Origin of the sequence: Enterococcus sp. DIV1758, from assembly GCF_051711985.1 — a bacterium.
GTDB lineage: Bacteria > Bacillota > Bacilli > Lactobacillales > Enterococcaceae > Enterococcus > Enterococcus faecalis.
The window spans coordinates 2108602-2339287 of record NZ_JBIOOA010000001.1 but is presented as its reverse complement, the minus strand read 5'-3'; the positions used below and the strand labels follow the sequence as shown (position 1 = coordinate 2339287).

The window sequence follows — 230686 nt, the reverse complement described above, 5'->3', positions numbered from 1 at the left end:
GCTGAGCAAGCATTAGAGTACTCTTCTAATGCCTACATGATGAAAGTTGTGTTTAAACTAATGGGTGTAAATTACTATCCTAATATGGTCTTTCCGTATGAAATTGGCGATGATAAAGTTTTCAAAGAGCTAAGAAATGCTTATGCTGAATATGGAATGGGGATTAAGACAGGCATCGACTTACCTGGTGAAAGTCCTGGATATGTAAATAAAGATTTCAAAGATCCTGCTGAAGCGCCTAAAGGCGGAAATCTATTAGATTTATCATTTGGACAATATGATAACTACACACCGTTACAATTAGCACAGTACGTTTCCACTGTCGCAAATAATGGCATCCGCGTGCAACCCCATGTAGTAGAAGGAATCTATGGCAATGATGAAAATGGAGCTTTAGGAAAAATTTTGAAAGAAATCGAACCCAAAGTTTTGAATAAGGTAAATATTTCTCAAGACCAAATAGGAATTCTTCAACAAGGTTTTTATAATGTGGTACATGGAACTAGTCAATTTACTACGGCACCGGGTTTAAAATCAGACAAATTTTCAATTGCTGCTAAAACAGGGACCGCCGAAACGCAAGCAACAGATGCTAACGGAGTTGTTCACACAACGGTTAATAGTAACTTGGTAGCTTACGCACCTTACGAAAACCCTGAAATTGCAATTAGCGTTGTTTTACCACACTTAAATGATGAATCTTCTAAACCAAATCAAACGATTGCCAAAGAAGTTTTAGAAGCGTATATGGAAATGTACAAAAAATAAAATTTGTAAAGTAGAACTACTTTACAAATTTGCCCAAAAGGGTAGTCAAATGACAAAAAAAATGGTATGATATTCAAGTCTAAGAAATCTCTTGGAAAGATCAATTATTAGTAGGAGGGGAAAACATGCGCGTAAACATCACTTTAGAGTGTACTTCTTGTAAAGAACGTAACTACTTAACAAATAAAAATAAACGTAACAATCCTGATCGTTTAGAAAAACAAAAATATTGCCCACGTGAAAGAAAAGTTACTTTACACCGTGAAACTAAATAATTTAGTTAGATAGAGCCTAGAATCCTTGTTGTGTAAGGGTCTAGGCTTTTTATCTATTGATTCATTACATGTTCATTTGTAGATGGAATGTAGAGGGAGGATTACCCAAGTTTGGCTGAAGGGGACGGTCTCGAAAACCGTTAGGCGAGTAACATCGTGCAAGGGTTCGAATCCCTTATCCTCCGTACCGAGAAGCAGTTGAGTTATTCGTTGCAAATAAAACGACAGAGACGTACACTTAAAGTAGAAAAATACTTAAGAAGAGGTGTCTATTATGTCAAACTATGAAGAAAAAGAAGCGCAAGCATTAGCAAAAATTGCCGACGTTTTGAACAAATTGGATGCAAGTTTAGAAGAGTTGGGCTCGCTAGATGAGGATACAAAAAAACATAGTATGAAGAAATGGATTGTTGAAAAAAAAGCCATTCATGAGATTAAAAAAATTGCACACGAAGCTGGTAAGTATGACAAGTATGATGAAAAAGAATTAGAAAAAGAAATGGGTCTGTTGGAAAAGTTTATGTAAAAAAGCGCTAGCTTTTGTTCAACAGTTATTTAATTTTGAGTCTAGAATTAATCGTTTTGATTTTTTCTAGGCTTATTTTTTATGAAGTAAGCAAATCGTATCGGGAGAGGTATTGAATTAAGAAATAAAGCATGTATTGATTCAGAAAAAAAGTTGTAGTAAAATGTTCGTCACAACTACTTTTCTTATGATTTCATAGAAGGAAAAGTTGGAATAATGAATTGAGAAGAGTCGATTTTTAGGAGATGATTTTAGGTGACTTTTTATCAATTATTGCAGTTAGATCCATTTATTTTAAAACAAAAAATTCATCAAGCGGACACTAAAAAACAGCGGAGATATTTTTGGCGCGCCTTGTTAATAAGGGATATCTTATTAGTTTCGTTTGCGATTTTATGGGTGTCGACGATTACTTTTTTCTTTGGAAAAGCTGTAGCGCCTTTTTCAATTGTATTATTTTGTTTGCTGTTGAGTATCCGTTTCGTCTCATATGGCTACAGGGAAAAACAGGCCTTGCTTAGTTTAGGAATCGTGTTAACAATTCTAGGTGTTAGTCCATTAATTTCACTGATTTCTGTATCATTTTTACAATTGGGCCTTCATTTTATCTGCTTGCTGGCATTGTTTTTCTTAACTGGTAAAAACCCTAAAATGGGTAATCCTGGCTTGTATACGTTCTCCTACTTATATTTAGTTGGCACGGTTCACTATCAATCGTTTCAGCAATTAGAACAAACTTTCTTTGTATTAGTGTTTGCTTATCTACTTTTAGCTTTTGTTTATCATGTGAAACATAAAAAATTGGATCAAGAGATTACTTTTATACAGATGGTTACAGAAAATGGTTTTTTTAATCAAAGAAATATTTGGTTTGGTTATTACGCTTTAGGCATTAGCTTATTACTTTTTATAGGAACGCACCTTCAGATTGACCGCTTTATGTGGGCAACATTTGCTAGTTCGTCATTATTTTCTGGGTATAATACGTTTAAATTGTCTGAACGAGCAAAAGAACGAATAATAGGGATCGTTATTGGTTCTCTAGTATCGGCTATCTTGTTATTTTATATACCAACGAACCTACTTGGTATTTTAGGAGGACTTTGTTTAGGCTTATGCACATCTTATAAAAGTAAAACGATTTTTAATTGTGTTGGTGCTATCATGGCAGCTTCTATGATATTTGGGCTAGAAACAAGTCTTTACTTAAGAATTTTGTTAAATATGTTGGGGCTAGCTTACGGTTTGCTTTATCATTTTGTCTTTGTAAAAACTATGTCCTATTGCAATCGCAAGCAGTGGCTGAAATTTTCTGAATGAGTAGATTGTATATGCAGAGAGAAAGGACTATTGTCCCACTCTCAAAAAGATGAAATACCAAATTATTTTGACAAATTAACAACAATACAATCATCTACCACTCGGATAGAATCTTTGCTAGGCCAGACATTCATTTCCGCTTGTAAAGCTTTGTGTTTTTCAAAATCTTCTGGTGTAGGATCATTAAAATTTAATCCAAATGTTTTCATATAGAGTAAAGTATTTAAACTAGTATGCACCGAGTTAGGCATGAATTCAAATAATGAGACACCGTTTGTTTCACCTTTTATATTTGAAACATTCCGAGGAGAACGATTTCCATACATTAAAAGTTTATAGGATTCAGGATTCTCAATTTCCATTGAATAAATATTATTTGTAATCATTTCCGCAGTACGTAAATCTTCTTCCGCTGTTAGATACTCAGAATATTCTAGGTTGGTTGTTTCCCGAACTTGAATAAAAGTAAAGAAAATCACTATACCAATTAATAAATGTTTAAGCACAAAGTTGTATCCCCAGTAAATCATAATAAAGATGAGTAATAACGCTAAAACAGCAGGGAAGTTAGGTACTTCACCTCTAATTGCTGGACGTTTTCCACCTAAAATTGTAAACATAAGTGGAGTGATTAGAATACCTAACAAGGTAATAAAGATGAAAAAAACATTTTTGCGTTTTAGATAGGACATATTAATTAATACAATGACCAGTAAAAGAACACATATCAAAAACAGCGGTGTAAAAAAAGTGTCTCCGACTTGAGGGAAGAATAGTTCTTTGGCGTAATCTTTAATATCATTGATAGAATCTATCAAGGGACGTTTACCCCAAAGAATCATATTATCTAGATAGGAGCTTTCAACGTTTAAAACTTTTTTCGCTAACATCGCCATTAGTTGAGATAGAACGAGAGATGAAATAGCTAGTAGAATAAAATGGCCGATTTTGAAGGCATAGTCTTTAAAAGAAATTTTAAGATCATTTAACTGAGCAAAATACAATGCCATTAAAATTTTGAATAAAATTAAGGTACACGCAAATACAAAGAATGATTGGTACATAGTAAGTGTAAATGCCAGCAACAAAAAGCCGAATAATTTAAAAATTTTATTGGGAATATGGTAAATAGCAATGAGAGAAAGTATAACCAAACAGATACCTAATGAAAATTCAAAATTTTGTAGGACGAAGTAAAATTGTTCGCTAAATAATTGACTGGTTGGAAAAATACTTGGGATAATATATAAATACTTTTTGTTATAAATCTGCTTAGTTGAAAGATCAACATAATAGCACAACAAGATAGTGGCGATAGCAAAGAAAATAATAGCTAATAAATTTAAAAAATAAACATTTACATAGTTGTATGTTAAAAGCTTTAAAGCTACTAATCCTGGTCTACCAATGGAAACCCAATGTTTTAAGTAGCCTCTGTAGTTAGTCATTAAGTGCATAGTATCAATAGCGTAAGTATTGTTAAATAGTTTAATACCATAAGTAGCAAAGACCATCAAAAAGCTGTAGATGGCTAAGCCTTTGTTTTCTTTAATAAAATGTTTCATTTTTCTCTCCTGTCTTTTTTTCTTGTTTACCAACTTGTTTTGTAAAAAATATTGAGGAATCGCATGCGTACGAATTATTTAATTTATCTTCATTAGTAAAAGTAACCGTTTCCGTTTATTGTTAAAAAAACATAACGATATAGTTTTTTATCTGCTCTTGTGCATAACTTTATAATCAGTTATATGGTGATGTGAAATGTGTCTATAACAAATTAATTATAGAACAAGTGTATCTTAAATGCTATATAATCTAGGAATAGTCAGATAAAAATTTAAGGTGCCAAATTTGTGAAGTTGATAGTAGTTAAATGTAAATCATTTGTGGTACTCAATCTAACAGAGGAAAAATTTTTTATAAAACAATAAAAAGAGAGCTGATCAATAATGCTCAGTTCAGAGATATTGATCAGGCTCAAATGAGGACTATCTAAATATGATTGAAACTTACTATAATACTAGACACTCTTGGTAATCAATATTTTCAGTAACTTTAAAAGTAGTTCTGCGAAGTTCCTCAATTCATTCCGCTTATTGATTACTTCACTTCTTTGTAACGGAAGAAGAAGCGTAAGACGCTATTTTGGCTAGTTGTTGTTAGTTTATCTGTCGGTAAGACTGTTAGTAAGAAGAAAAACAGACTAATCACAAGAGTGAAAAATAAGAAGACGGGACTGCCACCTGTTATCACAGTATCTGTTTGAACGTCATATTTAAAAGTTGACATAACAGAGAAAACTTGTGTATAGCTACAGGCAATAGAAAGTAGATATAAAACAAGCACGCCCCAACCTGTCATCCCAGCATCACGATAACGACGTACACACATTGCCCACGTTGGTAATAATAAAGCTAACCATAAAACAAGTGCAAAAAGCATCAACGGTAATAAGTTCCCAAAATCATAGGTTTCAAAATATTCAGCTGCTAAAATTGCTGACACGGCTTTGCCGACAATGGCAATATAAAAAATAAGTGCTAAAATGCTTAATACCAGTGTCATCCACCAATAACCAGCACGTGTGGTCCGACCTTTAAAATCAACATATCCACGAAAATAATCTTTAAAAGCTTGTCCAAATGTTACTTTGCCTTTTTCCTCAATTTTAACCATAAAAACACCCCTTTGTATTTAATAAAATGATTATAACGGAAAGTAATAAAATAGGAAAATGCGAATTCGCATATTTTGTGATTTTTTTGATAAATCATATAAAGAGCAGGTTTTATCAAAAAACGGTAAAATAAGAGAAGATATTTTATAATGGAGGAATCATGAATGAAAATCAGTATTAGACATCGCTACATAGCAAAAATTCCAGCATTAGAAGTGACAACAGAAGAGCAAAAAAACGAAGCATTACCTCTAATTGTTTACTATCATGGTTGGCAATCGGCAAAAGAATTATCTTTAACACAAGCAAGAAAATTAGCACACGAGGGGTTTCGGGTCATTTTACCAGATGCCATGAACCACGGAGAAAGAAAAACAGGACCTATTTCCACGATTCCTTCGATTACATTTTGGAGTAGCATTCAATATAATTTGATTGAATTTCCAGTAATTATCCATCATTTTCATAAATTAGGGTTGATTAAAGAAAATTGGATTGGCGTGGGTGGTGTATCCATGGGCGGTATTACTACCAGCGCTCTTATGACCCAACATCCTGAGATTCAAGCTGCTACTTGCTTAATGGGAACACCCTATCCGGCGCGCTATATTCAGCGAGTGATTCAACGGGCGAAAGAATTTGCTATTTTTGTGCCTAAAGACTTGCCACTATTGCTAAGTTGGGTGCATCAATACGATTTATCACAAACGCCAGAAAGACTGCAAGAACGACCGATGCTGTTTTGGCATGGAACGGAAGATGAAAAAATTCCCTATGAAGATATGGCTGATTTTGAACAATTAGTGTCTGGGAAAACGTATGCGAGAAATACGCAATTTATAACGGAAATCGGTGAGCGGCATTTAGTGAAAGGGGAAACAATGGATTTGGTTGTTGACTTTTTTAAAGAAGCGTCAAAAACGTTAGAAAAATAACGGGATTTTTCAAAGAGAAAAGGGGAATCAGCTTGTTTTTTAAGAACACTTTCTATAAACTTAACAGAAAAGGGGTTGAAGGTGTACATGGAGAAAAACAAGTTGAGAAAAGTGGGCTTAACTGCCCTGGAATGGCTAAAACAACATCCGGAAATTAAACAACATAAAGAATCAAGTCTCTATGAACAGTTGTTTGCTAGTCAGCAATGGCAACAAGCACAAACAATCGGAATGATTCGGTCGTTACCGCTAGAATTATCAACACAGCCAATTTTCGAACGGGCCATGCAAGAAGGCAAGCAAGTGGCGGTGCCGCGAACATTTAAAGGAGGCAAAATGTACTTTTATCAAGTTTTTCCAGAGACGGTTTATGACACCAGTGCATTTGGCGTGGAAGAACCTCCGTTAACAGCGGCAGAAATAACAGCTACAGCGATTGATTTATTGATTGTGCCAGGGATTGTTTTCAATCGGGCTGGCTATCGAATAGGCTTCGGCGGTGGTTTTTATGATCGTTATTTGGAACATTTTTCGGGCCATTCATGTAGTTTAGTTTTTAGTGAACAACTCCATGAACAATGGCAACCAGAAGCGTTTGATCAGCCAATCGAACAATTATTTATACAATAGGAGGAATGGAATGAATTATCAAACAGAAATGAAATTGAAACGGCTAAAAAATCAGCCGTTCATTACGTATGCCCTTTTAGGTATTTCAATCATTGTTTTCCTTGGATTGGAATTAACTGGAGGATCAGAAAATATTTTAAACTTAGTTAATTGGGGAGCAATGGTTCGTCCACTGGTAGCTCAAAATCATGAATACTGGCGGTTTATCACGCCAATGTTTCTTCACATTGGGTTTATGCATATTATTTTGAATATGGTTACTCTTTATTATATCGGCGCACAGGTTGAGGCAATTTATGGGCATTGGCGCTATTTGGGAATTTATTTATTGAGTGGGATTGCTGGAAATATCGCCAGTTTTGCCTTTGGGACACCCAACAGTGTCTCAGCCGGTGCTAGTACAGCGCTTTTTGGTTTGTTTGGCGCATTTGTTATTTTAGGACGCCATTTTAGAGACAATCCAGCGATTATGTATATGGTGCAACGCTATTCAATGTTTATTGTGATTAATTTGTTATTTAACTTGTTTAGTAGCTCTGTAGATATGATGGGTCATGTTGGCGGTCTAATCGGTGGACTATTAGTCGCGACGGCTTTTGCTGTTCCAAATCGTGAAGAAGCATTTAATAAGCACGAGCGAATTATGGCCACATTAATTTTTATTTTTCTTGTCGTAATTTGTCTGTTATTGGGTTTTAAAAAATACGGTTTACCTGTATAATAAGGAAGTGTTTTCGTATGGAAACGTTATATGATGTACAACAACTTTTTAAACAGTTTGGGATGTATATTTATGTCGGTGCACGGATTTATGATATTGAGTTAATGATGATTGAATTAAAAAAATTGTATGAAGGTCAATTGGTAGACCGAGATACGTATTTACAGGCCCGGCATATTTTGCAAAGAGAGCATCGAATAGAAGAATCTAGAGGGAAGCAGAAAGGAATCGACTAAATGGATAAGAAGATTATTGGGATTGATTTAGGTGGAACGACCATCAAATTTGCTATTTTAACAACCGATGGCGTTGTTCAACAAAAATGGAGTATTGAAACGAATATTTTAGAAGATGGCAAGCATATTGTGCCATCAATTATTGAAAGTATTCGTCACCGTATAGATCTTTATAATATGAAAAAAGAAGATTTTGTGGGAATTGGTATGGGAACACCAGGAAGTGTCGACATTGAAAAAGGAACTGTTGTAGGTGCCTATAATTTAAACTGGACGACTGTACAGCCTGTCAAAGAACAAATCGAATCTGCTTTAGGAATTCCGTTTGCCTTAGATAATGATGCCAATGTTGCCGCTTTAGGTGAGCGTTGGAAAGGCGCGGGGGAAAACAATCCCGACGTGATTTTTATTACTTTAGGAACAGGTGTCGGCGGAGGCATTGTTGCAGCAGGAGAATTACTCCACGGTGTTGCTGGCTGTGCTGGTGAAGTTGGGCATGTGACGGTTGATCCTAACGGCTTTGACTGTACCTGTGGGAAACGTGGCTGTTTAGAAACTGTTTCTAGTGCCACTGGTGTCGTTCGTGTTGCACGTCATTTATCAGAAGAGTTTGCAGGTGACTCTGAACTGAAACAAGCGATTGATGATGGACAAGATGTTTCAAGTAAAGACGTTTTTGAATTTGCCGAAAAAGGCGATCATTTTGCTTTAATGGTTGTGGATCGTGTTTGCTTCTATTTAGGTTTAGCCACAGGAAACTTAGGTAACACGTTAAATCCAGATAGCGTGGTTATCGGTGGAGGTGTTTCTGCAGCAGGAGAATTTTTACGTAGTCGTGTCGAAAAATATTTCCAAGAATTTACCTTCCCGCAAGTTCGAAATAGTACAAAAATCAAATTAGCAGAGCTAGGTAATGAGGCCGGCGTGATTGGTGCCGCTTCACTAGCATTACAATTTTCAAAAGAGAAATAGAGAGGGCTTTTTAGAATGAGTATTTTATGGGTAATCAATGGCATTTTGCTAGTTATTGTACTAGCGATGGTATTCAATGAATTATATTTGAAAATTATGGTGAAACGTTCAGCAAAAATGCTGACGGAAGAAGAATTTAAAGAAACAATGCGTAAAGCACAAGTGATTGATGTTCGTGAGAAAGATACATTTGATGCTGGGCATATTTTAGGGGCGCGCAGCATGCCATACAGCATGTTAAAAACAACAATTGGTTCTCTTCGTAAGGATCAACCTGTTTATCTTTATGATCAGAAGAAAGCTTTAAGTATCCGAGCAGCTAATTTATTACGCAAAAATGGCTATACTGATATTTATATTTTAAAAGGCGGCTATGATGGCTGGACTGGGAAAGTGAAAAAGAGAAATAGTTAATAAAAGAGACAGAACGTATTTATCATTAATGATAAATACGTTCTGTCTCTTTTATTCGTTTAAATTGTAATGTTCTCGAATGGCTTGACGAATTTCACCTAAAGTTGTGGCGTTAGGATCGGTGTCGCTATCATAGACGATTTCATCTGGTGTGCCTTCGCCTTGAATAACTTGTCCATGAATGAAGCCTTCTAAAGCATATAAAATCGTTGTATCATCTGCTGAACTTAACTGCACCATTTCACTCCATTTTTCGAGAGGGTTTTCTTGTTTTTCTGCATCTTTCAATGCTGCTTGAATAGTGGGGTTAATTTCAGTTTTTACTGCTTGCTGTGCTGACAAAGCATCTGCTTTAACTGGCAGCAAATTTTGTTTGAAAGTAAATAAGCACACGATGCTACTGACTAGGAAAAAAAGTATCAGCGCTGGGTATAGGTTCTTTTTTTTCATGTCAATACTCCTTTCTATAGTTACCAGTTCGCAACAAGATAGCTTGCACCAGGAATTGGGTTATAGGTATAATAGGTAGTCAAATTGCCTGGACCTGTATGGTAACGAGGAGAACCTGGGTAGACGCTAATTCCGTGAGCGATACCTGTTCTATACGTATTTCGTGCCTCTGAAATACTACCAATCATAGCAGAGTCTTTAAATGTATACCAAAGAAGATAAGCTCCAGTGCCGCTTTGCGGAAAATAGTTATAACCAGCAAAGCGCCAACCGCGAGAACTGAAGGAATTTGAAGTAAGATAAGTATCTTTACGAACCATTATATTATAATTTTTGTTATTTGGTGCAGGTGAACCTCGTCTGATTAATGAAATAGTTAAGTCTTCGTTAAGTGAATATTTTTGTTTGTTTCGATACTCTTCGACTGTAATAGATAAAGGGGATGTTTCAGGTTCTACAACAGCAACTACATTTTGTGTATCAGGATCTATAATTTCAATGCCATTTCCAGAAACGATAGAACCATCAGGTAGAACAGCAATTTTTTCATCTGCCTGCATTTTATCAAGAAAAGTCTCCACACTATCAATATCTGGTGGTGATTGTTTTAATTCAGCGGCAGAAGTGACAATAGGAGGAAAAAACAAAGACAACAAACCAACACTTGTAAATCTGATAAAAATTTTTTCATAATACTCATCCATCCTTTTTTTATTTAATTAAATTGTAATAATTGTTGCTGTAGAAATCAATGGTTGTTTAATTATAAGAATTTATGATAGAACCAGTTATATTAACAAAATGATACAAGGTTTTTCAAAAAGCCATATTTAGTATCTCTTCGACTCATTTTTAGAATAGTATCAATTTTTTTATGGTTAAAAAATAATTTTTCTTTTTACTGCTAATATAAAGATATTCTTGATTTATTAGTATTTTAATTACAAGAACTTACTTTCTTTTTTGTCAGTCCTCACTTTTTGAGCTACAATAAAGAGAAGAGGTGAAGGCAGATGATTCAAATCAAGCGAGCATATGAAGCACCGACAGAGCAAGATGGCTACCGTGTTTTAGTTGACCGTGTTTGGCCACGAGGAAAATCCAAGGAATCTGAAAAGTTAGATGAATGGCTCAAAGAAGTGGCCCCAAGTACAGAGCTACGGAAATGGTTTAATCATGAAGCAAATAAATATCCTGAGTTTAAACAAAAATACCAAGAAGAATTGAAACATGAGCCAACTGCCACAGCGTTTAAGCAGTTACAGACAATTGTAAAAAATCAGCCAGTAGTCACGCTGGTCTATGGGGCGAAAGATACAGTGCATAATCAAGCGGTTGTCTTAAAAGAATTATTAGAAAAATAGAGTAGGTGATTGGATGAAAATTGCAATTGTAGGTGCTGGACCCAGAGGCTTATCAGCTGCAGAACGAGTCATTGAATGGGCTCGTAAAACGGAAATAAATATTCAGCTCACGTTGTTTGATCCATACGGTCCAGGTGGGAAAATTTGGCGAGCAGAGCAACCTAATTATTTATTAATGAACACCGTGATTAGTCAAGTCACTTTATTTACAGATGAATCTTTTAGTGGCGAAGGACCAATTGTCAAGGGACCCACTCTCTATGAATGGACCCAAACAGAAGCTGCGCAGTACATTCAACAGCAACAACCCTATAATTATCTTGAGTTGTTGAAAGAATGTCATCGCCTTGGACCGAATGATCACTGCTCGAGGGCTTTTTATGGCATGTACCAAAAATGGTTTTATACGTATTTAGCCACGCGATGTAACGAACAAACATCGCTGACGTTTTTTAAAGAGCCAGTAACTGCTGTACGGGCAGGAGAGGATAACTATTATGTGTACACCCAATCCATTGAGTTTACGGCAGACAAAGTAATTTTAGCCATGGGTCACCAAGAAAATGAATTAACGACTGTTGAACAAGAGCTTGCGGACTACGCCAAGGAGCGTCGTTTGTTTTATTCTTCCCCTAAAAATGCGGCGGATGCTTTATTGGCACTTGCCAATATACCCGCAAAACAACCTGTTGTGTTAAAAGGCTTAGGTTTGGCATTTTTTGACTATTTATCTGCCTTGACGATTGGCCGCGGGGGTGTTTTTTCTCGTCAAAATGGCCGCTTACGTTATGAACCTTCTGGAAGAGAGCCTATTATTATTGCTGGTTCTGGTCGCGGTTTTCCTTCTCATCCTCGAGGGAATAATCAAAAAGGCTACGGGGAAACCTATCAGCCTGTTTTTTTAACCGAAACGTATTTAGCTGAATGTCGTAAAAAAGGACAGGTTACAGGCGCAGAGTTTTTTGGGTATTTAAAAAAAGAAGTGGAATATGTGTATTACACTTGCTTAATCGAAGAAAAATATCCGCATCTTTCTAAAGAGGCCTTTCAACAGCTGTTTATTCAAACCAAGGGAGCGCCGAAAAGCTTAGCCCACTTTGAAAAACAAGATTGGTTTGATTGGCAAGTGTTAGAACATCCTGAAACAAAGAAAACCACTCATGAACGTTTTCGTTCGTTTTTACTAGAGTATTTAAAATGGGATATTCAAGAAGCAGAGAAAGGCAATCTTAGCGGTCCTTTGACCACTGCTTTAGACAGTTTAAAAGATTTAAGAGATCAGATTCGCTTTGTTTTGGATGAAGGGTTATTAACGAATGACGAGAGTCAAAAGTGGTTGTGGCATTGGTTTACCCCGTTGAATACCTTTTTGTCAGTGGGACCTTCTGTTGAAAGAACAGAAGAGCTACAGGCGTTAGTTGAACTGGGATTAGTCACGATTCTGGGGCCAGAAATGCGTGTCGAAATGAAAGCGGGTCAATTTATTACTTATGCTAATTTGTTTCCGGAAAATCGGTATAATAGTCACTTTTTAATTGAAGCACGCATTCCCAAAGTTAATAATGAAAAAAGTTTGAATCCTTTAACGAGGCAGTTGTTAGCCGATAAGCTAGCTACGCTCCATCAACTGGCATTAGCTGATGGTCAAATAGTCAAAACAGGTGCACTCTTGATTGTGCCTGCCACGAATCAAGTCATCACAAAAGATGGACAGGTGGCGACAGGCCTTTTTAGTTGTGGTATTCCAACAGAAGGGATTCATTGGTTAACAGCCGCTGCAGCTCGTCCTGGTGTGGATCCTTGGAATATGCGCGATATGGATCGGATTGCTGCCACTATTTTTAATAGTTAAGAAAAATAGTCAGCTCCTTTGGTAAAAAAGAAAGCATAACAAGTGGTCATCCATCAAAGCGATGGATGACCACTTGTTATGCTTAAGAGAATCAACCGAGCCAGAAGCGCTCCTGTTGATTTCTTGGCGTTAGATTTTTTATCTCAACGTCACAGCTATTTTTTAACGTGCAATACGTTTACGCATCGCTTTTTTACGGTTTTCTTCAATCATATCTTCTTTTTCTTCAATTGGATCAATGACTGTTTTTTTAATAGTTGTAGCCACACCGGCTAAAGCAGCAACTGTGATAGCAGTACCGACTAACATACCTGATACAAATTTTTTCATCGTTCATTCCTTCTTTCAAATTGTATTTGTTTCTATTATGACGGAAAAAAGCAAAAAAATCCAATAGTTACAATGATTTTTCATAAACTCTACGACTAATTTAGAGATTTGTTAAAATTTACCAAGTCTTTTCTGTATTTTGATAGGAAAAATGAATAAGGAGAAATGGCCAAATTAAATCCTGTTTACAAAATGAAATAATTCAGAAGTAGACCTTATTTAATGGTACAATAGAAAAAGAAATTAGAGAGTAAAAGGAGCGTATTTATGTCTATTTTAGTATTAGGTGGCGCAGGCTACATTGGCTCACATGCCGTCGATCAATTAATTTCAAAAGGGTATGCCGTTGTGGTTGTTGATAATTTATTAACGGGACATCGTTCAGCAGTTCATGAACAAGCGACTTTCTATGAAGGCGATATTCGTGATAAAGCTTTTTTACGTAGTGTCTTTGAAAAGGAATCAATTGAAGGGGTGTTGCACTTTGCGGCCAATTCTTTAGTAGGAGAATCCGTGGAGAAACCGTTAATGTATTTCAATAACAATGTTCACGGCACGCAAATTGCCTTGGAAGTCATGCAAGAATTTGGAGTGAAACATATTGTTTTTTCTTCCACAGCGGCCACTTATGGCGAACCAAAAGCAATGCCTATTACAGAAGAAACCCCAACGAATCCTAAAAATCCGTATGGGGAAAGTAAATTAATGATGGAAAAAATCATGAAATGGTGCGACAACGCTTATGGAATGAAATATGTTGCTTTGCGTTATTTTAATGTTGCAGGAGCAAAAAAAGATGACTCAATTGGTGAGGATCACACGCCAGAAACGCATATTGTACCAATTATTTTACAAGTGGCATTAGGCCAACGAGCAGAGCTAAGTATTTTTGGGGATGATTATGATACCCCAGATGGCACGTGCATTCGAGATTATGTTTATATTGAAGACTTGATTGCAGCACATATTTTGGCTTTAGAATATTTGAAAAATGGCGGCGAAAGTGACGTCTTTAACTTGGGAAGCAACAACGGCTATTCTGTTAAAGAAATGTTAGATGCTGCTCGCGAAGTGACAGGTCAAGAAATTCCTGCGACAATCGCCCCACGCCGAGCAGGGGATCCTAGTACATTAATTGCTTCTAGTGAAAAAGCCAAACGAGTTTTAGGCTGGCAACCAGAAGTAACTGAGGTCAAGGACATTATCGCCACCGCTTGGCAATGGCACCAAGTTCATCCACATGGATATCAAGAAAAGTAATAGGAGGAATGAATCGATGACCACGAGTCAAATGATTGCCGATTTTACCACACTTGCTATTCAAGCAGGTGGTTGGATGGAATTGGATCGCTTATATCTTCAGAACCGTTTATTATCAATGATTGGTGAACAAGAATTAGGCGAAGTAGACATACGGCCTGTGGCAACACCCGCCGCTGATTTGGCGGAACAATTGTGTCAAATTGCGAGTGCCAATCAACTTGTAAAAACAGAGCAACAAAAAGAACAGTTCGTGGTGCAATTGATGGATTTGTTGACACCGCCACCTTCTGTGGTTAATGCTTTTTTTGCACAACATTATGCCAAAGAGCCACAAGAGGCTACCGAGTATTTTTACCAACTTTGTCAAAAAAACGGTACGGTCATTGAACAGGAAGAACCTGTTGTTTTTTCAACAGTCTATGGTGATTTTTTAGCAAATAAGGTCCACAGTGAGGCGCCAAAAGCAACGCTCTCTGCACAAAGATATCCCCGCTGTGAATGGTGCATGGCAACAGAAGGCTACCAGGGAAGTCAGCAATTTCCTGCGACTACGAACCATCGAGTGATTCGAATGAACTTAGATGGCGAAAGCTGGGGGTTTTCCTTTGTAAAACAGGCACAATATCAGCAACAAGGTGTGATTGCGTTTGAAAAACATCAGGCAGCGAAACGTTCAGTTAAGACTTTTCAGCAATTGTTGAAAATTGTTGAGGTCTTTCCTCATTATTTTGCTGGGATTGATGCTGTCTTTGAACAAAATGAGCATGTCTATTATCAAACGGGTTTGCAACAATTTCCATTAGCCGAAGCGAGCATTTCAGAATATGTTGAGTTAGCTAACTATCCTTTAATCAACGCAGGAATGGTGAATTGGCCAGTTGCGACATTTCGCTTAGAGGGACCGAATGCGTCAGAAGTTGCCCAAGCCGCAAATGATATTTTTGAGCAATGGCAAACGCTGAAACTGCCAACGGATGAGATACAAATCGTTGCACGACGAAAAGAACTTTTATATGTCATGGACTTAATTTTTAGTCGACCTCAAGCAAAGCCTTCGTTAACGTTAGCAGAAGTCCAAGGTTTAATGACTTGGAGCAACCAGAAAACGCAGGCGCTTGAAACGGTCGCTTCAGCGTATCAACAGCGACTAAAAGAAGCCAGTGCGTTTGCAGAAACAAGTGAAGGAAAAGCGGCTTTTTTAGCAATGGTTGCGCCAGTGACTCATTAAAAGAAAAAAGATGCCGAATGACTAAAAATCACGTATAATAGATAAGAATGAAAAATAAGGGAGGGTAAAAAATGGCTTATCAAGCACTTTATCGGGTCTGGCGTTCACAACGTTTCGATGACGTAGTAGGACAAAAAGCAATTACTCAGACACTGAAAAATGCGATAGTGCAAAAGAAAACATCTCATGCCTATTTATTTACTGGCCCTCGTGGTACAGGTAAAACCAGTGCCGCAAAAATTTTCGCTAAAGCGATTAACTGTAAACATAGTCAAGATGGTGAACCTTGTAATGTTTGTGAAACCTGTGTAGCCATTACGGAAGGTCGTTTAAATGATGTCATTGAAATTGATGCGGCGAGTAATAATGGCGTGGAAGAAATCCGTGATATTCGTGATAAAGCAAAGTATGCACCGACACAAGCCGAGTACAAAGTTTATATTATTGATGAAGTTCATATGCTATCAACAGGCGCGTTCAATGCACTTTTAAAAACCTTGGAAGAACCACCACAAAATGTTATTTTTATCTTAGCAACGACTGAACCACACAAGATTCCGTTAACGATTATCTCACGGACGCAACGCTTTGATTTTAAGCGAATTAGTACGCAAGATATCGTCGATCATATGGCCCATATCATGCAGGAAATGGCTCTCGATTATGAGGAACAAGCCCTTTATGTGATTGGGCGTGCTGCGGAAGGTGGGATGCGAGATGCCTTGAGTATCTTGGATCAAACGATTTCATTTAGTGATGAAAAAGTAACACTGGAAGATGCAATGCAAGTGACAGGCAGCCTAACCTATGAAATGATGGATCATTATATTCAGTGTTGTGTCGCCGGTGATGTTGAACGAGCATTAGAAGGCTTGGAAAGTATTTTAGGCGAAGGCAAAGAAGCGCGCCGTTTCTTAGAAGATTTGTTATTATATTGTCGAGATTTGCTGATGTATCAGCAAGCACCGAAGTTATTAGCAGAAAAAGCAGGAACTTTGACAGAAGCATTTAAGGAACTAGCTACACAAACACCTGCTGAAAAAATATATCAACTAATCCAAATTTTAAGTGACACACAAAATGAGATCCGCTTTACCAACAATGCGAATATCTATCTGGAAGTAGCCACTGTCAAATTAGCTAAAACGGTGCAATCTAATAAACACAACACGCCAGAAACAACTAATCAAGGTGGTAGTGCAGAGGGAAATCCAGAATTAGCAGATTTACAAAATCAAATCGGGCAACTGAAGAAAGAACTGGCTGAATTAAAGAAACACGGTGTAGCTGCTAAAGAAGCAGATGCGCCACGTCAACAAGCACGACCACAAGCGCCAAAAAGTTCGTTCCGTGTACCCACAGAACGGGTATATCAAGTCTTAAACGAAGCGACTAGAACACATTTAATGAATGTGAAAAATGTTTGGGAAGACTTACTGCAAACATTATCTGTGACTCAACGAGCGATGCTAAAGGCTAGTGAACCTGTCGCAGCGAGTCCTAAGGGGATTGTGGTGGCATTTGACTATGAGATTGTTTGTGCTCGTGCAACAGACGATGAAGAGATGCAGTTAGCTTTCAATAATAATTTAAGCCGTTTGATGGACTATACACCAGAGATGGTCTGCATTACTAGAGAAAGCTGGCCAAAACTAAGACAAAGTTTTATTAACCAAAATCAGGGCAGTTTGAATCATTCTGAACCTGAAAATGAAATGGCTCGTCTAGCGGACGAACCGCCTGTAACAAATGAACATTCACAAGAAAATCCAGTAGTAGATGAAGCAATCGCTATGTTTGGTGAAGAGCTTGTCGAAGTACTAGATGATTAATACGAAGGAGTAGAGGAATTATGATGCGAGGAATGGGCAACATGCAAGGCATGATGAAACAAGTACAAAAAATGCAAAAAGAAATGGCCAAAGCGCAAGAAGCGCTAAATGAAAAAGAATTTATCGGTGAAGCAACCAATCAACTTGTGACAGCGACCTTTACTGGTGATCGCACAATGAAAGATTTGACCATTAAAGAAGACGTGGTTGATCCTGAAGACGTTGATATGTTACAAGATTTAGTCATTATGGCTGTCAACGACGCGTTAGTAAAAATTGAAAAAGAAACCGAAGCAACTTTAGGTAAATACACTAAAGGAATGCCAGGATTCTAAAAAATAAGACAAACGAAAGTATGAAAAACGTCATGCCCAAAAAATCGAACTTTTTGGGCATGATGTTTTTTCTGTTTTTGTGGGAAAACTCTTTGGCAATTTTAGTAGTCCCTTCCAAAAAACTATGCTATACTAAAGCCAATTGAAGAGAAACATTTGGGGTGCTATTAGCTGAGATTATACCCATGGAACCTGAAACAGTTAGGACTGGCGCAGGGAAATGTCTTGAAATTTTGACCGATTATTGCACCCAACTACGTTTATTTGTGGTTGGGTTTTTCTGTCTTTTTCAGTCGCGCCTCCTTTTGCTTCTCGCAGAAAGGAGTTTTTTTACGTGGAAAAAAATCGAATCCACAGAGTTACGTTACTGGCTTTAATGATTGCGATGGACGTTGTATTATCGCCGTTAATGCGAATTGAGGGAATGGCCCCTATGTCCAGTGTCATGAACATTATTGCCGGAGTTTTATTAGGTCCTCTTTACGGAACGCTCATGGCACTTGTCTGCGGCTTAATCCGTATGACATTCTTAGGTATTCCGCCATTAGCGTTAACAGGTGCCGTTTTTGGCGCGTTTTTTGCTGGTTTATTTTATCAATGGGGACAAAAATTAGGCTGGTCGATGCTAGGGGAAATTTTTGGGACAGGCATCATTGGCTCGTTATTGTCCTATCCTGTAATGGTTTGGTTTACTGGCAGTAAGCAGAATTTTTATTGGTTCATTTATACACCACGATTTATTGGTGCCACACTGATTGGTTCAGTGATTGCTTGGCTTGTCTTAGTAAAACTGAAAGAAACTCGGGTATTTAAACAAACACAGGAATTATTTTTGGGAGGGTACTTTTATGAAAACAAGCGTTAAGTTTGAAACGATTTTTCCACTGACAACGGCACCATTAATTCAGTGCATTACGAATGAAATTACGTGTGAGTCTATGGCGAATGCATTACTTTATATTGATGCTAAACCCATTATGGCAGATGATCCCCGGGAATTTCCGCAGTTGTTTCAGCAAACCAGTGCCTTGGTTTTGAATTTAGGCCATTTATCACAAGAACGAGAGCAGAGCTTGTTAGCAGCTAGTGATTATGCTCGGCAAGTGAATAAACCGACCGTAGTCGATTTAGTCGGTTATGGCGCCAGTGATATTCGCAATGAAGTTGGGGAAAAGCTGGTGCACAATCAGCCAACCGTTGTGAAAGGGAATCTTTCAGAAATGCGGACTTTTTGCCAGTTGGTGAGTCATGGCCGAGGAGTGGATGGCAGCCCTTTGGATCAAAGTGAAGAAGCAATTGAGGAACTGATTCAGGCTTTACGTCAACAAACGCAAAAGTTTCCCCAGACGGTATTTTTAGCAACAGGGATTCAAGATGTCTTGGTTAGCCAAGAGCAAGTGATTGTCTTACAAAATGGTGTTCCTGAGTTGGATTGTTTCACTGGCACGGGCGATTTAGTCGGCGCATTAGTTGCCGCTTTATTAGGTGAAGGCAACGCGCCAATGACTGCGGCAGTAGCCGCAGTGAGCTATTTTAATCTTTGCGGAGAAAAAGCCAAGACTAAGAGCCAAGGGCTGGCCGATTTTCGCCAAAATACGTTAAATCAGTTATCTCTTTTAATGAAGGAGAAGGATTGGTTTGAGGCGGTGAAAGGACGAGTGCTATGAGAGAGCAATTGAAAGTTTATTTGGTGACAGGACGGTATGATTTTAGTGATACTGAATTTTTAAACCGAATTGAAACTGCTTGTCGCAGTGGAGTGACATTGGTCCAACTGCGCGAAAAGGAAGTGTCAACACGGCGCTTTTACGAATTAGCAGTGAAAGTTAAAGCGGTAACAGATGCGTATCAGATTCCGTTGATTATTAATGATCGTGTCGATATTTGCTTGGCAGTGGATGCGGCAGGTGTGCATATAGGGGATGATGAATTACCGGTTGCTCTTGTGCGAAAACTGGTTGGGGCCACAAAAATCGTAGGTGTTTCAGCCAAAACGGTGGCACGAGGAGTTAAAGCGGAAAACGAGGGCGCCGATTATTTAGGCGTGGGCGCAATTTTCCCCACAACGACTAAGGACAGTCCGTTAACTTCTTTGCAGACACTTTCTGAAATTGCTGCAGCAGTCACGATTCCTGTTGTGGCGATTGGTGGGATCAAAGAAGAAAATATAGAACAACTTATGGGAACGGGAGTGGCTGGTGTTTCACTGGTCAGTGAAATTATGCTGGCTGAACAGATAGCCGAGAAAGTTCAAGGGTTGATGCGTGTAACGGAGCGAATGTTGGAGGCGAGAAAATGACCGAATATAATTTGACCCCACAAGTAGTCACGATTGCTGGTTCTGATTCTGGTGGGGGAGCTGGCATGCAAGCAGATTTAAAAACATTTCAAGCGCGGCAGGCATTTGGCTTAAATATTGTCATTGCATTGACGGCACAAAATACGTATGGCGTACAAGAAAGTTTGCCGATTCCTAGTTCATTTATTGATGCACAATTTCAATCACTGGCGGCTGATTTTAAAATTGGGGCAGCGAAAACGGGGATGTTAGCAGATATTGAGCGTGTCGAAGCTGTTGTTCGCAATTTGCAGAAAGTTGATTTTGGTCCGTTGATTGTCGATCCTGTAATGGTGGCTAAAGGTGGACATCATTTGTTAGAAGCTGAGGCAGTTCAAACGATTAAAGAGCAACTGTTGCCATTAGCAACGGTCGTGACACCTAATTTACCAGAAGCGGAAGTTTTACTAGAGACGACCATCAAGACAGAACAAGAAATGCAGACCGCAGCAAAAAAATTACAGCAATTGGGCACAAAAAATATTATTATGAAAGGCGGACATAGCACAAATCAACAAGCGGCTGATTATGTGTTAATGGAAGACGGTTCGAGCTTTTGGCTAAGTGCACCACGAATTGTAACGAAAAATACTCATGGAACAGGAGATACTTTTTCAGCGTGTATCGCAGCCGAATTAGCAAAAGGTAAGCCGTTAGAAGCGGCGATTGTGATTGGCAAACAGTTTATACAAGGGGCCATTAGCCAAGCAATTTCTGTTGGACATGGCCACGGACCCACTAATCATTGGGCCCAATTAACGCAAGATATTCAAGTTATTAAAGCATAAGAAGAGCCTGGGGAAAAATCATTTTAGATTTTTCTCCAGGCTCTTAAATAGCTTAAAGCTCCTTTTTTATATAGTTTATAAACGTTTTGTTCACTAATCTTCACATTTTAAATAAATTTCTTGGCCTTGTTCTTGCAAATGAGCCACGTGGGATTCTCCCCAATTACATAAGTTATCTAAGACAGCAGAGAGGCTTTGACCATAATCGCTTAAATAATATTCGACTTTTGGTGGAACTTGGTTGTAAACTTTCCGCTCGATAATGTTGTCTTCTTCGAGTTCCCGTAATTGTTGTGTCAGCATTTTTTGACTAATGCCAGTAATGCCGCGTTTTAAATCGCTGGGGCGCATGGCGCCGTGCCGTAAATTACACAGAATAATTGGTTTCCATTTGCCGCCAATAACATCCATCGTTGCTTCGACACCAATCGCATATGTACGAGTTTCCAAAAAACATTCCTCCTTAATAGGTTGATAATAAACAAAAGTTACTAAAAGGTACCTATGATACAAAAAAGTAGGTACTTATCAAAATTTCAATCTTAGTATATAGTAATTTTTGTTGAAATTCAAATGTTTTTTAGGAGGAAGAGAATGGAAAAGAAAATTTCACCAAATTTAACGCTCTTTGCATTAGCTATCAATGCTTTCGCAATCGGTTCAACAGAATTTATTAGTGTGGGTTTATTACCAATGATTGTTAAAAGTTTTCATATTAGTCTTTCCCAAGCAGGTTTGACTGTTTCTTTATACGCTTTAGGTGTGACGATTGGGGCGCCGTTATTAACAATTTTGACAGGAAAATGGAATCGTCGCTCATTAATGCTGGGGATTATGCTTCTTTTCATTAGTGGGAATTTAATTGCTGCGTTTGCGCCAACGTTTATTATTTTATTGGTAGGGCGGATACTTTCTGCATTGGCGCATGGTATTTTCATGTCTGTTTCGACTGTCATCGCCGCAGATGTTGTGCCGCCGTCACGTCGAGCTAGCGCTATTGCTATTATGTTTACGGGCTTAACGGTTGCAACAGTGACTGGCGTACCTTTAGGGACGTTTATTGGGCAACAAACAGCTTGGCATATGTCCTTTCTTTTTATAGCCAGTATTGGCTTGGTGGGACTGATTGCTAGTTATTTTTTAGTTCCCAAAAATTTACCGATACCAGGAAAGGTTGACTTAAAAGGAATCACGCGGATTTTTACGAACAAACCCCTCGTTTTCTCTTTTCTAATTACTGCTTTTGGTTATGGTGGAACGTTTGCTGCATATACGTACTTGTCACCGTTATTGGAAAATTTAGGCTTTTCAGCCAATGCGGTAGTGATTATTTTAGTTGTTTATGGCGTAATGGTTGCAATTGGCAATACAGTAGGTGGTCACTGGGCAAATAAAAAACCTTTAGATTCGTTAGTAAAAATGTTTAGCTTATTAATTCTGTCCTTAGTCTTTTTATTTATTACTGTTTTAATGGATAACAGTCTTCTAGGCTTATTAGCAAGTTTGATGTTGGGTCTATTTGCCTTTATGAATGTACCTGGTTTACAACTATATGTTGTAGAATTAGCGGAAAAGTATGTTCCAGAAGATATCACTTTGGCCTCAGCTTTTAATATTGCAGCCTTTAATATTGGGATTACCGTTGGCTCAATGACAGGTGGGGTAGTCACAGATCATTTATCAGTAACATATACACCGATTTTTGGTGGCTTTATCGTGTTGATTGCCGTCTTGTTCGTACTATATATTCGGAAGCAAGAAGCATAAAAAAACAACTATCTTTAGAAAACTAGAAAAAAACAGCTGGTCACTACGGAACGGACCAGCTGCTTTTTTTTAAGCTTTTTTGCGGAAATAATTCCAGCAAGCAATTAAAACAATTACTAATAAGGTTAACAAGAAAATCAGAGAAATGAGGGAGCCCATCGTTGTCCCCTGAGCAAAATTATCTGCGTGGTCTTGAGCGATATTAATAATCGTCGCTACGATGGCCGTCGCAATAGCGCCAGAAAATTGTTGAAGTGTATTAAATAACGTATTACCGTCGCCAAAATCTTTCTCCTCTAACAAGCTCATACCAGTCGTCATCATATTACTGTATGCAAAACCTAGACCAATCATATAGGTAACATGTCCAGCGACGAATCCTAATAAAACAGGCATCTCTAGTAAAATTGTTAAAGCTAGCCAACCGATTGTCGCCAAACTTAAGCCAAATAATATAGGTTTTTTAGCGCCGTATTGATCCAACACTCGTCCAGAAAGTGGTGCCAAAATGGCCCCGACTGTAGCACCTGGCAACATGACTAGCCCAGCTACAAACGCATTTTTTCCAAGGACGATTTGAACAAAGTTTGGTAAGACAAAGGAAATACCTAACAATAAGAATTGACAAACTAAAAAGCCACATAAAAATAAAACGAAGGCGGGATTTTTTAAAATTGTCAAACGAACTAGTGGCTGTTCAGCGGTCGTTGCTCGTTTATAAAAAATAACAAAGCCAATAACGGCTGCCAGAAGTGAAAGCCAGCCAAACAATGTGCCAATTTTACTTAAAAACATCAACAAACCACTAAATAACAGGGCAATACCAATTAAACTAACCAAATCAAGAGTGGTGGTTTTTTTAACAGGTATTTCTGGAATAGCCGATAATCCCATAAACAAAGAAAGTAGTAAAATAGGAATTAAGAATAAAAAGATGGCGTGCCAAGACAGGGAAGATGTTAAGATTCCACCATACGTTGGACCAATGGCTGGAGCAATTGAAGTGGTCAATGTGCCTACCCCCATCATCGTTCCCCGTTTTTCCAGCGGGGTAAAGTTCAAAATAATATGAAACATCAGTGGCAAAGCAATCCCAGTGCTAGCCCCTTGGAAGAGTCGGCCTAATAACAAGATACTGAAAGATGGCGAATAGACATCAATCGCTAAACCAATCAAAAAGAAAAGATTCGAAACGATAAATAAGCGTCTTAGCGAATAGGTTTTTAATAAATAATTGGATAAGGGCACCATGATAGAAATAACTAATAAATAAATCGTTGTCACCCACTGCACGGTACCGGTGGAAACACCAAATTCCTTTGTTAATGTCGGAAAGGTTACATTCATTGCTGTTTCAATTAATACGCCAGCAAAAGACATAATTCCTGTCGCTAAAACGGCAGGGAATAATCGTACGTTTTTTTGTTCCATTTAATCACCTCTATAGTTTTCATTTTTTCGTAAAAAAATAGAAGCAGTTTCTATAAGAATAGAAACCGCCTCTCTCTCGACACGCAACTTGCGTGTTATCTGTACGATTTGTTTACATGTTGCATTGTAAACAGTTTTTAGGCAATCGTCAAGCAGAAAATAATTAACGTTGCATGAAGAAACTAATAATTGCAAAAATAGCAATGTGAGCTGGATAGAAAATATAAAAGAAATTCCGCATGCCACGGCCTTTTTCACCATTATAAAGAACAATTGGAATCGCTGCTAAAATCATCATCCATTGGTGGTTCACCCCGAATAGTTCTTGGAAATTATAGCTGGCTGCTGAAATCAACGCAACAACGCCAATTGCTGAAATTTGTAACCACTTTTTGCCATGGAATAAATAAAAAGCCACGGCCAAGAGAACAAATAAAAACCCACCTTCTGTCATCATTAGTGATGGCACAATCAGATTGAAAATTTGGAAACCAATTAAGATAGCAGGGTTGCTTAATATGTCTGGAGAACTAAAAACGACGAAAGGTAGAGCACTGATTAATAAAGGCACAATAAACCAAAGAAGCCCTTTACCAATTTGTTTTTGTTTAAAATAGTCCATAGACTGCATGTAGACCGTACCTAAAAATAACGTCCCAAAAATATTATTGATAATTAAGCCACCTGTTGAAAAATACGCATTTAAAATGCCGTTCAGAATCCCCATAATCCAGAAGCCTAACAACAACCGGAACATGTATTTTCGCCGATTGCTTGTGTGAATGAAGCCTTCAGAACTTTCAAATAAGAAAATAGGTGCAGCAATTCGTCCAATCCATCCGAACCAACCAGGCACGCCTAAAAAACTAAAAAATTGCAATAGATGGTCAAAGACCATTGAAATAACCCCAATGACTTTCAAATGAAAGCCAGTTAATGTTTTACCCATAGTATAAACGCCTCTCTTTCATAAAGAACAATATAACAAAGTTCAGAAAAACCAACCATTTATTTGCCTAACAGTTATCTTACAAAATTGTTTGATTTCTTCAGCTTTTGATGAAAGAAAAAAGTGCCAAGACTAGTTTTTATAATTATTCTATGCTATAGTAAAAGTACATTTTAATAAAAAACATTTGGGGTGCTGTTATGGCTGAGATGATACCCATTGAACCTGATGCAGTTAGTACTGTCGCAGGGAAATGCCGATTTACTTTGATTTTTCACGCACTCATTCTGTCCTAGGATGAGTGTGTTTTCTTTTATCAGGGTTTATTTAAGTCACTCCTTTTGCTTTTTGTTAAGAGAAAGGAGTTTTTTTATTGAAAAAATGGTCATTGCAACAAGTCGTCTTACTCGCTTTTTTAGCCTTTTTGTTTGGCGGTGTTTTTATGGGGGCAGGGTTCCTCTATGCGTTATTGAATGCTGCGCTGTTACCATTAGGACTGAGTCCATTTGCCAATGAGCTTTTATTTGGAATGTGGACCATGGTGGCACCAATTGCAGCGATGCTGATTCCACGAGCGGGAAGTGCTGTTTTGGCGGAAGTTTTAGCCGCTTTGGCAGAAATGCTTTATGGTTCGTATTTCGGACCTAGTGTATTAATTTCTGGTGTGATTCAAGGCCTAGGTAGTGAAAGTGGCTTTTTTGTGACACGCTACAAACGGTACGATACACTCACGTTATTTTATAGTGCGATTGGGACGACTATTTTTAGTTATGTGTATGAATACTTTAAGTTTGGTTATGGCAATTACGGTCTGGGGATGAACATTGCTTTAATTAGCGTTCGGTTCGTTTCCATTTGTTTCTTTGGTATTTTCTTAACGAAAGTTATTTTACGAATGTATCAGTCTGCGCAAGGGTTAGCTGTGAAGGCAAAATGAATAGTATCCAATTAAAAGCTGTGTCCTTTTCACGAGAACAACCCTTGTTTGAAAAGACAAATTTAGCAATTCCTCAAGGAACGTTTTCCTTATTAATTGGCGATAGTGGTAGTGGAAAATCAACGCTCTTACGATTGATTGCCGGATTTGCTCCGCTTGATTACCAAGGAGAAATTTTGATTGAAGGAATGGAGCGCCGACAATTATCAACTCGTGAAAAGGCGCAAAAAATTGGCATGCTGTTTCAAAACCCCAGTCAACAATTTACAATGAAAACCTTGGAACGAGAACTGATTTTTGCTTTAGAAAATTTAGGAATCTCGCCTGAAGAAATGAACCGAAAAATCCAAACAGCGCTTCAACTTGTTCAGACTCAAACCTTATTCACACGAGAATTAGCGACGTTATCTGGTGGTGAAAAACAAAAAGCGGCGTTGACAGTTCTGCTAGCAATGAACCCAGATATTCTTTTATTAGATGAACCTTTTGCAAGCATTGATCCAACCTCTCGAAAACAATTTATTCAAATCTTAGCAAGACTCCATCAAGCAGGCAAAACGATTTTGGTGTGCGACCACGATTTCAGCGATTACGCTGATGTTGTGGACCAAGTCGTCACGTTGAAAAATGGCCAGTTTGAAAAGCAACCGTTGACGTTTATCAAAACAAAACCGCAGACATTTCAGCTTACAACTTCTGTGGTAAAACAACCAATGCTCCAATTGAAAAATTTTCGTTTGTCTCAGGGGAAACGAGTGCTACTTGAAGAAAAAGAAGCGCTTTTTTTTAAAGGAATTACCACGTTGACGGGGCCAAATGGGGCGGGGAAATCCACCTTATTAAAAGCCATCGTTCAGAGACAAAAATATCAAGGAAAAATGTTCTTGGCAGGCCGCCGCTTGCGGGCTTCAAAAAAATTGTATCAACACATGACATTAGCGGTGCAACAAGCCAATCGTCAGTTTGTCACGTTGACTTTACGAGAAGAGCTTTTGTTTGGTCAGAACATGACAGCAGAAAAAAGAAGAAAACAAGAGGAAGCCTTAACTTTTTTAGGTTTAAAAGAAAAACTAGAGCACAGTGTTTTTCAACTAAGTGAAGGGCAAAAAAAGATGGTGCAATTAATTAGTTTGCTGAGCTTAGATTTGGACTGTTTACTTTTAGATGAACCTTTTGCTGGATTAGATGAGCGAGCATGCAATTATTTTGTTGAATGGATCAAAGAAAAAAGTGCGCAACAAGATTTTCTAATCGTCACGCATCGGCTAGAACCTCTCTCTGGCGTGAGCAATTACCGAATAGAATTGCTGCATCAACAACTGATTATCTGGCAGGAGGGAACCACATGCAAATAAAGCAAACAAATGCAGCAATTTATGCTTCTTTGATTCTTATTTTGACCTTTGAATTATCTTTTTCTCAGTCAATTTTGGCAAATTTGGCGGTTTTTATGGGTTGTATCATTTTTTTAATAGGCCAGCGAAAATCCCGCTTACTGCTTTGGTTATTTTTCTTGCCACTTTTACCAGCAATCGGGACGTTTTGGTCTATTTATTTGCATGGTACGAGTAGTCAACAAGCCTGGCTTTTGTTTAGCCGAACGTATGCCTTTGCCGGTTTAGGACTAGCTTTTGCTGTAGGCGTTGATTTTGAAGAATTATTGTTGTTATTGGAACAAAAGGGGCTAGCACCAAACTTTGTTTATGGAATTTTAGTGGTGGTTCACGCCTTACCGGAAGTGAAAAGAGAAATTAATGATTTAAAAGAAGCAAGCCTACTCCGTGGCAAAACGTTTCATTTTTGGTCGCCGATGCTTTATGTTAAAACACTGCTCGTTGCTGTTTCTTGGCGAGATAAATATACGGAAGCAATGTCCGCCCATGGCTATGAAGAAGGAGCCACCAGAAGTCGAAAAGAGCATTTTGTGTCAGCAAAAGTCAGTCTTGGGCTTGCTATTTTGATCATCATTTTTACAAATTTGTTTATTTTTCTAACGTAAAGGAGAAACCTATGACATTTACAGAACAAGCCAAAGAACAAGCGCAAGCTTCTTGGCAAGGAAGTTTTCAGCATCCTTTTATCACAGAGTTACATGAAGGAACCTTGAGTCCAACGATTTTTCGCTACTATTTAATTCAAGATCATTACTATTTAAAACACTTTAGTCAACTTTATCGCTTGATTGCGGCACAGACGCAACAACCTCGATTGAAAAAATTACTCTTAACAAATGCGGAAAATCTCGCGTTGGGCGAATTAGCTATTCGTGAAACTTTTTTTGAAGAACTAGCGATTACGGAAGAAGAGGTTGCAGCGACACCGATTGCACCAACCGCGTATCACTATGTTTCTCATATGTATCGCCAACTTATTGAAGGAACGCCTAAGACGGCCGCAGCAAGTATGTTGCCTTGTTCTTGGCTCTATCAAGAAATTGGTGCACAGTTAGTCAAACAACACTCACCAGAGCCACTGTACCAACGTTGGATTGAAACCTATGCTGGGGAGGAAGCGTACCAACACGTCCAAGAGGAACGCCAACTGTTAGACCAATTATATGAAGAAAGTTCACCACAAGAACAAGCAGCTATGATCACCGCTTTTGTTATCAGCAGTGAGATGGAATACGCTTTTTGGGAAATGGCCTATACACACGAAACCTGGATTGGTTAATACAAAAACAAGTCGTTTAGTGCTCGTAACTAACGACTTGTTTTTGTATTAGAAAGCAGTAATTGTCAGTTGCTTTTTTGACAGGGCGTGATAAGATATTCAGTGACGCAAAATCTGTTATAACTCGCTCAGTAATAACAGAAACGCCTTGCTAAGAAAGGACTGTAGAAGCCTCATGAATTATCCAGAACCGATTGCAAAATTGATTGAAAGTTATATGAAATTACCAGGAATTGGTCAAAAAACAGCGACACGGCTTGCTTTTTATACAATTGATATGAAAGAAGAAGATGCTAATGCTTTTGCAAAAGCGCTAATTAGTGTCAAGAGAGATCTCCATTTCTGTAGTATTTGCGGAAATATTACTGAAGAAGATCCTTGTGAAATTTGCCAAGATAAAAATCGTGACCGTAGTATTATTTTAGTAGTGGAAGAACCAAAAGACGTTATGGCAATGGAAAAAATGCGTGAATATCAAGGCTTGTATCACGTACTCCACGGGGTGCTTTCACCGATGGAAGGAACAGGACCAGAAGATATTAATATTGCCTCTTTGATCAAACGATTGCACGATGATGAAGTGAAAGAGGTCATTATAGCAACCAACGCTACCACTGAAGGAGAAGCGACGGCGATGTATTTATCACGGCTCATTAAACCAGCTGGAATCACCGTTACTCGTTTGGCACACGGCTTGTCTGTCGGCAGCGATATTGAATATGCAGACGAAATAACCTTGCTGAAAGCAGTCGAAGGACGTCGAGAAATTTAAAAGAAACATCGTTGGAAAAAGAGGTTGAAATCGAAGTAGGTCGTTTCTGTGAGAAAATGTCGCAGTTCAAGCTTTTCCGTACTTCTTTTTCAGTTTCTTTTTTTCAGCGGATGCATCACTTTAAATAGGATATAAGGATTTCAATTAGACTGATAGAGCAAGATGAAGTATAATAGATACAAGTAAAAATTGATTGGAGTTTTCGCACGTGCAGGGTATTTTTATCACATTTGAAGGTCCAGATGGCGCTGGCAAAACCAGTGTTTTGAAGGAAGTTTCTGAAAGATTAGCTAAAGAGTCAAAACGAAAAATTGTCACCACAAGAGAACCAGGCGGCATACCGATTGCCGAAAAGATTCGAACAGTTATTTTAGATCCAAGAAATGACAGAATGGATGAGCGAACAGAAGCTTTACTTTACGCAGCTGCTCGTCGTCAACATTTAGTGGAAAAAATCTTGCCAGCTTTGGAAGCGGGTCATTTAGTCCTATGTGATCGTTTTGTTGACAGCTCATTAGCCTACCAAGGCGCTGGGCGTAGAATTGGGATTGCCCCCATTGCTTCAATTAATGCGTTTGCGACAGAAGGTGTCTCACCAGATTTTACAATTTATTTAGACGTTGACTCAGATACTGGCTTACGGCGGATTCAAGAAAATCGAACACAGCAAATTGATCGCTTAGATTCAGAAGGATTAGAATTTCATCAACGTGTTCGTCATGAATATTTGAAATTAGCAGAAGAAAATCCACAACGTATCAAAAAGATTGATGCACGGATGAGTTTAGAACTTGTCGTAGAAGCAACGTATCAGGCGATTATTGAACGTTATCCAGAAAACTTTTAATTATAGGAAGGTGTAGACCATGAAGATTATTTTAGCCATTGTACAAGACAAAGATAGTAACCGATTAGCCAACGAATTTATTGATGCCAATATTCGTGCTACAAAATTATCCTCAACAGGTGGATTCTTAAAAGCGGGAAACAGCACATTTATTATTGGGATTGATGATGAACGTGTCGACGAAACATTAGCTTTAATTAAAGAAACATGTCAATCAAGAAAACAATATGTTTCAACACCTGTAACTTTAGATATCACAATGGATGGCCAAATTCCTTATCCTGTGGAAGTTGAAGTAGGCGGCGCTACTTGCTTCGTCTTACCAGTTGAAGGATTCCATCAATATTAAGATGAATGAAGCACAACAGCTACAGCAAATGCAACCTTTGCTGTACAAGCAACTCCAAAAAAGTTTTGAGCATGGTCGTCTTGCCCATGCTTATCTTTTTGAAGGAGATACAGGAACTGGAAAACAAGAATTTGGCTTATGGATGGCGAAACATGTCTTTTGTACGAATTTAGTAAATCAACAGCCTTGTAACGAATGCCATAATTGTGTGCGGATTAATGAAAATGAACATCCAGATGTTTTAAGAATTGCGCCAGATGGGCAAACCATCAAAGTGAACCAAATCCGTGAATTAAAAGCGGAGTTTTCTAAAAGTGGGGTCGAGACTGCTAAAAAAGTTTTCTTAATTCAAGAAGCAGATAAAATGAGTACCGGCGCAGCCAATAGTCTCTTAAAATTTTTAGAAGAACCAGAAGGACAAATTTTAGCTATTTTAGAAACCACTTCGCTTTCTCGAATTTTACCAACGATTCAATCACGATGCCAAACCTTACATTTTCAACCATTAGTCAAAAAAACATTAATTGATCGCTTAATCAAACAGGGGGTTGGTGAAAAGACTGCAACCCTTTTAGCTGAGCTGACAAATAGTTTTGAGAAAGCAGTTGAAATCTCTCAAGATGAATGGTTTAATGAAGCTAGGGAAATCATTTTGCAATGGTTTAATTATCTAAAAAGTAATGATTTACAGGCATTTATCTACGTTCAGAAGAAAATGGTCAAAGTATTTAAGGAAAAAGAACAACAAGCGCTTAGCTTTGACTTGCTCATGGTTTATTACCGTCAATTATTGGAAGAAAGTGTTGCGACACAGCAAGCCAAAAAAGTAACGGAAGAGCAGGCGGAACGGTTGGCGCTAATTTTGAAAGCACGCCAAAAATGGACTGCCAATGTTAGTTGGCAAAATGTTTGTGAACAATTAGTTATCCAAATGATTCACCCTAAATCATAAAGGAAAAAAGTGCCAAGTGGCATTCAGTTTCATAATATAGTAGGAACTTAGCTGTTTCAGCAAGTTCCTTAACCGATTGAAGCGACGTTCACTTGAACTAGATTAGGAGGAATAAAATGGTAGAAGTAGTAGGAGTTCGCTTCCGTGAAGCCGGTCATATCTATTATTTTGCTCCTGGAAAATCTGAGTATATTTATAATGAGAAAGTACTCGTTGAATCTCAACAGTCAAAACAATTAGCTACTGTTGCTATTCCTAAAAAAACAGTCGATTCAGACGATTTACCAGAGGACCTAAAACCCATTTTAAATAAAGCAACAGCCAATGATTTAGAAAAAGAACAAAAAAATTTGGCTGATGCAGAAGCTGCCAAAAGCATTGCCAATGAAAAAATTCGAGCTCATGACTTAAAAATGAAATTAGTGCGAGTAGAATATACCTTCGATCGTAGCAAAATGATTTTTTACTTTACGGCAGATGGGCGAATTGATTTTCGTGAATTAGTCAAAGACTTAGCGGCTATTTTCCGGACGCGAATTGAGTTACGTCAAATTGGTGTCCGAGATGAAGCGAAAATATTAGGTGGCATTGGCCCTTGTGGCAGACAACTATGTTGCTCAACATTTCTAGGAGATTTTATGCCAGTTTCAATCAAAATGGCTAAAGATCAAGGGTTATCTTTAAATCCTGTCAAAATTTCGGGATTATGTGGCCGCTTAATGTGTTGTTTGAAATACGAAAACGACGAATATGAAGCCGCTAAAAAAGAATTACCAGATTATGGAAAAGAAGTAATAACACCAGATGGCAAAGGTAAAGTCGTCGGGTTGAATCTATTAAGTCGGATTGTCAAAGTTCGTCTGCATGGTCGTGAAATCGCAGCGGATTATGATTACGAAGAAATCAAAGAAGCTACTGCGAAAGTTGCTGCTGAAAAAGGTGATCAAAATGGATAAACGTTCGCTCTATGATGGATTAAATTCGTTGGAAACTGATTTAGACAGTTCCGTGACACAATTAAGAGAAATTAAAGCAGCACTCCATGAGTTGGTAGAAAAAAATACCACGTTGGAAATCGAAAACCAACGCTTACGGGAGCATCTCCAAGAACTGAATAAGTTAGCAGGAAATACAACTGAAACTGAAAAACAAGAGCTATCAAAATCACGTATGAATTTGGAAAAACTTTATGAAGAGGGCTTCCATGTCTGCAATATTTTATATGGTTCAAGACGTGAAAATGATGAAGAATGTGCCTTTTGTCTTGATGTTATTTATGGGGAACGTACGCGTTAAGTCTAGTGGACACTGCAAATAAAAAGGAAAGGTTTGGTTTGACAGTCAATCGATTGTCAAATCAAACCTTTATCTATTTATAGAACGAAAAAGGAAAATGAGGGATGCGCTATGCAAAAACAGAAAAGTTTTGATAAGCAAACAACAAAAGGAAAATTGTATCTTGTCCCAACACCGATCGGCAATTTAGAAGATATGAGTATTCGTTGTTTAAACATATTGAAAGAAGCAACGGTGATTGCTAGTGAGGACACAAGAAACACACAAAAATTGCTAAATCATTTTGAGATTACAACACCACAAATTAGTTTACACGAACATAATTACAAAGAGCGAATTCCTCAACTGATTACACGATTGCTGAATGGTGAAACGATTGCCCAAGTTAGCGATGCAGGTATGCCTTCAATTAGTGATCCTGGTCATGAATTGGTTACAGCATGTCTTGAAGAAGAACTGGCAGTGATTGCCTTGCCAGGACCTACGGCAGGAATGACCGCCTTGATTGCCTCGGGTCTTTTACCACAGCCATTTACGTTTTATGGTTTTTTACCAAGAAAGAAAAAGGAACAGAAAGACGTGTTATCAGCATTAAAAGAAGAACGGCCGACACAGATTTTTTATGAGTCCCCCTATCGGATTGCTAAAACGGTAGCAACGTTTGCTGAAGTCTATGGTCAAGAACGCCCTGCTGTGATTTGTCGAGAATTAACGAAACTTCACGAAGAGTATTTACGAGGTACCTTAGGAGAACTAACAGAATATTTAGCAGAAAATACGCTAAAAGGCGAGTGTTGTTTATTAGTTAGCGGATTTACTGGTGAGAAAGAGACAATAGCAGCAATGCCAGCTATTTCCCTCAAAGAACATGTACAAGTTTTAATGGAGGAAGAGGGACGGAGTTCAAAAGAGGCGATCAAAGAAGTGGCCAAATTGAGAAATGTAAAAAAACAAGAAGTATATAAAGAATATCATTCCATTTAAAAAAGGAGAGAAACATGAGTAATTTATTGCGTGCAGAAGGCGTGTCTTATCAAGTAAATGGTCGTAGCATTCTTTCTGATATTGATTTGTCATTTGAAACAGGTAGCAATACAACAATTGTTGGTCCTTCAGGTAGCGGGAAAAGTACATTTTTAAAAATTTTATCTTCATTATTAAGTCCCACAGAAGGCGAAATTTTTTATCAAGAAGCGCCAATTACTACAATGCCAATCGAAACATACCGCCAAAAGGTTTCTTATTGTTTTCAGCAGCCAACTTTATTTGGTGAAACCGTGTATGATAATTTATTATTTCCATTTACCGTCAGACAAGAAGCGTTTAATCAGGAAAAAGTCGTGGCATTGCTCCAACAAGTGAAATTGCCCGCTGCTTATCTTGAAAAGAAAATAGCTGAACTCTCTGGTGGTGAGCGACAACGGGTTGCTTTGCTACGAAACATTATTTTTGTACCAGATGTTTTATTATTAGACGAAGTTACAACGGGATTAGATGAAGAAAGCAAACAAATTGTCAATCAATTGTTAAACCAATTAAACAAAGAGCAAGGAGTCACGCTGGTTCGTGTCACGCATGATACCGAAGAAATTCAGCAAGCACAGCAAGTGATTCGTATTGTAGCAGGAAAGGTGGCGCCGACAGATGGATTTAGCAGTTAATAATTTATCCTTATTTTTTTCAGTCATGCTAGTGGTGGTCGCATTAATTATTAGTACTAAAGAAAAATTAGGTTTTACAAAAGATATTATTATTAGTGTGATTCGAGCAGTCATTCAATTAGTCGCAGTCGGCTATTTATTAAAATATGTTTTTCAAGTCAATAACCTGATTTTAACGCTCATCATGGTTTTGGTGATTGTTTCCAACGCAGCCTTTAATGCAAAAAAACGCAGCCAGCAATTACAAAAGGGCTTTTTGATTTCTTTTATTGCGATTGGTTGTAGTACAGGAATTACCATTGGTATTTTGATTTTTTCTGGTTCTATTAAATTTATTCCTTCTCAAATCATTCCTATCAGTGGGATGATTGCCAGCAATTCGATGGTGGCAATTGGTTTATGCTATCGCAATTTAGATACTCTTTTTCAAAACCAACGGCAAGCGGTAATGGAGAAACTAGCATTAGGTGCAACTATCAAACTCGCCTCTTTACCAATCATCCAACAAAGTGTGAAAACCGGGATGGCGCCGACGATTGATTCTGCCAAAACTGTCGGAATTGTTAGTTTGCCTGGGATGATGTCAGGCTTAATTTTTGCGGGCGTTGATCCGGTCCATGCGATAAAATATCAGATTATGGTGACTTTTATGTTGCTATCAGCAACAAGTATTGGTTCAGTAATTGCAACTTATCTTGCCTATAAAGGCTACTATAATCAACAAAAACAATTGGTCGTTTAATTAAAAAGCTGGAAATCTGTGTTTATAACTTTACGGATTTTCAGTTTTTTCTGGTTGAAATAAAGAAGTTTCAATTTGAAAAAGAACGGACGTTCGTATATAATGGAGGGAGGAGGCGAATCAAAATGATGAGCGAATTACGTTTTCCCTTAAAAAAAGATACGTCGAGAAAAATTATACATATAGATATGGACGCGTTTTTTGCTTCAGTTGAAGAACGAGATCATCCAGAGTTAGTAGGACATCCGTTAGTTATTGCGCGCCATCCAAGTGATACTGGGGGCAAAGGAGTGGTGACCACAGCGAATTATATTGCTCGACAGTACGGTATTCACTCGGCTATGAGTGCTCAAAAGGCGTATGAACTATGTCCAAGTGCCATTTTTAAGCCAGGTAATTATCAGAAATATAGTGAAATTTCTCAAGAAATCCGTGAAATTTTTCGCCGCTATACAGATGTGATTGAACCAGTATCTATTGACGAAGCGTATTTAGATGTAACTGAAAATAAGGTCAACAGTAAGTCGGCTATTAAAATTGCGAAAATGATTCAATATGATATTTGGCATGAATTGCAGTTAACTTGCTCGGCAGGTGTTAGTTACAATAAGTTTTTAGCCAAGTTAGCATCAGATTTCCAGAAACCAAAGGGCCTGACGGTTGTCTTACCAGAAGAGGCCGAAGATTTTTTGAAAGCATTACCGATTGAAGATTTCCACGGAATCGGCAAAAAAACAGTGCCTAAAATGCATGAACTAGGGATTTTTACTGGAGCAGATTTATACAAGCAAGATGAGATGACGTTGATTCGGTTATTCGGTAAAATGGGTTATTCATTGTATCGTAAAGTCCGTGGTATCCATGATGCGCCAGTTCAAGTGACTAGAGATCGTAAGTCGGTAGGCAAGGAACATACTTACGGCACCCCTTTAACGACGGAAGAGCAGGTTACGGCTCAATTGAGACAATTAGCAGCAGGGGTTGAGCGTGCATTGCAACGAGTGCAAAAGCATGGCAAAACAGTAGTCCTGAAAGTTCGTTATACTGACTATACGACGATTACGAAACGTGTGACATTACCTGAATATATTTCAAAAAAAGAAGAACTTTTCTATCAAGCGAATTTAATTTGGGAAGATATTTTAGGTTTAGAACAAGGAATCCGTTTATTAGGCATTACTTTAACGAATTTAGATCCACTAGCGTATGAAAACATTGTTTTACCTTTATGGGAAAAAAGTTAGCCCTTTAGCCACATCCTCAAGAGATGGCTAAAGGGCTAACTTTTTTAAATTGATTTTTTGATTTGTTCATAAGACGTTTCGGCGTCATGACATTTTTCCCAAATAACAGCTTTGCCAGCAGCAAGTGATTTGGGTACATCAATAATCCGTTGATTACTACTGCCACGAAATTGTAAATTTAAATTACGTTTTGCCAGTTCAAAGCGCCCATCAACTAAAATGTCAATTGAATGGAGTAGTTCAAGCTTATCAGGCGTTTCTAAAAGTAGTTCTTCAAAGGTATACCCTGACCAAGACCAGATATCTTTGGCTGAGCCAAATGTTTCCCGCACACGTTTGACTACACTAAGACAAACATCTGTATTCAGAAAAGGTTCACCACCCAAAAGAGTCAAACCTTGGACATAGTCATGGGACAAATCTTCAATAATTTGATTCATTAAAGATTCTGTAAACGGCGTACCGTAATTGAAATTTTGGACAGCTTTGTTAAAACAACCTTCACAAGCAAAGAGACAGCCGCTCACATATAAACTATTGCGTACACCTTCGCCATCAACAAAGTTGAACGCTTTGTAATCGGCAATCTTTTTTTGGCTGTAGTCTTCGGTTTTCCATTCTTGTGGTTTCGGATTACGCATCAGCAAAACTTCTTTCTATAGAATAATCGAGTTTAATTTTTTAAATGTTTCACACGAGAGGAAATTTCTTTGTGACGACCGTGTACCATTGGGCGAGCTTGCGGGTTACCTAAATAACCACAAGTCCGTTTAACGACATCACAAGTCTTAGGATCATGATTGCCACATTCTGGACATTCAAAGCCACGTTCAGTTGGATGGAAGTCCCCTTCAAAACCACAGGCATAACAATGATCAATTGGCGTATTGGTTCCTAAATAGCCAACTTTGTCATAAGCGTAATCCCAGACAGCTTCAAGTGCTTTGGGATTTTGCTGTAACATGGGGTATTCACAGTAGTGGATAAAACCACCAGAACAGTATTTTGGATAATCCTTTTCAAAATCAAGTTTTTCAAAAGGCGTTGGATTTTTGCGTACATCATAATGGAAACTATTTGTGTAATATTCTTTATCTGTAATATTTTCGACGATGCCAAATTTTTCAGTATCTAAACGGCAAAAACGGTCAGTCAAGCTTTCGCTCGGTGTAGAGTAGACACTAAAATGATAGCCGTATTCGTTGCCCCAGTTGTCGGCATTTTTTTTCAGTTCTTTTAAAATATCCAGTGTAAAGTTTTTGGCCTCTTGATTGTCCTCCCAAGCACCGCCGTAAAAGGCAGAAGCCACTTCATACAAGCCAATATAGCCAAGTGAAACCGTGGCACGTTTGTTTTTAAACAGTTCATCTACGGCATCCTGTGTAGCTAAACGTTTTCCAAATGCACCATACATGTATAAAATCGGTGCATTCGCTGGTTTAGCTTCTTTAACACGTTCAACACGATAAACCAAAGCATCTTTAACGATCGCTAAACGTTCATTTAAAATTTGCCAGAACTTTTCTTGACTTCCTTGCGCTTCTAAAGCGATTCTTGGTAAGTTCAAGGTCACAACGCCTAAATTCATTCGGCCAACATTTACTTCTTCACCTTGTTCGTCTTTCCAGCCTTGTAAAAAGGAACGACAGCCCATTGGTACCTTAAAACTACCTGTTAGTTCAACGATTTTATCATAGTTTAAAACATCAGGATACATGCGTTTCGTTGCGCATTCCAGTGCCAGTTGTTTAATATCGTAGTTTGGATCAGTAGGTTGCGCATTGACGCCTCGTTTAATTGTGAAAATCAGTTTTGGGAAAATAGCTGTTCGTTTTTCAATCCCTAAACCATTAATTCGGATTTGTAAAATCGCCCGTTGAATTTCTCGCTCAAACCAGTTGGTACCTAAACCAAATCCCAGAGAAGTAAAAGGGGTTTGTCCATTGGAAGTAAATAAGGTATTAATTTCATACTCAAGACTTTGCATGGCATCAAAAATATCTTTTTTCGTTTTCTTCTGAGCGAATGCTTTTTGGCGTTCTTCTCCTTCAATCCATTCTTGCGCATCTGCTAAATGTTTTTCATAATTACGTTCCGCAAAAGGCGCTAATAATTCATCAATCCGATCGGCAGAGCAACCACCATACTGACTGGAAGCTACATTGGCAATAATTTGAGAAATTTGTGCAGTGGCCGTTTGAATTGATTTTGGTGATTCGACATCAGCGTTCCCAATTTTAAAGCCATTGTTTAGCATGCCTTTAAAATCAATTAAACAGCAGTTTGTCATGGGCGTATATGGATGATAATCTAAATCGTGATAATGAATGTCGCCTTTTTGATGGGCATTAGCCACGTGTGAAGGCAACATCTTTAAACCAATTGATTTTCCAACAATCCCAGCGGTTAGATCACGTTGCGTATTAAAAACGTCACTGTCTTTGTTGGCATTTTCGTTCACGACAGTCTGATCTTTATTAATTAATTTGCCGATAGATACATTAATATCAGTTGCTTTACTACGCTCAAAATCACGTTGGGTTCTGTAATGAATGTATTCTTCGGCTAAGGCATACTCATTGTTGGATAGCAGAGTATGTTCCACAATATTTTGAATTTCATAAATTTTTACGTTATTGGTAAAACGTTCGGCAATTTCTCGATTGACATCGGCAACAATCGATTGGACTTTTTGATGTGTCAAAGGAGTGACTTGGTCATGTATTTTTTGTTCAGCTTTGATCAAAGCGTCGTATATTTTTTGATCATCGAAAGTCACTAAACGACCATCTCGTTTGACGACTTTAATTGTTGAGAGATTAACATCCTCGGCTTTTTCATCAGTAATCTTCATCATTTTATCCAGCTCCTTATATCTCGTTAGTAACTATCCTAATACAAAGGTCGGCTAAATTCAATCGATATATTGCGTATTTTTAGTAAAATATCACTAGACAAACACTATATATTGTGCTTGTGCTGTTTTGAAAAAATATGAAAACAAATGAAGAAAAGGATTGAGCAAATTTTTTTGTGTGAAAAAAATTCTTTGTCAAAATTAAAAAACAGCAAAGAGTTTTTTGCCAAATTGCTAAAAGCAACACTAAAAAATAACAATTATTAAATAATAATTGTTTGCAGATTTATTCACGAAATGCCAATTATTCTTTGACTACCGAACGATATTGTAAGATAAAACGATGTTCATTCAGATTTTTTCTTGGTAAAATAAGAGTAATAACAAAACGTTGGAGCGAGAAAAATGAAAAAAATTGTAGAAGTAAACCATGTCAGCAAGACATATGGTCGTTTAAATAATAAAACAGAAGTATTAGATAATATTTCGTTTACCGTTGATGAAGGTGAATTTGTGGGGATTATGGGTCCCAGTGGTGCCGGGAAATCGACACTGTTGAATGTCTTATCCTCGATTATTTTGCCAACCGCAGGAATCGTGCGCATCGCCGGACAAGATATTTTGAAAATGCGAGATAATCAATTAAGTGATTTTCGGAGAAACGAAATGGGGTTTATTTTTCAATCGTTTAACTTAATTGATACGTTAAATGTGAAGGACAATATTCTGTTGCCTTTAGCTGTAGAAAAAGTTTCATTAGAAGAAATGGATAAACGTTTGTTACATGTGACTTCGATTTTGGGGATTCAGGAGCTTTTATCTGCTTATCCACCAGAGATATCTGTGGGACAAAAACAACGGGTAGCAGCTGCTCGTGCTTTGATTACGAACCCTAAAATTATTTTTGCAGATGAACCAACTGGCTCGCTGGATTCAAAATCAGCAACAGAATTGTTGAAATATTTAGCTGAAATTAATCTACATGATGATGCCACAATTTTGATGGTGACACATGACCCGTACACGGCCAGTTTTTGCAATCGCATCTTGTTCATTAAAGACGGTGCGATTTTCTCAGAAGTTGTTCGTCAAGGATCACGTAAGGAATTTTTTAATCGTGTGATAGATATGCAAGCAACGATTGGTGGAGGCGGGCGCGCAAATGATTTTTAAACTATCATTAAAAAATTTAAAAGCTCATGTACCTAATTATCTAGTTTATTACATTAGTATGACTTTTGCAGCGGTCGTTTATTATTGTTTCCGTGCGATTGCTTACAACCAGCCTCTTGTCGCAGGTGCAGGCCGTGATATCGAAATTAAGCGATCTTTAGGACTCGGTAGTACCTTAGTCACCATTATTATTTTAGGCTTTATGTTGGCAGCAAATCGCTTTTTTATAGGCAAACGTAGCCAAGAAATTGGATTGTATCGATTAATTGGCTTGAGAAAGAGCCAAGTTTCACTAATTTTTTTAGTGGAAAATTTAGTTTTAGGCTTTGTTTCACTAATTAATGGGATTATTTTAGGAGTGATTTTCACCAAGTTGTTTTCAATGATTTTAGCCAAAGTTATGTTTTTAGAAGTGCCCAGTTTCTTCTATATTTCTTGGCGTTCCGTTATTGAAACCGGTGTAGCTTTTGCATTTATGATTTTGATTGTCTGCTTAAGAAGTATTTGGATGATTTATCGTTATCCATTGTCGCAGCTTATGCACCAAGAAAAAATTGGTCAAATTAATTATAGTCGTTTAACGAAACGGCGGCAGTTTCTAGGTATTTTAGGTCCTATTTGTTTACTGGCCGGTTATTTTATTGCGTTTGATTTTCGTAATTTAGCGACAGGTATTGTGTATAAACAATTAAATGATTCATTGGATATCTCGATTCCAATGATTATTACGTTGACCCCTTTTATCATTTTGGGTCTATGTGTGGTGGGAACTTATTTATTTTTCCGTTATACCATGTATTTTATCATTCGCTTATTTAATCATAGAAAAAAATGGTATTACCAAGATTTACGCATGATTACTTTAGGCAATGCCAAACGCTACTTATTTAAAAGTAGCAAAACACTCACTGGTTTGACCTTGTTAATTGCGACAGCCTTGAGTGGAATCGGCGTGATGGTTTTTGTGTATACGATTAGTATGCACACGGTCAACAGTGATGGCCCCGTGGACTTTTTAGTTTCACAGGAAAGCTATCCTAAATTGAAGAAAGTTCTCGATGAAGCGAAGGACACCAAAATAAAAAATGAAGTGACACTTTCTTATAAAATTACTGGAATTGAACGCACCTTGCGAATTGGTCAAGCGCCAGAGGAACAAGAAACGATTGAAGCAGTTAATGTTTTATCCTTCTCCAATTATCGTAACTATCAAAAAATTAATCCTTATTTGAAAGATCTGCATTTAAAAAATGACCAAAGTGTAATCTATATGGATAGCTTTACCAATATCTTAAGTGGTATGTCTCGTTATGGCGCGAAACTGCAATTTGTTGAAGGAGAGACGGCACAACTACAACAAGTGCTGCCAAACTATTTAGGCAATTTTTTACTGCAATATTCCTTACCAACGATTGTCGTTTCCGATGCCCTTTATCAGAAAGTGACAAAAAATTCCATTCAATATCAGATTAACGCCGTAAATGTTGACACGAAAAGCCGTGAAAAACTTTATGAAGCCGTAAATAAACAGATTGCCACAGAATGGCAAACGCCAATTTTGTATAAGTATGAAAAAAACAACCAGCAGTTGAGTGGTTTTGCCAAACAAATGCCTAACGAAGAGGCAAAGAATACGCAAGATGATGTCACAGAAACTTGGCGGCTAAATATGAATGATCGCTACGCCTCTTTACGCTATGAACGAAAAATTAACGGTTTGACTTTATATGTCTCCATGTTTGTGGCGATTTTAGCGTTGTTTATTACGGGCAGTATTTTGATGTTACGACAACTGTTTTCCGCTGTAAGTGAGCGTCAAGATTACGTGACTTTAAAACGGATGGGTGTTTCTAGTAAAGCGATAACTAAGCAAATTTATCGACAGAATAGTTTGATTTTCTTTCCGCCGATGGTCATTGGGATTTTGCATACCACCTTCGCTATTTATTTGTTAAGCCAATTTATTAAGAGTCCAGGATATTTGTTAGTATATCTTTCTTGTGGAATCTTAATAATTGTTTATCTAATTTTTTATATTTTAACGTCTGCCATTTATGCGCGGATGATTCGACACATCCATTTTTAAAAAACTGTAAAAGCCGTTGTGAAGCGGTTTTTACAGTTTCTTTATGCGAAAAAATTATGAGAGTTCCCTTTATGAAAATCATGAAAATTTAAGAAGTGACGAAATTGTTAGTTTTTTTATTAAATTGTAAGAAATTTCAATGGACTTTGCTGAAATATAGCATAAAATAATGGATAGCGATTAACCTTAGGAGGTGAATGATAATGAAAACAACTTTTCAGAAAATTCTCAATAACGAAAGTCTTAAATTCATCGGTAAAACGTTATTTTATTCTTTCATTGTCATTGCATTAATTTATCTTTATCATTACAAGAATATCAATGGAGGAACCTTCATTTATAACGAGTTTTAAGGAGGCGGCTATACATGGAAAAAGTAATTAATATGATTCAAACGATTGATGAATGGGCACGTAAAGAACCCCAACGTCCTGTTTATTTAACCGAAGAAAAAGTCTCTACGTATGGAGAGTTAAAAGAAAAGTCAGACAATCTAGCCGCTTATTTAGCTGAGCTGAAAACGGACAAGTCAGCGATTGTCGTATACGGAGAATTAGATTTTGAAATGATTGTGAGTTTTCTAGGCGCATCGAAAGCTGGTTTTAGCTATATCCCCATTGATGCACATACACCAAAAGAACGCATTGAACTAATTCTAAACGTAGCCAAACCAACCGCAGTGATTGCTGTGCATGAATGGCCTGAGTTAGCCACCGAAGTGCCAGTAATTACGGCGGAAGAATTAACAGAAATGATGATGCATGCACCTCGACATGCGCCTGCGTTGACGCCTGTCACAGGAGCAAGTAATTACTATATCATTTTCACTTCAGGGACAACTGGCGTACCAAAGGGTGTGCAAATCAGCCATGATAATTTAGTTAGCTTTACGAATTGGTTGTTGCGAGATTTTGGTTTAGAAGAAGGGGCCCGCTTTTTAGCACAGGCACCTTATTCGTTTGATTTATCGGTGATGTCTATTTATCCCGCATTGGCGTTAGGCGGCTCATTAACTCCGTTACCCAATGAAATCATTAACGATTTTAAACAATTATTTACGCGTTTGCCACAATTAACAATCGACGTCTGGGTTTCAACACCGTCCTTTATTGAATTGTGTCTAATGGAACCAAGCTTCGATGGTGAACATCTACCAGCACTGCGCACGTTTTTATTCTGTGGAGAAGAATTACCAAAACCAACGGCTGAGAAATTAGCCGCTCGTTTCCCAACTGCGCATATTTATAATACGTATGGGCCGACAGAAGCGACTGTAGCGATTAGTGCCATTGAAATCACTCAAGAAGTTTTAAAAAGTGTTCAACGTTTACCAATCGGGTATGTGAAAGAGGATACGCAAATTTATATTATGGAAGGCATGTCAAAATTACCTGCAGGTGAAATTGGTGAAATCGTCATTGCTGGACCAAGTGTTTCCAAAGGCTATCTAAATAATCCTGTGAAAACAGCTGAAGCTTTTTTCCAATTAGATGGCATACCAGCTTATCGCACAGGCGATGCTGGAAAGTTAGTCGATAACCTATTGCAGTATGAGGGACGCTTAGATTTTCAAATTAAGTTGCATGGCTACCGCATTGAGTTAGAAGAAGTGGATCATCACTTAACGAATGTTTCCTACGTGAAACAAGCAGTTGTTGTGCCGAAATATCAAGGAAATAAAGTCCAACAATTAATTGCCTATGTCGTTCCGCAAGCACATGAATTTTCAAGTGATTTTCAATTAACTAAGGCAATTAAACAAGAATTAGCCACGTTGACAATGGACTACATGATTCCACAAAAATTTGTATATGTTGAACAATTACCTTTGACAAGTAATGGCAAAATTGATCGGAAAGGGTTGATGAATGAGGTGAATGCCACATGATGAATTTTCCTCATATGATTCCCTATAATGCACCGTATTACTTTGTTCTGCTAATTACGGCCTTGTTGCCAATGATTTTAACCTTAGCCATTAAAGGGACACGTTGGCCTTGGTACCAAACGCTCGTGACACTGGTCTTTCTATATATCAGTTTTGGTGGCGAATTTTGGCAACAAGGAGTCGCTCTGATTGTATATGTTATTTATCAAACGTTACTAACGTGGGGCTATGCGGCTTATCGAAAAAATAAAAATGCAGGTTGGGTCTTTTATCTGGCTGTCTTTTTAGCTATATTACCACTTGTTTGGGTGAAAGTTTCTCCCTTCATGACAGGCAAAACAACCTTACTTGGCTTTTTAGGGATTTCTTATTTAACCTTTAAAGCGGTCCAAGTGGTCATGGATTTACGGGATGGCGTAATGAAAGAATATCATCCGTTTCGTTACATTCAGTTTCTCTTGTTTTTCCCGACTATTTCTTCAGGACCCATCGATCGTTATCGGCGCTTTGAAAAAGATTTGAAAAACCCGCCGAGTGCGGAGAAATATTTAGACTTTTTAGAAAAAGGAATTTTTTATTTATTTCTAGGATTTTTATATAAGTTTATTATCAGTCATTATCTTGGTGGTGTCTTTTTACCACATGTGGAAAAAATGGCCTTGGCACAAGGTGGTTTATCTTGGTGGACAGTCGGCTATATGTATAATTACAGTTTGTATCTATTCTTTGATTTCGCAGGCTATAGTTTACTGGCCGTTGGCACAAGTTATTTAATGGGCTATGATACACCAATGAACTTTAACAAACCGTTCCTAAGTTGGAATATTAAAGAATTCTGGAATCGTTGGCACATGACCTTATCTTTTTGGTTCCGTGATTACATTTACATGCGCTTAATGTTTTTCTTAATGAAAAAGAAAGTCTTTAAGAGTCGGATTGTGACTTCTAATATTGGTTACTTTGCGTTGTTCTTAATCATGGGCATTTGGCATGGATTAACGTGGTTCTACATCGCTTATGGGCTCTACCATGCAACACTAATTTGTGTGACAGATGCTTGGCTACGTTTTAAGAAAAAACATAAAGACAAGATACCATCAAACAAATTTACACATGCATTTGCAGTCTTTTTAACTTTCCAAGCGGTTTGTGTCAGCTTCCTGATTTTCTCAGGATTTTTAGACAAACTATGGTTTAAATAAACAAAAATAAAAATATAAAGGGGCAATTTACAATGAACATTCAAGAAACAGTATTAAACATTTTAGAAGATATTACAGGAACAGACGAAGTTGTGAACAATCAAGACATTCAATTATTTGAAGAAGGATTATTGGACTCTTTAGCAACGGTTCAATTATTAGTAGAAATTGAAGGACAATTAGGAATCCAAGTTCCTGTATCAGACTTTGACCGTGAAGTATGGGGAACACCAAAACAAATCATTCAACAAGTGGAAGCTTTACAATAATGTCTAGAAAAAAACGACTAATCAGAATCTTAGGTCCAGTGCTTTGTTCAGCGGTCTTGGTTGCAGTGTTCTTTTTTGCACCGTTCAGAATCAATTTAACTTCCGAAAAAACGTTGAAGGAAGCATCAACGTCAATGGCACCGAACGTTTTAAAAGGCAATGTGATTAAAAACAAAGCAGTGGCTTCTGGTAAATATGTTCCTTTTTTTGGCTCTTCTGAATTAAGTCGATTTAGTGCTTTCCACCCTAGTGTGCTCTCTGAAAAGTATCAACGGAACTACCGACCGTTTTTACTAGGAGAAGCGGGCACACAGTCATTAACCCAAGCGATGGTCATTCATTCGATGGGCGATGCGATCGCCAATAAAAAAGCGGTCTTTATTTTATCTCCGCAATGGTTTGTCAAAAAGGGTGTACCTAATGATAGTTTTGGTGCACACTATTCACAATTACAAACCTACCAATGGTTAGCTAATTTAACCGAATTAACCAGCGGTGACCAATATCTAGCACAACGTTTGACCAAATTTCCAGTTGTTCAAAAAGACAAAGTCTTAATGGAAACTTTGGCAAATCTGCAGGCAGGGCAACTTCCCCAACGCTCTCAACGAGATTATTTTATAATGAATCTCCGTTTCTTGAATCGTGAGGATGAATTGTTTAGCCAAATTGGCATGGTTAGCAGAGAACCAATTGTTGAAAAAGATATGAAACAATTACCCGCTACGTATAATTTTAATGAATTAGATCAGCTAGCTGGAAAAATTGCGGCAAAAGCCATAAATAATAATAAATTTGAAATTAGTAATGGTTTTTATCGCCAACGGATTAAACCAGTTTTACCGAAATTAGCTCATTCACAAAAGAAATGGGATTATCGTTTTTCTCCAGAATATGGTGATTTCCAAGCTGCGTTAGAACAGTTAGCAGAAAAAAATGTCGATGTTTTATTTGTAATCCCACCTGTTAACAAACGTTGGTCGGACTATACGGGCTTGTCACAAGATATGTTGCAACAAGTAGCACGCAAGCTGAAATATCAACTTCAAGAGCAAGGCTTTACTAACATTGCTGACTTCTCAACATGTAGTAATGAACGTTACTTTATGGCGGACACGATTCATTTAGGTTGGCGTGGTTGGCTCGCTGTTGATCGTCAAGTAGATGAATTTATGAAACAACCTGCGTCTAAAAAGTTAGCGTATCAAATTGATGATCGTTTTTATCAGACAGATTGGCAACAACAAAATCCATTGGTCTTACCTCAATTTTAAGAAGGCAAGATGGATTAAGTACCAAGTATTTGAAGCGGACTAGAAGTGCTTCGTAACAATGAAAATAGCCTGTACCTGCCGTTGAATAACGAGCGTGCAGGCTGTTTTTTCGTTTACTTTTAGTGGAGAACGGTGCTCAATTTATTTTTTGTAAGTATTTTTTTAGTTCGTGGTATAATGGATAAAATTGGTTTTTGAGGGGAGTTATTTTTATGGATGCAAAAGAAGAAAAAATGTTAATTGATTTAACAAGTGCTAAAGGGATTGCTGGGAATGAAGACGAAGTACGTTCGTTATTTAAAAAGTATGCAGCACCGTATGCGGATAAATTTTTATATGATGGCCTTGGCAGTATTATTGCAAAAAATGTTGGTGATAAAGAAGGACCAAAAGTCTACATTTCTGGGCATATGGATGAAGTCGGTTTCATGGTTACCCAAATCACAGAAAAAGGCTTTTTAAAATTTCAAACCGTTGGCGGTTGGTGGGGGCAAGTGATGTTGGCCCAACAAGTTCAGATTAAAACTACGACTGGTAAGGTTTACCATGGTGTCATTGGGTCTAAACCACCGCATGTGTTAACAGCGGAAGTTCGTAACAAACCCTATGAGATTGCAGATATGTTTATTGATATTGGTGCAAGTAGCGATCAACAAGTTGCAGAATGGGGGATTCATCCAGGGGATATGGTGACACCATATATTGACTATCGTCGCATGAATGATACAAAATTTTTATTGGCAAAAGCGTGGGATAACCGAATTGGTACGGCCGTTTCATTAAAAGTTTTAGAAAATTTAGCGACAGAAGGGCACCCCAATATTTTATTTGCAGGCAGTGATGTGCAAGAAGAAGTCGGGCTACGCGGTGCGCAAACAAGTACGCATCTTGTGAATCCAGACATAGCGTTTGCTTTAGACACAGGAACAGCTGGTGACACACCAGGAATGACACCTAAAGAAGCCGACTCTGTTTTAGGTGAAGGACCACAAATTTTGATTTATGATGCATCAATGATTCCGCATAAAAAATTACGTGATTTTGTTATTCAAGTGGCGGAAGAAAATAACATTCCCTTCCAATATACAGTGATTACAGGGGGAGGTACGGATGCTGGCCGCATGCATTTAACACGCAATGGGATTCCATCATTAGCCATCACGGTGCCTGTTAGATATCTGCATTCACATACCTCAGTTATTCATGAAGATGATTATTTCAACACAGTCAAATTAGTCACAGAAGTGGTGAAACGTCTAGATAAAGAAACAGTCGCTAAATTGACTAGTTATTAGTTTCAGAAAGGATGGAATGAATGAAAAGTTTAGTAACAAATTCGCAACATCGTGCCAATGCTCGCAGAGCCCTTGATGGGCAATGGGGGATCATGGCTTGGTTAACTTTCTTAGGAGTGGTTTTACAGAGCTTCTTAACATCGATTGTGCAAAATTTATTTTCTGGTGAAAATCAAGTTTTTCAAAGTAGTTTTGCCGCAGTATTACTGCAAATTTTTGTTTTATTCGCGTTAAGTTATGCGCTATATTACGCAGCCTTGAAGGTGTTGCGTGGTGAAAAGGTGCGGGTCAATATTTTAATGAGTGTTTTTCAAGGAAAATATTATGGTCCGCTATTCGTGATCAACCTACTTCAAAAAGTACTTGAACGTGTAATTGGTTTGTTATTTTTGTTACCAATTTTATTTGGTGCAGGGACAACCTTGTATTTCAAATTGATGTTTAGTACAGTTACACCAGAGGAAATCCAAACCTTTTTCTTAAATGATTTTTCCTTTTTCCTAGCGTTTGGCGTTGCCACTATCTTGATCTTTTTAATTGGTTTGTTTGTGAGTGGCGTTTTTCAATTTGCTGTGTGGCTACGTTTTGATAATCCAGAACTGCCAATTATGATGGCGTTGAAACAGGCGTTATATTTAATGAAAAATCGTTTTTGGCAATATTTATGTTTACAATTTTCTTTTATTGGTTGGTATATTGTGGGCTTTTTAGCTATTGGTATCGGTCTATTATGGGTGATTCCTTATAACCATGTAGCGTTAGCTAGTTTTTATCAAACTGCCTTAGAAGAAAAAGGTTTAGCCGAAGAATAAAAAAGAAGCTTGAATCCTTTGTTATCTCGACAAAGGGTTCAGGTTTTTTCTTTGTCTTTTTGTGAAAATTTAAGCGTTTTAACCTCGTTTTTCCGTTATTTTATGGTAACATGGAAGTATCGTATTGAAGGAGGTTGTCCACACATGAAATTGACTGTCTTAGGCTGTTTAGGTGCTTATCCATACAAAGGAGAAGGAACGAGTTCCTATTTGTTAGAATCTGAAGGCTTTCATTTGCTTATTGATGCAGGCAGTACGACATTAGTGCGTTTAGAAAACTATCTAGATCTATTGAAATTAGATGCTGTCATTCTGTCGCATTACCATCATGACCATATCGCAGATTTAGGTGTTTTACAATATTATCGTCAGCTTTATCCAACGCTGGAACCGACTCCTATTTTGCCAATATATGGCCATACACAAGATCAAATGCATTTCAAAGAACTAACGCTTCCTAACGTTTCCGAAGGGAAAGAGTATTTTGAAGCAGAAGAGTTGGCAGTAGGACCATTTTTAATTACTTTCATGGAAACGATTCATCCTGTCACTTGTTACGCGATGCGGATTGTTGAAAAAGCGACCGGCAAAGTCTTTGTCTTTACAGGAGACTCTGGTTACTTAGCAAGTTTTGAAGACTTTGCAAAAGACGCGGATTTATTCTTAGCGGATACGTACTTATTTGAAGGTAATGAACGACATCATGCACATTTTACGTCAAGAGAAGCAGGTGAAATTGCCAAAGCCGCACAAGTCAAACAATTGATGTTGACCCATTTACCACAACATGGGTCATTGGAACAACTACGTGAAGAAGCGCAAAACTATGCTGGAACGGAAATTCCAGTGACATTAGCCCAACCAGATTTAACAGTTGAGATTTAAAAAAGTAACTATACCAAGGGAGAGAACCGATTGTGATTTTTGTACCGAATGAAAATAATGACCCACGAGTGAATTTAGCAATTGAAACATATTTGTTAACAGAAATGCCTTTAGATGAGCCCATCCTTTTATTTTACATTAACGAGCCGTCAATCATTATTGGCCGTAACCAAAATACAATTGAAGAAATTAACAAAGAATATGTAGATGAGCACGGCATTCATGTTGTTCGTCGCTTAAGTGGCGGCGGCGCCGTTTATCATGATCATGGTAATTTGAATTTTAGTTTTATTATGCCAGATGACGGCAACTCTTTCCGTGATTTTGCGAAAGTTACCCAACCAATTATTCAAGCATTGCACGACTTAGGCGTTGAAGGTGCCGAATTAAAAGGGCGCAATGACCTAGTGATTAATGATATGAAGTTTTCAGGAAATGCGATGTACGCTACCAACGGCCGCATGTTTGCACATGGAACCTTAATGTTTGATAGTGATATTGATGAAGTTGTAAATACATTGAAAGTACGGAAAGATAAAATCGAATCTAAAGGTATCAAGTCTGTTCGTTCACGGGTAACAAACATTAAACCATTTTTATCTGAAGATAAACAAGAGATGACAACGGAAGAATTCCGCCAAGAAATTCTTTTGAAAATTTTCGGCGTAGATTCGATCGACCAAGTTAAAACGTATGAATTAACTGATCAAGACTGGGCGGCTATTAACAAAATTTCAGAGCAATACTATCGCAATTGGGATTGGAATTATGGTAAATCACCTGCATTTAACTTAGAACGTCGCCATCGTTTCCCAATTGGTTCAATTGAAATGAAAATGAATGTGGCAGATGGTGCCATTCAAGAAATTAAAATCTTTGGGGACTTCTTTGGGCTTGGTGAAATTAAAGATGTTGAAGATATTTTAACCGGCGTGAAATATGATAAAGCTTCTTTAGAAGAAGCCATTGATCAAATTGACGTTAAAAAATACTTTGGCAATATCGAAAAAGAAGATTTGCTTGGGTTAATTTATTAAAAAAAAGACAGCCGTTTCAAACGGTTGTCTTTTTTCTAGCTAAAAAATAATTTTTAGCTTTTAGAAAGGTAGTACTATGTGCAAAATCGTCGAAACGATTTTTATCAGGGAACTATCAAATAGCTCGCCTGCATATGTACTTGAACCAAGTCAAGTCCGGGAATTTGGTTATGTGCTTCACTATAAATCACTATCTGTAAAGAGTATACAAGATTTCCTTTCTTTTGTGATACCAAATTTTTACAGACAAAGTAGTAAAATTTGACGTTTCTTATTTTAGCAAGGTTATAGGCTTGTTTTGGGGCTTGAAATAGCAAGAATTGAGAGTGATTTAAGGGAAAATATTAACATATGTAGAAGTATTTTTATAAGAAATAACGAGAAAAAATCAATAAGTATGTTCTTGAGGGCTACTTTTTGACGTTTTATAATTAAAACTTAATAAAAAATAGCGGAAACAAAGAAAAAATGTGCTTACAAAAAGTAATCCGCACTTAGCTAGGAAGTTAAGAATGTGTAGGTTATTTTCAAACAAATACTAAGAATCCTATTTCAATCCTTTACAGAGGAACAAGGACTTCGTATAATAAAGGGACGAAAAGGAGCGAAAGTGATGAGAAACGAAATGATGCATCGACCAGTCGTTAAACCAGAATTGGTTGAGTATATGCGTACAAAACAAAAGAAACTTCCCGGAGAATTAGGTGCAGTGGAGGCGGAAGCCAATGAAGCAGGGGTGCCGATTATTCCGCACGAAACAGTAGTTTTTCTACAATTTTTGCTAGGACAACTAAAGCCTAAAAATATTTTAGAAATCGGGGCAGCAATTGGTTTTTCTTCAAGCTTGATGGCCCAATTTGTTGGTGAAGATGGTCACGTGACCACGATTGATCGTTTTGACGTAATGATAAAAAAAGCGAAGAAAACCTACCAACGCCTAGACTTAGAAGAAAAGGTCACTCTTTTAGAAGGACAAGCAGCTGAGATTCTACCAACGTTGGAAGGACCTTATGACTTTATTTTTATGGATAGTGCCAAATCAAAATACATTGAATTTTTACCTGAATGTTTACGGTTGCTGCCAGTTGGCGGCGTTTTAATGGTGGATGATGTATTTCAAGCTGGGACAATTTTAGACCCTGCTGAGGAAGTACCGAAAAAAAATCGAGCGATTCATCGTAAATTAAACCAATTTTTAGATGTAGTCATGGCGCATCCTGATTTAACTTCTACTTTAGTTCCTCTTGGTGATGGAGTTATTTTAATTACCAAAGAGAAAGAAACGATTATTTTAGATAGTTAAAGAATGTCTTCACAAAAAGAAAGCGAATCATTAAAAAGCAAGTTCTTTTAATGATTTGTTTTCTTTTTTATGTTATTTAAAAAGTTATCTCACTATTTCTAATTGAGAATGATAATTATAAAATTCTCAATAGGACAGTATTATGTGTTAATAAAACCTTGTTTGTTTATAATTATTCTATTGACGGAATAATTATAAACTGTTATCCTTAAAGAGTAAAAAAACAGAGGAGGAACGACAATGAATTTAATTAATCAAAAACTTTTTGACTTTGAATGTGATGCCTATCACGATGGTGAATTTACACGAGTATCAACAGAAGATATTTTAGGAAAATGGAGTATTTTCTTCTTTTATCCAGCTGATTTTTCTTTCGTGTGTCCTACGGAATTAGGGGATATGCAAGAGCATTATGCGCATTTACAGGAATTAAATTGTGAGGTTTACTCTGTTTCAGAAGATAGTCATTATGTGCATAAAGCATGGGCTGACGCTACAGAAACGATTGGAAAAATTAAATATCCAATGTTAGCCGATCCCAACGGTCAACTTGCTCGTTTCTTTGGCGTTTTAGATGAAGCTTCTGGAATGGCTTACCGTGCTTCATTTATTGTGAGTCCAGAAGGTGAGATCAAATCTTATGAAATCAACGATATGGGTATTGGTCGTAATGCTGAAGAACTTGTTCGAAAATTAGAAGCTTCTCAATTTGTAGCAGAACATGGTGATAAAGTTTGTCCAGCCAATTGGCAACCAGGAGAAGAAACAATTGCGCCAAGCTTAGATTTAGTTGGTAAAATTTAAATTCGCTTTGTAAATAGAGGTCAAAGAGTTGGATAAAACAGAGAAAATGTTTTGTTCAGCTCTTTTTCTGAAACACAGAAGAAAGAGGAGAAGCAAGTGACAGAAGAAATCTACGATTTGATTATTATTGGTGGCGGCTCAGCTGCTTTATCTGCAGGTATCTATGCAGGTCGCGCAATGATGGATACCTTAATTATTGAAAAAGACAAAATTGGCGGACAGGTAACGACGACTTCTGAAATTGTGAACTATCCAGCGATTCGTCACACAACAGGTCCAGAACTAATGGAAGAAATGCGCATTCAAGCACAAGACTTCGGTGTAGCTTTTACAAAAGACGAGATTATTGATGTTGATTTTAGTCAAACGATAAAAACTGTTCAATCGGCGAGTCAAACCTACCAAGCATATGCAGTATTGATTGCGACAGGGGCCTCTGCTCGTAAAATTGGTTTCCCTGGTGAAAGTGAATTTACAGGACGCGGCGTGGCCTATTGTTCTACTTGTGATGGGGAGTTTTTCCAAGGTCTGGATATTTTTGTGATTGGTGGCGGTTATGCAGCAGCGGAAGAGGCCGTTTATTTGACACGTTACGGTAAATCAGTAACGATGATTATCCGAGAACCTGATTTTACATGTGCAAAATTAACTGCGGAGGCGGCTAAAAATCACCCGAAAATTAAGATTGTTTATAACACAGAAGTGAAAGAAATTACGGGAGATGATTTTGTCCGAAAAGCTGTGTTTGTCAATAACCAGACGGGAGAAGAAACGGTTTATGAAGCACCAAAAGACAGTACATTTGGTCTGTTTGTTTTTGCTGGAAATAAACCAAGTACAGAAATTTTTGAAGGGAAAATTGCCTTAGACCGTGGGTATGTGCCAACAACTGAGAATATGGAAACCAATATTCCTGGCGTTTATGCAGCAGGAGATTTACGAATAAAAGAATTACGTCAAATTGTGACGGCGGTTGCAGACGGTGCAATTGCCGCCACTCATGCGCAACGTTACGTGACAGAACAAAAAACACAGGCGGGCCAACCGATTGTAACGAAGCGAATGACTGAACGATTAGCTAATCAATCTGCCCCTGAAACAAACAGTCAGCAATCAAAAGAAAAACAGCCAGCGAAAGTTACTGGTAAGCATCAGTGGTTCCCAGAAAGTATGCGCCAACAATTAAGCGGTATTTTCGCTAAACTAACCAAAAAAGTGACGTTGCTTCAGTTTTTGGATGCAAGTGATGAAAAATCATTGGAACTTCAGTCATTCTTAACAGAATTTGCAAGTCTGGATCAGAAGATTACTTTAGAAACGATTTTGAAAGATACTGAGCCAGCCAAAGAATTGCTGTATGGGATTGAAAAAATGCCTAGCGTTGTGCTCTTAGATGCGGCAGGAAACTATACAGGAATTAAATTTAGTGGTATTCCTAGTGGTCATGAAGTAAACTCGTTGGTTTTGGCAGTTTATAATGTCGGCAGCGAGGGACAGCCGTTAGAAGCAAGTCTGCAAAAGAACATACTTGCATTGCCAAAAAGAAAAATAGAAATCTTTGTTTCACTAACATGTCATTTCTGTCCCGATGTCGTGGCCGCTTGCCAACGGATTGCATCAATTAATCCTCATGTTGAAGCAGAAATGGTGGACATTAGTCTATTTCCAGAGTTGAAAAAAGAAAAGAAAATTATGAGCGTTCCAGCAATGCTGATTGATGGCGAACAAATGATTTTTGGTTCAAAAACAATGACCGAAATTATTGAAGCCTTGGCTTAAAAGAGGCGGAAAAAAGTAAATAGCCTAAAGACCTAAGTCATTCAAAAAAGTGAGAAATACGTCGAGATGATGTATTTCTCACTTTTTTCGCATAGTTAGTCAAGTACCTTTTTTGATTAAGCGATTGAGTTTCCTAAAAAGAATTAAAAAGACACAACAGCAAATGAACAATAGGCTTCCTGTTAGTGGTAAAAAGATACCTTGCATGTAGCTATCGATATGCATTAAACCAGGCACCTCGCTGAAAAAATCATGGATAAACTGTTGAATGAGCTTATTAGCTAGAAAAGCAGCTAAAGGCAAAACAAAAATCAAATAATAGATGGGTTGTAAGGCATAGCTAATTAAAATTTGTAATTTTGTCGTACCTAAAAGAGCTAAGATCAGTAAGTCGTTTTTTTGCTCTAAAAAAGTTAGGAAGAAAGCTCGGCAAATATAACTAATCAGGAAGAAAAAGAGTGTTCCAGTGCTGATTCCAGCCAAACCTCTGAAAATTTTCAATGGAGGAATCACTGCATAATTATCAAGAAGAATCATTTGTGAAAGCCATCGAGAAAACAACAAAGTCAATAATAGAGCAGAAAAAGTCAGAAAACTAATAATAAAGATAAGAATCAACGTACTAAATTGGTTTTTTGAGCGCCACGCATTTTTGAGAGAGTCTGTGAATAAGTAAAGAATCGAATACATCATCGCGTCCTTTCTGAAAAATTTTTGTTTTAGCGGAAAAGTTATGTAAAAGAAAAGACGTTATCTCCTGCCAACTAGCCAATGAAAGAGATAACGCCTTCGCTGGAAACAAGAACTGGATTATTTCACCAATACTAATTTTTTTAAAGGTTCAACCCCAAATCGTTGTTCTTGCTGTAAAAGAATTTCGGCACAAGCACGGCTATCTTCTAAAGCATCATGATGATTATTTAAAGTGATATTGAGGTTTTCACAAACGGTATTTAATTTATGATTAGGAAATTCAGGAAACAGTTTGCGACTCGTTTTGACAGTACATAAAGAAAGGTAATTAGGTTGTTCTAAGCCATAGTAATCTAAACAGCCAGCCAAAACGCTACAATCAAAACTTGCATTGTGAGCGACCACTAACCGATTTGGCTGAAAACAATGCTGAATTTGTTGCCATACTTCAGGGAATTTGGGCGCATTGGCAACATCTGATTCATGAATGCCGTGAATTTGCGTATTTCGCCAGAAAAAAGGTGTTTCTGGTTTGATTAACGTGTAAAATTCATCCACAATCCGACTATTTTCTACTTTAACAATTGCAATGGAACAGGCACTATGTTTATCATAACTAGCTGTTTCAAAGTCAAAAGCGTAAAAGTTCATTAAAAAAACTCCTTTCAACGCGTTGAGTAACACTTAAAAATCAAGTACAACTTCCACTGGACAATGATCACTACCAAGAATATCTGTATGGATTTTAGCACTGACTAAACGCTCATTCAAGGATTCTGACACAACGAAATAGTCAATCCGCCAACCTGCGTTATTTTTTCGTGCATTAAAGCGATAACTCCACCATGAGTAGATGCCCTCAGCTTCTGGATAAAAATAACGGAATGTATCAGTGAAACCACTGTCTAATAAATCAGTAAATTTTTGCCGTTCTTCAGGCGTGAACCCCGCATTTTTTTGATTGGTTTTCCAATTTTTTAAATCAATATTTTGATGAGCTACGTTTAAATCACCGCAAAGAATTACGGGTTTTTCTTGATTTAATTCGTTTAAATAGGCACTAAAAGCATCTTCCCATGTCATTCGATAAGCTAAACGCTTTAGTTCAGCTTGTGAGTTTGGTGTGTAGCAAGTGACTATGAAAAATTCTGGATATTCTAAAGTGATCACGCGGCCTTCTTGATCGTGAGCCTCGATACCTAAGCCATAGCGAACACTTAACGCTTCTTCTTTAGCGAAAATTGCTGTGCCAGAATAGCCTTTTTTTTCGGCGTAATTCCAATACTGATGATAGCCAGGAAGTTCTAAATCAATTTGCCCAGCTTGTAATTTTGTTTCTTGTAAACAGAAAAAATCTGCATCTAATTCATTAAAAACATCCATAAAATTCTTTTTAACAACCGCTCGTAAGCCGTTGACATTCCAAGAAATACATTTCATTGTTGAAACTCCTTTCAAATAAGAAACGCTTTTGCTCGTTTCAGTGCAAACCAGAACCAAAGAAAAGGTCGCTTGGTGCTTTCTTCTATTCTAATACTTTTTAAAGAAGTTTTAAATACTTGAAAAGAAAAAGAGAAAATGACTGATTTTTGGAAAGAAGTAGTCTATGATAAAATAGTAAAAAGAGCAGAAATGAGGACAAACGAATGAAAATTGGAGTCATTGGTTTAGGAAATATTGCACAAAAAGCGTATTTGCCAACTTATAGTGAATGCCGCCATTTGGCAGAGTTTGTGTTAGCAACTAGAAACCCAGAAACACGACAAAAAATCGCTGATCAGTATGGCTTTACAGAAACCGTTGGGACCATAGAAGAATTGATTGAAGCAAAGATTGATGCTTGTTTTGTCCATGTAGCCACAAAAGTGCATGGTGCAGTCGTTCGCCAATTATTACAGGCTGGTATTCACGTCTTTGTGGACAAACCTTTAAGTGAAGAGCTTGCTGAAGTCAAAGAATTACAAGCATTGGCAGCAGCAAAAAATCTGTGTCTGATGGTTGGTTTCAATCGTCGTTTTGCCCCTTATACGGAAGTATTGAAAAATATTCCTGAAAAACAAACTATTTTTATTAAAAAGAACCGCATCAATACAACGAGAGAAACAAGTTTTATGATGTATGATTTATTTTTACATGTCGTTGATACCGCAGTTTATTTAGCGGAAGGACCGCTCCACGTGGTGCAGTCAAAATTAGTGGAAGAAAACGGTTATTTAAAACGAGCAATTTTACAATTAGAAACCGAACAGACAACGATTGTTTGTTCCATGGATTTACACTCTGGGGCCAATACTGAAACTTTTGAAGTCACCAGCCCCACAGGTACTTATCGCTTGGAAAATTTAACGCATTTGACCATCCAAACAGAAGAAGAATACCAAGTAAAAGAGATGGGAGATTGGACGCCAACATTGGAAAAAAGAGGTTTTTACCAAATGGTTACTGCTTTCATCCAGGCCATTCAAAAACCGCAAGAGCAAGAGTTAAAACAAGAAAAAGTCTATGAAAGTCATGCGTTATGTGAAGAAATGCTACGCCAACAACAACGGCATGTTCTTTAAAGAGGACTAGCAACTTTCTTTCTATCATGCTAGAATAAGACAGATATTTTGAAAAGAAAGGACTAACTTTCGTGAACACTAAAGCTATGTTAGAAACATTAAACGAAATTACTTTATTAGTAGATGAACCATTAAAAAACGTAACCTTTACCAAAACAGGCGGCCCAGCTGATGTGTTGGCCTTACCCAAAACAAAAAAAGAAGTCGAAGAGATTGTGGCGTATTGCCGAGAACAAGGACTTTCATGGTTAGTATTAGGCAATGCTAGCAACTTGATTGTTCGTGATGGCGGTATTCGCGATGTCGTGATTATGCTAACAGAAATGAAAGAAATCAAAGTAGCCGGTACCACCATGATTGTGGATGCTGGTGCCAAGCTGATTGATACAACCTACGAAGCCTTAGCAGCTGATTTAACTGGTTTTGAATTTGCTTGTGGCATTCCGGGAAGTGTCGGTGGTGCTGTTTATATGAATGCTGGAGCATATGGCGGGGAAATTAAAGATGTTTTCCAGTCTGCAGAAGTGCTGTTGGCAGATGGAACTATCCAAACAATGACGAAAGAAGACCTGAATTTCCGTTATCGTCATAGTGAAATTCAAGAATTACATTGTATTGTCTTGCAAGCAACGTTTGCTTTAGAAAAAGGAAACCATGCAGAAATTAAAGCCCAAATGGATGAATTAACGGAACTTCGTGAACTGAAGCAACCGCTAGAGTATCCCTCTTGTGGCAGTGTCTTTAAACGCCCTGTTGGTCATTTTACAGGAAAATTAATCCAAGACGCTGGCTTACAAGGCTTAAAATGGGGCGGTGCTCAAATTTCTGAAAAGCATGCGGGATTTATTGTTAACATCGATCATGCAACCGCAACAGATTATGTGGAATTAATTGCACATATCCAAGAAGTGATTAAAGAAAAATTTGATGTTGAATTGCAAACGGAAGTTCGAATTATTGGTGAAGAAGTCTAAAAAATAAGCTAGGGAGGTAAGTCATTTTGACTTGCCTCCCTAGCTTTAAATCCTAAGATAAAGATCGTAAATTTTACTCGTCTTCTAAATTTTCCAATTCTACAACTTTAAAGTTTTTCCGCTCTAAATGTTCTACAATGGCTGTACACGTTTCGGCAGTTGTGCCGGCTGGTAAAGTAATAAGTGTGCGACGAACAAATTCTTCACTATCAACATCCAATGTAATACAGCTGGCGATGCTGCTATATTTGGCAATGATTTTTGAAATGGCTGCTAAGTCGCCTTGTTGACCAACTGAAGCAATTGTTAAAACGTAGCTCCCTTGTTTTACATTCCAAGATTGCGCTAAAATATTTAATAAGGTGCTGTGTGTTAAAATGCCGTAAAAATAATTATTTTCATCTAAAACAGCAATGTAAGGTAGTTCTTTAATAGTAAAAAATACCTTGAAAAATGAAGTGTTGACATAAATAAATTTTGTGGCATTTTTTAACAAATAGGTAACAGGTAAACTCATATCGCCACCGTTTGCTTTATGGCGGTAAATATGCATTTTATAAATATTTCCTCGGAAAATTTTTCCAGATTCGTCTAAAATTGGGACACAACGGTAACCTGAGTCTTCTAAAATAGAAAGAGCTTCTTCTAGAGTACAAGATTCATTGACGGTTGTTAAATTATCTTTTTTAATAACTACAGATTTTAATAACATAAACAGGCCTCCTAAGGGTTCATTTTTAATAAATTTATCATATCATAACTTAGCAGAAAACAATAGCTGAGACCTCAGAATAAAAGCAATTTTGTTAAAATAAATAGAAAATAAAGAAAAATCAGATATTTTGTAAAAGAAATCAAGCACGTATTCGCGATAATGGTGAAAAATTACGTAAGAATCGGCACGGCGCTTCTTTAAAAAGTAAATTAAACTTTGACAACTTTTTCGAATAATGGTACTGTTAAGAAGTAAATTTGTGAATAGAGGAGGTCGAAGAACATGGCAACAAAGAAAGCAGCTCTTGCTTGTTCCGTTTGTGGCTCTCGCAACTATTCTAAATCCGTTAGTGAAGGTAAACGTGGCGAACGCTTAGAAATCAATAAATTCTGTAAATATTGTAATCAATACACGTTACATAAAGAAACGAAATAGATTTAGAGGAGGGTATCAACATGAAATTTTTCCGCAGCGTTGCTGATGAGATGAAGCAAGTAACTTGGCCAACAAAAAAACAATTGCGTAAAGATACATTAGTTGTAATTGAAACATCTATTTTATTTGCAGCATTGTTCTTTATCATGGATACTGTTATCCAAACGGCATTTGGCTGGATTTTAAAATAATTAATTCTAGTATTTCCCGACGAGGGGTGCTATAATAGTATTCGAGAAAAAGCTTCGGGAAACTGAGCTTTTTTTATTTGCTCGAAAAAAATAAACTAAAACATTTAAAGGAGCCGAATCAGTAATGGAAACTTTTGAAAGAAATTGGTACGTATTGCACACCTATTCAGGCTATGAAAATAAAGTAAAAGCAAACATTGAATCACGTGCACAAAGCATGGGGATGGGCGATTATATTTTTCGTGTCGTTGTACCAGAAGAAACAGAAAAAGAAGTCAAAAATGGTAAAGAAAAAGAAATCGTTCATAAAACTTTCCCTGGTTATGTGTTAGTGGAAATGATTATGACTGATGATTCTTGGTATATTGTTCGTAATACGCCAGGCGTAACTGGTTTTGTAGGCTCACATGGTGCCGGTAGTAAACCCGCTCCTTTATTACAAGAAGAAATTAACCACATTTTACGTTCAATTGGCATGAGCACCCGTCAATCAGACTTAGAAGTAGCGCTAGGCGATACAGTGAAAATTATCGAAGGTGCCTTTTCTGGTCTTGAAGGTGTTGTGACAGAAATCGATGAAGAAAAACAAAAATTAAAAGTAAACATCGATATGTTTGGTCGTGAAACAAGTACAGAATTAGACTTTGAACAAGTCGATAACATTGATTAATAAACAAGCTGACAAACTATTGTTCAGCTGATTGATACAGATTGTAGGGTCTGGAAAAGCAGTCAACTGACTTCTTTTCCAAGCCCTTTTTTATTTCATCGCAGAAAGGAATGAAAAAATGAAACAGGCCAAAAAATATCGTTATTTTTCTTTGCTAATGGGTCTTGTTCTATTATTAAGTGCTTGCCAAATTGGAGCAACCACGAAGAATGACAACCAAGCCCCCACAAAAGATGCAACCGTTGAGTTAAACCGCACAACAACACCAACGCTCTTTTTTCATGGTTACGCGGGAACTAAAAATTCGTTTGGCTCGTTACTGCATCGCTTGGAGAAACAAGGTGCCACAACTCAAGAATTAGTGCTACTCGTTAAACCTGATGGGACCGTGGTTAAAGAGCGAGGAGCTTTAAGTGGCAAAGCGACGAATCCCAGTGTTCAAGTTCTATTTGAAGATAATAAAAACAATGAATGGAATCAAACAGAATGGATAAAAAACACATTACTCTATTTACAAAAAAATTATCAAGTGAACAAAGCCAATATTGTCGGGCACTCTATGGGTGGTGTTAGTGGTTTACGTTATTTAGGAACCTATGGGCAAGACACATCGTTACCTAAAATTGAAAAATTTGTCAGCATTGGAGCACCTTTCAATGATTTTATTGATACGAGTCAACAGCAAACCATCGAAACGGAACTAGAAAATGGCCCCACAGAAAAAAGTAGCCGCTATTTGGATTATCAAGAGATGATTAATGTTGTTCCAGAAAAACTGCCCATTTTATTAATTGGTGGTCAATTAAGTGCAACAGATTTAAGTGATGGAACGGTACCGTTATCTAGTGCCTTAGCAGTCAACGCCTTGCTAAGACAGCGAGGAACTCAAGTCACTAGCCAGATTATTAAAGGAGAAAATGCACAACATAGCCAATTACATGAAAATCCTGAAGTAGATCAATTGCTAATTGAATTTCTATGGCCAAGTAAAAAATAGCAAAAAGGCACATGTTCCATAAAAAATGGAACATGTGCCTTTTTCTATACTTGGGCTAGCGAAATAGCTTTTTTCAGCTATAATAAATAAAATTATTTATTTTTAGGAGATATTGGAATGTAATCCTCATGATTTAAATAAGCACAAATCAAGGCTTCAAAGGTGATTAATGTTTGGCCAAAAAACATTTGTGGCTGAGCGACACTTGTTGAAAACGGGCTGTAAGAGTCAGTTGAAAAAACGAGATCTGCCAGTCGACCAAGAGTTGAATTTTTGGCACCAACAAAAGAAATGATAGGATGTTTTTTCTCTTTCGCAAGCAGAGCTGTTTCTTTTAGGTATTTTTCTTCACCAGAATGTGAAAGAATGATAAAAAGAAAATTCTGATTATTTTGACTATTTATCGAATGAGTATGGGCTGTTGTGATACTGGGGATGCCATGAAAATTGAAAACTTCACTAATGTAAGCCGCCAAATGTCGTGAAAAGTCATGACCTAAAATAACAAATAAATGACTCTTGTGTTTGGCAAGCAGTCGACAAAACTCGTTGGTTGTTTCAAATGAAGGCGCTGTTTCATAAGGGATTGGCTGAGAAAAATGGGCTTCTTTTAATTTGTAAATAAGTTCATTATAACCTGATAAATTTAATTTTTTGGCTAAACGAATGATGGAACTAGGCGAAGAAAAGCAGTGTTTGGCAACTTCTCGAATACTCAAATCGGCCGCGTTCGTACTTTGTTGATCCAAATAATACAAAATCTGACTTTCTGTTTTCGTTAAATGATACGTTTCTTTTAAGTAATCTAAGTTCATGAGCAAACCTCCTTTATCAGATTATAAATAATTTTGTGGGAAAAAGGTATCAAAAAATAAAAAAATGAGGTGTTTTTATGAAAAGGGCAACAAAGCAAAGGCTGTCTTTGGCAGCAATCATAGTTCTACTTCTCTCGGGCTGTGGAAATGTTGGGAAAGAAACCAAAAAGCAAGAACAACAGGTATTACGGGTCGGGATTGATTCGGAATTATCAACGGCAGACGTGTCGTTGGCAATGGATAATACAGCAGCAGATGTAATGAGTCAAGTAGGAGAGGGACTTTTCTCCTTTGACGAAAAAGGAGAAGCTAAACCAGCATTGGCAACTGAAAAAGTACAGCCCTCTAATGATGGTTTAATCTATACTTTTACGATTCGAAAAGATGCAAAATGGAGTAACGGCGAGCCAATCACAGCCAATGATTTTGAATATTCTTGGAAGCGCACAGTAGACCCAAAAACAGCTTCCCCGCAAGCGTATTATTTTGAAGGGCTAAAAAATTATCGTGCTATTGTTGACGGTGGCAAATCTAAAGAAGAGCTAGGGGTAACAGCCATTGATGACCATACCTTGGAAGTAGAGCTGAGCTATCCTATGAGTTATTTTCAACAATTATTGGCGGTGCCAGCTTTTTATCCTTTAAATGAAGTATTTGTCGAAAAAACGGGCAAAAACTATGGTACATCAGCTGAGTCAACACTTTACAATGGCGCTTTCACATTGGAAGGTTGGGATGGCACGAATAATACTTGGTCCTATGTGAAGAATAAAAATTATTGGGATCAAGCGAATGTTTCGCTAGATAAGGTGGATGTCCAAGTCGTTAAAGAAGTCAATACTGGGAAAAATCTTTTCGAAGGGAAAGAATTAGATGTTGTAAAAATTTCTGGAGAAATTGTTGCACAAGAACACGGCAATGCAGCTTTGAAAATTCGTGAAATTCCTGGAACGTATTATATCCAATTAAATACGCAAAAAAATCTTTTGGCAAATAAGAATGCACGTCGAGCGATAGCATTATCATTGAATTCTGAACGTTTAGCTAAAAATGTTTTAAATGATGGCTCAAAAAAAGCACTTGGCTTCGTGCCAACAGGTTTCACTAATCAAGAAACGCAAAAAGATTTTGCAGAGGAATTAGGAGATTTAAATCCTAGTGAACCAGAAAAAGCGAAAGAGTTATGGCAAACGGCTAAAAAAGAATTAGGAATTGAAAAAGCGGAGCTAACGATTTTAAGTTCGGATACAGAAAATGCTAAAAAAATCAGTGAGTATGTTCAAGGAGCTTTAGCAGATAATTTAGAAAATTTAACAGTCAATGTTTCGCCAGTTCCTTTTAATAATCGTTTAGAAAAAAGTCGCAGCGGAGATTTCGACATTGTGGTTGGTGGCTGGACGCCAGTATATGCTGATCCAATCGATTTCTTAAACCTATTGCAATCAAAAAATTCCAATAATTTTGGTAAATGGTCTAATAAGACCTTCGATCAGTTGCTTCAAGAAGCAAACGTAACTTATGCAAATAAATATGAAGAACGTTGGAAAACATTACAAAAAGCGGATCAATTGGTTGCGGAAGAAGCACCCCTAGTTCCTCTTTATCAATTAACAGAAGCACGCTTAGTGGACGATTCTGTCCAAAATTTAGTCTATGGCCCATTAGGTTCAGGCTATTACAAATCAGTCTCTATCAGTGACAAGTAAAGGTTGGGAAAAAATGAAAAAAAGTCAAGCTGTTCAATTAATTCAGGAACTTTCAAATGCTAATGGTGTTTCAGGTTTTGAAACAGAAGTCGTTAGAATCCTTCAACACGCAACTGCGGATTTTACTATTCAACGGCTAGATGCCATTAAAAATTTATATCTTGAGAAGAAAAATAATCTAAGTGAAGGTCCAGTAGTGCTTTTTGATGCTCATAGTGACGAAGTGGGTTTTATGATTCAAGCAATTAAAGAAAACGGTTTGTTGCGTTTTCTTCCGTTAGGTGGCTGGGTCCCTAATACGATTTCTGCACAAAAAGTTCGGATTCGTAACCGGGAAGGCACCTATCTGCCAGGCGTAGTTACTAGTCGGCCCCCTCATTTTATGACACCAGAGGAACGTCAGCGGCCATTAACCATTGCTGATTTGACAATCGATATTGGCGCTACCTCAAAAGAAGAAGTAATTGAAACGTACAAAATCGATCTTGGTGCACCGGTCATTCCAGATGTGACGTGTTGTTACAACGAACAGACAGATCTTTTTTTAGGAAAAGCTTTTGATTGTCGCATTGGCTGTGCTTGCTTAGTGGACGTCATGGAGGAGTTGAAAGAAGAGACACTTCCATTCAAGTTAGTTGCGACAGTAACTGCACAAGAAGAAGTTGGCGAAAGAGGAGCACTTATTGCCGCAAAACAAGTCAATCCTGATTTAGCTATTGTTTTCGAAGGCTGCCCTGCTGATGATACGGCAGAAACGCCAGAGATGATTCAATCAGCAATGGGAAAAGGACCGATGTTACGCTATTTTGATGTTTCTATGATTACGAATCCGGAATTTCAAGAGTATGCACTAGAGATTGCTAAAATACACAAAATTCCTGTTCAAGTTTCTGTTCGAAGTGGTGGTGGAACCAATGGCATGGCGATTACACAAGTTCAAGGAGCCCCGACGATTGTTGTAGGAATTCCTGTCCGTTACGCACACACACACCATTGCTATGTGGACTTTCAAGATTACCAAGCGGCGAAAGAATTAGTCATTCAATTAATCAAAAATTTAGATGCTGACAAAATTCAAGCACTGGTTCAGCCATTGTCAAAGGAGTGGAACAAATGAAGATTTATGTATCATGCGATATTGAAGGATTAGCAGGTATTGCGACATTTGATATGGAAAAAGAGGATACCGTTTTATTCCGAGAATTATATCACCAACATGTGGCTTGGTTGATTGAAGGGATTCAAAAGAGTGCTAAAAATGAACAAATTACAGAAATTACTATTGCCGATTCGCATAGCCGTGGATTGAATTTAGCTTATGCGCGCTTAGCAGAAATGGATGAACGAATTTCCTTAGTGAGCGGCTTTCCTCGCATGGATTATATGATGAGTGGCTTGGATAGTAGCTATGATGTAGTCTTTTTCTTAGGTTATCATGCTGGTATTGGTAAACAAAAAGGGAATATGGATCATGGGTATAGTGCTAGTGTTGCTTATGATTTAAAAATAAACGAATTAGCGATGAATGAAACGACAATTAATGCAGCTTACGCTAGCGAATTAGGTGTCCCTGTTGGTTTAATTATCGGTGAATCAGGCTTAGAGGAACAACTTTTTCAAGAAAAAATGATGCCCGAAGTCCCCTTTGTTTCCACCAAAGAATCTCTGGGACGTTATGCAATCAAAAATAGACCCATGCAACAAGTTCGGGAAGCTATCGTAGCAACTACAAGTCAGGTGTTAACTTCCTTTGCGTTGTCTGAATTACCCCGATATGCCTTGCAAACACCTGCAACTGTAAAATTGCAATGTGTGACGACAGCACAAGCAGATCGCATTGAAATGTTACCAATGATTAAACGCATTGATGGTAGAACCGTTTCATTTGTGGGTGAAACGATGAAAGATGTCATGAATGGAATTGTCGCTGTGGTTGGTTTAGGCGGAACAAGTGATTAAAGAAGAAGCTTACGGAAAAAACGAATGGACGTTTTTTCCTGTAAGCTTCTTGCTATAGTTATTTCTATTTTTGTTTCTCTAGAATTTCTTTGCTTAAACGTTGTGCAGTTGGTGTCACCGCAAGACCGCCTTCAGCGGTTTCCTTGAAAATTTGTGGCATTTGGCGACCCACTTGGTACATTGCGTGGATGACTTCATCTGGTGGAATGACACTTCGGATCCCCGCTAAAGCCATGTCAGCTGAGATGAAGGCTTGAGAAGAACCTAATGCATTTCGCTTCACGCAAGGGACTTCAACAAGTCCTGCAACAGGATCACAAATGAGGCCCATCATATTTTTTATCGTAATAGCCACAGCTTGAGCAGATTGATCAGGCGTACCGCCAGAAGCCGCAACTAAAGCGGCACTGGCCATTGCACTAGCAGAGCCGACTTCAGCTTGACAACCACCTTCGGCACCACTGATTGAGGCATTGTTGGCAATCACTAAGCCAAAAGCCCCAGCTGTAAATAGAAAATCCAATTGTTGCTGATGGGTTAACTTTAAGCGATCAATAACTGCCAACAAGACGCCAGAAACTACTCCGGCACTGCCTGCAGTTGGTGTAGCACAAATCAAGCCCATTTTTGCATTAACTTCATTAACAGCAATCGCATTTCGCACGGCTTGTAAAATGGTCTCACCGCTTAAAAAGTTGCCTGAATGTATGTAATCATTTAAGCGGGTTGCATCGCCACCAGTTAGCCCTGTTACTGAGGTAACACCAGCGATTCCTTCAGCGACAGATTGTTTCATAACGGCTAGATTTTTTTCCATTGTTTCAATAATTCGTTCACGAGAATACCCGCCATGAGCCATTTCTGTTGCAATCATTAATTCGCTCACAGAAGGGTACTCTTTCGCTTGAGCTACCAAATCTTCAATTGAATAAAACATCGTATTACTCCTTTACGTTCATTTAGTCAAAATAGTTAACGCTATATATATGAGGGATTTCAGCTAATTGCATGACAATGTCACCGACTTCGGCTTGATCAACTTCAATAATCATAATCGCTTTTTCCCCTTTAGATTCTCGGGTAACGGTCATTGTACTAATATTGATATCGCTAGCTGAAAGGATGTTGGTCACCTTAGCAATCATGCCAGGAACATCTTGATGGACAACAATAAATGTTGGCGTGCCCATACTTAAAGACAATTTGAAGCCATTTAATTCAGAAATTTGAATGTTTCCACCACCAATTGAAATTCCTGTCACAGATAGTTTTCGGTCGCCAGAAGAAACCACAATTTTAACGGAATTAGGATGGTCTGCTTTTTCACTTTTAGGAATAAAACAAACTTCCATTCCTTGTTCATAGGCAATTTCCAAAGAATTGGCTAGTTGCTCATCATCTGGTTCCATGCCTAAAAGGCCGCCAACTAAGGCGATATCTGTTCCGTGACCACGATAAGTTTTGGCAAAAGACTCATATAAATAAATGTCAACGCTATCAGGTTGCTGTCCAAAAATACTGCGAACCACTTTTCCAATTCTTGCCGCTCCAGCTGTATGAGAACTGCTTGGACCAATCATAACGGGTCCGATAATATCAAAAACACTATTAAAGCGTAACTCTTCCATTTCAGCACCTTCTTCATTAGAATATGTTTTCATTGGAAGTCTAACACAAAAAATGGCGGGGAACTAGGCAATCGCTTGTGTTTTAGCGAATAATTTAAATTTTTATCAGAATGAAAGCAAGGGGCCTTCGTTGACAAATCAGTGAAGAGATGCTAAATTCTAGATAATAAAAGACGAAAAGAGGGATTCGTGCGTTGAAAATTTAAGTTAATTTTTTAGAGAAACTGTATAACTTTGCCTGAATATAACGGGTGGAGTGTGCGGATTTTCGGAAATTAGCTTAAAGAATTCAGCCACGGGTCTTTTTGTATACCTTGGATTGATGCCGCTGATTTCCGTAAAGCTGCATCAATTTTGCTTTATGGAGGTATATTTATGTCGAAAATTGAACTAAAACAACTATCTTTTGCCTATGATAATCAAGAAGTATTGCTTTTTGATCAGGCAAATATCACGATGGATACCAATTGGAAATTAGGATTGATTGGCCGCAATGGCCGTGGGAAAACAACCTTATTAAGATTGTTACAAAAGCAGTTGGATTACCAAGGAGAGATTCTTCATCAAGTCGATTTCGTCTATTTTCCACAAACAGTTGCAGAAGAACAACAGCTCACTTATTATGTCTTACAAGAGGTGACTTCTTTTGAACAGTGGAAATTAGAACGAGAATTAACGCTTTTAAACGTTGATCCTGAAGTTTTATGGCGGCCCTTTTCTTCTTTATCAGGCGGCGAAAAGACGAAAGTTTTATTAGGTCTTCTTTTTATTGAAGAAAATGCCTTTCCTTTAATTGACGAGCCAACAAATCATTTAGATCTAGCTGGCAGACAACAAGTGGCTGAATATTTGAAGAAAAAGAAACACGGATTTATTTTAGTCAGCCACGATCGGGCATTTGTTGATGAAGTAGTTGATCATATTTTGGCGATTGAAAAAAGTCAATTGACACTGTATCAAGGGAATTTTTCTATTTATGAAGAGCAAAAAAAATTAAGAGATGCTTTTGAACTGGCAGAAAATGAAAAAATCAAAAAAGAAGTCAATCGCTTGAAAGAAACCGCTCGTAAAAAAGCGGAATGGTCGATGAACCGTGAAGGTGATAAGTACGGCAACGCTAAGGAAAAAGGAAGCGGGGCGATTTTTGATACAGGAGCCATTGGTGCCCGGGCTGCGCGCGTAATGAAGCGTTCGAAACACATTCAACAACGCGCCGAAACACAATTAGCAGAAAAAGAAAAACTATTAAAAGATCTTGAGTATATTGATCCTTTGTCAATGGATTATCAGCCAACGCATCACAAAACATTATTGACGGTGGAAGAGCTTCGTCTGGGCTACGAGAAAAATTGGCTATTTACGCCAATTTCTTTTTCAATAAACGCGGGAGAAATTGTCGGAATAACAGGAAAAAATGGCTCAGGAAAATCGAGCTTAATTCAGTATTTATTGGATAATTTTTCTGGGGATTCAGAAGGCGAAGCCACTTTGGCTCACCAATTAACCATTTCTTATGTGCGCCAAGATTATGAAGACAATCAAGGAACTTTATCCGAATTTGCAGAGAAAAATCAGTTAGATTACACCCAATTTTTAAATAACTTACGAAAACTTGGGATGGAGCGCGCTGTTTTCACTAATCGAATTGAACAAATGAGTATGGGGCAACGGAAAAAAGTCGAAGTAGCCAAATCATTGTCTCAATCAGCTGAACTTTATATTTGGGATGAACCCCTTAATTACTTGGATGTGTTTAATCATCAACAATTAGAAACGCTAATCTTATCTGTGAAGCCTGCAATGCTAGTGATTGAGCATGATGCGCATTTCATGAAGAAAATAACGGATAAAAAAATTGCCTTGAAATCATAAAAACATCTTGAAAAAGTAAAGGGAATCCTGTATAGTAATAGGGTATGTTTTAAATGTACGTTGAGTGGGAGGGGAAATCTCAACCCCATTAACCACGCACGAGAACTTAAGGAGGTATTTTCGTGGCTAAAAAAGTAGAAAAAATCGTTAAATTACAAATTCCTGCGGGGAAAGCAACACCAGCTCCACCAGTAGGTCCAGCGTTAGGTCAAGCAGGTATCAACATCATGGGATTCACTAAAGAATTCAATGCTCGTACAGCTGACCAAGCAGGCTTGATTATTCCAGTAGTAATCTCTGTATATGAAGATCGTTCATTTACATTCATTACTAAAACACCACCTGCTGCAGTCTTATTGAAAAAAGCTGCAAAAATCGAAAAAGGTTCAGGTGAACCAAACAAAACTAAAGTTGCAACAGTTTCAAGCGATCAAGTGAAAGAAATCGCTGAACTTAAAATGGCAGACCTAAACGCCGCTGACGTTGAAGCAGCAATGCGCATGGTTGCAGGAACTGCACGAAGCATGGGTATCATCGTAGAATAATTTTTATTCCACACTTACTCAAAGAAGTAGCTTCTCAGTTCGTTTCATATTTAAAGATATGAAAGACGTGGGAGGTACAACCGTTATAACCACAATCAAGGAGGAAACAAAATGGCTAAAAAGAGCAAAAAAATGCAAGAAGCATTGAAAAAAGTTGATGCTACAAAAGCTTACTCAGTTGAAGAAGCAGTAGCTTTAGCAAAAGATACAAACATCGCGAAATTTGACGCAACAGTTGAAGTTGCTTACAAATTGAACGTTGACCCTAAAAAAGCAGACCAACAAATCCGTGGAGCAGTTGTGCTTCCAAACGGAACTGGTAAAACACAAACTGTTTTAGTATTCGCTAAAGGCGAAAAAGCTAAAGAAGCTGAAGCTGCTGGTGCAGATTTCGTAGGCGACGACGACATGGTTGCAAAAATCCAAGGTGGATGGTTCGACTTTGACGTAGTTGTTGCGACTCCTGACATGATGGCTACAGTTGGTAAATTAGGCCGTGTCTTAGGACCAAAAGGTTTAATGCCAAACCCTAAAACTGGTACTGTAACAATGGACGTTACAAAAGCTGTTGAAGAAGTTAAAGCTGGTAAAGTAACTTACCGCGTTGACAAAGCTGGTAACATCCACGTACCAATCGGTAAAGTTTCATTTGATAACGAAAAATTGGTTGAAAACTTCAACACAATTAACGACGTATTATTGAAAGCTAAACCATCAACTGCTAAAGGTCAATACATCAAAAACATTTCAGTAACAACAACATTTGGACCTGGAATCCACGTTGACCAAGCTTCTTTCTAATTTGAAAGAAAATAATTAAAAAATTCTTGACTCACTCACTTACCCTATGGTAAAGTGAGTGAGGTTAATAATTAACTGTACCGAAGACAGTAGGTGACGCAAGTCTTAATTTCCTACCGAGGACAATTGTTGAGTTATATACAATTCGGTCCCTCTATGTCTACGGTGGCATGGAGTTTTGTTGTTTTACACGACTTTTTGATAAAAAGCCGATGTAAAACAATACTTGGCGAACGAAGTGAGCGAAGTTTCATTTGATTCTTCTACTTTACATATCGTAAACCAGTACAACTCCACCATCAAAATCAGGAGGTGAAATAAATGAGTGAAGCAGCAATCGCTAAAAAAGAAAGCCTAGTTCAAGAAGCCGCTGAGAAATTTGAATCAGCAGCATCAGTTGTAATCGTGGACTACCGTGGATTAACAGTAGAAGAAGTCACTAACTTACGTAAACAATTACGTGAAGCAGGCGTAGAAATGAAAGTCATCAAAAACTCAATCCTTTCTCGTGCAGCTAAAAAAGTTGGTTTAGACGGCTTAGACGAAGTCTTTACAGGCCCAACTGCTGTCGCATTCAGCAACGACGATGTAGTAGCACCAGCTAAAATCATCGACGAATTTGCTAAAGATGCAAAAGCATTAGAAATCAAAGGTGGCGTCATCGAAGGAAAAGTTTCTTCAGTGGAACAAATTACTGCGTTGGCAAAACTACCAAACCGCGAAGGTTTACTATCTATGCTGTTATCTGTATTACAAGCGCCAGTCCGCAACGTGGCTTACGCTGTCAAAGCAGTGGCAGAGAAAAACGAAGAAGTTGCTTAATTGCAGTCTAATTCAAACAAATAAAAAACAAACAATTTTAATTTAAATGGAGGAAATTCAAAATGGCATTAAACATTGAAAACATCGTTGCTGAGTTAGAAACAGCAACTATCTTAGAACTAAGCGAATTAGTTAAAGCTATCGAAGAAAAATTTGACGTATCAGCAGCAGCTCCTGTAGCAGTAGCTGGACCAGCAGCAGGTGGAGCAGCAGAAGAACAAACTGAATTCACTGTTGAATTAACAGCAGCTGGCGATCAAAAAGTTAAAGTTATCAAAGCAGTTCGTGAAGCAACTGGCTTAGGCTTGAAAGAAGCTAAAGCTGTAGTTGATGGCGCTCCTGCACCAGTTAAAGAAGGCGTTTCTAAAGAAGAAGCAGAAGCTTTAAAAGCTGCTTTAGAAGAAGTTGGCGCTTCAGTAACAGTAAAATAATTATATCGATTTTTAATAGGCTGAAAACCTTGGTGCTAAAGGTTTTTAGTCTTTTTTTATTTTATTGACCATACTTTTGACCATACTTTTCAAAAATTTAAATAGGCTGCAAATTTATCGGCAGACCTTTCTTTTTGTTTTTTAGTTACATGTGTGTAAATATTCATTGTTGTGTGAATATCTGAATGTCCTAGTCTTTCCTGTACTTCTTTAACAGATAAGCCAGCTTCAAATAATAAACTACAATGTGTATGCCGAAATCCGTGTATTGTAATGTCGTTAAAATCATATTCTTTACAGATCCGAGACAAAACGGCATTTGGTCGGGTTATATCGATGTAGTTATTATTTTTAGAAGAAAAAATTATTTGTTCCTTTGTTTTAACATGTTGACCATGTATAAGTAAATATCTTTTTTGTTGAGTTTGCCAAGCCCTCAAAGTATTAAGCGTTTCATCATCCAGTGAAATTTTTCGGTTAGATGTATCTGTCTTAGGGGGCGTGGTGACTAATTTATTATCTGAATTTCTTACGACTGTTTTATTAATCTCAATCGTTTTATTAAAAAAATCCACATCATCCCAAGTTAAAGCTAAAGCTTCTCCTTTTCGCATTCCAGTAAAAGCTAGAATCCTGAATAAAGGATAAGTTAAAGGAAATTTGTCTTTTTGGCAGCATTTAAGAAAATTTTGTAATTCTTCTTTTTCGAAGTACTTTATTTTATCTTTTTTACGTTTTCGATCACCTTTTGAAAAAGTCACTTCTTTCATGGGATTATCTTTAATAAGCTTCATCTTTTTCGCATAATCAAAAACTGCAGATGTATAACTCTTTAAAGCTTTGTAGGTAGAATATTGCTCTTTCCATTTATTAATAGTTTCTTGGCAGTAAGCTATGTTATAGCTTTGGATTTTTTTATTTCCGAAATAAACTGAAATGTTTTTATCAAATAAAAACTTAACACGTAAATAGGTGCTTTCTCTTACCGTAGGTTTGTATTGTTCCATCCACATATCTTTTACCTGCGCAAAAGTATAACTAGTCTCTTTCAATAACTCTTTATCTGTAGCTAGAACTTCTAGCCTCGCAAGGGCAATTTTTGCCTCTTTCTGCGTTCGAAACCCTCTCTTGGTTGTATACCTCTTTTTTCCAGTTAATGGATCAATTCCAAGGTACGTCTTGAAATACCACGCTTTCTCACCATTTTTCTTTTGATACTGTTTTATCATTGCCATGCGTAAAACCCCTTTCAAAAACATATGTTCTTATTTTTAGAAAAATTAATAGTTCATGTAGCGGTCAAGATACCAAGGAAGGCCGTAGAAATTTAAAATTTCATACTTGGTAGGTTGATACAATTCTTTATGAGAACCATCTACAGTTAAATTGGTTGCAAAGTAGTCCGCTTCTTTTTCTATCTTCATTTCAGAAACAATTGAATTAGCCGAAAGTTGGGGCGTGCATTCATTTGGGTGAAGTACACAATGTCCCAACTCATGACGGCAAACATAATACAATTCTTTTTCTTCTAAAGAATCGTTTAAATGGATAATTTGCACTCTTCTTACTTTATTGTAGTAGCCAAGAATCTCTCCTAATGGTTCATGAAGTATGATAATATTTTTTCTTTTTGCAATTTTAAAAGGGTCTCGAGTCCCATATTCTTCAACTAAGTCATGAATTTTTTGGTCGATAAAATATTCATACATAGAATAGCCTCCTAATTTCTGTATTTCTTCGGAGTGAAGCGTTTTTTAGCCTCAATTTTTGCAATTCTAAGAGAATTCTCCAAGGAAGCTATCAGCAACTCGTGCGTCTCTTTGTCAATTTCTGCGGTTTCTTTGGAAAATGCAAGAGCCCCAGCATTTTTTAAGTCCTCAATCATTTCTTCCAATTCTTTGGCTATATCTTTTTCGTCTTTATCTGTTAAATCATAGTAACGACGTTTTTCTGTTCGTCCTAAAAGATAGTCTGTTGAGACATCAAAGTAGTCGGCTACTTTTTTTAGTTTGTCAACGCCTGGCGTACGAGTATCCCACCTACTTATGGTACCGTTACCCAAATCTGTTTTTCTTTCTAATTCAGACATTGTAATTCTTTTTTCGTTACAAAGCATTTTTATTTTTTCTACTAAACTCATATATACCAGCCTTTCTAAGGCCTACAAAAAATGTTTAGCATAAACGCAAATAAAACTGTTGACATTTTGCTTATATGCTATTATACTATGTTTTGTAAGCAAGTTATTTACGGCATACAAAAAAGATAAGCAATAATACAATTGTCTCCCCAGACATCAGTAAAGCTCACTTTTTGTGTGCTGTATTTCTTATGCTTACATAATAGCATATACGCAAATTGATTGCAAACTATTTTGCGTATAAATTTAGCACAAAAACTAAAATAGGAGGGAACCACAAATGTCATTAAAGAAACAAGTCGCACACGCTCTGATTGATAAAGATTGGAGCCAACGAGAACTGGCACGTCAAATGGATATTTCGATGGCATATCTTCAAGATATTTTATTAGAAAATCGTAAGCCAGTTGAACGTTTAAAACAAATTGAAGAGCTTCTTGATATTAAATTAGAAACAAAACAGGAGGTGTAGTTTATGCATCTAAACATACCTGATGAGGTAATTCAAAATGAACTAGCTAATAATATCACCTTTGTAGTTTTAAAAGAGGTTGAAAAACGTTTGAATTTGTTGACTATGGTTATTGAATTACCGCCTTATCCAAACAAATCTCAGGTAAAGAAGATTTTAGAAATCGGTGATGAAAAATTAAGCAATTGGATTTCAAAAGGCTTAAAAGTGCAGCAATGGAGTAATCAGGATATTCGGATTGAACGATCTGAATTACAAAGATTTCTAAAAGAAACTTTTGAAATTTAAAGGAGGAAAGAAAATGGAAAATCTAGTAATTACGAAAAACCAACAAGCAGTAACAACTAGTTTACAAGTCGCAGAAACGTTTAATAAAAATCATCGTGATGTTTTAGCAGCGATTGATGATTAAAAGAGGGGGTTGCGGAAAATTACGCAGACCTATTTTACGAAGATAGCTATATTCATCCACAAAACAAACAAAAATATAGACAAATCATTATGAACCGTGACGGATTCACACTGCTAGCAATGGGATTCACTGGTCAAAAAGCTCTTAAGTTCAAACTGAAATACATTGAAGCTTTTAACCAAATGGAAAAAGAAATTCAACAGCCTAAATTACCAAACTCAAAGCGAGAATTAGCTTTACTAGCTTTATCAGCAAACGAAGAAACAAACGAACGTGTAGATGTAATCGAAAAAGAAGTAGCTGACTTAAAAAATAATCAAAAAATAGATGCAGGTGATTATAGCTATTTATCACGACGAGTTCATCAGAGAGTTGCAGAAGTGGCAAGAGGATTTGGAAAAATCACAAAAGAACAGCGTAGCAAGCTATACAAAGATATTAATTCAGGCATTAAGCAAATTACTGGTGTAGGGTCTCGCTCCCAATTAAGAGAAAAACATTATGAAACCGTAATTGAATATATCAACGATTGGGAACCGTCCACAGCAACAAAAACAGTTGTAAGACAAATGAGTTTAGACTTAAACGACATAGCATAGGGAGGTTAGCATGTCCTACAACGAAGAACAGCAAAAATGGATATATGAACAAATTCAAGCTGAACGCCGCATGATTCAAATAGACAGAGAAGCATTAAAGAAATCTGGCAGACTGACGGATAAGGAATTAGCAAGGATGCAGAACGAGTTGGAATTTTTACGTGAAATGGAGCTTGAAAATAGAGTTCAACGATTATGAGGAGGAATTTTTAAATGAAGAAGAGAAAAGCAATTAACTTAAGACATATTGCCATGTTACTAATTATGTTTGGATTTGGATTGATCGTAGGAATGGATATCCCGCCAAAGTTTCAAGTGTTGTTTATTATCGTTTCTATGGTTTGGTTCTTAGTTTACGACCATGTGATTGAGAGCGGATGGAGAAAGGTGAAGTCGAATGGATAAAGTAATGGATGAACTATTGAGAGAACAGAAAAAAACAAACGAATTGCTCCAAACTACTGAGAATAGCTTAGAGCAAAAGTGTGGCCTTTGTGATGAATATGCAGACTTAGAGTTAGATAATGGGAATTTTATATGTGATACATGTGCTCAAATTGTCGGCGAAAAAGCCGAAATGTAAAAAATTATATACGACTCCAGATGTCAACAAAACTTTTAGCATCTATTTCTAATTCCATTATTGATTCACTCAGTAACGGTTGCGCTTCAATTAATTTTCCGTTTTGTAAATTTAATACAGCAAAATTAGAATTTTGTTCTAATGGAAAATTTTTGTCAGAAAGTTGCATTAATGTGAGTGTTGATTTTATATTTCGTTGAGTAATCTTAGAGTCCGAGTCTTTCTTTTTATAATAGTTTTTCACATAATATTTTTTCCCATTTACAATTAAACCTAACTCCGGTGAACTACCAACAAATAGTTCATCAGATAATTTCCAAAAAGCTTTTCCACAGGGAAAATATTCTACGTTATTTTTATTTATGAAACGAATATATGAATTTATAAGACTCGTGTAGTTTTTAACCTTTTTTTCATCTACGGTAGAAAGTAAATTTTTCAAGTTTTCAATAGGAATATTATTTTCATGAATTCGTTTAATCTCATCTCTTAAAGGTTTCCAATAGTCTATTGAAGGGTGATAATCCGGTGAATTTTTAATTTGTCTAACATAGTTAATACGAGCGCTTGTGCTTACTTTTGATGAATAAGTTAAAAACTGAGTTAATGAAATATTTATTGTAATAAAAACCATCTCCTTTAATTAAATCAGCAGGCCACTTGCTGATAAATAAAATTATACCAGAGAAAGGAATAAAAAGAATGACGCGTAAACAAAAACTAAAGCAAACGAAAAAGCTTGCTGATTTATGGTACAAGCAACAAAAAAATAAAATATACATTGCGCAACAAAAAGAGCGCAGAGGTGTCGCATGACGACAAAAAAGCGACTTAAGCCGGCAAGCAATAAGTCGCATACAAAAATAATACTAGGAAAATTATATCACAGAAATGAGGTCTTGTGAATGAATCGCAGTGAAGCAGATGCATTAGATCGATTTTTAACGGAACCGAAAGAAAAGCCACATAAGGAAACTTACGAAAACGATCCAGTGGATACCACTGACTACTTCGGCAATGAAATTGCTGATGAAGACGGTGTGTTTGAGATAACTTTTGCAATGAAATGTCTTTATACAGGACAACCAGTACTCACTTGTAAAAAAATTGCTACACAAGATACAATCGTTGATTTGATAGAAGAATTAGGCGAAGAAAACGTGTATTTAATTGAATATGTGAGTTCAGGAAAAAGATATAAGGAGGGCTTATTGAATGACTGAAGCAACCAAAACAGATTTTTCTAAGTTGAATGTTTATCAAAAATTAGCGTATGTGAGACAAAAAGCACCATATATTCAAAAAAGTAAACGTGGCCAGCAGTACAGCTATGTGGGGTCAAGCGATGTACTATCCGCATTAAATACAGTCATAAATCAAGTTGGATTAATTTTGAAGCCAGAAATTGTTGCTCATCAAGTTCGGGAATCACAAGATGAGGTATGGAAAGCGGATAAAGTAAAGAAAGAGCCTGTAGCCAAAAAACGTACAACGTATTTTACAGAGCTAGAGTTAATGATGACATGGATTAATATTCATAATCCTTCTGAGATTGTTGCTTGTTCATGGTATAGCCAAGGAGTAGATATTGAAGGAGAAAAGGGTGTAGGAAAAGCACTAACGTATGCGGAAAAATATTTTTTATTGAAATTTTTTAATATCGCAACAGATGATGACGATCCTGATAAATACCAAAAAGAACAGCTAAAAAATACTGCAATTACTGAACGGCAAATTGATATGTTGAACGCATCAATTAGTAGAGTAGCCGAGCTGGCAGGGCAAGAATTTGAAGCTGTGAAATCGTTAGCTATAAATGATTCTGATTTGAATCCTAAAAAAGCATTTGAAGAATATAGTGCTTATGATTATGGTGTTATTTCTAAATTGCTTGCGAAGTGGATAAATTTTTATGAATCTAGGCAGAAGGTTCAAGAAGATAAGAAGTGATTGAATGATTGGAAAAATCATAAAACACAAAGGAAATAAATTGGCGATTGAGTTTGAGGATGAAATCAACTCGAATTTCCTCAAACTCCTAGCTAACAACGATGACAATTTAGTAAAAGTTGAACTATTAGATAATCGACAAATGTCTCAAAAACAGAATGCACTTTCTCACGTTTTAATAGCTGATATAGCTCGTTGGAGTTATGACGAACCCAAATGGATAGAGGAAGTTTTAAAGTATTACTACGAAGCTAAAAGCGGTGTGTATTTTGAACACAGTAAAGCTACACGACATGAGGCAACAGAATGGATTAGTTTTTTAATCGAATTTATTTTGAAAAACGATGTACCACTAGAAAAGAGATACCAATACTTGCTTGAAAATAACAAATGGTTTTATTACTGCCTGAAATATCGTAAGTGCTGTATTTGTGGGAAACATGCTGATATTTGCCATATAGAAGTTGTCGGCATGGGGCGAAATCGTCAAAAGATTAATCACGAAACATTTACTTTTTACGCTGGTTGTCGTCAACATCATCAAGAAGAACATCAGATAGGAACTAAGAACTTTTTAAACAAGTATCAAATTAAACCAGTAAAACTAAACGTTGAAGAACGTAAGAAGCTAAATATAGGAGGATAGAACGGTGGCTGAAAGAAGAATGTTTGCAAAGACCATCATTGATAGTGATGCATTTTTAGACATGCCACTGTCAACTCAATCTCTTTACTTTCATTTGTCAATGCGAGCAGATGATGATGGATTTATTAATAATCCTAAAAAAATCCAACGAATGGTTGGGTGTGGAGATGATGATTTAAAACTATTAATAGCCAAAAGATTTATTTTAGTTTTTGATAGTGGAGTTATTGTTATCAAGCATTGGAAGATTCATAACTATATTCGAAATGATCGATATAAACCAACTCTTTATCAAGAAGAAAAGGCTGAATTAGTAGAAAAAAATAGTAAGGCATATACCTTTAAAACCGAGGTTTTAGAGAGTGAAAGCCATCTTGGTATACCAGATGACAACCATGTTGGATACCAAATGGATACACAGGTTAGGTTAGGTAAGGATAGGTTAGTTAAGGATAAAAAAAAGAATAGTGTTGAGCCAAGTTCAACCATGTCTGAATTATTTGAAAAAGTTTGGAAAACATATCCGAAGAAAACCAATAAGAAAAAAGCCAAAGAGCAATTTTTAAAGAAATTTAAGTCAGAAGAAGATTTGGACCAGTTCAAAAAAGGATATAAAGATTATCTTAAGTATATCAAATTAAACGACTGGTATCATCCACAAGAATTGTTCCGCTGGATACGTGATGAACGTTTTAACGATGAATACGACTTGTCTGAAACGACAACGCAAGCAAGATATACGAATCCTCCAGTTAGACAAGAGCAATTACCAGATTGGGTAAATGAACCAAAACAAGAAGAGGAAAAATTATCACCAGAAGAGCAAGCAGCTCTAAAAAGACAAATACAAGAATTGTCGGGAGGAGAGTAAATCGTGATTGAAATGAAGGTACTTGATTATCGAATTACTAGTGATGATAAGCAAGTAATCGTAAATAAAGCGAGACGAAACGAACACGGAGAGTTAACCATTTTGACTGACAAAGACGGTACACAAAAAGAATCACTCGCTTTGATTGGTTATTATGGCAATTTAAGCAAGGCTCTCGTCGCAATAGAACGCGATTATGTGCTTTCTAGTGGTAAAACAATACAAACAGTCAAAGAATACAAAAAAGAGCTAGAATCGATTCACAGCAAGCTAAAACGTGAATTAGATTTCGGGGAGGAATTTTAGATGAATGAATTAGTTAAATTAGTGGAAGAATGGGCGAAAGAAAAGCGTTTAGATAAAGCAGAATCTGAAAAGCAAATGCTAAAAGTGATTGAGGAAGTCGGAGAAGTTGGCGCTGCATTGGCAAGAAACAACGAAAACGACCTAAGAGATGGTATTGGGGATGTAGTTGTTACGTTAATTATTCTCGCTATGCAAAATAACATGGACTTATACGAATGCTTAAATCAAGCATATAGCGAAATCAAAAATCGCCAAGGGGAAATGGTAAACGGAGTATTCGTCAAAGAAGCCGATTTGTAAGGTTCGAGGTGGAAGAGATGCGAATTATTCTACCGATTGAACCTAAGCCACAAAGTCGCCCAAGATTCGCAAGGCGTGGAAATTATGTTCAAACATACGAAGATAGCGCTATGAAAGAATACAAAAATCAAGTGAAGAATTATCTTCGTAAATCAAGAGCAAAGTTGATTGAAAAAGGGCCAATTTCCGCTCATGTGACGTTTTACATCCATACGCCTAAATCTGCCTTAAGTAATAAACAGAAACGCTTAGAAGTGGAATTAGAGCGGAAATATTGCGATAAAAAGCCTGATTTGGACAACTATTTTAAAGCAGTCACAGATGCTGCTGAAGGCATTTTGTACAAAAATGACGGTCAAATAGCTGTGATGGTTTGCCAAAAGCTCTATAGCTTAAACCCACGAACAGAAATTGAAATCATGAGATTGGAGGGGGAATAATGGCAAACAATATACTCAAAGCAAAAAAACAAGCCATTCGACATAAAATTCTTTCTCTGACAGGCGACGACGATACTTGGATGAACAATCCAGAAATCGTGAGAGAGGTCCAGCGGTTGTCTACGTTATTAAATTCTGATCGCATAGGTGATAAGCGACCGTTGCCAAGGCTAGATCCTGATAAGCTGACGAAAGAAGAATACCAACGCTTATTGGATTTGGGCTATCAAGTAAAAGACATTAAGAAAGCCCTAGGGCTAGGCACAACAACCTTTCAAAATTGGCGAATGGCGAATGAAATAGAAAATAAAATTAATAGAAAACAAAATAACAAAGTAGAGGAGACAAAACACATGAAATTTAACATCAATACAGCAAGTTTATTATTACCAGGAACATTTGGAGCAGAAGGAAAAGAGTGTATTACGATTTCAAAAAGTGGACTAGCTTTAAGCGGTCCAGTTGTGAGACGACTAAATAAACCTGAATGGGTCCAATTATATTTAGATGAATCTAGATTAGCATTGTTCGTCATTCCGTGTGAAGCGACAGACGAAGGCGCTAGAAGTTGTGTAAATCCTAAATCAAACAGGAAAGCAGGTTACCGTAAAAGCTGGTCAGGTAGCATTTTAGAGAAGGTAGCTAAAGCCAGTGGAATGGATATTGAAAATTATCGTTACCATGTTGAACCAGAAGGAGTAGAAGGGTATCCGACAGCATTAGGCTTTGATTTAACAAAGGCGGTAAAAAATTAATGGGTAAAAAACGTTCGAAGATAAAAAAGAAAAACCGCAGGCTAAAAGAAAAAGCTATTGCAAACGGCACATACAGTAAGCGAGGTAAAAACGATGACGTGCATAAAATGCAAGGGAGAACGGGTTGTCTGGACGAAGGACAAATACGGACATGCGAAAGCTAAACCATGCCCAGTATGTAATCGTGAAGGAAATAACGTCAGGAACGAATTAAAAACACTAAGAAAATAACAGAGGAGGTATGGAGGTTTGGTCGACCACAAAGAATTCTTTACTCCTTTGAAATTATGCAGAGAGAAACGAAAATACAATTATTTAACGATCATTTTCAAAATTATAAGCGATATGGAATACCAAAAGCACAGTTGGTCATAGCAGACATTCCTTATAACCTAGGCAAAAATGCATATGCATCAAGCTCGGCATGGTATGAGGGTGGGAAAATTGAAAATGGAGAATCGGATAAAGCGAATAAAAGTTTTTTTGATACCGATGAAAATTTCAGAATATCAGAATTTATGCACTTTTGTTCAAAAATGTTAAAAAAAGAACCGAAAGAAGTAGGGAAAGCGCCAGCTATGATTGTGTTCTGTGCCTTTCAACAGCTTCAAATGGTGATTGATTATGGTAAAAAGTACGGCTTTAACAATCATATTCCACTAGTTTTTATTAAGAAATCCAGTCCTCAGGTACTAAAAGCAAATATGAAAGTTGTAGGAGCTACAGAATATGCGCTCGTTCTTTATAGAGAAAAACTTCCGAAATTTAATAACGACGGCCGTATGGTTCTAAATTGGTTTGAATGGGAAACGGATAACAGCTATCCAAAAATACATCCGACACAAAAACCGATACCCGTTATTAAACGGTTGATTGAAATTTTCACAGATTATGGGGATGTTGTAATAGATCCATGCGCTGGTAGTGGCTCTACGCTTAGAGCTGCGGCAGAACTCAATAGAAATGCTTATGGCTTTGAAATAAAGAAAGAGATGTACGAAGTTGCACAGGAAAAAATGTTGTCAAATATCCCAATGGGGCTATTTATATGAACTGGAGAACAGCTGTCATTATTTTAGAAAGTGAGTGAAGAAGATGATTCCAAAGTTTAGAGCGTGGGATAAGCGTAGTAAAGAGATGTGGAAGGTGTCTACTTTACACATTGAAGATGAATATGCAGATCTATTCAAAAAAAATATATATGAAAATCCTCTTAATGATCAGTGGGCAAAGTTTGAAGATATAATCCTTATGCAATCAACAGGATTGAAAGACAAGAACGGCGTTGAAATTTTTGAGGGTGATATTGTTCAGTATCGTGATGGAGAATATAGCTACCTGGGTATCGTGAAAAGAGACTGTTATCAATTTTTTATCGATGGAATAGAACCAGATGACAGCTATGATTTTATTGATGTTTCTAATACCTTTGACGGAACTAGTTCATTAGAAGTTATCGGAAATATCCACGAGAACCCAGAACTATTGGAGGTCGCAGAATGAGTAAAAAAGCCGTTTGGTTATCAGATATTGAATTCATTGAGATGAATAGTAGCGATTGGGAAAGATTGGAAAGTGAAGCATTTGAACCAGATGAAAGTGTGCAGGCGCAGCTCAACGAAAGTCAGCAGATTGTGCTGGATTGGTTGAAAAATGACATGCTAGATAACTCAGATTTTTACAACACTTTATACTCTTCTAGGAAATTGTACGTTGTTGGAGAGCCATATAGAAAAGAAAATATAGCATTCATGAAATTAGGAGACAAAGAATTAGCACAAGTTATCCAAGCATTTAGCCAGTGGGCCTTGGAACAGGAGGAATTATGATGTTCAAATGTGTGGCTGTAGTAAATGATTCGACAGGTGAACTCGCATATATACTAAGCGACTATATTTCGAGATTCCCGTCAAAGGTACCTGTATATGCAACAAATATTGAACAGTTAAAACAATATGGAGAATTTGGCGAGAACGAATTATATAAAGTGGAAACGTGCGATGGTTTTTATCATATCGTAAGCTCAGAAAAATATTCGTTTATTTTCGATGAACAGGAGGAAGGATAATGGGAGAAATTGCAGAAATGATGTTGGAAGGTGTCTTATGTGCAAGTTGTGGTGTATTCCTTGATGTATATGGGAATGGCTATCCTGAATATTGCGAGGATTGCCAAGAGCAAATAATCGAGGGGGAACGATGATGAAAAAAAGTGGTCTCAAAATCGGAGAAATTGAGTTCTCTGAAGTTCACTCAGGTGGTGAATCAAGCATTTTTTTCAGTGTTTTAGATGGAGAGTTAGCGATATGTACAACGAATTCAGCAGATGAAAGTCAACATGATTTTACCATTCCTAAAAATGAGTGGGAAATTATTAAGAGAGTTATTGATATAAATTTGGCGTAGGAGGAAGCGGAATGAAACAAGTAAAAATAAGCTATAAAGATTTAGCTGTAATAATTGAAAGCATCTATTACGGAGAAGATGAAGATGTATCTGATACTGAGGACTTATTGAAATATTTGCGTAATAACGGACATCTGTCTACTGTTTTAACAGTTTCAAGAGGGATTAGCGATGAATAAACGTCAAAAAAATAAACAATTAAAAAAATGGCTAATTAAAAACGGGTATCCAGACAAAAAAGTAAAACTTTATTGTGTAGAATGCGACAACAGATTAAGTCTTAAAAATGAATACCATAAAAGATATACGGTATGTAACGAATTGTGCTATATGCACAGTGTGGGATTTAGTTTGAGTGATTTTCTATGAAAGAATGGAGAAACATCGATGAATAAAGACCAGATTTCACAGATTAAAAGTATTGCAGAAGAACAACTTGAAAACTTGACTGCAGATGATTGCGGGGCTGATTGGTATTTAAAACAAATAATCGAATCTGCCAATGTGATTTTAGCCGATGGATATTAGGAGGTATTGAAATGAAATATAGATGCATAGAAAGTTTTTCAGTGTCAAGATCAAACGAGACAGAAAAAGAGTTCAATATCGAAAAAGACAGCGTGTGGTCGACAGAAGAACCAATCGAAAATAACACTGTAGATGTCTACTTGTTTAATAGCAGTGGTGAATGGTTAGATATAAATCGAGAACTTTTTGATTTGATGTTTGAGGAGGTAGCGGAATGAAATTTTACGAAATTAAAGAACCTTATTATGCATTAATTGCTGCTGAAGATGAAAAACAATGTTTAAAACTTTACAAGGATATTGTTTGCGAAGTAGAAGACGAAAAAGAATTTTTTGATGATATGAAAACAATTGATAAATATGAAGCGTTCAAAATGCTTGCTAAAAGTCATACTGAAGAGGGTGACAAGACTGGCGCAGAAGAAGCTTTCAATCAATTAGAAAATCTTGAAGAAAACGGCGAAGTATTGTTAATCGATGGTAGTTTGCTTTAGGAGGGAAACAGCGATGAATAAACAAATAGAAACAGCAATGAATAATATTTACAAATTCACTATTGTTGAAGAGGACGGAAAAAATAAGGTTCATGCGCCAAAAATGGACTTGCCCGAATGCGTAAAAGAGCGTATTAAGTTCTTTGGAAAATATGCTGAAGATGGACTGAGTTTTCTAGGATGCGTTGAGTTGATTATGGCAGAAGACGAAGAAAAATTAAAGCAAGAATTTGAAATTGGTTCCTATGAAGACTACTTGCCTGCAAGCGAAGAATTCAAACAATGGCGTGATGAAATAGCTTTACGTAATTTACATCAGATGGAAATTGCCGTGGCCTTAATTTATGGATTAGGAGATGGCAATGATGAATAAACAAGAATGTCAAATATGTGACAAAAATCATTTTTTAGAAGACAGCTGTGGCGGGAAATGGAGTCTAAAAGACGACACGCTAATAATCAAACAAAGTTTTCAAGAATACGCAGGTGGTCCCTTTGTCGAAGAAATTGTAACGCAAAAAATAAACTATTGTCCGTTTTGCGGGAAAGAAATTAGGAGTTGGTGGAGATGAATAAACAAGAATTGATTAGAGAGCTAAAAGAAGAAAAGAGAAAGATTGAATGGAAAGAGGATAAGTATGAGCTTCATAATGCTGCTTCAGGTGGAAAAGAAAGGGCATATAGTCTTGCAATTGACTTGGCAAAGGAACTAGACGAACAGATAAAAGTCGTTGTTCCGAAGTTTGTTGCGGAATGGCTTGATAAACATAAGTATTCCACTGATATAATTGATCTCTTTTTAAGCGTTGAGTACGCAACTGATTCAGATGGATTTATTGCTGAAAAATGGGATTACAGCGAAGAATTTTATGATTGGTTGAGTGATAATGCAGATACACTGTTTACGTTGTGTGATGCAGTACGGTACGGATACGAAGTCGAGAAAGAGCAATTGTATTATGTGAAGTTGCCTGGTGTTGGTTATTTGAATAATGCAGACGGTGGGATAAAGCATACAGAGAAAGAAATTAAAGCTATCGACAAGCGTTACTGGCCGTTTGCTGTGAAAGTTGATGGTGAATAGATGAAACGCAACTGGAAAAGAGCAATAAATAAATTTAGTGGCATTGCAATAATGATACTTGTAGCAAAAGCAACCGTGAGCCATTTCGTGTATGGAAATGACATAACAAGCAGTGACCTTGTTTATTTCCTTTCATGCTCGTTTGTTTTGGGATTAGGGCTATATTTAGGAGGTTCAAGTGTATGAGTTATCTAGAAGTTTATATCATAGGAAGGCAAGTCGATGGAGTATATGTTGAATACTTACATGGAGCAGAGCAAGCCGATTTATTTTTCGATTATACAATTGCTCGCGATGAAAGAAATCATATGAATAAAACCAATATGAAAGATGGCGAATGGAAAATTTTGAAATATGGTAGACCGATAACGATGGAGGTGTGACGTGGGGAAGAAAAAATCAAAAATTAAAAAGAAAAAGCGTCGCTTGCAAGAAAAGGCAATTGCAAACGGCACTCAAAATTCTAAAAAATAAAAAAGTCGGAATCGCTCCGACCAACCATATCGATATTATAACATAAAAGGAGCGATTTAACTTGATTCAATTGTTAAAAGAAGTTGATTTCAGTCAGACTAGAGCCAATGCGAGAGCCGTGTTGAAAAATTTTAGACGTTTGGACCGAATAGCTGGTCGTTCCTTAGTAGATGTTCGGTCGCCAATCATTACAGACATGCCCAAAGGTATAACGCATGGCAACAAAGCAGAAGATGCGTTGATCCAGATGATTGATGTCGAAGTAGAGCGTGATGCAATCCTAACGGCTTTGATGTCATTAAGCATAATAAGTCGTCAAATTCTTCACTACAGTTTCTGTGTGCAGGACCATTACTCTAATTACAAAATCGCCAGAGAAATTGGATATTCTGAAAGAAGTATTCAAAGAATGAAATCAGAAGCTTTGATTGAATTTGCTGAAGCTTATCGAAATGGAAAAATAATTGCCTATAAATAAAATTTTGGCGGTTTTTTGGCGGAAAATTGGCGGTTTTTATACGAATTTTAGTGCTAATATAGTAATATCGAAAGTCAAAGAAATGGACACATTACACAACGCTTTCTGGTTTAGTCACCGTTTGATTTGACTTTCGATGGTCACTTGCAGACTTACGTTCTCAATAAAATGAAGTGAGGTGAATAACCTCCTCTTTTTTCTACAGGTTTGCAAGTGACACAAATAGTTGCTAGGGATGCAGTAGTAACTACCTGATTCATACTAGTCGAGGTTAGGTATATTGCTCTATCCCAGCATATGACGATAAGAACATTAACCAGATCTCTGCGGCAGCTGCTTACGCACGAGAGCAATTCCTAAACTCATAGAGTAGCAGCTAGGTACGTTTAGGATAAACTTAATCAATTGTTTTTGCTGGTGTTTGATTGATTGGTCACTGTGGTGGAATATAGACCATACAAGGTGCAAATCCTTGCCAGTGACATAATCATTTTAGCCGTGAAAGTCTGCGAAAGCTACGTCCTGATGGGAAAACATTCTGACGAGAGTGTGTAAAGGTTAATTTGGTTTATTAGCAATTGCTAGGAGGTAGCTCCTTCTGGTATGGCGTGTAGCTCAATTGGTGAGAGCGGTTGATTTTTAATCAAGTACATGCAGGTTCGACTCCTGTCACGCCGATAAGTAGCAAATGCTACTTAAATAAAAAAATCGTCAATAAGTCAAATGTAACTACCTTTACGATCAGATGACGGTTAAGATTTTCCCTCCTATCTTAGGCTGCACTTTCACGGTGCAGTCTTTTTGTATACATAATTTTAAAGGAGTAAAACAATGCATATTAAAAAAATGAAATTATCAGATTTAAAAGTAGCAGAATATAATCCAAGAGTTAATTTGAAGCCAGGGATGCAAGAATACGAGAAGCTAAAACAATCTATCTTAGAATTTGGTTTTGTTGATCCGCCTATTTACAATATTCAAACAGGTAACCTAGTTGGTGGGCATCAGCGTGTCGCTGTCGCCAGAGAACTAGGCTTGTTTAATGAAATAGAGGTATCTGTTGTAAATTTACCTCTCAATAAAGAAAAAGCTCTCAACGTTGCTCTCAATAAGATTTCTGGTCAGTGGGATGAAGAAAAACTTTATGTTTTATTAAACGAATTAGATGATGAAACTGTTAGTTTGACTGGTTTTGACACTGAGGAAGTAGACAGTTTGCTTGATTCTTTCAATTATGAGGAAGATATTGAGAAGCCGATTATTGAAGATGATTTTCAAGTTAATGAGTTTATAGAAAATCATCCTGAAGCTAAAACTAAAATGGGCCAATTATGGAAACTAGGGAATCATTATCTATTGTGTGGTGACGCTACAAAAGCTGCGGATGTTGAAAAGTTGTTACAAGGGAAAAAAGCAAATCTAGTTGTGACTGATCCACCTTACAACGTAGCTGTGAAATCTGAAAATAAAGAATTAAACGAATCCGGCCGGGAAAAAATTATGAACGATGATATGAGTGATGAAGAATTCAATCAATTTTTAACGGCAGTATTCAATAATTATGCAAACGCTATGGAAAATGATTCGGCAATTTATGTATTTCATGGCTCGTCTTATCAACGTGAATTTGAAAATAGCATGAATGCTGCTGGTATAGTTGTCCGTTCACAATGTATATGGGTAAAAAATAATGCTACGTTTGGGTGGAGTCAATATAGATGGCAACATGAGCCAATTTTCTATGCTCATAAGAAAAAACAGGCACCTGCCTGGTACGGTGATAGGAAACAAACGACCGTTTGGCAAGATGATCTGATGGAAGATTTGCCAGCAACGATTTGGAAAGTACCTAGAGATGATGTATCAACTTATTATCACCCTACACAAAAACCGTTATCACTTATTGCAATACCAGTTCGAAACAGTTCAAAAAGACAAGATATTGTTTTAGATCTTTTTGGTGGATCAGGCAGCACATTAATGACCTGTAATCAGTTAGACCGTAGATGTTACACACTTGAATTAGATCCGTTATTCTGCGATGTAATTATTGAACGTTTTGAAAAATCTACAGGTATTGCTGCAGAACTTATTGATAAGTAAAAAAGAGACAAGTGCGCTAACACTTGCCTCAATTCAACGAGATACGAATACCCCGAAGACACAGAGAATTCCCACGCGTGGATTTTCGACACCCTCCGTGTCTTTTAGCATTATATAATAGTGCGAGGTATTCTACAATGGAAACATTTGATTATGAAGTTCAACAAGCTTTAGAAAAGCAAAAGATTGCAGAAGAAAACAACAAGATTATCAGGGCTGCAAAGGCTCAATGGATAAGTAACTTTAAAGCAGGTCATATCAAATTGAACACAGTTAAAGACTTGAAAGACTTGATTGAAATAGAAAGTCATTTGAAAGAACTATGATTTTAAATATAGAAAACAAAACTCAATTAATAAGTATCGTGAGGTGGTGTTTTATGTCGCATGAATAAAAAGGAACAAGCAAAGAAATATTATGAAGAAGGTTGGAAATACAAGGATATTTCTGAAAAGCTTTCTGTACCTCTCAACACATTGAAGTCATGGAGAAAACGTGATAAATGGGAAAGAGGGGGTGCAACCAAAGAGGTGCAACCTACAAATAGGGGTGCACCACAAGGCAATCAAAATGCCATAGGTAACAAAGGAAATAAAAGTGCCTCACCGCCAAAAAGAAATAAGAATGCGGTAAAAACAGGCGAATACGAAACAATATTTGCCGATATGTTATCTGATGAAGAAAAGGACATCTATTCTAATCTGAATGATGATCCTTTTTTTATTTTGGAGGAAGAAATAAGAATCCTAAAAATTCGTCAATATAGAATGCTTAAACGCATCAAAGATGCAGAGGCAGGCTTAAACGACGAAGAAGTTGAACGTTTGCAGCAGCTTCGGAAAGTTAAAGAGCCATCGGTAATTGATGGGAAAATGGTTACTGTTAAAAGAGAAGTTTTGAAAGATGTACAAATAACTCGTAAGACATTTAGAAAGTTAGATGACATCTTAGCAATTGAAGATGCGTTAACTCGTGTTAGCAATCAATTAATAAAGGCGATTAAACAACAAAAAGAACTTGCTATGAGTGATAGTCGTATTTCGCTACTAAATGCACAGGTCGCAAAAATAAGACAGAATACTGATGAGACAGAATCTACAGAGTCTAAGCTTGATGAATTGATGTCTATGATTAGTGGTGAATTAAATGAGTCTTAATGATGTTTATACTAATCGACAGATTGAAGTGTTAAAAGAAACTATCAATAAAGATTGGTTCATTACTCTTTTACACGGAGCTAAACGTTCTGGTAAAACAAAAATCAATAATGATTTATTTTTATTTGAACTGAGACGTGTGCGTAAAATTGCAGATGAAGAAAACATAAAAGAACCAATGTATATATTGGCTGGTGTGTCTAGTTCAACTATTCAAAAGAATATACTTCAAGAGTTATACAATACGTATGATATTGAACCTAAATTTGATAAACATGGTAATTTTAAATTATTTGGTGTTAAAGTCGTACAGGCCTATACAGGTAATATCGGCGGCGTTGGTTCTATACGTGGTATGACAGCATATGGAGCTTATATTAATGAAGCTTCACTTGCTAAACAAGAGGTTTTTGCAGAAATAGTTTCCCGTTGTTCAGCGACTGGTGCACGTATATTAGCTGATACAAATCCAGACAACCCCGAGCATTGGTTGAAAAAAGAATATATAGATAATTCAAGTAAAAGTATTCAATCATTTCATTTTGGTTTAGACGATAACACATTTTTAAGTGAAAGATATAGAACGAACATTAAAGCTAGCACACCTAGTGGAATGTTTTATGACCGAGATATAAAAGGTTTGTGGGTTTCTGCCGATGGGGTCGTATATAAAGATTTTGATGCTAACAAACACTATATTGATTCATCAGATTTGCCACCATTAGCAAAATATTATTGTGGAGTTGACTGGGGCTATGATCATTGGGGGTCAATTGTAGTTATAGGAGAAACAGAAGACGGAACTGCGTATTTAGTTGAAGAACACGCCTCTCAATATGAGGAAATTGATTATTGGGTTGGTATTGCAAAAGAAATTCAAGCACGATATGGCGGGAGAATTCCTTTCTATTGTGATTCGGCTCGTCCAGAACACGTATCTAGATTTGTAAGGGAAGGACTAAATGCCATCAATGCTTTTAAAGCTCGCTTATCTGGTGTCGAATCAGTAGCGAAGCGGTTCAAAACGAATAGATTATATATTTGTCGAGACAAAGTTAAAAAGTTTAGAGATGAGATTTATCAATATATATGGAATAAAAAAACTGGCGAGCCTATTAAAGAATTCGATGATGTTTTAGATTCATTAAGGTACGCTATATATTCCAACGAAGTATATTCAAATACATCATTAGAAGAACGAATGGATGCAGCAAAATTCTTCTTCGGATAAAGAAAGGGATGAAAAAGTGAATAAAAAAAATGAAGTAACGTTTTTAAGGAATCACAGGTATCATAAAGATGCGAATGCGGTTTTTAGAATGTCTCAAGAAGATTTTGATGATATTGATTTTGAAAAAAAATCATGGATAACGCGTTTAGAAAAGTTCGTAAATCGTCATATTGTTGAACAAGTACCACGTTTACGAGAACTCAAACGCTATTATTTAGCAGATAATAATATTAAATATCGACCTCCTAAAACTGATGAATATGCTGCCGACAATAGAATAGCAAGTGATTTTGCTAGATATATCACTATTTTTGAGCAAGGTTATATGTTGGGACAACCTGTGCAGTACAAAAACGAAAATGATGAACTGCAAAAAAAAATCGATGAATTCAATAAGCAAAACAACGAAGCCTATCACAATGTACTTATCAAAACAGATTTGTCAATCTATGGCAGGGCCTATGAGTTAGAAACAATTGCTTTACAAGAGGAACAAGCGTTTGTAAAACTAGTTAAATTAAACCCAGAGCAGACATTCATTGTTTATGATGATACGACTGATAGCAATTCTTTATTTGGTGTTTATTATTATTCAATAGATTATGGCGATGGGGTGCGTAAGGATTTTATAAACGTTTATACATCTGACATGTTATACATCTATGTTAATGATAACCAGAATGAAAAGGGATTGACATTATTAGACTTTGAAGATTATGCATTTGATGGAGTTCCTATTAATGAATTTGCAAATAATGAAGACCGTACAGGTGCATACGAACCTGTTTTAGATTCAATTGATGCTTATGATTTGTCTCAATCTGAGTTAGCTAATTATCAGCAGGACACAATGGACGCTATTTTGCTTATCAAAGGAAACCCATACACAGGTACTGCTCAAAATGACTTAGATGAAGATGGTAATATTGTTCCTAATTCACGGTTAGCTGTTTCTTTAGCTTTCAAAAAAGCAAGAATAATGATTTTAGATGATAATCCAAATCCCAACGGATCAGAACCTGATGCAAAATATCTCATAAAAGAATATGACTCAGAAGGTGCAGAAACTTATAAGAAAAGATTGGTTAATGATATTTTACGATTTACTTTTACACCAGATACATTGGATGCCAATTTCAGTGGTACACAATCAGGTGAGAGTATGAAATACAAGTTAATGGCTGCGGATAATCGGCGGGTTATGCAACAACGCTTATTTGAAAAAGGATTGATGAGACGATTACGACTAGCTATTAATATTTGGCGAATAAAAGGGAACGATTCAACAGCGTATAATGATATTAACAATACGAATATTATATTTACTGCGAATGTTCCTAAATCAGACAATGAGGTTGTTTCATTAGCTAGTCAATTAGTTGGGCAAGTTTCAGATGAAACATTATTTGAAATATTGTCTACAGTGACGGGTGTCGATCCCGATGTCGAACTAAAACGTATTAAAGAAGAAACAAATGATAAGCCAGAACCACGAAGACCTGAAGTGAATAAGAATGAAACGGGGAATGAAGACGATGAACGAGAAGCAGCTAAAAGAATTAATGAAGATGAATGAGAATAATCAAACACTTGAAGCTACATTTTTCGAAACGCAAAGAAGTTTAGAATTTATTGCTAAGCAGGGGAAATATCTTTTTGATAAATGTTTAGATGAGGGGTTTAATGAAAATCAGGCTTTAAGATTCACTATTGGCATTCTGACTGGCGTTTCAAATTAAGGGGCTGATTGAATGACTTCACAGCAATATTGGATAAAGCGTATGGATGAAATCATGGCTTACGTTGATAAAACGGATTTAGATTTCTTCGATGAATTACAATCTATATACACAGAAAATCGCCAGAGCATCCAGAAAGAGATATATAAATTTTATGCTCAGTATGCTAAAGAAAATAGAATCTCTATGCAAGAAGCAAAAAAACGGCTCATGAGGGAGGACTTAAGTGATTATAGAGAGAATGCTAAGAAATATTTCAAAGCAGCTAAAAAAGACCCGGAATTATTGAAACGCTTAAATGAACAATATAGAGCTGGAAAAGTCACTCGATTAGAGGCGTTACAGCTAGACTTGCTTTATCAATTAGGTGTGATGCGCGGTGATCTTGAACAATCATTTAATGGCTATTTGAAAGAAGTCGCGAAGTACGCATATAGAAAAATATCTGGTGGAAATTCTGCGAGTACTTTAAATCTACCTGCCTTAGAACAATTAGTGAATACACCATTCAATGGAAAAAACTATTCGCAAAGTATTTGGGGAAATGTAGATGATTTAGCTAATGACTTGAGGAATACTTTAGTTAAAGGCTTTGTAAGAGGATCGGGCCCTGCTGAAATGGCAAGGGAGTTAAGAAAAAAATACAATGTAGCGCGTTCAAGAGCTGAAGCAATCATTCGTACAGATGGAACGAATATTATCAATAATGCTACGGCAAAACGCTATATAGATGCTGGTTTCACTGAATATGAATACCTTGCTCATATTGACAATCGCACTACCGAGATATGCAAAGGTCTAAACGGTGACGTCTTTAAATTAGCAGATTTTCAACCTGGTCTAAATGCACCACCGATGCACGTGAATTGTCGAAGTACGATCGTTCCAAGTAAAAAAGAATTGAGGGATATTTAAAATGTTGTTAAGATTTATTGCTTTAATTATTGGTATGCCTTTCTTAGGGTTTTCACTAGCGATAACGATTATGCTGATTAAGACAGGAATTCATTACGAACAAAAAGAAGTACCACCAGATCCATATGACTATTTGGATGCTGATTATGAAGAGCATTTGAGAAAGGAAAATAGTAATGAAAGAAAAAGCAAAAGTTAATGTGTTAGGCGTAGAATACACAATTTATAAAGAGACAACAGAAGCAGACAAGCCTTTTATGCGCGGCGCAGACGGTGTCACTGATTTTACGACCAAAGAAATTTTTATTAATCAGTTAGATAACGGAGATCCAGATAATTTTCAAGAAATTGATGTATATGAAGCTAGAACCATACGCCATGAAATTATCCATGCTATTTTATATGAATCGGGATTAGACAATAACGCAGAATGGCCAAGAAATGAAGAAATCGTTGATTGGATTGCTATTCAGTTTCCTAAATTATTAAACATTTACAAAGAATTAGAAGTTGAGTCGTTTTAAACGGCTTTTTATTTTGTCCAGGCGTGGATGACAAAAAAAGCTACGGAAATGAGCAAGCATTGATTCTCAATAAAAGCTATGGAAGGAGAAAGTCAAATGAAAACATGTAATTTATTACCAATGCAATTACAATTTTTTGCTGCAGATAATGGAAATGGTTCAGGTGGAGGAGATAATCATCAGCAACAAAATGAAGACGAACAAAAATCATTGAATCTCGATGAACTAGATGAAGAACAGCTGACTTCAATTAAAGAAAAGTTCGGATTAAAAGACGATAAAGATGTTGATGAGATTATCAAGAGTAAAAAATCGCGTTGGCAAAAAGATTTAGAAGAACAAAAGAATGAAGCCGCTCGTTTAGCAAAACTTTCAGAAAAAGAGCGACAACAAGCTATTCTTGATAAAGAAAAAGAAGAGTTTGAAAAACAAAAGGCTGAGTTCCAAAAACAGCAACTGTTCGTTGAAAAAGGAAATCAGTTAAAAGCCGAAGGTATGCCTTCTGATTTTGCCCATAGAATTACCGGAGAAACAGCTGAAGAAATTCTGGAAGATGTAAAGGCATTTCGTGATGAATGGGATAAAGCTGTAGAAGCAAAGGTAAACGAGCGCCTTGCTAGCAAAAATAAGACACGAGTAGGCAATAATGGTGGTCAAATGACTAAAGCAGAAATTATGCAAATTAAAGACTCTAAAGAGCGTCAAAGAATGATTGCTCAAAATAGAGATTTATTCTAGGAGGAATAACTTATGAAAAATATGTCAAAAACTAATAAAGAACGTTTATTAAAAATGGATTTGCAACTATTTGCGGCAGAACCAGACCTTACAAAAATGGACGATTTAGGAGAAATTAAATCCATTGATTTTGTGAATCGTTTTGAGAAAGGCATCAAAGAATTATTAGAGTTGTTAGGTGTAACACGGTTAGAACCTTTATCCAAAGATATGAAAATTCAAATGTACAAATGGACAACGTCATTAAAAGATGGAAATGTTGCGGAAGGCGATGATATTCCTTTATCCAAAGTAACTCGAGCTAAAGGAAAATCATTTACAGTAACATTTAATAAATGGCGCCGTGCAGTAACTGCTGAAGCAATTGCTCGTCATGGAGCATCTATTGCGATTGATCAATCTGACGAAAAATTATTGCGCCAAATTCAAGGTGGAATTAAATCACAATTTGTTAACTTCTTAGGTACAGCCCCTACTAAAATTCAAGCTGAAGGGTTACAAAAAGCGTTAGCACAATCATGGGGGAAACTAAGCACATTCGAAGAGTTTGATGGCGCTCAATTTGTTTCCTTTGTAAATCCTATGGATGTAGCAACCTACTTAGGGGATACAAAAGTCTTAGCAGATGCATCTAATGTATTTGGTATGACCTTATTGAAAAACTTTCTAGGTGCAACAAACGTTATTGTATTAAACGCAATCCCAGAAGGAAAGGTTTATTCTACCGCCGTTGACAATATCGTATTAGCATACTTGGATATGAAGGCATCTGATTTAGGTGATATTTTTGTGGACTTTGTTGATGAAACTGGTTTTATTTCAGCGACTCGTGGACGTACCCTACGAAATGCAACATTTGAATCATTGTTTATGAATGCTTTAACATTATTCCCTGAAATTCCAGAAGGTGTAGTAGAAGCAACAATTAGTGGTGAAACGACGACCACAACGACACAGCCAACAACAACGACTACTACGACACAAGGGTAAAGTAGGTTTCTAATATGGAAAATATAGAAAATGAATATGGTAATAGTCTGAAGGAAATCAAAGTTTTGTTAGGCATTTCTGACGAGCTCCAAGACGAATTGCTAACGTTAGTGATTCAAGACAGTGAAGAACGCATTTTATCTGTCTTGAATCAATATGCTCAAAAAAATGGAACAGACAAATACGATGCTGTACCTGATGGCTTGAACTATATATTGAGAGATGTCTCAATTAAACGTTTCAACAAAAGAAATAGTGAAGGGGCAAGTTCTGACAGCGAAGAAGGTCGTTCTTTTACTTGGGAAAAGAGTTATTTGGATGAATATTTGAATATTTTAGACGAATATACTAAGCCTGAAATCAGAGCTGGTAAAGGAATTGCGAGGTTTTTACCATGATTTATAACCATCGTTGTAAAATAGTCAAGAATATTACTACTGATGAAGGTTATTTAGGAGAAGAAGTCATTTCAAAAGAAGTTAAAACAGTACCTTGCAGTATCCATAATATTTCTTTTGATGAACAAATAGCTTTCTTTGGAAAATACAATAAGAATGCACTTAAAGTTCATTTACAGGGATATTTCTTCTTTGATGAAATTTATATAGACGGTATTTCTAAAAATATTTTTGATGTTAAGTTCCATCGCAATTCAACAGTTGTGATATTAACATGAGCAAAGTTATTCAAATTGTTGGACTGAAGGCATTTGTTCGTGGTGTTAAGAAGCAAACAGAAAAAACAGAACAGTCCATTCATAAAGAGCTACAAAAATCAGGATTTAGAGTTGAGAAAAGGGCTAAACAATTAGCACCGGTAGATACTGGATGGTTAAGAAGCAATATATATTCATATATGATGAACAGAATGTGTGTAAGTATAGACTCGCCTGCTAACTATTCAATTTTCATCGAAGAAGGAACACGCTTCATGGCTGCTCAACCTTTCTTGTATCCTGCTGTTAAAGAAGAATATCCAACATTAATGAAGAATTTACAAAAGATAGTTGGAGGTAAATGAAGTGGAACATGCCCCAAATACTAAATTTTTAAAAGAGATTTCTGAAAAATTAAATAAAACGGGAATCCCTATTTACTATAAACTTCCAGGGTCAGAAATTATTGAGCCTTTTTATGTTATTGGCAATCACTTTGACGATGATACAAAAAGTGCAAAGTTTGGCGCTGCAATAGTGAACACTGATTTACAAATAGATTTATTTTATCCAGTAAATAGTAGAGCAAAAGTCGAAGATGTAATATATCAAACCAAATCTGCTCTACGTACAAAGAAAATTAGTACAAATATTAGACCTGATAACACTATTGGTCGAGAAGTTTATCATGTCGTATTTAAAATATCTGATTATATTTTTTAGGAGGAATTCATATGCCAGAAACAGTAAATAACGGAATTAAAAAATTTCAAGGAACACCTATTAGAGGAAATCGTGTTTGGTACTTTATTCAAAGCACACAAGTACCAATTGGATCTCCAGCTCTCTTGCCTGCATTTCAAACAGATGGTACTACAACTATTGGTGGTGACAACATCGATGAACAAACAAAAATGGGGCGTATCATTTTAAAGTCAACTGATGAACATAGTATTGAATTGACCCAATACTTTGCTCCCGACGATGAATCAATTGATGTTATTGAAGAAGCCAAAAAGAATGGACATTCTGTTAAAGTATGGCGAGTTGTTGTTGACGATACTCTTGCAACGGAAGAAGGCGCCGGAACTAAAGCTTATCCAGCTAAATTTGGTTATGGTATCCCTGACGAATTAGAATATGCTGAAGGAGAAGATCTAGTTGAAATTAGCTACACATTAAATATTGTAGGGAAATTGCAAGACGGAACATTTCCTTTGTCAGATGAAGACGTTGCAATGGTCGAAAGTTTGTATCAATTCCAACGCCCAGGAGAAACTACTGGTGATTATAGCAATATTGATAATGGAACAACAACAACTACTTCCACAACTACTACAACAACATCTTCCACCACGACGACAACAACAACGCAGGCGTCTTCTAAGTAATGAAATATATTCTTTGTCAACCTGCAATCACTCGTTTTAAATGGGAATTAGAGGTTTGTTTGACAAATTTGAAAAAACTAGGAATTAAAGATATTGTGCTTATTTTTAGCAAGCATGATGAAACGATTCCTAGTTTTTTTGAAGAGAAATATGGCGTTGAAGTTCATGTTTATGAAGATTCTAGGGATGACAAAGGATATATCCCTTCAATCAAACCTTATCTATGGTGGAAATATTTAGAAGAGAATCCCAAACGAGAAAACGAACGATATATGTATATTGATTCAGATGTTATTTTCAGAAAGAAAATTAATTTTAGAAAAATGCCATCAAAAAATGACGTATGGTATTGTTCTGATTGCAACGGTTATTTGAATTTAGATTATATTCGTCAATGTAAAAATGGAGAAAAAATCTTAGCTGATATGGCAGATATTGTAGGTGTGACTGTAGATTCGTTAGAAACAATTAATAATAACTCTGGAGGAGCTCAGTGGGTTATTACACGTCCTAAGAAAGAATATTGGGAAAAAGTTTATCATGATTCAAATCGTCTTTATCGTTACCTTGATGCTCAACAAAGTAATATTCAAAAATGGACAGCTGAGATGTGGGCACAACTTTGGAATATGATGTTTTATAACATAGGTCCTAAAATTCATGATGAATTAAATTTTTGCTGGCCAACAGATCCGATAGAAAAATGGTACGAAACAAAAATATTACACAATGCAGGTGTAACTGAAAAAGATAAAGATTTATTTTTTAAAGGAAAATATGTTAATACAAGTCCCTTTGAAGATGGGTTAGATAATATGGCTAAAGATAAAGCAACTATAAAATATATAGAAGCTATAAAAATGGCTAAAACAGGAGGAAATAATATATGTCATTTACAGTTGGATTAAAAGGGAAACAATTAGAAATTAAATTTAACTATGGAATGTTATTTAAAGCTAATAAAAAGCTAGGTACAAAAGATGCTCAAGGTAACTCACAAAATGATGGCGCGGGTGTTCTTTTTGTAAAAGTTCTAGAAGAAGATGATGATGCGCTTTTTGATATTATCAAGTTGGCTTCAAAAGACAAAGTAACAGATGAAGACATTGCGAAGTCTGTTCAGGATTTTGTGGAAACTTTTGAAGATGAAGAAGAAGGATACAGCATGGTATTTGAAACGCTTAAACAAGAAATGTTGGATTCTGGTTTTTTCGTGAAGAAATTGAAGAAATATATCAGCAATCTGGAGAAAGCAGCAGATTACTTGAAGAGCCAACAACCGACCGAAGAGATTCAAAATCCAGAGCAGCAAGCAAAAGCGGTCAAAGATTTAGCAGATCGAATCAAGAAAGAAATCTCATAGTGAATTGTGCTAGGCAAGGATTAGTGGATATTCCATTAATTATGTCTTGTTATAAGTGGGAGTTAGAAGCGATTTTAGAAGGATTAGCTTTGAAAAGCGTAGATGAACAAGAACAAAAAGCTCATTATGCGTTTACTTTAAGATATGTTTTGAATGCAAAAAAGCCAAAAATAAAAAAGGTATTTGATAAAGAAAAAATTGAACGCAAAATAAAATCTATTTTTGCTACGACAAACGAAAAGGAAGAAACATACAATCGTGTGGAAAAGGCAAAAGAAGTGATGAACTATTTCAAAAATAAAAAGTGGGGGTGAGTAAATGGCTTTTGAAGGTGCTATTAACGCTGTTATCGGTGCTGATTTGTCGCAATATAATGCTGCAATGAATAAAGTTTCATCTATAGCGAATAAAACTATGAATGATGTTGCTAACATATTACAAAGCGGATCTATGAGTACTACTCAAAAAGTCGGTCAAATTATGAGTAAGTTAGCTGATCCGATGCTAAATAGCGTTTCTAAAGTTTTACCGCAAACTGTTGCATTATTTGAAAAAGCTGGCGGCGGTATTCAACGTGTAATTGCTGGAATCGGCGAAAAAATACCACAACCAATTAAAAAAGGGATGTCTGCTGCCAAGAATGCGGTTGTAAGTTCAGCTAAAGAAATGGGAGCTGGACTATCACAACAAACATCAATAATTGGTAAAGCATTTTCGACAGTTGCTTCTAAAATACCACAGCCTTTTAAAAGTGCATTTAAAGCTGTTGGATCAAGTGCTAGTGAAATAAGTTCAAAAATTACTACTTTGGGAACTAATATAGGTTCGAAATTAACTGGAGCGTTTAATAGTGCTGGATCAAAAGCGTCTAACGCACTAAATAAGATGGTTTCAGGAACCAATAAAGCAGGATCAGCAACAGATGATTTAGTAAAAAAAATCATAGGTATTGGTGCAGCATACGCGGTAGCTCAAAAAGGCATATCAGCACTTTCTAGCGGATTTAAAGAAATTATAGGTGACTTGAACCAAGGCTCAGCTACATGGAAAACTTTCAATGCTAATATGGAAAATATTGGTAAAGGAAAAGATGAAATAGCATCTGTAAAAAAAGAGCTACAGGATTTTGCCACTAAAACAATTTATTCTGCTTCTGAAATGGCTACTACATATAGTCAATTAGCAGCTGTAGGAATAAAAAATACTGACAAATTGGTTATGGGTTTTGGTGGATTAGCTGCGGCAGCTGAAAATCCGACACAAGCGATGACAACGCTAAGTCAACAAGCTACACAAATGGCTGCTAAACCGATGGTTCAATGGCAAGATTTTAAATTGATGTTAGAACAAACTCCTGCGGGTATTGCAGCTGTTGCTAAAACTATGGGCATGTCAACCTCTGAAATGGTGACTGCGGTTCAAGATGGGAAAATTGCTACTCAAGATTTCTTTGATGCAATAACTAAAACTGGTACAAACGAAACGTTTTCAAAAATGGCTACCGAATATAAAACTGTCGGTCAAGCAATGGATGGCTTAAAGGAAACAATCACCAATAAATTACAACCGGCTTTTGATCAACTGTCTCAAGTAGGGATAGAAGCAGTAAGCAAATTAACAGATAAAATTGGTGACTTTAATATGGATAAAATATCTGCAGCGGTAGATATTGCTACAAATGTTTTAAACCATTTTATAAATGGTACTGATTTGTCTAAAAAAAGTATTGATGCTTTAAAAGGTGCTATTCAAGGACTATTACCTATAGCTGCTGTATTGGGAAGCGCGCTAGTAGTCAGTAAAGCAGTTCCTGCAATTGCATCTCTTTCAAGCGGATTTTCAGCATTTTCAGGAATATTAGGAGGTATGATAAGCGGACCGTTCAAAATGTTTAGTTCTGGATTAACAGGTTTAATAGGTTTAATTCCTAAAATAGGAAGTAGCTTATCCATGGCAAGTTCTGTTGGGATGGGAGCCTTAGGTGGCATGACTTCTGCAATGGGAACTATCATGCAAGTGGCTTTATCAGCTATAGGACCTGCAGCTATATTAGGGTTAGTTATAGCTGGATTGGGATTAATAAATAATCAATTTGGAGCACAAATTGACCAATTATTAAACACAGTAACTACAAAAGGACCAGAAATTATAACTAATCTTGTTAATGGTATTACCTCACAATTGCCACAACTTATGCAAAGTGGCACTGAATTAATTGCTAAACTAGCTAGTGCTATATCTACGATGATTCCAGTAATCATAGATGCAGGTATGAAGATTATTGGAAGTCTTGTACAAGGTGTAGGACAAAATGCACCTTCTCTTATAAATTCAGCTTTAGAAGTTATTACTTCATTTTTGAGCTCCATAGCAAGTGCATTGCCTGAATTATTAAAAATGGGAATGGAACTTTTGCTGAATATAGTTAAAGGAATCATTCAAAATATACCCAAAATAGTTGAATCAGTAAAAAAAATCTTGGATTCGTTTGTTAATTCTGTAATGGAAAATCTACCTCAGATTATAGATACGGGTATTCAGATTCTTCAGAATTTAATTGATGGTCTTACTCAATTACTGCCACAAATTTTACCTGTCGCATTAAACGCGATTCTAACATTAATCCAAGGTTTAATGGATAATATACCTAAGCTTTTAGATGGAGCAGTCCAAATAATAAATTCATTATGTAATTTTATTGTAGAAAACTTACCTATGATTCTAGATGCTGCAATGCAAATTATTATGGCCTTGGTTAATGGTATTGTAGAAAATTTACCTAACATTGTCTCTTCAGGGATACAAATCATTATGACGTTGATTGGCACGGTAATCCAGATGCTACCACAAATTATTGCTGCTGGATGGGATATTATTAAAGCTCTTGCTGGTGCTATTTTAGAGGCTATTCCTAATGTTTTAAAAGGAGCTTGGGATGGTATTAAAAATGGGTTTTCAAATTTATGGAACACAATAACGGGTAAGTCATCTGAAACAAGCTCAAAAGTATCAAATGATGCTACAACTACAGCTACAAATTTGAGTTCATCTTATGGACAAGCAAGTTCAAATGTTGCTAATTCAATGAACAACATGAATCTAAATGTAGGTAATTTGAGTACACAAGCCTCAAACAATGCAATTAATGCTTCTAATGCAGCTAAAGATGGTACGTCTTCAAACTATAATCTACTAGCTACAAATGTATCAGGAACGATGAATAACCTTAATAGTGTAGTAAGTTCAAATTCAACTAAAGCAGCAAATGCTGCAACAAAAGAGTCTAATAGTGCACTAAATGGTGTCTCTAGTGACTATAATAGTATTTTATCTAATGTTAATCAGGCTACCTCTGGCACTGCGAATGCTGTTGGCACTAATATGAATCAAGCTACCCAACAAGCTTCTAGTGCCTCTAACCAAATGTTTCAAAATGTATCAAATAATACACAAAATATTAATAATAAATCTTCGCAAGACATTTCACAGATGTCAAACAATGTAACGAAGTCCATGAACTCAATGAAGTCAAATGTGACAGGTACAATGAATAGTGTTGTTAGTACTATTAACGGGGGATTCAGTAGGATAAATTCTGCAAATACTCAAGCATTCAATTCAATGGCAAATAATGTTCAAAATGGTATGAATAGAATGAATAGTGCCGTTATGAATAGCATGAATTCAATGACAAGCATAATGATTTCTTCCACGAGTCGAATAAACTCCATTTTTAGTGGATTGACTTCAACGCTTTCTAATATCGGTTATAATGCAGGTATAGGTTTGAGAAATGGTTTAGCAAATTCTGCGGGTTCTATTTACGCAACTGCTAGTAATATAGCTAGTAACGTAGCCCGTACTATGAGGAAAGCACTGGACATTCATTCGCCATCACGTGTTACCGATAAAATTGGGGGATTTGTTGGGATGGGTTTAGCTAACGGCATGTCAAGAATGCAAAAGCAAGTTGATAGACAAGCGTTAGCATATGCAACATCAATAAAATCACAAGAATATGAAGCAAATTCTGTTTTAACGGCGGATACTAGAAATGTCTCTAATAAGCTTTCTTCATCTATGAATGAATTAAGCGAAGAAGTTAAAACTAGTCAATTACAAGAACCAGTATTTGAAGTTCATACCGAACTTGTTGGAGATAAAATATACACAATTGTTAAACAAAAAGAAGCAAGAAATCAAAATAAAGTTAATTTGGTTAACAAGAAATAGAGGAGGACACTATGGACTTAAAAATAGAAAAGGAAAACTTATCTACAAGGATGTCTTCCCTAGGTGTCCTTGTGATAGATATTAATTCCACTAATTCTATTGTTGAAATTAATACTAAAAAAATAGACGGAACTAACCGAAGTCTATTTTTGGGAGCCACTCATAGTGAGAAAAAAATCACTGTGAGTGGTTATTATTATGTAGAAAATGAACTTCAAGATGAGTACATGAAAGATAAATTGAATGGTACTTTTGCAGACACAGAACCATTTTATATAACTAAAATGTATACTAATCAAAGCTTATATGGTTATGAGCGACCTGGAGAAAAGCAAGGTTTCGATATGTTGAGAGTTGATAAGCAACGTCAATATCATTATAGATATAAAGTGTTATTAGACGGAGAAATCAATTATGATTTTCAAGGTTTTAGTGATGTAGGCCTTCTATACGAAGTATCACTAACATTTAAGACGGTAGATTTACCATTTGGAATTACCATCCCTGATGATATAGAAATAACAAATTCTAAAATGATTGAATATCGCGGTACTGTTCCTTGCAGTCAATTAGAATGGCCATGGAAAGTGCAAATTATTGCAAAAAAAAATTTAGGGGCTGAATTTAAATTATCTATTGATGAACGAGAGTTTAAGTATGTTGGTAAAAGAAATATTTTATCCGGCGATAAATTTTTGTTAGAAGGAACATCTTTCACTCTTAATGGTTTAAATATTAATGATCAGACAAATATTGAATATTTTATTTTAAAGCCAAATGAGGTTGGTTTTATACCGTTTTCTACATCTTTTAACATTGGTGAAGTAGAAATAAATATATTGAATAAAGTTGACTTATATAGATAAGGAGTAAGTAGTGATGGTTCAATTCATAGATACAGATGGAAATACTTTTATTGCATTGGCAGATATATCTTTCGTTAGAAGCCTAAATGGTGAAAAATCAATTAGCGGTACTATATATACTAATAATGATGTCCTTCACAGAATAGACAGAGGTTGGCAAGTAGAATTTGAAAATGAAAAATACTATTTAACTTATGCCATGCCAACTGATTATGGAAATAATATTACTGTTGAATTTGATGCCATACATGAATTTTTCTTTAGAATGGGTAAATCATGCGTGTATGATACTTTAAACGGTTCAAATACTGCAAAAGCTTATCTAGATTTTATTTTTAAAAACAGTGGTTTTACTTATTCACTAGCTGCTACTATACCAGCATTCGAAAAAGAAAATTTTGGAATGAAAAATAGATTAGCGTTATTTAATGACTTTATAAATAGTACTAACACTGAGTTTCAAATTATTGGTAATAACCTTTACATCGTTGACAAGATAGGCAGTGATTTATCAACGATTGTTCGTAAAGGTTTTAATATGCAAGAGTTAGGGTTAGAGCACAATATAAGTGATTTTGTTACGTATGCGAAAGGGTTTGGGGCGTACAAAGACCCAAATGATGTTACTAAAGGAAGATTAATAGTTGAATATACCAGCCCATTAGCGGAAATTTATGGAAAGCTTGAGGCGGACCCAATTGTTGACGAACGCTATACTAAAGAAGATAGTTTTCTTGAACATTTAAAGGAAATTGTTGAATCTTCTTATAGTATCTCTGTTAATTTAACCGTAGAAGATTTGAGAAAAGTCGGGTATCAATATGGGTTGCCTGAACCAGGAGATTACATTATGGCTGTTAATGAACAGTTAGGTTTTCAACAAAAAATAAGAATTGTTGGAGTAACTGAGAATTTTAATGTTACTGGGGATTTAATTGAAAATAATATAACATGTAATTCACTAAACTTAGTTGATAAGAAGAACCAAGCTGATGCTAGTAACGCTCAATCATGGTCAGATATATCTAACGGAATAAAGCCTATTCCAAATGAATGGTTAACAGCAGCAATCCAACAAGCAACTTCTGATTTAATCAATTCACAAACGGAAGTGAAATATGCCAAGACAGGTATTCTTGCCATTGATAAGAATGACTCAAATAAAATAGTTATATTAAACTCTGTGGGTATCGGAATTTCAACGGATGGGGGGAAAAGCTTTGAGAATGCAATAACTGCTAACGGAATAAACGCCTCTGCTATAAATACTGGAATTTTAAAAGCGATAGCTATTGAAGGTGTAACAATTTCAGGTTCAGTTATTACATCCATCGGAAAAGACTTTTCTTTAAAAGAGGACAATGGGGCAATAACTTGGACGCGAAATAGTGATGGAAAAGAAATATTTAAATTTTACACTACTTTAATTAATCAAAAAGAAGGAAATGTTAGATTAGATGTTTCAGACGAAGGTTCTTTTACGATATTTAATAAAAAGCTTAATAAGGCATTTCTAACATTTTTTGGCGCAACAAATAATATGTCAGGATCTGCAAACTTAGATAACTTTTATGTTGTTGGTAATGGTCATAGTTTGAATTTTGCACCTGGGAGCTTTGGTTATTCTTCTACAGCTAGTAATAGTCCTAGTTTAAATGTGAGTAGCAATGGTTTTAGTATAGGGAATAATGATACTAAAGTATTAGGATCATCTGGAGGAAGGATTAGTATATCCGCTACTTCTACAAGCGTCACAGGAAATCTTAGTGTTACTGGTTCCAAAAACTCTCTTGTGGATACACTGTCATACGGTCATCGACTGTTAAACGCCTACGAAACGCCAGAATATTATTTTGCTGACTATGGTAAAGCAATTACAGATTCTGATGGTGAAATAAAAATAGATATTGAACCTATTTTTTTAGAAACGGTGAATACTGAAAGTGAAAATTATCATGTTATGTTAACTCCTTATAGTAAAGGAAATATATGGGTAGAAGAAACTAAAGAAAAATATTTTGTAGTCAAAAGCGACCCAGCGCTAATAGAATTTAGTTGGAACCTTGTTGCGTATCGAAAAGGTTATGAAGAGGTTAGACTGACACAACAAAAAGAGGAGGGTTATGAAACATGAGCGATTTATTAAGATTTGATCTTTCAAAAAATTCTATCGGGCGACCAATTGTTTATGGTCGAGTCGGAGACGGAGAAAGTTTTTCAATGAGGGTTCAGATATTTAAAGATGGAGCTCCCTTCGATTTGACTGGCTGGGTAGCTACTTTTGAAGGAGTAACCCATGAAGAAAGAACAAAAGTTTTTGATTCAGATGGAATAGAGGTAACAAATGGAAAAAATGGTGAATTTACCTATACTTTTCCAAATATGGCATTTGCTGTGGCTGGTTCATATGAACTAGCATATTTTTCTTTCATGAAGGATGATAGGAGAGAATCTACTGATGATTTTGAGATTACGGTGTACGGGAATGCTGACATTGATGCAGAAGAAGCAAAAACTATAATTACTGAATACAACAAATTAGTTAAAGCTTTAAATGAAGCTTATCAATCTGCATTAGAAAAAATAGATACTGATTACGATGCAGTTGTTAAGCGAATCGAAACAATAAAAACAGAAATGAATACATTACAAGCGCAAATTGATAAAACAGTAAGTGATGCAGAAGGTCGTATTTCAAAGGTGGCTACAGATAGTGAAAACAAGATTAATCAGGTAGCAAAAACTGTAGAGACAAATATTACAGCAATTGGAAAAACAGTTACTGATGCTATGAATGCAGCATTAGAAGAATTGCGAGCAGCAGACTTTTATACACGAACAGAATCAGATTCTCGTTATGTAAGTAAAACAGAGATGGAGAACGGATCATTAGTTGCTAAGAAAACCGTTATTAAGGATCAAGATTGGAATGATATTCTTGATAAAGGTATTTACACAGTTTTCGGTGCATCGGGTGCAAACAGACCGTACTCTGGAGCGGGTTATGGAGCTTTGGTAGTTTATGCTGACAATACATTTGTAAGTCAAACGTATATGTATAAAGGTGAAACGTATATCCGTAGCAGACAAGGGAGCCCTGCAGCGTGGACCACATGGAATAAACTACTTTCAAATAACGAACAACCTTTTGAGGCTTATTTTGGTACAGGAGCAGATGGAAGAGATGTCTCGGCAGGATACACTTATCCTTTAGGACCGATACTAGCTACTGATTTTTGGCATAATTCTAAAACGGTACCTTTAACTGTCAATGCGAACAATACTTCTATCACATTTAATAAAGATACTATGGTAAATATTAGTGCTACTTTTAAAATACACGGAGCAGTTAGTACTGATTATGTTTATTGTCAATTGTTACAAAATAATACAGTGTATCAGTTGGTCCAGTTAGGTGTGCCAACTGGCACAGCTATTAATTTGTCGAATATGTTTGAAGGAAGTCTGGTGTTAAAAATAGCTGCTGGTGACACTATTAAATTTGAAGCAGCCATGCGTGAGGGAAAGCAAATTTTTAGAACAGCGATTATATCACTGTCTATTAGAGAAGTGAAAAGTATTTAGGTAAAGGAAGAAGGAAACTTATGTGAAAGATGAACTTGTTCAGGATATGGTCGAGCGCCTTGTACGTATTGAAACAAAACTTGATAACTACGAATTGCTAAGGGAAAAAACAGAAGATGCTAAAGAAAAGGCTGATCATGCTTTTTCTATTGCTAAAAATAATGTAGAAGACATCAAAGAAATAAAAGAAAATCAAAAATGGACTTGGCGGACAATTGCTGGCATAGGAGTGTCGGTAGTTGTCTATTTATTTACAAAATATTTAGGAGGTGTGTAAGGATGATACTACCGGACAAGTATTATAAAATCATCAAATGGGGAGTACTTACTGTACTTCCAGCTAGTTCTGTTTTAGTTTCTGCTCTTGGCGACCTATATGGGTGGGTCGGAGCAGATAAAGCAGTATTAACTATTAATGCTGTATCTGCGTTTTTGGGAGTAGTAACAGGTGTGTCAGCGTATAACCTAAAAGAGAAGGAGTAAACGAATGAAAAAGAAAATCTTAGTAGGAGCGCTTGTCGCTCTATTTTTTATGCCTTTGAATGTATTTGCTGCAAAAGGTGACCAAGGTGTGGATTGGGCGATTTATCAAGGTGACCAAGGTCGCTTTGGTTATGCACATGATAAATTCGCTATCGCTCAAATTGGCGGCTACAATGCTAGTGGTATTTATGAACAATACACATACAAAACGCAAGTAGCAAGTGCCATTGCTCAAGGAAAACGAGCGCATACCTATATTTGGTATGACACTTGGGGAAACATGGACATTGCGAAAACAACAATGGATTACTTTTTGCCACGTATTCAAACGCCTAAAAATTCCATCGTTGCATTAGATTTTGAACATGGAGCGTTGGCTAGTGTTCCAGATGGATATGGAGGATATGTAAGTTCAGATGCCGAAAAAGCAGCAAATACAGAGACAATTTTGTACGGTATGCGCAGAATAAAACAGGCTGGCTATACTCCAATGTATTACAGCTATAAGCCATTTACACTAAATCATGTAAACTATCAACAAATCATCAAAGAGTTTCCTAACTCTTTATGGATTGCTGCGTATCCTATCGATGGTGTGTCACCATATCCATTGTATGCTTATTTCCCAAGCATGGATGGTATCGCAATTTGGCAATTTACCTCCACTTATATTGCTGGTGGGTTAGATGGGAATGTTGATTTAACAGGTATTACTGATAATGGCTACACAGATACAGATAAGCCAGAGACGGACACACCAGCAACAGATGCAGGTAAAGAAACTGAAGATACGCCTAATACTGCAGTAAAAGTCGGTGACACAGTTAAAGTGAAATTTAATGTTGATGCTTGGGCAACTGGCGAAGCTATTCCAGATTGGGTAAAAGGAAACAGCTACAAAGTGCAAGAAGTAACTGGAAGTAGAGTATTGCTAGAAGGCATTTTGTCGTGGATTAGCAAAGGGGATATTGAACTATTGCCAGATGCAACAGTCGTCCCTGATAAGCAACCAGAAGCAACTCATGTGGTACAATACGGTGAAATGTTATCCAGCATTGCTTATCAATATGGAACAGACTATCAAGCGTTGGCGGCATTAAATGGATTGACAAATCCAAATCTAATCTATCCTGGTCAAGTTTTGAAAGTTAACGGATCAGCAGTAAGCAATGTTTACACGGTTCAATACGGCGACAATTTATCAAGTATTGCAACCAAACTAGGCACGACATACCAAGCTCTAGCGCAACGGAACGGATTAGCAAATCCTAACTTAATTTATCCAGGGCAAACATTGAACTATTGATAGTTTTGATATAAAATAAGAATACACTTATTAAATTTCTCTGGAGCCACCTCCCCAAGGTGGCTCTTTTCGGGACCATTAGCTCAGTTGGTTAGAGCCAACCGCTCATAACGGTTAGGTCATAGGTTCGAGTCCTGTATGGTCCATAAAAAAATCCAACCTTTTTAGGTTGGATTAAAAATACAACTATTTGAAAACGACGAAACGAAATACTATATCTAAGATTAATATTGAAAGTACTATCCACAGTGCAATTCGTTTTTGAATTGGTTTTCTATCGTGGAAAATGCATCTAATTTGCTCTTTTCTTTTTGTTATTCTATGTTTTATTTTAGTCATTGTAATACTCCTATTTTTTTGAAGTAAATGTGTTTCCGCAATTTTTACAGTGCCATTGATTTTTCCCTTTTTTTCCAGCGAATCCAGCCAATGTACCCACGCCACCTGTTAAAATCGCACCACCTGTAGCTTTACCTACAGAAAAACTTTTACGGTTATTTTGCATAAATTCTACATTCATACTACGACATTTAGGACAGTGAACCCCGTTATGAAACATAGGTGCTTTCTTATCCTGTTCTTTATTGGTTGTTTTTTTTCTTTCTTCAGCTTTTTTGATTCTTTCTTGATCATTTTTCCATTCTTGGAATGAATCAATACCTTTCTCAGTAGCTTGTTTACTAACATCTAATGCTTTTTTTCCAACTTCTTTCCAATCCATAATATACACTCCTGCTTATTAATTTAAGTCAATTTTATCACTTAATAAAGATTTTACAAAGAAAAATATTAAATATATAAAATGACCATACTTTGACCATACTTTTTATGAAAAAGTGGAACTTGTTAGAAAAAAATTAACTAAAGAAATACCGGTATTAAAGCGTCTAGAAAGAATTAGAGTTCGTCAAAAAGTACAAAAATCATAACAGTAAAATAATTCATTCATTGAATAATTTTAAAACCTCTTGCTTAGCAAGAGGTTTTTTACGTTAAAAACTGTTGACGATATTGTCGAGGTGTCATCTCTTTTTTCTGGAAGAAAAATTTTGAAAAATAAGAAGGTGAAGAAAAACCTGCTTCAAAACTGATTTCCGTGATGGTTAAGGAACTTTTTCTTAACAGAGAACAGGCTTTTTGCAATTTTAAGTTTTGTACATAAATACTAGGATTTGTTTGTTCATAACGCTGAAATAGCTTAAATAAATAGCTACGATCAATGTTATACTCAGAAGCTAATTGACTAATTGAAAGATTGTTTGAAAAATTTTCGTGAATAGCCATTTTAATTTGGTTAAATAATTGTTGGCTTTGATTTTCGTGCTGTGTAACGGAATGATGCTCTAGATAATTCAACAATTGAAAGCTTTCACTTAAACTGCCAAAATGATTATGTTTCTTCGCTTCTTGGTAAATATTTTTAAATAAACTTTCTAATTTCTTATCAACAGTTCCTTTTAAAATACAATTTTCGGTAGTCAGGCCTATTTTTTCTAAATACTGAGACGAAAGATCTCCAACAAAACCGACCCAATGATAGGTCCAAGGATTTTGCCGATTAGGATAATAAATATTGCGACAATTGGCTGGAATCATAAACAAATCACCAGCGGTAATGTGTTGTTTTTCCATAAAGGGTGTTGAAAAATAGCCTTCACCATCGCTACAATAATGCAAAACCCAATAATTAATAGGGGCAAACTCAGTTGGTTTTGTCGGGCGGCATTTTTCATAGCCAGCTTCATAAAGATGAAATTCTTGGCTAATAGGTTGATCATTAATCAGGATGCTGACATTATTTGTAAAAACATTTTGCATGCTATCACCTCTTTATAAGAGTATGTAAAGGCTTTCTAAAAGTCAACATCTTTACAAGAAATAGGCAACATTTTTTATTTTTAAAAAACTGTAAGCGTTTTACAATGTGTGAGTACTAATTAATTTGATAAAGAGAGGATGTAGTAAAATGGCAACACATTCACGGGAACGATTAGGTTCTGTCGCATTGATGCTCATGACTTTTTCAGCGGTTTTTGCCTTTCCCAGCATTGTTAACAACAGTATTCAGATTGGCCTAGCAACTATTCCAGGCTATTTATTCGGCTCTATTTTTTACTTTTTACCATTTATTCTAATGATTGCAGAATTTGCTTCTGCTAATTCTGAAAATGAATCAGGTGTTCACAGTTGGTTGGAATCTGTGTTAGGACCTAAATGGGCATTTTTAGGCGCTTGGTCATATTTCTTTGTCAACTTGTTTTTCTTCTGTTCATTACTACCGAATACATTGATTTATGGTTCATACGCTTTTTTAGGTCAAAACGTTTTTCAAGGAAACCATAGTACTAAAATAATTGCAGTGATTTCTATTCTGTTATTTTGGTTAATGACATGGGTTTGTATTAAAGGGGTTTCGTGGATTTCGAAAGTGACTAGCTTAGCGGGTGGTGCTCGTTTATTTATGGGCGTGGCTTTTGTGGTTTTAGCCTTTGTCGTCGTGTTTGGTTTTGGCAATGAGCCAGCACAAGAATTTACCACGACGTCAATTATGCCAACTTTTAATTGGACTTTTTTCATGACGATGGCGTGGATTTTACAAGCTGTTGGCGGTGGTGAAAGTATCGGCGTATACATTAAGGATGTTAAAGGCGGCAATAAAACGTTTGTCCGCACGATGATTGGTGCAACGATTGCGGTCGATATCATGTATATTCTTGGTGCCGTTGCTGTAGGTTTGGTAGTGCCAACGGACGTCTTAAAAGGAAATTTTTCAAATGGTATTTTTGATATCTTTAAAATTTTAGGTACGTATTTCCATATTCCCGCAGCAATGATGGTGCGCTTAGTAGGAATTATCTTATTTGTCGGAAGTCTTGGTTCTTTGGCTCTGTGGACAGCAGCACCAGTTAAAGTATTTTTCTCAGAAATTCCTGATGGGGTCTTCGGTAAGTGGCTAGTGAAAACGAACGAAGAGGGAAATCCAACCAATGCTTTGTTAGTTCAAGGAATTATTGTGACGATTTTAGTTGCCATTCCAGCATTAGGAATTGGAAATATGGATAGCTTTTTAGAAACGTTAATTAATATGACAGCTTCTACGTCATTAGTGCCTGTCTTGTTCTTGTTAATCGCCTATATTGGGCTTCGTTGGAAAAAAGAAACAATGCCGAGAAGTTTCCGCTTTGGTAATCGAACCTTTGGCTTAATTGCGGGGATTTTCTTATTAGCCATTTTTATCTTTGTATTCTTTATGTCAACTGTGCCGGATCCAAAATTAATCATGGAAGAAATCAATGGCACGTTGCCGAAAGGAACCGCTAGTCCACTGGGCATGTTGGCGTATAACATCATTGGTTTAATTGTTTTTATGGGCTTTGCTTGGATTTGCTGGAAACGGTATGAAACAAAAGAAAAAAATGAAGTTGGTAAAGGAGAAATGGATTATGAAGACTTGGGAAAATTATAAAGTAGATAGTATCAATCGGTTGCCTGGACGAGCACATTTTTCGAGCTTTCCTTCGAAAGAAACAGCCTTACTAAATGAAAATAAATATACACAAGCATACAAAAATTTAAACGGACGCTGGCATTTTCTTTTTTTAGAAGCGCCAGAATACAGCCCAGAAAACTTTTTTGCGACGGACTTTGATACAAGCCAAATGGATCAAATCACTGTTCCTGGAAATTGGCAAGTCCAAGGATATGGCAAAATGCATTACTCTGATTTATGGTACAATTTTCCCATTAATCCGCCGTATGTACCAACGGAAAACCCAACAGGTATTTACAAACGGACATTTGCTATAGATGAAACATTTCACGATAAAAAAATCATTTTACGCTTTTGTGGCGTAGATTCAGCTTATCATGTTTGGGTGAACGGCCATGAAGTTGGCTACAGCAAAGGTGCACGAAATGAAGCAGAATTTGACATTACGCCTTACGCTAAAATTGGTGAAACAAATGATTTAACGGTGCGAGTCTATCAATGGTCAGATGGTACGTATTTAGAGGATCAAGATATGTGGTGGTTAAGTGGTATTTTTCGTGATGTTGAATTACTCGGTGTACCAGAAAATGGGCTGGAAGATTTCTTTGTTATTTCCGATTTAGATGATTCGTATCAAAATGGCCACTTGGCAATTACCAGTAAATTTTGGCAAGACAAAGGACAACAAGTTCAATTGGAGTTGATGGATCAGCAGGGGAAAACGGTTCTTAAAGAGACTGTCGCAGGAAATCAAGGTACGGTTGAATTTTCAGCGAGTTTACCGTCTGTCACTGCTTGGTCAGCGGAAAAACCATACTTGTATCAGCTATTTATCACTGTTTTTTCTGAAGGGGAAGTCGTCGAAGTTATTCCGCAAAAAGTTGGTTTCAGAAATATTCATGTATCTGGTGAGACTTTCTTAGTCAATGGTGTGGCCATTAAACTAAAAGGAATGAATCGTCATGATTATAATCCGAAAAATGGTCGAGTGGTTAGTCGTGAAGAAATTGAAAAAGATATTCGTTTAATGAAACAATTTAATATTAATGCCATTCGAACCAGTCATTATCCAGCATCTGCTTATTTCTATGATTTATGCGATGAATATGGAATGTATGTGATTGATGAAACTGATTTGGAATGTCACGGCTTTGAATTAACTGGAGAATATGATTGGATTAGTAACGATCCTGAATGGGAAACGGCTTATGTTTCTCGGATGGTACGGATGATTCAACGGGATAAAAATCATCCATCAATTCTCTTTTGGTCGTTAGGAAATGAATCTGCGTTTGGTCATAACTTTATTGAAATGGCCCGTATTGCCAAAGAAATGGATCCGACACGCTTGGTCCATTATGAAGGTGATTTTGAAGCAGAGGTCACGGATGTCTATTCTACAATGTATACGTGGTTGGAACACCCAACTAGAGAATTACTGATGAATACGATTATTGAAAATTCAAAAAAACCGCATATTTTATGTGAATATTGTCATGCGATGGGGAATGGCCCTGGGAATTTAAAAGAATACCAAGAGCTATTTTATGCTCATGATAAATTACAAGGTGGCTTTATTTGGGAATGGTTTGACCATGGCATTGAATCGGTAACAGATAACGGTGAAGTTTATTATCGTTATGGCGGCGATTTCGGCGATGATCCAAGTAACAAAGATTTTTGTATTGATGGGATGTTGATGCCTGACCGTACGCCATCTCCTAGCTTGTATGAATACAAAAAAGTCATTGAACCCATTACAACTAGCGCTATTGACGTTCTGTCAGGTGAATTCTCATTATTGAGTCGGTTTGACTTTGAAAACTTGGCTATCTTTAAGCTGGTTTATACAATTACTGAAGATCAAACAGTGATTCAATCAGGGACAGTAGCAGTGCCAGCAATTGCTGCTAGAGCAGAAGGAAGACTGCACTTACCTTATCATTTAGATTTTCCTAAAAAGGCAGGAGCCGCCTACTATTTAACTCTTTCATATCAATTGAAAGAAACGACCGCCTATGCATCTGCTGGTCATGAATTAGCTACCGCACAGTTTGAATTGCCAATTGCAACACCAGGGATTGAGATCACACCAGTTGGCTCGCTGATGGCAAAGGAAATTGGCCCTCATTTATACATTGAAGGACCAAACTTTTCAATTAATTTTGATAAAGTGAAGGGCGCCTTAACGAATGTGACACGAGATGGTAAAAAATTATTGCATAAAGGGCCGAGATTTACATTTTGGCGGGCACCAATCAGTAATGATATGGAAATTATTGATGAAATGAAGAAGAAATATTTCTTACATTTAGAGCATGAAATTGTCCGTTCTTTTGAGTGGAAAAAAGTTGATGATTTTATCCAAGTCATCGTAAAAACAATTAACGGAACGACTAACAGTGCTTGGCATTATCAATGTACCTATCAGTATTTAATTGCACCAAATGGCGAAATTTTCTTCGACTTAAAAGGTAGTCCTGCTGGTAAAATTGAAAATGCGCCAGATATGTTACCACGTTTGGGTGTGACTCTCCATTTAGACAAGTCTCTATCAGAAGTAAAATATTTCGGTAAAGGGCCAAGAGAAAACTATGTAGATTCACAAGAAGCTGGTTTACTTGGCGTTTATGATGCTACAGTGGCGGAAATGTTCACTAATTATGTTGTTCCACAAGCTAATGGTAACCACATGGCGACTAAATGGTCCGCATTCACGGATGATCGCGGCCAAGGGGTAGTAGCAACAGCGGCTGAGTCATATAATTTTAGTGTTTCTTATTTTGATGAACAAGCGCTAGATGTTGCTAAGCATACCAATGAATTACAAGAAAGTGATTATGTTGTTTTAAATATCGATTACAAACAAAACGCCCTAGGTAGCTACTCTTGTGGCCAGTGGCAATTAGAAAAATACCGGACTACGTTTGAAGAATTCCAATTGGCATTCCGCTTAACACCTTTTAATAATAAAGAGATTCAAGCAGCGGATGTCGCACATGAACGAGTAAAACGACCAACGATTTCTTAAATAAAAGCTCAGAACAGTGCACTTCTGTCTCCTGTTCTGAGCTTTTTTAATGAAATTATCAGAAATTATTGCTTTTTTTTCATGGAAACGAGCAAACTATTTTGTTATCTAATAAAAGTAGTCCATAATAGTAACATAGCGAATTATTCGCTAGATAAAGCATTTAGGAGGAATTATTTTATGCATACTTTATGGGTTTTAATCGTTGGTGCTGTTATCGGTGCTATCGCTGGCGCGCTTACAAGCAAAGGTCAATCAATGGGTTGGATTGCGAATATCGTTGCCGGTTTAGTTGGTTCATTTATCGGAGAAAAAATCTTAGGTAGCTGGGGTCCTCACGTAGCAGGTATGGCAATTGTGCCATCAATTATTGGGGCAGTAATTTTAGTTGCTGTGGTTTCATTCTTCTTCGGACGAAAAAATAGCTAATTAAGTAAATAATTGTTTAATTAGTTAAAGGAGGTCGGGACAGAACCGTTTAGCTCCGAGAACCAAGTAGGTACTGTTTAACATCTATTTGCTTTGCAAATAGTGTTTCTCAGCAATAAGAAGAAATTTCCGAAAATTATCATAAAACACAACGAGGAACGAGTTGATGTTGCATGATACCTACCCGGTGCTTTTTAATTTTTGGAGACCAAGTAGGTATTGTTCATCATCGAATCACTACGTTCTTCGTGATTCTCAACAATTTCGGCTTATTTCCGAAGGACCTTCAACTCTTAGAGCTTTAGCTCTTAGAAGTTATTGAGATCGGAGCAACGCGTAGTGTTGGTTCTGTTCCCGCCGTTTATCAGTTTTTGAGCGTGGAGCAAAAATCCAAAGTGATTTTTGTCCCACGCTCCTTTTTTTATTTTCTCGTTAATTTTACGACAACTTCACAACGAGCGGTTTGTGGAAACATATCAACAGATTGTAAATAGTTTACTTGATATACTTTGGCTAATTGAACTAAATCACGTGCTAACGTGGATACATTACAAGAAATATACACCATTTTCTTAGGTGGTTGTTTCAAAAGGGCCGTTAATAATTTACGATCCAAACCAGTCCGTGGGGGATCAACTACAATGGCATCAGGTTTAAAGCCTTCTTTGAACCATTTAGGTAATAAGTCTTCAGCTGTTCCAACAGCATAATGTGTGTTCGTAACACCAAGTCGTTTTGCATTGAATCTAGCATCGTCAATTGCGGCGGGAATGGTATCCATACCACGAACTTGATGTGCTTGTTTCGCTAAACTTAAGCCAATGGTCCCGACGCCACAATAAGCATCAACAACAGTTTCATTTGGTTGTAAATCTAAGGCCTTGATTCCTTCATTATATAAAATTTCCGTTTGTTCTGGATTCAATTGGAAAAATGCTCGCGGCGATAAATCAAAGACAACGTCGTTAATGTGTTCTTCAATGCTTTCTTTGCCCCATAAGTGAAGGGTATCATCACCCATTACTAGAGAGGTTTTTTTATTTTGAACATTTTGCATAATAGAAACAACTTCTGGTAATTGTTCATTAATTGCGCGAACCATTTTTTCTTTTTGTGGAAATTTCTTCGATTGTGTAATGAACACTACTTGGACTTCGCCAGTTTGGATGCCCACTCGAACCATTAATGTTCGAAAGATACCACTATTTTTACGTTCATCATAAATTGGTAATTGAAAGTCATTCAATAAATCAACTAATGTATTCATCACCTTGGTTGTCGCAGGCTGTTGGACCAAACAGTTATCAATCGGTACTAATTGATGTGAATCAGCTTGATAGAGACCAGCTTCTACTTGGCCATCGATTTGGCGTAATTGGAATTGGGCTTTATTTCGATAATTCCAAGGATTCTCCATCCCAATTGTTTTTCGCAGTTCATAGTTTTGATAATTGACTGGTTTAAATTTGTTAAGCGCCTGCTTCAATAAATCTTTTTTAAAGTCTAATTGTGCTTTGTAGGCTAAATGTTGTAGTTGGCAGCCGCCACATGTTTCATAGACAGGACAAGGAGGGACCACGCGATCTTTAGCAGCTTTTTTGACAGATTGAAGGGTTCCTTCAGCAAATTTGGGTGTAACATTTGTGATTGTGGCAGTCACTTCTTCTTTGGGTAGCGCCCCAGGAACGAAAATAATTAATTTTTTATAATAGCCGATACCTTCGCCATTAATTCCTAATCGTTTAATTTTTAAAGAAATTTGTTGGCCTTTTTTTACTAGTTGTTGGGTCATATTCTTTCATCCTTTAGTCATCTCACATTTTTCACTTCCTCCCATTTTAGCACATTTTTATTTATTTGGCTTCCAAGGATTCTATGGTATAGTAGAATATATGTTCTGATTTAGAGGGGCAGGAGAATAAGATGACAACAATCACACGAATTAGTAAAGATAAAGGTGAATTTTACCTACTTTGGCTATCTTCAGGCGAAAAACTGCGTGTCTCGGAAGATATTTTAGTACGGCAGCGTCTGCTAAAAGGCCAAGAGTTATCAGATACTTTAATAGAAGAAATAAAAAAAGCCAGTTCTTATGATGTCGGGTTACAAATGGCGATGAATTACTTAAGCTATCAATTACGTTCAAAGAAAGAGATTTTTACTTATTTAAAAGAGAAAGAAATTGTACCTGAAGATCGAGTAAAAATCGTTCAACGTTTAGAAGAGCTACGGTTGTTGGATGATGCAATTTTTAGTGAAAGTTACGTACGGACAGCTATGCGAACCAGTGATAAAGGACCACGAAATGTGGCACAACAATTAAAGCAAAAAGGCATTAGTGAAGAAGATATTCAGCATGGCTTGACCTTTTATACGTTAGATGAACAGCTTAATGTTGCCACAGCAACTGCAGAAAAGGCCATGAAACGCTATCGAACTAAAAGTTTTAAAGATGCACTACAGAAAACGCGTCTGCATCTGATGCAAAAGGGCTTTACAAATGAAATCATTGATCTAGCTTTGGAATCTTTAGCTTTTGAAAAGGACGAAGAACAAGAACAACAAGCGTTAAACAAGGAAGGCGAACGTTTATGGCGTGCTAATCAGCGATTTGATTTTTCTAAAAAAGTCCAAAAAGTCAAACAAAGCTTATTCCAAAAAGGGTTTGACTATGATTTGGTTCAGCAATTTATTAGCGAAAAGGAAGTAGAACATGACGAATAAAGAGCCTTGGGAGGCGTGGAGTCCCGAAAAAGTTAGTTCATTCCAGGAAGATTTTTTAGCTTGGTATGAACGAGAAAAACGCAATTTACCTTGGCGAGCGAATACAGATGCGTATCGTATTTGGATTTCTGAAATTATGCTACAACAAACTCGCGTAGATACAGTCATTGATTATTTTTATCGATTTATGGAATGGTTTCCGACGATTCAAGATTTAGCGGAAGCGCCAGATGATAAGTTGTTGAAAGCTTGGGAAGGGTTAGGCTACTATTCACGAGCACGTAATTTAAAAGTGGCAGCGCAACAGATTGTTTCAGAATTTGGTGGGAAAATGCCTGACACAATCGAAGATATTCGGAGTTTAAAAGGAATCGGCCCCTATACGGCTGGTGCAATTGGCAGCATTGCTTTTAATCTCCCCGAACCAGCAATTGATGGTAACGTCATGCGGGTAGTGAGCCGTTTATTTGAAATTGATGCAGATATTGCAAAAGCGAGTAATCGTAAAGTATTTGAAGCGGCGATGCTTAAAATCATCGATCGTGAGCGTCCAGGGGATTTTAATCAAGCCTTAATGGATCTAGGCTCAGCCGTCTGCACCCCAACTTCACCTAAGTGTGAAAGCTGTCCGCTTCAGCAATATTGTGCGGCCTATCAGGCAGATAAAATGACCGCTTATCCAGTTAAATCAAAAAAAGTTAAGCCGAAAGATGTGTATTATGTCGGCACTATTATTGAAAATAAAAAGCAAGAATTTTTATTAGAACAACGCCCTGAAACCGGTTTGTTAGCCAATATGTGGCTGTTTCCGATTGAAGAAATTAGCAAAAAACAATTTCAACAATTGCAAAAAATGGCGCAACCAGCAGAAACGGAAAAACAATTAACTTTAGAGTTAGAGCCTGTAACAGAGCCTTTGGTCGCTGAAGAACCTGTCAATGTTTTTGCTGACTATGAAACAGTTGTCTGGCAAAAACGTGCCTTAGGCGAAGTCGTTCATATTTTCAGTCATTTAAAATGGCATATCTTAGTCTTTTATGGCCGAAATACAGGCGAATTAGCCACACTAGAGTCGCAGCGATGGGTGGCAGCACAACAATTTTCAGAGTATGTTTTTCCAAAACCACAGCAAAAAATGGTGGAATTGTTCAAAAAAGAACACAAAAATAAATAACAAAAAAGAGAGGCTTTTAAACAAACAAGCCCCTCTTTTTTGTTTCCTCTAGGTTATACCCCTATATAAATTCTGCTATGTTTAGTTTTGAAGGGGACTGGTAAGATAGACTTGTCTCTTGTCTGCTTAGAGGAGTAGTAATGATGGTGGAGACTTTTCAAGAGAGAGGAAGTACAGCCAATGAGTAGGAAGCGAAAAATCAGCTTAATTAGTTTAGTCATCATTTTGTTTTTTGTCACAGTCGGCTCAGCATACTTTGCTGTAGCGGGTAGCTATTTAAAGAAAACGATTGATAAAGGCTATGTCCCCATAAAAAATGATTATACTGAAGCGCAAAATAAAGATAGTCAATCGTTTTTGGTCATGGGTCTAGACAATACAATTGAACGGAAATTAGGCACAACTAGGACTGATGCTATGATGGTGATTACCGTGAATAACAAGACGAAGAAAATAACCTATTTAAGTTTGCCACGGGATAGTTTTGTTCAAATTGATGCGAAAAATTACCAAGGGATGCAGCGAATTGAAGCCGCCTATACCTACGATGGACCAACGGCTTCTGTTAACACAGTTGAGAAATTATTGAATATTCCAATCAATCATTACGTTGTGTTTAACTTTTTATCTTTTATTAAGTTAATTGATGCAGTTGGCGGCATAGATGTCAATGTCAAGCAGGCGTTTGATGGTGTCACCAAAGACGGGCCAGGATCCATTCATTTTGATGCAGGGAAACAGCATTTAGATGGTACGAAAGCTTTATCTTATGCCCGTGAAAGACATAGCGATAACGATATTATGCGTGGATTCCGACAACAAGAAATTATTCAAGCAGTTGAAGACAAGTTGAAATCTGGTCAATCAATCATGAAAATAATGGACATTATTGATTCGTTAAATGGAAACATTCAAACTGATGTGGATTCCAATGAATTGACTCACTTAGTCAAAGAAGGTTTGACTTGGACCAATTATGATAAACAACAGCTTTCTTTTGACTGGCGCACTTTTAGTAATGAAGGGCGCAGTATGGTTGAACTATATCCAGATAGTATTGAAAATGTCCGTCATCAATTACGTGTGTCTTTAAATTTAGAAAAGCCAGATGAACGAGATCAAGACGGCTATGTCTTCCATACGAACGGTGAATTTTTATATCAAAGTGATTATACCGTTCAAGATGAAGCAGCTGAGGAAAACGAAATGACTTCCATCAACGGCAATACGTATATTGGTGTTCCTGGCAATACACAGACTGGCCCGTTGCCATCAGTTAAAACGGAAAATGGCTTTATAAAATAATTTATTTTCCAAGTCTAGAAAATCCGAACATAACAGATTAAGTAATCCGCTTACTTATTATTCTTCTAAGGAAAAAACGAAGGATTTTAGCAAGAAAACAGCGTATCATTTGATATAAACCCAACATTCCCTTTATAATGAAAGTAACAAGCAAATTTTTGTTACTTAGAAGGGGAAGGGAGCAAGGAGTTATGTTTAGTTATACAGATACCATTTTGTCAATTATGCAAAGAATTGAAGTATACAACGAAATTTTCAAAGCCATCTCTAAAGAAGTTCAAGAATACGGTTGTAATCAGGCTGCACATCGGAGAGGCCGTGATACTTATATGTTTTGCCGAAATAATGTGAATCGTTTTTTTACAGAAGAAATGATGTTTCGTAAAAATTTAGAGCCGTATTATGATAAAGAAGCAACGAAAATCTTGCTAGAAGGATTAGATACGTATAAAGAAGGAGTATTTTTCTGGTTAGAGGCATTAAGTGAATCTTGCCAAGTGACAGATGAATTGAAATATCAATTAGGAATCCGCCAAAAAGAATCCTCTTATTTATTAATTAATCAAGCTTGTAAAGAAGCCTGTGAGGGCATTCAAAGCGCTCATAGTGTTCATAAGATGTAAAAAGTTAGGGATAGCTGTCAATCTGGCAGTTATCCCTAACTTTTTTATTTCAATATCATCTGATAAGCATAACGTTCGCCATCGTTAACATCTAAAATCACGTCACCTTGATAAACAAAGCCAGCTTTTTTAATCAGGTGCTGCATAGCGAGATTTTGTGGATGTGTATCGATTCGAATATCAGTAGCACCTTGCAAACGAGCGGCTGTAATCAGTAAGCGCAAAAGCACCAAGGCCAGTCCTTGACCTTGAAAGGAACTTTTTAGAGCAACACGGTGAATTGCTGTATACGTAGCTTGGGAATGAGGTTGCCAAGAACCATTAAAAATCGCTTCATAAGCAGGATCAATCTCCGAACATAAAACACCAACGCCTGCCAAGGCATTATCAACCATTAAAATATAGCAAGTTTGCTGGTCGATATCTTTTGCTAAAATTTCTTGATTCGGGCCATCGCCGTTTTGCCATTGGGGAATGCCACTTTTTTGTAAGGTGCGGCGTCCATCTTCAATGATAGCAAGGATGTCAGGCAAATCAGAAGGTTCTGCTTTTCTTAAGTAAACAGTCAAAAAATATTCCCTCCTCTTAGAACCCTGTTGTTGTTTTCAATTGGTAAATTTTTGAAGGGCGGCCAATGCCAACGGGACGTTCACCTAACTCTTCAAAATATTGTGTCATGGCTTTTTTAAAATTTGAATGGTCAATGCTGCGATAATCAACGCCGAGGAACTTTGCAAAAACTTTACGGGCTTCCGTAATGGTGAAATCTTTTCCTAAGACTTGAAGCACTTGCGGTTCATGTTCCATCTTATCAACAACACGATTAAACGCCTTAATTATAATTTCACTATGGTCGAAGGCTAATGTATCTTTACCAAGAGAGGCCGCTGTTTTCAAGTCTAAAGTAATTTCCACATCTTCATGAGATAACGTGATGTGTTGACCATGCCGTTCAAGATTGAACCAGTGGACTTCTTTGGCATCGTCGCCAGCAATTAAAGGTTCTTCACCAATAAAGGCTAAATAGCTAACTGTCACGACCCAGCCACGAGGATCTCGATCTGGGCGACTAAAGCTGTGTAATTGTTCAATATTTTCTTGAGAAATCACCACACCAGTTTCCTCTTTTGTTTCTCTTAAAACACTATCTTCAGTAGATTCGTTACGATTAACAAAACCGCCAGGAAGCGCCCATGAGTTTCTAAAGGGGTGACCTTTACGTTGAATCAGTAAGACTTTTAATTGATCGGCTTCCTTGTTGTAACAAAGAAGAACCATATCAACGGTTAAAGAGGGTTTTTCATATTCAGGTAATTCTTGTTGATGATACCAAGTTAAAAACTCTGCTAAGCTAGCTTGGCGTTCATAATAATTTTTTTCTTCGGCTTTAGAAGCAAATTGTGGCACAATTGCTCCTCCTTTCAAAAAGAAACATGGTTTTCTTTTATTGTATCATTAAGTGGCTGAAATACAATATTCAAGCGTAAAAAGAAAAGCAAGCCTGGGACAAAAATCACTTTGGATTTTTGTCCCAGGCTTCTACTATAAGAAGTTTGTTCTAAACGTTGTTTATTGTGTTAATTCTAATAATTTATTTTTCAAATCTTCTTCCATATGGCCAAGTTCGATTTCGGCAGCTTGGCGTTTTTCTTTTCCTTCTTGTTGAATACGTAATGTTTCTTGGATAGTTTCAATTAAATCATTTTGTGTTTTTTGTAATGTTTCAATATCGACTAGGCCACGTTCGTTTTCTTTTGCTGTTTCAATTGCAGAAATTTTTAGCATTTCTGAATTTTTCTTCAGTAAGTCATTGGTGGTTTCAGAGACTTGACGTTGAGCAGTCACAGCATCTTTTTGACGGAGTAAGGTCAAGGCGATGACTACTTGGTTTTTCCATAACGGAATCGCTGTATTCACCGATGATTGAATTTTCTCAGCCAAAGCTTGGTTAGTATTTTGGATTAAACGAATTTGTGGGGCTTGTTGAATCGTAATTTGACGAGCCAAGCGTAAATCATGGGTTCTTTTTTCTAAACGGTCTAGGAATTGGTTATAATCATTAACAATTTGGACATCCATTTGATCCCCAGATTCTTCCGCTTTTTTCATGGCTTCAGGGATAATTTGCGTCCGTAGTTCTTCTGCTTTTAATTCCCCAGCGGCAATATAGATGTTTAAGGCATCAAAATAATCTTTATTTTTTTGATACAATTGATCTAACATGGCATTATCTTTTAAAAGACCATCTTTTTCATGGGTTAATTTGACAGCGATTTTGTCAATTTGCGCACCAATTTTTTGATATTTGGCGGTAATTTCGTAAACGGATTGTTTGACTTTACCTAACATTTTTTGAATAAAGTTGCCTTCGCCAGCACGTAATTCATTGGGATTGGCTTCATTTAAACGAAACATTAAATCGGTCAGTGAATCACCAACAGGACCAATGTCTTGTGCTTGAACGTGGTTTAACATCGCTTGCGAAAATTCGCCAAGTTTGATTTGGGCATTTGAACCATAGGTAATTACTGCTTGTGAATCTTGAACGTCAATTTTTGAAGCTAACTCTTTTGCTTGGGCTTGACGTTCTTGTGGTAATTTATCAATTAAACGAGGAGCTGCTTGCTGTTCTTTTAACTCAGATAGTTCATTTTGTTGCGTTGGTGTTAGTTCATCCATTGATGAAAATGGATTACTTAATAAATCGTCCAATGTATTGGTTACAGATGTTGTTTCTTTGGGTTGTTGCTCAGTCATTTTTTTTCCTCCCTAATGATTATTGCTGGTCTTCGTTTACTTGAGGTGATTCCTCAGTTGCAGCTTTTTGCGACAAGCTGCTTTTAGCGATCGACATTTCGACATCTAAATCGTCTAAGTCATCGGAAACGATTTCCTCATAATCATTTTTAACTAATTTTGACAATTGGTCAATGATTTGTGCGCTTTCTTCTAATTTTTCATACGTTTGTTTGTTTTTTACTTCATGTTGTTCGATTTCTAAATGTTTACTTGTTAAGTCAACGATATTTGGTAAATGTGTGTAGAGAAAGTGATTGGCTAAGTGTAACTTTTTAGGTTCTTTCACTAACTCTTTAAACAGAGCTTTAGAAACCTTCGTTGTATCATTACGTAAGTCAATCGCCCGTAATTTAGTTGAACGATTCATGTTTTCTTGTAATTGTATGATTTGTTTTTTGGCTGTGCTCATTGTACTTCTGAAAAAATCAATTTCTTGTGGAGATAACCCCAACTCACGATAATGGGCTTCTTTATCTTTCGTTAAGTAAGGCATTTGATCGCTCTTGTCGGCGGCATTTTTCTTTTTTCGATAGAGAACGAATACTAAAAAGCCTACCAGAATCACAAAAGCGAAGAAGCCATATTCTCTAGCGACAGCAATGATTAAGGCTCCTAAAAGAATATAGCCAATCAGTAATTTTGTATTTAATTTGTTCATTTATATAGTTCCTCCTATCTATCTAATCCTCGAAAGAGTCAGCTCTCGTTACAATAGTTATTTTAGCATACTCTGTGAGAGAAAAGACATACAGCGGAAGATGTATTTTATGATTTAGTGAAATCCTAAGAAAAAAAGTATAAAACGCAAAAAAAGACCCGTCCTAATTGGGGGTAGGACGGGAAAGGAGTTAAAAATGAAAAAGTGTTTTGTTAGGGTTGTTTGTTGGTATGCTTAAATAATACAAGGAAGTTGTGAATTTTTTATGTCTATTTTTTTTCGAAAATGTAATTTTTTTCTAAAGCAATAAATTTTTTTCTTTGAAAAGGGTTTAACTAGAGAAGAAGGGGTGCGATTTTTATCATTTTAGGGTATGATAAACAAGAAAGGTTGGTGAAAGATATGTTAAATTATGAGGACTTCGAAGAAAAAACACTTCAACGTCGAGAAATTTTTAAAGGAAAGATTATTGATGTTTTTTTGGATGACGTGGCTTTACCGACAGGCGGCACAGCTAAACGCGAATTGGTTTTTCATTCAGGCGCAGTAGCTATGATTCCGTTAACCGCAGAAGGAAAAATCGTCTTAGTTAAACAATTTAGAAAACCCTTGGAACAAGTGATTTTAGAGATTCCGGCGGGAAAAATTGATCCTGGAGAAGAAAATCAATTGGAAATGACGGCTATGCGGGAATTAGAAGAAGAAACTGGGTATCGTGCAGGTCAGCTCACCTACATAAATTCAATGTATCTGTCACCAGGATTTGCTAATGAAAAATTGGCTCTCTATTTGGCAACGGATTTGCAGAAAGTCGAAAATCCGCGTCCTCAAGATGAAAATGAAATCTTGGAACTTTACGAGCTAACAATAGCTGAAGCCAAAGCAGAAGTGGCAAAGGGCACGATTTGTGATGCCAAAACACTTTTTGCTATACAATACTGGGAATTGTATTTACTGCAGAGACAGTTTAAGGAGGACACGCAATGAGCAAAGGTCCGTTAGTCACTCGGACAGAACTTCGCAAACGCAGAGAAGCAGAAGAAAAAGAAGCAGAACGTCGTCAGCAAGAAGAACAGAAGCTGGCGGAAAAAGCGTATAAGCGAAAAGAAAAAGAAATTTCGACGTTTTATCGTAAAGAAAAGAAAAAACAAAAACCAATCAACAAGTCACGAGTAGGAGAATACTCGAAGCGTCGAGAACGGAGTACTTGGTTAAACAAGGCAATTATTATTGTAGCGATTTTATTAGCCGTTGTGGCATATATCGTTTTGAATTTATAGAAAAGAGGAATCACTATGAAAATTGGAATTATTGGAGCAATGGATCAAGAGGTCAAAATTCTAAAAGAAAAATTGACAGACACGATGTCATGGGAACGAGCAGGCGCTTTATTTGTTTCTGGTTCGTTAGGAAGACATGAGGTGATTGTGGTTCGTTCAGGAATTGGTAAAGTGGCCTCAGCTGTGACGACGACTTTATTGATTCATCAATATGGCGTAAATATGGTGATTAATACAGGTTCTGCTGGTGGTATCGGTGAAGGACTAAAAGTCGGCGATTTAGTCATTGCAGACAAATTAGCTTACTTTGATGTTGATGTCACTGGTTTTGGTTATGCCTATGGACAATTGCCTGGTGGTGTGCCTTTGTATTTTGAAACAAGTGAATACTTGCGGATGGAAATTGCGAAAGCTGCTGAAAAAACTGGTTTAGCTATTCGTAAAGGATTGATTGTTACTGGAGATACTTTTGTGGACAGCGCTGAGAAAATCGCCAAAATTAAGAAAGAGTTTCCTGAAGCCTTAGCTTGTGAAATGGAAGGCGCAGCAATTGGCCAAGCCGCTTCACAGTTCAATATTCCATTCTTAGTTGTACGGGCAATGAGTGATACAGCAGATGGCGAAGCAACTCAAAGCTTTGACGAATTCATCGATGAAGCTGGGAAAAAATCAGCCGAAATGGTTATTCATTTTGTCGAAAACTTAGTTTAAAAAGAGAAAGAAACAGCCATCATTTCATCAATGAAATGATGGCTGTTTCTTTCTGATTTATTGTCATTTAATGGAATGTTTTTAAATACTGTTCTTTTTGTTTACGCGTTAATTTTTTAAAGGCGGCTTCGGCTTTGGTGGCCGCGCTACGTGTTTCAAATTTCTCTGTATGAATCATTTTGACTGGCCGTCGTTTGGCTAATCGAGTATATTTTGCACCAGTTCCGCTATTATGTTCGGTTAATCGACGTTCTGGCTCAGTTGTATAGCCACCGTAAAAGGAACCATCTTGGCAAAGTAAAACATAAAAATAATGGGATTTCTTATTCTCCATAAAGCATAGCCTTCATTTCTGCTTCGTATTCGTTCTTTTCATTGTATGTAAAAAGAGGTGGTAACACACGAAAACCGTCTTTTTTGCCTTGTTTAATGCCTTCAATTAGTAAAACATTAGCTTTTTTGCCTGGCTTCGGATAAACAAACCGAGCTTTTTTCGGCGCAATATTGGCGTTTTCCATGGCATGTAAAATATCCAGGAAACGATCAGGACGATGAACCATTGCGAGGCGACCATTTGTTTTTAATAAATCCGCCGACACAGTGACCACTTCTTGAAGAGACGTGTGAATTTCATGACGGGCAATCGCTAAGTGCGGGTTTGGATTTTTTTGGCTAGTTGGTCGTTCTTTAAAGTATGGGGGGTTACATAGTACTAAATCGACAGAATCTTTTTTGATGACCTCTGTCGCTTGTTTTAAATCACGTTCATACATCGTTACTTGTTTTTCCAATTTATTTAATAGAATACTTCGTTGACCCATATCTGCCAAACGAGGTTGTAATTCGATTTGGTCGATCTTTGCAGCTGTTTTCCGACTAACGAAGAGGCCGACCGCGCCATTGCCAGCACACAAATCGACAATCTTGCCTTTTTTTGGTAGTTGCGGAAAATTAGCCAATAAGACTGCATCAATGGAAAAAGAAAAGACTTCTTTGCTTTGAATAATTTGAATATCATCCGCATATAATTGATCAATCCGTTCGCCGGATAATAACATAGATTAAGAACCTCCAACTTTTCATCTGATTGTTCATGTATTATACTACTTTTAAACCCGTATGACAAAATCTGTTCCCTAGATTAGTGGGGGCATGTTATTTCTCTGATTGATAGAAGTAAAAAAAGCTTGTCAAAAGGTAGAGCTTTCGGCATACTAGAAAGCGGAGAGAAGAAAGGAAGAAAATTATGTTTTTTACATTTATGCGTGGCGTGGTTCGCGTCATTTTATTTGTGATTAATGGAAATGCACATTATGAAAATAAAGAAAAATTACCAAAAGACCAAAACTATGTCTTAGTTGCGCCGCATCGAACATGGTGGGAACCGCTGTATTTAGCTGTTGCAGGCAGTCCTAAGAAGTTTAGCTTTATGGCAAAAAAAGAGTTGTTTAAAAATCCTGTTTTACGTTTCATTTTAAAACATGCGAATGCGTTTCCGGTGGATCGTGAGAAGCCCGGTCCCAGCGCGATTAAAACACCTGTCAAAATTTTAAAAAATTCTGATTTAAGTTTGATTATGTTCCCTAGTGGCACGCGTCATTCCTCAGAATTAAAAGGTGGGGTAGCCTTGATTGCTAAAATGGGTCGAGTACCTATCGTGCCATCTGTTTATCAAGGTCCGTTAACTTTAAAAGAGTTGTTTAAACGTAAAAAAGTAACGGTTCGTTTTGGGGAGCCAATCGATATTAGCGATATTAAAAAAATGGATAAAGACGGTTTAGCTGAAGTGGAACGTCGAATGCAAGAAGCATTTGATCAGTTAGACAAAGAAATTGATCCAACTTTTAAATATGAATCAACAGAAAAAGAATAAAACAAACCGCTATAGAATAGGAATGTTACTGGCAGGTAGTCTCATCAAAAGATGATGCTCCCTGTCTTTTTTCTTGCGTTAAGAAAAAAGTTTGTTAAAAATCTAATTCTTCTGTCCGATTTTCTTAAAAAATACCAGAAATTTGTTATAATAATAAGAAGGACTTTTTTAGGCGGTGAAAAAATGAAATTTTTACATACAGCAGATTGGCATATTGGCAAAAAATTACATGGTTTTGATTTGTTGGCAGAACAAAGAGAAGCCTTTAAACAAATCTTAGCAATTGCGAAAGAAGAGCAAGTGGATGCTGTTGTGATCGCTGGAGATTTGTATGATCGCTCTGTTCCAGCGGTTGAAGCAGTCGAGGTTTTTAATGAAATGATGATTCAAATGAATCTCAAAGAGCATTTCCCCGTGTTAGCTATTTCGGGAAACCATGATAGCAGTACTCGTTTAGAAACAGGAGGCCCTTGGTTTAACCAAACGCAATTTCATTTGAATACGCGTTTAGAACAAGCCTTTCAACCAATTGAAATCGACAATACCCAATTTTATTTGTTGCCTTATTTTGAACCGATTGCGGCTCGCTTATATTTTGAAGATGAAACGATTCGAACGATTCAGGCGGCGATGGAAAAAGTTGTCGCGAAAATGCAGGAATCTTTTCTCCCCAACAAAAAACAAGTGTTAGTTAGTCATTTTTTTGTCGCTGGCAGTGAAAAAACTGATTCTGAAACAAAATTAACAGTGGGTGGTTTGGATGTTGTTCCAACGGCTTTGTTAGAGCCTTTTGATTATGTCGCGTTGGGCCACTTACATGGAAAAAATGCGTTGCAGGCACCTAATGCACGATACAGTGGTTCGCCTGTAAAATTTTCTTTATCAGAAATGACACAAGAAAAGGGTGTTTGGCTTGTTGAAACAGAAACTGAAGTTCATTTTCAATTCCGTGCTTTGAAACCATTACGAGACATTCAACAATTGACGGGCTCGTTTCAGCAGTTAACGGATCCCGCTTTTTATCAAGAAGTGAATCGGGAAAATTATTTACATGTCCAATTAACCGACCGAGCGATCATTCCCAACATGATGAATCAATTGCGAAAAATTTACCCCAAAATTATTGGGTTGGAACGTTTGAATGGTCGAGAAACAAGCAACGGAAATCAGAAAAAAGTGGTACAAATAGAACAACGTTCACCAGAAGAACATCTGCATGACTTTTTTAACGATGTGACAGGAGAGGCCTTGACAGAACAACAAGCACAATGGGTCCAAGAAGAACTGAGTACACTTAATCAATTAGAAAGAGGGAAGTAACAGGATGAAACCATTATCTTTAACATTGAAAAACTTCGGACCGTATATTAATGAAACCATTGATTTTACGAAGTTTGAAGATTCTTCACTTTTTCTAATTAGTGGAAAAACAGGGTCTGGGAAAACAACGATTTTTGATGGAATGAGCTATGCTTTGTTTGGTGAAAGTTCTGGAAAATTACGTTTAGGCAAAGAAATGCGTTCCACATTTGCTGACCCCTCAGAAGCCACTGAAGTTACTTTGCTTTTTAAACATAACGAGTATCTCTATGAACTGAACCGCCTTCCCGAACAAGAACTTTTTAAAAAACGTGGCACAGGAGTCCGTAAACAAAGTGCCAAAATTTCTTTAATTGTCAAAGATGCTCAAGGAAAAGAACTACGAGCCTATTCTAAAAGACGTGAAGTGGACGAACTCATTCAAGAATTATTGCATTTAAACGCCAATCAATTTGCTCAAATTGTATTGTTACCACAAGGAGAGTTTCGGACTTTTTTAATTGCTAAAAGTGATGAAAAAGAAAAGGTTTTGCGTAATTTATTCGGAACAGAATTGTATCAGTTGTTCAGCGAAAATTTAAAAGAACGCTTAAAAATTGCCAATCAAGAGATTCAAGAAACCCAGCAAAAAATTGAACTGAAAACAGAACAGTTGCATTGGTCAGAAGAACCTGAACCGACAATGACACTTTTTGAAAAACTTCAATTATTAGAAAGCCAACAACAAGAGGCTCAGCAACAACTATTAGTTGAAAGAGAACAAATTGCAACCTTAAAACAAGCCAAACAAGCAAAAGAGCAAGTTCGTTATGCTATTGAAGAACGGCAAAACTTGCAACAGCAAAAAGAAGAATTACTGGAAAAGAAAGCAAAACAAGCTGAACAGGAAACCGTCATTGAGCGGCTAAAGGAACAGATTCAGCAATTAAAATGGAGCCAAAAACAGCAATCTTTAGCTGAAAAAGTCTTTGAAAAACGAAGCGAAAAACAACAAAAAGAGCAAGAAACAAAGTCCAAACAACAAGCTCTCATGGAAACGCAACAAGCATTGACGGATTGGCAAGCAATCATGAGTGAGTTGGAAGAACAACAACCATTGATTGCTGAAAAACAAGAACGTCTTCAAACGATTCAACGTCAATTACCACAATACCAAGAATATGAACAGTTAGCCCAACGAAAAATAGCAGAGCAAGCCAATTATCAAGCCATTCAAGAAGAGTATGAATCTTGCCAACAGGAAAAAATAACATTAGAGGATAAAGTGGCGACAGCCAAACAATTTATTGAACAAGAAGGAACACTTGAAAAAGCAAATTTTGAATGTTCTAGTGTAGCAGATCATTGGCAAAATTTTGTAGAACGTTGGCAAAAAAATCAAAAAGCTTGGCAAAAAATTAGTCAAAACCAAGCGGAATTGCACGAGTTGACACAACGGTTTGCAGTTGAACAGCAACAAAAAAGCGCCGAAGAAGCGAAGTTGCAGACAAAGAAAAGTCAATGGGCCTCTTTACAAATCCAACGTTTAAGCTTGTTACTTGAAGAGGGGGCACCTTGCCCAGTTTGTGGCTCTTTAGAACATCCAAAGCAACAAACTCATCAAGAAGTTTCCCTAGAAGAGATTGATCAAGCGGAACGGGAATTAACGGAAGTTGAAAAAACGGTTCAACGATTTACTGAAACGCTCTCTGCATTAGGGGCGGAAAAGCAACAGAAAGAAAGCCAATTACAAGAACAGGAAGCTGCGTATACTGAGGAACAAGAACAATTAGCAGCCCAGTTTGCTGACTTGCAGTTGCCGTTAACAGGACTAACTTTTTCACAAGTAACACCTGCAGAAATTGCGGAAGTTGAGTCGCAATTAGCTAAAGAAAAACAACGAATAGCACAAAAACTAACGGAAATTTCAGTCGAAAAGGACCATCTAGCGGAACTAGAAGAACAAGTAGCTGAAAATTCCCAACGCTTTGAAGTGCTCCGACAACAAGTAGAAACAATGCAACAAAGTCTGGAAAGAATCACTATCCAGCAGCAAATGATTGCTAGCCAATTATTGGATGCAACCGTCACATATGAAGAAATGACCAAACAACAAGCTTTGCTTCAAGAAGAACTCTCTGCATTTGAACGTCAAAAAGAAAACGTGACGACACAAGGAGAAACCTTGAAGAAAGAAGAAATGATCCTTGAAAGTACCTTGACGCATTTGGAGAAAGAACAACAAACACTTCAACAAACAGTCGCGCAACTTGAGAGTCAGTTAAACGCAATTTTAACGGAACAAGGAGTGACAGAGGACCAATTGACGGAGTGGTTGAAAGAGGTACCGACACTAGAAAGTCAGCAAGAACAAATTTCTTTATTTGAACAAGAGCAAACCCAACTGACTATCCAACTCGCTGAAATTGAGAAAAAATTATCTAGTGATACGTTCCCAGAATTATCTTTAATCACCACAGAAATTGAACAAATAACACAACAAATTGAAGAACAAGAAAAAAAATACTATCAACTGCATGAAAAAATGCTGAACAACCAACAGTTGGTTCAAGAAATTAATGCGCAAAGAACAACAATTGAAGACAAGTTTGAGGAAGTTGCTGCACTACAACAGTTGGCAGATACGGTGAATGGCAATAATCCTAAAAAAATTAGTTTTGAACGGTATATGTTACAAACGTATTTAGAAAGAGTGCTGACAGTCGCTAATCAGCGTTTAGACCGCCTGACCAATAGTCGTTATCAATTTGAATTGAATCACGAAGCAGGCAGTTATCGGAATCAAACGGGGCTAGAAATCAATATTTATGATGACAATTCAGGGACGGTGCGCAGCGCTCACACGTTATCAGGCGGGGAAAGTTTTATAGCAGCGTTAGCTTTGGCACTTTCTTTAGCAGAAGTGATTCAAGAACAAGCAGGCGGAGTCTTAATTGATGCGTTGTTTATTGATGAAGGCTTTGGTTCCTTAGATGAAGAAGCATTGGAAATGGCAATGGAGGCGTTAGAAACGATTGAAAATGAAGGCCGCATGATTGGGATTATTAGTCATATTGGCGAATTAAAAGCACGAATTCCACAACAATTACAAATAAAAAGCAATGGGAATGGTCAAAGTACCGTTCACTATCAGCTAGCTTAGTAGAAGAGGAGGTGAGTCGATGAAATGGAGTATTCCAGAGCGAATCGTTGAACAAGGGCGCGAATATATGCAAGAAGGCCGGGTCTTATCTATCGTTCAAAATCCAGAAAAAAGGATCTGGTTGTCTGAGGTTTTAGGGGAAGAACTTTATCTTGTTGAATTGGATGGTACCGCCAAAGAACAAGATGTTTGTGAATGTCAATATTGGATGGAACATGGCTATTGCAAGCATACAGTGGCAGTTGAACTGGCACTGAAACAACGAGGCGTGTCAAGAATTATTCAAGCGAATCAAACAGTCAGTTTTGAGAAAACAAATCGATCAACAGCTGAAATGTTTACAAAAGGCTTTGCCAAATTAAGCAAAGCTTCTGCCGAAGTTCCCTTGCAGCCTTTACGTTTAGAATTTCATTTAGATGTGATTGAAACGAACAATTACTATCCAGAATTATCAACGATTGGTCTTTCTTTAAAAATTGGTTTGGAAGGCACCAAACCTAAAACATATATTGTGAAAAATATTGGTGATTTTTTACAAGCATATGAAAAAGAAATGACTTTTATGGTGAATAAACAACACCAATTTACTTTGCTACATGATTCTTTTTCAATGGAGATTCAAGAAATTTTAACAGAACTTGCGGCAATTTATCATACCAGCCAATTATTAGGTGCAAACGGTATTCAAGTTAAAGGGAAAATCGACAAACGTTATCTATTATTACCAATTGATCGCAGTCAATCGTTAGTTGAAAAAATGAATCGAACGGGTCAGTTTATATTGACCAATCAAACTCATAAGTATCGCTATCTAACGTTCAAAGAAACCAGTTTGCCACTTACGTTTACAGTGCAAAAAACCGAGGAACAAAGCTTCAAATTAACTATTCAGAATCCTATTACAACGTTTCTAGCCCACTATCACTGGGCGATTGCGGATCAAACGGTTTATTTACTAACAGAAGAACAGGAAGCCATCTACACCACGTTACTTCAATTAATGAAACGCTTGGAAGAGCCGTCAATTATTTATGAAAAAGAAACAGTTTCTGATTTATTTAGTGAAGTGTTACCATTATTGGAAAAAATTGGTCGAGTGTCTGTTGAAGAATCAGTTGAAGAATTAGTCGTCCATCATCCTTTAAAAGCAGTCTTTATTTTTAAGAAAATTAAAGGTCGGATTAACGCTCGGATTGACTATCACTATGGAGAAGTCATTTTCTCGACAAACCCGAAATATGCTCAATTACCTGAAGTTAATCAAGAAATCGTTCGAGATAAAGCAAAAGAAACAGCAATTAAACAGCAATTTCAACAGTTTGCCTATCAGCAAACAACCACAGGCTTTGAAAAAGTCTTACCTGCTGGAGAGTCCTTGTATTATTTCTTTAAAGCCGAGGTTCCAGCTTTCCGTCAATTAGGAGAAGTTCGGATGGGACGGAAATTACGGGAATTGTATTTAGATGCCCAGCATCATCAACCAACGATTGAAGTTGCGGAAGGGGATTCTTGGTTAGATATTCGGTTTGATGTCACTGGCATTGATGAAACCGAAATCGATGCAGTCTTGACTAGTCTGCTACGTAATGATGCTTTTTATACGTTAAAAAGTGGTGAAATTCTTGCTTTTGACTCAGAGGAATTTTTCCATACAAGTGCAATTTTAACGAAGCTGCGAAAAAATATGCATCAAGAAGACAATGTCATTCATGTGCCCAAAAATCAAGGTCTCATGATCGAAAGTTTATTAGAAGACAACGAGCGGGCACATTTTTCAGATTCCTTTAAAAAAATGGTCACGGATTTAACGCATCCAGAAAACTTTGAAGCGCAAGTCCCCAAAACCTTACAAGCAACGTTACGCCATTATCAAGAAACAGGGTATAAATGGCTGAAAATGCTTAGCCATTATCAATTTGGCGGTATTTTAGCTGATGAAATGGGTTTAGGGAAGACACTGCAAACCATTACCTATTTACTTTCGGAAAAAGAAGAAGAGCGCTTGAAAGGGACAGCTTTGATTGTCGCACCTGCAAGTTTAACCTATAACTGGTTAGCCGAAGTCAAACGTTTTGCGCCAACCTTAAATGTTCAAGTGGTTTCTGGCAACCGCCAAGAACGAGCAGCGCTTTTACAAAATAGCACTGAAGATATTCTGATTACTTCTTATGCAAGTATGCGACAAGATGTTCAGCTTTATCAGGAAATGCGTGTCGGCTATTTGATTCTAGATGAGGCTCAAATGGTTAAAAATAGTGGGACCAAAACGGCGCAAGCCTTAAAAAGTTTAAAAGTACCGCAACGTTTTGCATTAAGTGGCACACCAATTGAAAATAATTTAGATGAACTGTGGTCAATTTTCCAAATGATCTTACCGGGATTGTTCCCAGGCAAAAAAGCCTTTCGAGAAATTAAGCCGGAAGAAATTGCCAAAATGATTCAACCATTCATTTTACGACGAGACAAGAAAACGGTGCTCGCAGACTTACCAGAAAAAATTGAAAATAATATGTACAGTGTCTTAACAGAAGAACAAAAAACGGTTTATTTGGCCTATCTAAAACAAATGCAAGCAGATGTTAGTCAAATGGATCAGGCAACCTTCAAGAAAAATCGTATGAGTATTTTAGCAGGCTTGACCCGTTTACGACAAATCTGTTGCGATCCGCGTTTGTTTATTGAGGATTACACGGGAGGTTCTGGCAAAGTGGAACAAGTCAAAGACTTTTTAGTGGCTGCAAAAGAAAACAATCGTCGTGTTCTATTATTTTCTCAGTTCACAAGCATGCTTTCTATCTTAGAAAAAGAATTGAATGAATTAGGTTTAGAGACGTTCTATTTACGAGGAAGTACGAAGCCCCAAGATCGGTTAACGATGGCGAATGCCTTCAATGAAGGAGAAAAAGATGTCTTTTTAATTTCATTGAAAGCAGGGGGAACCGGACTAAATTTAACTGGTGCAGATACAGTTATTTTATACGATTTATGGTGGAATCCCGCAGTCGAAGAACAAGCGGCTGGTCGGGCACACCGCATGGGACAAAAAAAGGTTGTTGAAGTGTGGCGGATGATTGCAGAAGGAACGGTTGAAGAAAAAATGAATTCCTTACAGCAAGAGAAACGCGAGCTGTTCCAAAAAGTGATTCAAGGAAATGAAGAGCAATTAGCGAAAATGACGGAAGAAGATATTCGCACAATTTTAAGCATTGGAGAATAGAAAAAAACCTAACTACATTTCAAATTTGAAGCGTAGTTAGGCTTTTTTATTTTTAAAGATTAAATAATTTCTCCACAGTCGGACAAAGTTCAGTGAAACAAGTGACTTCTGCAAGGTGTGATGCAGGTTGGCAACTTGGTAGTTCACGAGAGCGGTGGTTAAACCAAAGAGAATGCCAGCCACCATTACGTGCGCCTACAATATCATTGTCATAACTATCACCAACATATAAAGTATGTTCAGGTTCCATACAAAATTGATTACAGGCTAAATCAAAAATTTCCTTTTCAGGTTTTTGAAAACCCGTACTTTGAGAAATAATGATATTTTGGCTTGGAACCCATTTTTCAAGATTCAATTGTTTAACTTTTTTAAATTGATGGTCTGTTGGACCATTTGTAATAATCCCCATCGGAATTTCCTTTTCTTGTAAAGTATCAAGAAGCTTAGTAACTTCTGGATGCATCGTAATATTATCCAATTCTTCTTCATAAACTTGTTGGAAAATTTTTCCTTCTTCTTGTGAAATTCCTGGATAGTTTAGATCCTTTAATGTTTCATTCATCCGGAAAAACCGCATGAAATCTAGGGACCATTCATTGGCTAAAACTTTCGGAAACGTTTCATCGCTGTGGTGTCTAAAACGAAGATACAATTCATGCATATCCTCTGTCGCAACGTTCGGGAAAATTTTAGTCATCGCATTTCGAAAGGGTTGTTGCTGATCGTACAGCGTGTCATCAACATCAAAAACAATGGTTCTCATTTAACAAGTGCACCTCTTAACTTTTTTACAAAACTTTTCATATGTTATATTGTAGCTGATATTTTCACAAATAAATAGAGTATTTTTCACTGTATTTCAAGGTTTTTCGCAGAAATCAAAGCCTTGCGGGAAAAGACAATTATAGTTATTTTTACCGAAAAAATGGAAACGATAAATGAAAAAATATTCTGATAATGAAAAGTTTGTGAAAATGATTTTGAGTCAAAGTTACTTAAATAACATGTGTTCTGATAGAAGTTAGAATTTTGCAAGAGACCGTCTTTTTCCGTATAATGAGTGAGAATGAAGGGGGAGAGTTAAGGAGTTATGTTAAAGCGTTTTTTTGGGTATTATCGACCTTATCGTCGATTATTTATTTTGGATTTTGGGTGTGCCGTTTTTGCGGGGCTGTTAGAGTTGGCTTTTCCAGTAGCAGTCAACCAAGTAATTGATAAGATTATGCCAAAAGGAGATTTTCGCCTCATTGCATTAGCTAGTGCGGGCTTATTTGCATTTTATATAATCAATACGTTTTTACAATTTATTGTGGTTTATTTTGGTCATATGTTAGGCGTGAATATTGAAACAGATATGCGTGAAGAATTATATCAGCATCTTCAAACACAACCGTTTGAGTATTATGATAATCAAAAAACAGGGAAATTAATGAGCCGTTTGACCACTGATCTTTTTGAAATTTCAGAAGTGGCGCATCATGGTCCAGAAGACGTCTTTATTACGATTATGACGTTAGCAGGTTCTTTTTTATTAATGTTAACCATTCACGTGAAATTAGCCATCGCTACGTTTATTTTATTGCCATTTATCACGATTGCGCTAGGCTATTTTAATAAAAAAATGACAAAAGCGAATACGGATATTTACGATAATTTAGGTGAATTTAATGCTGGGATTGAAGCGTCAGTAAGTGGGATACGTGTCACGCAATCTTTTGCAAATGAACCATTTGAACGAAAACAGTTTAATTATTTAAATCAAATGTATCGAAAATCGAAATTATATTTTTATAAGGTGATGGGTGTCAGTTCCGCCTATAATTACTTATTAATTCGTCTGATAAATTTATTTTCATTAATTTTTGGTGCGTATTATACAATTAAAGGAGAAATTACAGAAGGTCAGTTTGTAGGATTTATTTTATTAGCCAATATTTTTATTCGACCGATTGAAAAAGTCAATAATATGATTGAAAGTTATCCCAAAGGATTTGCTGGTTTTAAACGTTTTACGGAAGAAATGGACAAACAACCGGCCATCAAAGATTTGCCAGGAGCTGTTGCTGTTTCGCATTTAGAAGGAACGATTGCCTATAAAGATGTTTCATTTGCTTATGAAGATGGCACAAAAGTTTTAGACCATATCAATTTAAAAATTCAACCTGGTGAAACCGTTGCTTTCGTTGGACAAAGTGGTTCAGGAAAAACGACCTTGTGTAATCTGTTGCCTCGTTTTTATGAAGTCAGTAGTGGTGAAATTACGATTGACGATAGAAATATCCAGCAAATGACCTTGGCTTCATTACGTAAGCAAATTGGAATTGTTCAACAAGATGTGTTTTTATTCCCTGGAACATTACGAGAAAATATTGCTTATGGGAATTTAAATGCTACAGAAATAGACATTCAACAAGCGGTGAAATTAGCACATTTAGAACATGTAATTCAGCTAATGCCAGATGGCTTGGACACAATTATTGGCGAACGTGGCGTGAAATTATCGGGCGGTCAAAAGCAACGAGTGGCAATTGCGCGAATGTTCTTGAAGAACCCGCCGATTTTAATTCTAGATGAAGCGACTTCTGCATTAGATACAGAAACAGAGCAAGTGATTCAAGAGTCATTAAACTCGTTAGCTGACGGGCGAACAACATTAATTATTGCCCACAGACTGGCAACGATTAAACATGCTGATCGAATAATCGTGGTTAGTGACCAAGGAATTTTAGAAGATGGAACACATGAAACTTTGTACGCGCAAAGAGGCCATTATCGTCGGCTGTACGATGCTCAATTTAGAACATAAAAAAAACCGCGAATAAAAATTCGCGGGTTTTTATTATGTTTAGTTAGCGCCGAACTTTTCTTCCCAAACCAACAGCATTTTTCATTCGTTGAAGTGTTTTGTTGGCTACCTGGCGAGCGTTTTCTGCGCCCTCATCTAAAATCATATCTAATTCTTCTGAAGCTAGAAGCTCTTGGTAGCGCACTTGAATAGGTTCTAATAAGGCAACCACTGCTTCTGCTAAATCTGCTTTGAAGTCTCCATAGCCTTTGCCTTCGTAAGCTTGAACAAGCTCCTCAACAGTTTGACCTGTCGCAGCAGAATAAATATTTAGTAAGTTAGTAATGCCAGGTTTTTCTTCTTTATTATATTCAATTACACCAGTTGAATCAGTTACAGCAGAGCGGATTTTTTTGCGAATCACTGCTGGCTCATCAAGCATTGAAATAAAGCCCTTCACATTTGTATCAGACTTACTCATCTTTTTCGTTGGTTCTTGTAAGCTCATAATTCGACTACCTTGCTCAGCGATTTTTACTTCAGGCATCGTTAAAATTTCTTGATTTTTTTGGGCGTAACGTTTGTTGAAGCGTTCCACAAAATCACGTGTTAATTCTAAATGTTGTTTTTGATCATCTCCGACTGGCACTAAGTCAGCGTTGTACAACACGATATCACCAACCATTAATGGAGGGTATGTTAAAAGACCAGCGCTTACGCCAGCACGACCATTTTTTTGAGATTTATCTTTAAATTGTGTCATTCGCTCTAACTCACCAATAGAAGTATTGCACTGAATGATCCAACCAGCTTCTGCATGGGCACTCACTTCAGACTGTATGAAAATTGTTGCTTTTTGTGGGTCTAAACCAACCGCTAGGTAAAGAGCTGCTAAGCTACGAATTTGCTGGCGTAGCTTTTGCGGTTCTTGGGGAACGGTAATGGCATGTTCATCTACAATACAAAAATAACAATTGTATTCATTTTGTAATTCGATAAATTGTTTCATTGCACCAATGTAATTTCCGATTGTCGGAGTACCACTGGGCTGAATACCAGAAAAAATTGTTTTCATTAAATAACCACCTGACTTTAGACTTAAGATAGTGAATAGTTCTATTATACATTTTATTAGAAAAAAATACATGGGAACTTCTTGAAAAATCACCAAGAGAAGTAAATTATAACAGCAACCATAAAAATAGAAAACTGTATTACTTTTTTACAGAATCATAACGAATATCCATAAAATTTCATAAAAATTAACCCTAATTTTACACGGATGTAATGAAGGAAAAATAAACAAAGTTAATAAAAAATGTTTAAAAACCCCTAGTATTTTTATTAGAAATTAGGTATACTGGTTTTAAATAGAGGAACAGTACAGTTCCCTGTTTCAGAAACGCGATGATTCGCGAAAAGGAGTGATGCACAATGTTGACACTTTATACTTCCCCGAGTTGCACGTCATGTCGTAAGGCTAGAGCCTGGTTGCAAGAGCACGAAATTCCTTTTAAAGAAAGAAATATTTTTTCTGAACCTTTAAATATTGAGGAATTAAAAGCAATTTTAATCATGACAGAAGATGGAACAGAAGAGATTATCTCTACTCGCTCTAAAGTTTTCCAAAAATTAAATATGGATTTGGACGAGCTTCCACTTCAAGATTTATTAGAGTTGGTTCAAGAAAACCCTGGATTGTTGCGTCGGCCAATTATGATTGATGAGAAAAGATTACAAGTCGGTTTTAACGAAGATGAAATTCGTCGATTCTTGCCAAGAGATGTTCGACAACTGGAATTGCGCCAAGCACAATTAATGGCAGGTTTATAAAAAATATAAAATTTTGTTCTTTATTTGTTAATTGTAATAAAGAACGATTCATATGAATTTAGGGCCAGGGATTTTTATCTCTGGCTTTTTAATACATATTTAGAACTTGTATTCATTTGATTTGGCAGAACGTGGTCAAGGAAAAATAGTATCTTTTTTGGAGAGACTGCGTTAAGATGAAGAGGTAGAAGGAGCGAAAAACCAATCGTTAAAAAAGTTCAAAGTTTATAAAACGTTCGCTAGTTTTCGAGGATTTACAGACTTTCCACTTTACTTTTGTGTAGTTTTCGCTACAATGAACGTAAGAAGTTTCCTGATTGAAGCAAAGAGAGGTGTAGCGCTATGGAAATGGAACATATTAATGAAAATACGATTCGTGTGTTAATTGGCAACGAAGACCTGGCGGATAGAGGGATTACTTTTCTTGACTTACTAGGAAACCACAAAGATGTTGAAAATTTCTTTTATAGTATTTTAGAAGAAGTTGATGTCGAAGATGAATTCCAAGGTAGTGAAGCAGTCACTTTCCAAGTCTTGCCTAAAAATGATGGCTTAGAACTGTTTATTAGTAAAAATGTCGCTATGGACGACTTGTCTTCCTTAGAAGGTCTGAGCGAAGTCAATGCAGATGTTAGCGAATTAATTCGCAAACAAATTGAAGCAGACAAAGCAGCCGCCGATGAACTTGATGAGATGGAAGCCACAGATGAAACAAACAGAAATGTAATCTTTGAATTAGATAATTTTGAAGCGATGATCCAATTATCCAAAGAAGTCTTCATGCAATCTGTTTTGACTAACTTATACACGTACAACGATCGTTATTACTTACAAGTTTTGTTCTTAACCGATGAATTAGAAAAAACAAATGTTGACAATGAAATTGCACAGATTTTAGAATTTGCTCATAAAACAACTGTCACTCAGGATACTTTAGTCGAATATGGCACTTGTATTATGGAACGCAGTGCGCTGGAATTAACACGTTATTACTTTAATGATTAAGCAAAAAAGCAAAAACTTTCGAGTTTTTGCTTTTTTTTTTGATGAAAATTAAGAAACTTTGCGTAGTTTATTTATGAGAGGTGAAAATCATGTTAACAGCTTTAACGGCAGACAACCAAGAATTATTTTCTTTAATCGATTGCTCGATTGATGAATTAACACAGATACGAAGCGAACAAGCTTTTGTGTGTCCAATGTGTCATCAATCGGTCATTTTGAAGGCAGGCCCCATTAAAATACCCCATTTTGCTCATCGTAAAAAGAATAGTTGTTGGTACGAAGCAGAAGCTGAAACAGAAGAACACCTCCGCTTGAAGCAGCTTTTTGCGGAAAAGTGTTTACGCGAAAAGCTGTCCTTTCAAGTTGAGGCATACTTACCCACCTTGAAGCAACGCCCAGATTTACTCATTGGCAAGATAGCCATTGAAATTCAATGTAGCCCATTGCCAATTAAACGTTTGGTGGAACGGACAGAGACTTATCAAGCTCATGGCTATCAAGTTGTTTGGATTTTAGGTGAACGATTAGTGCCTAAAGACAAGCTCACGCAATTAACGAAACAATTTCTTTACTTTTCGGAGTCCTTGGGGTTTTATTTATGGACGGCCAATAAGAAACAAGAACGAATAGAGTTACTTTGTCATATTGAAGAGAGTCAATGTCAACAATTTTATAGAAGAAAACAATCATGGGATTTTTACGAAAAAAAATTACTAGAAATCATCCAACTACCGACTGCTAATTTAAATTTACTGCCAGGTAGACAGCATACTGGTCAATTGATGCATGATTATTATCAAAAATTGACTCAACAACTTGGTTACAGAAATGCTCAGTTGCTTAGAACACAAAGCTTTTTATACACGAAAGGTTGTCACCTTCTCCAGTTACCTCCTTGGTTTTACTATCCTGGATTGAAGCTATTACCTTCTTCTGAAGAAGATATTCATTTAAAAATGCTTGTTTGGGAAGCACTAAAAACCAAAGAAGGGCGTTTAGTGACCAAACAGGAACTATGGCGTATCTTGGAAGCTAGTTTTTTGGAAGAAGGGAACTTTGTTTGGCAACCACTGCCGAATATTGGCTTAAAAAAGCTTTTTAAAATCGTGGGGAATAGCTTATTGAGCTGGTTACAAGAATGTTATGTGTTAATTAAAGTAAACAATAAGTACCTAATAACTAGTATTTTCCTAAGAGAAGATCCTGAAAAGCTCGTTCATTGGCTAAAAAAAGTGAAAAAACAACATTTTTTTAGTCACACGTGTTAAATTATGATAGTATAATGAGTAAAACGTTTCTTAAAGGAGAGTAAACTATGAGCGAAATTAAACAATTACCAACACGTGATGAAGTTCCAACTCCATTGACTTGGGATTTAACCAAAATTTTTAAAGATGATGCTGCTTTTGATGTTGCGTATAATCAGTTGACAGAGGAGCTAAATCAAGCAGAGTCATTTAAAGGTACCTTAGGGAATGGCGCAGAAGCTTTTCTAGCTGCGTTAGAATACGTTTTAGATGTCTATCGAAAAGTGGAAACATTATATGTCTATTCTCATTTAAAAAATGATCAAGACACTACAAATACAGCTTACCAAGCTTTATATGCCAGAGCTAGTTCTTTATATGCACAAGTTAGTGAAGCTGTTTCTTGGTTTGACCCAGAGGTTTTAACATTAAGTGATGAACAAATCTGGGGATATTTTGAAGAGCAGCCGAAATTAGCTGTTTATCGTCACTATATTCAAAATATTTTAGATGAACGTCCCCATGTTTTATCGATGGAACAAGAAGCTTTACTGGCGGGGGCTAGTGAAATTTTTGGTGCCTCAAGTAATACATTTTCAATTTTAAATAATGCAGATTTAGAATTTCCAACTGTGCAAAATGCTGAAGGCGAAACGATTCAACTTTCTCATGGCGTTTATGGTCAATTAATGGAAAGTGTCGATCCATCTGTTCGTGAAGCAGCATTTAAAGGGTTGTACAAAGTATACAAACAATTTAGAAATACATTAGCCTCAACTTTAGGTGCACATGTTAAAACGCATAATTATAAAGCAAAAATTAGAAATTATGATTCTGCTCGGGCAGCCTCTTTAGCAAGTAATCATATCCCTGAAAGTGTTCACGAAACATTAGTAGCTGTAGTAAATAAACATTTACCTTTGCTACATCGTTATGTAAAATTAAGAAAAAAATTATTAAACGTAGAAGAATTACACATGTACGACTTGTATGCGCCTTTGCTAGGTGAAGCACCAATTCGTTACAGCTATGAAGAAGCAAAAGAAAAAGCAATTGAGGCTTTAAAACCACTAGGTGAAGACTATTTATCTATTGTTAAAGAAGCTTTTTCAAGTCGCTGGATTGATGTGATTGAAAATCAAGGAAAACGAAGCGGCGCATATTCTTCAGGAGCTTATGATACAGCCCCATACATTTTAATGAATTGGCATGATAGTTTGGATCAACTATTTACATTAGTCCATGAGATGGGCCATAGTGTTCATAGTTACTATACAAGAAATAATCAGCCGTATGTTTATGGCGACTATTCAATTTTCTTAGCTGAGATTGCTTCAACCACAAATGAAAATATTTTAACAGAATATTTATTACAAACAGAAACAGATCCTAAAGTACGTGCGTATGTCTTAAATCACTATTTAGACGGCTTTAAGGGAACCATTTTCCGTCAAACGCAATTTGCGGAATTTGAACATTTTATTCACACGGAAGATGCTAAAGGCACGCCATTAACAAGTGAATATTTGAGTGAGTATTATGGCGAGCTCAATGCTAAATATTATGGACCAGAAGTAGTTAGAGACGACGAAATCAGTTACGAATGGGCGAGAATTCCCCATTTTTATTACAATTACTATGTTTATCAATATGCAACTGGCTTCTCAGCCGCTTCGGCATTGTCTAAACATATTTTAGCTGAAGAAGAGGGAGCTTTAGAGAACTATCTTAACTACTTGAAAGCAGGAAGTAGTGACTTCCCAATTGAAGTGATGAAAAAAGCGGGCGTGGATATGACACAAGCCGCGTATATCGAAGATGCAATGAAAGTTTTTGAAGAACGTTTAACGGAATTAGAAGCTTTGGTTGAAAAATTATAGACAAAAAAGTGGGCTATAAGTCGAAATGACTTATAGCCCACTTTTTAACTCTTAAGATAATCAGTTAACCGCTTTTCTCGCAGCATCTTTTTTATAATAAATGTAAATGTCCATTTGGAAAATGATAATTGGAGCGACGTTTAAATTCAAAGGTTGCGTCACCTTGGTCCAGCAACGGTTCGTTATGTGGATGGACACGACACAGTTGTTTAATTTCATCCATGTTTTCAAAATTTTCGACTAAAATGCCGAAATCATTCTCGCAAGTATAGTTGTAAACGACTGCGGTAGGATGTTGTTTAATCCCCATTTCTCGAGCAACTTTTTGGTCGGTTTGGAAAGATTCTTTGACAAAATCGGATTGTCGGTCTTTACGATACATATCAATATCCCCGCCGGCCGCTAGAAGTAGTTCTTCTGATAACTCAGGAGAGTAAGCTAGACCGTCTTCAGCTACTGCTTTTTGTAAGCCAATCAACAATTGTCGGCCTTTTTTTCGGCCTTGTAACTGTGCTGCTTTATAGTCAAGAGCGGCTGAGTATAAATCTTCAAAAATTCGATTCCGTCGTTTAATGTCATTAATCGGAATATGTTGACGACTCAAAAATTCATTGATCGTTTTCATGTTTAATAAAGGGATAAAGCGCAATTGTATTTTCTTCTTGTCGTTAACAGACAATTGTATAATTTCTTTTTCAATTTCTAAACAGACGCCGCCTAAAGGATTGACGAACAAATAAATTTCAACCATTCATACTTCCTCCAATGCCATGCTTTTTCAAATACAGGTGCCAGAACGTCAGTGCTTCGAATACTAAGGGGCAGTGGTCCGCATCATGCGTTGAATCTTGTTAGGTGCAAGCGTAATGGGAATGTTCAAATCAGCCATTAATGTTTGAAACGCTTGCTTGCCGCTTTCAGCTTCAGTAACTTCTAACTCTAATTCAAAATCGTGCTGTTGATTATACCAACTTTCGTCTAACGCAAGTAGTCCTTGAGGAATTTGTTTTTCTGCACGTGCTGTTTTTAATGAACCAATTAAATGGATCGAGGCGATTTCAATACCTAATTCTTGTAATTTCTTCGCCACAGCCCCCTCAGTAGGGAGTTGATTCCTTTTGATAAAGTGGTTCGCCGTCTCAAGCGATAAAGGGTCATTGATTTCTAATAATCCTTCTGGCGCAGGAACTTTTAAGGTTAACTCACCACGATCTGCTAATACGCGAATTCTTAAGCCCATTCGTTGTGCTTTTAATTGAAAATCGTCCGTATCAAAATAATGATTTGTTTGCGTAAAAAAGTCCGTTTTTTGAATAGCAAAATGGTCGATTAATCGTTTGAAATCTTGTGGACTAACTAATGTTTTAAATTCAATTTCTAAGTGTTCACTCATGGGGTTCTCTCTCTTTCTTAAATCACTCCAATTTTCACATATTATATAGGTTTCCGTCAAGAAAAGTGGTCTTCTCTGTGAAAATTTTTTCTAATGAAAGGCGTTTGGAAATCAAATAGCGAATAACACCCTATTTTAGGGAGGACTGTGGTAAAATAATCAGTGAATGAAATTCAAGGAAATTGAGGGATCTACCATGGAACGAGAGTGGGAGCTGTTTTTAGCGCCATATGAACAGGCGGTCAGCGAATTAAAAGTAAAACTACGAGGTATTCGTAAACAATTTCGGGAGCAAGATAAACACATACCAATTGAATTCGTTACAGGACGTGTGAAACCAGTAGATAGTATTTTGACCAAGACGGCTATTCGGCATATTCCTTTAAATCGGATTGAAGAAGAAATGCAAGACATTGCTGGTTTGCGGATTATGTGCCAATTTGTGGAAGACATTTACCAGGTAGTCGCACTTTTAAGAAATCGTAAAGACTTAAAAATTGTGGAAGAACGGGACTACATTGAAAATAAAAAAGAAAGTGGCTATCGTTCGTACCATGTGGTAGTGGAATATCCTGTGCAATTAGTCACCGGGGAAAAGATTATTTTGGCCGAAATCCAAATTCGGACACTCTCCATGAATTTTTGGGCAACGATTGAACATTCTTTGAATTATAAATATCAAGGTGTCTTTCCTGAAGAAATGAAAGAACGCCTTCAGCGAGCGGCAGAGGCAGCCTATTTATTAGATGAAGAAATGTCATCTATTCGTGAAGAAATTCAAGAAGCACAACATTACTTCTCTCATGGCCGTGGATTGCTAGAAAACGAATACTATAAGCAAATTAAAAACGAAACACCAGAAAATCAGTAAAGGAGTCTGCTTATGAAAGTGGCGATTGTTCATAACTCGGAAGAAAAATCGAAACAAGTCACAAAACAACTGACAACACTATTAGAGCAAAACCAAATTCAAATAGACAATCGTCAACCTGAACTTGTGATTTCAGTCGGCGGAGATGGTACGCTTCTTTCCGCTTTTCATCGATTTAATCATCTTTTAAACGAAGTAAGTTTCTTAGGTGTACATACCGGACACTTGGGTTTCTATACAGATTGGCGTGATTATGAATTAAAAGAACTAGTTGAAAGTTTATGTATTCATCGTGAAAAAAGTACGAGTTATCCATTATTAGATGTGCGGATTCGGTTTAGAGATGGGAAACCAGATAAACATTTTTTAGCATTAAATGAATCGACAATTAAACGAGGAAACCGGACGATGGTGGGCGATGTGTTTATTAAAGACGAACTGTTTGAACGATTTCGTGGTGACGGGTTGTCGATTTCGACCCCAACCGGCTCTACTGCGTATAATAAAAGTATTGGTGGAGCTGTTTTGCATCCTAGCATTAATGCGTTTCAGTTAACCGAAATCGCCTCCTTAAACAATCGTGTCTTTCGAACATTGGGTTCACCGATTGTAATCGCACATACGGAGTGGCTGGAGATTAAATTACAGGAAAGTGATGATTATTTTGTCACGGTGGACCAATTAGATATTTATCAAGAAAATATCGCTTCTGTCTGCTATCGAATTGCAGACGAACGGATTCATTTTGCCTCTTATCGGCACATGCATTTCTGGCATCGAGTGAAAGATGCCTTTATTGGTGAGGATTAATTAAACGATGGAATTTCAATGGACATATGACAAAGAAACAACACAACAAGTGAAATATTTTTTAAAGGAACAAGGCGTTTCAAAAGGGTTATTAGCTAAGGTGAAATTTCAAGGTGGTAAAATCCAAGTGAATGGGACCGTTCAAAATGCCATCTATCCTTTACAAACTGGCGATGTCGTTAAAATGACGATTCCAGATGAAGCGGAACATGAGACATTATTAACAGATGATGAACCGATTGAAATTGTGTTTGAAGATGATCATTTTTTAGTAGTTAATAAGCCCGCTGGCATTGCCTCGATACCTGCTCAGTATCATCCTTCAGGAACGATGGCGAATCGTGTTAAGGGCTATTACAAGCGTCAAAATTACGTGAATCAAGTTATTCATGTCGTGACTCGTTTAGATCGAGATACTTCTGGGCTGATGTTATTTGCGAAACACGGCTTTGCTCATGCTTTAATTGATCAAGAATTACGAGAAAAAAAGGTGACAAAAATTTATTATGCTCTTGTTGGTGGAGCGATTGAGCAGTTAAACGAGCATCAATTGATTGAAAAGCCAATTGGGCGCGACTTGTCCTCTTTATTAAAACGTCAAGTTATCGAAACGGGTCAATTTGCTAGTACAGAATATTGGCTCGCAAAAAGAGGAGCCCAAGCAGCAGCTGTGCGCATTCAGCTTCATACAGGACGAACACACCAAATTCGGGTACATTTTGAAGCAATTGGCTGTTCATTGTTAGGGGATGAGATGTATCATGGAAAGATGGATCAAGGAATTGAGCGGCAAGCGTTGCATTGCATGGAACTAATTTTTACTCATCCTTTTACCAAAGAAACGGTTCATCTGATTTCCCCACTAGCGGAGGATATGAAAAGTGTAGATGATACGTTATAATAATAAAGAGGCAGGAGGGGAAAGTGTAAGATGAATGAAGGCCAAGAAATGGAAGAGCAATTTGCCCTTCTTTTAGAAACGCTAAAAAATCAACAAATGAACGAATTTCGTGAGCTATTTTTAGCGTTACATATTTATGAACAAGGACAATTTTACCAATCGTTAGATGAAAAAGACCGACAACATTTATACAATTACCTATCTCCGAAAGAACTAGCGGATATGTTTGATGTTATCGAAGAAGATAATGAGAATATGAAAGATTATTTAGCTGAAATGCGCCCAAGTTATGCAGCAGATATGTTAGCTGAGATGTATACCGATAATGCGGTGGATTTACTAAATATGTTAGATAAAAGTCAAAAGGCGAAATATCTTAGTTTGTTAAGTAGTGAAGAAGCAGGCGAAATTAAAGAGTTACTTCATTACGAAGATGAAACTGCTGGGGCGATTATGACCACCGAATTTGTTTCGATTGTGGCGAATCAAACAGTGCGTTCTGCGATGTACGTCTTAAAGAATCAAGCGGACATGGCGGAAACAATCTATTACGTTTACGTAGTCGACCAAGAAAATCATTTAGTCGGCGTTATTTCGTTGCGGGATTTAATTGTTAATGATGATGATACCTTGATTGCTGATATTTTGAATGAACGGGTTATTTCAGTTCATGTTGGCGATGACCAAGAAGATGTCGCGCAAACAATTCGTGACTATGACTTCTTAGCTGTGCCAGTTACAGATTATGATGATCATTTGTTGGGGATTGTAACAGTTGATGATATTATTGATGTTATCGATGATGAGGCCGCTAGCGACTACTCTGGTTTAGCCGGGGTCGACGTTGAGGAAGTTAGTGAGAACCCTTTAAAAGCCGCTTCTAAACGATTACCTTGGTTAATTACGCTGCTGTTTTTAGGGATGTCTACGGCCTCGTTAATCAGTAATTATGAGTCTTTAGTTAGCGAAGCGAGTATTTTAGCCGTTTTTATTTCTTTAATTACCGGAACAGCCGGCAATGCCGGGACACAATCATTGGCGGTCGCGGTACGCCGTTTGGCTATGAAAGATGAAAAGGATAGTAATTTTGGTCGCTTAATCTTAAGTGAAGTGCTCACGGGACTAGTGACGGGGGCTGTGACAGGTTTAACCATTATGATTGTGGTTGGCGTGTGGCAACATAATCTTCCGCTTGGATTTGTGATTGGGATGGCAATGCTCTGTGCAATTACTGTGGCGAATTTAGCAGGGAGTTTAATCCCAATGTTAATGGATAAATTAGGGTTTGATCCCGCAGTTGCCAGTGGCCCGTTTATTACTACCTTAAGTGATTTAACCAGTGTATTAATTTATTTCAATATTGCCAGCATGTTTATGCGTTATTTTGTTTAAAAAATTGCACTTATTTATCATGAGACTGAGGTAAAAGGATTCGTTGGTTTGCTTGAAATCAAAAAAGTGAGATAGCCGTTGCTACGACGGCTACCTCACTTTTTTAGATACAAGAAATTAAACAATTTTTGTGCCATGGACTTCTGTGACTTTTAAAGTGTCCATCACAGTTTGAACGTTTTCTGTGGAAATACCGCCACCTGGTAAAATAAGAATCCGTTGATCTGCGTAGGCAATTAATTCTTTTAAATGATCAAAGTTGTCTTCGATAGGGGTACCAGCTGGCCCACCATGAGTTAAAATACGCGTCACACCACGCTCAGCTAACCAGTCGATCGCCTTAAATTGGTTTTCTTTCGACAAGGCATCAAAAGCCATATGGAAAGTGATTTGCAAGCCTTCAGCTGTTTCAATGAATAAGTCCAAAGCTTCTTCATCTAACCAACCGTCCTCAGTTAAACAGCCAATAACAATGCCGTCGGTTCCTAATTTCTTTGCTTCGATTAAATCGGTATGCATAATTTTTAATTCAATATCATTATAGACAAAATTGCCGCCACGAGGACGAATGATTGTCATCACTGGTACAGAATGTTCGCCAGCGTATGCTAAGACTTCTTCAATAACACCAGTACTTGGCGTCGTTCCACCTACGGCTAAGTTATCGCATAATTCGATGCGATTCGCACCTTTTTGAATGGCTTGGGGAATCTTAGTGAAATTTTCGGCACAGAATTCTTTAATCATTTCTTATCGCTCCTTGCTTTTTCTTCACAGGCATTGTACCATAATTCTGCTTACTACCATAGCCCTGAAAAAAAGAGTGCAACTTTTTATAAGAGAAAATGTTCATTTGATGAACGTAAGGAGTTTTAAATGTTAAAGAAAATTGAACGAGCACAACAATTATTGAAAAAAGAAGCAGCCGTATTTCGCTGTCCAACTTGTCATGAACCAATGCATGTAGAAGGGGTTGGTCTGATTTGTCAACAGAGGCATCAATTTGATTTATCCAAGAAAGGCACGCTATACTTTCTAAATCATGGCGTTCAGACAGAATATAATAAAAAAATGTTTACTTCTCGAGGAAAAATGATTCAAAGTGGCATGTACGCGCCTGTTTTAAACAAAATTATGCACTATCTTCCTCAAAATAAAACAGTAGTCGATGTTGGTTGTGGTGAAGGGAGTTTTCTAGCTGAGTTAAGTCAAGCAGGCTTATCTGGACTGAAAATCGGGTTTGATTTATCAAAGGAAGGAATCTATTTAGCAAGTAATCAACCAATTGATGCGTTTTGGTGTGTGGCGGATTTAACGAATTTGCCATTTGCGAATGAAGGGCTTGATACGATTTTGAATATTTTTTCTCCTTCACATTATCAAGAATTTCGGCGAGTACTAAAAGCTGATGGGACTGTGATTAAAATTATTCCTGAAGAGAATTACTTAAAGGAATTACGAGCGGCTTTTTATCCCAATGACGAAAAGAAACAAAGTTATTCCAATCAAAAAGTAGTCCAACGTTTTGCAGAGGAATTAGCTGTGGAAGTAGATGAACGAATAACTTATTGCTTTGACATTCCCGAGGAAAGACGGTTGGATTTATTAGAAATGTCGCCATTAGAGTGGCAAGTTTCTCAAGAAGTTAAAGCCGAGCTACAACAGCGACCATTGGAAAAAATCACGATTGACGTCCGCTTGTTAGTAGGTCGTAAAAGATAGACTTTTTTGTGAAGAAAATCCTAAAAAAGTCTTGCAATAAAGTGACATTGGTGTTATATTACTTACAAGTTGTTTTTTCATTGGTTTTTATCAGGGTCCTGTTCTGATAAAAGTTAGTGAAGAGACCTTCACTAACGTAACGACTCGCCGTGCTAGACACCGAGACGGTACGTTTTTTTATTGGTTAAAATAGCTGCCGCCTGACATCATCGCGTCATGCGGTTTTTTTTGAAAATAAGTATTGTGGGCGCTATTTATTTTGAATTTATGCTAAAATGAACACGATTGATATTTGAGGAGCTGAAGATAGTTGACGAACCATATTGTTTTATTTGAACCACAAATTCCAGCAAATACTGGAAATATTGCACGGACATGTGCAGCGACGAATACACCGTTGCATTTAATTGAACCTTTAGGATTTTCAACAGATGATAAACACTTAAAACGTGCCGGATTAGATTATTGGAATGATGTAAATATTACGTATCATAAAGATTTGGCTGCCTTTTTAGCCCATGTGGCAGGCAAACACTTGCATTTAGTAACCAAATTTGCTCACCAAACGTACAGCGAGGTCAATTATAATGATGGCGAGGACCATTATTTCCTTTTTGGAAAAGAAACAACGGGCTTACCAGAAACGTTTATGCGAGAAAACGAAGAAAAGTGTATCCGAATTCCTATGAATGATGAACATGTGCGCTCACTGAATCTTTCTAACACTGCCGCACTAATTGTTTATGAAGCCTTACGTCAGCAAAATTTTCCGAACTTAGAACTGACGCATCATTATGAAAATGATAAATTGGATTAAAAAAAGTTAAGACAGTAACGCTTTTTTTCAAAAATGTCAGAAGAAAGTGGTTTTATTTATACTGTTGCCCAATTTTCAAGCCTAGAACAAAAAACAATTTAGATTTTTGTTCTAGGCTTATTTTGCTTGGATTACTAGAAACTTCCATGGATATTTTCGCAGGGAAGTGATAAACTAGAAAGACATATGAAGAGATAAAGAAGTTTGGAGAAGTTACATGAAATTATATTTTACACGACATGGAAAAACTGAATGGAATCAACAGAAACGATTTCAAGGAATGACAGGAGATTCGCCGTTATTATCAACTAGTTATGACGAAATTAAACAATTAGGCCAATATTTACAAGATATTCCGTTTGAAAAAATTTATTCGAGTCCGCTATTACGTGCCAAAAATACTGCGCGGGGAATTCAACAAGAATTGAATCATCCAGTTGAAATTGTTTATACAGATACCTTAAAAGAATTAGGTTTAGGGCGTCTAGAAGGACAATATATTGAAGAAATGCGTAATTTTTATGGAGAAGAATTAGATCATTTACGGCATCGTTTAGATTTGTATGATCCAACAATTTTTGATGGTGAACCAATCGAGCAAGCGATTCAACGGATTTCAGAAACAGTTGCTGAAGCGGCGAAGCAGCACGAAGGTCCAGTTCTATTTGTCGGACACGGAGCAGCCTTGACAGCGGCAATCCAAGCGATGGCTGGTAAACCATTATCAGAATTACGGACAATGGGCGGGCTGTTAAACAATAGCCTTTCAATCCTTGAAACCAAAGAGGCATCAAGGAACATGCCGTACGACTTAACATTATGGAATGATACGTCTTTTTTAGCTAAAGAAAAAGCACAATAAGCGCACAACAGAAAGGAGGGCTTGTAGTGGTAACACTTTTTGGTGAGGACGAAGAAAAAGCCTTTATTGTTGGGACTGTACAAGCAATCTTTTTTGAAAATCCCAGTAATTTTTATAAAGTCGTTCTTGTAAATGTGACCGATACAAATACAGATTATTTAGAAAAAGAAATTGTAGTAACTGGAAGTTTTGGCCAAGTTCAAGAAGAGGAACCCTACCGTTTCTTTGGTCATTTTGTGGACCATCCTCGTTATGGCAGACAGTTTCAGGTGGATAGTTATCAGCAAGAAAGACCGACTTCGGCTAGTGGGGTGGTTAACTATTTATCAAGTGACAAATTTCCTGGCATTGGTAAACGAACCGCTGAAAAAATTGTTGAAGTATTAGGGGAAAGTGCGATTGACCGAATTATTGATGACCCGAGTGTTTTGGAAGAAGTTACTGTTTTAAATGAAAAAAAACGTCAAGTAATCGTCGAAACAATTCGTTTGAATCACGGGATGGAGCAAGTGATTGTGGGACTAAATCGATACGGCTTCGGTAGTCAGTTAGCTTTTTCAATTTATCAAACGTATCAAGAAGAAACCCTTTCTGTGATTCAAGAAAATCCCTATCAGTTAGTTGAAGATATTGAGGGAGTCGGATTTAAACGAGCGGACAATATTGCTGAACAAATCGGCATTCAGGCGGATTCTGCTGTTCGAATTCGAGCGGCGATTTTACATGAAGTGTTTGAACACTCCATTCGCTCAGGCAATACGTATGTTCAAGCAGATGTTTTGTTAGAAGAAGCGATTCGGACCTTGGAAGCAAGTCGCCCAGTGGAAATCTCACCTGATCAAGTGGCCAATGAAATCATTACGTTAGTCGAACATGGAAAAATCCAACAAGAAGAGACTAAACTTTTTGAGAACAGTCTCTATTTTTCTGAATGGGGCATTGGTACTTCGATTCAGCGTTTACTTTCTCGTAAAAAAGAAATTCATTACGAGGAAGAAGAAGTCCAAAAAAATATCCGAATGATTGAGAAACGTTTAAATATTCAGTATGGCGACTCGCAACAAGCAGCAATTGAAGAAGCGATTAAATCGCCGTTATTTATTTTAACTGGAGGGCCCGGAACAGGGAAAACAACTGTTATTAATGGGATTGTCTCGTTGTTTGCGGAACTAAATGGTCTTTCATTAGATCTCAAAGACTACACGCAGGAGATGTTTCCAATCTTGCTAGCGGCGCCAACTGGGCGAGCAGCGAAACGTATGAACGAAACGACAGGTTTACCTGCAAGTACCATCCATCGTTTGTTAGGCTTGACAGGTCGTGAAAAAAATCCGAGTTTAACCGCCAAAGAATTAGAAGGCGGTTTGCTAATTGTAGATGAAATGTCAATGGTGGATACTTGGTTAGCCAATACGTTATTAAAAGCTATTCCGACAAACATGCAAGTGATTTTTGTTGGTGATAAGGACCAGCTACCGTCTGTCGGTCCAGGTCAAGTCTTACATGACTTATTGCAAATTAACGAAATTCCCAAATGTGAGCTAAACGAAATTTATCGTCAAGGAGACGGTTCAAGTATTATTCCTCTTGCCCATGAAATTAAAGAAGGAAAGTTGCCTGCTGATTTTCAAAAAAATCAAAAGGATCGCTCGTTCTTTGCAAGTGATATTGGTCATATCGAAGAATACATTCGACAAATCGTCACAAAGGCAAAAGCAAAAGGGTTTACGCCACAAGATATCCAAGTTTTAGCGCCAATGTATCGTGGCGCAGCCGGCATTGATGCCTTGAATAAGATGATGCAAGAAATCTTCAATCCAAATGATGGTAAGAAAAAAGAAGTCAAATGGAATGACACCGTCTATCGGATTGGGGACAAAGTTTTGCAACTAGTCAATACGCCAGAATTAAATGTGTTCAATGGAGATATGGGAGAAATCGTCGGAATTACTTTAGCCAAAGACTCAGAGGACAAAGTGGACGAGTTGGTTTTACAGTTTGATAATAATGAAGTAACGTATAAAAGAAATGAATGGAATAAAATTACGTTATCCTATTGTTGTTCGATTCATAAAGCGCAAGGTAGTGAATTCCGCATGGTGTTACTGCCAATGGTTCATCAGTATAGCCGAATGCTGCAACGAAATTTGTTGTATACAGCAGTGACACGTAGTAAAGAATTATTAATTCTATTAGGTGAGGTTTCTGCTTTTGAAACATGTGTCAAAAACGAATCGGCTAGTCGCATGACGATGCTAAAAGAACGAATCGTGAACGCAGAACAAATGACCTTAACGACTAGAACCCAGTTAGAAGCCTATGAAGAAGGTTTAACGGCAGACCATCCATTTACTGAAACGGAAACAAAAGCTGTCTCTTATGAAACTGAACAGCAATCAACGAAAGCCAATCAGATAAAAGAAACAGACGAGCAATTAGTTGACACAACGGTACAAGAAGTTTCACTATTTGCTGATGAAGGGGAAGAGTCAACCCCAGAAACAGCAAATAAAGCGACAAAAGTTGTCGAAGAACCATTACCAAAAGAACCACGACTAACAGTCGAAATTATTCAAACAAATGCTGTTGATCCAATGATTGGAATGAAGGATACGACGCCTTATCAATTTATGTGAGAAAAGGAAAGAGTGCCATAAGTCGTTTTGACTTATGGCACTCTTTTTCAACCTTAAGGGACTCAGTTAAAACCAAAACAAACGTTTTTGTGTGGTATAAACCATATCAATACTTCGTTTGCCTAAAATCTCGCCATCTGCGTGAATGGTTTGTGGAATCGTCGAAACAATTCGAATTTTACTTGATTGAAAATGATGAAAATGCTTAGATTTCCCTTGTTTTTGACGAAGCAATAGGAAAATAAGCCACAAAATTTTAAAAATATTGATTCGTTCCACGACAACTAAGTCCACGACTGCTTTGCGAGGATTGGCCGTCGGCATAATTGATACGCCCCCGCCAAAATAAGGATGATTTGTGACCGTACATAGGAAAGCACGATTAAATGTGTATTGTTTACCATTCATTTCAACTAAAATTGGAAAGCCTTTTTGTTTAAAAAAGACATGAATGATTGAAGAAATATAGGAAAGCGAGCCAAGCTTAAATTTATTTAAGGCTTTTTTTGATGACGATTCGTTGGTTTTTTCCACGATTGCCGCATCTAATCCTAAGCCAACATTATTGGTGGCTAAGCCGATTTCTTCTTGGTTGGCTTCTACATAATGAATCGTTTGAATTTCTTTTGGTCGTCTGGTGCGCAGGATTTGATGCAATGCTTTATCAATATTTCTTGATAATCCCACCCCTCGTGCAAAATCATTTCCAGAGCCGCATGGAATATAGCTTAAAGGAATAGCTGAATCATATGGAAGTAATGAATTAATGACATTATGTAGTGTGCCATCGCCGCCTAGCACGACTAGGATTGGAAAAGTTGAAACGTCTAAGTCTTCAGACCAAGGAAGTAAAGTTGTTTCTGCAAGTTCCTTCGTCAATTCTTTTTCATGTCCAGCGTAATCAGTGTAAAGAGCCGTATATTTAAGTTCTTGTTGCTTGAGTTGTTGAATCACTTTTCTAGCGACTTTTCGGCCATTGCCGCTACTTGCCTGCTCGTTGATAATAAGATAGTAGTGAATGTTCATTGAGCTCCTCCTTTGAATCGCTATTGTCCATTATACCAGAGGGAGGAACTTCTGCGAATAAAGATTGCTTAAAAAAGTAAAAAATGACTAGAAAAAGGTACGAAACAATGCACGAGAGGTGAAAACTGCAAATAAGTGCAAAGTAAAACAGGGCTTTCATTGACTATTTTGACTTTCCATATTAGAATGTGAACTGTTGCAATTGTAACCAAGGTTCATCAACCATCCCTTGTAAAAAAACTCGGAGAAAGAAGGAAAAAGTATGCAAAATTCGTTTCAAGCCAATCGAAAGCTAAGAACAGTCTTAGCCAATGGTATCATTATGGGCTTATATATTGTCCTCTCTTTATTGGTTCGGCCAGTTTCTTCTGGTATGATTCAATTTAGAATTTCAGAAAGTTTGAATCACCTAGTCGTTTTCAATCGCAAATTGATGTGGGGTGTTTTAGGCGGCGTTATCTTTTTTAACTTATTTTTTGGTTTCGGTGTAATGGATGCTCTGTTTGGTGGAGCGCAAACATTATTTGCGTTGAGCTTAACAGCTTTTTTACAAAAAAAGGTACCAAGTATTCCTGTTAGAATGTGTCTAAATAGTCTATTTTTCACTGTAAGTATGTTTTTTATTGCCTTTATGCTAGTACCAAGTGGCGGTCAAGCATTTTGGACAACTTATGGTTGGTTAGCATTAAGTGAAGCGATTATTATGACGATTTCAGCACCAATCATGTACTTTATCAACAAGTCATTAAAATTTGAAACACGTATTTAATTGAAAAGATGTGGATAGAAATGATTCATCCTTTGAATGGCAGTGAAGAAAAGTGTCGTTGCTATTAGTGAACTAAGTGATAGAATGAACTGTTTCTACCTCGTCTTTTTTACATAAAGAATAAGATCTACATTTTTTCTAAAAATTTTCATGTAAAACTTTACTAGTCTGTTGGAATACACTATGATAGTGTAAGATAAACGGACTATTGGAAAGTCACAGCAGAGGAGTTTGAACATGTACACATTTAAAATCGGTATTCCGGCAGAAGTACACGATACATTTGTTAAAAATCACCCATTATGTAATTTACTACAGTCATCTTCATGGGCAAAAGTCAAGGATAACTGGGGTTCTGAAATTGTTGGGGTTTATGAAAAGGATACATTAGTTGCATCAAGTTTAGTTTTAATCAAACCATTACCAGCCGGTTTTACGATGTTATATACACCAAGAGGTCCAGTAATGGACTATACAAATGAACGTTTGGTCAACTACTTTATGGCTGAATTGAAAAAATTTGGCAAGAAAAAACGAGCTTTATTTATAAAAATGGATCCAGCGGTTCACTATCAAGATTTTCATTTGGGAGAAGAACATCAACCGCATGCTGAAGCGACATCTATTATTGAGACCTTGAAAAAAGCAGGGGCCAAATATCAAGGACTGACAATGGATATGGGGGCCACCATCCAGCCTCGCTTCCAAGCGAATATTTATCGTGAAGATTTTAGTGAGGAACAATTGTCAAAAAGTACCAAGAAAATGATTAAAACAGCTGAAAAAAAAGGGGTAGTTGTGCAGCAAGGGCATGTTGACTTTGTTGATGAATTTGAAAAAGTCATTCAATCAACCATGGAACGCCAACATATTTCTTTGCGGAATAGTGATTACTTTAAGAAGCTGTTGAACATTTACCCAGAAGACTCCTTTATTATGCTGGCGCAAGTCAATTTAAAGGAACGCTTAGATAGCACGCAACAACGCTATGACAAAAATCAAAAAGACTTGAGTAATTTGAAAGAAAATCAAGTGAAAAAGCGCCATAATTTAGAAGAATTAGATGCTTCCTTGACTCGGGAACTAAAAGAATTAGAAGAAAATATCGCAGAAGCTGGTGAAATCGTCACGGTTGCTGGCGCCTTGGCTGTAACATTTGGTCCAACAAGTGAAATCCTTTATGCTGGCTTAGATGATCGTTATAAACGCTACATGCCAACTTATGTGACTTGGCGAGATGCCATTCAAGAATGTTTTAACCGTGGCTGCGAAAGCTGTAATATGGGCGGCTTAGAAGGTAGTTTAAATGATGGCTTAATCAAGTTTAAAGCGAACTTCAACCCAACGATTAATGAATTTATTGGGGAATTCGATTTACCGGTTAATAAATTATTATTTAAAGCCAGTGAATATGCCTATAAATTACGAAAACAAAAAAAATAAATAAAAACCACAGGGGCTAAAAATCAAACTTGATTTTTAGCCCCTGTGGTTTTTTCTATAATTTTTGCGTTGCATTCCGTTTCATTAAGCGAAGCAAAACGCTAGCAATTGCTGAAGCAGCTACACCAGCAACAAGAGCTTCTGGCACACCAGAACTGAAAATCGTCGCAATAATAGCTAGGTAAACAGCAGTTCCAGCTTTACCAATAATTTCAGCATAAGCTGAATTAAAAAGAAAATAAATCATGTTCATGACTAAAATGGTATTCGTTGCTGAGCCTAAAACACCAGCCACAAATAAGGAGACAGGTTGCGCTTTTTCCTTCGTTAATTTATTTAGCCATTTGTAAGCGAAATAAGGAACGACCCCAATTAAAATCCGCGGAATGAGCACAATTAAAAGAGCCTTCCAACTACCATGATCGGTACCAATCACAGGAATAAATGGAGAAAAAACAAACGACAAAGGTGTTGGTGCTGTCGTATTTTTAATTAAGCTAATGATCCCAAACGTGCCGCCCAACATACTACCGATTTTTGGCCCTAAAACAATGGAACCAATAATTACAGGAATATGCATCGTGGTCGAATTTAAAGGACCTAATGTGATAAATCCTAGCGGGGTTAAAGCCAGTAAAAGTAAGATAGCTAAGAACATTGCTGTTAACGTAAATTTTTTCGTGTTATTCATAAATTACTCCTTGTTATCAGATGCTAAAATTTTCATCACTGTTTGAAGGATATCTTCAACAGTGGCAAGTGCGCCACGACCATAATCGCCACAAGCTAATAGAGCTTCACGTGGGATTATTTCTTGATAGCCGACTTCTTTTAAAATGCCAATATTTCGTTGGACAATGGGGTTTTGGTACATATACGTATTCATCGCGGGCGCAATAATTTTTGGCGTTTCAGGATAAAGTGCCAAAGCAACTGTTGATAGTAAGTCGTCGGCAATCCCATGGGCTAATTTCCCAATTGTATTGGCCGAAGCAGGTGCTACTAAAAATAAATCCGCTTTTTTAGCTAACTCAATGTGATTAATTTTACTGGGATCAATTTCCATCATGACATCCGTATGCACTGGATTCTTAGAAAGTGATTGTAACGTCAGCGGAGTGATGAACGCTGTGCTGCTTTTAGTCATTAAAATTTCCACATTGTAGCCAAGCTTAGCTAGTTGACTTGTAATATCTGCTGCTTTATATGCAGAAATGCTGCCAGAGACGCCTAATAAAATAGTTTTCATTGTTGTTCTCTCCATTTCTTTTCAACATTTTTAACGATCATTGAACCAATCCCTTGTTTTGAACAAGCTTCTTGGACAATGCCCGTTTCGTTAATTAATAATCCTTCGTGTTCTGTTTCATGAACGTTCATCAAGTCATTGGCTAAGACAAAGTCACACCGATTTTTAATCAAAGCGGCTTGTGCAACTTGGACAAGTTCTTCTTGTGAAACGTTGACAAGTAATTTAAAGCCCACTAAAACAGTTTGGGGTTGCTTGGTACGAATCATTTGGATGACTTTAGGATTTTTCTTTAGAAAAATTAATAATCGGTCCGTATCAGATGAAATTTTTGTTGCTGTTTGAGGAATATCAGCAATCTGATTCAATGTGTTTTTAACGATAGTTACCAAGGCTTCTTTGGTCTTTGGCAATGTTTGTTCGCTTAATTGTTGCGCAAAAGAATCAATAAATTGTTCTTCCGTTTGCGCGGTTTCCGTCGTAAAATCACTGACTGCCATTGCGTGAACAATCGCATCAAATTGCTTTTCAGCAAAGAGTTGTTCTAACGTAGTGGCTAATTCAACCGTTGTTTCTATTTCTTTAATTGATAAGTCCAATTGTTGGGTTGGACGTAATGCATGTTTGGTTGTTACGTAGGTTACGGTGTGTCCAGCAGCTAAAAAACTTTCAGCAATTGCTTTTCCTAGTCCGCCAGAAGAATGATTGGTAATCGAACGAACATTATCAATCGGTTCTGACGTTCCGCCAGCAGTAACTAAAACATCCATAATCAAAACGCCTCCTTAAGAAATTCGGACAATGGTCCGTCCAATATGTTGGCCTGCTTGTAATGCTTCAAAAACAGGGGGAAGTTCTTCTAAAGTAATCTCTTGATACACAGCTTTTTCAGTGATGTCTAAATCAGTGGCAAGACGTTGCCAAACTATTTTTCGTTTGTCCATACCAACATTAACCGAATCAATGCCCAATAAATGAACGCCCCGTAAAATAAAGGGTAAAACGGTTGTCTCTAATGTAATTCCAGCAGCGCGGCCACAAATGGCTGAACGGCCATCATAACGAAGTTGTGGTAAAACAGCAGAAGTAATTTCCCCACCAGTGGTATCAATTGCAAAAGCAAAACGCTGTTTCATCAATGCTTTAACAGGAGTTGCTAAGAAATCTTCTACTAATAAGCATTCACTAACACCTAACTCTTTTAAAAGCTCAAAAGAATCTGGCTTTCTAGTTAATGCAGTGATTGAAGTGTAGCCTAATTGATGCAACATCGCAATAGACAATGTCGCAACACCGCCTGTCGCACCAGTTACAATAATGGGGGCTTCTTTGTCGTCGCGTAAGCCATCGTCTTCTAAAGCTGTGACAGATAATCCTGCCGTAAAGCCAGCAGTTCCGAAGATCATTGCTTCTTTGAGACTCATTTTTTCAGGAAGTGGAACTACCCAATCGCCAGGAACACGCACATATTCAGAATAACCACCAGTATGAGTAACCCCTAATTGATAGCCTGTTACGATCACTTTATCGCCTTCTTTGAAACGAGGATCTTCCGATGTGACAACGGTGCCACTGACATCAATTCCTGGAATCATTGGATAATTGCGAATCACACCGCCGTCTTTTTTTGAAGCTAAAGAGTCTTTAAAGTTAACTGAGGAGTAGGCTGCTTTGATTACTACAGTGCCTTCTGATAAATCGTCTAAAGTAATGGTTTCTAGTTGACCAATAACAGATGTATCTTGTTCTCTTAACGTAAATGCTTGAAATGAATTCATATAAAAACTCTCCTTCCAATTATGTAAAAAAGCAACTCGTCTTATTTTATCATATTCTGATTTTTTCGTATCATTTTTCTTCTTATAAACAGTAAGTTATACAGAAAAGAAAGATTGTGTGACAATTAGACTAGAAAAATAAAGAAAAATGGTTGAAATTTTTCAAAAAGTTCGTATACTAAAAAAGGTAAAACTAAACTGTAAGTTTAGTATTACAAAACTTTTGTTGAAAAGATTAGCTGAAAATAGAAACGAGGTGTGCCATGGAAATTGGTGAGAAGTTGAGAAATTTACGCATTCAGAAAAATTTGACACAAGAAGAATTAGGCGAAAGAACGGATTTATCCAAAGGCTATATTTCCCAATTGGAGCGGGATTTAAGCTCACCATCAATGGAAACATTTTTCTCAATTTTAGAAGTACTAGGCGTGACGCCAGAGCAGTTTTTTAGTCAGCAACCGCTTGAACAGAAAATTGTCTACAATGAAGAAGAAAGTACCCTCTATTATGATGAAGAACATGGCTATGAACTAAAATGGTTAATTCCAGCCTCAAATGAAAAAGAAATGGAACCTGTCATTATTACTTTTGATAAAAATGGCGAATACAAAACGTTTGAACCTTCTCTATCGGAAACATTTATTTATGTGATTGATGGCTCCATTCGTTTGACATTAGGGGAAGCCACGTATATTGCTAAAAAAGGTCAAACCATGTATTACCAAGCAACAGAACCTCACCAAATTAGCAACAATGGTCGAGGAAAAAGTCGTGCGTTAATTGTGGCGACAGAATCGTATTTATAAAGGACGAAATGGAGGAGTTTATCCAGTGAGAAACCATGTGATTTCATTTGAAAATGTTGTCAAACAATTTGACGATGAACCAGTATTAAAAAATGTCAGCTTTGAAATTGAAGAAGGAAAATTTTATACCTTATTAGGACCTTCAGGATGTGGCAAAACCACGATTTTGCGTATTATTGCGGGATTCAATGACGTGACTTCTGGTGATGTTTATTTTGATGGTAAAAGAATAAATGATGTACCTGCCAATAAACGCCAAGTCAATACCGTGTTTCAGGATTATGCTTTGTTTCCTCACATGAATGTTTTTGATAATGTTGCGTTTGGTTTAAAAATCAAAAAACTATCCAAAGCAGAAATTGAAAAAAAAGTGAAAGAGGCATTACGTTTGGTTCAATTACCCGGCTACGAAACACGTGAAATTAGTGAAATGTCTGGGGGCCAACGTCAGCGGGTCGCAATTGCTCGAGCGATTGTCAATGAGCCAAAAGTATTGCTTTTAGATGAGCCGTTATCCGCTTTAGATTTGAAATTACGCACAGCGATGCAATATGAACTACGTGATTTACAACAACGTTTAGGAATTACTTTTATTTTTGTGACCCATGATCAAGAAGAAGCATTAGCGATGAGTGATGAAATTTTTGTCATGAATAAAGGTCATATCGTGCAAAGTGGCACACCAGTTGATATTTATGATGAACCGATTAATCACTTTGTTGCTGACTTTGTGGGGGAAAGTAATATTGTGGACGGCGTGATGCTGGAAGATAATTTAGTTTCATTTGTGGGCAAAAAGTTTGAATGTGTCGATGGCGGCATGCGGAAAAATGAACCTGTAGAAGTCGTTTTACGTCCAGAAGACTTAACGATTACCACGCTTGAAAAAGGCAAGCTAACTGTAACGGTGGACACGCAGTTATTCCGCGGCGTTCATTATGAAATTATTTGTTTTGATGAACAAGGAAACGAATGGATGGTGCATTCCACTCGAAAAGCCAAAGAAGGTGCTCAAGTAGGTCTCTCTTTTGAGCCAGAAGATATTCACGTGATGCGCTTCAATGAATCAGAAGAAGACTTTGATGCCCGTTTAGAAAGTTACGACGAGTAAAAGAAAGGGGAAAATAAAATGAAAACAATGCGTCGAATTTATTCGATTCCCTATGTAATGTGGTTACTTTTATTCGTCATTGCGCCAGTGCTAATGATTATTTATCAATCATTTTTCGATATGAATGGCCAGTTTACCTTGGCGAATTACCAAACGTATTTTACATCAGGAACGTATTTAAGTATGACCATTAATTCAGTGTGGTATGCTTTTCTGATTACCATTTTTACGTTATTGGTAAGTTATCCTACGGCTTATTTTTTGACAAAGCTCAAGCATAAACAGTTGTGGTTAATGCTGGTTATTTTACCAACATGGGTGAATTTATTATTAAAAGCTTATGCCTTTATTGGGATTTTCAGTATTCATGGGAGTATCAATCAGTTTATGAGTTTTATGGGTTTGGGTACGCACCAAATTTTGTTTACAGATTTCAGTTTTTTATTTGTCGCAACGTATATTGAAATTCCATTTATGATTATGCCGATTTTTAATGCCTTAGAAGAGATGAATCCTTCATTGATTAGTGCTAGTCGGGACTTAGGAGCTAGCAGTGCGGAAACATTCCGCCGTGTCATTTTTCCTCTCTCCCTAAACGGTGTGAAAAGTGGCGTTCAAGCTGTCTTTATTCCTTCGCTCTCGCTCTTTATGTTAACGCGTTTAATTGGCGGCAATCGGGTGATTACGTTGGGAACGGCGATTGAGGAACACTTCTTAGTAACGCAAAACTGGGGCATGGGTTCAACAATTGGTGTGATTTTAATTGTTGCCATGTTTATTGTGATGTTGCTGACGGGTGAGAAGAAGAAAGGGCGTGGCAAATAATGCAAAAGAAAAAGTTTAAATGGTCTTATGTGTATTTATTCGTTGTCTTTGCGCTACTGTACGCACCAATCTTTTATTTGATTTTTTATTCGTTTAACGACACGCAAACGATGAATCAGTTTACTGGTTTTACGTTAGATAATTATCGGAACGTTTTCGAAGACACACGTTTGTTAACCATTGTTCTGAATACGTTTTTGTTAGCTTTCTTATCGGCTTTAATAGCAACCATCATTGGAACATTTGGCGCGATGGGGATTTATTATACAAAACGTCGTAAAAACCGGAACACGTTGCTTAGCTTTAATAACATTTTACTCGTTTCACCAGATGTTATTATTGGAGCCAGTTTCTTAATTTTCTTCACGGCAGTAGGGTTTATCAGTTTAGGTTTTACAAGTGTATTATTGTCGCATATTGCCTTTAGTATTCCGATTGTTGTTTTAATGGTTTTACCAAAACTACAAGAGATGAACGATTCTATGGTAGATGCGGCACGGGATTTAGGGGCCAATAATGTTCAAGTGATTAAAAATATTATTTTGCCTTTTTTAGCGCCAGGAATTATTGCTGGCTACTTTATGGCCTTTACTTATTCGTTGGACGATTTTGCCGTAACATTCTTTGTGACAGGCAATGGTTTTTCAACATTATCTGTTGAAATTTATTCACGAGCACGTCAGGGAATTAGTTTAGAAATCAATGCCTTAAGTGCGTTAGTGTTCCTATTCTCAATGATTCTAGTTGTCGGTTATTACTTTATCAGTAAAGACAATACACCAAAACGTTTAAAGAAAATGCGTCGGGAACAAAGTGAGGTGGCCAAGTTAAAATGAAAAAATTACAGTCACTTTTTATTGGAATTATCGCTATTATTGTCATCTTGTTTTTTGGCGTGCGCCAATTGGAGAAAGCAAGTGGCATGGCAGGAGCAGATACCTTAACCATTTACAATTGGGGAGACTATATAGATCCGGCCTTGATTAAGAAATTTGAAAAAGAAACAGGCTATAAAGTCAATTACGAAACCTTTGATTCTAATGAAGCCATGTATACAAAAATTCAGCAAGGTGGTACAGCCTATGATATTGCCATTCCTTCTGAATATATGATTCAAAAAATGATGAAAGCGAAGATGCTTTTACCACTTGATCACAGCAAATTAAAAGGCTTAGAAAACATTGATGCACGCTTTTTAGATCAATCCTTTGATCCCAAAAATAAGTTTTCCGTTCCGTACTTCTGGGGCACGTTGGGGATTATTTATAATGATAAATTTATTGACGGCCGTCAGATCCAACATTGGGATGATTTATGGCGCCCGGAATTAAAAAATAATGTCATGCTGATTGATGGCGCTCGCGAAGTGTTAGGATTATCTTTGAACAGTTTAGGCTATTCGTTAAACAGTAAAAACGACCAACAATTACGTCAGGCTACCGATAAGTTAAACCGATTAACGAACAATGTCAAAGCAATTGTTGCCGATGAAATCAAAATGTACATGGCTAATGAAGAAAGTGCAGTTGCTGTAACTTTCTCTGGTGAAGCTGCTGAAATGCTAGAAAACAATGAACATCTACATTATGTGATTCCCAGTGAAGGCTCTAATCTCTGGTTTGATAACATTGTGATGCCTAAGACAGCCAAAAATAAAGAGGGTGCCTATGCATTTATGAACTTTATGTTACGACCAGAAAATGCAGCACAAAACGCAGAATATATTGGTTATTCCACACCAAATAAAGAAGCTAAAAAACTATTACCAAAAGAAGTTGCCGAAGATAAACAATTTTATCCAGATGATGAAACCATCAAACATTTAGAAGTTTACCAAGACTTAGGTCAAGAATACTTAGGAACTTATAATGATCTGTTCTTGGAGTTTAAGATGTATCGGAAATAAAAAAGTACCTTTGTAACTTTCGAATCGACCCTAAAAGTTAGATTAAAAAATCTAACTTTTAGGGTCGGCTTTTATTCATACAAGCTTCTAATTGAGGCACAAAGAATCCTGTGCTACACTTTGTATAAAGCATAAAAGGAGCAAAGAAAATGAAGAGGAAAACAATCCGAATACTACTAATCAGTAGCGGTCTTATTTTAATCCTGTTGGTTGGTTACCGTTTGTATCTAGAATATCAAACAGATATTCAATTATTTTTGAATCCTAAAGCCAGTAAGACACAATTATTAGAGCGAATTCGTTCACATGGTTTTTCAGCAGCGCTGTGGTTAGTTTTTTTGACAGTAATTATGTGTGCAGTACCAGGGATTCCAACCTCGGTAATTGGTGTGATTGCAGGATTGAGTTTTGGTCCATTTAGTGGCACACTCATTAACGTTTTAGGGAATAGTTTGGGAAATTTAGTTGCAATCTTTTTGATGCATCATATAAAATTTTTAGATAAAAAAACGGAGACCAATCATTGGGTCCAGTCCATTCGACGGATGAAGCATCCAAAAATTGGGATTATGGTGGGCTACATGATTCCAATTATTCCTTCTTCTGTGATTAATTTTGCTGCGGATACTATGCAGTTGCCATTAAAAAATTTAATAGCCGCGATAGTCGTTGGTGTGATTCCTTCCTCAATACTTTACGCATGTGGAGGTGAAGCACTATTTCATGGATATAATAAAACGGCAGTATTGTTAATTGTGAGTGTTCTTTTGTTCGTTGGATTGGTGGTCATTATTAAGAAAGATAGAAAAAGATTTCAAAAAACTGTTCTTTAAGAACAGTTTTTTGTGCATTTGAACAATAAATCCTGTTAAATTTACAATTTTAAAAAGAAAGGACTTTGATAAAATGAAAGCGTAAACAATTTAAGGAGCTGATTTTGAATGCCAGATATTACAATATCTTGGGTTGCTGCAATTTTAGGATTAGTTGTAGCGATAGTATTAATTTTGAAAAAATTTAATCCTGTGTATTCCTTGTTTTTTGGTGCAATTGTTGGTTGTTTTATTGGAGGCGCTTCCCTGTCAGATACAGTCGCTGTTCTATTAAACGGAACACAAAGTATTATGGGAACCGCAATCCGTGTCTTAGCAGCCGGCATGTTGGCGGGTGTGATGATGGAATCCGGTGCGGCAGAATCAATTGCCAACGCCATTGTACAAAAGCTTGGCGAGAAAAAAGCTATTTTATCTTTGGCATTATCAACAATGGTAATTACATCAGTGGGCGTATTCATTCCTGTTGCAGTGTTGATTGTTGCCCCGATTGCTCTATCCGTTGGGAAAAGTACGGGTATTAGTAAATTATCATTATTGATTGCTTTATCAGGTGGCGGCAAAGCGGGCAATATTATTTCGCCTAATCCAAATACTATTGCAGCGGCGAACGGCTTTGATTTACCTTTAAGTGACGTTATGATTGCTGGCTTTATTCCAGCCGTATTTGGTTTAATTACAGCTGTTGTTCTTGCAAATATCATGAGAAGCAAAGGATCAATGGTCAAAGAAACGGATCTTGTAGAGGAACAAACAAAAGAATTATTACCTTTGAAAAAGGCGTTAATCGCGCCAGTGTTAGCGATTGTCTTATTATTACTTAATCCGATTGGCGCCGTTTTAAATATTTCTTTCATCAAAAGTTTGAATATTGATGCTCTGTATATTTTGCCGTTCGCTTCAGTTGTTGGGACAATTGCGATTGGGCAAACAAAACAACTGGCCTTTTATGCATCTTCTGGCTTGAAGAGAGTAACCGATACCGTTTTAATTTTAATTGGTGCAGGTGCAATTGCTGGATTAATTTCTGTTTCTGATTTATCAACACAAATTGTCCACTTAATTTCTGTTATGGGAATTTCTGGAACCTTCTTGGCACCGATTTCTGGTATTTTAATGGGCTTAGCAGTTGGTTCAACATCCACAGCGGTTATTTTAGCGACAGGTTCTTTTGGACCAGCGATTTTAGATATGGGCACATCTTCACTTTCAGCAGCAGTCATGGTGCATACTGGGGCAACTGTGATTGATAGTGTTCCTCAAGGCAATTATTTCCATATTACGGCACAAAGTATGAATATGACGATTAAAGAAAGAATTCGAGTGATTCCTTATGAAATGTGTGTCGGTGGGGTAATGACGATTGTTGCAACCATTTTATATGGCTTTATTTTAAACTAGTTGGAAAGTAGGCGCGAAAAGATGACGAAAAAATTTGTTTTGGCTCCAGACTCATTTAAAGAAAGTATGAGTGCAAAAGAAGCCTGTCTGGCAATGGAAAAAGGGATTTTAGCTGTATTTAAAGATGCAGACATTCAACACGTCCCTATGGCAGACGGCGGGGAAGGAACGGTGGATTCCTTAGTGGATGCAACAGGAGGCACAAGAGTACCAGTGCGTGTGGCAGGACCGCTTCCTGATCAAATCGTTGAAACCTATTACGGCTTATTAGGTGACCAAGAAACGGTGGTCATTGAAATGGCGAAAGCCAACGGAATTGAATTGGTCAAAGCAGCAGAACGTAATCCCTTGATCACTTCTACTTATGGTACAGGAGAAATGATTCAACATGCGCTTAATCATGGGGCAAAAAAAATCATTATCGGCATTGGTGGTAGCGTGACAAATGATGGGGGTGCAGGTATGATTCAGGCACTTGGTGCGCGTTTGTTAGACAAGGAAGGGCAGGAATTGACACGTGGCGGTGGTGCATTAGATAAACTGGCGCAGATCGATTTAACAGAGTTTGATCAACGTATTTTTGCTACCGAAGTTCTAGTAGCAAGTGATGTGAATAACCCACTAACAGGGCCAACAGGGGCGTCTCATGTCTTTGGCCCGCAAAAAGGTGCGACAGAAGAAATGGTGGCTCAATTAGATAAAAACTTAGCCCATTATGCAGCGATTATCAAAAAAGAGGTCGGCATTGATGTTGAGATGATGCCAGGCGCAGGAGCTGCTGGTGGTTTGGGTGCAGGGTTACTAGCATTCACAAAAGCTCAGTTACGCCCAGGGATTGATATTGTCGTAGAAGTGAATCAATTAGAAGAAAAAATAAAAGCCGCTGATTATGTCTTTACTGGTGAAGGCGGTATGGATTTTCAAACAAAATTCGGCAAAGCCCCTTATGGCGTCTCACGTTTGGCCAAGAAGTATCAAAAACCGGTTTTCGCTTGTGCTGGCTATATCGGCAAAGATGTGGATGTCCTCTATGAAGAAGGGATGACGGCTATTTTTGGAATTTTGGCCAAAGCCGAACCGTTGGAAGCAGCATTGAAAAATGGACCAGTTAACTTAGAAAGAACCGTTGAAAATATTGCTCGTACATTACAGCTGGTGCCTTGTGACTGAGAACTAACCATGGTATCATCAGTAATGAAAGCTGAAATAAAAATGTTCAGTCGTTGATCTGAAGAATTAAGCGTTTGGGACATAAGTCATTGCGGCTTATGTCCCAAACGCTACTCGCTTTTTAGAAAGTTGGCGATAGCAATGTTAAAATTAGACAAAATCCAAGCAAATAAAATTGTTGAAAAGTTGATGGCAGATATTCCTTATAACATCAATATTATGGATGAACGAGGAAAAATTATTGCGAGTGGAGATTCTGCTCGAATTGGGGAGCGCCATCGTGGCGCAGAAAGAGCCATCAATGAACGAAAAAATATTGAAATTTATAAAGATACTTCTCTAGAGAAAAAAGGCACCAATGAACCGATTATTTTGAATGATCACATTTTAGGTGTCGTAGGCATTTCAGGAGAACCAGACGAGGTGCGCAAATTTACCAAGCTTGTGCGCTCGATTGTTCTTTTACTGACAGAAGAATTAAATACACAACAAGAACGCGAAAAAAAGAAGAAACAAAAAAATCAGTTTATCCAGCACTTAATGCATGTTGATTCTGCTTACTCAGAAGCCTTAAAACTTGAAGCGTTGGAACTATATAACCTTCAATTAGATGACCAGAATCATTGTGTACTGACCAAGGACAAGCGCTTATTATCCAGTTATTATCCTGGCCATGAAATATTTGAATGGGAAAATTGTTATCTGGTGATTACTTCTGAACCACCTCAGATAACAAAGCCAGTAACAGAATACTTTGTGATAAGTTCGGAAAAAGCCACGATTCAACAAATGGTCCAAGAGGCACAAAACACGTATTTACTTCTATCGTTTCTCCAATTAGAAAAGGCTAAGTTTTACCAAGCAGAAGATTTTTTCATTCAAGGCATTTTTAATTTTCCTTTTCATATTGAATTGGATTTTTTTGAGACCATCCAGATGATTTATGATGAATACTATGAAACCGTTATTTTTTTCGCCAATCATAACTTAAACATCAATGAAACCTCACAAGTATTACATATCCATCGAAATACATTGAATTACCGTTTGAAACGAATTCATGAATTGACGGGGATGGATCCAAAAGTTTGGCAAGATTTTTGGAAATTGTTCTATTATTTTGCCTATTGCTTTAAAGAACGTTTTGAAAAGTAGTGAGGAGCAGGAATGCTTGTTTGTTAAGCAAGTGTCAGCATATTTTTCGCCAGAATCAAAAATATCTTTTATAATAATTGTAAGGAATCAAACGATTTAGATATCAACGAGGAGTGGTACCAGTGAAAAAAGCAGTTTTAATTGTTAACCCCAGTTCTGGTGGTGAAAAAGCCAAAGAATTTGAAACGTTAGCAGAAGAAAAATTAAAGCAGTTATTTGATGAAGTTGTAGTGAAACAAACAGAAAAAGGCGGCGATGCAGAACAATTTGCCCGTGAAGCTGCGGAAAGTCACTTCGACAGTGTTTTCGTAATGGGGGGAGATGGAACCGTTAATGAAGGAATTAGCGGGTTGGCAGAACAAGCTTACCGCCCAAAATTTGGCTTTTTTCCTTTAGGAACGGTGAACGATTTAGCGCGAGCCTTGAATTTACCGATGGACCCTGAAGAAGCGATTCAACAATTAGATTTAGAAAAAACCAGTGCTTTAGATGTGGGGAAAATCAATGACGACTACTTTATGAATGTCGTTGCGATTGGGACGATTCCAGAGTCAATTAACGACGTGGACGTTGAACAAAAAACGAAGTTAGGAAAACTCGCTTATTTTATTTCAGGTGCCAAACATTTAGCGAATGCTCAAACGTATCCTTTTCATTTAAGCTTGGATCAAAAAGAACAAACCATTGAAAGTAGTACCGTTTTAGTTGGTTTAACGAATTCAATCGGTGGGTTTGAAACATTATTACCAGAGGCCCAAGTGGATGATGGCAAACTTCATTTAGTTTATTTAAAAGATCAATCATTGTGGGATGCAGTAAAAGCCGTTCCAGATTTGTTAAAAGGAGTCGATCAGTCCACTGATAATTTAGCTTACCTAACCTTTAAAGAAGGAACAATCTCCTTAGAAAACCAAGAAGAATTAACCACTAATTTGGATGGTGATGAAGGAGCTGCTTTGCCAATTACGATGAAAATTTTGCCTAAACACTTGACGGTGTATTGCGGTGAAGAACAAACAAAATAGCTGATTTTTTGAGAAAAGCTGGAACATTTCTATTTGTTTAAAAAACAGATAAGTTCTGGCTTTTCAAATCATCTAAAAGAGAATCAATCAGGGGATATGCTATACTTTGTTTCTACATATTGATAGATAAGGGAGTTAATGAGATGAGAAGAAAAAAACATAAAAACAAAAAGAAACAAGAACTTTTTGAAGAGATTGAAAAACAAGAATTAGCAGAACAAGAAACTAAGCAATTGAATGAAGAAATCGAAGACCCAGAATTTCGTTCTTTTTTTCAAGATGTCTTGAAAAAATTTCCACAAAAAACGTCTACTGCCATAATGAATGCTTTCGCAACTTCTAAAGGTAAAGCAGAACAATTAGTGACGAACAGTCAAACACAACTCGACAAAGTATTTGATGAATTTTTGGCTGGTGTTTCACCTGACGTGAAAAAGAAAAGTCATCAAACGATTCATTTTGCTGCATTGTCAGCAGCAATTATTGGGTTTTCGCCAATTCCATTTTCGGATGCTTTTTTACTGGTACCTGTTCAATTAACTATGATGTCACGGCTGCATAAAATTTTTGGTCAGTCTTGGTCTGAAAGCTTAGGTAAAAGTTTAACCAAAGAATTAGTAGTGGTTAGTTTAGGTAAGAGCGCAGTCGGAAATATTCTAAAAGTGATTCCTGTTGTCGGAACTGTGACTGGTGGCATGGTCAATGCTTCAGTTGCGGTAGCAATTACGGAAGCGCTTGGCTGGGTTACCGTCAAAATGTTAAACGATGGTGTTGATATCTTTGATGATGTGATGTCTTTCAAAGGACAATTTTCAACATTATTTAAAGCCATCCAAAATGCTAAAAAGAAATAATTACTGTATCGATTAACTAGGATGAGACACATTTAAACTTTTTTAAGTAATTCGTAGCAAATTTCCAAGGTTTTCGTCACAAATTATTCACAGGTTCTCGTTAATATATAAGCATACCAACAAAACACCCAACATAAACACTTTTCATTTTTACTCCTCAAGTAAAAATAACTCCTTTCCACTCAGTCTACCCAACTGAGTGGTTTTTTTTTGCGAAAAAAGAGGGCGTTGAACAATTTGTTCAACGCCCTCTTTTAATAGATGGGGAAGTCATTTGTTAAGAATTATTTTTTCCATTCTGCTACTTGGTCTTTATGTGAATCAACCCAATCGCGTGCAGCTTCTTGTGGGTCTTTGCCTTCGTTAATTTCTAACATGACAGATTCCATATCCTTAGTTGTCCAATGGAAATTATCTAACACTTTGTAAGCTTCTGGTTGATCTTCTTTTAGGCCTTGGCGAGCCATTGTGTGAATCGCTTCTTCGCCGCCCATAGTGCCTTTTGGATCAGCTAAATATTTTAAATCATATTTTGCAAACATCCAGTGAGGAGACCAGCCAGTAATAACGATGTCTTCGTTGTTTTTAATTGCTTGTCCTAAGGCGACAGTCATGGCACCTGATGAAGAAGTTTCAACAGACCAATCTTTCAAATTAGGATAAGCTTCTTTAGTTTTCTCTGCTGCTGCAACAACACCAGCCCCAGGTTCAATTCCAGTAATCTTTTTCCCAGCTTGATCAGATAAATCTTCGATAGAATCAACATCCATATAAGAAGGGACGACAATTCCTAGCTTCGCACCTTTAAGGTTTTCACCAAGGTCGTCTAATTTATCTTTATATTGTTTATATTGCTCTGCGTGTGTTCCTGGCAGCCACGCACCAACCATGGCATCTGTTTCACCTTTAGCTACAGATTCCCACATAATTGCGTTATCTAAAGGAGTCGTTTTAACATCATACCCCATATCTTTTAAGACTTCGGCAACCACATGTGTGGAGGCTACTTCGGTATCCCATTCCACATAAGAAAGGGAAATTTGCTTATCATTTGTTGTTGTAAAAATTGAAGCACCAACTAAGCCAGCGACAATTACAACAACCGCTGCAATAATCCCATATTTTTTCTTTTTAGAGGTGGCACCAGCTGCTTTAGGGGCTGCTTTTTTATTATTTAAATGTTGAGTAAAACGGTCAATGATAATCGCTAAAATAACTAAAGCCACACCATTTACGAAACCGTTCCCGACTTGCGCACGTTGTAAAGCGGAAAGGACGCCACGTCCTAATCCAGGCGCACCAATCATTGAAGCAATAACTACCATTGATAGGGCTAGCATGGTTGTTTGGTTAACACCAGCCATAATCGTGTTTTTGGCTAAAGGTAATTCTAATTTGAATAATTTTTGCCAGCCAGTACTACCGTAAGAATCAGCTGCTTCAACAAGTTCATTTGGTACTTGTCGAATTCCTAAATTCGTAAAGCGCACGGTTGGTGGTAAAGCGAAGATAACAGAGGCGAAGACCCCAGGAACCATACCAATTCCGAAGAATGCAACGGCTGGAATCAAGTAAACGAAACCAGGCATTGTTTGCATGAAGTCCAAAATCGGTGTAATAATACTCTTGGCTTTTTCGCTTTTCGCCATTAAAATCCCTAGTGGCACACCAATGATAATGGAAATAACACTAGAAAGTAAAACTAACGTAACGGTACTCATTAGATCGTTCCATAAGTTTTGATTATAGATAAACATTAAGCCGATAAATGTGAATAAACTTAAGCCAATTTTTTTATTAGAAATAAAGAAAGCAGCAATCGTTAATAGCACGATCAGCACAAGTGGTGGTACGGCTGTTAGTAATGCAGTAATGTTGTCCATTACACTTTGACCAATTGTTTGTAAAAAGCTGAATAATCCAGCAAATGTTGAAGTTAACCAATCAGTAAAACTTTCAACCCAAGACGCGACAGGTAATTGATACTTATTCATGTTCGTTCACCTCTGTTTCTGCAAGTGCTTCAAGTACGCTACCACGGATGACCACGCCTAATAGTTTGCCGTTATCAGTCACGGCAAGAGGCGTTTGTGCATCATAAATCAGTGGGAAAATATCATTCACTAACATATCTTTGTCGATTGTTTGAATTTCTGGATCCACACATTCTACAAGAGAAGTCCCGTTTTTACGCGCTTCTAAAGCTTTTTCTGCGCGTACAACGCCTTTTAGTTGGCGTTTTTTATCCACGGCAAGTAACATACTCACTTCTTCTTGACGCATCCGTTTTAAAGCAACAGTTGGACCATCAATTTCAATGTTAGTAGTTAAAGCAGGTACCATAATATTTTGGGCAGTTAAGACTTTTGAACGATCCACATCTTCCACGAAGGTTCGCACATATTCATTGGCTGGGTTGGTTAAAATTTCTTCTCCAGTCCCAATTTGCATAATTTGACCATCTTTCATCAAGGCGATCCGGTCGCCGATTCGTAAAGCTTCATTCAAATCATGTGTGATAAAGATAATGGTTTTTTTGACATTTTCTTGTAAATCTAATAGTTCGTCTTGCATTTCACGACGAATTAACGGATCAAGAGCAGAGAATGCTTCGTCCATTAATAAAATTTCTGGATCGTTAGCCAAGGCACGAGCAAGGCCGACACGTTGTTGCATCCCACCAGATAATTGACTTGGTAATTGGTCTTTAAAAGCAATTAAGCTAGAATTTTCTAAGGCTTTTTCAGCTTTTGCTTGGCGTTCTTCTTTAGGAACACCACGAATTTCTAAACCATATTCCGTATTTTCTAAGATAGTTCGATGGGGGAAAAGACCAAAGTTTTGGAAAACCATGCTCATTTTATTTCGACGTACTTCACGTAATCCTTCTTTATCTAAAGAAGAAATATCTTGTCCATCAATATAAATATTTCCTGAAGTTGGTTCAATCAAACGATTTAATAAACGAATTAATGTTGATTTCCCACTTCCTGATAACCCCATAATAACGAAAATTTCGCCTTCTTCAACTTCGAAATTTACATCATAAACACCGACTGTGGCACCCGTTTTTTCTAAAATTTCTGTTTTGCTTTTGTTGGCACGAATCATTTCAAGTGCCGGTTTGGTTTTCTTACCAAAGATCTTGGTAAGGTGATTTACTTTTACTTTTGGCAAATCATTGTTCCTCCTCATTAAAAAAAGTGACTACATCAGACTACTATAAAGTTGTCACTTTGTCAAATTAGATGAAAAACTTTCTGAAAATGAAGAAAAACAGTATTTTAACTAAGTTTTATAGTGGTTTTTTATGAAAAATAGAAATAATAAATAAAAAAAGTGACTATTTACCGCAAGATAAGTAGTCACTTTTTTGTTTAAGGATAGAAAAAATTCTGCACTCGTTGTAACGTTGATTCGTCATGCCCAACAAAATAAAGTGTGTCGTTCAACGAAATCTTTGCATATGGACCAGGTGAGACCAGAAGCTCTTCTTTGTGTTTGATGGCGATAATCGTTGCCGAAGTGTTTTGCCAAAAATTCATTTCGCTAATCGTCGCCTCAAGATAAGCAGCTTCTTCTGTTAAAACTAATGAATAAGGATTCATTGGATTGAAAGAATCAAAACGCTTTGTTTGTTCAACAAGAGTATCTAGAATGCTAGAAAAATGAGTAAGTTCTTCTTTTTGTTTCGCTACGCTATCTAGCAATTCTTCTTTAATTTCAGCAATCGTTTGAACGTCTTGATATTGTGTCACAAAGTCCTGCGCTTTTTCTTTCGATGCCACATAGAAGCCGCTGCCGTGTTTGGCTTTAACGATTTCTAAATCGACTAAAACGATAATGGCTTTGCGAGCTGTTTCTGGCGACACTTGGTATTGGTTAGCTAGGGTGGAACGGGCATGAATTTTATCTCCAACATGTAATTTGCCTTCTGCAATTTTTTCCGCAACATCAACGGCGATTTGTTGATATTTGGGCTTCGTTAAACTGATTTTTTTGGAAGCCATAGTGAATCCCTCCGTTAATTGTTATTTTCCATTTCTTCTAATTCTAAACTGAAATTTTCCCATTGCTCAAGTAGTTCATCTTGTTGCTGACGAGCATCATCTAATTGTTGGTTTAAAGCCAGCAATTCAACATGATTTTCTAGAATGTCTGGTTGACTCATTTGTGCTTCTAATTGTGCAATTGTCGTATCTAGTTGAGCAAGATTTTCTTCGACTTGTGTTATTTTTCTCTGCAAAGTACGGAGTAATTTTTGTTGCTCCTTATTTTGATAAAAAGTATTTTTAGCTGTGACTGGTTCGGGTTTTTTCGCCGCTTCTTCATTAGCTAAGAGGGCAGCGATTTCTTCTTCCTCTTGTTTCTTTTCTAAATAATAATCATAGTCGCCTAAATAAAGTTTGCTGCCTTTTTCAGAAAGCTCAACAACTTTTGTTGCAATTCGATTGATAAAGTAACGGTCATGGGAAACGAAGAGGATGGTTCCTTCATAATCAATCAGCGCATTTTCTAAAACTTCTTTATTATCAATATCCAAGTGGTTGGTTGGCTCATCGAGAATCAAGAAATTGTCACGATCCATCGCTAATTTTGCTAATGCCACACGGGCTTTTTCGCCACCGCTTAATAAAGGAATCGTTTTTTCAACATCATCTCCACTGAAGAGAAAGCCGCCTAAAATACTTCGAATCTCTTTTTCAGGTGTGGTTGGGTGTTCATCCCATAATTCCGCTAAGACCGTTTTATTGCCATGTAAATTGGCTTGCTCTTGGTCATAGTAACCTACAGAAACATTGGTGCCAAAAGTTTTACTTCCTTTAATGAAAGGAATGCGGTCAATAATTGATTTCAAGAGAGTGGATTTACCAATTCCGTTCGGTCCGACTAAGGCAATGGCTTCTTTGCGACGAATATCCAAGTGAATAGGTTCGGATAAAATATGTTCTTGGTCGTAACCAATGGCGGCATCTTCGACTTGTAAAACAACATTTCCCGAGACTTTTTCACTATCGAAAAGAAAATGCGCCGATTTTTCATCTCCTTGAGGTCGGTCTAAACGGTCCATTTTTTCTAATACTTTTCGGCGACTTTGTGCACGTTTCGTTGTAGATGCACGAACCAGATTTTTGGCAACGAAATCTTCTAACTTATTGATTTCTTCTTGTTGCTTTTCATACGCTTTCCATTCACTGGCTAATTGTTCTGCTTTTAACTCTAAGTATTTGGAATAGTTTCCTTTGTAGTGAGTCATTTTTTTGCGGCTCAGTTCATAAACTTCATTAACTACCTTATCTAAAAAATAACGATCGTGGGAAACAATCAATAGGGCGCCGGCATAACTTGGCAAATAAGATTCCAGCCAAGAAAGCGTCTCGATATCTAAGTGGTTTGTAGGCTCGTCCAGAATTAAAATGTCTGGTTTTTGTAAAAGCATTCTCGCTAATGCAAGCCGGGTTTTTTGACCACCAGATAAGGTTTGAATATCTTTCGTGTAAAAGGATTCATCAAAGCCAAAGCCGTGAAGGACTGAGCGAATTTCATTTTCATAGCCGTAGCCATTTTTTTCAGAAAATGTATGTTGCAATTGATCGTACTCTTTTAAAATTCCTTCATAAACGGAAGTGGTTGGCTCCATTTCACTAATTTTAGTTTCTAATTCTCGCATACGCTGTTCCATTTCTAGGATGTCAGCAAAGGCTTTTGTCATTTCTTCCCAAACGGTTTTATCTGATTCTAAGCCGGTATTTTGAGCTAAATAACCTAACGTAGCAGTTTTATTTTTGGCAATGGTTCCGCTATCGGGAGCATCAATGCCTGCAATGATTTTTAAAAAAGTCGATTTTCCAGCACCATTACGACCAACTAAGGCAATCCGACTTTTTGTTGCAATTTCTAAATGTATGTTTTCAAACAATGTTTCCGAGCCAAAATGCCGGGCAACTTGATTTGCTTGTAATAAAATCATCAGTAGTCCTCATTTCTAAATTCATTGCCCTTAGTGTAGCATAAAATCTGCTAAAATAGCACGTATCAAAAAATGCTTTGTGAAGGTTTATACCTTTTATCACAAACTTTTGAAGAAAAATGCTATTTTTGAGCCATAGAATTGCTTTTTATTGTGAAAAACTGCTATTATGTTAATGGATAAGATTTAAGTGAAAGTATTGGAGGTCCAATTGTGAAAGATCAAGTTATTCCAAAAGCAACGGCGCGACGCCTTCCTTTATATTATCGCTACTTAAGAATGTTACATGATACAGGAAAAAATAAAGTCTCATCAACTGAATTAAGTGAAGCGGTACAAGTAGACAGTGCGACTATTCGTCGTGACTTTTCATATTTTGGTGAATTAGGTAAACGTGGGTACGGCTATGATGTTGAAAACTTAATGAACTTTTTTGCAAAAACATTGAATGAAGATGAGTTAACCAATGTCGCATTAATCGGGGTTGGTAATTTAGGAAGTGCTTTATTAAAGTACAAATTCCATCAAAGCAACAGTATTCGTGTAAGTTGCGCATTTGATGTGAATGAAGATATTGTGGGACGCATTGTTGACGGTATTCCGGTTTATCCAATGGAAGATATGATGGAACAAATCCGTGTTCAACAAATCGAAGTAGCTATTTTAACTATTCCAGCTCGCAAAGCGCAAGAAGTTGTGAACAAACTTGCCGAAGCAGGGGTTAAAGGAATTCTAAACTTTACGGCTGCGCGTTTAGTAGCGCCACCTGAAGTATTAATTCAAAATGTTGACTTAACCAACGAATTACAAACATTGATTTATTTCTTACATCATGACAACGAATTGATTGACGAAGAAGAATAAGCAAAAGAAAAGGGCCTAGTCGTTTAGACGAAGGCCCTTTTCTTATTGAATTGCACCATTATGCAAAAGTAGTTGAACAATAATCACAATCGTATTCATGCCGCAATGGGCGATAATTGAGGTCCAAATTTTTCCAGTTTGCTTGTACAAAAGAGCAAAGAAAAATCCCATAAAGAAATAAACAAAAAAGTGACCATCGGCATGTGCGAGTGAAAAAATCGCCGAACTAACAGTAGCCGCAATCCAGAAATTTGTAAAAGGCTGGATTAAATGGATAAATGCATAACGAAAGACGAATTCTTCCATAATCGGACCACCGATAGTAGTTGCCAAAATAAATAAAGGATTTGCCAAAATCACCGCTACAATAGCTTGTGTATTTTGAGAAGTAGCTTGTTCTCCTGTGATGGCTACTTCAATGGCGAAAGTAACGCCTTGAATCAGCATGGCAATGAAAATCCCACTAACACCTAGTAAAAAAATAAAAATAGGTGATTTCAAGGTTGCTGTTTCCTCTAAAGGAGAAGGTTCTGTTGTTTTTAAAAAGATGCCAATCATTACAAGGGCACCAATAATGTAGAGAGCAGTTGTCACATTAATCGCTGCATTGGGAGAAATACCCGAAAAAAGTAACGGCCCGAAAAAAGCGATAATGTATGTGACTAAAATAAATAAACTTGATTTTCTTAAGGTCATGGTTAATCCTTTCTATAATTATTTTTTACGATTATTGCGATATCCTAATAAAAGAAAAACGAATAAGAAAAAGAAAAGAGATTCCCAAAGTGTCGAAACAATTCCTTCTGTGACACTGAAAACAAGATTTCCTAAATTCGCTATCACAAAATAAACGAATGTTGCTATTAGTGCTGTAAGTAAACGTTGTTTCATTTTATTCGCCTCCAATCGTAGTCAATTTATTTTACCATGAATTAAAGGATTGGAAAAACATTCCATGAAAAAAGAATACGCAATAAAAAATGCGTATCTTATAATTGACAAGAAAAAGAGAGAAAAGACTTGCATTTTTAGAGTGAAATGAGTATTATAAATAGTGTGAGTTAGCACTCTTATGTATCGAGTGCTAAAATAAGCGAAAACTTTTTATTTGGAGGGATTTATTGTGTTAAAACCATTAGGCGATCGCGTCGTAATTAGAGTCGCGAAAGAAGAAGAAAAAACTGTTGGAGGAATTGTTCTTGCATCCGTTGCAAAAGAAAAACCACAAACAGGTGAAGTTATCGCAGTAGGTGAAGGTCGTGTGCTTGAAAATGGCACAAAAGTTCCGATGGAAGTAAAAATTGGTGACACAGTAATGTTTGAAAAATATTCAGGAACAGAAGTGAAATACGAAGGCGTAGAATACTTAATTGTATCAGCCAAAGACATTATTGCCACTGTTGAATAATAAAAAACTTTTACAGAATAATATAATAGAAGAAAAAAATTATGAGGTGAAGAAATCATGGCAAAAGAGATTAAATTTGCAGAAGATGCACGTGCAGCAATGCTACGCGGAGTAGATGTATTAGCAGATACAGTGAAAGTGACATTAGGCCCTAAAGGTCGTAACGTTGTTTTAGAAAAATCATTTGGTTCACCATTGATTACTAACGATGGGGTAACAATTGCTAAGGAAATTGAATTAGAAGATCATTTTGAAAACATGGGCGCAAAATTAGTTTCAGAAGTTGCTTCTAAAACGAATGATATTGCTGGTGACGGAACAACAACAGCGACTGTTTTGACACAAGCCATTGTTCGTGAAGGCTTAAAAAACGTAACTGCTGGAGCTAACCCATTAGGTATTCGTCGTGGGATTGAATTAGCAACAAAAACAGCAGTAGAAGAATTACACAATATTTCATCTGTAGTTGATTCAAAAGAAGCGATTGCACAAGTCGCTGCTGTTTCATCAGGTTCTGAAAAAGTCGGCCAATTAATTGCCGATGCAATGGAAAAAGTTGGTAACGACGGCGTAATTACCATTGAAGAATCAAAAGGGATTGAAACAGAATTAGATGTGGTTGAAGGAATGCAATTCGACCGCGGTTATTTATCTCAATACATGGTTACTGACAACGATAAAATGGAAGCTGTTTTAGAAAATCCATATATCTTAATTACCGACAAAAAAATCTCAAATATTCAAGATATCTTACCTTTATTAGAACAAATTCTACAACAAAGCCGTCCACTATTGATTATTGCGGATGATGTTGATGGAGAAGCTCTACCAACATTAGTGTTGAACAAAATCCGTGGTACATTTAATGTTGTCGCAGTAAAAGCGCCAGGATTTGGTGACCGCCGCAAAGCGATGCTTGAAGATATTGCTATTTTAACAGGTGGTACAGTAATCACTGACGACTTAGGGTTAGAGTTAAAAGACACAACCATTGAAAACTTAGGAAATGCTAGCAAAGTAGTTGTCGACAAAGATAACACAACAATTGTTGAAGGTGCTGGCTCAAAAGAAGCCATTGATGCCCGCGTTCATTTAATTAAAAACCAAATCGGCGAAACAACGTCTGATTTTGATCGTGAAAAATTACAAGAACGTTTAGCTAAATTAGCTGGTGGGGTTGCTGTCGTTAAAGTCGGTGCTGCAACTGAAACAGAATTAAAAGAATTAAAATTACGAATTGAAGATGCGTTAAACGCAACACGTGCCGCTGTAGAAGAAGGCATGGTTTCAGGTGGTGGTACCGCACTTGTCAATGTAATTGGTAAAGTCGCTGCGTTGGAAGCTGAAGGCGATGTGGCAACAGGGATCAAGATTGTCGTTCGTGCATTAGAAGAACCAATCCGTCAAATCGCTGAAAATGCTGGTTATGAAGGATCAGTGATTGTTGACAAACTAAAAAATGTTGACTTAGGTATCGGATTCAATGCAGCTAACGGTGAATGGGTAAACATGGTTGAAGCCGGTATTGTTGACCCAACAAAAGTAACTCGTTCTGCATTACAAAATGCAGCTTCTGTGTCAGCTTTATTATTAACAACCGAAGCAGTTGTTGCAGACAAACCAGAACCAGCTGCACCAGCTCCTATGATGGATCCATCAATGGGCATGGGCGGTATGATGTAAAAATAAAAAAGTATTCTAAAAGCTTACGATTGAAAAATCGTAAGCTTTTTTTTACATAAAGAATAAATAATCTGAATAATATCTTTGCTTGTAGTGTTTTCTCAAATATTTACTCATTTAACAAAAAAGATGATAATTTAAAGGCTTCGTTTTAGCTAGACAGCCTTGTTTTTATTCGATAAAATTTAGTAATAACAATCATTTTTTGAAAAATTAGTAGTTGGGGATTTTTATTTATTAATAGAATATAAATAAAAATTATTATATTTTGAAGGAGAATATTAGGAAGATTGAGGTAAAAAAATGGAAAAATATACAATTGGTGTCGTCCCTTTGACAATTGAAACAAAAGAATACTGTCAAAATTGGTTTGTTAGTAATCAAGTAGAATGTCAGATCATCCAAGGAACAAATATACTTCTTCATTTGCACCATATTGATGGATTAGTGATTGAAGTTACTGATCACCAGCAAGTAAATACTTGTTGTGAGTTATTAATGACAATTCGCAAGCAGTCAGACTTGCCAATTTGGTTATTTTCTCGGACAGAAGCAATTAGTAAAGTCAATCGAATTATTTATTTACAATTAGGCGCAGATGGCGTTTTTGATCATTCTTATGATCGCCAAGAATGCGTGTTAAGCATGAGTAATTTATTGCAACGTGTAAAAAGACGTTTTTATCCTAAATTAGTTAGTGCAAACGAGGAACAAACCGTTACTAAGAATCTTTCTGAGAGATTGTATTTAATTGCGCCAAATTTGAGTGTTTGCTTGGGAAGTGGAGAAGAAATTCTTTTAACAAAATTGGAATTTTTCACAATAGAGTATTTATACAAACACGCAGGACAAACAATTACATATGAAGAACTCTACAAAAATGTCTGGAAAGATACTGCGAATGAACGAAAATATCGTGTCGCTAATGTGATTTTCCATTTGCGTAAAAAAATTGAACAAGATGTGAACAAACCACAATATATCAAAACAATTCGCTCAAAAGGCTATATGTTAACGGTGTAAAAGGTACGAAGGAGGAGAAACAAATGTGGCAGTTTTTGACTAAAAACAATGAAGATGAGGAGTATGAGAAGATGCCGGATTTTGAAAATGAACAATCGGGGAAAGCACAACCAAAGGTAACAGAGGAAGCAATCTTTGATGACGAGGTCGTTTATGCAAAAGAGCAAGCTGCAAAAGTTAAGCAGGTCAAGCAAGAAGTGCCGACTGAACTGTCGGAAGAATCGTTTTCTTTTGCTGAAAAACTAGAAGAAGAAAATCAAATATATCAGCAATCCATAAAAAAACTAACGGAGCAATTATTAATGCAAACCAATGAAGTGGAAGCATTACAAAAACAAGTAGTCGAAAAAGATGTTCAACTTAAAGATGTTAAAGAAACGTTAAGTGATAAAGAAGCAACTATCACTTCTTTACAGAAACAATTGTCTGAAGCAAAGATACAACAGAAACAGACTAGCGAAGAGAACTTAGACACAGCCGTTACGCTTTCTCAAAAAGAAATTGGCGAAGTCTTATTAGAAGCCAAACGTCAAGCAAAAGAAACAATTGCCCAAGCTAACCAACAAGTTGCAACAGTTCATGAAGAGATGGAACAACGTTTAGCAACTTTAACACGCATGAAGCAAGTGGCAAGAGAGTACCAAGCTTATTGTGAACAAATGCTAACCATCAAGAATGAATCAACAGGAATGTACCAACAGATAGAGCAATTATTAGCAGAAATAAAGAGGTAAATGAAGGAGAAATGCGATGAAAAAAAGAAAGGCAAGATATTTGAAGTTGGTATGTCTTGGAGTCTTAGGGACTTATGCGGGCGCCAGTTACTACAATTCGGAACCATTAATCGCTCAAGAGGAGACCGAAACGAGTCACGAAAGCCGACAGCTAGTACTGGAAGAAAAAAGAGCGGACCAAGTCAATCAAGACCAAGGAACTCTTACTTCTTCAACGCTGAACGAAACAGTAATAAGTTCGTCTGAACAACAAGAAAGTTCAATACAAAATGACAGCGGTGACCATCAGGAAAATAATATGGAACCTTCAGAATCTGAAAATAGTTTACCGCCACAAGAAAAGCCAATTGCTAGTACTAAACCAACCGAATCGTTACAAAGTGAGCAACCAGCGTCTGAAGAGCGTAAAGCACTCACTGAAAAGCCGCCTCATAATCAGGAACCACAAAATTCTACATTAACTGAAAAGACCAAAGAGCCGTTGGTACATTCAGAGATAGACAATAGTCAAGAAAAGGAAAAGCAAGCAGGAATTCAACAACAAGCCGAGGCAAATTTTGTTGTCCAAGAGAATGCTTCTACTTCTGAGTTTATTAGAAAAATCGGTGAAGAAGCACGAGTTATTGGTCAGCGGTATGATCTATACGCTTCTGTCATGATAGCTCAAGCTATTTTAGAAAGTGGCTCGGGCAATAGTGCGTTAGCCGCGCCGCCTAATTATAATTTGTTTGGCATTAAAGGCGCTTATCAAGGTCAAAGTGTCAGCTTTCCCACACAAGAAGATGATGGTAAAGGGAAGATGACCACCATTCATGCCGATTTTCGTCAGTATCCTTCCTATAAAGAGTCATTAACAGACTATAGTAAATTAATCATCAATGGGCTGGCGGGTAATCCAACTTTTTATCACGGCGTTTTGAAAGCAAACACGACGAATTATCAGCAGGCAACAAAATTTTTAACAGGTCGTTATGCAACGGATACATATTACGATAAAAAATTAAACGCGTTGATTGAAACCTATCAATTAACTGAATACGATCAAGAAAAGAAGAAACCAGTAGTGACTAATTTGGCAGAAGAAAAGAAACCTTCGTTTGATAAGGAAGCAGTCAAAGAACAGCTAAAAAAAGAAGCAGTCATCTATGAAGTAAGCAAAGGAGATTCTCTCGCCACCATTAGCCAGACGTTTGGTGTGTCAGCAACAGCCATTTTAAAACAAAATTTAAAGACTCAAGAAATGTTTTATATTGGCCAAAAAATCACGATTCCTCAGCATACAGCGGCGACTTCTCTAGAACCGAAAGAACAAGCGTTACTTCAATCACTAATAATCAGTAAATCGGTGACTAATGCTTTGGAAACAGCAGAGCAATCAAATGGTACAGCGAATGACTCAAAAACAGAGTCTACTGAGTATTATGAAGTAAAAAGAGGAGAGACACTCGCAAAAATTGCTAAAAAAACGGGCTATTCCTTAAACGCACTCAAGCAGGAAAATGACTTAACGTATTCTGTATTAACCGAAGGACAAACGATAGCACTTCCTAAGCTAAAGGACTAATGCTGATTTAACTTATTGGTCGATGGAGTCATATATTATTAGACGAAGAGAAGAGGAGAAGTTCATCCATGGATGAACTTCTCCTCTTCTCTTACTATGTTTTTCATAAATACCTTAATAAATAGTAAAATTAGCAAGAGAATTGTGTCTTTACACAAAATAGATAGGTTTTCTTGCCGAAGTTTGATAAAATGATTAGTTGAAAGGATGCGTGAAAATTGAAAGAATTATTTCGTAAATACCGAGAAGTACTGGCTTATTTATTTTTTGGTGGTGCAACGACGGTCGTCAACTTAGTTGTGTTTTTTGTTTGTCAAAACGTGTTAGGGCTGGATTACAAGATAAGTAACGCAATTAGTTGGTTTTTATCTGTTCTATTTGCCTTTTTCACGAATAAATATTGGGTATTCGCAAGTAAGCATGAAAGCATAGCTGGTTTTTTTAAAGAAATGGGCTTATTTTATTGGTACCGAATTTTATCTTTTGTGGCTGATATGGGTTTAATGATTCTCCTAATTGATGGCATTCATTTTTCATCGTTTTGGGCGAAAATGATTACACAAGTTGTAGTAGTGATTTTAAATTATTTCTTCAGTAAATTTTTCATTTTTAAAGAAAAAGAGGTCTAAGCAGATTTTAGGCTAAAAAAAATTTTTTTGTTATAATATAAACAAGTTTTTAATACAAAGAATAGAGGTAGAAAACGATGGACTATACATATGCAGATGATAGTTTGACATTGCATACAGATATGTATCAAATCAATATGATGCAAACATACTGGGAATTAGGGAGAGCAGATTTACATGCTGTTTTTGAATGTTACTTTAGAGAGATGCCTTTTAATCATGGCTACGCAATTTTTGCAGGTTTAGAACGTTTAGTCAATTATCTCGAAAATTTAACGTTCACAGAATCTGATATTGCATATCTCCGAGAAGTTGAAGAATATCCAGAAGATTTCTTGACGTATTTAGCAAATTTTGAATTTAAATGTACTGTACGCTCTGCTTTAGAAGGGGATTTGGTTTTTAATAACGAACCGTTAATTCAAATTGAAGGTCCTTTGGCACAATGTCAATTGGTAGAAACTGCCTTGCTAAATATGGTGAATTTCCAAACATTAATTGCGACAAAAGCGGCTCGAATTAAATCTGTGATTGGCGATGATCCTTTATTGGAATTTGGAACACGCCGGGCACAAGAATTAGATGCTGCCATTTGGGGCACAAGAGCCGCCTATATTGGTGGGGCGGACGCGACAAGTAATGTTCGTGCTGGTAAAATTTTTGGTATTCCGGTTAGTGGGACTCATGCCCATTCATTGGTTCAGTCGTATGGAAATGATTATGAGGCATTCATGGCGTATGCCAAAACACATCGGGATTGCGTTTTCCTTGTTGATACGTATGATACTTTGAAAGCGGGAGTGCCAAGCGCAATTAGAGTAGCTCGAGAAATGGGGGATAAAATTAATTTCCTAGGTGTGCGGATTGATAGTGGCGATATGGCTTATATTTCTAAACGAGTTCGTGAACAACTGGACGAAGCTGGCTTTACTGAAGCAAAAATTTATGCATCGAACGATTTAGATGAAAATACGATTTTGAATCTAAAAATGCAAAAATCAAAAATTGATGTATGGGGCGTGGGTACCAAGCTGATTACGGCCTATGATCAACCGGCTTTAGGAGCGGTGTTTAAATTAGTTTCAATTGAAGGTGAAGATGGTCAAATGAAAGATACCATTAAACTATCTAGCAATGCTGAAAAAGTGACAACACCAGGAAAAAAACAAGTTTGGCGTATTACACGTAAATCTGATAAAAAGTCAGAAGGGGACTATGTGACACTTTGGAACGAAGATCCTCGCCAAGAAGAAGAAATTTATATGTTCCATCCCGTTCATACCTTTATTAATAAGTATGTCCGTGATTTTGAAGCACGGCCAGTACTCCAAGATATTTTCGTTGAAGGAAAACGTGTGTACGAATTACCAACTTTAGATGAAATTAAACAATATGCAAAAGAAAATTTAGATTCACTTTGGGAAGAATACAAGCGGGACTTGAATCCGCAAAAATATCCAGTGGACCTTTCAACAGATTGTTGGAACCACAAAATGAATTTATTGGAAAAAGTGCGTAAAGACGTTAAACATTTAACGGAAACGGTGAATAAGGAGGCCTAGAAATGACAACACTTCAAGAAAAAATCATTCAAGAGTTAGGTGTTTTACCGACAATTGATCCAAAAGAAGAAGTTCGTAAAAGTATTGATTTTCTGAAAGCTTATTTAACTAAACATCCTTTTTTAAAAACCTTTGTCTTGGGAATTAGTGGCGGACAAGATTCAACATTAGCTGGACGCTTAGCACAATTAGCGATGACCGAAATGCGCGAAGAAACAGGAGATATGTCGTATCAATTTATTGCGATTCGCCTTCCTTACGGTGAGCAAGCAGATGAAGCTGATGCACAAGCCGCGCTTGCCTTTATCCAGCCAGATGTTTCTTTACGAGTGGATATTAAACCAGCAGTGGATGCAATGGTTGGTTCGCTAGAAAACGCTGGTGTTCAAATTAGCGATTTTAATAAAGGGAACATGAAAGCACGTCAACGTATGATTACACAATATGCAGTAGCTGGCGAAAATGCTGGCGCAGTAATTGGCACAGACCACGCAGCCGAAAATGTGACAGCTTTCTTCACCAAATATGGCGATGGCGGAGCGGATATTTTACCGTTATTTCGTTTAAATAAGCGCCAAGGAAAAGCTTTGCTGAAAGAACTTGGGGCACCAGAAGCTTTGTATCTAAAAATACCAACAGCTGATCTAGAAGATGACAAACCGTTAGTTGCAGATGAAGTTGCCTTAGGTGTCACGTATGATGCCATTGATGATTATTTGGAAGGCAAAAAAGTCTCGGAAGCAGATCAACAAACAATTGAAAACTGGTATAAAAAAGGACAACACAAACGGCATTTACCCATTACAATTTTTGATGATTTTTGGAAATAAAAACACAGACCATCGGCGAATGAACGATGGTCTGTGTTTTTTTTTACATAACTACTTTTAGAAAGTAAACAAGCCTAGAACAAAAATCACTTTGGATTTTTGCTCCAGGCTCAAAACCTGATAAATGGCGGAAACAGAACCAACTCCTTCGGAAATACGCCGAAATTCTCCAAAAATTAAAGAGCAATTTTCGGAAATTTCTTCTTATTTCTCGGAGCTAAACGGTTCTGTCCCGACCTCTATTCTATGATAATGAAAGTCGTTTTCATTTAGGCGTTTTCACTTTCTTTTTCAAAACAGAAAAGGTACGCTCAATAATGTAAAGTGAATGATAGGAGAGAAAAAGAGATGAAGCATGTAACAAAATTGGGGATTACAATTATAACAGGAGTTTTGGCATTATTATTTGAATTTATTTTACATCAGCCGAATTGGGCGTATGGCATTATTTTAATAACAGGTTCTGTAATGGCGTTAATGATGTTCTGGGAAATGATTCAAACCTTACGTGAAGGAAAATATGGTGTCGATATTTTAGCGATTACCGCTATCGTCGCGACCTTAGCTGTGGGAGAATACTGGGCCAGTTTGATGATTTTAATTATGTTGACTGGTGGTGATTCATTAGAAGACTATGCCGCTGGAAAAGCTAACCAAGAGCTGAAGTCATTATTGGATAACTCGCCACAAAAAGCTCATCGCTTGAATGGCGAAAATTTAGAAGATGTTTCTGTTGAGGAAATCAATGTTGGCGATGAATTAGTAGTAAAACCAGGGGAACTAGTTCCAGTTGATGGCTTGGTAAAAACCGGGACATCAACAGTCGATGAATCTTCATTAACAGGAGAATCAAAACCAATTGAAAAAAATCCTGGGGATGAATTAATGTCGGGTTCCGTCAATGGTGATGGCTCTTTGAAAATGGTTGCTGAAAAAACTGTAGCCGACAGTCAATATCAAACGATTGTGAACTTAGTGAAAGAATCTGCGGCACGTCCAGCTCATTTTGTACGTTTAGCAGACCGCTATGCGGTACCTTTTACACTAGTTGCCTACCTAATTGCAGGTGTTGCTTGGTTTGTTTCAAAAAGTCCGACACGTTTTGCGGAAGTTTTAGTTGTTGCTTCGCCGTGTCCTTTGATTCTATCTGCCCCAATTGCTTTAGTGGCAGGGATGGGTCGTTCAAGTCGTCATGGGGTCGTTATTAAATCGGGAACGATGGTCGAAAAATTAGCTTCTGCAAAAACGATTGCGTTTGATAAAACAGGCACGATTACGCAAGGACAACTTTCTGTTGATCAAGTCCAACCAATCAATGCTGAAATAACTGCTGCTGAATTAGTGGGATTGGCAGCAAGCGTGGAACAAGAATCAAGTCATATTTTAGCTAGATCAATTGTTGCTTATGCCAGAAAGCAAGATGTTCCATTAAAAAATATTACAGATTTAGCGGAAGTTTCTGGTGCTGGCGTGAAGGCATTTGTGGATGGTGCTGAGATACGGGTAGGTAAAAAGAATTTTGTGACACAAGAGTCTCAAGCAACTGAAAAAATTGATAAAACGACTATTCATATTTCACGTAATGGCACATATTTAGGCCGAATTACTTTTACAGACACTGTACGCCCAGAAGCAAAAGAGACTATGGAAAAATTACACCAATTACATCTTCAACGAATTTTAATGCTGACGGGGGATCAAGAATCCGTCGCAGAAACGATTGCTGCAGAAGTAGGAATTACCGAAGTACATGGGGAATGTTTACCACAAGATAAATTAACTATTCTAAAAGAATTGCCCAAAGAAAACCATCCAGTCATCATGGTAGGAGATGGTGTAAATGATGCACCTTCGCTTGCCGCTGCAGACGTAGGTATTGCTATGGGCGCTCATGGAGCTACTGCGGCTAGTGAAACTGCTGACGTTGTTATTTTAAAAGATGACTTAAGTAAAGTCAGCCAAGCGGTCGAAATTGCCCAAGATACCATGAAAATTGCCAAACAATCTGTATTAATCGGAATTTTTATCTGCGTTTTACTAATGTTAATTGCTAGTACCGGGATCATTCCGGCGCTAATCGGGGCTATGCTACAAGAAGTTGTGGACACTGTGTCAATCTTATCTGCTTTGCGAGCTCGTCGAATTGGCAAGTAAGGTGGAACAATTAATTGCCTGAATGTCCAGCTTAGTGGTAAAATAAAGGTACGTTTTTAATATTAATAAGTTACAGGGGAGAGATTGTGCAATGGAAGGAAACCAAATAGATGGGCAACCAGTCACGGAAGAACAACTATTAAAAGAAGGCTACCGTAAATATACTGGGGAAGGAATTGATATCTTTTATAATAAAGATATTTGTGAACATATTGGTAATTGTGTTCGCGGAAATCCAGAAGTCTTTGAAGTTGGTCGGAAACCATGGATTATTCCAGATAACGGAAGTGTTGAAAATGACATGATTGTGGTAGATTCATGTCCAAGTGGTGCTCTAAAATATATTCGGAAAGCAGGGAACGAATATGCAAATTAAAGAAGAAAACAATCGTTTTGCTCTATATAACGATGAAAACCAAGAAATTGGTGAAATGACTTGGTCAGATGCTGGCGAAAGCATGATGATTATTGATCATACGTTTGTTGATCCAACTTATCGTGGACAAAAATTAGCTGAAAAACTTGTTTTAGCCGGTGTTGAAAAAGCGAGAAAAGAGCATAAAAAAATTATTCCGCTATGTCCATTTGCCAAAAAAGAATTTGATACTAAACCTGAATACGGAGACGTATTGAGAAAATAAAAAATAAGTTAGCAACAGCCGCAAGTAGAAATCTGATTCCTACTTGCGGCTGTTGCTATTAGAGACAAATAAGGAAAGACATTAAATTTCACTGGTGTTTACAGATAAAATATGCTACATTAAAGTAGATGAATTTCGCATATTTGTATAAAAAGGAGAATTAACGCATGTATAATCTAATCTTAACGTTGGTCATCATTTTATCTGTTTTAATCGTCATTACTGTTATGATGCAACCAAGCAAACAAAACAGTGCAGCAAGTGCCTTCACTGGCGGTGCAGATAAATTATTTGGGAAGCAAAAAGCGCGCGGCTTTGAAGCTGTTATGCAACGCTCAACAGCAGTTCTTGGCGCAATTTGGATGATTTTATTATTTGTTTTGGCGTTCTTATCTTCAAAATAAGTACGTAATCTTTTAAAATGACAAGTTTAGAACAGAGAGATGAGTGCGAACACTTATTTTTCTGTTCTTTTTCTTTCTGAAAAAGTCTTTGAAACTTATCATTTCGGAAGGTTTTCTTTTGAGAATATGATAGAATGAAGCTGAGGTGAGCGAAGTGGCAAAAAAAATCAATTTACCGAAGCCGTTATTTTCAGAAAAAGGAAAACGGGCGGTCCTTTTATTACACGCTTATTCTGGCAGCAGTAATGATGTACGGATGTTAAGCAGACGTTTAGAAAAAGAAAATTATACTGTCTATTCGCCTAATTTTTCAGGACATGGCACGCTAGTTCCTGAAGATATTTTAGATCAAACAACGGAACAATGGTGGCAAGATACACAAGAAGCAGTCGCTTTTTTGAGAGAAAGAGGCTACCAAGAAATTGCCATTTTTGGTTTATCAATGGGCGGGATTTTCAGTATGCATGCATTAACGGAACAATTAACAGGATTAATTGGTGGTGGATTTTTCTGTTCACCGATCTACCCTGTCGAAAATAAAGTACCAGAAAATTTTGTATTATACGCAGAAAACGTGATGAAAATCGCAGAAGTTCCTGCAGAGGAACAACAAAGCCGGTTGCAATCGATTGAGCAACGAGTCAAACAACAATTAGGAGCGATTGAAACAATTGCTAGTCAGACGGCAGACAAACTAAACAAAATCCACGCACCTCTTTTCTTAGCGCAAGCTGGCAAAGATGAAATGATTGAGCCAATGGGCGTCTATCAAACGGCCCAAGCGCTAACACAAGCACGTGTGACCTTACAATGGTACCCAAACAGCGGACATGTCATTACGGTGAGTGGAGAACACAAACAATTAGAGCAAGATGTGGTGCAATTTTTAGCAACACTACCTTGGAATGAGGAGAAATAATGACAAAACAAACAATTAAAGAGCAAATTTTACATTTCATGGAAAGCAAAAAAAAGAAAAGCTTTTCAATGGAAGAAATTGCACAAGGCTTGAATTTAGAAAAAAGTTCAGATTTTAAAATTTTAGTGCAAACCATTGCACAAATGGAACGAGAAAAGTCAGTTAGTTTCAACAAAAAAGGCAAAGTCCTGTTACCAATGAAAGACTTATTAATAGAAGGAACGTTTCGTGCAAATGAACGAGGCTTTGGTTTCGTGACCATCGATCCTGAAGAACCAGATGTTTATATTCCTAAAGAGGCAACGAACTTTGCAATGGATGGGGACACGGTTTTAATCGACGTGATCCAACATGCGGATCCTTTTTCAGATCGCGGAGCAGAAGGTAAAGTCAAAGAAATTAAAGAGCGAGCAGTGAGCCAAGTTGTCGGAGAATTTGTGGCATATAGTGAAGAAGAAATGGCAGAAATGGGACTGTATGGCTACATGATTCCCAAAGATAAGAAATTGAATCAGTATACTGTATCGATTGCACCTGAAGGGATTAAGCCAGTAGATGGTAGCATTGTCATTGCTGAAATTACCTATTATCCAGATCAAGAATATCCAACGAGTATGGAAGGACTAGTCAAACAAGTGATTGGTCATAAAAATGATCCAGGAATGGATATTTTATCAATCGTAGTGGCTCATGGAATTCCCACAGCATTTCCTGATGAAGTTTTAGCTGAAGCGGACCAAGTACCAGAAACTATTGCAGAAAGCGATTTAGTCGGTCGTCGGGATTTACGTGATCAGTTGATTGTGACGATTGATGGAGAAGATGCGAAAGATTTAGATGATGCAGTAACGGTACAAAAGTTAGCGAATGGCAATTTCTTTTTAGGGGTGCATATTGCAGATGTTTCTTATTATGTAACTGAAGGAAGTCAATTGGATATGGAAGCGTATGAACGTGGCACAAGTGTCTATTTGACAGACCGAGTTGTGCCAATGATTCCGCAGCGATTATCAAATGGGATTTGTTCGCTTAACCCACATGTTCCACGTTTAACCATGAGTTGTGAGATGGAAATTACACCAGAAGGAGAAGTTATTTCGCATGAAATTTTCCAAAGTGTAATCCAAACAACGGAGCGAATGACCTATACAGCAGTCAATGAAATTTTAGAAGAGCAAAAACCTGAAACGTTAGAACGCTACAAAGAGCTAGTTCCCATGTTTAAAGAGATGGGCGAGCTGCACCACATATTAGAAGAGATGCGTATGCGCCGTGGTGCGATTTCTTTTGAAGATCGCGAAGCCAAAGTCCTAGTTGATGAAAATGGTCATCCCCAAGATATTCTTTTACGCACGCGTGGCGTGGGTGAACGATTAATTGAATCCTTTATGTTGGCAGCCAATGAAACTGTGGCGCGTCATTATCATGACTTAAAACTGCCATTCATTTATCGGATTCATGAACAACCAAAAGAAGAAAAAATGCAACGTTTTTTTGATTTTGCTGCAGTACTTGGCATTCTTGTTAAAGGAACAAAAGAAAACATTTCACCGAAAGATTTACAAAAAGTTTTAGAGCAAGTTGAAAATAAGCCGGAAGAAGTGGTTATCAATACGATGTTGCTAAGAAGTATGCAACAAGCGAAATACTCAGAAGACAACTACGGACACTATGGGTTGGCTGCTGAATATTATACGCATTTTACTTCACCAATACGTCGTTATCCAGATTTAATTGTGCATCGTTTGATTCGCAGCTATAGCCAAGATCAATCTGAAAAAAATCAAGAAAAATGGAACGAAGCATTACCAGAAATTGCCAATCATAGTTCAAGTATGGAACGTCGCGCAGTTGATGCAGAGCGTGAAGTGGACGCTATGAAGAAAGCCGAATTTATGGTAGATAAAGTGGGAGAAACGTATGACGGGATCATCAGCTCTGTCACAAAATTTGGTATCTTTGTGGAACTGCCTAATACAATAGAAGGCTTAATTCACGTGAACAACTTAAAACAAGATTATTTCCACTTTATTGAAAATCATATGGCGTTAGTTGGTGAACGGACGGGAATGACTTTGAAAATTGGTCAGAAAGTTCAAATCCGTGTTGAAAAAGCTGATCCAGAAACAAGAGAAGTTGATTTTGAATTGATTTCAGCTGAGGAAGTTGCGCCAGTCGAAGGACCAAAAGGACGTAAAAAAGGTAAAGCCAATTCTTCAACTCGTTCAAATAATCAACGAAGAAATAAAAAAGATGAATCATTTGATGGTAAGAAAAAGAAAAATAAGAAAAAAGGCAAAGGCAAAAAACAACCTTTTTATAAAGAAGCAATGAAACAAAAAAATAAAAAAGGGAAAAAGAAGAAGTAGAGGAGGTCGCTTATGCCAAAAGGGGAAGGAAAATTAATCGCACAAAACCGCAAAGCTAGACATGATTATTCAATTATCGATACGGTTGAGGCTGGGCTTGTTTTACAAGGAACAGAAATCAAATCTATTCGAAATGGTCGTATCAATTTAAAAGATGGTTTTGCACGAATTCGAAACGGGGAAGCCTTTTTGTATAATGTTCATATTAGTCCATATGAACAGGGCAATATTTTTAATCATGACCCATTACGTACCAGAAAATTATTATTACACAAAAAACAAATTAATAAGTTAATCGGCGAAACCAAAAATACAGGTATCACATTAGTACCTTTGAAGGTCTATATTAAAGACGGCTATGCCAAAGTTTTGATTGGTTTAGCTAAAGGGAAAAAGCAGTACGACAAGCGTGAAGACTTGAAACGTAAGGAAGTTGACCGACAAATCAGCCGAACATTAAAAAATAACCGACGTTAAAAATGTAAATTTATTCTTTTTCGCATATTTGCTTGCCTTTCTTCGGATTAGGTGTAAAATCTGGTAAGTGTTGAGTAAATGAATGTAAATGATTCATTTTTTAATCGCTTCGGAAAGCAGTACCACCCTGCATTAGATTGGTTTATGGAAAAGGTTTTCCAACCAATTTTCAACACATGAAATTTTAAAAGTAAACTATTTGTAAATTATCAACAAGTGGTGGTACGATAGCTTTGCCAGGGATTATCACTCAGGAGTAGGATGAAACTTCTGAAAGATTGTTGGAAAAGAGGTGAATTGATTTGGAAGAGAAGAAATTACTCTTCAATATCGGACCAATTTGGTTTGATGGAACCATTGTTTTGATGGTGCTGTTGACGTGTATCATTGTTTTCGCCTTTGTCTATGCTTGTACGAGAAATATGAAGCTACGACCTAAAGGCAAACAAACGGTCATCGAATGGTTAGTGGATTTTATTCGTGGAATCATTACAGACAATTTACCTCGTAAAGAAGTGAGCAATTTTCATTTAATGGCGTTTACCCTGTTCATGTTTGTACTTGTTTCAAACATCTTGGGTCTCGTTACAAAAATCGTTGTGGGCGACGATCTCAGCGTTTGGAAAAGTCCAACCGCCGATCCAATCGTAACCTTAACGTTAGCGATGATGATGATTGTCTTAACACACTTCTTTGGTATGAAACGCTTTGGTTTTAAAGGCTATCTAGTTAATAGTTATTTAAGACCCGTTGGTTTCTTACTACCGGTAAAATTAATGGAAGAATTCACGAATCTATTAACATTAGGCTTGCGTTTGTACGGAAACATTTTTGCCGGCGAAGTTCTATTGGGCTTAATTGCTGGAACCGTAGCAAGCGTCGGATTATGGGTTATCCCACTAGCAATTCCGCTAGAAATGATTTGGGTAGCATTCTCAATCTTTATTGGATGTATCCAAGCGTTTATCTTTGTGACACTTTCAATGGTTTATATGTCACACAAAATTGAAACAGAAGAATAATCAAGAAATACGAAGGACAAAAATTATCTTTTAGGAGGATTTTACACAATGGAAGGATTAAATTTTATCGCAGCAGCAATTGCAATTTTCGGTTCAGCTATCGGAGCCGCTATCGGTAACGGACAAGTTATTTCAAAAACAATCGAGTCAATGACTCGTCAACCAGAAATGTCTGGTCAATTAAGAACAACAATGTTTATCGGGGTCGCTTTAATCGAAGCTGTGCCAATTTTAGGTGTCGTTGTTTCTTTATTACTTTTATTCAGATAAGCAATAAAATGGAGGCAGGACGCTGATTATTATCGGGACCGTCACTGCTTTCTTCTATCTTTAGCCTTTTCAATAGCTGGTGATAAAGCAGTTGAAGAAGCTAAATCGATTTTTGCAGGAAAGGAAGTTGAGACTTCATGCTACTTACTACATTGGTAGTCGGTGAAACGGCTCCTAGTACCACACTAGGCACGATGATTGTTGTCAGTGGTGCATTTTTAATCTTGATGCTCTTATTAAAGAAATATGCATGGGGAGCAATCGTAGATATTTTGACACAACGTGAAGAAAAAATTGCCAACGATTTAGACTCTGCAGAACAATCTCGCGTAGCAGCAGCGAAAATGGAAAAAGAACGTCAACAACAATTACTTTCTTCCAGATCAGAAGCAGCTGAAATTATTAAAAACGCGAAAGAAAGTGGAGAACAGACTCGCCAAAAAACATTAAAAGAAACAACTGCGGAAGTTACTCGCCTACGCGAAAAAGCTCGGACAGATATTTCTCAAGAACGTGAAGAAGCATTGTCTTCAGTAAAAAATGAAGTGGCAGATCTTTCTCTTCAAATTGCAGCCAAAATTTTAAATAAAGAATTAACACCAGATGCACATGAAGCATTGATTGATTCTTATATTGAAAGTTTAGGTAAAGCAAATGAAACTAGATAAATATACAGTTGGTAAACGCTACGGCAAGGCTTTGTTTGAGTTGGCAGTTGAAAAGAACCAAGCTGAAGCAATTTATCAAGAATTATTGACGCTTCGCGAAGTCTATCACCAAGTACCTGGTATTGGCGATATTTTAAGTGATGATCGCTTAGAACCTTATGAAAAAGACAGCATCATGGAAAAACTAGTAACAGGTTTTAGTGAAATGATGCAAAACTTTTTGCGAGTGGTTTACGAATATCGTCGCATGTATGATCTGCTCTTGATGATTGATGAATATGAACGACGTTATGATGAGCACCAAGGACTAATTTTGGGTTCAGTGACAACAGCCATTCCTTTATCAAAAGAACAACATCAAGCAATGGAAGAAAAAGCTGCCCAATTATTAGGGTATGAACAAGCGCATTTAGTCAATTTAATTGACCCGTCAATTGTCGGCGGAGTGGTTATTGAAGCAAACCATCAAGTAATCGATGGCAGCATCCGCAAACAATTAGAACATATGCAGCAGAAGTTATTAAAATAATCTTTAGGACTACAAAGAGGTGAATTGAATGGCTATCAAAGCAGAAGAAATCAGTGCCTTGATTAAAGAACAAATCGAAAACTATCAACAACAGCTTGCTGTTGAAGAAGTTGGAACAGTCACTTACGTCGGTGACGGAATTGCCCGCGCCCACGGTTTAGAAAATGCCATGAGTGGAGAACTTGTTGAGTTTTCAAACGGTTCATACGGAATGGCACAAAACTTAGAAACAAATGATGTAGGGATTATTATCCTTGGCGATTTTGAAACCATTCGTGAAGGAGATAAAGTACAACGCACAGGCAAAATCATGGAAGTACCCGTTGGGGAAGCTTTGATTGGCCGTGTTGTTAATCCATTAGGTCAACCATTAGATGGTTTAGGCGAAATTAAAACAGACAAAACACGTCCTGTGGAAGCAACAGCTCCCGGTGTTATGCAACGTCAATCTGTTGCTGAACCAATGCAAACTGGTTTAAAAGCCATTGATGCCCTCGTACCAATTGGTCGTGGACAACGGGAATTGGTTATTGGAGACCGTAAAACAGGGAAAACATCGATTGCAATTGATACAATTATTAACCAAAAAGGACAAGATGTAATTTGTATTTATGTAGCGATTGGTCAAAAAGAATCTACTGTTCGTAACCAAGTAGAAACACTTCGTAAATTTGGTGCCTTAGATTATACAATCGTTGTGACTGCAGGGGCTTCACAACCAGCACCATTACTTTACATTGCACCATATGCAGGAACTGCAATGGGTGAAGAATTCATGTATAACGGCAAACATGTCTTAATTATTTTTGATGACTTATCAAAACAAGCCGTGGCTTATCGTGAACTTTCTCTACTATTACGCCGTCCACCAGGTCGTGAAGCTTATCCAGGGGATGTCTTCTATTTACACTCACGTTTATTAGAACGTGCAGCTAAATTAAGTGATGAATTAGGTGGCGGTTCAATGACAGCCTTACCATTCGTTGAAACACAAGCAGGCGATATTTCTGCTTATATTCCAACAAACGTTATTTCAATCACTGATGGACAAATTTTCTTAGAAAGCGACTTGTTCTATGCAGGCACTCGTCCAGCCGTTGATGCTGGGTTATCTGTTTCTCGTGTCGGAGGATCAGCGCAAATCAAAGCAATGAAAAAAGTTGCCGGAACGCTTCGTTTAGACTTAGCTAGTTACCGTGAGTTAGAAGCCTTTACACAATTTGGCTCTGATTTAGATGCGGCAACACAAGCTAAATTAAACCGTGGTCGTCGTACGGTAGAAATTTTAAAACAAAAACTACATGCGCCACTGCCTGTAGAAAAACAAGTCTTAATTTTATATGCGTTAACACACGGCTTTTTAGATAGCGTGAGCGTAGATAAAATTTTACACTTTGAACAAGATTTATTCGATTATTTTGATGGCAAACATGCAGACTTATTGGAAACCATTCGTACTACGAAAGACTTACCAGATACTGATGCATTAGATGCAGCGATTACAGAGTTTTCTGAAATGTTTGCAGCGGCAAACAACAGCGGAGATTCAGCCAAAGAAGCTTTAGAAAAAATCGATAACGCATAAGAGAGGTGAGCGACATTGGGTGCTTCATTAAACGAAATCAAACAACGCATTGCATCAACAAAAAAGACAAGCCAAATTACCAAAGCGATGCAAATGGTTTCTGCAGCCAAATTGACCAAGTCAGAAGGCGCCTCTAAAAGCTTTCAAGAATATTCTTCAAAAATTCGTAGCGTCGTTACGCATTTAGTAGCTGCTCAGTTAAGTGAATTACGTGAAACAGAACAATCTTCTCTTAGTGAAGGGAACTATCATGTGATGTTAGCACAACGACCTGTCAAAAAAACAGGCTATATCGTTATCACTTCTGACAAAGGGTTAGTTGGTGGCTACAATAGCTCAATCTTAAAACAAACCATGAGTATGATTCAAGAAGACCACGATTCTAATAAAGAATATGCCTTAATCGCCATTGGTGGTACAGGGGCGGATTTCTTTAAAGCACGCGGAATCGATGTTTCCTTTGAGCTAAGAGGCTTAACGGATCAACCAACGTTTGAAGAAGTCCGTAAGATTGTGACAACGGCAACGACTATGTACCAAAACGAAGTGTTTGATGAATTGTATGTTTGTTATAATCACCACGTTAACTCACTAACGAGTCAGTTTCGTGTGGAAAAAATGTTGCCAATTACTGATTTAGATCCATCAGAGGCGACCTCTTACGAACAAGAATATCTTTTAGAGCCTTCACCTGAAGCAATCTTGGATCAATTGTTACCACAATATGCAGAAAGCTTAATTTATGGGGCGATCATTGATGCGAAAACAGCAGAACATGCTGCTGGGATGACCGCCATGAAAACAGCCACTGACAATGCGCAAAATATTATTAGCGATTTAACAATTTCTTATAACCGTGCTCGTCAAGGGGCGATTACCCAAGAAATTACAGAAATTGTTGCTGGTGCAGCTGCACTAGAATAATCTAGTCTTACGTTTGAACGTTTGTAAAAAACGTTCAAAGCGTGTGACTTTATGAAGACTGGAGGAAAGAAATTATGAGTTCAGGAAAGATTGTTCAAGTAATCGGTCCCGTTGTTGACGTGGAATTTTCATTAGATCAATCCTTACCCGATATTAACAACGCTTTAGTCGTTTATAAAAATGGCGAAGCAAAACAAAAAGTAGTACTTGAAGTCGCTTTAGAACTAGGTGATGGAGTGATTCGTTCTATCGCCATGGAATCGACAGATGGTTTACAACGTGGAATGGAAGTTATCGATACAGGAAAATCAATTTCAGTTCCTGTTGGTAAAGATACATTGGGTCGTGTGTTTAACGTTTTAGGAGACACAATTGACTTAGAAGCGCCATTCCCTGCAGATGCTGAACGTAGTGGGATTCATAAAAAAGCGCCAGCATTTGATGAATTAAGTACCAGTAATGAAATTTTAGAAACAGGGATTAAAGTTATTGACTTATTAGCGCCTTATCTAAAAGGTGGTAAAGTCGGACTTTTCGGTGGTGCCGGTGTTGGTAAAACCGTCTTAATTCAAGAATTAATTCATAATATTGCCCAAGAACATGGAGGGATTTCCGTCTTTACTGGTGTTGGTGAACGGACACGTGAAGGGAACGACCTGTACTATGAAATGAAAGATTCAGGCGTTATTGAAAAAACAGCCATGGTTTTTGGTCAAATGAACGAACCACCAGGTGCACGGATGCGTGTGGCCTTAACTGGGTTAACGATTGCTGAATATTTCCGTGATGTGGAAGGACAAGACGTGCTATTATTTATTGATAACATTTTCCGTTTCACCCAAGCCGGTTCAGAAGTTTCTGCCCTTTTAGGTCGGATGCCGTCAGCCGTAGGTTACCAACCAACCTTAGCGACTGAAATGGGACAATTACAAGAACGGATTACTTCAACGAAAAAAGGATCAATTACCTCTATTCAAGCAATCTATGTTCCAGCCGATGACTATACCGATCCAGCGCCAGCAACAGCGTTTGCCCATTTGGATGCAACAACTAACTTGGAACGTAAATTAACCGAACAAGGGATTTATCCAGCGGTAGATCCGTTAGCTTCATCTTCTAGTGCCTTGGCTCCTGAAATTGTTGGAGAAGAACACTACGAAGTGGCTACCGAAGTGCAACATATTTTACAACGTTACCGTGAATTACAAGATATCATCGCTATTTTAGGGATGGACGAATTATCAGATGATGAAAAAGTACTTGTTGGTCGCGCACGCCGTGTTCAATTCTTCTTATCTCAAAACTTTAACGTTGCTGAACAATTTACAGGTCAACCTGGTTCTTATGTACCAGTTGCGGAAACAGTTCGTGGCTTTAAAGAAATTCTTGAAGGTAAACATGATAATCTGCCAGAAGAAGCCTTCCGTAGTGTCGGTAAAATTGAAGATGCCATCGAAAAAGCGAAACAATTAAACTACTAGAAAGGCGGCAAACACAATGGATAGTCTTACTGTGAATGTAGTAACGCCGAATGGTCTAGTTTATGACCACCATGCAAAAATCGTTGTGGCGAAAACAACAGATGGTGAAATTGGTATTTTACCAAAACATGCGCCAATCATCGTTCCGCTAGCGATTGATGAAGTCCGCATCAAACGGACCGATTCAGATACACATGTTGACTGGGTAGCTGTAAATGGTGGTATCATGGAAGTCCGTGATAATGTCGTTTCTATTATTGCCGATAGTGCCGAACGTGAACGAGATATCGATGTACCTCGTGCTGAACGAGCAAAACAACGAGCAGAACGTTTAATTGAAGAAGCCAAAGCAAAAGACGACCGCGATCAACTACGTCGTGCGACTGTTGCTTTGCATCGTGCAATCAACCGGATCAACGTATCGAAACATGGGTAAAAAAGGCTGAAGGATTCAGTCACTTTTGTAGAGTTTAAGGCGCTTGCTATTGAGTCAGGTGCCTTAAACTCTATTTCTTCGTATTTTTTAATAAATAGTGTCAAATTTTGGCATTTCAAGTGGATTAATTATCGGTTTTTATTATTTTGTGATAAAATGTTCCTACGTTAGAAAAAAGGAGGCTCCTTATGCAATACTATGGAGTAGATGCTATTGTTCGAATCGTTAGTCATCTTATGTTCATTTACATAAGTTTTTGGGCGTTGCAATCATTGCGTATTGAGCAATTTTTCAAAACCCAATTTACACCGCAAATTAGAATGTTGATGGTATTTTTCGCCATCGCTATCGGATACACAGTTAGCTCTTTTGCTTTAGAATTGATTGCGCTTTGTCGAAATCTTTTCATTGTGTATTTTCCTTAAAAATTGAAAAATAAAAAAAGGTACAATTTTTAGTTGAATAATGGTATAATAGTAAAGATTTTGAATAGGAATACCTATTCTCATTTTTTTGGGGGGAACAAAATGGAACAAATTATTGTTCATGGTGGTAATACAAAATTAGAAGGAACTGTAAAAATTGAAGGCGCCAAAAACGCTGTTTTACCAATTTTAGCAGCTACTCTTTTAGCTGAAGAAGGCGTTACTACTTTAAAAAATGTACCAATTTTATCTGATGTATTTACAATGAATCAAGTAATTAAGCATTTGAATGTAGCCATTGATTTTGATGAAGACGCGAATGAAGTAACAATAGACGCAACACAACCTTTAGGGATCGAAGCAAACTATGAGTACGTTAGTAAAATGCGTGCTTCTATCGTTGTAATGGGACCTTTATTGGCTCGTAATGGCCATGCCAAAGTGGCAATGCCAGGTGGCTGTGCCATTGGGAAACGACCAATTGATTTACACTTAAAAGGCTTCCAAGCATTAGGTGCAAAAATCATCCAAAAAAATGGTTATATTGAAGCAATTGCGGATGAACTAATCGGTAACACTATTTACTTAGACTTCCCAAGTGTCGGCGCTACGCAAAACATTATGATGGCTGCTGTTCGTGCGAAAGGAACAACCATCATTGAAAACGTCGCTCGTGAACCTGAAATCGTTGACTTAGCAAACATTTTAAACAAAATGGGTGCCAATGTTATCGGTGCTGGGACAGAAACGATGCGTATCGAAGGCGTCGATAAATTACATGCCGTAGAGCATTCAATCGTTCAAGATCGAATTGAAGCAGGTACGTTCATGGTAGCTGCAGCAATGACTGAGGGCAATGTTTTAATTGAAGAAGCAATTTCTGAACATAATCGTCCGCTAATTTCTAAATTAACCGAAATGGGTGCAATCATTGAAGAAGAAGAAAACGGCATCCGTGTAATTGGACCAAAACATCTAAAACCAACAGATGTTAAGACAATGCCGCATCCTGGTTTCCCAACAGACATGCAAGCGCAAATGACAGCGATCCAAATGTTTGCTGAAGGAACAAGCATCGTGACAGAAACAGTCTTTGAAAATCGTTACCAACACTTAGAGGAAATGCGTCGAATGAACGCTGACTTAAAAATTGACGGCAACATTGCCGTTATTAATGGTGGCAACGAGTTACAAGGAGCAGCAGTTGAAGCCACTGATTTACGGGCAGCTGCCGCATTGATTTTAGTAGGGTTACGTGCAAATGGCATTACACGTGTCTCTAATTTGAAATATTTAGATCGTGGCTATTATGAGTTCCATAAAAAACTTCAAAAATTAGGCGCGAACGTTGAACGTGTCAATGATGAAAAAATTGAAGAAAAACAAGCAACGACAGTAATCTAAAGGAGTCAAACGTATGAGTTCATTTCGTTATATTTTAGTAACATTATTGAAAATTCTAGTGGTCATTTCGTTAGTCATTATCTTATTTGTTGTGGGAACAATGATTGGTTATGGTTTGATTGGAAATGGGAATCCAATGGATGTCTTTGATGAAAAAATTTGGACTCATATTATGAACTTCTTTAAATAAAAACTTATTTTAAGGCGGTGAACAAAAGTCAATTGACAATTGTTCATCGCCTTTTCTTTTTCCTGAATATCTATTTTATTCTATGCTATAATAATAGAAGTAAGATAATGAAGGAGTGGGATGGAAGATGCAAGCAACCGTAACAGAAATAGGCGAACATGCAATCGATGATTCAGAAAAAATGATTATTCTTTTTGGAGAAACTGCGACCGATACCTTGAAGCAACATGCAGTTATTCAATCATTCCCAGAAAAAGACCAAGTTACCTTGGCAGAAGGAGATCATCTGAAAATTGGCGATACAAATTATACAATCACAAAAGTGGGTTCTTTTGCCAATAGTAACTTGCAAAGTATCGCTCACAGCACTTTAATCTTTGCTGATGCACCAACCGATGAGGATGATGTTATCCGAAATGGTGTTTATTTAACGCCCCATCAGTTACCAAAGATAACGATTGGAACAACAATTGATTACTTAGTAAATGGAGCGTGAATCAATGGATAAAAAACAAACGACTGATAAACGCCTGTCTTGGTTTTGGCGTTGGTTTTTAAATAATCAAGTAGTAACAGCCTTACTGATTGTCTTATTGGTGCTGTTAATTATTCTAACTTTTACGAAAGTTTCTTATTTATTTAAGCCCGTCTGGCAGTTTTTCGGCGTTGTCGGCTTACCAGTAATTATGGCGGGGATTTTATATTATTTATTAAATCCGATTGTCGATTATTTAGAGAAAAAACAAATCTCACGTGTCTGGAGTATTATCGGCCTATTTATTTTAATTGTGGCACTACTCATTTGGGGTGGTATTGTAATCGTTCCTAAAATTCGTGAGCAATCTGTTAGCTTTGTGAATCATTTTCCTCAATATATTGATACAATTGATCAAAAATCGCAGGAAATATTAAGTGATCCACTTTTCGCGCAATTTAGAGAACAACTTGAAGCGGCAGGCGATAAAGTTGTCAGCTCGTTAGGTACCATCATTAAAAACGTCTCAACGTTCACAGTACAAGGAATTGGTAATTTCTTTGGGGCGGTGGCTACGATCTTTGTCGCCATCATTACGATGCCCTTTATTCTATTTTATTTACTGAAAGATGGCAAAAACTTAGCGCCATATTTAATGAAGTTTTTACCAGTAAAGATGCGTAAACCAACCTTAAAAGTTCTTGCAGAAGTCAATGATCAAGTCTCTTCTTATATTAGAGGACAATTAACTGTCGCTTTCGCAGTGGCAATTATGTTTATGATTGGTTTTTCTGTCATTGGCTTAGATTATGCAGTCACTTTAGGTATTGCAGCAGGCTTTTTAAATTTAATCCCTTATTTAGGGTCATTTTTAGCCATGATTCCAGCAGTCTTTTTAGGAATTGTCAGCGGGCCAGCTTTGTTAATTAAAGTCTTGATTGTTTTTGCCATTGAGCAAACGGTCGAAGGTCGGTTTATTTCACCACTTGTCCTAGGCAGTCAGTTATCCATTCATCCAGTCACCATTTTGGTTGTTTTATTAACGTCTGGTAAACTATTTGGGATTGTCGGGGTAATTTTAGGAATTCCTGTTTATGCCGCAGCTAAGGTGATAATTACACACATTTTTGAGTGGTACCAAATTGTTTCTGGTTTGTATGATGAAGATAAGCCAGATCAACAAGAATCTACGTAACAAAAGAGACAAGCAGTGAACGAACTGCTTGTCTCTTTTTGCTGTAAATCACTCGGAAAATTTAGAATGTTTTACCGTATTCAGTTGCTTTGGTCATAGCAGTATTTAAAAGTTCTTCCGCACGATCAGGGATATGATCGATTCCTTCGATGAATAATCCGTCGACTTGATCAACACCAATAAAGTTTAGAATCGCTTTAATGTATTGAGAAGCAAAATCTTTTCCTTCGTAGAAGCCGCCATTTGATTGGATGTGTAAGGCTTTTTTACCACTTGTTAGAGGTTTTGGTCCTTCTGCAGTATATTGGAATGTTTTTCCAGCAACGTTGATTGTATCTACCCAAGCTTTTAAGCGCGTCGGTACGTTTAAGTTCCACATTGGATTAGCAATTACTACTTTGTCTGCAGATAAAAATTGATCAGTTAATTCATTAAAACGAGCCACTTTTTGTTGTTGGTTTTCGCTTAATGTTTCAAATGCTGCACCAGCGCGAAGTGCACCCCAAGCAGATAATAATTCTTCATCGATTTCCGGCATGTTTGTTTCTGGTGCATAAACATCTAAAATTTCGATTTCGTCTGATGGATTTGTTTCACGGTATGAAGCTAAAAATGTTTCTAACGCACGAACTGAGCGTGATTCTTCTTTTGTTAATGGATGTGCTTTAACAACTAATAATTTTGACATTGTGTAATCTCCTTAAAATAAATAGTTTAAAAATTCAACATCTCTATTTTACTAATAAAAAGTAAGAGAAAGCAAGTCTTTTTTTTACTTTTAGTAAACTTTTTTTTAAAATGGATCAAAAGAGTAAAAAATAAATAAAAATATTTTTTGGAAAGGCTTGCATATTAAAAAAAAGCGTGCTATTATTACTTTGTAAATAAGGATTGTTACTGCTTTGCAGGCAAAACCAGAGTCTTCCATTAACACAATCAGTGGAGGGATTCTGGGCTTTTTTTATAAAAAAGTGAGGTTGCATTCATCATGAGGATTGAAAAAGTTTTAAATAATAATGTCGTGCTTTCAAGAAATGAGCAAGGCGAAGAAATTGTTTATATGGGACGCGGCTTAGCCTTTCAAAAGAAGATTGGAGACACGATCAATCCAGATTATGTTGAAAAGGAATTCGTGTTAAAGGACTCCGCTATGGCAGGGCAATTCCAGCAGCTGTTTGAAGACGTCCCCACCAAAGAAGTAGAAGTCGTCAAACAAATCGTTGATTTAGCAGAAACAACGCTAGCGATTGAGCTTTCATCAAATATTTATTTAACTTTAACGGATCATATTCACTATGCGTTACTTCGAGCCAAAGAAGGAATTGATATTCCGAATCCTCTTGTATTCGAAACACGCAAATTTTATCCTAAAGAATTTGAAATCGCAAAGCAAGCATTAGCAATTATTGCTGAAAAGCTAGGGGTTCAATTTTCAGAAAATGAAGCGGGCTTCATTGCTTTTCATATTGTGAATGCTGAACAAGGAAATGGCAATATGGAAGTTACCATGGAAGCAACCAAGATGGTTCGTGATATTTTAACGATTATTAGTCGCTACTTTGGACAGGTGTTTGATGAAGATTCATTGAACTATCAACGAATTGTTACACATCTTCAATATTTTGCGCAACGTTATTTAAAACAAGAAGCGCATGATGAGGAGGACGAATTTCTTTTTGCATTGGTCCAAGGAAAGTATCCTAAGGCGTTTCAAGCGGTCCAACGTATTAATGAGTATTTATTAAAAAGCTATGATCGACCAATTGATCAAGCGGAAATGATTTATTTAACCATTCATATCCAAAGAGTGGTCAATGATAAAAAAGCATAACAACCAATAATCGCGGATTGTTACTGATAATGCAGGCAAAACCTAGATTGAAAAAACCGATAACGATTTTCGCAGACTGCGCAGCTGTGAAGAGAAGGATCTGGCTCTTTTTCAATGTAGGTTTTTTTGATATTAAAAATTAATGGAAATGAGGATCTAGAGATGAGTAAAAATCAAGAAATTGCAGCACGTGTGTTAAAAGCTGTTGGGGGCGAAGGCAACGTTAATAGTGTTGTTCACTGTGCTACGCGCTTACGTTTTAAATTAAAAGATGAGAATAAAGCAGATACAGCTGCATTGAATGCTGACCCAGATGTTATTCAGGTAGTTCAAAGTGCAGGACAATATCAAGTGGTTATTGGCAGTCACGTTAGTGATGTCTATAAGGATTTGATGGCCAACAGTGGACTAGGTAATGATTCTGATAATAGAGAAAAAGAAAGTGGCGGAAATATTTTTAACCGTTTAATTGATATTATTTCTTCTATTTTTACACCGTTTTTAGGTGCAATGGCCGGCGCTGGGGTTCTAAAAGGCTTCTTAACATTAGCTGTAACTATGGGCTGGTTAGCTGACACTTCAGGCGTATATCTTGTTCTCTTTTCGATTGCAGATGGCTTATTTACTTTCTTACCAATTATGTTAGCGTTTACGGCTGCTAAAAAATTCAATACTAATCCCTTTTTAGCGGTTGCTTTGGCGATGGCCTTAGTTCATCCCAGCATTACTGCTTTAGCAGGCAAAACAATTAGCTTTGCTGGTCTTCCAGTGATTATTGGGCCAAGTGGCTATACTTCTTCGGTTTTACCAATTATTTTGGCTGTTTTTGCACAAAGTTATGTAGAACGTTTCTTCAAAAAAGTAATTCCGAGTTTTCTACAAATTATCTGCGTTCCGTTAGCTGTTTTCCTTATTATGGCACCTGTTACCTTCTTAGCTATTGGTCCTATCGGGACGGTCATTGGCGATTGGTTGGGACAAGGATACAACGCAATTTACGCTTTTAGTCCAATTATCGCAGGGTTATTAATGGGTTCGTTGTGGCAAGTCTTGGTAATGTTTGGTATGCATTGGGGCTTTGTACCAATTATGATGTTAAACTTAACACAAGGTGGCGATACGATGGTACCAATGTTATTACCAGCCGTTATTGCACAAGGCGGGGCTGCTTTAGCTGTCTTTTTCCTAACAAAAAATGTGAAACTAAAAGGTTTGGCTTTGTCTTCAAGTATTACGACTATTTTTGGAATTACTGAACCAACTGTATATGGCGTGACTTTACCATTGAAAAAACCATTTATTGCAGCTTGTATTGGTGGCGGTATCGGTGGAGCATTTGTGGCTATGAATCACGTGAAAAACTTTACGTTTGGCTTAGTTAGTATGTTGAGCTTGCCTGGGTTTATTCCTGCAGAGACAAAAGATACTGCACCGATGATTACTGGTGCAATTGGTGCCGGAATTGCCTTTATCATTGCGTTTGTCTTAACGTTTGTCTTACGTTTTGAAGATCAACCTAATCCAGAAACAGCAACTGAAAAAACAGCAACTGATAAGATGGTGGCACCTGTAAAAACGAATCAAGAAGACAAAATTATTTTAGCAAGTCCACTTCAAGGTGAAATTTTACCGCTAGAAAAAGTACAAGACCCTGTTTTTGCTTCAGGTGCTTTAGGAAAAGGTGTTGCAATTGAGCCGACTGAAGGCAAACTGTATGCACCCGCAGATGGTGAAATCACCACATTATTTCCGACAGGACATGCTGTTGGCTTGACGACAACAGAGGGCGTTGAATTATTAATGCATATTGGCATGGATACGGTCGAATTAGATGGTAAGGGCTTTGAATTATCAGTGAAACAAGGTGATTCTGTTAAAAAAGGAGATTTGCTGGTTACTTTTGATATTGCTGCCATTAAAGAAGCTGGTTATCCAGTAGTTACACCGATTGTGGTAACGAATACGAATGATTATTTAGATGTTTTGGATATGAACCAAACAGACGTGTTACATGGTGAAGACTTTTTAGCCATTATTAAATAAAAGACAATTGGAGGAGGAACAAGTATGACAACAACGACAAAATTTCCAAAAGGATTTTTATGGGGCGGTGCGACCGCAGCCAATCAATTAGAAGGGGCTTACTTAGCCGACGGTAAAGGTTTATCTGTGGCAGATGCGATGCCGGGAGGAAAACAACGTTTCGCTATTTTAGGAGATGAAGCGTTTGATTGGACGATTGACGAAACGAAATATCGCTACCCTAATCATACAGGAATTGATCACTATGATCGCTTTAAAGAGGACATTGCGTTGTTTGCTAAAATGGGCTTCAAATGTTATCGGTTTTCAATTGCGTGGTCGCGTATTTTTCCACAAGGAGATGAAACACAACCGAATGAAGCCGGCTTGAAATTTTATGATGCGGTTATCGATGAATGTTTAAGCTATAACATTGAACCAGTAATTACGATTTCTCATTATGAAATGCCACTGCATTTAGCGAAAGAATACGGCGGGTGGAAAAATCGTCAATTAGTTGACTTTTATGAACGTTTTGCGGAAACTGTTTTAACACGTTACCACCAAAAAGTTAACTATTGGATGACATTCAATGAAATTAATTCAGCTTTTCATTTTCCAGCACTTAGTCAAGGATTGGTAAAAAGCAATGGAGCCAATGATTATCAAAACATTTTCCAAGCATGGCATAATCAATTTGTTGCAAGTAGTAAAGCTGTAAAAATTGGCCATGAATTAAATCCAGAATTAAAAATTGGATGTATGATTATTTATGCAACAACGTATGGCATTGATTCGAATCCAGTCAATCAAGTTGCTACAATGATTGAAAACCAAGAGTTTAATTATTATTGTACAGATGTTCAAGTTCGTGGTGAATATCCAACATACGCAGAACGCATATATCAAAAATATGCTGTGAAAGACTTAGTCATTGAAGAAGGCGATTTAGAATTATTAAAAGAATACCCAGTGGATTACATTGGCTTTAGTTATTATATGTCGACTGCTGTCGATGTTACTGGTACTACCAACGATACAGCAAATGGGAATCTTTTAGGCGGCGTTAAAAATCCCTTCTTAGAAGCAAGTGAATGGGGTTGGCAAATTGATCCCGAAGGCTTACGAATTGCCCTAAATGAATTATATAATCGTTATCAAAAACCTTTATTTATTGTGGAAAACGGCTTAGGTGCAATTGATAAAGTAGACGAAAATTTCTATGTGGCAGACGACTATCGGATTGATTATTTACGTCGTCATATTGAAGCAATGGCAGAAGCAGTTGCAGATGGCGTCGATTTAATGGGCTATACGCCGTGGGGCTGTATTGATTTAGTCAGTGCTTCCACAGGTGAAATGAGTAAACGGTATGGGTTTATTTACGTTGATTTAGACGATGAAGGAAATGGTACTAAAAACCGTTATGAAAAAAAATCGTTTAATTGGTACAAACAAGTTATCGAAACTAATGGACAAAACTTAGACTAGTTATTGTAATTAAACAAAACAAGATAAGCGTAGCAGGTTGTTGCTTCTGTTCCCGCCGTCTATTAATTTTTAAGCTTGGGCCAAAAATCTAAAGTGATTTTTGGCCCAAGCTCTTTTTTGTCAATTTTTCAAAATAGTGCACAATACGTTATAATAGAAACAACTGAGAGGAGCGTTTCTAATGATTAAGCAATTACAACATCCATTTTTTGTTATTATGGGTCCTAGTGGTTCTGGCAAGACCGCAATTACAAGTAAGGTTTTTCCGAAAAACTATAAAGTTATCTCGCATACTACGAGGAAAAAACGGTTGGATGAAGTGGATGGTGTGGATTACTATTTTGAAACAAAAGCAAGTTTTCAAACCTTGATTGAAACCAATCAGTTAGTGGAGTATGATTTTTACCATGGAAACTATTACGGTGTCGGTGTAGCTGCCATCGTTGAAACAACGAAAGAGCATCCAGCCTATAATGCGTTAACTTTTCCAGGCTTTCAAGCGGTCTTTGAGCGTTTTGGTGAGTCCGTCATTCCAGTTTTTTTTGACGTTTCAAAAGAAAATATTTATCAACGTTTAAAGCAACGAGAATCTGATCCTAAAATTATTGAAGAACGTTTAAACCTTTATGATCAAGAAATTCTTATCAAAAACCAATTGGAACAATATCCTAATTATCAACGAATAGATGCCAATGGACCTATAAAAGAGGTCGCTGGCTTGTTACAAGAATGCATCAAACACTATTATTAATCAAGCAACTGGTGAGACAGAATCTAACATCAATTTTGTCTTGCTAGGTGCTTGATTTTTTTTGTAAAAAACTTGCATTCTGAATAGAGAGTGCTATAATGACATGGTGTCATATGACAATGTGTCATAAAAGGGAGGAACACAAATATGCCTACGAATACGTTTTTTCATTTGCCAGAAGAAAAGCAACAACGCTTATTAGATGCTGCGCAAATTGAATTTTCGCGCCATTCTTTACAAGAAGCGTCAATTGCAAATATTGTTAAATTAGCGGAAATTCCTCGCGGTAGCTTTTATCAATATTTTGAGAACAAAGAAGATTTGTATTTTTATTACTTTGCGACATTAAGAAAAAATAGTGAACGAGATTTAGAGAAACAAATTATTGCAGAAAATGGTGATTTAATCGAAGCCATGGATGTCTATTTCTCCAAAATGATTGTCGAAGTGCTAACTGGAGAGAATGCTTCTTTCTATCGGAATTTATTTGTCAACATGGATTATCGTGCTTCACGTCGGGTGACGGATAATTTAGCGACTGGAGAAGAGGAAAAAAATAGGAAACAGCACTGTCATAAGCATAGAGGAAGAAAAGGCCATGCTGCCTATGCAGAACATCTTTATCAAATAATTGATCGTTCGAAATTAACCATTGAAACGCCAAAAGAATTCACATGGTTCATGCAGACGGCGATGCATGCCGTTTTCTCAACAATTGTTGATGGGTATCGTCAACAAAGAGAAAATACTGCCTATGATTCAACTGAAGCAGTCAAACAATTAAAAATGAAATTAAATTGGTTGAAAAATGGCGCTTATAAGTAGCAAAAAGGAGGAGAAGTTAGTTGATTAAACTAGTCAAACGGATGTCGTTATGGTCGGTCTTTGCAGCGGTTTTATTTATGATCGTGCAAATTATCGCAGATTTATATCTGCCCACATTAACATCTAATATCATTAATGACGGTGTTGCTAAAGGAGATATTAACTATATTTGGAGTACAGGAGTTGTCATGTTAGGCTTTTCTTTGATTAGCATTGTCGCTTCTATTGGAAATACCTTTTTTGCCACCAAAGAATCACAAAGTTTAGGTAAAAAATTACGGACTGATATTTATCGAAAAGTTGAAAATTTTTCTAATAATGAATTTGATAAATTTGGGACAGCTTCGCTAATTACACGAACAACCAATGATGTCAATCAGATTCAAATGGTTATGCAAATGTTTTTACGTTTAATGATTAACGCACCTTTAACGTTAATTGGTGCAAGCTTTATGGCGTATAATAAGGACCCGCAATTAACGAAAATTTTTCTATATGTTTTACCAATTATGGCTGTTTTAGTGGGAGGTATCATGTTTTTAGCGGTTCCGTTATTTAAAAGCATGCAAAAGAAAACAGACCGTTTAAATTTAGTTTTTCGTGAAGGACTGACAGGGGTTCGTGTGATTCGGGCCTTTGGCAAAGCAAACTATGAAGAACAACGTTTTGATGAAGCCAATAAGGATTATACACAAACGGCGATTAAAGTGAATACGATTGTCGCTTTGATGATTCCTTTAATGACACTCATTATGAGCGGTACCAATATTGCAATCACCTGGTTTGGCGGTCATTATATTGCGGAAATGCAACTAGAAGTAGGGAACTTAATTGCCTTTATGACTTATGCCATGCAAATTCTGATGAGTTTCATGATGTTATCTATGATTTTTGTCATGGTACCGCGGGCGCAAGCTTCTGCTGATCGGATTAATGAGGTGCTAAATACTGATTCAGAAATCAAAGATGTACCCAATCCAGAACTACTCTCTCTAAAAGGCGACGAAGCAACATTGGCGTTTGAACATGTTAATTATCGTTACCAGCATGCTGAAAACTTAGCACTGGAAGATATAGATTTTTCAGCAAAATCTGGGGAGACGGTCGCAATTATTGGTGGGACAGGTTCTGGGAAAACAACGCTGGTTAATCTTTTACCACGTTTTTATGATGTTGAATCTGGCAAGATTTTGCTAAATGGTAAAAACATTAAAGATACGTCACAGCATAATTTACGAGAAATGATTGGCTTTGTACCGCAAAAGGCTGTTTTATTTACAGGAACGATTCGTGAAAATATGCAATACGGCGCCCCAAATGCGACCGATGAAGAAATTTGGCAAGCTTTAGAAATCGCGCAGGCGAAGGCGTTTGTTTCAGAATTGGCAGAAGGTTTGGATAGTCATGTCGAACAAGGCGGCGGTAATTTTTCTGGCGGACAACGCCAGCGGTTGGCTATTGCTCGTGCTTTAGTAAAACCAGCAGATGTCTATGTTTTTGATGATTCCTTTTCTGCATTGGATTTCAAAACAGATGCTAATTTAAGAAAAGCCTTAAAAGAGCAGATGACGGATGCAATTGTCGTTTTAGTGGCCCAACGTGTAAGTACGGTTATGGAAGCATCGACAATTTTAGTATTAGACGAAGGAAAATTAGTTGGTAAAGGAACGCATGAAGAGTTATTAGCGAATAACCAAACGTATCAAGAAATTGTACATTCTCAATTGAGAGAGGAGGACCTTGCATGAGTAGTCGACCAAAAGGCGGACCAATGGGCGGGGGACCAGGACGCAACATTGGCGCAAAAGGGCCAAAACCAAAAAATTTCTGGAAAACAGTGAAACGTTTATTTCGATACATGTCTAAACGAATGCTGTCAATTATTGCTGTCTTAGTGTTAGCAATCGCAGCCGTCGTTTTCCAAATCCAAACACCAAAAGTATTAGGACAGGCAACAACTGAAATTTTTAAAGGCGTCATGAAAGGCGCTGCTGAAATGAAACAAGGCTTAAAAATAACTTCTTTCCCAATTGATTTTGACAAAATCGGTCAAATTTTATTAATTGTTATTGCCATGTACCTTATTTCTGCTGTCTTTAATTTCTTGCAGCAAGTAATTATGACACGTGTTTCACAGCGAACAGTTTATGAATTACGTCAAGAATTAGAAGCGAAAATGAACAAAGTTCCAATTTCCTATTATGATACTCATAGTAATGGGGACATCATGTCGCGGGCAATTAACGACATGGATAATATTGCGAGTACTTTACAACAAAACTTAACCCAATTAATTACCAGTATCGTGACATTTGTGGGTGTACTTTGGATGATGCTGACCATTAGCTGGCAGTTAACACTAATTGCCTTAGCAACAGTGCCATTAAGTTTAATTGTTGTGATGGTTGTGGCGCCTCGCTCGCAAAAACATTTTGCGGCTCAACAAAAAAGCTTAGGATTATTGAATAACCAAGTCGAAGAAACCTACGGTGGTCACGTAGTAGTAAAAAGTTTCAACCACGAAGAAAGTGATCAAGAAGTATTTGAAAAAGAAAATGAAAAATTATACCATGCTGGTCGCAAAGCACAATTTATTTCAGCGATCATTATGCCTTTAATGAACTTTATCAAAAATCTAGGCTATGTGTTTGTTGCAGTCCTTGGTGGCGTAAAAGTAGCGAATGGTATGATGGATTTAGGGGATGTCCAAGCATTTCTTCAATATACCAATCAATTTTCACAACCGATTACTCAAATCGCTAATTTAATGAATACAATCCAAGCTACGGTGGCTTCGGCAGAACGTGTCTTTGAAGTATTAGATGAAGAAGAAATGGTGGATGAACCTTCTGGCATACCAGTGGAAACAGATAGTCCTTATCGTGTTTCTTTTGAACATGTTGCTTTTGGCTATTCACCAGAGAAATTATTAATGAAAGATTTCAATTTAAATGTTAAACCTGGGGAAATGGTCGCAATCGTGGGCCCAACAGGTGCTGGGAAAACAACCCTAATTAACTTATTGGAACGCTTCTATGATATTAGTAGCGGCAGCATCAAATATGATGGCGTTGATACGCGCGATTTATCTCGCGAAGAGTTGCGAGCACACTTTTCAATGGTTCTTCAAGATACTTGGTTGTTCACTGGAAGTATCTATGACAATATTCATTATGGTAATGACCAAGCGAGCGAAGAAGAAGTGATCCGTGCGGCGAAAGCAGCCCATGTGGATGATTTTGTCAGAAAATTACCAGAAGGCTATCAAACGATTCTAAATGAAGAAGCCAGCAATATTTCTCAAGGTCAACGACAATTAATTACAATTGCTCGAGCATTCTTAGCAAATCCAGACGTTTTAATTTTGGATGAAGCCACCTCAAGTGTGGACACTCGAACAGAAATACTGATTCAAGCAGCAATGAATCGTTTATTGGAGAATCGGACCAGCTTTGTAGTCGCTCATCGCTTGTCGACTATCCGTGATGCCGATACGATTATCGTTATGGCAGAAGGTTCAATTGTAGAAACAGGAACCCACGATGAATTAATGGCGAAAAACGGTTTTTATGCTGATTTATATAACAGTCAGTTTTCAGAAGAAGTAGCCTAAAAGGCGAAGAAAAAAATAGTAATTCATGATGGGGCTGAAGGAGCCATAGTCGTAAAGACTGGTTCCTGAAGCCTTATTTTTTTAACAAAAAGTTAGCGAAATTGAAAAATTTCTATTTTCTTTTGAGAAAAACAGGATATTACTTGATGAAATAGCAAGAGATGTATAAAATGGGAGAGAAGAAAATGGAGGTAACAGAAAAAATGACTGAATTTCAATTAGAAAAAGCTGCGACATTAAAAACAATTGCCATTCGTGCGAAAAAAGTTGGCGAAATGGTCGACTTTTATAAAAAAGTAATGGGTTTTGTTTTAAAGTCAGAAGAAAATAACCTGTCTATCTGGGGTACACGTGAAGCAGGAACGCAATTATTAATTTTAGAAGAAACTAGAAAAGCCGAAGATTTTCATAATGAAGAAAAGCAAATGGCTTATTTTTCAATTAAAGTTCCTACGGAAAAAGAATTTTTACAAATTGCTCAACGAGTGCTTGAACAAGACTATCCAATTGATGAAAGTTTCCAAATTGGCACACGTCAAAGCATGTTCATTACTGATCTTGAAGGCAATCAATTTGAGATTTTTCACGATGAAGCAACAGCAAATTCGACTTCTGAAAAGCAACCGATTGTGCTTAAAGATCTTATCAGTGAGGACTTAGAGCCACATCAAGGGTTAGCCGCTGGGTCATATTTAGCGCATGTGCAATTAAAAACAAACAATCAAAAAGAAATAAAAGCATACTATGAGGAAGTTCTGGGTTTAAAACACAATGAAAAAGATCAATTTGTTTTAGAAGATGGCAAAGCAACTATTGGATTCCAAAAACCTGAAACAAGTGAAGTGGATCAATTACCTGATCCACACTTAGGTTTAGATTTCTTTACCATTAAGCTCTCTGATCAAGACCATATTTTAGCAATGGAGCAACAATTAACGTCAAAAAATCAAGAGTTCTTTATTGACCAGAAAAAAGCGATTGTCACTGTGTTTGATCCAATTGGCTTGGAATGGTGGTTTGTCTTAAAATAAACGCTTAGACAGACAAAATAAGCTTGTTTTAGCAAGTCTGGAATAAAGTCGGAATAAAAGTTTAACGCTGCTTTTGTTCGGGACTTATTCTAGACTTTTCCTTTAATATTAAAAATAGTAGGTGAAAAAATGTACGAAAAAACAAAGTGGAAAATTCAAAATATGATGAAAAAAGGTGTTTTTTCGGGGGCTAGTTTTTGTTTCATTGAAGGTGAAAAAGAGGAGAGCAATTGTTGGGGACTCGCACAAGTAAAACCCACCAAAGAACAATTAACCTCGGCCATGCTGTTTGATGTGGCTTCTTTAACCAAAGTAGTCGGCACCACCACCGTTATTTTGCAATTAGTGGAAGAAGGAAAAATTATTCTAGATCAATCATTACAAACTTATTATCCCTCTTTTCAAGATTCTAACATTACAATCCGGCATTTGTTGACACATACGGCAGATTTACAAGGCTATATTCCTAATCGTGATCAGCTGAATGCCCAAGAATTAAAAGACGCCTACAATCATTCATTTCACGCAGGCAAAGCAATAGGTAAAAAAGTCGTCTATACAGATGCAGGGACTATTTTATTAGGCTTTATGTTAGAAGAAATGTTCCAGCAATCAATGATAGAAATTTTATCTGAGCGAGTATTGCTTCCTTTAGGGATGAACGAAAGTACGTTTCTACCAAAGAATCCTTTAAACTGTGTGCCAACAGAATTACATGAACAAAGAGGGTTGATTCGAGGTGCAACCCATGATCCTAAGGCATTCGTTTTACGGGAACATGCAGGGAATGCTGGCTTGTTTAGCAATGTCTATGATTTAACAAAATTTGTTCGAATGTATTTAAATCGAGGCAGTTATCACAATCACCAATTCTTGAAAAAAGAGACGATTGATTTGTTACTAGTTAACCAAGTGCCAGCTGCAGATAAACCACGTTCTCTAGGCTGGGATTTTAAATATGATGTAGCTACGCAACGGCCATTATTATTCCATACAGGCTATACGGGAACTTTTTTGCTAATTGATGTGCAACAACAATCAGCGTTTATCTTTTTATCTAATCGAGTCCATCCAGAGGACCACCGGAACACTTATATCGAAGAAAGAGATCAGTTGTTGGCAACCTATTTAAAAGAGAAATCATCAGTTTCAGATGAAATGACTAGTTTTTAGTGATATAATGAGAGCGAATTCAATTTGGGAGGTCACAGTCAATGCAAGAACCATTATTTTTACAACCTGTTTTTCAAGAAAAAATTTGGGGCGGCAATCGTCTACACACGCTATTTGGTTTTGATTTACCGAGCGATAAAATTGGTGAAGATTGGGCCATCAGTGCACATCCACATGGCGTTAGTACTGTTTTAAATGGCGAATTTAAAGGAAAAAAATTAGATGAATTGTGGGCAGACCATCAAGAGCTATTCGGCCATGCAGGTGGTGCTGTCTTTCCATTATTAACGAAAATTTTAGATGCTGAAGATGATTTATCCGTGCAAGTTCATCCCGATGATGCATATGGCCAAAAACATGAAGGCGAGCTAGGCAAAACTGAATGTTGGTACATTATTGATGCAGAACCTGGCGCTGAAATCATTTATGGACATCACGCGAAAACAAAAGAAGAACTAGCTGAAATGATTGAAGAAGGTCGTTGGGACGATCTTTTAAGAAAAGTACCAGTGAAAAAAGGCGATTTTTATTATGTACCAAGTGGCACTATTCATGCCATCGGCTCGGGTATTTTAATTTTAGAAACGCAACAAAGCAGTGATACTACGTATCGGGTTTATGATTATGATCGAACAGATGATCAAGGAAAGACCCGGGAATTGCATATTCAACAATCCATTGATGTGACAACCGTTCCGGCGAAGGATCCTGACCTCTCTATTCAACAAGAAAATCAAGGACAATCAAGCATTGTTACTTATGTAAAAACAGATTTCTTTAATGTCTATGAGTGGCGTGTCAGTGGGATTCTAAAAGTTAAAAAACAAGCACCTTATACATTAGCAACAGTTATTGAAGGTGTTGGTCGATTGATTACAGAAGATGCTGCAAAAGCAGATGTGGCTACTTTTGATTTGAAAAAAGGCGATAGCTTTATCTTTCCAACAGATATTCCGAGCTGGCGTTTTGAAGGTGATCTAACGATTATAGCTTCAGAACCTGGTAGTCGCTAAAAAAAGAGGGGATCATCAACAGATGATTTCCTCTTTTTTTGGCATTAAAACAGTTTATTTTGTTATAAAGGAACGTTTAGGTAAGGCAGCGATAACAGCTGTGACGATGATGACTGATAGCAGACGATCCCCGTAATCTGTTATCAATTGAACCAACAGGACGCTTGCTAACTGATTGAAGCCTAAACCATATAAAAATTGGACAATTATACTGGAGCCAGCAGAAGTAATTCCACCAAATAAACAAACTGTGATTAAGGAAGAAATCACTGTTCCTGGTATCGTTAACCACAACGTTTTAAATGGTAATTTGGGTACTTTTAACTGCTGATGAAGGAGCAAGCCTGCTAAAATTCCTGTGCAGAGTTGGACAGGTGAATAATACAGAGAAAAGATATCCGTTGTCAATCCAGTTAGTAGACTTGTTAAAATACCTGTCAGTGCGCCAAAGAGTGGGCCTAATAACGCACCTGTAAAAATAGTTCCCGCGCTATCAAGATAAATTGGTAAACGAAGGAGTAACGCAATGGTACTGCCAAGGTAATTTAAAGCAACACTAAAAGCGATAATTGTAATGATTCGTGGTGTTATGTTTTTCATGGTTATCCCATCCTTAAATTTTTGAAATCTCTTTCGATCTCATCTATTTGTACATTTAAAAGAATGGATAGAAACTTCACGAAAAACTGTTGACTATCAACCGTAGTCAAGACATGACAATTGGCTGGTTGCTGCTGGAAATGATAATGATCGATCATTGATTGCCCCATAGCAATGCCGTCAGGAACAATTTGTCCGTAACTGGAAAAGCCTTGGCAGAGCGTAGGATCAATAAAATAAGCAACCGCTAAGGGATCGTTGATAACACACCCTAAAATACGTTCATATTTCCAATGAAAATCAAAATAAAATTGAGTAATCTCAGCGAGGTAATTCCCCATTTTGGGGTTGAGTCGTTGACAATAGTTGAGAATTGTTGGTGTAAAAACAATTTCTCGTGTGACATCTAAGCCGACCATCTCGATTTTTGCACCTAATTCCTCAAAAACCCAAGCTGCTGCATCAGGATCACACCAATAATTAAATTCTGCAACAGGAGAGCAATTGCCGTGGCTTTTAAAGGTACCACCCATTGAGACAAAACGTTGAAGATTTCGCCCCAGAAGAGGTTCTTTTTTTAAAGCCAACGCAATATTTGTTAAAGGACCAAGGGCAATGATTGAGCAATCGGTAGCTTGTTGAAAGGTTTGTGCTAAATAGTCAGCAGCGGAAAGCGCTTGTGCTTGGATTTTGCTAGTTCTGGGGAAATAAGTTTCACCTAAACCATCCATGCCATGTGTATCTTGTGCACTAACAAATGGCCGTTTTAAAGGGCTAGCAGCCCCTTGGTAGACAGGAATATCTAAGCGATTAACTTTTTCTAAACATTTAAAAACATTTCCCACGCCAATTTCCACAGGGACATTTCCACAAACAACTGTAATCGCTTGGACATCTAGCTCTGGTGAAGCAAGTGCATACAAGAGAGCAAGCGTGTCATCAATTCCAGGATCACAATCAATAATTACTTTTTGCATTTTTTCCAATCCTCCTTTTTCGTTAACTGCAAATGATAACTCTTGTTAAAAAAGCTATGACTTGAGTTAGTATTGAGAGATACTTAGTTTTTTATTCTGGGAAGTTTCCGAACCAGTCCGAGAAATTCTCGATTTTAAATGCACCTCTTTATCTTACTATATTTTGTAAAGATGTAAATAGTTGTCGGAGAAATGAAAAAGAATCTAGTCCTATATGTAGGAACTAGATTCTTCTTTTATTTATAAAGCGTTTCAGGAATAGCGATCGGTTCACCATATTTTTTCTCTAAAGCGGTCCGAATTAACCGAATCCCTAGATTTTTGTTGCGTGCTAAGATTGGACCGTGGAAGTAGGAGCCAAACACATTTTTATAGACAACGCCTTCGCCATTATCTTGACCGTTATTGCCTTTGCCTTGTTTGACTGTTCCTAAAGGTCGTTCACCTTCGCCTAAAAAAGTCATGCCATTATGATTTTCAAAACCATAATACGTTTCATCAAATTCTTCATTATAAATTTCGATATCACCAATGAAACGATTGTTGTCTTGGCTCAAAGTGTAATGATCTAATGCACCGATTCCTTTAATTTTTTCGCCTTGTGCGCCGACATAGTAATGTCCTAGAAGTTGATAACCACCACAGATAGCTAACAAGACGCCATCATTTTCAATATAAGAAGTCAAAGCTTCTTTTTTATTCTGAATGTCTTCTGAGATGATCAATTGCTCGAAGTCTTGACCGCCACCAACAAAGACTAAATCATATTTTTCGGGATCAAACGGTTCGTAGATACTGATAATTTCTGATCGGAAGGTAACGCCCATTTTTTCGGTTAAATATTTAAGCATCAATAAATTTCCGTTATCTCCGTAAGTATTTAATAAGTTGCCATATAAATGACAAACGACTAATTCTTTAGACACCATTCATTCCCCCTTGAATATACCCTTGGGCTGTTAATGATTTTCTTAATTGCAAAACAGCAGTATAGGTTGCCAAAATATAGACATGATCTGTCGGCAACGTTTTAATTTCTGAAATTACTTGCTCCAAATCAGGAATTTCTAGTAATTTTTCTTCAGGAATACCCGCAACTTTTAAACGCAAGGCCATATCTTCATGGCGATCACCGCCAGCAATTACTTTTGGAATGTCCATATCAGCAAAGGCTTCATGATTACCATCCCAAATCCAACTGACATCAATTCCATCTGCATAATTGGCATTTAATAATGAAACCAGCGAGAAAGAGTAAGGGGCTAAGCCCATCATATCAATGACCTGATTTAAACCAACGGGATTTTTTACTAAAACTAACGTACATTCTTTATCGCCAACTTTAATGGTTTCTTGACGCCCAAAAACTTTTTCATCATAAGCTAAGCCTGCTCGGATTTTATCTGGTGCCACCTGATAATATTCTGCTACCGCTGTGGCTGCTAGCGCATTATAAACATTATACATCCCACCAACAGCAATGCCGTATTCTTCGCCATCAATCACAAAATCAGCAGATGTATTATCCATCCGGACCATTTCCGTTAACTGCACATCCAACTCAGGCCGTTTGAAGCCACAATTTGGACAATAGTAATCACCTAAATTAGCATACGTAATCATTTTATAATGAAGAATATGATTACATTTTGGACATAAAACCCCATCTGTATTGTAATGAGCCAATTGCTCTTTCGGTGGCAAATGATTAAATCCATAGTATTTGCGAGGATTTACAGTTTCTTTTGAATTAAAAATTGGCGAATCACCATTGCACAAAATAGTTGCTTCAGGAGCAGCAGCGGCGCCTTCCATAATTAAGCGATACGTCGTATAGATTTCGCCATAGCGATCCATTTGGTCGCGGAAAATATTCGTAAAAACAAATAATTTTGGTTGAATATATTTAGTGACACGGCTTAAACTTGCTTCATCAATTTCTAAAACCGCAAATTTCTTTTGTCCTTTTTTCGCCTTGGCATTTAAAAAAGTAGAGACAATTCCTTGCTCCATGTTAGCACCCGTTGGATTTGTTAATACCTCATCAAATTCTTGGCGTAAAATGTTAACAGTTAAAGCAGTTGTCAATGTTTTGCCGTTCGTTCCAGTGACTACGACAATTTCATAGTCTTTTGCCAATGTATCTAAAATTTTAGGATCGATTTTTAGGGCTAATTTCCCTGGGTAGCTACTGCCGCCTTTAAAAAATGTTTGTAAAACCCATTGCGAAGTTTTTCCTGCAGCAATTGCTAAATGACTTCGAATCCCCATTTGTTGTCCCCCAATTTCTATATCTTTAATTTTTCGTTATTTTAAATTAAACTCAATCTATCATACCATAACTAAAATAAAAAATTAATTCCTTTTACTTTTTCTTACTATTATTTAAAAAGTCTTTTAGAAAAAGTAGAATAGTGAAGGAAAAAAGAGAATAGACGACTTGTCTTAACAACAAATCGTCCATCGATTTCCATTTTTATTTCGCATCAATATAACTGTATAGCGTATATTTAGAAATATTGAAGAAGTTAGAAACTTTGTCCCCAGATTTAGTGACTAAGAAGGCGCCTTTATTGTTTAAAAATTGAATACACTTGATTTTATCGTCCTTCGTCATTAATGGGACCGGCTTACCAACTAATTTGACTGATTCATGAATTAAATCGTCTAACAACTCATTAACATCCTGAGGAATGTAATCAGGGTCTTTATCTTCTTCAGGTTCTGCAGTGGAAATCAAAGATTTTAAGTTCGACTCTGCAGCAATCAATGTAGTGATGTCGTAGTTAATAGCAAAAATACCATCGAGCTGACCATCCTCATCTTTAAAATACATTGTACTAGATTTTAAAATACGACCATCATGGGTGCGGGTCAGATAGTTAATATGATCATTCAACTCACTAGGGTCTTTTTTTAAGGCTTCTAAGACTACTTGAGAAGGTCCATCGCCCAGATGACGAGAAGAGACATGACCATTTTCAATGGAAACAATAGAATTGTTAATATTGTCTTCATTGATTTGGTGGATAACGACTTCGCAGTTTTCACCAAATTGACCAGCTAAACCTTTAGCAATTTGTGTTAAAAAAGTAAGTTTTTCGTCGGATAACATAAATAAGCTCCTTTCTAATGTGCCTGGCACAAACAGTTTTTATAAGATTGTGTCAAATTTAACATAATATTTTTAAATGGAATAGGCAGGGCTAAATCCTTTAATGTCGCGTACTACCTGTTCTGAAAAATAATGATAGCATGATAAAAATAATAATACAAGATAACGGCTGTCAAAATTCTAAAAAATATTTTTTAGGCAGCATTGTTTTTTTTAAGGTAAGGTGATATACTTTAATCAAGTTAATGAGTTCGTTAGTAAAAAATGCAAGCGCTTCAAATGCTTTTCGTAAGGAATGTAGATTAGCCAAGCTATATTCGTGAATGATTGAGCGATATATTTGTAAGCGTTTGCCGCTTGTGGGGAATAGGTTGAAAAATAGGAGGAGAATACATGTTATTAATTGGAAATGGGCGTTTAATCACTCGGGATGCGCAGAATCATTTTTTTGAAAATGGGTGTGTGGCGATTGATGGTCAAGTTGTGAAACAAGTCGGAACGACAGAAGATTTAAAACAAGCTTATCCAGAAGCGACATTTATTGATGCTAAAGGTGGAGTGATTATGCCAGGCTTTATTAACATGCACAATCATATTTATAGTACCTTTGCACGTGGGTTAAGTTTAACGAATTATCATCCTAAAAATTTCATGGATATTTTGGTAGATCAATGGTGGCGAATTGATCGTGCCTTGACATTAGAAGACACTTATCAAAGTGGTAAGGTTGCTTATTTAGATAGTATTCGCAACGGTGTTACAACTGTCTTTGATCATCATGCTAGTTACGGAGAAATTACAGGGAGTTTAACCCAATTATCTAATGCAGCGGACGAGTTAGGGATTCGGACCTGCCTTTGTTATGAAGTTTCTGATCGCGATGGTGAGCAGAAAATGCGGGAAGCAGTTCAAGAAAATGCCGCCTTTATTAAAGCCAGTTCCTTAAGAAAGGATGATATGCAAAAAGCGATGATGGGTATGCATGCAGCCTTTACTTTATCAGATGCTTCTTTAGAATTATGTGCAGCCAATACGCCAGATGGGATTGGTTATCATATTCATATTGCAGAGGATTTAGCCGATGTTCATGATTCTTTGAAAAAATATGGGAAGCCGATTGTGAACCGATTATTTGATTTAAGAATTTTAGGAAAACAGACAATGGCAGGCCATTGCATCCATATTGGCCCTCATGAGATGGAATTACTAAGAGAAACAGACACAATGGTGGTCACGAATCCAGAGTCGAATATGGGAAATGCGGTCGGCTGCCCACCTGCGATGCGTATGTTTAATGAGTATGGTATTTTGATGGGTCTTGGCACAGATGGTTATACGAATGATATGACGGAATCTTATAAGGTAGGAAATGTTATCCACAAGCATCATTTAGCTGATCCAAATGCTGCTTGGGCAGAAATTCCCACAATGCTGTTTGATAATAATCCGCAAATGGCTAATCGCTATTTTAAAACAAAGCTAGGCGTTTTAGAACCTGATGCAGCAGCAGACGTCATTATTGTTGATTATCATGGACCGACACCAATGACAAAAGA

The 230686-nt window shown here is 37.1% G+C and carries 249 protein-coding genes, 3 tRNA genes, 1 pseudogene, 3 riboswitches and 1 other annotated feature (2 of these 257 running past the window's edge); of the genes and pseudogenes, 201 read left to right on the top strand and 52 right to left on the bottom strand.

Annotation, left to right across the window (positions count from 1 at the left end; genetic code table 11):
- The 5 genes from IGJ52_RS11400 to IGJ52_RS11380 form a co-directional block, all read left to right on the top strand.
- A protein-coding gene (locus IGJ52_RS11400; RefSeq protein WP_202254636.1) for a penicillin-binding transpeptidase domain-containing protein crosses the window boundary here: on the top strand, nucleotides 1-768 show its final stretch. The gene continues 1371 nt to the left of window position 1, outside the view; the window shows 768 of its 2139 coding nt (coding positions 1372-2139); the start codon falls outside the window, past its left edge; its stop codon occupies nucleotides 766-768.
- A 125-nt stretch (nucleotides 769-893) separates the two neighbouring features.
- Nucleotides 894-1043: a 50S ribosomal protein L33 gene (rpmG, locus tag IGJ52_RS11395; protein WP_002356321.1), complete on the top strand. Its 150-nt coding sequence runs from the start codon at nucleotides 894-896 to the stop codon at nucleotides 1041-1043.
- A gap of 95 nt (nucleotides 1044-1138) precedes the next feature.
- Nucleotides 1139-1228 (top strand) — tRNA-Ser (locus tag IGJ52_RS11390).
- A gap of 89 nt (nucleotides 1229-1317) precedes the next feature.
- The gene (locus IGJ52_RS11385; protein WP_194177642.1) at nucleotides 1318-1569 is read left to right on the top strand and encodes a hypothetical protein; all 252 of its coding nucleotides are present in this window, start codon (nucleotides 1318-1320) and stop codon (nucleotides 1567-1569) included.
- 255 nt (nucleotides 1570-1824) lie between these two features.
- A complete protein-coding gene (locus IGJ52_RS11380) occupies nucleotides 1825-2889 on the top strand; it encodes an FUSC family protein (protein ID WP_002382471.1) in 1065 nt (354 codons plus the stop codon).
- Between the two features lie 62 nt (nucleotides 2890-2951).
- On the opposite strand, the gene IGJ52_RS11375 is transcribed toward IGJ52_RS11380, so the two are convergent.
- Both IGJ52_RS11375 and IGJ52_RS11370 read right to left on the bottom strand, forming a co-directional pair.
- The gene (locus IGJ52_RS11375; RefSeq protein WP_002388440.1) at nucleotides 2952-4454 is read right to left on the bottom strand and encodes a glucosyltransferase domain-containing protein; all 1503 of its coding nucleotides are present in this window, start codon (nucleotides 4452-4454) and stop codon (nucleotides 2952-2954) included.
- Nucleotides 4455-4989: 535 nt separating this feature from the next.
- Nucleotides 4990-5565, bottom strand: a complete 576-nt coding sequence (locus tag IGJ52_RS11370; RefSeq protein WP_002379789.1) for a DUF805 domain-containing protein — start codon at nucleotides 5563-5565, stop codon at nucleotides 4990-4992.
- A 165-nt stretch (nucleotides 5566-5730) separates the two neighbouring features.
- Here IGJ52_RS11370 and IGJ52_RS11365 point away from each other — a divergent pair, with 165 nt between their 5' ends.
- From IGJ52_RS11365 to IGJ52_RS11340, 6 genes are all read left to right on the top strand, one after another.
- Nucleotides 5731-6501: an alpha/beta fold hydrolase gene (locus IGJ52_RS11365; RefSeq protein ID WP_002382473.1), complete on the top strand. Its 771-nt coding sequence runs from the start codon at nucleotides 5731-5733 to the stop codon at nucleotides 6499-6501.
- An 87-nt stretch (nucleotides 6502-6588) separates the two neighbouring features.
- Nucleotides 6589-7131, top strand: a complete 543-nt coding sequence (locus IGJ52_RS11360; RefSeq protein WP_002385677.1) for a 5-formyltetrahydrofolate cyclo-ligase — start codon at nucleotides 6589-6591, stop codon at nucleotides 7129-7131.
- 10 nt (nucleotides 7132-7141) lie between these two features.
- Nucleotides 7142-7852: a rhomboid family intramembrane serine protease gene (locus IGJ52_RS11355; protein ID WP_002362481.1), complete on the top strand. Its 711-nt coding sequence runs from the start codon at nucleotides 7142-7144 to the stop codon at nucleotides 7850-7852.
- A gap of 17 nt (nucleotides 7853-7869) precedes the next feature.
- Nucleotides 7870-8088 (top strand): YqgQ family protein, encoded by a 219-nt coding sequence (locus IGJ52_RS11350; protein WP_002356332.1) that lies wholly within the window; start codon nucleotides 7870-7872, stop codon nucleotides 8086-8088.
- Nucleotides 8089-9060 (top strand): ROK family glucokinase, encoded by a 972-nt coding sequence (locus IGJ52_RS11345; protein ID WP_002356333.1) that lies wholly within the window; start codon nucleotides 8089-8091, stop codon nucleotides 9058-9060.
- A gap of 15 nt (nucleotides 9061-9075) precedes the next feature.
- A complete protein-coding gene (locus tag IGJ52_RS11340) occupies nucleotides 9076-9474 on the top strand; it encodes a rhodanese-like domain-containing protein (protein WP_002356334.1) in 399 nt (132 codons plus the stop codon).
- A 51-nt stretch (nucleotides 9475-9525) separates the two neighbouring features.
- Here the strand turns inward: IGJ52_RS11340 and IGJ52_RS11335 are convergent, their stop codons facing one another.
- Entirely contained in the window at nucleotides 9526-9924 is a 399-nt protein-coding gene (locus tag IGJ52_RS11335) for a hypothetical protein (RefSeq protein WP_002416078.1), read from the bottom strand.
- 20 nt (nucleotides 9925-9944) lie between these two features.
- Entirely contained in the window at nucleotides 9945-10571 is a 627-nt protein-coding gene (locus IGJ52_RS11330; protein ID WP_227280392.1) for a hypothetical protein, read from the bottom strand.
- A 366-nt stretch (nucleotides 10572-10937) separates the two neighbouring features.
- On the opposite strand from IGJ52_RS11330, the gene IGJ52_RS11325 reads away from it, so the two are divergent.
- Together IGJ52_RS11325 and IGJ52_RS11320 are read left to right on the top strand one after the other, a co-directional pair.
- Entirely contained in the window at nucleotides 10938-11288 is a 351-nt protein-coding gene (locus IGJ52_RS11325) for a DUF488 domain-containing protein (RefSeq protein WP_002362343.1), read from the top strand.
- Nucleotides 11289-11301: 13 nt separating this feature from the next.
- Nucleotides 11302-13140, top strand: coding sequence for an FAD/NAD(P)-binding protein (locus tag IGJ52_RS11320; RefSeq protein WP_438792120.1), 1839 nt, complete (start codon nucleotides 11302-11304; stop codon nucleotides 13138-13140).
- A gap of 162 nt (nucleotides 13141-13302) precedes the next feature.
- Here the strand turns inward: IGJ52_RS11320 and IGJ52_RS11315 are convergent, their stop codons facing one another.
- Nucleotides 13303-13470, bottom strand: coding sequence for a DUF3042 family protein (locus IGJ52_RS11315; protein ID WP_002356337.1), 168 nt, complete (start codon nucleotides 13468-13470; stop codon nucleotides 13303-13305).
- Nucleotides 13471-13737: 267 nt separating this feature from the next.
- Between IGJ52_RS11315 and galE the strand changes: the two genes are divergently transcribed.
- The 8 genes from galE (at nucleotide 13738) to thiD (ending at nucleotide 21254) form a co-directional block, all read left to right on the top strand.
- On the top strand, nucleotides 13738-14730 hold the full coding sequence (gene galE / locus IGJ52_RS11310; RefSeq protein ID WP_438792119.1) for a UDP-glucose 4-epimerase GalE: 993 nt from the start codon (nucleotides 13738-13740) through the stop codon (nucleotides 14728-14730).
- Nucleotides 14711-15961, top strand: coding sequence for a UDP-glucose--hexose-1-phosphate uridylyltransferase (locus IGJ52_RS11305; protein WP_025191181.1), 1251 nt, complete (start codon nucleotides 14711-14713; stop codon nucleotides 15959-15961). The genes galE and IGJ52_RS11305 overlap by 20 nt, the downstream gene beginning before the upstream one ends.
- Nucleotides 15962-16032: 71 nt before the next feature.
- Nucleotides 16033-17793 (top strand): DNA polymerase III subunit gamma/tau, encoded by a 1761-nt coding sequence (dnaX, locus tag IGJ52_RS11300; protein ID WP_002376472.1) that lies wholly within the window; start codon nucleotides 16033-16035, stop codon nucleotides 17791-17793.
- A gap of 20 nt (nucleotides 17794-17813) precedes the next feature.
- Nucleotides 17814-18128 carry a YbaB/EbfC family nucleoid-associated protein gene (locus tag IGJ52_RS11295; protein ID WP_002382484.1) on the top strand — a complete coding sequence of 105 codons (315 nt, stop codon included), beginning with the start codon at nucleotides 17814-17816 and terminating at the stop codon, nucleotides 18126-18128.
- Between the two features lie 147 nt (nucleotides 18129-18275).
- Nucleotides 18276-18364, top strand: a riboswitch (TPP riboswitch).
- A 140-nt stretch (nucleotides 18365-18504) separates the two neighbouring features.
- Nucleotides 18505-18993, top strand: a complete 489-nt coding sequence (thiW, locus tag IGJ52_RS11290) for an energy coupling factor transporter S component ThiW (RefSeq protein WP_002356342.1) — start codon at nucleotides 18505-18507, stop codon at nucleotides 18991-18993.
- The gene (locus tag IGJ52_RS11285; protein ID WP_002397896.1) at nucleotides 18977-19795 is read left to right on the top strand and encodes a hydroxyethylthiazole kinase; all 819 of its coding nucleotides are present in this window, start codon (nucleotides 18977-18979) and stop codon (nucleotides 19793-19795) included. The genes thiW and IGJ52_RS11285 overlap by 17 nt, the downstream gene beginning before the upstream one ends.
- The gene (gene thiE, locus IGJ52_RS11280) at nucleotides 19792-20427 is read left to right on the top strand and encodes a thiamine phosphate synthase (RefSeq protein WP_438792118.1); all 636 of its coding nucleotides are present in this window, start codon (nucleotides 19792-19794) and stop codon (nucleotides 20425-20427) included. Before IGJ52_RS11285 ends, thiE begins: the two co-directional genes overlap by 4 nt.
- The gene (thiD, locus tag IGJ52_RS11275; RefSeq protein ID WP_438792117.1) at nucleotides 20424-21254 is read left to right on the top strand and encodes a bifunctional hydroxymethylpyrimidine kinase/phosphomethylpyrimidine kinase; all 831 of its coding nucleotides are present in this window, start codon (nucleotides 20424-20426) and stop codon (nucleotides 21252-21254) included. The genes thiE and thiD overlap by 4 nt, the downstream gene beginning before the upstream one ends.
- Before the next feature lie 93 nt (nucleotides 21255-21347).
- On the opposite strand, the gene IGJ52_RS11270 is transcribed toward thiD, so the two are convergent.
- A complete protein-coding gene (locus IGJ52_RS11270) occupies nucleotides 21348-21704 on the bottom strand; it encodes a winged helix-turn-helix transcriptional regulator (protein WP_002356348.1) in 357 nt (118 codons plus the stop codon).
- 144 nt (nucleotides 21705-21848) lie between these two features.
- Here IGJ52_RS11270 and IGJ52_RS11265 point away from each other — a divergent pair, with 144 nt between their 5' ends.
- Nucleotides 21849-23021 carry an MFS transporter gene (locus IGJ52_RS11265; protein ID WP_002382489.1) on the top strand — a complete coding sequence of 391 codons (1173 nt, stop codon included), beginning with the start codon at nucleotides 21849-21851 and terminating at the stop codon, nucleotides 23019-23021.
- Between the two features lie 69 nt (nucleotides 23022-23090).
- Here IGJ52_RS11265 and IGJ52_RS11260 read toward each other — a convergent pair whose 3' ends face one another.
- Complete coding sequence (locus IGJ52_RS11260) at nucleotides 23091-24452, bottom strand: MFS transporter (RefSeq protein WP_241708692.1); 1362 nt, start codon at nucleotides 24450-24452, stop codon at nucleotides 23091-23093.
- Nucleotides 24453-24615: 163 nt separating this feature from the next.
- Entirely contained in the window at nucleotides 24616-25401 is a 786-nt protein-coding gene (locus IGJ52_RS11255) for a TraX family protein (RefSeq protein WP_085406402.1), read from the bottom strand.
- A gap of 178 nt (nucleotides 25402-25579) precedes the next feature.
- Nucleotides 25580-25670: riboswitch (TPP riboswitch) on the top strand.
- A 104-nt stretch (nucleotides 25671-25774) separates the two neighbouring features.
- Here IGJ52_RS11255 and IGJ52_RS11250 point away from each other — a divergent pair.
- The 14 genes from IGJ52_RS11250 to dinB all read left to right on the top strand — a co-directional run bounded on the left by IGJ52_RS11250 (nucleotide 25775) and on the right by dinB (nucleotide 36874).
- Nucleotides 25775-26338: an ECF transporter S component gene (locus tag IGJ52_RS11250; protein WP_002359429.1), complete on the top strand. Its 564-nt coding sequence runs from the start codon at nucleotides 25775-25777 to the stop codon at nucleotides 26336-26338.
- Entirely contained in the window at nucleotides 26335-27693 is a 1359-nt protein-coding gene (locus IGJ52_RS11245; RefSeq protein ID WP_048949447.1) for an ABC transporter ATP-binding protein, read from the top strand. Before IGJ52_RS11250 ends, IGJ52_RS11245 begins: the two co-directional genes overlap by 4 nt.
- Nucleotides 27684-28337 (top strand): CbiQ family ECF transporter T component, encoded by a 654-nt coding sequence (locus IGJ52_RS11240; protein WP_002359432.1) that lies wholly within the window; start codon nucleotides 27684-27686, stop codon nucleotides 28335-28337. The genes IGJ52_RS11245 and IGJ52_RS11240 overlap by 10 nt, the downstream gene beginning before the upstream one ends.
- Before the next feature lie 11 nt (nucleotides 28338-28348).
- On the top strand, nucleotides 28349-29011 hold the full coding sequence (gene tenA, locus IGJ52_RS11235) for a thiaminase II (protein ID WP_002362330.1): 663 nt from the start codon (nucleotides 28349-28351) through the stop codon (nucleotides 29009-29011).
- A 175-nt stretch (nucleotides 29012-29186) separates the two neighbouring features.
- Nucleotides 29187-29783: a recombination mediator RecR gene (recR, locus tag IGJ52_RS11230; RefSeq protein ID WP_002356363.1), complete on the top strand. Its 597-nt coding sequence runs from the start codon at nucleotides 29187-29189 to the stop codon at nucleotides 29781-29783.
- Between the two features lie 208 nt (nucleotides 29784-29991).
- Nucleotides 29992-30630: a dTMP kinase gene (gene tmk / locus IGJ52_RS11225; protein ID WP_002356366.1), complete on the top strand. Its 639-nt coding sequence runs from the start codon at nucleotides 29992-29994 to the stop codon at nucleotides 30628-30630.
- 19 nt (nucleotides 30631-30649) lie between these two features.
- Nucleotides 30650-30979, top strand: coding sequence for a cyclic-di-AMP receptor (locus IGJ52_RS11220; RefSeq protein ID WP_002356367.1), 330 nt, complete (start codon nucleotides 30650-30652; stop codon nucleotides 30977-30979).
- Between the two features lies 1 nt (nucleotide 30980).
- Complete coding sequence (gene holB / locus IGJ52_RS11215) at nucleotides 30981-31931, top strand: DNA polymerase III subunit delta' (RefSeq protein ID WP_010816727.1); 951 nt, start codon at nucleotides 30981-30983, stop codon at nucleotides 31929-31931.
- 116 nt (nucleotides 31932-32047) lie between these two features.
- Nucleotides 32048-32887: a PSP1 domain-containing protein gene (locus IGJ52_RS11210; protein ID WP_002356371.1), complete on the top strand. Its 840-nt coding sequence runs from the start codon at nucleotides 32048-32050 to the stop codon at nucleotides 32885-32887.
- Nucleotides 32880-33227 carry a DNA replication initiation control protein YabA gene (locus IGJ52_RS11205; RefSeq protein WP_002356372.1) on the top strand — a complete coding sequence of 116 codons (348 nt, stop codon included), beginning with the start codon at nucleotides 32880-32882 and terminating at the stop codon, nucleotides 33225-33227. Before IGJ52_RS11210 ends, IGJ52_RS11205 begins: the two co-directional genes overlap by 8 nt.
- A 111-nt stretch (nucleotides 33228-33338) precedes the next feature.
- Nucleotides 33339-34211, top strand: coding sequence for a 16S rRNA (cytidine(1402)-2'-O)-methyltransferase (gene rsmI / locus IGJ52_RS11200; RefSeq protein ID WP_002359438.1), 873 nt, complete (start codon nucleotides 33339-33341; stop codon nucleotides 34209-34211).
- Nucleotides 34212-34225: 14 nt separating this feature from the next.
- On the top strand, nucleotides 34226-34888 hold the full coding sequence (locus IGJ52_RS11195) for an ABC transporter ATP-binding protein (protein WP_002356375.1): 663 nt from the start codon (nucleotides 34226-34228) through the stop codon (nucleotides 34886-34888).
- A complete protein-coding gene (locus tag IGJ52_RS11190) occupies nucleotides 34872-35630 on the top strand; it encodes an ABC transporter permease (protein WP_002382496.1) in 759 nt (252 codons plus the stop codon). The genes IGJ52_RS11195 and IGJ52_RS11190 overlap by 17 nt, the downstream gene beginning before the upstream one ends.
- A gap of 128 nt (nucleotides 35631-35758) precedes the next feature.
- Complete coding sequence (gene dinB / locus IGJ52_RS11185) at nucleotides 35759-36874, top strand: DNA polymerase IV (protein ID WP_023894966.1); 1116 nt, start codon at nucleotides 35759-35761, stop codon at nucleotides 36872-36874.
- A 44-nt stretch (nucleotides 36875-36918) separates the two neighbouring features.
- Here the strand turns inward: dinB and nrdG are convergent, their stop codons facing one another.
- Both nrdG and nrdD read right to left on the bottom strand, forming a co-directional pair.
- Entirely contained in the window at nucleotides 36919-37515 is a 597-nt protein-coding gene (nrdG, locus tag IGJ52_RS11180; RefSeq protein ID WP_002356379.1) for an anaerobic ribonucleoside-triphosphate reductase activating protein, read from the bottom strand.
- A gap of 32 nt (nucleotides 37516-37547) precedes the next feature.
- Complete coding sequence (gene nrdD / locus IGJ52_RS11175) at nucleotides 37548-39731, bottom strand: anaerobic ribonucleoside-triphosphate reductase (protein ID WP_002382497.1); 2184 nt, start codon at nucleotides 39729-39731, stop codon at nucleotides 37548-37550.
- Nucleotides 39732-40136: 405 nt separating this feature from the next.
- Here nrdD and IGJ52_RS11170 point away from each other — a divergent pair, with 405 nt between their 5' ends.
- The 14 genes from IGJ52_RS11170 to IGJ52_RS11105 all read left to right on the top strand — a co-directional run bounded on the left by IGJ52_RS11170 (nucleotide 40137) and on the right by IGJ52_RS11105 (nucleotide 55538).
- Nucleotides 40137-40904, top strand: a complete 768-nt coding sequence (locus tag IGJ52_RS11170; RefSeq protein WP_002356382.1) for an ABC transporter ATP-binding protein — start codon at nucleotides 40137-40139, stop codon at nucleotides 40902-40904.
- Nucleotides 40894-42990 carry an FtsX-like permease family protein gene (locus IGJ52_RS11165; protein ID WP_002419276.1) on the top strand — a complete coding sequence of 699 codons (2097 nt, stop codon included), beginning with the start codon at nucleotides 40894-40896 and terminating at the stop codon, nucleotides 42988-42990. Before IGJ52_RS11170 ends, IGJ52_RS11165 begins: the two co-directional genes overlap by 11 nt.
- Nucleotides 42991-43193: 203 nt before the next feature.
- The gene (locus IGJ52_RS11160) at nucleotides 43194-43343 is read left to right on the top strand and encodes a teichoic acid D-Ala incorporation-associated protein DltX (protein ID WP_002356384.1); all 150 of its coding nucleotides are present in this window, start codon (nucleotides 43194-43196) and stop codon (nucleotides 43341-43343) included.
- A gap of 14 nt (nucleotides 43344-43357) precedes the next feature.
- Nucleotides 43358-44878, top strand: coding sequence for a D-alanine--poly(phosphoribitol) ligase subunit DltA (gene dltA, locus IGJ52_RS11155; protein ID WP_208772114.1), 1521 nt, complete (start codon nucleotides 43358-43360; stop codon nucleotides 44876-44878).
- Nucleotides 44875-46080, top strand: coding sequence for a D-alanyl-lipoteichoic acid biosynthesis protein DltB (gene dltB, locus IGJ52_RS11150; protein ID WP_002419274.1), 1206 nt, complete (start codon nucleotides 44875-44877; stop codon nucleotides 46078-46080). Before dltA ends, dltB begins: the two co-directional genes overlap by 4 nt.
- A gap of 32 nt (nucleotides 46081-46112) precedes the next feature.
- Nucleotides 46113-46349, top strand: a complete 237-nt coding sequence (dltC, locus tag IGJ52_RS11145) for a D-alanine--poly(phosphoribitol) ligase subunit DltC (RefSeq protein ID WP_002356389.1) — start codon at nucleotides 46113-46115, stop codon at nucleotides 46347-46349.
- The gene (gene dltD / locus IGJ52_RS11140; RefSeq protein ID WP_002356390.1) at nucleotides 46349-47623 is read left to right on the top strand and encodes a D-alanyl-lipoteichoic acid biosynthesis protein DltD; all 1275 of its coding nucleotides are present in this window, start codon (nucleotides 46349-46351) and stop codon (nucleotides 47621-47623) included. Before dltC ends, dltD begins: the two co-directional genes overlap by 1 nt.
- Nucleotides 47624-47835: 212 nt before the next feature.
- Nucleotides 47836-48918: a M42 family metallopeptidase gene (locus IGJ52_RS11135; RefSeq protein ID WP_002367214.1), complete on the top strand. Its 1083-nt coding sequence runs from the start codon at nucleotides 47836-47838 to the stop codon at nucleotides 48916-48918.
- Nucleotides 48919-48938: 20 nt separating this feature from the next.
- Nucleotides 48939-49730: a DUF975 family protein gene (locus IGJ52_RS11130; RefSeq protein WP_438792116.1), complete on the top strand. Its 792-nt coding sequence runs from the start codon at nucleotides 48939-48941 to the stop codon at nucleotides 49728-49730.
- Between the two features lie 144 nt (nucleotides 49731-49874).
- Nucleotides 49875-50615, top strand: coding sequence for an MBL fold metallo-hydrolase (locus tag IGJ52_RS11125; RefSeq protein ID WP_438792115.1), 741 nt, complete (start codon nucleotides 49875-49877; stop codon nucleotides 50613-50615).
- Nucleotides 50616-50647: 32 nt separating this feature from the next.
- Nucleotides 50648-51652 carry a lipoate--protein ligase gene (locus tag IGJ52_RS11120; RefSeq protein WP_002356394.1) on the top strand — a complete coding sequence of 335 codons (1005 nt, stop codon included), beginning with the start codon at nucleotides 50648-50650 and terminating at the stop codon, nucleotides 51650-51652.
- A gap of 613 nt (nucleotides 51653-52265) precedes the next feature.
- Nucleotides 52266-52955: an O-methyltransferase gene (locus IGJ52_RS11115; protein ID WP_002381418.1), complete on the top strand. Its 690-nt coding sequence runs from the start codon at nucleotides 52266-52268 to the stop codon at nucleotides 52953-52955.
- 240 nt (nucleotides 52956-53195) lie between these two features.
- Nucleotides 53196-53759: an alkyl hydroperoxide reductase subunit C gene (ahpC, locus tag IGJ52_RS11110; protein WP_002356396.1), complete on the top strand. Its 564-nt coding sequence runs from the start codon at nucleotides 53196-53198 to the stop codon at nucleotides 53757-53759.
- Nucleotides 53760-53855: 96 nt separating this feature from the next.
- A complete protein-coding gene (locus IGJ52_RS11105; RefSeq protein WP_010827704.1) occupies nucleotides 53856-55538 on the top strand; it encodes an FAD-dependent oxidoreductase in 1683 nt (560 codons plus the stop codon).
- A 99-nt stretch (nucleotides 55539-55637) separates the two neighbouring features.
- Here the strand turns inward: IGJ52_RS11105 and IGJ52_RS11100 are convergent, their stop codons facing one another.
- From IGJ52_RS11100 to IGJ52_RS11090, 3 genes are all read right to left on the bottom strand, one after another.
- Entirely contained in the window at nucleotides 55638-56228 is a 591-nt protein-coding gene (locus tag IGJ52_RS11100; RefSeq protein ID WP_033601219.1) for a hypothetical protein, read from the bottom strand.
- A 120-nt stretch (nucleotides 56229-56348) separates the two neighbouring features.
- On the bottom strand, nucleotides 56349-56882 hold the full coding sequence (locus tag IGJ52_RS11095) for a 3'-5' exonuclease (RefSeq protein ID WP_010713133.1): 534 nt from the start codon (nucleotides 56880-56882) through the stop codon (nucleotides 56349-56351).
- 33 nt (nucleotides 56883-56915) lie between these two features.
- Nucleotides 56916-57671 (bottom strand): exodeoxyribonuclease III, encoded by a 756-nt coding sequence (locus IGJ52_RS11090; protein WP_002419270.1) that lies wholly within the window; start codon nucleotides 57669-57671, stop codon nucleotides 56916-56918.
- Between the two features lie 206 nt (nucleotides 57672-57877).
- Here IGJ52_RS11090 and IGJ52_RS11085 point away from each other — a divergent pair, with 206 nt between their 5' ends.
- Together IGJ52_RS11085 and murB are read left to right on the top strand one after the other, a co-directional pair.
- On the top strand, nucleotides 57878-58792 hold the full coding sequence (locus IGJ52_RS11085; protein ID WP_002419269.1) for a Gfo/Idh/MocA family protein: 915 nt from the start codon (nucleotides 57878-57880) through the stop codon (nucleotides 58790-58792).
- 86 nt (nucleotides 58793-58878) lie between these two features.
- Entirely contained in the window at nucleotides 58879-59766 is an 888-nt protein-coding gene (gene murB, locus IGJ52_RS11080) for a UDP-N-acetylmuramate dehydrogenase (RefSeq protein ID WP_002387193.1), read from the top strand.
- A 73-nt stretch (nucleotides 59767-59839) separates the two neighbouring features.
- On the opposite strand, the gene cbpA is transcribed toward murB, so the two are convergent.
- Complete coding sequence (gene cbpA / locus IGJ52_RS11075) at nucleotides 59840-60478, bottom strand: cyclic di-AMP binding protein CbpA (protein WP_002365057.1); 639 nt, start codon at nucleotides 60476-60478, stop codon at nucleotides 59840-59842.
- 285 nt (nucleotides 60479-60763) lie between these two features.
- Between cbpA and rpmG (IGJ52_RS11070) the strand changes: the two genes are divergently transcribed.
- The 4 genes from rpmG (IGJ52_RS11070) (at nucleotide 60764) to IGJ52_RS11055 (ending at nucleotide 62774) form a co-directional block, all read left to right on the top strand.
- On the top strand, nucleotides 60764-60916 hold the full coding sequence (rpmG, locus tag IGJ52_RS11070) for a 50S ribosomal protein L33 (RefSeq protein ID WP_002356408.1): 153 nt from the start codon (nucleotides 60764-60766) through the stop codon (nucleotides 60914-60916).
- 20 nt (nucleotides 60917-60936) lie between these two features.
- Nucleotides 60937-61107: a preprotein translocase subunit SecE gene (secE, locus tag IGJ52_RS11065; protein WP_002356409.1), complete on the top strand. Its 171-nt coding sequence runs from the start codon at nucleotides 60937-60939 to the stop codon at nucleotides 61105-61107.
- A 124-nt stretch (nucleotides 61108-61231) separates the two neighbouring features.
- Complete coding sequence (nusG, locus tag IGJ52_RS11060; protein ID WP_002384070.1) at nucleotides 61232-61777, top strand: transcription termination/antitermination protein NusG; 546 nt, start codon at nucleotides 61232-61234, stop codon at nucleotides 61775-61777.
- A gap of 118 nt (nucleotides 61778-61895) precedes the next feature.
- Nucleotides 61896-62774: an alpha/beta hydrolase gene (locus tag IGJ52_RS11055; RefSeq protein ID WP_438792114.1), complete on the top strand. Its 879-nt coding sequence runs from the start codon at nucleotides 61896-61898 to the stop codon at nucleotides 62772-62774.
- A 92-nt stretch (nucleotides 62775-62866) separates the two neighbouring features.
- Here the strand turns inward: IGJ52_RS11055 and IGJ52_RS11050 are convergent, their stop codons facing one another.
- On the bottom strand, nucleotides 62867-63589 hold the full coding sequence (locus tag IGJ52_RS11050) for a MurR/RpiR family transcriptional regulator (protein ID WP_002382511.1): 723 nt from the start codon (nucleotides 63587-63589) through the stop codon (nucleotides 62867-62869).
- A 77-nt stretch (nucleotides 63590-63666) separates the two neighbouring features.
- Between IGJ52_RS11050 and IGJ52_RS11045 the strand changes: the two genes are divergently transcribed.
- Genes IGJ52_RS11045 through IGJ52_RS11035 form a run of 3 tightly spaced genes read left to right on the top strand, consistent with a single transcriptional unit; the run spans nucleotide 63667 to nucleotide 67254 of the window.
- On the top strand, nucleotides 63667-65295 hold the full coding sequence (locus IGJ52_RS11045; RefSeq protein ID WP_438792113.1) for a peptide ABC transporter substrate-binding protein: 1629 nt from the start codon (nucleotides 63667-63669) through the stop codon (nucleotides 65293-65295).
- Nucleotides 65296-65308: 13 nt separating this feature from the next.
- Nucleotides 65309-66412, top strand: a complete 1104-nt coding sequence (locus tag IGJ52_RS11040) for a M42 family metallopeptidase (RefSeq protein ID WP_025194202.1) — start codon at nucleotides 65309-65311, stop codon at nucleotides 66410-66412.
- Nucleotides 66409-67254 carry a M55 family metallopeptidase gene (locus tag IGJ52_RS11035; protein WP_010827695.1) on the top strand — a complete coding sequence of 282 codons (846 nt, stop codon included), beginning with the start codon at nucleotides 66409-66411 and terminating at the stop codon, nucleotides 67252-67254. Before IGJ52_RS11040 ends, IGJ52_RS11035 begins: the two co-directional genes overlap by 4 nt.
- A gap of 64 nt (nucleotides 67255-67318) precedes the next feature.
- Here IGJ52_RS11035 and sdaAA read toward each other — a convergent pair whose 3' ends face one another.
- Nucleotides 67319-68191 carry an L-serine ammonia-lyase, iron-sulfur-dependent, subunit alpha gene (sdaAA, locus tag IGJ52_RS11030; RefSeq protein ID WP_002367199.1) on the bottom strand — a complete coding sequence of 291 codons (873 nt, stop codon included), beginning with the start codon at nucleotides 68189-68191 and terminating at the stop codon, nucleotides 67319-67321.
- Between the two features lie 22 nt (nucleotides 68192-68213).
- Nucleotides 68214-68882, bottom strand: coding sequence for an L-serine ammonia-lyase, iron-sulfur-dependent subunit beta (gene sdaAB, locus IGJ52_RS11025; RefSeq protein WP_002414070.1), 669 nt, complete (start codon nucleotides 68880-68882; stop codon nucleotides 68214-68216).
- 375 nt (nucleotides 68883-69257) lie between these two features.
- On the opposite strand from sdaAB, the gene lsa(A) reads away from it, so the two are divergent.
- The 5 genes from lsa(A) to rplL all read left to right on the top strand — a co-directional run bounded on the left by lsa(A) (nucleotide 69258) and on the right by rplL (nucleotide 73353).
- Complete coding sequence (lsa(A), locus tag IGJ52_RS11020; RefSeq protein WP_438792112.1) at nucleotides 69258-70754, top strand: ABC-F type ribosomal protection protein Lsa(A); 1497 nt, start codon at nucleotides 69258-69260, stop codon at nucleotides 70752-70754.
- A gap of 122 nt (nucleotides 70755-70876) precedes the next feature.
- Nucleotides 70877-71299, top strand: coding sequence for a 50S ribosomal protein L11 (rplK, locus tag IGJ52_RS11015; RefSeq protein WP_002356424.1), 423 nt, complete (start codon nucleotides 70877-70879; stop codon nucleotides 71297-71299).
- Between the two features lie 111 nt (nucleotides 71300-71410).
- Complete coding sequence (gene rplA / locus IGJ52_RS11010; RefSeq protein ID WP_002356425.1) at nucleotides 71411-72100, top strand: 50S ribosomal protein L1; 690 nt, start codon at nucleotides 71411-71413, stop codon at nucleotides 72098-72100.
- Nucleotides 72101-72162: 62 nt separating this feature from the next.
- Nucleotides 72163-72292: a sequence feature (ribosomal protein L10 leader region), on the top strand.
- Between the two features lie 129 nt (nucleotides 72293-72421).
- Entirely contained in the window at nucleotides 72422-72922 is a 501-nt protein-coding gene (rplJ, locus tag IGJ52_RS11005) for a 50S ribosomal protein L10 (protein WP_002382518.1), read from the top strand.
- A gap of 62 nt (nucleotides 72923-72984) precedes the next feature.
- The gene (rplL, locus tag IGJ52_RS11000) at nucleotides 72985-73353 is read left to right on the top strand and encodes a 50S ribosomal protein L7/L12 (protein ID WP_002382519.1); all 369 of its coding nucleotides are present in this window, start codon (nucleotides 72985-72987) and stop codon (nucleotides 73351-73353) included.
- 89 nt (nucleotides 73354-73442) lie between these two features.
- On the opposite strand, the gene IGJ52_RS10995 is transcribed toward rplL, so the two are convergent.
- The 3 genes from IGJ52_RS10995 to IGJ52_RS10985 are packed head-to-tail and all read right to left on the bottom strand — an operon-like array spanning nucleotide 73443 to nucleotide 75493.
- A complete protein-coding gene (locus IGJ52_RS10995) occupies nucleotides 73443-74588 on the bottom strand; it encodes a tyrosine-type recombinase/integrase (protein ID WP_438792111.1) in 1146 nt (381 codons plus the stop codon).
- Between the two features lie 45 nt (nucleotides 74589-74633).
- Nucleotides 74634-75062, bottom strand: a complete 429-nt coding sequence (locus IGJ52_RS10990; RefSeq protein WP_048943812.1) for an ImmA/IrrE family metallo-endopeptidase — start codon at nucleotides 75060-75062, stop codon at nucleotides 74634-74636.
- An 11-nt stretch (nucleotides 75063-75073) separates the two neighbouring features.
- Nucleotides 75074-75493, bottom strand: coding sequence for a helix-turn-helix domain-containing protein (locus tag IGJ52_RS10985; protein WP_048943813.1), 420 nt, complete (start codon nucleotides 75491-75493; stop codon nucleotides 75074-75076).
- 280 nt (nucleotides 75494-75773) lie between these two features.
- Here IGJ52_RS10985 and IGJ52_RS10980 point away from each other — a divergent pair, with 280 nt between their 5' ends.
- From IGJ52_RS10980 to IGJ52_RS10955, 6 genes and pseudogenes are all read left to right on the top strand, one after another.
- Entirely contained in the window at nucleotides 75774-75965 is a 192-nt protein-coding gene (locus IGJ52_RS10980; protein ID WP_010815583.1) for a helix-turn-helix domain-containing protein, read from the top strand.
- A 3-nt stretch (nucleotides 75966-75968) separates the two neighbouring features.
- The gene (locus tag IGJ52_RS10975; RefSeq protein ID WP_438792110.1) at nucleotides 75969-76253 is read left to right on the top strand and encodes a hypothetical protein; all 285 of its coding nucleotides are present in this window, start codon (nucleotides 75969-75971) and stop codon (nucleotides 76251-76253) included.
- 13 nt (nucleotides 76254-76266) lie between these two features.
- Nucleotides 76267-76976: pseudogene (locus tag IGJ52_RS10970) on the top strand (Rha family transcriptional regulator).
- A gap of 10 nt (nucleotides 76977-76986) precedes the next feature.
- Nucleotides 76987-77175 carry a hypothetical protein gene (locus tag IGJ52_RS10965; protein WP_104876173.1) on the top strand — a complete coding sequence of 63 codons (189 nt, stop codon included), beginning with the start codon at nucleotides 76987-76989 and terminating at the stop codon, nucleotides 77173-77175.
- Nucleotides 77176-77189: 14 nt separating this feature from the next.
- Nucleotides 77190-77381: a hypothetical protein gene (locus tag IGJ52_RS10960; protein WP_104876172.1), complete on the top strand. Its 192-nt coding sequence runs from the start codon at nucleotides 77190-77192 to the stop codon at nucleotides 77379-77381.
- Entirely contained in the window at nucleotides 77374-77559 is a 186-nt protein-coding gene (locus IGJ52_RS10955; protein ID WP_438792109.1) for a hypothetical protein, read from the top strand. The genes IGJ52_RS10960 and IGJ52_RS10955 overlap by 8 nt, the downstream gene beginning before the upstream one ends.
- A 4-nt stretch (nucleotides 77560-77563) precedes the next feature.
- Here the strand turns inward: IGJ52_RS10955 and IGJ52_RS10950 are convergent, their stop codons facing one another.
- Nucleotides 77564-78193, bottom strand: coding sequence for a hypothetical protein (locus IGJ52_RS10950; RefSeq protein ID WP_428212799.1), 630 nt, complete (start codon nucleotides 78191-78193; stop codon nucleotides 77564-77566).
- Nucleotides 78194-78464: 271 nt separating this feature from the next.
- Between IGJ52_RS10950 and IGJ52_RS10945 the strand changes: the two genes are divergently transcribed.
- The 51 genes from IGJ52_RS10945 (at nucleotide 78465) to IGJ52_RS10695 (ending at nucleotide 111714) form a co-directional block, all read left to right on the top strand.
- Nucleotides 78465-78782 (top strand): hypothetical protein, encoded by a 318-nt coding sequence (locus IGJ52_RS10945; RefSeq protein WP_438792108.1) that lies wholly within the window; start codon nucleotides 78465-78467, stop codon nucleotides 78780-78782.
- Complete coding sequence (locus tag IGJ52_RS10940) at nucleotides 78775-79509, top strand: ERF family protein (RefSeq protein WP_002381724.1); 735 nt, start codon at nucleotides 78775-78777, stop codon at nucleotides 79507-79509. The genes IGJ52_RS10945 and IGJ52_RS10940 overlap by 8 nt, the downstream gene beginning before the upstream one ends.
- Before the next feature lie 4 nt (nucleotides 79510-79513).
- On the top strand, nucleotides 79514-80155 hold the full coding sequence (locus IGJ52_RS10935; RefSeq protein ID WP_438792107.1) for a putative HNHc nuclease: 642 nt from the start codon (nucleotides 79514-79516) through the stop codon (nucleotides 80153-80155).
- Nucleotides 80156-80159: 4 nt separating this feature from the next.
- Nucleotides 80160-81026, top strand: a complete 867-nt coding sequence (locus IGJ52_RS10930) for a DNA replication protein (RefSeq protein WP_438792106.1) — start codon at nucleotides 80160-80162, stop codon at nucleotides 81024-81026.
- A gap of 12 nt (nucleotides 81027-81038) precedes the next feature.
- Nucleotides 81039-81332, top strand: coding sequence for a hypothetical protein (locus tag IGJ52_RS10925; protein WP_438792188.1), 294 nt, complete (start codon nucleotides 81039-81041; stop codon nucleotides 81330-81332).
- Entirely contained in the window at nucleotides 81333-81632 is a 300-nt protein-coding gene (locus tag IGJ52_RS10920) for a MazG-like family protein (protein WP_438792105.1), read from the top strand. It abuts the gene before it with no gap.
- Between the two features lie 8 nt (nucleotides 81633-81640).
- Nucleotides 81641-82072, top strand: a complete 432-nt coding sequence (locus IGJ52_RS10915) for a RusA family crossover junction endodeoxyribonuclease (RefSeq protein ID WP_002357351.1) — start codon at nucleotides 81641-81643, stop codon at nucleotides 82070-82072.
- Entirely contained in the window at nucleotides 82072-82827 is a 756-nt protein-coding gene (locus IGJ52_RS10910; RefSeq protein WP_438792104.1) for a hypothetical protein, read from the top strand. Before IGJ52_RS10915 ends, IGJ52_RS10910 begins: the two co-directional genes overlap by 1 nt.
- A gap of 287 nt (nucleotides 82828-83114) precedes the next feature.
- Complete coding sequence (locus tag IGJ52_RS10905; protein ID WP_010785682.1) at nucleotides 83115-83879, top strand: DNA-methyltransferase; 765 nt, start codon at nucleotides 83115-83117, stop codon at nucleotides 83877-83879.
- Nucleotides 83880-83922: 43 nt separating this feature from the next.
- Nucleotides 83923-84330 (top strand): YopX family protein, encoded by a 408-nt coding sequence (locus tag IGJ52_RS10900; protein ID WP_438792103.1) that lies wholly within the window; start codon nucleotides 83923-83925, stop codon nucleotides 84328-84330.
- Nucleotides 84327-84656 carry a hypothetical protein gene (locus tag IGJ52_RS10895; protein ID WP_438792102.1) on the top strand — a complete coding sequence of 110 codons (330 nt, stop codon included), beginning with the start codon at nucleotides 84327-84329 and terminating at the stop codon, nucleotides 84654-84656. The genes IGJ52_RS10900 and IGJ52_RS10895 overlap by 4 nt, the downstream gene beginning before the upstream one ends.
- Nucleotides 84656-84895: a hypothetical protein gene (locus IGJ52_RS10890; RefSeq protein WP_438792101.1), complete on the top strand. Its 240-nt coding sequence runs from the start codon at nucleotides 84656-84658 to the stop codon at nucleotides 84893-84895. The genes IGJ52_RS10895 and IGJ52_RS10890 overlap by 1 nt, the downstream gene beginning before the upstream one ends.
- Nucleotides 84895-85029: a hypothetical protein gene (locus IGJ52_RS10885; protein ID WP_258079978.1), complete on the top strand. Its 135-nt coding sequence runs from the start codon at nucleotides 84895-84897 to the stop codon at nucleotides 85027-85029. The genes IGJ52_RS10890 and IGJ52_RS10885 overlap by 1 nt, the downstream gene beginning before the upstream one ends.
- Nucleotides 85029-85232 (top strand): hypothetical protein, encoded by a 204-nt coding sequence (locus tag IGJ52_RS10880; protein WP_070416183.1) that lies wholly within the window; start codon nucleotides 85029-85031, stop codon nucleotides 85230-85232. Before IGJ52_RS10885 ends, IGJ52_RS10880 begins: the two co-directional genes overlap by 1 nt.
- Nucleotides 85233-85243: 11 nt before the next feature.
- Nucleotides 85244-85411 carry a hypothetical protein gene (locus tag IGJ52_RS10875; protein WP_438792100.1) on the top strand — a complete coding sequence of 56 codons (168 nt, stop codon included), beginning with the start codon at nucleotides 85244-85246 and terminating at the stop codon, nucleotides 85409-85411.
- 208 nt (nucleotides 85412-85619) lie between these two features.
- Nucleotides 85620-85760, top strand: a complete 141-nt coding sequence (locus IGJ52_RS10870) for a hypothetical protein (RefSeq protein ID WP_267579858.1) — start codon at nucleotides 85620-85622, stop codon at nucleotides 85758-85760.
- A gap of 11 nt (nucleotides 85761-85771) precedes the next feature.
- Complete coding sequence (locus IGJ52_RS10865) at nucleotides 85772-85978, top strand: hypothetical protein (protein ID WP_438792099.1); 207 nt, start codon at nucleotides 85772-85774, stop codon at nucleotides 85976-85978.
- A complete protein-coding gene (locus IGJ52_RS10860) occupies nucleotides 85975-86253 on the top strand; it encodes a hypothetical protein (protein WP_438792098.1) in 279 nt (92 codons plus the stop codon). The genes IGJ52_RS10865 and IGJ52_RS10860 overlap by 4 nt, the downstream gene beginning before the upstream one ends.
- A gap of 13 nt (nucleotides 86254-86266) precedes the next feature.
- Nucleotides 86267-86626, top strand: a complete 360-nt coding sequence (locus tag IGJ52_RS10855) for a hypothetical protein (RefSeq protein WP_438792097.1) — start codon at nucleotides 86267-86269, stop codon at nucleotides 86624-86626.
- Nucleotides 86619-86825, top strand: a complete 207-nt coding sequence (locus IGJ52_RS10850) for a hypothetical protein (RefSeq protein WP_438792096.1) — start codon at nucleotides 86619-86621, stop codon at nucleotides 86823-86825. The genes IGJ52_RS10855 and IGJ52_RS10850 overlap by 8 nt, the downstream gene beginning before the upstream one ends.
- A complete protein-coding gene (locus IGJ52_RS10845) occupies nucleotides 86822-87337 on the top strand; it encodes a DUF1642 domain-containing protein (RefSeq protein ID WP_438792095.1) in 516 nt (171 codons plus the stop codon). The genes IGJ52_RS10850 and IGJ52_RS10845 overlap by 4 nt, the downstream gene beginning before the upstream one ends.
- A 182-nt stretch (nucleotides 87338-87519) precedes the next feature.
- Nucleotides 87520-87720: a hypothetical protein gene (locus IGJ52_RS10840; RefSeq protein ID WP_438792094.1), complete on the top strand. Its 201-nt coding sequence runs from the start codon at nucleotides 87520-87522 to the stop codon at nucleotides 87718-87720.
- A 152-nt stretch (nucleotides 87721-87872) separates the two neighbouring features.
- Nucleotides 87873-88289, top strand: a complete 417-nt coding sequence (locus IGJ52_RS10835; protein WP_105467867.1) for an ArpU family phage packaging/lysis transcriptional regulator — start codon at nucleotides 87873-87875, stop codon at nucleotides 88287-88289.
- 604 nt (nucleotides 88290-88893) lie between these two features.
- Nucleotides 88894-88967 (top strand) — tRNA-Lys (locus IGJ52_RS10830).
- Nucleotides 88968-89120: 153 nt separating this feature from the next.
- Nucleotides 89121-90392, top strand: coding sequence for a site-specific DNA-methyltransferase (locus IGJ52_RS10825; RefSeq protein ID WP_438792093.1), 1272 nt, complete (start codon nucleotides 89121-89123; stop codon nucleotides 90390-90392).
- Between the two features lie 137 nt (nucleotides 90393-90529).
- Nucleotides 90530-90718 carry a hypothetical protein gene (locus IGJ52_RS10820; RefSeq protein ID WP_002389167.1) on the top strand — a complete coding sequence of 63 codons (189 nt, stop codon included), beginning with the start codon at nucleotides 90530-90532 and terminating at the stop codon, nucleotides 90716-90718.
- Nucleotides 90719-90778: 60 nt separating this feature from the next.
- Nucleotides 90779-91549 carry a phage terminase small subunit gene (terS, locus tag IGJ52_RS10815; RefSeq protein WP_438792092.1) on the top strand — a complete coding sequence of 257 codons (771 nt, stop codon included), beginning with the start codon at nucleotides 90779-90781 and terminating at the stop codon, nucleotides 91547-91549.
- Entirely contained in the window at nucleotides 91539-92780 is a 1242-nt protein-coding gene (locus tag IGJ52_RS10810; protein WP_010708419.1) for a PBSX family phage terminase large subunit, read from the top strand. Before terS ends, IGJ52_RS10810 begins: the two co-directional genes overlap by 11 nt.
- Nucleotides 92755-94356, top strand: coding sequence for a phage portal protein (locus IGJ52_RS10805; RefSeq protein WP_438792091.1), 1602 nt, complete (start codon nucleotides 92755-92757; stop codon nucleotides 94354-94356). The genes IGJ52_RS10810 and IGJ52_RS10805 overlap by 26 nt, the downstream gene beginning before the upstream one ends.
- On the top strand, nucleotides 94316-94519 hold the full coding sequence (locus IGJ52_RS10800) for a hypothetical protein (protein ID WP_010708421.1): 204 nt from the start codon (nucleotides 94316-94318) through the stop codon (nucleotides 94517-94519). The genes IGJ52_RS10805 and IGJ52_RS10800 overlap by 41 nt, the downstream gene beginning before the upstream one ends.
- A gap of 12 nt (nucleotides 94520-94531) precedes the next feature.
- Complete coding sequence (locus tag IGJ52_RS10795) at nucleotides 94532-95434, top strand: minor capsid protein (RefSeq protein ID WP_438792090.1); 903 nt, start codon at nucleotides 94532-94534, stop codon at nucleotides 95432-95434.
- Nucleotide 95435: 1 nt separating this feature from the next.
- On the top strand, nucleotides 95436-95633 hold the full coding sequence (locus IGJ52_RS10790) for a hypothetical protein (protein WP_142955251.1): 198 nt from the start codon (nucleotides 95436-95438) through the stop codon (nucleotides 95631-95633).
- Entirely contained in the window at nucleotides 95611-95958 is a 348-nt protein-coding gene (locus tag IGJ52_RS10785) for a hypothetical protein (protein WP_438792089.1), read from the top strand. The genes IGJ52_RS10790 and IGJ52_RS10785 overlap by 23 nt, the downstream gene beginning before the upstream one ends.
- Before the next feature lie 78 nt (nucleotides 95959-96036).
- Nucleotides 96037-96696: a DUF4355 domain-containing protein gene (locus IGJ52_RS10780; RefSeq protein ID WP_429011921.1), complete on the top strand. Its 660-nt coding sequence runs from the start codon at nucleotides 96037-96039 to the stop codon at nucleotides 96694-96696.
- 12 nt (nucleotides 96697-96708) lie between these two features.
- Nucleotides 96709-97686 carry a phage capsid protein gene (locus IGJ52_RS10775; RefSeq protein ID WP_438792088.1) on the top strand — a complete coding sequence of 326 codons (978 nt, stop codon included), beginning with the start codon at nucleotides 96709-96711 and terminating at the stop codon, nucleotides 97684-97686.
- Between the two features lie 14 nt (nucleotides 97687-97700).
- Nucleotides 97701-98084: a phage head-tail connector protein gene (locus IGJ52_RS10770; RefSeq protein WP_438792087.1), complete on the top strand. Its 384-nt coding sequence runs from the start codon at nucleotides 97701-97703 to the stop codon at nucleotides 98082-98084.
- Nucleotides 98081-98362: a hypothetical protein gene (locus tag IGJ52_RS10765; RefSeq protein ID WP_438792086.1), complete on the top strand. Its 282-nt coding sequence runs from the start codon at nucleotides 98081-98083 to the stop codon at nucleotides 98360-98362. Before IGJ52_RS10770 ends, IGJ52_RS10765 begins: the two co-directional genes overlap by 4 nt.
- Entirely contained in the window at nucleotides 98359-98706 is a 348-nt protein-coding gene (locus tag IGJ52_RS10760; RefSeq protein WP_010708429.1) for an HK97-gp10 family putative phage morphogenesis protein, read from the top strand. Before IGJ52_RS10765 ends, IGJ52_RS10760 begins: the two co-directional genes overlap by 4 nt.
- A gap of 1 nt (nucleotide 98707) precedes the next feature.
- Nucleotides 98708-99064, top strand: coding sequence for a hypothetical protein (locus tag IGJ52_RS10755; RefSeq protein WP_125203787.1), 357 nt, complete (start codon nucleotides 98708-98710; stop codon nucleotides 99062-99064).
- Nucleotides 99065-99075: 11 nt separating this feature from the next.
- Nucleotides 99076-99732 carry a phage major tail protein, TP901-1 family gene (locus IGJ52_RS10750; protein ID WP_016024454.1) on the top strand — a complete coding sequence of 219 codons (657 nt, stop codon included), beginning with the start codon at nucleotides 99076-99078 and terminating at the stop codon, nucleotides 99730-99732.
- Nucleotides 99732-100640 carry a hypothetical protein gene (locus tag IGJ52_RS10745; RefSeq protein WP_016024455.1) on the top strand — a complete coding sequence of 303 codons (909 nt, stop codon included), beginning with the start codon at nucleotides 99732-99734 and terminating at the stop codon, nucleotides 100638-100640. Before IGJ52_RS10750 ends, IGJ52_RS10745 begins: the two co-directional genes overlap by 1 nt.
- Nucleotides 100619-101095 carry a tail assembly chaperone gene (locus IGJ52_RS10740; RefSeq protein WP_010708434.1) on the top strand — a complete coding sequence of 159 codons (477 nt, stop codon included), beginning with the start codon at nucleotides 100619-100621 and terminating at the stop codon, nucleotides 101093-101095. Before IGJ52_RS10745 ends, IGJ52_RS10740 begins: the two co-directional genes overlap by 22 nt.
- Nucleotides 101096-101118: 23 nt before the next feature.
- Nucleotides 101119-101409 carry a hypothetical protein gene (locus tag IGJ52_RS10735; RefSeq protein WP_249849777.1) on the top strand — a complete coding sequence of 97 codons (291 nt, stop codon included), beginning with the start codon at nucleotides 101119-101121 and terminating at the stop codon, nucleotides 101407-101409.
- Nucleotides 101410-101413: 4 nt separating this feature from the next.
- On the top strand, nucleotides 101414-105328 hold the full coding sequence (locus IGJ52_RS10730; RefSeq protein ID WP_010708436.1) for a tape measure protein: 3915 nt from the start codon (nucleotides 101414-101416) through the stop codon (nucleotides 105326-105328).
- Nucleotides 105329-105339: 11 nt separating this feature from the next.
- Entirely contained in the window at nucleotides 105340-106194 is an 855-nt protein-coding gene (locus tag IGJ52_RS10725; RefSeq protein ID WP_010708437.1) for a phage tail domain-containing protein, read from the top strand.
- A gap of 13 nt (nucleotides 106195-106207) precedes the next feature.
- On the top strand, nucleotides 106208-108328 hold the full coding sequence (locus IGJ52_RS10720; RefSeq protein WP_438792085.1) for a phage tail protein: 2121 nt from the start codon (nucleotides 106208-106210) through the stop codon (nucleotides 108326-108328).
- Complete coding sequence (locus tag IGJ52_RS10715) at nucleotides 108325-109779, top strand: BppU family phage baseplate upper protein (protein ID WP_438792084.1); 1455 nt, start codon at nucleotides 108325-108327, stop codon at nucleotides 109777-109779. Before IGJ52_RS10720 ends, IGJ52_RS10715 begins: the two co-directional genes overlap by 4 nt.
- A gap of 22 nt (nucleotides 109780-109801) precedes the next feature.
- The gene (locus IGJ52_RS10710) at nucleotides 109802-110056 is read left to right on the top strand and encodes a hemolysin XhlA family protein (protein WP_010822870.1); all 255 of its coding nucleotides are present in this window, start codon (nucleotides 109802-109804) and stop codon (nucleotides 110054-110056) included.
- A 2-nt stretch (nucleotides 110057-110058) separates the two neighbouring features.
- On the top strand, nucleotides 110059-110262 hold the full coding sequence (locus tag IGJ52_RS10705; protein ID WP_142955241.1) for a phage holin: 204 nt from the start codon (nucleotides 110059-110061) through the stop codon (nucleotides 110260-110262).
- A 4-nt stretch (nucleotides 110263-110266) separates the two neighbouring features.
- On the top strand, nucleotides 110267-111568 hold the full coding sequence (locus tag IGJ52_RS10700; RefSeq protein WP_438792083.1) for a GH25 family lysozyme: 1302 nt from the start codon (nucleotides 110267-110269) through the stop codon (nucleotides 111566-111568).
- A 72-nt stretch (nucleotides 111569-111640) separates the two neighbouring features.
- A tRNA-Ile gene (locus tag IGJ52_RS10695) sits at nucleotides 111641-111714 on the top strand.
- Between the two features lie 203 nt (nucleotides 111715-111917).
- Here the strand turns inward: IGJ52_RS10695 and IGJ52_RS10690 are convergent.
- Complete coding sequence (locus IGJ52_RS10690; RefSeq protein WP_010708443.1) at nucleotides 111918-112289, bottom strand: hypothetical protein; 372 nt, start codon at nucleotides 112287-112289, stop codon at nucleotides 111918-111920.
- Nucleotides 112290-112555: 266 nt separating this feature from the next.
- Nucleotides 112556-113386: an AraC family transcriptional regulator gene (locus tag IGJ52_RS10685; RefSeq protein ID WP_002356429.1), complete on the bottom strand. Its 831-nt coding sequence runs from the start codon at nucleotides 113384-113386 to the stop codon at nucleotides 112556-112558.
- Nucleotides 113387-113534: 148 nt separating this feature from the next.
- On the opposite strand from IGJ52_RS10685, the gene IGJ52_RS10680 reads away from it, so the two are divergent.
- From IGJ52_RS10680 to IGJ52_RS10670, 3 genes are all read left to right on the top strand, one after another.
- The gene (locus IGJ52_RS10680; RefSeq protein WP_438792082.1) at nucleotides 113535-115034 is read left to right on the top strand and encodes an amino acid permease; all 1500 of its coding nucleotides are present in this window, start codon (nucleotides 113535-113537) and stop codon (nucleotides 115032-115034) included.
- Nucleotides 114967-118089 (top strand): beta-galactosidase subunit alpha, encoded by a 3123-nt coding sequence (gene ebgA / locus IGJ52_RS10675; protein WP_180758898.1) that lies wholly within the window; start codon nucleotides 114967-114969, stop codon nucleotides 118087-118089. The genes IGJ52_RS10680 and ebgA overlap by 68 nt, the downstream gene beginning before the upstream one ends.
- Before the next feature lie 180 nt (nucleotides 118090-118269).
- A complete protein-coding gene (locus IGJ52_RS10670; protein WP_002356434.1) occupies nucleotides 118270-118518 on the top strand; it encodes a GlsB/YeaQ/YmgE family stress response membrane protein in 249 nt (82 codons plus the stop codon).
- 421 nt (nucleotides 118519-118939) lie between these two features.
- Here the strand turns inward: IGJ52_RS10670 and rlmD are convergent, their stop codons facing one another.
- Nucleotides 118940-120310 carry a 23S rRNA (uracil(1939)-C(5))-methyltransferase RlmD gene (gene rlmD, locus IGJ52_RS10665; protein ID WP_002408694.1) on the bottom strand — a complete coding sequence of 457 codons (1371 nt, stop codon included), beginning with the start codon at nucleotides 120308-120310 and terminating at the stop codon, nucleotides 118940-118942.
- 131 nt (nucleotides 120311-120441) lie between these two features.
- On the opposite strand from rlmD, the gene recX reads away from it, so the two are divergent.
- From recX to IGJ52_RS10645, 4 genes are all read left to right on the top strand, one after another.
- A complete protein-coding gene (recX, locus tag IGJ52_RS10660) occupies nucleotides 120442-121242 on the top strand; it encodes a recombination regulator RecX (protein WP_002367194.1) in 801 nt (266 codons plus the stop codon).
- Entirely contained in the window at nucleotides 121232-122416 is a 1185-nt protein-coding gene (mutY, locus tag IGJ52_RS10655; protein ID WP_002367193.1) for an A/G-specific adenine glycosylase, read from the top strand. Before recX ends, mutY begins: the two co-directional genes overlap by 11 nt.
- A 180-nt stretch (nucleotides 122417-122596) precedes the next feature.
- Nucleotides 122597-123721: an LCP family protein gene (locus IGJ52_RS10650; RefSeq protein WP_002368824.1), complete on the top strand. Its 1125-nt coding sequence runs from the start codon at nucleotides 122597-122599 to the stop codon at nucleotides 123719-123721.
- 137 nt (nucleotides 123722-123858) lie between these two features.
- A complete protein-coding gene (locus IGJ52_RS10645; RefSeq protein ID WP_002356444.1) occupies nucleotides 123859-124344 on the top strand; it encodes a hypothetical protein in 486 nt (161 codons plus the stop codon).
- Between the two features lie 44 nt (nucleotides 124345-124388).
- Here the strand turns inward: IGJ52_RS10645 and IGJ52_RS10640 are convergent, their stop codons facing one another.
- The 4 genes from IGJ52_RS10640 to IGJ52_RS10625 all read right to left on the bottom strand — a co-directional run bounded on the left by IGJ52_RS10640 (nucleotide 124389) and on the right by IGJ52_RS10625 (nucleotide 127801).
- Nucleotides 124389-124913 carry a GNAT family N-acetyltransferase gene (locus IGJ52_RS10640; RefSeq protein ID WP_002367191.1) on the bottom strand — a complete coding sequence of 175 codons (525 nt, stop codon included), beginning with the start codon at nucleotides 124911-124913 and terminating at the stop codon, nucleotides 124389-124391.
- A gap of 16 nt (nucleotides 124914-124929) precedes the next feature.
- Entirely contained in the window at nucleotides 124930-125769 is an 840-nt protein-coding gene (locus tag IGJ52_RS10635) for an NUDIX domain-containing protein (protein ID WP_002384084.1), read from the bottom strand.
- Between the two features lie 144 nt (nucleotides 125770-125913).
- On the bottom strand, nucleotides 125914-127101 hold the full coding sequence (locus IGJ52_RS10630) for a toxic anion resistance protein (RefSeq protein WP_002356447.1): 1188 nt from the start codon (nucleotides 127099-127101) through the stop codon (nucleotides 125914-125916).
- A 19-nt stretch (nucleotides 127102-127120) separates the two neighbouring features.
- On the bottom strand, nucleotides 127121-127801 hold the full coding sequence (locus IGJ52_RS10625) for a 5-bromo-4-chloroindolyl phosphate hydrolysis family protein (RefSeq protein ID WP_002356448.1): 681 nt from the start codon (nucleotides 127799-127801) through the stop codon (nucleotides 127121-127123).
- Between the two features lie 402 nt (nucleotides 127802-128203).
- On the opposite strand from IGJ52_RS10625, the gene IGJ52_RS10620 reads away from it, so the two are divergent.
- From IGJ52_RS10620 to IGJ52_RS10610, 3 genes are read left to right on the top strand one after another with little or no spacing between them, the layout of a single operon-like run.
- Nucleotides 128204-128788: an NUDIX domain-containing protein gene (locus IGJ52_RS10620; RefSeq protein WP_438792081.1), complete on the top strand. Its 585-nt coding sequence runs from the start codon at nucleotides 128204-128206 to the stop codon at nucleotides 128786-128788.
- On the top strand, nucleotides 128785-129081 hold the full coding sequence (gene macP, locus IGJ52_RS10615) for a cell wall synthase accessory phosphoprotein MacP (protein WP_002356451.1): 297 nt from the start codon (nucleotides 128785-128787) through the stop codon (nucleotides 129079-129081). The genes IGJ52_RS10620 and macP overlap by 4 nt, the downstream gene beginning before the upstream one ends.
- Nucleotides 129082-129096: 15 nt before the next feature.
- On the top strand, nucleotides 129097-129792 hold the full coding sequence (locus tag IGJ52_RS10610) for a 5'-methylthioadenosine/adenosylhomocysteine nucleosidase (protein WP_002356454.1): 696 nt from the start codon (nucleotides 129097-129099) through the stop codon (nucleotides 129790-129792).
- A 67-nt stretch (nucleotides 129793-129859) separates the two neighbouring features.
- On the opposite strand, the gene IGJ52_RS10605 is transcribed toward IGJ52_RS10610, so the two are convergent.
- A complete protein-coding gene (locus IGJ52_RS10605) occupies nucleotides 129860-130126 on the bottom strand; it encodes a GIY-YIG nuclease family protein (protein ID WP_002356455.1) in 267 nt (88 codons plus the stop codon).
- Nucleotides 130116-130850: a tRNA1(Val) (adenine(37)-N6)-methyltransferase gene (locus IGJ52_RS10600; RefSeq protein ID WP_438792080.1), complete on the bottom strand. Its 735-nt coding sequence runs from the start codon at nucleotides 130848-130850 to the stop codon at nucleotides 130116-130118. The genes IGJ52_RS10605 and IGJ52_RS10600 overlap by 11 nt, the downstream gene beginning before the upstream one ends.
- A gap of 188 nt (nucleotides 130851-131038) precedes the next feature.
- On the opposite strand from IGJ52_RS10600, the gene IGJ52_RS10595 reads away from it, so the two are divergent.
- From IGJ52_RS10595 to IGJ52_RS10580, 4 genes are read left to right on the top strand one after another with little or no spacing between them, the layout of a single operon-like run.
- On the top strand, nucleotides 131039-131665 hold the full coding sequence (locus IGJ52_RS10595; RefSeq protein ID WP_002356461.1) for a lysophospholipid acyltransferase family protein: 627 nt from the start codon (nucleotides 131039-131041) through the stop codon (nucleotides 131663-131665).
- A gap of 51 nt (nucleotides 131666-131716) precedes the next feature.
- On the top strand, nucleotides 131717-132985 hold the full coding sequence (locus IGJ52_RS10590) for an exonuclease SbcCD subunit D (protein WP_002382530.1): 1269 nt from the start codon (nucleotides 131717-131719) through the stop codon (nucleotides 132983-132985).
- 4 nt (nucleotides 132986-132989) lie between these two features.
- Nucleotides 132990-136127, top strand: a complete 3138-nt coding sequence (locus IGJ52_RS10585; protein ID WP_192445230.1) for an SbcC/MukB-like Walker B domain-containing protein — start codon at nucleotides 132990-132992, stop codon at nucleotides 136125-136127.
- A 19-nt stretch (nucleotides 136128-136146) separates the two neighbouring features.
- Nucleotides 136147-139344 (top strand): DEAD/DEAH box helicase, encoded by a 3198-nt coding sequence (locus tag IGJ52_RS10580; protein WP_002362298.1) that lies wholly within the window; start codon nucleotides 136147-136149, stop codon nucleotides 139342-139344.
- 52 nt (nucleotides 139345-139396) lie between these two features.
- Here IGJ52_RS10580 and IGJ52_RS10575 read toward each other — a convergent pair whose 3' ends face one another.
- Nucleotides 139397-140110, bottom strand: a complete 714-nt coding sequence (locus IGJ52_RS10575) for an HAD family hydrolase (RefSeq protein ID WP_002356474.1) — start codon at nucleotides 140108-140110, stop codon at nucleotides 139397-139399.
- Between the two features lie 327 nt (nucleotides 140111-140437).
- Between IGJ52_RS10575 and IGJ52_RS10570 the strand changes: the two genes are divergently transcribed.
- On the top strand, nucleotides 140438-142153 hold the full coding sequence (locus IGJ52_RS10570) for an ABC transporter ATP-binding protein (protein WP_025186673.1): 1716 nt from the start codon (nucleotides 140438-140440) through the stop codon (nucleotides 142151-142153).
- Between the two features lie 43 nt (nucleotides 142154-142196).
- Here the strand turns inward: IGJ52_RS10570 and trpS are convergent, their stop codons facing one another.
- On the bottom strand, nucleotides 142197-143207 hold the full coding sequence (trpS, locus tag IGJ52_RS10565) for a tryptophan--tRNA ligase (protein WP_002359559.1): 1011 nt from the start codon (nucleotides 143205-143207) through the stop codon (nucleotides 142197-142199).
- A gap of 359 nt (nucleotides 143208-143566) precedes the next feature.
- Here trpS and spxA point away from each other — a divergent pair, with 359 nt between their 5' ends.
- The 4 genes from spxA (at nucleotide 143567) to pepF (ending at nucleotide 148097) form a co-directional block, all read left to right on the top strand.
- Complete coding sequence (gene spxA / locus IGJ52_RS10560; RefSeq protein WP_002356477.1) at nucleotides 143567-143965, top strand: transcriptional regulator SpxA; 399 nt, start codon at nucleotides 143567-143569, stop codon at nucleotides 143963-143965.
- Between the two features lie 342 nt (nucleotides 143966-144307).
- Nucleotides 144308-144970 carry an adaptor protein MecA gene (locus IGJ52_RS10555; RefSeq protein ID WP_002356478.1) on the top strand — a complete coding sequence of 221 codons (663 nt, stop codon included), beginning with the start codon at nucleotides 144308-144310 and terminating at the stop codon, nucleotides 144968-144970.
- A gap of 89 nt (nucleotides 144971-145059) precedes the next feature.
- Nucleotides 145060-146238 carry a competence protein CoiA gene (locus IGJ52_RS10550; protein ID WP_002367181.1) on the top strand — a complete coding sequence of 393 codons (1179 nt, stop codon included), beginning with the start codon at nucleotides 145060-145062 and terminating at the stop codon, nucleotides 146236-146238.
- 47 nt (nucleotides 146239-146285) lie between these two features.
- Nucleotides 146286-148097, top strand: coding sequence for an oligoendopeptidase F (gene pepF, locus IGJ52_RS10545; protein ID WP_016614376.1), 1812 nt, complete (start codon nucleotides 146286-146288; stop codon nucleotides 148095-148097).
- A 91-nt stretch (nucleotides 148098-148188) separates the two neighbouring features.
- Here the strand turns inward: pepF and IGJ52_RS10540 are convergent, their stop codons facing one another.
- Together IGJ52_RS10540 and IGJ52_RS10535 are read right to left on the bottom strand one after the other, a co-directional pair.
- The gene (locus tag IGJ52_RS10540; protein WP_002356482.1) at nucleotides 148189-148848 is read right to left on the bottom strand and encodes a ClpXP adapter SpxH family protein; all 660 of its coding nucleotides are present in this window, start codon (nucleotides 148846-148848) and stop codon (nucleotides 148189-148191) included.
- Between the two features lie 63 nt (nucleotides 148849-148911).
- Nucleotides 148912-149490, bottom strand: coding sequence for a CYTH domain-containing protein (locus IGJ52_RS10535; protein ID WP_002382554.1), 579 nt, complete (start codon nucleotides 149488-149490; stop codon nucleotides 148912-148914).
- A 196-nt stretch (nucleotides 149491-149686) separates the two neighbouring features.
- Here IGJ52_RS10535 and IGJ52_RS10530 point away from each other — a divergent pair, with 196 nt between their 5' ends.
- Genes IGJ52_RS10530 through mgtE form a run of 4 tightly spaced genes read left to right on the top strand, consistent with a single transcriptional unit; the run spans nucleotide 149687 to nucleotide 153464 of the window.
- Nucleotides 149687-150361 carry a GTP pyrophosphokinase gene (locus IGJ52_RS10530; protein ID WP_002356484.1) on the top strand — a complete coding sequence of 225 codons (675 nt, stop codon included), beginning with the start codon at nucleotides 149687-149689 and terminating at the stop codon, nucleotides 150359-150361.
- 12 nt (nucleotides 150362-150373) lie between these two features.
- Entirely contained in the window at nucleotides 150374-151171 is a 798-nt protein-coding gene (locus IGJ52_RS10525; RefSeq protein WP_002356486.1) for an NAD kinase, read from the top strand.
- Between the two features lie 7 nt (nucleotides 151172-151178).
- Nucleotides 151179-152072: an RluA family pseudouridine synthase gene (locus tag IGJ52_RS10520; RefSeq protein ID WP_002362281.1), complete on the top strand. Its 894-nt coding sequence runs from the start codon at nucleotides 151179-151181 to the stop codon at nucleotides 152070-152072.
- A 30-nt stretch (nucleotides 152073-152102) separates the two neighbouring features.
- Nucleotides 152103-153464 (top strand): magnesium transporter, encoded by a 1362-nt coding sequence (gene mgtE / locus IGJ52_RS10515; RefSeq protein WP_002362548.1) that lies wholly within the window; start codon nucleotides 152103-152105, stop codon nucleotides 153462-153464.
- A 117-nt stretch (nucleotides 153465-153581) separates the two neighbouring features.
- On the opposite strand, the gene cutC is transcribed toward mgtE, so the two are convergent.
- On the bottom strand, nucleotides 153582-154211 hold the full coding sequence (gene cutC / locus IGJ52_RS10510) for a copper homeostasis protein CutC (protein ID WP_002359565.1): 630 nt from the start codon (nucleotides 154209-154211) through the stop codon (nucleotides 153582-153584).
- Nucleotides 154212-154340: 129 nt separating this feature from the next.
- On the opposite strand from cutC, the gene IGJ52_RS10505 reads away from it, so the two are divergent.
- The 4 genes from IGJ52_RS10505 to recD2 all read left to right on the top strand — a co-directional run bounded on the left by IGJ52_RS10505 (nucleotide 154341) and on the right by recD2 (nucleotide 159501).
- The gene (locus tag IGJ52_RS10505; protein WP_002362280.1) at nucleotides 154341-155186 is read left to right on the top strand and encodes a methyltransferase domain-containing protein; all 846 of its coding nucleotides are present in this window, start codon (nucleotides 154341-154343) and stop codon (nucleotides 155184-155186) included.
- Between the two features lie 310 nt (nucleotides 155187-155496).
- Nucleotides 155497-156003: a tRNA (uridine(34)/cytosine(34)/5-carboxymethylaminomethyluridine(34)-2'-O)-methyltransferase TrmL gene (trmL, locus tag IGJ52_RS10500; protein ID WP_002356493.1), complete on the top strand. Its 507-nt coding sequence runs from the start codon at nucleotides 155497-155499 to the stop codon at nucleotides 156001-156003.
- A 217-nt stretch (nucleotides 156004-156220) separates the two neighbouring features.
- Nucleotides 156221-156865 (top strand): histidine phosphatase family protein, encoded by a 645-nt coding sequence (locus tag IGJ52_RS10495; RefSeq protein WP_010823103.1) that lies wholly within the window; start codon nucleotides 156221-156223, stop codon nucleotides 156863-156865.
- 26 nt (nucleotides 156866-156891) lie between these two features.
- Nucleotides 156892-159501 (top strand): SF1B family DNA helicase RecD2, encoded by a 2610-nt coding sequence (gene recD2 / locus IGJ52_RS10490; protein WP_010816710.1) that lies wholly within the window; start codon nucleotides 156892-156894, stop codon nucleotides 159499-159501.
- A gap of 66 nt (nucleotides 159502-159567) precedes the next feature.
- Here recD2 and IGJ52_RS10485 read toward each other — a convergent pair whose 3' ends face one another.
- Nucleotides 159568-160527: a diacylglycerol/lipid kinase family protein gene (locus IGJ52_RS10485; protein ID WP_002356498.1), complete on the bottom strand. Its 960-nt coding sequence runs from the start codon at nucleotides 160525-160527 to the stop codon at nucleotides 159568-159570.
- 262 nt (nucleotides 160528-160789) lie between these two features.
- On the opposite strand from IGJ52_RS10485, the gene IGJ52_RS10480 reads away from it, so the two are divergent.
- Both IGJ52_RS10480 and IGJ52_RS10475 read left to right on the top strand, forming a co-directional pair.
- On the top strand, nucleotides 160790-161296 hold the full coding sequence (locus IGJ52_RS10480; RefSeq protein ID WP_002356499.1) for a QueT transporter family protein: 507 nt from the start codon (nucleotides 160790-160792) through the stop codon (nucleotides 161294-161296).
- A 237-nt stretch (nucleotides 161297-161533) separates the two neighbouring features.
- A complete protein-coding gene (locus IGJ52_RS10475; protein WP_002419468.1) occupies nucleotides 161534-162739 on the top strand; it encodes an aminoacyltransferase in 1206 nt (401 codons plus the stop codon).
- A 55-nt stretch (nucleotides 162740-162794) separates the two neighbouring features.
- Here the strand turns inward: IGJ52_RS10475 and IGJ52_RS10470 are convergent, their stop codons facing one another.
- Genes IGJ52_RS10470 through IGJ52_RS10455 form a run of 4 tightly spaced genes read right to left on the bottom strand, consistent with a single transcriptional unit; the run spans nucleotide 162795 to nucleotide 165766 of the window.
- Nucleotides 162795-163430, bottom strand: a complete 636-nt coding sequence (locus IGJ52_RS10470; RefSeq protein WP_002356501.1) for an ECF transporter S component — start codon at nucleotides 163428-163430, stop codon at nucleotides 162795-162797.
- Between the two features lie 3 nt (nucleotides 163431-163433).
- Nucleotides 163434-163988: a phosphopantothenoylcysteine decarboxylase gene (coaC, locus tag IGJ52_RS10465; protein ID WP_002359573.1), complete on the bottom strand. Its 555-nt coding sequence runs from the start codon at nucleotides 163986-163988 to the stop codon at nucleotides 163434-163436.
- Nucleotides 163985-164758 (bottom strand): phosphopantothenate--cysteine ligase, encoded by a 774-nt coding sequence (coaB, locus tag IGJ52_RS10460; protein ID WP_016614373.1) that lies wholly within the window; start codon nucleotides 164756-164758, stop codon nucleotides 163985-163987. Before coaB ends, coaC begins: the two co-directional genes overlap by 4 nt.
- A 15-nt stretch (nucleotides 164759-164773) precedes the next feature.
- On the bottom strand, nucleotides 164774-165766 hold the full coding sequence (locus tag IGJ52_RS10455; protein WP_002382628.1) for a YhdH/YhfP family quinone oxidoreductase: 993 nt from the start codon (nucleotides 165764-165766) through the stop codon (nucleotides 164774-164776).
- Nucleotides 165767-166029: 263 nt separating this feature from the next.
- Here IGJ52_RS10455 and IGJ52_RS10450 point away from each other — a divergent pair, with 263 nt between their 5' ends.
- From IGJ52_RS10450 to IGJ52_RS10400, 11 genes are all read left to right on the top strand, one after another.
- Nucleotides 166030-166572, top strand: coding sequence for a helix-turn-helix domain-containing protein (locus IGJ52_RS10450; RefSeq protein ID WP_002356507.1), 543 nt, complete (start codon nucleotides 166030-166032; stop codon nucleotides 166570-166572).
- Nucleotides 166573-166597: 25 nt separating this feature from the next.
- Nucleotides 166598-167683 (top strand): ABC transporter ATP-binding protein, encoded by a 1086-nt coding sequence (locus tag IGJ52_RS10445; RefSeq protein ID WP_002356508.1) that lies wholly within the window; start codon nucleotides 166598-166600, stop codon nucleotides 167681-167683.
- 18 nt (nucleotides 167684-167701) lie between these two features.
- Entirely contained in the window at nucleotides 167702-168508 is an 807-nt protein-coding gene (locus tag IGJ52_RS10440; protein ID WP_002356510.1) for an ABC transporter permease, read from the top strand.
- Entirely contained in the window at nucleotides 168508-169344 is an 837-nt protein-coding gene (locus IGJ52_RS10435) for an ABC transporter permease (protein ID WP_002356512.1), read from the top strand. Before IGJ52_RS10440 ends, IGJ52_RS10435 begins: the two co-directional genes overlap by 1 nt.
- Nucleotides 169341-170414, top strand: coding sequence for an ABC transporter substrate-binding protein (locus IGJ52_RS10430; protein WP_438792079.1), 1074 nt, complete (start codon nucleotides 169341-169343; stop codon nucleotides 170412-170414). The genes IGJ52_RS10435 and IGJ52_RS10430 overlap by 4 nt, the downstream gene beginning before the upstream one ends.
- Before the next feature lie 149 nt (nucleotides 170415-170563).
- Nucleotides 170564-171247: a TVP38/TMEM64 family protein gene (locus IGJ52_RS10425; protein ID WP_002419471.1), complete on the top strand. Its 684-nt coding sequence runs from the start codon at nucleotides 170564-170566 to the stop codon at nucleotides 171245-171247.
- A 108-nt stretch (nucleotides 171248-171355) separates the two neighbouring features.
- Nucleotides 171356-172648, top strand: a complete 1293-nt coding sequence (locus tag IGJ52_RS10420) for a GntP family permease (RefSeq protein ID WP_438792078.1) — start codon at nucleotides 171356-171358, stop codon at nucleotides 172646-172648.
- Between the two features lie 21 nt (nucleotides 172649-172669).
- The gene (locus IGJ52_RS10415; RefSeq protein ID WP_261998609.1) at nucleotides 172670-173818 is read left to right on the top strand and encodes a glycerate kinase; all 1149 of its coding nucleotides are present in this window, start codon (nucleotides 172670-172672) and stop codon (nucleotides 173816-173818) included.
- Nucleotides 173819-173959: 141 nt separating this feature from the next.
- Complete coding sequence (locus IGJ52_RS10410; RefSeq protein WP_267580255.1) at nucleotides 173960-174973, top strand: sugar diacid recognition domain-containing protein; 1014 nt, start codon at nucleotides 173960-173962, stop codon at nucleotides 174971-174973.
- A gap of 122 nt (nucleotides 174974-175095) precedes the next feature.
- A complete protein-coding gene (locus tag IGJ52_RS10405; protein ID WP_438792077.1) occupies nucleotides 175096-175998 on the top strand; it encodes a diacylglycerol/lipid kinase family protein in 903 nt (300 codons plus the stop codon).
- A gap of 119 nt (nucleotides 175999-176117) precedes the next feature.
- Nucleotides 176118-176852 carry a YcjF family protein gene (locus IGJ52_RS10400; RefSeq protein WP_002384134.1) on the top strand — a complete coding sequence of 245 codons (735 nt, stop codon included), beginning with the start codon at nucleotides 176118-176120 and terminating at the stop codon, nucleotides 176850-176852.
- A gap of 284 nt (nucleotides 176853-177136) precedes the next feature.
- Here the strand turns inward: IGJ52_RS10400 and IGJ52_RS10395 are convergent, their stop codons facing one another.
- The 4 genes from IGJ52_RS10395 to IGJ52_RS10380 form a co-directional block, all read right to left on the bottom strand.
- Nucleotides 177137-178846 carry an ABC transporter permease/substrate binding protein gene (locus IGJ52_RS10395; protein WP_002356521.1) on the bottom strand — a complete coding sequence of 570 codons (1710 nt, stop codon included), beginning with the start codon at nucleotides 178844-178846 and terminating at the stop codon, nucleotides 177137-177139.
- Nucleotides 178839-180029, bottom strand: a complete 1191-nt coding sequence (locus IGJ52_RS10390; protein ID WP_002388977.1) for a quaternary amine ABC transporter ATP-binding protein — start codon at nucleotides 180027-180029, stop codon at nucleotides 178839-178841. The genes IGJ52_RS10395 and IGJ52_RS10390 overlap by 8 nt, the downstream gene beginning before the upstream one ends.
- Before the next feature lie 200 nt (nucleotides 180030-180229).
- Nucleotides 180230-180862 (bottom strand): GntR family transcriptional regulator, encoded by a 633-nt coding sequence (locus tag IGJ52_RS10385; RefSeq protein WP_002356525.1) that lies wholly within the window; start codon nucleotides 180860-180862, stop codon nucleotides 180230-180232.
- 14 nt (nucleotides 180863-180876) lie between these two features.
- On the bottom strand, nucleotides 180877-182823 hold the full coding sequence (locus IGJ52_RS10380) for an ABC-F family ATP-binding cassette domain-containing protein (protein ID WP_002365037.1): 1947 nt from the start codon (nucleotides 182821-182823) through the stop codon (nucleotides 180877-180879).
- Nucleotides 182824-183036: 213 nt separating this feature from the next.
- Between IGJ52_RS10380 and IGJ52_RS10375 the strand changes: the two genes are divergently transcribed.
- Complete coding sequence (locus IGJ52_RS10375) at nucleotides 183037-183687, top strand: redox-sensing transcriptional repressor Rex (RefSeq protein ID WP_002356528.1); 651 nt, start codon at nucleotides 183037-183039, stop codon at nucleotides 183685-183687.
- A gap of 42 nt (nucleotides 183688-183729) precedes the next feature.
- Here IGJ52_RS10375 and IGJ52_RS10370 read toward each other — a convergent pair whose 3' ends face one another.
- Together IGJ52_RS10370 and IGJ52_RS10365 are read right to left on the bottom strand one after the other, a co-directional pair.
- Nucleotides 183730-184383 carry a CPBP family intramembrane glutamic endopeptidase gene (locus IGJ52_RS10370; protein WP_002356529.1) on the bottom strand — a complete coding sequence of 218 codons (654 nt, stop codon included), beginning with the start codon at nucleotides 184381-184383 and terminating at the stop codon, nucleotides 183730-183732.
- An 18-nt stretch (nucleotides 184384-184401) separates the two neighbouring features.
- Nucleotides 184402-184578: a hypothetical protein gene (locus tag IGJ52_RS10365; RefSeq protein WP_002356530.1), complete on the bottom strand. Its 177-nt coding sequence runs from the start codon at nucleotides 184576-184578 to the stop codon at nucleotides 184402-184404.
- 232 nt (nucleotides 184579-184810) lie between these two features.
- Here IGJ52_RS10365 and groES point away from each other — a divergent pair, with 232 nt between their 5' ends.
- From groES to IGJ52_RS10225, 28 genes are all read left to right on the top strand, one after another.
- Nucleotides 184811-185095: a co-chaperone GroES gene (gene groES / locus IGJ52_RS10360; protein ID WP_002356531.1), complete on the top strand. Its 285-nt coding sequence runs from the start codon at nucleotides 184811-184813 to the stop codon at nucleotides 185093-185095.
- Between the two features lie 57 nt (nucleotides 185096-185152).
- A complete protein-coding gene (gene groL, locus IGJ52_RS10355) occupies nucleotides 185153-186778 on the top strand; it encodes a chaperonin GroEL (RefSeq protein WP_002362559.1) in 1626 nt (541 codons plus the stop codon).
- Nucleotides 186779-187081: 303 nt separating this feature from the next.
- Nucleotides 187082-187801: a response regulator transcription factor gene (locus tag IGJ52_RS10350; protein WP_033600531.1), complete on the top strand. Its 720-nt coding sequence runs from the start codon at nucleotides 187082-187084 to the stop codon at nucleotides 187799-187801.
- Nucleotides 187802-187824: 23 nt separating this feature from the next.
- Nucleotides 187825-188535 (top strand): hypothetical protein, encoded by a 711-nt coding sequence (locus tag IGJ52_RS10345; RefSeq protein WP_002419477.1) that lies wholly within the window; start codon nucleotides 187825-187827, stop codon nucleotides 188533-188535.
- 16 nt (nucleotides 188536-188551) lie between these two features.
- Nucleotides 188552-190099: a glucosaminidase domain-containing protein gene (locus tag IGJ52_RS10340; RefSeq protein ID WP_438792076.1), complete on the top strand. Its 1548-nt coding sequence runs from the start codon at nucleotides 188552-188554 to the stop codon at nucleotides 190097-190099.
- 218 nt (nucleotides 190100-190317) lie between these two features.
- A complete protein-coding gene (locus IGJ52_RS10335; protein ID WP_002367164.1) occupies nucleotides 190318-190728 on the top strand; it encodes a GtrA family protein in 411 nt (136 codons plus the stop codon).
- Nucleotides 190729-190805: 77 nt separating this feature from the next.
- Complete coding sequence (locus IGJ52_RS10330; protein ID WP_002356538.1) at nucleotides 190806-192290, top strand: nicotinate phosphoribosyltransferase; 1485 nt, start codon at nucleotides 190806-190808, stop codon at nucleotides 192288-192290.
- Between the two features lie 2 nt (nucleotides 192291-192292).
- A complete protein-coding gene (gene nadE, locus IGJ52_RS10325) occupies nucleotides 192293-193120 on the top strand; it encodes an ammonia-dependent NAD(+) synthetase (protein ID WP_002367161.1) in 828 nt (275 codons plus the stop codon).
- Between the two features lie 324 nt (nucleotides 193121-193444).
- Nucleotides 193445-195274, top strand: coding sequence for a heavy metal translocating P-type ATPase (locus IGJ52_RS10320; protein WP_002367160.1), 1830 nt, complete (start codon nucleotides 193445-193447; stop codon nucleotides 195272-195274).
- Between the two features lie 91 nt (nucleotides 195275-195365).
- Entirely contained in the window at nucleotides 195366-195650 is a 285-nt protein-coding gene (locus IGJ52_RS10315) for a (4Fe-4S)-binding protein (RefSeq protein ID WP_002382645.1), read from the top strand.
- Nucleotides 195640-195915: a GNAT family N-acetyltransferase gene (locus IGJ52_RS10310; RefSeq protein WP_002356545.1), complete on the top strand. Its 276-nt coding sequence runs from the start codon at nucleotides 195640-195642 to the stop codon at nucleotides 195913-195915. The genes IGJ52_RS10315 and IGJ52_RS10310 overlap by 11 nt, the downstream gene beginning before the upstream one ends.
- 167 nt (nucleotides 195916-196082) lie before the next feature.
- Complete coding sequence (gene secG / locus IGJ52_RS10305; RefSeq protein ID WP_002356546.1) at nucleotides 196083-196319, top strand: preprotein translocase subunit SecG; 237 nt, start codon at nucleotides 196083-196085, stop codon at nucleotides 196317-196319.
- A 145-nt stretch (nucleotides 196320-196464) separates the two neighbouring features.
- The gene (locus IGJ52_RS10300) at nucleotides 196465-197238 is read left to right on the top strand and encodes an alpha/beta hydrolase (protein WP_002384145.1); all 774 of its coding nucleotides are present in this window, start codon (nucleotides 196465-196467) and stop codon (nucleotides 197236-197238) included.
- On the top strand, nucleotides 197238-199607 hold the full coding sequence (gene rnr / locus IGJ52_RS10295) for a ribonuclease R (RefSeq protein ID WP_048941796.1): 2370 nt from the start codon (nucleotides 197238-197240) through the stop codon (nucleotides 199605-199607). Before IGJ52_RS10300 ends, rnr begins: the two co-directional genes overlap by 1 nt.
- 12 nt (nucleotides 199608-199619) lie before the next feature.
- Nucleotides 199620-200084, top strand: coding sequence for an SsrA-binding protein SmpB (gene smpB / locus IGJ52_RS10290; protein WP_002356550.1), 465 nt, complete (start codon nucleotides 199620-199622; stop codon nucleotides 200082-200084).
- 302 nt (nucleotides 200085-200386) lie between these two features.
- Nucleotides 200387-201106 (top strand): F0F1 ATP synthase subunit A, encoded by a 720-nt coding sequence (gene atpB, locus IGJ52_RS10285; RefSeq protein WP_002356551.1) that lies wholly within the window; start codon nucleotides 200387-200389, stop codon nucleotides 201104-201106.
- A 48-nt stretch (nucleotides 201107-201154) separates the two neighbouring features.
- A complete protein-coding gene (gene atpE, locus IGJ52_RS10280) occupies nucleotides 201155-201376 on the top strand; it encodes an ATP synthase F0 subunit C (protein WP_002356552.1) in 222 nt (73 codons plus the stop codon).
- 137 nt (nucleotides 201377-201513) lie between these two features.
- On the top strand, nucleotides 201514-202044 hold the full coding sequence (gene atpF, locus IGJ52_RS10275; protein WP_002365031.1) for a F0F1 ATP synthase subunit B: 531 nt from the start codon (nucleotides 201514-201516) through the stop codon (nucleotides 202042-202044).
- Complete coding sequence (gene atpH / locus IGJ52_RS10270) at nucleotides 202031-202573, top strand: ATP synthase F1 subunit delta (protein WP_002356554.1); 543 nt, start codon at nucleotides 202031-202033, stop codon at nucleotides 202571-202573. The genes atpF and atpH overlap by 14 nt, the downstream gene beginning before the upstream one ends.
- A gap of 28 nt (nucleotides 202574-202601) precedes the next feature.
- Nucleotides 202602-204158, top strand: coding sequence for a F0F1 ATP synthase subunit alpha (gene atpA, locus IGJ52_RS10265; RefSeq protein WP_002356555.1), 1557 nt, complete (start codon nucleotides 202602-202604; stop codon nucleotides 204156-204158).
- Between the two features lie 15 nt (nucleotides 204159-204173).
- Complete coding sequence (locus IGJ52_RS10260) at nucleotides 204174-205082, top strand: F0F1 ATP synthase subunit gamma (protein WP_438792075.1); 909 nt, start codon at nucleotides 204174-204176, stop codon at nucleotides 205080-205082.
- Nucleotides 205083-205156: 74 nt separating this feature from the next.
- Nucleotides 205157-206563, top strand: a complete 1407-nt coding sequence (gene atpD, locus IGJ52_RS10255) for a F0F1 ATP synthase subunit beta (protein WP_002356558.1) — start codon at nucleotides 205157-205159, stop codon at nucleotides 206561-206563.
- Nucleotides 206564-206579: 16 nt separating this feature from the next.
- Entirely contained in the window at nucleotides 206580-206999 is a 420-nt protein-coding gene (locus IGJ52_RS10250; protein ID WP_002356559.1) for a F0F1 ATP synthase subunit epsilon, read from the top strand.
- Nucleotides 207000-207187: 188 nt separating this feature from the next.
- The gene (locus tag IGJ52_RS10245) at nucleotides 207188-207424 is read left to right on the top strand and encodes a DUF1146 family protein (protein WP_002356560.1); all 237 of its coding nucleotides are present in this window, start codon (nucleotides 207188-207190) and stop codon (nucleotides 207422-207424) included.
- Nucleotides 207425-207526: 102 nt separating this feature from the next.
- Nucleotides 207527-208828: a UDP-N-acetylglucosamine 1-carboxyvinyltransferase gene (gene murA / locus IGJ52_RS10240; protein WP_002356562.1), complete on the top strand. Its 1302-nt coding sequence runs from the start codon at nucleotides 207527-207529 to the stop codon at nucleotides 208826-208828.
- A gap of 13 nt (nucleotides 208829-208841) precedes the next feature.
- Nucleotides 208842-209018 (top strand): DNA-directed RNA polymerase subunit beta, encoded by a 177-nt coding sequence (locus IGJ52_RS10235; protein ID WP_002356564.1) that lies wholly within the window; start codon nucleotides 208842-208844, stop codon nucleotides 209016-209018.
- A gap of 127 nt (nucleotides 209019-209145) precedes the next feature.
- On the top strand, nucleotides 209146-209514 hold the full coding sequence (locus IGJ52_RS10230) for a PTS glucitol/sorbitol transporter subunit IIA (RefSeq protein WP_002367153.1): 369 nt from the start codon (nucleotides 209146-209148) through the stop codon (nucleotides 209512-209514).
- A 4-nt stretch (nucleotides 209515-209518) separates the two neighbouring features.
- Nucleotides 209519-210688 carry an AI-2E family transporter gene (locus IGJ52_RS10225; RefSeq protein WP_002381494.1) on the top strand — a complete coding sequence of 390 codons (1170 nt, stop codon included), beginning with the start codon at nucleotides 209519-209521 and terminating at the stop codon, nucleotides 210686-210688.
- A 61-nt stretch (nucleotides 210689-210749) separates the two neighbouring features.
- Here IGJ52_RS10225 and IGJ52_RS10220 read toward each other — a convergent pair whose 3' ends face one another.
- A complete protein-coding gene (locus IGJ52_RS10220; RefSeq protein ID WP_438792074.1) occupies nucleotides 210750-211376 on the bottom strand; it encodes an FMN-dependent NADH-azoreductase in 627 nt (208 codons plus the stop codon).
- Nucleotides 211377-211676: 300 nt separating this feature from the next.
- Here IGJ52_RS10220 and licT point away from each other — a divergent pair, with 300 nt between their 5' ends.
- The 10 genes from licT to manA all read left to right on the top strand — a co-directional run bounded on the left by licT (nucleotide 211677) and on the right by manA (nucleotide 224438).
- Nucleotides 211677-212519, top strand: coding sequence for a BglG family transcription antiterminator LicT (gene licT / locus IGJ52_RS10215; RefSeq protein WP_002359608.1), 843 nt, complete (start codon nucleotides 211677-211679; stop codon nucleotides 212517-212519).
- A 162-nt stretch (nucleotides 212520-212681) separates the two neighbouring features.
- A complete protein-coding gene (locus IGJ52_RS10210) occupies nucleotides 212682-214562 on the top strand; it encodes a beta-glucoside-specific PTS transporter subunit IIABC (RefSeq protein WP_010715394.1) in 1881 nt (626 codons plus the stop codon).
- A gap of 24 nt (nucleotides 214563-214586) precedes the next feature.
- Complete coding sequence (locus IGJ52_RS10205) at nucleotides 214587-216032, top strand: glycoside hydrolase family 1 protein (protein ID WP_033600895.1); 1446 nt, start codon at nucleotides 214587-214589, stop codon at nucleotides 216030-216032.
- A gap of 181 nt (nucleotides 216033-216213) precedes the next feature.
- A complete protein-coding gene (locus tag IGJ52_RS10200) occupies nucleotides 216214-216783 on the top strand; it encodes a guanylate kinase (RefSeq protein WP_002367148.1) in 570 nt (189 codons plus the stop codon).
- 147 nt (nucleotides 216784-216930) lie between these two features.
- Nucleotides 216931-217608, top strand: a complete 678-nt coding sequence (locus IGJ52_RS10195) for a TetR/AcrR family transcriptional regulator (RefSeq protein ID WP_002367146.1) — start codon at nucleotides 216931-216933, stop codon at nucleotides 217606-217608.
- Between the two features lie 20 nt (nucleotides 217609-217628).
- Nucleotides 217629-219356, top strand: coding sequence for an ABC transporter ATP-binding protein (locus IGJ52_RS10190; RefSeq protein WP_002367144.1), 1728 nt, complete (start codon nucleotides 217629-217631; stop codon nucleotides 219354-219356).
- Nucleotides 219353-221221: an ABC transporter ATP-binding protein gene (locus IGJ52_RS10185; protein WP_002362577.1), complete on the top strand. Its 1869-nt coding sequence runs from the start codon at nucleotides 219353-219355 to the stop codon at nucleotides 221219-221221. The genes IGJ52_RS10190 and IGJ52_RS10185 overlap by 4 nt, the downstream gene beginning before the upstream one ends.
- A 161-nt stretch (nucleotides 221222-221382) precedes the next feature.
- Nucleotides 221383-222252: a VOC family protein gene (locus IGJ52_RS10180; protein WP_016614362.1), complete on the top strand. Its 870-nt coding sequence runs from the start codon at nucleotides 221383-221385 to the stop codon at nucleotides 222250-222252.
- A gap of 129 nt (nucleotides 222253-222381) precedes the next feature.
- A complete protein-coding gene (locus tag IGJ52_RS10175) occupies nucleotides 222382-223425 on the top strand; it encodes a serine hydrolase domain-containing protein (protein ID WP_002367141.1) in 1044 nt (347 codons plus the stop codon).
- A 41-nt stretch (nucleotides 223426-223466) separates the two neighbouring features.
- Nucleotides 223467-224438: a mannose-6-phosphate isomerase, class I gene (manA, locus tag IGJ52_RS10170; RefSeq protein WP_002356580.1), complete on the top strand. Its 972-nt coding sequence runs from the start codon at nucleotides 223467-223469 to the stop codon at nucleotides 224436-224438.
- Between the two features lie 54 nt (nucleotides 224439-224492).
- On the opposite strand, the gene IGJ52_RS10165 is transcribed toward manA, so the two are convergent.
- The 5 genes from IGJ52_RS10165 to IGJ52_RS10145 all read right to left on the bottom strand — a co-directional run bounded on the left by IGJ52_RS10165 (nucleotide 224493) and on the right by IGJ52_RS10145 (nucleotide 229130).
- Complete coding sequence (locus tag IGJ52_RS10165) at nucleotides 224493-225038, bottom strand: ECF transporter S component (protein WP_438792073.1); 546 nt, start codon at nucleotides 225036-225038, stop codon at nucleotides 224493-224495.
- A gap of 2 nt (nucleotides 225039-225040) precedes the next feature.
- Entirely contained in the window at nucleotides 225041-226015 is a 975-nt protein-coding gene (locus IGJ52_RS10160) for a nucleoside hydrolase (protein ID WP_438792072.1), read from the bottom strand.
- Nucleotides 226016-226092: 77 nt separating this feature from the next.
- Nucleotides 226093-226137, bottom strand: a riboswitch (PreQ1 riboswitch).
- Nucleotides 226138-226251: 114 nt separating this feature from the next.
- Nucleotides 226252-226944, bottom strand: coding sequence for a type 1 glutamine amidotransferase (locus IGJ52_RS10155; protein WP_002356583.1), 693 nt, complete (start codon nucleotides 226942-226944; stop codon nucleotides 226252-226254).
- The gene (locus IGJ52_RS10150) at nucleotides 226934-228286 is read right to left on the bottom strand and encodes a Mur ligase family protein (protein WP_002362254.1); all 1353 of its coding nucleotides are present in this window, start codon (nucleotides 228284-228286) and stop codon (nucleotides 226934-226936) included. The genes IGJ52_RS10155 and IGJ52_RS10150 overlap by 11 nt, the downstream gene beginning before the upstream one ends.
- 205 nt (nucleotides 228287-228491) lie before the next feature.
- Nucleotides 228492-229130, bottom strand: coding sequence for a helix-turn-helix transcriptional regulator (locus IGJ52_RS10145; RefSeq protein ID WP_016614361.1), 639 nt, complete (start codon nucleotides 229128-229130; stop codon nucleotides 228492-228494).
- A 393-nt stretch (nucleotides 229131-229523) separates the two neighbouring features.
- On the opposite strand from IGJ52_RS10145, the gene ssnA reads away from it, so the two are divergent.
- Nucleotides 229524-230686, top strand: the 5' portion of a protein-coding gene (gene ssnA, locus IGJ52_RS10140; RefSeq protein ID WP_438792071.1) for a putative aminohydrolase SsnA. It continues 172 nt past the right edge of the window; only the first 1163 of its 1335 coding nucleotides appear in the window; it begins with the start codon at nucleotides 229524-229526; the stop codon falls past the right edge of the window.

Bases quoted from the DNA above. Each gene is read 5' to 3' on its own strand.
- rpmG (WP_002356321.1), top strand. From the start codon at position 894: ATGCGCGTAAACATCACTTTAGAGTGTACTTCTTGTAAAGAACGTAAC.
- IGJ52_RS11385 (WP_194177642.1), top strand. From the start codon at position 1,318: ATGTCAAACTATGAAGAAAAAGAAGCGCAAGCATTAGCAAAAATTGCC.
- IGJ52_RS11375 (WP_002388440.1), bottom strand. From the start codon at position 4,454: ATGAAACATTTTATTAAAGAAAACAAAGGCTTAGCCATCTACAGCTTT.
- IGJ52_RS11370 (WP_002379789.1), bottom strand. From the start codon at position 5,565: ATGGTTAAAATTGAGGAAAAAGGCAAAGTAACATTTGGACAAGCTTTT.
- IGJ52_RS11365 (WP_002382473.1), top strand. From the start codon at position 5,731: ATGAAAATCAGTATTAGACATCGCTACATAGCAAAAATTCCAGCATTA.
- IGJ52_RS11360 (WP_002385677.1), top strand. From the start codon at position 6,589: ATGGAGAAAAACAAGTTGAGAAAAGTGGGCTTAACTGCCCTGGAATGG.
- IGJ52_RS11355 (WP_002362481.1), top strand. From the start codon at position 7,142: ATGAATTATCAAACAGAAATGAAATTGAAACGGCTAAAAAATCAGCCG.
- IGJ52_RS11350 (WP_002356332.1), top strand. From the start codon at position 7,870: ATGGAAACGTTATATGATGTACAACAACTTTTTAAACAGTTTGGGATG.
- IGJ52_RS11345 (WP_002356333.1), top strand. From the start codon at position 8,089: ATGGATAAGAAGATTATTGGGATTGATTTAGGTGGAACGACCATCAAA.
- IGJ52_RS11340 (WP_002356334.1), top strand. From the start codon at position 9,076: ATGAGTATTTTATGGGTAATCAATGGCATTTTGCTAGTTATTGTACTA.
- IGJ52_RS11335 (WP_002416078.1), bottom strand. From the start codon at position 9,924: ATGAAAAAAAAGAACCTATACCCAGCGCTGATACTTTTTTTCCTAGTC.
- IGJ52_RS11325 (WP_002362343.1), top strand. From the start codon at position 10,938: ATGATTCAAATCAAGCGAGCATATGAAGCACCGACAGAGCAAGATGGC.
- IGJ52_RS11320 (WP_438792120.1), top strand. From the start codon at position 11,302: ATGAAAATTGCAATTGTAGGTGCTGGACCCAGAGGCTTATCAGCTGCA.
- IGJ52_RS11315 (WP_002356337.1), bottom strand. From the start codon at position 13,470: ATGAAAAAATTTGTATCAGGTATGTTAGTCGGTACTGCTATCACAGTT.
- galE (WP_438792119.1), top strand. From the start codon at position 13,738: ATGTCTATTTTAGTATTAGGTGGCGCAGGCTACATTGGCTCACATGCC.
- IGJ52_RS11305 (WP_025191181.1), top strand. From the start codon at position 14,711: ATGGATATCAAGAAAAGTAATAGGAGGAATGAATCGATGACCACGAGT.
- dnaX (WP_002376472.1), top strand. From the start codon at position 16,033: ATGGCTTATCAAGCACTTTATCGGGTCTGGCGTTCACAACGTTTCGAT.
- IGJ52_RS11295 (WP_002382484.1), top strand. From the start codon at position 17,814: ATGATGCGAGGAATGGGCAACATGCAAGGCATGATGAAACAAGTACAA.
- thiW (WP_002356342.1), top strand. From the start codon at position 18,505: ATGATTGCGATGGACGTTGTATTATCGCCGTTAATGCGAATTGAGGGA.
- IGJ52_RS11285 (WP_002397896.1), top strand. From the start codon at position 18,977: ATGAAAACAAGCGTTAAGTTTGAAACGATTTTTCCACTGACAACGGCA.
- thiE (WP_438792118.1), top strand. From the start codon at position 19,792: ATGAGAGAGCAATTGAAAGTTTATTTGGTGACAGGACGGTATGATTTT.
- thiD (WP_438792117.1), top strand. From the start codon at position 20,424: ATGACCGAATATAATTTGACCCCACAAGTAGTCACGATTGCTGGTTCT.
- IGJ52_RS11265 (WP_002382489.1), top strand. From the start codon at position 21,849: ATGGAAAAGAAAATTTCACCAAATTTAACGCTCTTTGCATTAGCTATC.
- IGJ52_RS11260 (WP_241708692.1), bottom strand. From the start codon at position 24,452: ATGGAACAAAAAAACGTACGATTATTCCCTGCCGTTTTAGCGACAGGA.
- IGJ52_RS11255 (WP_085406402.1), bottom strand. From the start codon at position 25,401: ATGGGTAAAACATTAACTGGCTTTCATTTGAAAGTCATTGGGGTTATT.
- IGJ52_RS11245 (WP_048949447.1), top strand. From the start codon at position 26,335: ATGAATAGTATCCAATTAAAAGCTGTGTCCTTTTCACGAGAACAACCC.
- IGJ52_RS11240 (WP_002359432.1), top strand. From the start codon at position 27,684: ATGCAAATAAAGCAAACAAATGCAGCAATTTATGCTTCTTTGATTCTT.
- tenA (WP_002362330.1), top strand. From the start codon at position 28,349: ATGACATTTACAGAACAAGCCAAAGAACAAGCGCAAGCTTCTTGGCAA.
- recR (WP_002356363.1), top strand. From the start codon at position 29,187: ATGAATTATCCAGAACCGATTGCAAAATTGATTGAAAGTTATATGAAA.
- IGJ52_RS11220 (WP_002356367.1), top strand. From the start codon at position 30,650: ATGAAGATTATTTTAGCCATTGTACAAGACAAAGATAGTAACCGATTA.
- holB (WP_010816727.1), top strand. From the start codon at position 30,981: ATGAATGAAGCACAACAGCTACAGCAAATGCAACCTTTGCTGTACAAG.
- IGJ52_RS11210 (WP_002356371.1), top strand. From the start codon at position 32,048: ATGGTAGAAGTAGTAGGAGTTCGCTTCCGTGAAGCCGGTCATATCTAT.
- IGJ52_RS11205 (WP_002356372.1), top strand. From the start codon at position 32,880: ATGGATAAACGTTCGCTCTATGATGGATTAAATTCGTTGGAAACTGAT.
- rsmI (WP_002359438.1), top strand. From the start codon at position 33,339: ATGCAAAAACAGAAAAGTTTTGATAAGCAAACAACAAAAGGAAAATTG.
- IGJ52_RS11195 (WP_002356375.1), top strand. From the start codon at position 34,226: ATGAGTAATTTATTGCGTGCAGAAGGCGTGTCTTATCAAGTAAATGGT.
- IGJ52_RS11190 (WP_002382496.1), top strand. From the start codon at position 34,872: ATGGATTTAGCAGTTAATAATTTATCCTTATTTTTTTCAGTCATGCTA.
- dinB (WP_023894966.1), top strand. From the start codon at position 35,759: ATGAGCGAATTACGTTTTCCCTTAAAAAAAGATACGTCGAGAAAAATT.
- nrdG (WP_002356379.1), bottom strand. From the start codon at position 37,515: ATGCGTAATCCGAAACCACAAGAATGGAAAACCGAAGACTACAGCCAA.
- nrdD (WP_002382497.1), bottom strand. From the start codon at position 39,731: ATGATGAAGATTACTGATGAAAAAGCCGAGGATGTTAATCTCTCAACA.
- IGJ52_RS11170 (WP_002356382.1), top strand. From the start codon at position 40,137: ATGAAAAAAATTGTAGAAGTAAACCATGTCAGCAAGACATATGGTCGT.
- IGJ52_RS11165 (WP_002419276.1), top strand. From the start codon at position 40,894: ATGATTTTTAAACTATCATTAAAAAATTTAAAAGCTCATGTACCTAAT.
- IGJ52_RS11160 (WP_002356384.1), top strand. From the start codon at position 43,194: ATGAAAACAACTTTTCAGAAAATTCTCAATAACGAAAGTCTTAAATTC.
- dltA (WP_208772114.1), top strand. From the start codon at position 43,358: ATGGAAAAAGTAATTAATATGATTCAAACGATTGATGAATGGGCACGT.
- dltB (WP_002419274.1), top strand. From the start codon at position 44,875: ATGATGAATTTTCCTCATATGATTCCCTATAATGCACCGTATTACTTT.
- dltC (WP_002356389.1), top strand. From the start codon at position 46,113: ATGAACATTCAAGAAACAGTATTAAACATTTTAGAAGATATTACAGGA.
- dltD (WP_002356390.1), top strand. From the start codon at position 46,349: ATGTCTAGAAAAAAACGACTAATCAGAATCTTAGGTCCAGTGCTTTGT.
- IGJ52_RS11135 (WP_002367214.1), top strand. From the start codon at position 47,836: ATGGATGCAAAAGAAGAAAAAATGTTAATTGATTTAACAAGTGCTAAA.
- IGJ52_RS11130 (WP_438792116.1), top strand. From the start codon at position 48,939: ATGAAAAGTTTAGTAACAAATTCGCAACATCGTGCCAATGCTCGCAGA.
- IGJ52_RS11125 (WP_438792115.1), top strand. From the start codon at position 49,875: ATGAAATTGACTGTCTTAGGCTGTTTAGGTGCTTATCCATACAAAGGA.
- IGJ52_RS11115 (WP_002381418.1), top strand. From the start codon at position 52,266: ATGAGAAACGAAATGATGCATCGACCAGTCGTTAAACCAGAATTGGTT.
- ahpC (WP_002356396.1), top strand. From the start codon at position 53,196: ATGAATTTAATTAATCAAAAACTTTTTGACTTTGAATGTGATGCCTAT.
- IGJ52_RS11100 (WP_033601219.1), bottom strand. From the start codon at position 56,228: ATGTATTCGATTCTTTACTTATTCACAGACTCTCTCAAAAATGCGTGG.
- IGJ52_RS11095 (WP_010713133.1), bottom strand. From the start codon at position 56,882: ATGAACTTTTACGCTTTTGACTTTGAAACAGCTAGTTATGATAAACAT.
- IGJ52_RS11090 (WP_002419270.1), bottom strand. From the start codon at position 57,671: ATGAAATGTATTTCTTGGAATGTCAACGGCTTACGAGCGGTTGTTAAA.
- IGJ52_RS11085 (WP_002419269.1), top strand. From the start codon at position 57,878: ATGAAAATTGGAGTCATTGGTTTAGGAAATATTGCACAAAAAGCGTAT.
- murB (WP_002387193.1), top strand. From the start codon at position 58,879: ATGTTAGAAACATTAAACGAAATTACTTTATTAGTAGATGAACCATTA.
- cbpA (WP_002365057.1), bottom strand. From the start codon at position 60,478: ATGTTATTAAAATCTGTAGTTATTAAAAAAGATAATTTAACAACCGTC.
- rpmG (WP_002356408.1), top strand. From the start codon at position 60,764: ATGGCAACAAAGAAAGCAGCTCTTGCTTGTTCCGTTTGTGGCTCTCGC.
- secE (WP_002356409.1), top strand. From the start codon at position 60,937: ATGAAATTTTTCCGCAGCGTTGCTGATGAGATGAAGCAAGTAACTTGG.
- nusG (WP_002384070.1), top strand. From the start codon at position 61,232: ATGGAAACTTTTGAAAGAAATTGGTACGTATTGCACACCTATTCAGGC.
- IGJ52_RS11055 (WP_438792114.1), top strand. From the start codon at position 61,896: ATGAAACAGGCCAAAAAATATCGTTATTTTTCTTTGCTAATGGGTCTT.
- IGJ52_RS11050 (WP_002382511.1), bottom strand. From the start codon at position 63,589: ATGAACTTAGATTACTTAAAAGAAACGTATCATTTAACGAAAACAGAA.
- IGJ52_RS11045 (WP_438792113.1), top strand. From the start codon at position 63,667: ATGAAAAGGGCAACAAAGCAAAGGCTGTCTTTGGCAGCAATCATAGTT.
- IGJ52_RS11040 (WP_025194202.1), top strand. From the start codon at position 65,309: ATGAAAAAAAGTCAAGCTGTTCAATTAATTCAGGAACTTTCAAATGCT.
- IGJ52_RS11035 (WP_010827695.1), top strand. From the start codon at position 66,409: ATGAAGATTTATGTATCATGCGATATTGAAGGATTAGCAGGTATTGCG.
- sdaAA (WP_002367199.1), bottom strand. From the start codon at position 68,191: ATGTTTTATTCAATTGAAGATTTGGTAGCTCAAGCGAAAGAGTACCCT.
- sdaAB (WP_002414070.1), bottom strand. From the start codon at position 68,882: ATGGAAGAGTTACGCTTTAATAGTGTTTTTGATATTATCGGACCCGTT.
- rplA (WP_002356425.1), top strand. From the start codon at position 71,411: ATGGCTAAAAAGAGCAAAAAAATGCAAGAAGCATTGAAAAAAGTTGAT.
- rplJ (WP_002382518.1), top strand. From the start codon at position 72,422: ATGAGTGAAGCAGCAATCGCTAAAAAAGAAAGCCTAGTTCAAGAAGCC.
- rplL (WP_002382519.1), top strand. From the start codon at position 72,985: ATGGCATTAAACATTGAAAACATCGTTGCTGAGTTAGAAACAGCAACT.
- IGJ52_RS10995 (WP_438792111.1), bottom strand. From the start codon at position 74,588: ATGGCAATGATAAAACAGTATCAAAAGAAAAATGGTGAGAAAGCGTGG.
- IGJ52_RS10990 (WP_048943812.1), bottom strand. From the start codon at position 75,062: ATGTATGAATATTTTATCGACCAAAAAATTCATGACTTAGTTGAAGAA.
- IGJ52_RS10985 (WP_048943813.1), bottom strand. From the start codon at position 75,493: ATGAGTTTAGTAGAAAAAATAAAAATGCTTTGTAACGAAAAAAGAATT.
- IGJ52_RS10980 (WP_010815583.1), top strand. From the start codon at position 75,774: ATGTCATTAAAGAAACAAGTCGCACACGCTCTGATTGATAAAGATTGG.
- IGJ52_RS10975 (WP_438792110.1), top strand. From the start codon at position 75,969: ATGCATCTAAACATACCTGATGAGGTAATTCAAAATGAACTAGCTAAT.
- IGJ52_RS10965 (WP_104876173.1), top strand. From the start codon at position 76,987: ATGTCCTACAACGAAGAACAGCAAAAATGGATATATGAACAAATTCAA.
- IGJ52_RS10960 (WP_104876172.1), top strand. From the start codon at position 77,190: ATGAAGAAGAGAAAAGCAATTAACTTAAGACATATTGCCATGTTACTA.
- IGJ52_RS10955 (WP_438792109.1), top strand. From the start codon at position 77,374: ATGGATAAAGTAATGGATGAACTATTGAGAGAACAGAAAAAAACAAAC.
- IGJ52_RS10950 (WP_428212799.1), bottom strand. From the start codon at position 78,193: ATGGTTTTTATTACAATAAATATTTCATTAACTCAGTTTTTAACTTAT.
- IGJ52_RS10945 (WP_438792108.1), top strand. From the start codon at position 78,465: ATGAATCGCAGTGAAGCAGATGCATTAGATCGATTTTTAACGGAACCG.
- IGJ52_RS10940 (WP_002381724.1), top strand. From the start codon at position 78,775: ATGACTGAAGCAACCAAAACAGATTTTTCTAAGTTGAATGTTTATCAA.
- IGJ52_RS10935 (WP_438792107.1), top strand. From the start codon at position 79,514: ATGATTGGAAAAATCATAAAACACAAAGGAAATAAATTGGCGATTGAG.
- IGJ52_RS10925 (WP_438792188.1), top strand. From the start codon at position 81,039: ATGAAGGTACTTGATTATCGAATTACTAGTGATGATAAGCAAGTAATC.
- IGJ52_RS10920 (WP_438792105.1), top strand. From the start codon at position 81,333: ATGAATGAATTAGTTAAATTAGTGGAAGAATGGGCGAAAGAAAAGCGT.
- IGJ52_RS10910 (WP_438792104.1), top strand. From the start codon at position 82,072: ATGGCAAACAATATACTCAAAGCAAAAAAACAAGCCATTCGACATAAA.
- IGJ52_RS10905 (WP_010785682.1), top strand. From the start codon at position 83,115: ATGCAGAGAGAAACGAAAATACAATTATTTAACGATCATTTTCAAAAT.
- IGJ52_RS10900 (WP_438792103.1), top strand. From the start codon at position 83,923: ATGATTCCAAAGTTTAGAGCGTGGGATAAGCGTAGTAAAGAGATGTGG.
- IGJ52_RS10895 (WP_438792102.1), top strand. From the start codon at position 84,327: ATGAGTAAAAAAGCCGTTTGGTTATCAGATATTGAATTCATTGAGATG.
- IGJ52_RS10890 (WP_438792101.1), top strand. From the start codon at position 84,656: ATGTTCAAATGTGTGGCTGTAGTAAATGATTCGACAGGTGAACTCGCA.
- IGJ52_RS10885 (WP_258079978.1), top strand. From the start codon at position 84,895: ATGGGAGAAATTGCAGAAATGATGTTGGAAGGTGTCTTATGTGCAAGT.
- IGJ52_RS10880 (WP_070416183.1), top strand. From the start codon at position 85,029: ATGAAAAAAAGTGGTCTCAAAATCGGAGAAATTGAGTTCTCTGAAGTT.
- IGJ52_RS10875 (WP_438792100.1), top strand. From the start codon at position 85,244: ATGAAACAAGTAAAAATAAGCTATAAAGATTTAGCTGTAATAATTGAA.
- IGJ52_RS10870 (WP_267579858.1), top strand. From the start codon at position 85,620: ATGAATAAAGACCAGATTTCACAGATTAAAAGTATTGCAGAAGAACAA.
- IGJ52_RS10865 (WP_438792099.1), top strand. From the start codon at position 85,772: ATGAAATATAGATGCATAGAAAGTTTTTCAGTGTCAAGATCAAACGAG.
- IGJ52_RS10860 (WP_438792098.1), top strand. From the start codon at position 85,975: ATGAAATTTTACGAAATTAAAGAACCTTATTATGCATTAATTGCTGCT.
- IGJ52_RS10855 (WP_438792097.1), top strand. From the start codon at position 86,267: ATGAATAAACAAATAGAAACAGCAATGAATAATATTTACAAATTCACT.
- IGJ52_RS10850 (WP_438792096.1), top strand. From the start codon at position 86,619: ATGAATAAACAAGAATGTCAAATATGTGACAAAAATCATTTTTTAGAA.
- IGJ52_RS10845 (WP_438792095.1), top strand. From the start codon at position 86,822: ATGAATAAACAAGAATTGATTAGAGAGCTAAAAGAAGAAAAGAGAAAG.
- IGJ52_RS10840 (WP_438792094.1), top strand. From the start codon at position 87,520: ATGAGTTATCTAGAAGTTTATATCATAGGAAGGCAAGTCGATGGAGTA.
- IGJ52_RS10825 (WP_438792093.1), top strand. From the start codon at position 89,121: ATGCATATTAAAAAAATGAAATTATCAGATTTAAAAGTAGCAGAATAT.
- IGJ52_RS10820 (WP_002389167.1), top strand. From the start codon at position 90,530: ATGGAAACATTTGATTATGAAGTTCAACAAGCTTTAGAAAAGCAAAAG.
- terS (WP_438792092.1), top strand. From the start codon at position 90,779: ATGAATAAAAAGGAACAAGCAAAGAAATATTATGAAGAAGGTTGGAAA.
- IGJ52_RS10810 (WP_010708419.1), top strand. From the start codon at position 91,539: ATGAGTCTTAATGATGTTTATACTAATCGACAGATTGAAGTGTTAAAA.
- IGJ52_RS10805 (WP_438792091.1), top strand. From the start codon at position 92,755: ATGCAGCAAAATTCTTCTTCGGATAAAGAAAGGGATGAAAAAGTGAAT.
- IGJ52_RS10800 (WP_010708421.1), top strand. From the start codon at position 94,316: ATGAACGAGAAGCAGCTAAAAGAATTAATGAAGATGAATGAGAATAAT.
- IGJ52_RS10795 (WP_438792090.1), top strand. From the start codon at position 94,532: ATGACTTCACAGCAATATTGGATAAAGCGTATGGATGAAATCATGGCT.
- IGJ52_RS10790 (WP_142955251.1), top strand. From the start codon at position 95,436: ATGTTGTTAAGATTTATTGCTTTAATTATTGGTATGCCTTTCTTAGGG.
- IGJ52_RS10785 (WP_438792089.1), top strand. From the start codon at position 95,611: ATGAAAGAAAAAGCAAAAGTTAATGTGTTAGGCGTAGAATACACAATT.
- IGJ52_RS10780 (WP_429011921.1), top strand. From the start codon at position 96,037: ATGGAAGGAGAAAGTCAAATGAAAACATGTAATTTATTACCAATGCAA.
- IGJ52_RS10775 (WP_438792088.1), top strand. From the start codon at position 96,709: ATGAAAAATATGTCAAAAACTAATAAAGAACGTTTATTAAAAATGGAT.
- IGJ52_RS10770 (WP_438792087.1), top strand. From the start codon at position 97,701: ATGGAAAATATAGAAAATGAATATGGTAATAGTCTGAAGGAAATCAAA.
- IGJ52_RS10765 (WP_438792086.1), top strand. From the start codon at position 98,081: ATGATTTATAACCATCGTTGTAAAATAGTCAAGAATATTACTACTGAT.
- IGJ52_RS10760 (WP_010708429.1), top strand. From the start codon at position 98,359: ATGAGCAAAGTTATTCAAATTGTTGGACTGAAGGCATTTGTTCGTGGT.
- IGJ52_RS10750 (WP_016024454.1), top strand. From the start codon at position 99,076: ATGCCAGAAACAGTAAATAACGGAATTAAAAAATTTCAAGGAACACCT.
- IGJ52_RS10745 (WP_016024455.1), top strand. From the start codon at position 99,732: ATGAAATATATTCTTTGTCAACCTGCAATCACTCGTTTTAAATGGGAA.
- IGJ52_RS10740 (WP_010708434.1), top strand. From the start codon at position 100,619: ATGTCATTTACAGTTGGATTAAAAGGGAAACAATTAGAAATTAAATTT.
- IGJ52_RS10730 (WP_010708436.1), top strand. From the start codon at position 101,414: ATGGCTTTTGAAGGTGCTATTAACGCTGTTATCGGTGCTGATTTGTCG.
- IGJ52_RS10725 (WP_010708437.1), top strand. From the start codon at position 105,340: ATGGACTTAAAAATAGAAAAGGAAAACTTATCTACAAGGATGTCTTCC.
- IGJ52_RS10720 (WP_438792085.1), top strand. From the start codon at position 106,208: ATGGTTCAATTCATAGATACAGATGGAAATACTTTTATTGCATTGGCA.
- IGJ52_RS10715 (WP_438792084.1), top strand. From the start codon at position 108,325: ATGAGCGATTTATTAAGATTTGATCTTTCAAAAAATTCTATCGGGCGA.
- IGJ52_RS10705 (WP_142955241.1), top strand. From the start codon at position 110,059: ATGATACTACCGGACAAGTATTATAAAATCATCAAATGGGGAGTACTT.
- IGJ52_RS10700 (WP_438792083.1), top strand. From the start codon at position 110,267: ATGAAAAAGAAAATCTTAGTAGGAGCGCTTGTCGCTCTATTTTTTATG.
- IGJ52_RS10690 (WP_010708443.1), bottom strand. From the start codon at position 112,289: ATGGATTGGAAAGAAGTTGGAAAAAAAGCATTAGATGTTAGTAAACAA.
- IGJ52_RS10685 (WP_002356429.1), bottom strand. From the start codon at position 113,386: ATGCAAAATGTTTTTACAAATAATGTCAGCATCCTGATTAATGATCAA.
- IGJ52_RS10680 (WP_438792082.1), top strand. From the start codon at position 113,535: ATGGCAACACATTCACGGGAACGATTAGGTTCTGTCGCATTGATGCTC.
- ebgA (WP_180758898.1), top strand. From the start codon at position 114,967: ATGAAACAAAAGAAAAAAATGAAGTTGGTAAAGGAGAAATGGATTATG.
- IGJ52_RS10670 (WP_002356434.1), top strand. From the start codon at position 118,270: ATGCATACTTTATGGGTTTTAATCGTTGGTGCTGTTATCGGTGCTATC.
- rlmD (WP_002408694.1), bottom strand. From the start codon at position 120,310: ATGACCCAACAACTAGTAAAAAAAGGCCAACAAATTTCTTTAAAAATT.
- recX (WP_002367194.1), top strand. From the start codon at position 120,442: ATGACAACAATCACACGAATTAGTAAAGATAAAGGTGAATTTTACCTA.
- mutY (WP_002367193.1), top strand. From the start codon at position 121,232: ATGACGAATAAAGAGCCTTGGGAGGCGTGGAGTCCCGAAAAAGTTAGT.
- IGJ52_RS10650 (WP_002368824.1), top strand. From the start codon at position 122,597: ATGAGTAGGAAGCGAAAAATCAGCTTAATTAGTTTAGTCATCATTTTG.
- IGJ52_RS10645 (WP_002356444.1), top strand. From the start codon at position 123,859: ATGAAAGTAACAAGCAAATTTTTGTTACTTAGAAGGGGAAGGGAGCAA.
- IGJ52_RS10630 (WP_002356447.1), bottom strand. From the start codon at position 127,101: ATGACTGAGCAACAACCCAAAGAAACAACATCTGTAACCAATACATTG.
- IGJ52_RS10625 (WP_002356448.1), bottom strand. From the start codon at position 127,801: ATGAACAAATTAAATACAAAATTACTGATTGGCTATATTCTTTTAGGA.
- IGJ52_RS10620 (WP_438792081.1), top strand. From the start codon at position 128,204: ATGTTAAATTATGAGGACTTCGAAGAAAAAACACTTCAACGTCGAGAA.
- macP (WP_002356451.1), top strand. From the start codon at position 128,785: ATGAGCAAAGGTCCGTTAGTCACTCGGACAGAACTTCGCAAACGCAGA.
- IGJ52_RS10610 (WP_002356454.1), top strand. From the start codon at position 129,097: ATGAAAATTGGAATTATTGGAGCAATGGATCAAGAGGTCAAAATTCTA.
- IGJ52_RS10605 (WP_002356455.1), bottom strand. From the start codon at position 130,126: ATGGAGAATAAGAAATCCCATTATTTTTATGTTTTACTTTGCCAAGAT.
- IGJ52_RS10600 (WP_438792080.1), bottom strand. From the start codon at position 130,850: ATGTTATTATCCGGCGAACGGATTGATCAATTATATGCGGATGATATT.
- IGJ52_RS10595 (WP_002356461.1), top strand. From the start codon at position 131,039: ATGTTTTTTACATTTATGCGTGGCGTGGTTCGCGTCATTTTATTTGTG.
- IGJ52_RS10590 (WP_002382530.1), top strand. From the start codon at position 131,717: ATGATGCTCCCTGTCTTTTTTCTTGCGTTAAGAAAAAAGTTTGTTAAA.
- IGJ52_RS10585 (WP_192445230.1), top strand. From the start codon at position 132,990: ATGAAACCATTATCTTTAACATTGAAAAACTTCGGACCGTATATTAAT.
- IGJ52_RS10580 (WP_002362298.1), top strand. From the start codon at position 136,147: ATGAAATGGAGTATTCCAGAGCGAATCGTTGAACAAGGGCGCGAATAT.
- IGJ52_RS10575 (WP_002356474.1), bottom strand. From the start codon at position 140,110: ATGAGAACCATTGTTTTTGATGTTGATGACACGCTGTACGATCAGCAA.
- IGJ52_RS10570 (WP_025186673.1), top strand. From the start codon at position 140,438: ATGTTAAAGCGTTTTTTTGGGTATTATCGACCTTATCGTCGATTATTT.
- trpS (WP_002359559.1), bottom strand. From the start codon at position 143,207: ATGAAAACAATTTTTTCTGGTATTCAGCCCAGTGGTACTCCGACAATC.
- spxA (WP_002356477.1), top strand. From the start codon at position 143,567: ATGTTGACACTTTATACTTCCCCGAGTTGCACGTCATGTCGTAAGGCT.
- IGJ52_RS10555 (WP_002356478.1), top strand. From the start codon at position 144,308: ATGGAAATGGAACATATTAATGAAAATACGATTCGTGTGTTAATTGGC.
- IGJ52_RS10550 (WP_002367181.1), top strand. From the start codon at position 145,060: ATGTTAACAGCTTTAACGGCAGACAACCAAGAATTATTTTCTTTAATC.
- pepF (WP_016614376.1), top strand. From the start codon at position 146,286: ATGAGCGAAATTAAACAATTACCAACACGTGATGAAGTTCCAACTCCA.
- IGJ52_RS10540 (WP_002356482.1), bottom strand. From the start codon at position 148,848: ATGGTTGAAATTTATTTGTTCGTCAATCCTTTAGGCGGCGTCTGTTTA.
- IGJ52_RS10535 (WP_002382554.1), bottom strand. From the start codon at position 149,490: ATGAGTGAACACTTAGAAATTGAATTTAAAACATTAGTTAGTCCACAA.
- IGJ52_RS10530 (WP_002356484.1), top strand. From the start codon at position 149,687: ATGGAACGAGAGTGGGAGCTGTTTTTAGCGCCATATGAACAGGCGGTC.
- IGJ52_RS10525 (WP_002356486.1), top strand. From the start codon at position 150,374: ATGAAAGTGGCGATTGTTCATAACTCGGAAGAAAAATCGAAACAAGTC.
- IGJ52_RS10520 (WP_002362281.1), top strand. From the start codon at position 151,179: ATGGAATTTCAATGGACATATGACAAAGAAACAACACAACAAGTGAAA.
- mgtE (WP_002362548.1), top strand. From the start codon at position 152,103: ATGAATGAAGGCCAAGAAATGGAAGAGCAATTTGCCCTTCTTTTAGAA.
- cutC (WP_002359565.1), bottom strand. From the start codon at position 154,211: ATGATTAAAGAATTCTGTGCCGAAAATTTCACTAAGATTCCCCAAGCC.
- IGJ52_RS10505 (WP_002362280.1), top strand. From the start codon at position 154,341: ATGTTAAAGAAAATTGAACGAGCACAACAATTATTGAAAAAAGAAGCA.
- IGJ52_RS10495 (WP_010823103.1), top strand. From the start codon at position 156,221: ATGAAATTATATTTTACACGACATGGAAAAACTGAATGGAATCAACAG.
- IGJ52_RS10485 (WP_002356498.1), bottom strand. From the start codon at position 160,527: ATGAACATTCACTACTATCTTATTATCAACGAGCAGGCAAGTAGCGGC.
- IGJ52_RS10480 (WP_002356499.1), top strand. From the start codon at position 160,790: ATGCAAAATTCGTTTCAAGCCAATCGAAAGCTAAGAACAGTCTTAGCC.
- IGJ52_RS10475 (WP_002419468.1), top strand. From the start codon at position 161,534: ATGTACACATTTAAAATCGGTATTCCGGCAGAAGTACACGATACATTT.
- IGJ52_RS10470 (WP_002356501.1), bottom strand. From the start codon at position 163,430: ATGAATAACACGAAAAAATTTACGTTAACAGCAATGTTCTTAGCTATC.
- coaC (WP_002359573.1), bottom strand. From the start codon at position 163,988: ATGAAAACTATTTTATTAGGCGTCTCTGGCAGCATTTCTGCATATAAA.
- coaB (WP_016614373.1), bottom strand. From the start codon at position 164,758: ATGGATGTTTTAGTTACTGCTGGCGGAACGTCAGAACCGATTGATAAT.
- IGJ52_RS10455 (WP_002382628.1), bottom strand. From the start codon at position 165,766: ATGAATTCATTTCAAGCATTTACGTTAAGAGAACAAGATACATCTGTT.
- IGJ52_RS10450 (WP_002356507.1), top strand. From the start codon at position 166,030: ATGGAAATTGGTGAGAAGTTGAGAAATTTACGCATTCAGAAAAATTTG.
- IGJ52_RS10440 (WP_002356510.1), top strand. From the start codon at position 167,702: ATGAAAACAATGCGTCGAATTTATTCGATTCCCTATGTAATGTGGTTA.
- IGJ52_RS10435 (WP_002356512.1), top strand. From the start codon at position 168,508: ATGCAAAAGAAAAAGTTTAAATGGTCTTATGTGTATTTATTCGTTGTC.
- IGJ52_RS10430 (WP_438792079.1), top strand. From the start codon at position 169,341: ATGAAAAAATTACAGTCACTTTTTATTGGAATTATCGCTATTATTGTC.
- IGJ52_RS10425 (WP_002419471.1), top strand. From the start codon at position 170,564: ATGAAGAGGAAAACAATCCGAATACTACTAATCAGTAGCGGTCTTATT.
- IGJ52_RS10420 (WP_438792078.1), top strand. From the start codon at position 171,356: ATGCCAGATATTACAATATCTTGGGTTGCTGCAATTTTAGGATTAGTT.
- IGJ52_RS10415 (WP_261998609.1), top strand. From the start codon at position 172,670: ATGACGAAAAAATTTGTTTTGGCTCCAGACTCATTTAAAGAAAGTATG.
- IGJ52_RS10410 (WP_267580255.1), top strand. From the start codon at position 173,960: ATGTTAAAATTAGACAAAATCCAAGCAAATAAAATTGTTGAAAAGTTG.
- IGJ52_RS10395 (WP_002356521.1), bottom strand. From the start codon at position 178,846: ATGAATAAGTATCAATTACCTGTCGCGTCTTGGGTTGAAAGTTTTACT.
- IGJ52_RS10385 (WP_002356525.1), bottom strand. From the start codon at position 180,862: ATGGCTTCCAAAAAAATCAGTTTAACGAAGCCCAAATATCAACAAATC.
- IGJ52_RS10380 (WP_002365037.1), bottom strand. From the start codon at position 182,823: ATGATTTTATTACAAGCAAATCAAGTTGCCCGGCATTTTGGCTCGGAA.
- IGJ52_RS10370 (WP_002356529.1), bottom strand. From the start codon at position 184,383: ATGACCTTAAGAAAATCAAGTTTATTTATTTTAGTCACATACATTATC.
- IGJ52_RS10365 (WP_002356530.1), bottom strand. From the start codon at position 184,578: ATGAAACAACGTTTACTTACAGCACTAATAGCAACATTCGTTTATTTT.
- groL (WP_002362559.1), top strand. From the start codon at position 185,153: ATGGCAAAAGAGATTAAATTTGCAGAAGATGCACGTGCAGCAATGCTA.
- IGJ52_RS10350 (WP_033600531.1), top strand. From the start codon at position 187,082: ATGGAAAAATATACAATTGGTGTCGTCCCTTTGACAATTGAAACAAAA.
- IGJ52_RS10345 (WP_002419477.1), top strand. From the start codon at position 187,825: ATGTGGCAGTTTTTGACTAAAAACAATGAAGATGAGGAGTATGAGAAG.
- IGJ52_RS10340 (WP_438792076.1), top strand. From the start codon at position 188,552: ATGAAAAAAAGAAAGGCAAGATATTTGAAGTTGGTATGTCTTGGAGTC.
- IGJ52_RS10330 (WP_002356538.1), top strand. From the start codon at position 190,806: ATGGACTATACATATGCAGATGATAGTTTGACATTGCATACAGATATG.
- nadE (WP_002367161.1), top strand. From the start codon at position 192,293: ATGACAACACTTCAAGAAAAAATCATTCAAGAGTTAGGTGTTTTACCG.
- IGJ52_RS10315 (WP_002382645.1), top strand. From the start codon at position 195,366: ATGGAAGGAAACCAAATAGATGGGCAACCAGTCACGGAAGAACAACTA.
- IGJ52_RS10310 (WP_002356545.1), top strand. From the start codon at position 195,640: ATGCAAATTAAAGAAGAAAACAATCGTTTTGCTCTATATAACGATGAA.
- secG (WP_002356546.1), top strand. From the start codon at position 196,083: ATGTATAATCTAATCTTAACGTTGGTCATCATTTTATCTGTTTTAATC.
- rnr (WP_048941796.1), top strand. From the start codon at position 197,238: ATGACAAAACAAACAATTAAAGAGCAAATTTTACATTTCATGGAAAGC.
- smpB (WP_002356550.1), top strand. From the start codon at position 199,620: ATGCCAAAAGGGGAAGGAAAATTAATCGCACAAAACCGCAAAGCTAGA.
- atpE (WP_002356552.1), top strand. From the start codon at position 201,155: ATGGAAGGATTAAATTTTATCGCAGCAGCAATTGCAATTTTCGGTTCA.
- atpF (WP_002365031.1), top strand. From the start codon at position 201,514: ATGCTACTTACTACATTGGTAGTCGGTGAAACGGCTCCTAGTACCACA.
- atpH (WP_002356554.1), top strand. From the start codon at position 202,031: ATGAAACTAGATAAATATACAGTTGGTAAACGCTACGGCAAGGCTTTG.
- atpA (WP_002356555.1), top strand. From the start codon at position 202,602: ATGGCTATCAAAGCAGAAGAAATCAGTGCCTTGATTAAAGAACAAATC.
- atpD (WP_002356558.1), top strand. From the start codon at position 205,157: ATGAGTTCAGGAAAGATTGTTCAAGTAATCGGTCCCGTTGTTGACGTG.
- IGJ52_RS10250 (WP_002356559.1), top strand. From the start codon at position 206,580: ATGGATAGTCTTACTGTGAATGTAGTAACGCCGAATGGTCTAGTTTAT.
- IGJ52_RS10245 (WP_002356560.1), top strand. From the start codon at position 207,188: ATGCAATACTATGGAGTAGATGCTATTGTTCGAATCGTTAGTCATCTT.
- murA (WP_002356562.1), top strand. From the start codon at position 207,527: ATGGAACAAATTATTGTTCATGGTGGTAATACAAAATTAGAAGGAACT.
- IGJ52_RS10235 (WP_002356564.1), top strand. From the start codon at position 208,842: ATGAGTTCATTTCGTTATATTTTAGTAACATTATTGAAAATTCTAGTG.
- IGJ52_RS10230 (WP_002367153.1), top strand. From the start codon at position 209,146: ATGCAAGCAACCGTAACAGAAATAGGCGAACATGCAATCGATGATTCA.
- IGJ52_RS10225 (WP_002381494.1), top strand. From the start codon at position 209,519: ATGGATAAAAAACAAACGACTGATAAACGCCTGTCTTGGTTTTGGCGT.
- IGJ52_RS10220 (WP_438792074.1), bottom strand. From the start codon at position 211,376: ATGTCAAAATTATTAGTTGTTAAAGCACATCCATTAACAAAAGAAGAA.
- licT (WP_002359608.1), top strand. From the start codon at position 211,677: ATGAGGATTGAAAAAGTTTTAAATAATAATGTCGTGCTTTCAAGAAAT.
- IGJ52_RS10210 (WP_010715394.1), top strand. From the start codon at position 212,682: ATGAGTAAAAATCAAGAAATTGCAGCACGTGTGTTAAAAGCTGTTGGG.
- IGJ52_RS10205 (WP_033600895.1), top strand. From the start codon at position 214,587: ATGACAACAACGACAAAATTTCCAAAAGGATTTTTATGGGGCGGTGCG.
- IGJ52_RS10200 (WP_002367148.1), top strand. From the start codon at position 216,214: ATGATTAAGCAATTACAACATCCATTTTTTGTTATTATGGGTCCTAGT.
- IGJ52_RS10195 (WP_002367146.1), top strand. From the start codon at position 216,931: ATGCCTACGAATACGTTTTTTCATTTGCCAGAAGAAAAGCAACAACGC.
- IGJ52_RS10185 (WP_002362577.1), top strand. From the start codon at position 219,353: ATGAGTAGTCGACCAAAAGGCGGACCAATGGGCGGGGGACCAGGACGC.
- IGJ52_RS10180 (WP_016614362.1), top strand. From the start codon at position 221,383: ATGTATAAAATGGGAGAGAAGAAAATGGAGGTAACAGAAAAAATGACT.
- IGJ52_RS10175 (WP_002367141.1), top strand. From the start codon at position 222,382: ATGTACGAAAAAACAAAGTGGAAAATTCAAAATATGATGAAAAAAGGT.
- manA (WP_002356580.1), top strand. From the start codon at position 223,467: ATGCAAGAACCATTATTTTTACAACCTGTTTTTCAAGAAAAAATTTGG.
- IGJ52_RS10165 (WP_438792073.1), bottom strand. From the start codon at position 225,038: ATGAAAAACATAACACCACGAATCATTACAATTATCGCTTTTAGTGTT.
- IGJ52_RS10160 (WP_438792072.1), bottom strand. From the start codon at position 226,015: ATGCAAAAAGTAATTATTGATTGTGATCCTGGAATTGATGACACGCTT.
- IGJ52_RS10155 (WP_002356583.1), bottom strand. From the start codon at position 226,944: ATGGTGTCTAAAGAATTAGTCGTTTGTCATTTATATGGCAACTTATTA.
- IGJ52_RS10150 (WP_002362254.1), bottom strand. From the start codon at position 228,286: ATGGGGATTCGAAGTCATTTAGCAATTGCTGCAGGAAAAACTTCGCAA.
- IGJ52_RS10145 (WP_016614361.1), bottom strand. From the start codon at position 229,130: ATGTTATCCGACGAAAAACTTACTTTTTTAACACAAATTGCTAAAGGT.